Raw genomic sequence first — 194508 nt, forward strand, 5'->3', positions numbered from 1 at the left:
CCACGGATTCAACTTTCACGATCCGTGTGCAGCCCGCGGTTGCACAAATATGTTTTGTACGTTCTGTTGGCGGGTCAATATCGCACTGGGTTAGTGCGGTTTGTCCCTATTGCGAAGCACAAAACGTGGTCTCACTCGTGCATGGGAGAATTTGTGCACGAAGCATACCACCACCAGGGTTTGCGTGAATATCGTTGAGACAAGTGTTACGGATGGAAACAAACTTGTCCTTTTTGCTGCGTCGATTCGCACATTGCCGTAACAGGACTATAGGTGGTTCTTGCGGCGAAAGCCGCTATTGCACAGCACAATAGCGTGGCACCGTCGGCGAATGGCCTTTATGAAGTCGACGTTTCATTCGCAATGCATTTCGTTGCATTGCGAAGGTATTTTTCATGTGACCACAGCGTGCCTGGGCGTAGGGGGTGGGCAACATGCGGGGAGGGTCGGGGCGCAATTGCCGAGGAAGCGAGTGCAGCGCCTCGGTATGCTGTTCGCATTCCTCTCGACGCCGCGCGAGCGTGGTTGATCGCCTGACTTCTAGCGCACCGGATTCGCCGCACCCTCACCCACCACGGTCATCCATTGGCGTACACGCCAGCGTGCCACGAGCCCCGCGAGCACATACGGATCGGCCTTGGCAAAGGCTTCGGCGGCTGCGGGCGAGTCGCCTTCGAAGAGCAGCACGGCGGTATCCACAGGCTCGGCCAACGCGCCGGCCAGTTGTAATTCACCACGTTCCGCTGCCACCCAGGCGAGTTTCAGATGATCTTCCCGATACGCGCCACGCCGCTCGAGGTAGTCCGGCACGAGGTCATACATCAACAGATAGTGCATGGCGAGCCTCCTTTGGCTTGCGTGACAGCGTCGACGGACGGCCCATCGGTACAGGGAATCGAGTCAAGATTACCCATATGATCGCCAACGGGATTTTCTGCCGATTTCCCATTCATTTGCATCTGCAGCAATGCGGATCGAATGTTTAATCGTTGACCATCGCTGTCGAATGAGCGAGAACCAATTCGTTTGCATACGCATTGCCAATTAATCTGGATTGCATAACATATTCTGGCACTGCTACGATTTAGCCGTTTCATTCGCCGGAACACCCGCTATCCCCGGCGCGTAGGGGAAAACCAGCGTGAACGTCTGTCAACCGGAATGCTCTTTTATCCGTTCTGGCAGACAGCATTTGCCATAATGAACATGCCGAGGGGTCCTGGACGCCGTTGACGCCCGCGTGCATGAACGACCAAAAACGTTTTCACCACCGATGGAGTGTCACATGAAAATCCAATCCGCTATCGCTACGCTGGTGCTGGGTGCTGTCCTCGTTTCGCCGGTGTTCGCGCAGAACAGCCAGCAAACGAAAATGGCCGACTGTAACAAGCAGGCCGCCGACAAGAAAGGCGATGACCGTAAGGCCTTCATGAAGACCTGTCTGTCCGCCAAGCCGGCCGCCGCCGCACCGATGAGCCAGCAGGACAAAATGAAGGCATGCAACACGCAAGCCACCGGCAAGAAAGGCGACGACCGCAAGGCCTTCATGAAGACCTGCCTGTCGTCCGCACCGGCTAACTAAACGCGAGGCAATCGGCGCGGCCCACATGCCGCGCGTTTAACCGCGTATTGCTCGAACAGGGCCGCGCCATTGTCCGGCGCGGCTACTGCCTTTTTTCTGCTCTTCCCTGCCATTCTCCTCAGCAGTTCACCACTCCGGCAGCCGCCCGTGCGCCAACCATCCCTTCGTAGTCCATCTGCCCGAACGCGCCGATTTTCTTCTATGATGGCTGCGGAGACGGCCCACCCCCATACACAATATTAGACGGGCCGCCATCTTGTCGTTGGTGCTGCAGAGCATCGATCGGAGGCAAGGATGGTTTCGAAGCATAAAAACCGCTGGTTAAGGCGGTGGCTGGTCGTCATCGTATTCTGGGCCGTGCCCGTGGCGATCGTTGCAGTCAGCGAGATCCGGGAGGAAATGGCGTACAACGCCGTCGACCTCGAGCGCGCGCTGACCACCTGGAATTTCACCGACGCGCAACGCGCCGCCGGCGCCCCTGCGCGCTGCCATGGCAAGCCCGACGAAGCGCAAGCCGCCGGCTGCCCAGCTGATGTGCTGGCCGCCAATCTGCCGCGCCAGCAGGACGCCCGCAATGAATACAGCGTGCGCCGCTCCACGCTCATGGCTTACCTCTGGCATGCGTTCGTCGGTTACTGGATCGTGCCGGCTGTCACGCTGTTCCTGATCGGCGTGTTGATCGGCATGATTCGCCGCGCACTGCGGCGCCCACCTGTCAAAAGTCCGGCAAACCATGGTTGAGGATGCGGTGCAGCGTCGAGACAACACTTTCAGTTCGATTTCAATGCGAATCGTGGACGCGAAAAATCGGTAAAAAACGGACACTCGATACGGTTCCCGCCCAGCTGCCGCCGAACGGATTCGCGCCAGGCACGGTTCATCGGGAGCCCATTCGAACGCACTGCCCGTGCGTTCTTTAACACGCTCCGCGGCCGGTCAAAATTACACAGCCGCCCCATGCGTTTGGTCGCAAAGCCCCGCCACACAAGGCTTTTCACCCTGCGACGAAGTACGCCTTTTGCGCTTGCGTGTGATATAACTCAAGGGCAACCCGGCAGCACCATATGAGGTTGTGCCCAGGAACCATGATGGAGAAAAACGATGCAAAGACGAAACTTCATGTTGAAGACTACCGCTGCGCTCGCTTTCGGAGGCCTTACACTCGCTGGCTGTACAACTAATGGCAGCAGCCACGACACGCCCTCCACTGATGCATCCAAACGCCAGTCGATCGACGCCAGCGTCGACGGCACCATGTCGCGACTGTTCACCACCGTGAAGGGTTCGCGCGAACTCGTCTCCAAGGCACGTGGCGTGCTGGTGTTCCCGTCGGTATTGCAGGCGGGCTTCATCGTCGGCGGACAGTATGGTGAGGGTTCGTTGCGCGTAGGCGGCGGCACGGTGGGTTACTACAGCACGATTTCGGGCTCGTTCGGTCTGCAGGCAGGCGCGCAGTCGAAGGCCATCGTCTTCCTGTTCATGACGCAGGACTCGCTCGACACATTCCGCAACGCCGACGGCTGGTCCGCGGGCGGCGACGCCTCTGTCGCGCTGGTGAAGATGGGCGCCAACGGTGCGATCGACACGACCACGGCAACGGCCCCGGTCGAAGTAATCATTTTGACCAATGCCGGCCTGATGGCCGATGTCTCGCTGCAGGGCACCAAGGTCTCGCGCCTGAAGATCTAAGCGCGATCCATTTGTCGGTCCGAGCACAACGGCAATAAAAGAACGGCGATGCGCAGTGCACATCGCCGTTTTTTTCAGCCTGCTGCGTGAGGCGCTACGCCGCTCAGCTTCCCGACGTATCGATCACCTTGAAGCGTGAACGCTTCTGCGCGCGAATCACCGACTGATACGCTTCCACATACTGCTGCGCCATCCGGTGCGACGTGAAGCGCTCCTCGAAACGTTGCCGCACACCCGCCCGCGGCATCTTATGCAGGCGATTGACCGCCGCCACGGCTCCGATTTCATCTTCAACGATGTAGCCCGTCACGCCGTCTTCCAGCACTTCCGGCACCGAGCCGCGGTTGAACGCAATTACCGGCGTGCCGCACGCCATCGCTTCGATCATCACGAGGCCGAACGGCTCCGGCCAGTCGATCGGGAAGAGCAACGCGTGCGCGCCTGATAGAAACTCGGCCTTCTGGTTATCCGCGATCTCGCCGATGAACTCGACATGCGGCAGGTCCAGCAACGGCCGGATCTCACGCTCGAAGTATTCGCGGTCGGCGGCATCCACCTTCGCGGCGATGCGGATCTGCATTCCACAGCGCCCGGCAATGCGGATCGCCGTGTCGACCCGCTTTTCCGGCGAGATACGGCCGAGAAACGCGAGGTACTTCTGCTCCACCGGCTGCGGCGTGTAGAGCTGCTCCGGCAGACCGTGGTAGACGGTGGCAAGCCACTTGGCTTGCGGCAACGGATGACGCTGCGCGTTCGAAATCGAGATCACCGGCGCGGTGTTGAAAGTGTCGAACACCGGTTGTTGCTCGGGCAAGTCGAGGCGCCCATGCATCGTCGTGACAAAGGGTGTCTCCTGGCGCTTGAAGACCGAAAACGAGTAGTAATCGAGGTGAAAATGCAGCACGTCGAAGTTTTCGGCCTGGCGGCGCACCAGTTCCATCAGCAGCATATGAGGTGCGATGCGATCGCGAATGCCCGGGTCCAGACGCAGCGCGCGCGGCCATACCGCTTCGAGCTTGGCGCTCGTGACGGAGTCGCCGCTCGCGAACAGTGTCACGTCATGGCCGAGGTCGACCAGCGCCTCGGTGATGTAGGACACGACGCGCTCCGTACCGCCGTAAAGCTTTGGCGGCACCGATTCGGTCAAAGGGGCGATCTGGGCAATCTTCATATTTTGTCTCCGTGAGCTGACGGCTTGCGCCAATGGCGGTGCGCGTCAGGGGCGCTGAGCATGACAGCGCCGGTCCTTCTCTATCGATGCAGTGAACGCCGGACATCCGCCTGCACCATCCGCATCAAAGCATTATTCATCAGGTTGCAACAAAAAGCCCTTTGCCTTGCAAATCCTACGCGATGTTACATTCAGCTTACATCCGGTGGCACCCATTATCCGCCCACCGTTATCGCGCCGGCCATTTCCAGGCCGGCAGGTCGCGATCGTCCGCATCGGCGATGCGCGTCGCGCCGAATTGCTTCTCGAGCACGATCGACTGACTGCCGTCCTCCCGTTCGAGCGCCGCGATCAGCCGCGCCGCGTGCGAAACCACCAGTACCTGGGAATGCGCGGAAGCCCGCGCGATGAGGCGCGCCAGCGCTGGCAGCAGGTCCGGATGCAAGCTCGTCTCCGGTTCATTCAGCACCAGCAGCGCAGGCGGACGCGGTGTCAGCAGCGCGGCCACCAGCAGCAGATAGCGCAAGGTGCCGTCCGACAGTTCCGCGCCCTTCAACGGTCGCAGCAGGCCGTGTTGCTGCATCGACACTTCGAAGCGGCCGTCCTGTGTGGCGATGTCGAGATGCGAGCCGGGAAAGGCGTCGTCGATGGCGGCGTCAAGCGCAACGGGGTCACCGATCTCGCGGATGGTTTGCAAAGCCGCGGCGAGGTCCGCGCCGTCGTTTGAGAGCACGGGCGTGTGCGTGCCGATCTGCGGCAGACGTGCGGCCGCCTCGGCATCCGTGCGGAAGTGGTCATAGAAGCGCCACGAGCGGATCTGCTCGCGCACCGTGATCATCTCGGGAGCGGTCCGTGGATCGGAAAACTCCGTCATCATGCTGTCGAAGCTGGCGACGGGTTGGGGGACGGTTTGCCAGTCGCCGTGCTCGTCACGGGTGCGCAGCGCAGCGCCTTGCCGGTCGACCAGTAGCGCGGACGGCCGTAGCACCGGGCCGCTCCAGATGCATTCGCGCTTGATCGTGGGATCGAGAGGGAATCGGGTGGCACGATCGAGTGGCGGCAGCCCTAGATCGATCGCATAGCCGAATTCATCGCCGGAAAATCCCAGCCGCAGACTCACCGGTTCGTTTCGGCGCGTGCCTTGGACCGGCAACTCGCCGGCCAGCACCGCGCGCGAAAAACGTTCAGGTCCGGCCCACAGCGTGGACTGCAACCCACCTTCACGCGCGAGCGACGTAATCACACCGCCGCGCGCGGTCTCGGCCAGCAAACGCAGCGAGCGATACACGCTCGACTTGCCGCTGCCATTCGCGCCCGTAATGACATTCAATTTGCCGAGCGGCACGATCAACTCGCGTAGCGACCGGTATCCCGCGATGGCCAAAGTCCTCAGCATGCAGCCACCCGCCGGTCAAACGCGCACTGTCGGGCACTCAGTAAAACAACGCCGTTCTTCAAACGCATCATCACTTATGTCCACCGCCCTTACCCGGCTTCTGTACCGGCACGTTGCGCAAATCATCCAGAAAGGTATCGCGCCACACGCCGAGATCGTTCTTGCGCAGCGCCGCCATATTGATCTCGTGACGCCGCTGGCGCGCATCGAGCGGCATTTGCAGCGCGCGCTGCAAGGCTTCGCACATGCCAATTGCATCGTGCGGATTGACCAGCAGCGCGCCGCTCAACTCCGCCGCTGCGCCCGCGAAAATCGACAACACTAGCACGCCTGGATCGTCGGGATTTTGCGCGGCGACATACTCCTTCGCGACGAGGTTCATACCGTCATGCAAGGGCGTGACGAAGCCGATCTGCGACTCGCGAAACAGCGACATCAGCTTCCAGCGGTCGTACTGTTGATTCAGATAGCGGATCGGCGTGTAATCGAGGCCCGAATAACGGCCGTTGATGCGCCCTGCTTCGTATTCGAGATCCTGGCGGATCTTCTGATAAGTGGCGACGTCCGAACGGGTCGGCGGTGCGATCTGTACCAGCGTGACGTTGCCGCGCCATTCGGGCGAGCGTTCCAGTAGTTGCTCAAAGGCGCGAAAACGTTCGACGAGCCCTTTCGAATAATCGAGCCGGTCAACGCTCATGATCAGCTTGCGGCCTTCCAGACTCTGCTTCAGATCGAGCACGTGCTGGCGGCTTTCATAGCGCTGCGCCTGTTCGGCGATCTCGTCGGGGAACACGCCAATCCGGTACACGCCCGTGCGCAGCTTGCGGCCGAAGGCTTCGACGTGATTGCCTCCGCTGACGGTGCCGCGCGCATGGCGCGTTACGTAGTCATGGAAAGCCAGTTCATCGGTCGCGGTCTGAAAGCCCAGCAGGTCATAGCACGACAGCGATTTCACCAGCTCTTCGTGCGGTGGAATGTTGAGCAGAATCTGCGGCGCCGGAAACGGAATGTGCAGGAAGAAACCGATACGGTTCGTGATGCCTTCGGAGCGCAGCGCTTCGGCAAACGGGATCAGATGGTAGTCGTGAATCCAGATCACGTCGTCGGGCTCGAGCAGCTTGATCAGCTTGTGCGCAAGCCATGCGTTGACGCGCCGGTAGCCCGCATACTCTTCGCGCTCATAGCGCGCGAGGTCGTTGCGATAGTGGAACACCGGCCACAATGTCGCGTTCGAAAAGCCGCGGTAGTACTGGTCGTAGTCCTTGCGCGTGAGACCGACAGTCGCGAAGGTCACCGCGCCGTCCTGCTCCAGCGTCGGACCGGCGTTGGCGACGGTCTCGCTCACCACGTCGCCGCTCCAGCCGAACCACACGCCTCCTGCATCCTTCAGTGCGCCGAACACGCCGACCGCGAGGCCGCCCGCCGATCCTTTGGTTTCCGTCGGCGTTGCGACACGATTCGACACGACGATCAGTCGGCCCATGTTGGTAGTCCTCCTTGGTTCGCTCGGCGCGGCGTTTGCGTTTCCGGTGCCTGTGGCATCTCGAACGCTGCAACATTTCGATGGCGTAAAGCAGCCTCAACACGCGATGCCGCGCCAGGTTCGTGAGTCAGATGGACGGTTCGACCACGTTGGTGCACGATCAGTTGCACTCATCTTCGGCCAGTACGCCGCCTTCCCCAGCTAGGCTTTTTCCTTGACCTTCAGCGACGGATCGCTCGCCTGCGCACGACCGGCGCGACTTGCCACCGGATCGGCCTCGGTGTGCGCGGCGGTACTGCCGGCGGGCGTCTGCGTGCTGCGCGGCAACCAGTCGAGCGGTTCGCCCTTGCCGTTTTCGAGCTCCGCCGACACTTCGGCGCGCGCTCGCGGCAAATACTGCGGATAGTGCTTCTGGATGAAGTCGAGCAAGCCCTCGCGGACCCGGCAGCGTAGATCCCAGTTCAGACCGGAATCGAGCGAACTGACAAGCGCGCGCAACTGCATCGACCGTTCGGTGCCGTCGGTGACCTGCAGCACCTGCACGCGGCGATCCCATTCGGGCGCACCCTCGACAATGCGCGCGAGCTCTTCGCGCAACGGCGCGAGCGGCATCCGGTAGTCGACGTACAGGAACACCGTGCCGATGATCTGTGAACTGCTGCGCGTCCAGTTGGAGAACGGGTTTTCGATGAACCATTGCAGCGGCACGATCAGCCGCCGCTGGTCCCACAAACGCACTGAGACATAGGTGCCGGTGATTTCCTCGATACGCCCCCACTCGCCCTGAATCACAACGACATCGTCGAGCCGGATGGGTTGCGACAGCGCGATCTGCAAACCGGCGATCAGATTGCCGAGCACCGGCCGTGCGGCGATACCGGCGACCAGACCGGCCACGCCCGCCGAGGCCAGCAAGCTCGCACCGATCTGCCGTACGTTCGGGAACGTCATCAGCGCCCCACCCACGCCGACGATCACGATCACCAGCATCACCGAGCGCGCCAGCACGCGTGCCTGCGTATGGATGCGGCGCGCCTGCAGGTTGTCGGCGGTATCGAGCGGATGGGCCCGGATGATCGCCTCGCCGATCGCCGCTGCCGAGCGCACCGACAGCCACGTGATCGCACCGATCAGCGCGATCGCGGCGGCATCGCGCAGTGGCGTGATGAAGGTGAGTGCATCGGGTGCCTCCCACCACACCGCCTCCAGCGCCAGAATCACGAGGACGAACAGCGACGGCTTGTCGATATAACGTAGCACGACGCTGGTGAGCGGATACGGCCGCGCGATTCGCGTGACGATGCGTGCGCCGACTCGATGGATGCCCACGGCCAGCATCGCCGCGATGACCGAGACGATCAACGCGCCGAGCCACGTATGCAGAGGGGCTTCGGAGATTCGGCTGAGGTCGTCGAGAGTTGGCATGGAGGGCGGGTTCCTCTTGGTTCGGATGTGAACGGGATCGCAAGGCCGAGGCGCGGCGTTCATGGTTCGATGCATCCGCGGCGGGACGCCTGTAGACATCTTAGGCGTTCGTCCGCTCGGACTGGGGAAAGGTGCCCGAGGCGGCAGCTTCCGGGAAACAGGCGGCCAGCAGCGGGCCGCCATCGAAGCCGATTTCAATGCGACTTGAACACGATTCAAGCATGATTCAAGCACGCCTACAGGCGATTTCCTGCTGGGCCTCAAATGGCCTCGAGCGGCTTCGAACAAGCCACAAGCGAGTTTCACTACCTCGCCGGTTCAGCCCGAAACCCGCTTGAGGCTCAAGCGGGCTGAAACACCTAACGCGCCCGATCCGGGCGCGCGGTGCAGGCGTCAGCCGTGATTCACATCAAATTCAACGACGGGATCAACTGCCGCTCTTGCAAGGAAATGCCTTGCCGAGCCCCAGTGAGATCGCCGTGCTGGCGTTATAGCCCGCGACGATCGGATTTTCCGCAATGTACTTGCGTACCGCGTCGGTGAGTTGCGCCGAGCGCGCGTCCGGCGGCAGGCAGAAGTACTGGCCAACGCGCGGCCCGGTAGTACCGCCAATCGCGTCGATCGTGTTGAAGATGCCGTCGGCAGCGCCTTCAATGTACGCGGCACACGCACTACGCGATGCCACATCGGTCTTCGTGCACAGCTTGTTGAGGTCGCCCCCCGTAAACGCAGCTGCCGATAGCGGTACGGCAAACGCGCTGGCGAAAATCAAAGCCCGCAGCATGGTGTTCCTTTCCAGGGTGGTTTATCAGGCGGTCTTACGCCGCATCGAACCGGCGCGCCACGAGAGCGCGCCAAGTCGTCATTCTGCACTGTTTTGTGGAGTGCCAGGCATGCCAACAGCCGCTATCTTCAGGCAAATTGTGCGGTCCGGCGCGACGGCGGTCCGACGCTCCGGCAACTCGTTGCGCCGGTGGCTGGCATCCCGGCCCCCGGCGCTTCGGCTTTTCAAGCAGTTCACTTCTGTTGCATCTGCTGCAGGCGCGCGGTGAGTCCTTCGACCACGTCCGGCTCCTTATAGGTCTTCGCGAAATCGAGCGCAGTCAGGCCGATCTGGTTTTTCACCGTGAGGTCCGCACCGTTGTCGAGCAGGAGCTTCACCGTCGACACATGACCGCCACGCGCGGCCATCATCAGCGGCGTGGTGCCGTTCGGCGAGCCGGCGTCGACGTAGGCCGAATGGTCGAGCAGTACTTTAACGATGTCGTCATGGCCATTCGCAGCCGCGTAGTGCAACGGCGCCCAGCCCTTCTTGTTGACTTCGGCGTCCTTCGCGATCAGCAGATTGACGAAATCGAGGTCGCCGTTCAGCGCGGCCATCATCATCGCGTTCTCGCCGGCCTTGTCCTGAATCTCGATGTTGGTCTTCGGATTGGCGATCAGCGCGGCACCCACCTTGTCCGATTTCTCACGCGCGGCGATCACCAGCAACGGGAAGCCCTGGTTGTCGACGCTGTTCGGGTCCATACCCTTGGCGAGCAGCTTGTTGACGCCGTCGATGTCGTCGAATTTAACCGACTTGATGAGCGAGTCGATCGGTGCGGCCTGAACCGGCGAGGCGACCAGCGAACTCAATGCGGCGCAGGCGAGCGTGGCGGCCAACGCGGCGCGCGACGCGCTGCGGCGAGCCGAGCCCAAGGCGGATTGCACGGCTGAAGCCTCTTGAAACGCGACGGACGAAGTCGGGTAATTTGTCATGTTTTACTTTAGGAAAATTCCCTATCCTTTTGATATTTATCGGCTTTAATGATCAGACACCAGCCGGCGCGGGAATCTTGAAGAGCCGGAAGAAGTTCTGTGTCGTCGCGGCGGCAAGCGCCGTATCCGGCATCTCGCGTTGTTGCGCGATGAAGCGTCCGACATAACTTACGTACGCAGGTTCATTAGGCTTGCCGCGATACGGCACGGGCGCGAGGTACGGCGAGTCGGTTTCGATCAGCAGGCGGTCGAGCGGCACGCGGCGCGCGACGTCCTGCACGTCGGTCGCGCTCTTGAATGTGACGATGCCCGACAGTGAAATGTAAAAATTCTGCGCCAGCGCCTGCTCAGCGACTGCCCATGGTTCGGTGAAGCAATGCATTACGCCACCCGGTTCGCTTGCGCGTTCCTCGGCCATGATCCGCAGCGTGTCTTCCGCGGACGAACGCGTGTGAATAATCAGCGGCTTTTTCGTGGCGTGTGCGGCACGGATATGGGTGCGAAAGCGCTCGCGCTGCCATTCCATATCGGCGATCGTGCGGCCTTCCAGACGGTAGTAGTCGAGGCCGGTCTCGCCGATCGCGACCACTTTTGGATGCCCGGCCAGCTCGACGAGTTCGGCGAACGTCGGCTCGCGCATGTCCTCGTGATCCGGATGCACGCCGACCGACGCATAGACATTGTCGTGCCGGCTGGCAATTTCCAGCACGGAAGGCAGCGTTTCAAGATCGACCGACACGCACAGCGCATGCGTGACCGAATGGCTGCGCATGTTCTCGAGCACCTGCGGCAGGCGGTCGGCGAGTCCTTCGAAGTTGATATGGCAGTGCGAATCGACAAACATGGTGAAGTCCTGCTGATAGATAGCTTTAACTCAGCTTTAACCCGGTTTTAACTCGAACCCGGTGTGAATCCTGGCTGTGCATCCTGGCTGTGGCTCCGGCTGTGACCCTGGCCGTCAATCAGGCGGCGGCCGGATCGAGCCGCTTGCCGAGAATCACCAGATCGCGCTCCACGGCGTCGAGCATCGCGACGCGCGGGAGCGAGCCCCACGTGTCGAAGCCGAAGCCGCGGAACAGGCGCAGGCTCGCTTCATTGTGACCGAAGATGAAACCCAGCACCGTGTCGATGCCGAGCGCCGGCGCCGCCGCGAGTGAAGCCGCCAGCAGTTGCTTGCCGAGACCCTTGCCACGCGCGCTTTCGTCCAGATAGATGCTGACTTCGGCGGTACGCTGATAGGCCGGGCGGCCGTAGAAGTCAGAGAAGCTCAGCCATGCGATCACGCGGCCGGCCTGCTGCGGATCTTGCACCACCCACAGAGGGCGCTTTTGCGGGCCGTGTGCGTGAAACCACGCCAGACGGCTTTCGACGCTCACCGGTTCGAGATCGGCGGTGACCTGCCGCGACGGCACGGTCGAGTTGTAGATGGCAACGATCGCGGGCAGATCATCGAGCGTGGCATCGCGGTAGGGAAGATTCATGGTGCGGTGAACGTGAGATGGAATACGAATCAGCGGACGGGCACGTGGCCGGGCACGGCACGCCCGCCCTGGACAAACCATCCGGCATCAAAATATTTACGCGAACAATTCGCGATAGCCGATAAACAGTTCTTCAAACACCAGCCGCGCGTTCAGCGGATGGTTCTCGACGGCGCGCTGGCGCGTCACGATGCGCATGAAGCGCGCGAACGCGCTGGCGTCGGCTTGCGATGCACAGCGCGTCAACGCCGTCGAAGCCTGTGGAAAATAGCGCGGCGTGCCGGCTGTGCGCTGCGCCAGCAGATCGTACATCCAGCGTTGCAGCCAGCCGAGCACGAGCGGCACCGGCAGCTTCTGCAGCGCCTCGCCGCAGGCAAAGGCGTCGCAATCGGCACCGGCGGCCAGTTGCTTAAGCGTCCAGTCACGCAGCGCGCGGTTCTCGTCGCTCGCCAGTGCAAGGGCCGTGAGCGGTGCGCCGCCGGCCTCGGCGAGCAGCGTGGGCGCTTCGGCGACGCCTTGCGCGGCGAGCCACTTCGTGGCGAGCGCCGGCGCGGGCATCGTCATCGGCCACTGGCGGCAACGGCTGATGATGGTGGGCAGCAGACGGTCGATGCGCGCCGACACCATCAAAAACATCACGCCCGCCGGCGGTTCTTCGAGCGTTTTCAGGAGCGCGTTGGCCGCGGCGATGTTCAGCCCCTCGGCGGGATACAGCACGACCACGCGCGCGCCGCCACGGTGCGAACCGACGCCGACGAAATCGAGCAAGCCGCGAATCTGCTCGATCTTGATTTCCTTGCTGGGCGCCCGGGTCTTCTTGCCTTCGTCGCCGTCGGCCTTCTCGGCTTTTTCGTCCGCAGCATTACCGAGACCGGCTTCGGCAGCCAGCGCTTCAGGCACGACGATCCGATAGTCCGGATGATTGCCCTGCGTGAACCAGTTGCACGCCACACACGCGCCGCAGGGCTCGCCGTTGGCCTGCTGGGCCTCGCACAGAAAGCCCTGCGCCAGGTGCTGCGCGAAGCGCAGCTTGCCGATTCCCGCCTGCCCGTGCAGCAGCAAGGCGTGAGGCCAATGCCCGCGCAACTGCTGCAGGCGATTCCAGTCATCGGCTTGCCACGGATAAATCATTATTTCTCTTTTAAATCAGTCGGTTGATGGCGCATTTTAAAGTATCGAGCGAACTTCATGTGCACTTATAAATAAGAATTATATTCTTTTAAAATCAAAGGGCTGCGATCAACTCTTCAAGTTTTTTCTGAATCCGTGCAATGCTGTCCGAAGAGTCAATGATAGCGAACCGGTACGGCGCTTCTTCCGCGCGGCGCAGATATTCAGTACGGGTGCGATTGAAAAATGCCTCCGACTCGCTTTCGAAACGATCCGGATCGCGCGCGGCGCGGCGCCGTTCGTTGGCGATTTCCGGCGCCAGGTCGAACAGCACCGTCAGATCCGGCTGAAAACCACCCTGCACCCAGCGCTCCAGCGTTTCCAGCTTGTCACGCGGCAAGCCGCGGCCACCGCCCTGGTAGGCGAAGGTCGCGTCGGAGAAACGGTCGGACAGCACCCAGTCGCCGCGCGCCAGCGCTGGCTCGATCACTTCGGCCAGATGCTGGCGGCGCAGCGCGAACATCAGCAATGCCTCGGTTTCAAGGTCCATCTTCTGATGCAGCACGATCTCCCGGATCTGTTCGCCGAGCGGCGTGCCGCCCGGCTCGCGCGTCATCACGACCGAGCGGCCGGTGCTCGCGACTTTCTCTTCGAGGCGTTCGCGAAACCAGCCCAGATGGGTGGTCTTGCCGGCACCGTCGATGCCCTCAAACGTTATGAATTTGCCCCGCGCCATCATTGCCCTCGAATGTATTTGTCCACGGCCTTGTTGTGATCGCCGAGGGTGTCAGAAAAGATACTGCTGCCGTCGCCGCGCGAAACGAAGTACAGCGCGGTGGATTGCGCCGGGTTCATCGCCGCTTGCAGCGATGCGACACCGGGCAGCGAGATGGGTGTTGGCGGAAGCCCCATCCGGGTGTAGGTATTGTAGGGAGTGTCGGTCTGCAGGTCTTTCTTCCTGATGCGGCCGGTGTAGCTTTCGCCCATGCCGTAGATCACAGTCGGGTCGGTTTGCAGCGGCATGCCCACGCGCAAACGGTTCGCGAACACCGCAGCCACCATCGGCCGGTCGGATTTTTTGCCGGTTTCCTTTTCAATGATTGACGCCATCGTCAACGCGTCGTACGGGGTCTTGTACGGCAGGTTCGCCGCACGGGCCGTCCACGCTTCGTCCAGACGCACACGCATCAGCCGGTACGCACGGCGGTAGACGTCCAGATCGCTGGTGTTCTTGTCGAACAGATAGGTGTCCGGGAAGAACAGGCCCTCGCCGTTGCCAATCGACGCTTCCGGCGCCCCGATCGCGTTCATCAGATCGGTGTCGCTCATGCCCGCCGTGTCGTGCTTGAGCGCCGGATTGGCGTCCAGCTCGGCGCGCATGCGCTTGAAGGTCCACCCTTCGATGATGGTCGCCACGTATTCATTGACGTCGCCGCGCGCGATTTTTTGCAGCACTTCGTACGGCGTGATACCCGTTTTGAACTCGTAGTTGCCGGATTTCAGATCGCTTTGCAGCCCAAGCAGCCGCGTCATGATGACGAACAGTTCAGGCTCCACCGGCACGCCGCCGCGATTGAGTTGCAGCGTAACACTACGCAAGCTGCTGTGCGGCTTGACGGTGACATCGAGTTGCGCGGGGGTCAAATCGAGTGGGCTGTTGGCCCAGTGATATCCGCCTGCGATTGCGGCTGCGGCCAGCACAATGACGATTGAGCCGGCGACGAAACATTTCTTCAGAAGGGACATGCGTAACGGGGCTGGGTTGGACCTCATATAATACTTGTTTGCCTTAGCTAAAGTCAGAATTGACTGTTCCCGGAATCCATGAACACACCGCTCGCTAACGCTTCAGGCACGCCTTCAGTTGCGCCCGCAGTTGCTCAGACGGGCACCGCTGCCACGGCACACGCTTCCGCGCCCGTCGGACTTCCTGCTTTGCCGCGCCCCGCCGCTGACGAATTCGACGCTGTCGTCAGTCAAGGCGCCTACATGCCGCTGACGCAGTTCGGTGTCATCGACGTGACAGGCGACGACGCGGCGAGCTTCCTGCACGGCCAGTTGACCAACGACACGCAGCATCTGGATGCCGCCAATGCACGCCTCGCCGGCTACTGTTCGGCCAAGGGCCGCCTGCTGGCATCGTTCCTGACGTGGCGCACGGGCGAGACGATTCGCCTGCTGGTGTCGAAAGACGTGCAGGCCGCCGTGCAGAAGCGGCTGTCCATGTTCGTCCTGCGCGCCAAGGCCAGGCTCGTGGATGCGAGTGGCGAACTGGCGGTGGTGGGCCTCGCGGGCGACGTGCGCAAAGCGCTGTCGGGCGTGTTCGATGCGCTGCCCGACGGCGTACATGTGCAGGTAGACGGCACGGCGGGTTCCCTGATTCGTGTTCCGGACGCGCTAGGCCGGCTGCGTTATCTGTGGGTCGGCCCCAAGGCCACGATCGAGGCGCATCTGCCGTTGCTCGACGAAAAGCTCACGCGCGTATCGCCGGCGGTATGGGACTGGCTCGACATTCGCGCGGGCGAACCGCGCATCACGCAGCCGGTGGTCGAGCAATTCGTGCCGCAAATGGTCAATTTCGACGTGCTCGGCGCGGTCAACTTCCGCAAGGGCTGTTATCCGGGTCAGGAAGTGGTGGCGCGCAGCCAGTATCGCGGCACGATCAAGCGGCGCACCTCGCTCGCGAACGTGGCGGGCGAACTGGCGACGGTCAAGGCAGGTGCGGAACTGTTCCACTCTGACGATCCGGGCCAGCCGTGCGGGATGGTGGTGAATGCGGCGTCGGCGCCGGAGGGTGGCGTCGATGTGCTGGTGGAGATCAAGCTGGCGGCGCTCGAAGGCGGCTCGGTGCATCTGGACGCGGCGGATGGTCCGGCGCTGACATTCCTGCAGTTGCCGTATGGGTTGCCGACCGAGATTTAAACCCACCGCGGCTCTACAAAGGCATCATCTTGTGCTCAGCAATTGATATACTTTCAACTACGTATATCAATTGCTGAGAGGGCATCATGGTGGTCTCCAAGTGGGGTAATAGTCTTGCGATCCGGCTACCTGCCGCGGTAGTCGACGCCCTCGAATTGCACGAAGGTGACGATATTGAAGTGGTAGTCGCTAGCGCCCGCATTTTCGAGTTGAAGAAGAAACCCGGCCGCGAAGATTTCCTCGCGCGTCTGCGTGATTTCCGCGGCAAGCTCCCTGCCGACTTCACATTCGATCGGAACGATGCGAATGAATGAGGTGAAGGCATTTATCGACAGCAACGTATTGCTTTACCTGCTTTCGGCGGATGCTGCAAAGGCCGAGCGAGCCGAAGCGACAATTCGCGCTGGAGGGCGTATCAGCGTACAGGTGCTCAACGAGATAGCGAACGTAGCGCGGCGCAAGCTCGGTATGTCGTGGCCGGATATCAACGAGGTGCTCACGCTCATCCGCTCGCTGTGCCCTGCCGACCCGTTGACGATTGAAATCCACGAGCGAGGCAGGCTGGTTGCCGAACGTTACGGTCTGAGCGTATACGACGCGATGATCGTGGCCGCGGCGCTGGTTGCCGGATGCGAGACGCTCTATTCCGAAGATATGCAGGACGGCTTGGTGATCGAGCGGCAGGTGAGGATCCGCAATCCATTCGCGGCCCAGTCGGTGCCGGCACTCTAACTACTTCCCGGGAGACGTCCCCCGATGTGTCTGATTGTCTTCGACTGGCGACCCGATGCGGTCGACGGACCGCTCTTCACGCTCGCCGCGAATCGCGACGAATTTTTCCGCCGCACCGCCGAGCCGATCAGCTGGTGGCATGACGCGCCGACCGTGCTGGCTGGCCGCGATCTGGTGGGTGGCGGCACGTGGCTCGGCATGGCACGCGATGGCCGCTTCGCCGCGCTGACCAATTATCGCGCGCCGCACGAAATGCGCGCCGATGCGCCGACGCGAGGCACCCTGGTCAGCGACTGGCTCAGCGGCTCAGGCAACGGCCAGCAGGAAACGCCGCTCGACTATCTGCAACACGTCGCACAAACCGGCGACATCTATAACGGCTTCAACCTGCTCGTCGGCGACTGGACGCGCCGCGAACTCGGCTGGTACTGCAACCGGTCGAACGTCGCGCCCACGCTGCTCGCGCCCGGCACGCATGGCATCTCGAACGCGGTGCTCGATACCGCGTGGCCGAAGCTGGTCACGAAGCGCGCCGAGCTGGGCACCATGCTCGCGCGCGATGCGATGCCGCCGCTCGAACGGCTGATCGATCTGATGCGCGATCCGCGCCTTGCCCGTGACGATGAATTGCCGTCCACCGGCATTCCGCTTGAACGGGAGCGGGCGTTGTCGGCGGCATTTATCGAAATGCCGGAATACGGCACGCGGGGCACGACCGCGGTGCGCGTGGTCGCGCATGGCGAGGTGATCAGCGTAGCGGCCGCCGAACGCAGCGACGACAACGGCTCGCATCGGATCGTGCGACCCGGTGACTTCGAGCGAAGCTTCGCGTTTAACGTCGAACGCGAGATCGCCTGAGACGCGCTTGACGGCTGCCGGGCCGATGCAGACTACTCAAGGCCGAACGCCGCCCGCAACGCCGCGGCGGCATCCGCATGCGCCTGCGCGACGTCGGTCACGAAGCCGCCCATCTTGAAGAACTCGTGAATCATGCCCGCGTAGCGTTGCAGCACGACCTGATTGCCCGCCGCGCGCAGTTTCTCCGCATACGCATCGCCTTCGTCGCTTAACGGATCGTATTCGGCGGTTGCGATCCATGCCGGCGCGAGGCCGCTGAAATCGGGCGTGCCGCGTGTGCCGTCGAGCGGCGCAAAACGCCAGTCGTCGCGATCACGCTTATCGCGCACGTATTGATCAAAGAACCATTGAATCGTGTCGCCCGACAGCAGGAACCCGGACGCGAGGCGCGAGTGCGAATCGGTTTGCTGATAGCCCGTGGTACCCGGATAGATCAACAATTGCAGGACGAGCCTGATGCCCGCGTCGCGTGCCAGCACCGCGCATACCGTTGCCAGCGTGCCGCCCGCGCTATCGCCGCCCACGGCCAGCCGCGCTGCATCGATACCGTATTCCGCGGCGTGTGCGTGCAGCCAGACCAACGCATCGAACGCGTCTTCAACCGCTGTGGGAAATTTGTACTCGGGCGCGAGCCGGTAATCGACCGACAGCACCGTGCACTTGCCATCGCGCGCGAACATCCGGCATAACGCATCGTGCGTATCGACGCTGCCGACCGTGAAGCCGCCACCGTGGTAATACACCAGCGCCGGCGCAGGCTCGGCCCAACTCGGCTCGACAGGCTGATAAAGACGCGCGCGAATCGTCGCACCGTCGCGCGTCGGCACTTGCAGGTCTTCGACCGCGAACATGGGCGCGCTCGCGATCTCCAGAATCGGCGCGCTTTTCTCGTAGGATGCGCGCGCTTGTTGCGGGGTCAACTCGTGAAGCTGCGGGCGTCTAGCGCGCGCGATCATGTCGAGCACCTGCTCGATCTTCGGATTCAGCGGCATTGGGCGTCTGATGGCGCGGGGGCGCCGAGCGTTAGTAGGTAAAAAGGCAGGTAAATGACAGGGCATGCAGTCGAGCAAATCGTAAAAGCCTGGAAACCGGTGGCCGGCCTCAGCTACCGCGTGCAATCGTCACGAAAAAACCCGGCGCAAGCCAACGAAAAAACCGCAGTCCGATACCGTGAGCGCCTAGCTCGCGTTCTTCACTTCCGGCTTAAGCGACATCGGATCAGTCGGGTTGCGCAACTGCTCGATATCCTCGTGACGCAGCTTCACCGTCGCCAGAATGCCCGGATGCGTGACGATGTAAAAACGCCGCGCGGCGATTGCTTCGAACGTGATGTCGGCGACGTCGGTCGCGCTCAGCTTGCCCGATTGCACCGCGCGTTGCAGTTGCTTGCCGGCGGCGATCTGCGAACGGGTCGGTCCGCTATCGTTGCGCAGTTCCGCGGGCCGCGCGCGTTCCGCGTCGGCGATGCCGGTCGGCACGAAGGCGGGGCACAACAGTGAACAGCCGACCGCCCCGCCACCCGCCGGTTTTGCCGCCTGTGCGAGTTGCAGGTCGTGATAGAGCGTCTCCGTGAGCGACACGACGGCGTGCTTCGAGGCGTTGTAGATGCCCATTGCGGGCGGCGACAGCAAGCCCGCCACTGACGCCGTGTTGACGATATGCGCGGGTTCGTTCTGCCGCAGCATGATCGGTGTGAAAGCGCGCACGCCGTGCGCGACGCCCATCACGTTGACGTTGAACACCCACGCCCAGTCGTTCGCCGAACTTTCCCAGAGGAAGCCGCCGGAGCCCACGCCTGCGTTGTTGAACAGAAGATGCACTTTGCCGAAGGCGTCGAGCGCCGCTTGCGCGAGCGCTTCGACCTGGGCGGCGTCGGACACGTCCGTCGGCACGCCGATTGCCTCGGCGCCGCCGGCGCGCAATGCGTCGACGATTTGCGCTAGCGCGTCGGGGTTCACGTCGGCCAGCACGAGTTTCATGCCGAGCGACGCGCCCTTCTCCGCGAACGCACGGCCGAAGCCGCTTGCCGCGCCGGTGATCACCGCCACCTTGCCTTCGAATTCGAACATCTTTTCTCTCCTGGATTTAGCGGCTCAGGATTATCGGTCGAGAACCGTCAGCCGAGACGTTTATCCGCTGGGCCTCATCGACGTCCACCGCATGCGCGGTTCGACAGCCGCCGCGCTCAGATCAGCTTGACGAGCTGCTTGCCGAAGTTCTTGCCCTTCAGAAGACCGATGAACGCCTCCGGCGCCGCATCGAGCCCTTGTGCGATGGTCTCGCGGTATTGCAGCTTCTTCTGCGCGACCAGTGTGCCGAGTTGCTTGAGCGCTTCGGGCCACACCTCCATATGCTCGCTGACGATGAAGCCTTGCACCAGCAACCGCTGCGTGAGCATCAGCGACGGATGCTTGAGCGGCAGCGGCTGGCCATCGTAGCCCGCGATAAATCCGCATAGCGCAATGCGTCCGAACGCGTTCATGCGCGCCAGCGTCACGTCGAGCACTTCGCCGCCGACGTTCTCGAAGTAGCCATCGACACCGTCCGGCGTCACGGCTTTGAGTTCCTGATACAGATTGCCGGCCTTGTAGTCGACGCAGGCATCGAAGCCGAGTGTCTCGACCACATAGCGGCACTTTTCCGCGCCGCCCGCAATGCCGACCGCGCGCGCGCCGGCCAGCTTCGCCAGTTGCCCGACCACGCTGCCCACCGCGCCGCTCGCCGCGCTGACCACCACCGTCTCACCCGCTTTCGGCGCGATGATCCGGTTCAGGCCGTACCAGGCCGTTACGCCAGGCATGCCAACCGGGCCGAGATACGCCGACAGCGGCACGTGCGTATCGTCGACTTTCTGCACGCCCGCACCGTTCGAGACGCCGTATTCCTGCCAGCCGAACATCGCGACGACTTTATCGCCGGGCGCGAACTTCGGATTCTTCGACTCCACCACTTCGCCCACCGTGCCGCCGATCATCACTTCGTTCAGCGGCTGCGGCGCTGCATACGACTTGCTGTCGTTCATGCGACCGCGCATGTACGGATCGAGCGACAGGAAGTGATTGCGCACGCGGAATTCGCCATCGGCGAGCGGCGCCAGCGGGGTTTCGACGAGCTTGAAGTTATCGGGCGTAACGGCGCCTTGCGGACGCGAAGCCAGCACGAGTTGACGGTTGATCTGGGGCATGACGATCGTCTCCATGGGTTACCGATGTGATCGGCGAATAATTCGAACGAACGGCGCGAACGAACGGCGTCTGCAAAAACAGGATCCCGCGCGCGGCTCTCAACGCGCGTGCTGTCCATCCGGCGTTTAACCGTCGCTTGGACCGGGTTTCGCCGAAGGGTCGCTGCGCAGACGCTGTTGCGTCACGTCGCGGCCCACGGCGAGACGCCGCATATATTTGAAGGTGCCGAGCGCTTTGGCGACGAAGTGGCCTTCGCTGTCGCGGATCTCGCCTTCGCAATAGGCCATGGTGGTCGAGCGGTGCAGCACGCGGCCGGTCGCGCGCAATTCGCCCCGGCCCGGCTGCATGAAGTTGACTTTCATCTCGACGGTCACCACGCCGACGCCGTCGCCGGCCAGACTGCGCGCGGCCATGGCGAGCGCGACGTCGGCGAGCGTCATGGTCACGCCGCCATGCGCGACATTCCACGTGTTCATGTGATCGTGCTGCAGCGGCAGCACGACTTCGCTGACGCCGTCTGCCGCCGACAACAATTGCGCGCCGAGCCGGTCGACGAAGGGGCTTTCGGGCAACGACGCACTGCCCGTTTTAGATGAGGGTGATTCGGTCATTGCTGAGTTCAGATTCCGTAGTCGGCACATTCACGCGACGCGCGCAACGCGCATGACGTGAATGCCCGCAGGTTTCGGGCTGCCCGGACGTGCGTTCAAGGGCGCACGCGTGCAGCAGGAAATGATAACCGCTATGGCGTTTGCGCATGCGCCGCCATCCGTGTCGCCAGACGCCCTAAGCTGCGCACCGCCTCGTCGGCCTGATCGAGATCCGTACTCGGACAACTGAGGCGGATGAAATGATCGAAGCGCCCGGCGTTCGAAAACACCGTGCCCGGCATCACGCGGATGCCCTCATCCAGAGCAACGTCGAAAAAAGCCGACGACGACACCTCGCGCGGCAACTCGATCCAGAAAAACATGCCGCCGGCCGGTGGCGTGAAGCGCGTCCCGTCGGGAAACGATGCGGCGATCGCCGCGGCCATGCGCTCACGCTGAATCCGCAGACGGTCGCGCAAACGCCGCAGATGCCGCTCATAGGCACTCGTTTCCAGAAATTCGGCGAGCACGACTTGCGACAACTGCTCGTTATGGCGCGACTGCGCGAACTTCAGCATGCCGATGCGCGGATGCCAGCGTCCGCCGTTGATCCAGCCGACTCGCATGCCTGGCGCGAGCGTCTTGTTGAACGACGTGCAATGAATCACGGTGCCGTCGGTGTCCCAGGTCTTCAACGATCTGGGCGGCTGCGCCGTGTCGACGAGTTCGCGGTAGGGATCGTCCTCGATCAGCGGAATGCCGGCTCGCGCGCACAGTTCGACGAGCCGCGCCTTGTGCGTATCGGGCATGACGCTGCCGAGCGGATTCTGCAGATTCGGCACGACCACGACTGCCTTGATGTCGGGGTGCGTTTGCAGCGCGAACGCCAGCGCTTCGACGGCCAGACCGGAGGTTGGGCTGGCCGGGATTTCGAGCGCGCGCAGGCCGAGGCTTTCGAGCACCTGCAGCAAGCCGAAGAAGCACGGCGATTCCACCGCGACTGTGTCGCCCGGTTGCGTAACGGCACGCAACGCCAGGTTCACAGCCTCGATACCGCCGTGGGTCATGATCACCTCGTCCGCGCCGATCTGGATGCCGACGTCGAGCGCACGGCGCGCAATGATCGCGCGCAGCTCGGGATCGCCCTGATCGTGGCCGGCCGTGGTCAGCAGTGTCGGACGGCGACGCAGTGCGCGCAGCGCGGCCTTTTGCAAGGCGTCAGTGGGGTAAAGATCGGGCGAGGCAGTCGAGCCGCCGAGATTCAACGCGTCGGGATAGCGCTGAAATTTCGACACGATCGCCGAAATCGCCGTATGGATCCCGACGAACTGCGCGGCGGCAGGGGCGGCCGCGAGGTCGGGCTCGGTTGCGCCGGGCAACGTAGCCGTCTGCCGGGCGCGCACGAAGTAACCAGCGCGTGGCCGGGCGTCGATCAATGCGTCGCGTTCCAGGGTGCGATAGCTCTCGGTTGCCGTCGCAAGGCTTACGCCGTGCCGTTGCATGAATGCGCGCATCGACGGCATGCGGTCGCCGGGACGCAGCACGCCGTTGTCGATTGCGCGACGGTATTGGTCGGCCAGCTGGCGGTACAGGGGACCGCTATCCGGGACGCTGCCGTGCGCGGGTCGTTCCTGCAGCGGTGAGACCACCGCGAGTACGTCCTGCGTAGAGATAGAAGAGTTCATGAACCGATGGTGCGGACAGTTCGCGCGCGGCGACAGATACACATCTGCCTGATTCCAACCGATACAGCACGCTGAAACTCAGTCTTGTACCGGTTCACATAGTCCATTGTTGCGCCTGTTTTCACGTGGACGGACTCAATAAGCTGTGTGGCATGGAAACGATTTAAAGGAATCGATCATGTCCATCGCACCAGCTCGCAGCGGTTTGTCCCACGATGCCGCCACCGCCCGCGTTGCAGCCGGACAGATGGCTGTGCACGATCTACGCGCACGTACCTCGATCGTGGCCGTCGAGGGCGATCTGCAACTCGCCTTCCGCGATCACTCGCTGTCGTGGCTCGGAGACACCGTCCCGCTCACGTTGCTCACGCTGCATGAAGGCGAACGCTACGTCACACCACAGCGCGGCGTCGTGTCGATCAGCGCGACGCATGCGCGAGCGGCCGTCTTCGTCGTACAGCCACGCCAGACCGAAAACGAGTGGCCCGGTCGCATCGTTCAAGCCGTGCGCAATCTGACAAGCCTCGTCAAAACCCGGCTGCGGCGCGCCATCTGACACGTCCCGACCGGCACAAACCGGCCCGCTACAATGCATGACCCAACCCGCTTCCTTCAAGGTGCCGGTCATGTCCTTCTTTCGCGTACTGCTGTGCCGCCGTTACGCCTGCCTGGCCGCGCTCATCGCCATCGTCACGCTGACGCTCAACGGTTGCGCGGGTCTGTTCGGCGGCGACCCTCTCCGCGTGAACGTGGCCGGCATCGAACCAGCCGACGGTCAGGGTCTCGAGATGCGCTTCAACGTCAAACTGCGCGTCCAGAATCCCAATGAGTCCGCCGTCAACTTCGACGGCGTGTCGCTCGATCTCGAACTGAACGGCAAGTCGTTCGCGAGCGGCGTGAGTGATCAGAGCGGCACCGTGCCGCGCTTTGGCGAAACAGTCGTCAATGTGCCGCTGACCGTGCCCGCCTTCGCCGCGGTTCGCCAGGCGTTCGCCCTGGCGGGCGCCGCGCAGTCGGGACAGGTTCCGTACGTTCTGCGCGGCAAACTCGCCGACGGCCTCACCGGCACGACACGCTTCGTCGATCGAGGTACGTTGAGCCTGCCGGCGCTCGGCATGGCCTTGCCCTGATGCGGCTCGCCTGTCCCGCTCCCGCGCCTGATCAAACCACTTCGAACAAGCCTGCTGCACCCTGGCCGCCACCGATACACATCGTCACGACGACGAGTTTCGCACCGCGCCGCTTGCCTTCGATCAGCGCATGGCCGGTCAAACGCGCGCCCGACACGCCATACGGATGACCCACCGCAATCGCGCCGCCGTTCACGTTCAGGCGGTCGTGCGGAATGCCGAGCTTGTCGGCGCAATACAGCACCTGCACCGCGAACGCTTCGTTCAGTTCCCACAGGTCGATGTCTTCGACCTTCAGGCCAGCCTGCTTGAGCAGCTTAGGCACCGCGAACACCGGGCCGATGCCCATCTCGTCCGGCTCGCAACCGGCCACCGCAAAGCCGCGGAAAATGCCGAGCGGTTGCAGGCCTTCACGCTCCGCGACCTTCGCGTTCATCACCACGCAAGCCGACGCGCCGTCCGAGAACTGGCTAGCGTTGCCTGCGGTGATCACGCCACCCGGCATCGCGGTACGAATCTTCGACACGCCTTCGAGCGTCGTGTCGGCACGAATGCCTTCGTCGGCGCTGACCGTGACTTCCTTCGTGTAGAGACGACCGGTCGCTTTATCGGCGACGCCGGCGAGCACCGTCAACGGCACGATCTCGTCCTTGAACTTGCCAGCTTCGAGCGCTGCCGCGGCTCGCTGCTGCGAGCGCACGCCGTATTCGTCCTGACGTTCCTTCGAGATCGCGTAGCGCTTCGCAACGTTCTCCGCGGTTTGCAGCATGGACCAGTAGATTTCCGGCTTGTTCTTGCTGAGCCAGCCTTCAGCCACCATGTGGCGATTCATCTCGTTCTGCACACACGAGATCGATTCCACGCCACCCGCGACGAACACATCGCCCTCGCCGGCGATCACGCGTTGCGCAGCCAATGCGATGGTTTGCAAACCCGACGAGCAGAAACGGTTCACCGTCATGCCCGGCACGCTGACCGGCAAACCAGCGCGCAGTGCGATTTGCCGCGCGATGTTAGCGCCCGTCGCGCCTTCCGGATTCGCGCAGCCCATGATCACGTCTTCGATACGCGCCGGGTCCAGCTTCGCGCGCTCGACAGCGGCCTGTGTCGCGTGGCCGCCAAGCGTCGCGCCGTGCGTCATGTTGAAACCGCCGCGCCATGATTTGGCGAGGCCCGTACGGGCGGTCGATACGATTACGGCGTCAGTCATGCATCTCTCCTATGTCGACCCGAGTTGGCGCTTTAGCGCTTACTCGGGTCCCATGCGATTTATTGCCTTCCAGATGGTGATGGTGGGCGCGCTGGCGGATCGCTCAGTCGCCCCACTTCATTCATTTCACTCATTTCGCCTGAGCGGCCGCGCTTCAGCCGTTGAACCCACGGCCTTTCGCCGCAAGTTCCGCGATGCTCGGCGCCAGTTGCCAGGCGTCGCCATTCGGGCGCGACGCATAGCGGCGAATCGCACGCTCGACGTTGTAGAGGCCGACCGTATCCGCGTACAGCATCGGACCGCCACGATAGAGCGGGAAGCCGTAGCCGGTCAGATAAACCATGTCGATGTCCGACGCCTTCGACGCAATGCCTTCCTCGAGAATCTTCGCGCCTTCGTTGGCGAGCGCAAACACGAGGCGCTCGACGATTTCCTCGTCGCTGATCTTGCGGCGCTCGGCGTTGGCTTCCTTCGAGAACGACGTAATCATCTCGTCGACCACTTTCGACGGATACGCGGTGCGGTCGCCCGCCTTGTAGTCGTACCAGCCGCCGCCGGTCTTCTGCCCGAAGCGCCCCGTCTCGCAGAGACGATCGGCGATCTTCGAGTAGTGCATGTCAGGATGTTCCTGATAGCGGCGTTTGCGGATCGCCCAGCCGATGTCGTTACCGGCCAGGTCGCTCATGCGGAACGGGCCCATCGCGAAGCCGAACTTCTCGATGGCCTTGTCCACTTGTGCGGGCAATGCGCCTTCTTCGAGCATGAAGAGCGCCTGACGGATGTACTGCTCGATCATCCGGTTGCCGATGAAGCCGTCGCACACGCCCGAAACCACAGCGGTCTTTTTGATCTTTTTGGCGAGCTTCATGACGGTGGCGAGCACGTCTTTCGCCGTTTCCTTTCCGCGCACGACTTCGAGCAACTTCATCACGTTGGCCGGGCTGAAGAAGTGCATGCCGACCACGTCCTGCGGACGCTTCGTGAAAGCGGCGATCTTGTCGACATCCAGCGTGGAGGTGTTCGACGCGAGGATCGCGCCAGGCTTCGCCACTTCGTCGAGACGCTTGAATACCTGCTCCTTGACGCCGAGTTCTTCGAACACCGCCTCGACGATCATATCGGCAGTTTTCAGGTCGTCATAAGAGAGCGTCGGCGTGACCAAGGCCATGCGCTGTTCCAGCGCTTCGGGCTTGAGCTTGCCTTTCTTGACGGTGGCTTCGTAGTTCTTGCGGATCGTGGCGATGCCGCGGTCGAGCGCTTCCTGCTTCGTTTCCAGCAACGTGACCGGAATGCCCGCGTTGATGAAGTTCATCGCGATGCCACCGCCCATCGTTCCGGCACCGATCACGGTCACCTGTTTGATGTCGCGCACCGGCGTGTCCGACGGCACATCGGGAATCTTGCTCGCCGCACGTTCGCCGAAGAACGCATGACGCAGCGCGTGGCTTTCCGGCGTCTGCACAAGCGCGATGAAGCATTCGCGTTCGAACGCGAGGCCCTTGTCGAAACCGTTCTGCACGCCCGCTTCCACCGCGTCGATGCACTTCAGCGGCGCCGGGAAATTCTTCGCCATCGCCGCGACGGTATTGCGCGTGAACTGGATGAAACCAGCGGCATTCGGATGCTCGATCTTGCGGTCGCGCACCTTCGGATGCGGGCCCGCTTTCGCGCCGACCTTGCGGGCAAACGCGAGCGCTGCTTCGGCCAGATCGCCTGCCACGACTTCGTCGAACAGGCCCGAGTCGGCCAGCCCCGGATGGGCCAGCTTCTCCGACATCACCGGTGCACCGGAGACGATCATGTTGAGCGCGGCTTCGAGGCCGATGGCACGCGGCAAACGCTGCGTGCCGCCCGCGCCCGGCAGGATGCCGAGCTTCACTTCCGGCAGCGCGATCTGCGCGCCGACTGCGGCGATCCGATAATGCGCGCCGAGCGCCAGCTCGAGGCCACCGCCCATGGCGACGCTGTGAATGGCGGCAATCACCGGCTTGGCGCTGCCCTCGACGGTCTTGATGACCGTGGCGAGCGTCGGCTCCTGGGTCGCCTTCGGCGTGTTGAATTCGGTGATGTCGGCGCCGCCCGAGAAGGCTTTGCCCGCGCCCGTCAGCACGATCGCCTTGATGGCCGGATCGTTCTGGGCGCGCTCGATCCCTTCGACGATACCCGCTCGCGTCGAGAGGCCGAGGCCGTTTACGGGGGGATTGTTCAGCGTAATGACGGCCACGCCGTCATGAGTTGTGTAGTCCACTGCCATCTGCCTGCCTCCATGCGATGAGGCGGCGCATGACGCGCCGCCCGTCCGGTTTATCGAGTCGGCTCATTGTCCGACGCATTGTCTGACTTAGTGTCCGACTTTCCCGGGGTCAGCAGGCAGAATACACAAAAAAGCACGCTCGTTCAATTTATCGTTAGGCGGGGTTTCCCCTGGCAAGCGGGCAATCCTTTTCGTCTTCGAGTACGGACGGCAGGATATGGTCGCGGAACGTATCGCGCAGCTTGAGTTTCTGCAGCTTGCCGGTAGCCGTGTGCGGGAGTTCGTCGACGAAAGCGACGTCGTCGGGAATCCACCATTTGGCAACCTTGCCGTCATAGAACGCAAGCAGTTCTTCGCGCGTCACGTCGAAACCAGCCCGCTTGACGATTACCAGCAGCGGCCGCTCGGTCCATTTCGGATGCGCGCAGGCGATGCAAGCGGCTTCGGCCACCGCCGGATGAGCGATCGCGACATTCTCGATGTCGATCGAACTGATCCACTCGCCGCCGGATTTGATGACGTCTTTCGAACGATCCGTGATGTGCAGGAAGCTGTCGCGGTCGATGGTGGCGACGTCGCCGGTCGGAAACCAGCCGTCCACGAGCGGAGAATCGTCCTTGCGGAAATACCGGTCGATCACCCAGGGCCCGCGCACATGCAGATCGCCGAACGCCACCCCGTCCCACGGCAGATCGCGCCCGTCTTCGCCGACGATCTTCATATCGACGCCGTACAGCACGTGGCCCTGCTTTTCGAGCAGTTTGCGCTGCTCTGCCAACGGACGCTGACTCTGTTCCCACGTCAGTTTCGACAAGGTCCCGAGCGGTGACATTTCCGTCATGCCCCATGCATGGATCACCTGCACGCCGTATTCGTCCTCGAACGTGCGCAGCATCGCGGGCGGACACGCTGAGCCGCCGATCACCGTGCGATTCAGCGACGAAAACCTTACGCCGGCCTCGCGCAGATAGTTGAGCAAGCCGAGCCACACGGTCGGCACGCCGGCCGAATACGTGACGCGTTCGCTCTCCATCAATTCATAGAGCGATTTGCCGTCGAGATCCTTGCCGGGAAAGACAAGTTTCGCGCCGGTCAGCGGCGCGGCGTGCGGAATGCCCCAGGCGTTCACATGGAACATCGGTACGACCGGCAGCACCGAGTCGCGCGCGGACAGGCTCATCGCATCGGGCAGCGATGCGCCGAACGCATGCAACACCGTCGAGCGATGCGAATACAACGCGCCTTTCGGGTTACCCGTGGTGCCCGACGTATAGCAAAGGTAAGACGCCTGACGTTCGTCGAGTTGCGGCCATTCGTAGTTGCCGTCCTGCGCGTTGACCAGCGTTTCGTAGCTGAGTACCGGCGTTTGCATCTTCGGCAGATGCGCTTCGTCGGCCAGTGCGATCCAGCCGCGCACCTTGGGGCACTGCGGCGCGAGCGCGTCGACGAGCGGTGCGAACGTGGTGTCGAAGAGTACGTAAGCGTCGTCGGCGTGGTTGACGATGTAGGCGATCTGATCGGGAAAGAGACGCGGATTGATCGTGTGGCACACGGCGCCGAAGCCCGTTGCGCCGTAATACGCTTCCAGATGCCGGTAGCCGTTCCAGGCCAGCGTGCCCACCCGCTCGCCGGGCTCGACGCCAAGCGCGATCAGCGCCTGCGCCAGCTGCTTCGCGCGTTTTTCGCAATCGCGGTAGGTGTAGCGATGCACGTCGCCTTCGATGCGCCGGGACACGATCTCGGTGTCGCCGAAATGCCGCGCGGCATGCGCGAGCAACGAGGACACAGTGAGCGGCACGTCCATCATCTGGCCAAGCAGCGGCGTCGTCATAAAGAGAGATCTCCTCGCCTTGTTTGTGTCATTGGGGTTACAGCTCGGGGCTGCGCGGCGCACTCCGCCGAGTGGCGCGGGACGCTCCGATGGATCGCGTGGCGCGCCCTGAAGCGGCGCGGGATCGCTTCGGCAGGATACGCCCAGCACACAGGCGGCGCCGGGCTAAACGGCCGGCCAGCAGCGCCGCGGGCGCGGACTTACAATATCGGTTAATCCAGAGGCGCTCAATATGTCGTTTTCCCCAAGCATTGCAGGGTTATCCGGGCCTTTATCGGCTCTTTCCGACGCACTTACCACCTCGCCCGAAAGCGCCTTTGCGCAGCTCGGCAGCGCATTTCTGACGCGCCTGCCCGCGGCCCCGCTTAGTGCGCCGTACGTGGTCGGGTTCTCCGAAGAAGCCGCCGCGTTGCTCGGTTTAGAGCCGGCGCTCCAGAATGATCCGGGGTTTGCCGAACTGTTCTCCGGCAATGCCACGCGTGAATGGGCCGCCGAGGCGCTGCCGTACGCATCGGTGTATTCAGGGCATCAGTTCGGCGTGTGGGCCGGCCAGCTCGGCGACGGCCGCGCGCTCGGTCTCGGCGAAGTCGAACACGACGGACAACGCTTCGAGCTTCAGCTCAAAGGCGCGGGCCGCACGCCCTATTCGCGCATGGGCGATGGCCGCGCCGTGCTGCGATCGTCGATCCGCGAATATCTGTGTTCGGAAGCGATGCATCACCTCGGCATTCCGACCACGCGCGCGCTGTGCGTGATCGGCTCCGACCAGCCCGTGCGCCGCGAGGAAGTCGAAACCGCCGCAGTCGTTACGCGCGTGGCGCCGAGTTTCGTGCGTTTCGGGCACTTCGAGCATTTCTATTCGAACGATCGCGTCGATGCGCTGCGCGCGCTCGCCGATCACGTGATCGAACGCTTCTATCCGCATTGCCGCGAAGCCGACGATCCGTATCTCGCGCTGCTGAACGAGGCGGTCATGTCGAGCGCCGGTCTGATGGTCGAATGGCAAGCTGTCGGCTTCTGCCACGGCGTAATGAATACCGACAACATGTCGATTCTCGGCCTCACGATCGACTACGGCCCGTTCGGCTTTATGGACGGCTTCGACGCCGGCTACATCTGCAATCACTCGGATTCGCAAGGCCGCTACGCATACAAGATGCAGCCGCAGATCGCGTACTGGAACCTCTTTTGCCTCGCGCAAGGCCTGCTGCCGCTGCTCGGCGGTCAGCATGAAGAAAGCGTGCGCGGCGACAAGGCGATCGAAGACGCACAGCGGGTGCTCGGCGGCTTCAAGGACCATTTTGCACCGGCGTTGGAGCGGCGCATGCGGGAGAAGCTAGGCCTCGAAGCCGAGCGCGACGGCGATGACACGTTGGTCAACCGCCTATTCGACGTGATGCACGCCAGCCGTGCGGATTTCACGCTCACGTTCCGCAATCTGGCGCGCATTTCGAAGCACGACGCGAGCGGCGACGCGCCGGCGCGCGACCTGTTCCTCGACCGTGCCGCCTTCGACGCGTGGGTGAACGACTATCGCGCGCGCCTGTCCGAAGAAACACGCGACGACGCGGCCCGCGCCATTGCAATGAACCGTGTGAACCCCAAATTCGTACTTCGCAATCATCTGGCGGAAACGGCGATCCGCCGGGCGAAAGAGAAGGATTTCTCCGAAGTCGAACGTTTGGCCGCCGTCCTGCGCCGTCCGTTCGACGAGCAGCCCGAAAACGAAGCGTATGCGGGATTGCCGCCGGATTGGGCCAGCTCGCTGGAAGTGAGTTGCTCTTCGTGACGAGCCGAAGCCTTTGATTCTGCTGAAATCCGCTTGAACCGCTAGCGCTTTTAGTTGCCCCAAAAACAAGCCCGAGACAGGAACCCCGATCATGAACAAGCCCGACGATCTCAACACCGGCGCCCCCGCCGTGCAGAAAGACGACGCCGAGTGGCGCAACCAGCTCTCCGACATCGAATACCAGGTGACGCGTCACGCGGCTACCGAGCGCCCCTTCACCGGCCGCTATCACGACCACTGGGACCGTGGCATCTATGACTGCGTCTGCTGCGGCACGCCGCTGTTCGAATCGGACACTAAATTCGACGCCGGTTGCGGCTGGCCAAGCTACTTCAAGCCGATCAACGGCGAAGTGATTGCCGAGAAAACCGACCGCGCGCACGGCATGCTGCGCATCGAGGTGCAATGCAAGAACTGCGGCGCGCATCTGGGCCACGTGTTCGAAGACGGACCGACGCCGACCGGTCTGCGTTACTGCATCAATTCGGCTGCGTTACAATTCGAGCCCAAGTAACGCAGCGCGGAGTCCGGCGCCCGTTGAATGATGCGCGGCCGGCGTCTGTCATAGGGCGCCCGCCGGTCGCGACACCCTTCATCCCGCTTGCGAACCGGCCAACCCGGCGCGGCAATCATGCTACGAACGGCGCAATGCGCCGTTCCCGGTGGCGGCCGCGGCGGGTTTCTGCCGCATCCCTGCCACCGGGCGCCCCGTGCCGCGTCCCTTTTTCTCCGACCCACTCTCCGAAATCCCGACCAGATAATGAAATTCCTGTTCGATCTGTTCCCGATCATCCTGTTCTTCGTCGCCTTCAAGATATGGGGCATTTTCACGGCGACGGCAGTGGCGATCGTTGCCACGCTGGTACAGATCGCGTGGGTGGCATTCCGCCACCGCAAGGTCGATCCGATGCTGTGGGTGAGCCTCGGCGTTGTCACCGTATTCGGCGGCGCAACGCTCGTGCTGCACAACGACACCTTTATCAAATGGAAGCCGACCGTGTTGTACTGGGCGTTTTCGGTCGCGCTGATCGTCTCTCAACTGGCCTTCAACAAGAACCTGATCGAAGCGATGATGGGCAAGCAGATCACGCTGCCGCACGCAATCTGGGGCAAGCTGAACGTCGTCTGGGCGATTTTCTTCGTGCTGCTCGGACTGGTTAATCTGTTCGTCGCGTATCACTACACGACCGACCAGTGGGTCAATTTCAAGCTGTTCGGCGCGACCGGATGCCTCGTGGTATTCATCGTCGGACAGAGTTTGTGGCTGTCGAAGTATATGAAGGAAGAATGACATGACGAGCGATGCTTTCATGCACGCCACCACCGCTGAGCGCGCCGCGCTGATCGAGGCGCGTCTCACCGCGGCGCTCGCGCCGGTCGCCTCGATCCAGATCACGGACGACAGCGCGCAGCACGCAGGCCACGCCGGCGCCTCCGCCGGCGGTCATTTCAGTGTCACGATCGTGGCCGCCGCATTCGCCGGTAAGGCCCGCGTGGCGCGGCATCGCATGGTGTATGATGCGCTGGCCGATGCCATGCAGCGCGGCATTCATGCCCTTGCAATCACGGCGTATACGCCCGAAGAATTCGCTTTGTTGCCCCGCTAGGAAAACTTCCGATGACCTTGAAGAAAACCCACCTTTGGGTATTGCTGGCTGCGTTTGCGGCCGCACCTGCATTTGCACAGAACATCGCTGTCGTGAACGGCACGCCGATTCCGAAAGCACGCGCCGACGCACTGATCGATCAACTGGTTCATCAAGGCCAGCAAAACACGCCGCAATTGCAAATGGCTGTGCGCGAAGAGTTGGTGAACCGCGAAATCCTGATGCAGGAAGCACTGCGCCGTGGCCTGCCGAATCGTCCGGACATCAAGGCACAAATCGCCGTTGCACAGCAAACCGTCGTGCTGCGCGCGCTGATCGAAGACTTCGTGAAGACCAACACGCCGACCGACGCCGAAGTCACCGCGCGCTACAACTCGCTGGTCAAGGACGCAGGCGGCAAGGAATATCACCTGCACCACATCCTGGTGGACAACGAACAGCAAGCCAAGGATCTGATCGCCAAGATCAAGGCCGGCGCGAGCTTCGAAGACCTCGCCAAGCAATACTCGAAGGACCCGGGATCGGGCAAGAACGGTGGCGACCTGGACTGGTCGGACCCGAAGGCCTATGTGCCTGAATTCGCAGAGGCGGCCACGCATCTGCAGAAAGGCCAGATGACCGACACGCCGGTGCACACGCAATTCGGCTGGCACATCATCCGTGTCGACGACGTGCGCAACATCACGCCGCCGCCGCTGGAGCAAGTGCGTCCGCAGATCGTGCAGCAGATCCAGCAGGAAAAGCTGCAGGCGTTCGAAGAAGGCCTGCGTAAGAACGCGAAGATTCAATAAGCGTTTTTGCCCGCTGCTTCAGAACAAAAAAAACGCCCTCGGGCGGTTTTTTTGTTCTGTGGATTTCATGTGGGATTGCTTGCCCTGCGAGGGCACCGATATCACTGGCGCAGCGCCCTGCTCATCTCCGCGAGCGGCATCGCAACGATCGAGTCGAGCAGCCGGACTTCGCCGGCATTCGGCTGCGCGATTTCGTCGACGGCGTGGCGGGTCTCCGCTACCCTGGCGTCGACAGTGGCGAGCATCTCATCGAGCAATTTTTCCGAACCTTTGGGCTGGAGGCCAAGCGCTTCGCCGAATGCCAGCATGTTTTTTCTGGAAATGTCCGCAAACTGAGTGGCCTCTCCAACGGGCATTGTCAGGTCGCAATGGGGCCAACGGTCTTGCTGATTCGGCTGATAGGTCGGCGTGTGGTAGACGACTGTACTGACCAGATCGTAAAACGGCGCCAGCATGTAGCCGCGGGCACTGACGAAGAACGACAGATTTTTGAGGTGGGAATCCGCATTGCCGATTAACACGTTGAAGACTGCCCATCGGAACACATCAAGACGTGCCTTTGCCCGCGTGCCGGTTGTTTCGATAGCATCCCTGAGTATCTGCGCCGTCGCGTTCTGATATTTGAAATTCCGGTCGTAATTCAACAGTTGCATTGCATCGACCGTATGCAGGCGCCGAACCGGCTCTGCGGCCATATCACGATCGAAGCGATCGATAACATAGCAGGCTGAGGGCACGCGCAGGAAATGCGTAGGCGGCACGCGCACGCCCATCGCTTGCGCCAGGCGCATGCAGAAAAATTCGTTTATTGCCGAATGAGGATAGCCGGTGCTTCGCATGTCCGGCTTGAGCAGATGCATCGACGGCTCATTACCCACGGGTTCAACAAGCTCGTAATCCGGCGCGTGACCTCGCAAGGACAGCAGCAGTTTTTGTTGGGCACCCGCCGCGGACATGCGTTTGGGTGCGGTGGTACTGAGCGCGCGCTGCGGCATAGCCTGAATGCGAGCCTCCAGTTCCGCGTACGACAACGGCTGCAAACCGGCGGATGCCTCGCGCTCGCCCTCGGCGAGTAGCGTCAGGGCGCCTGCCGACTCCCGGCCGTAGTATGCAAGCAGACCCCACGCATCGCTCGCATTGACTTTGGCTTCACGAGCGAGCGCCGTGCGCATGTCCTCTTCAGGCAAAAGATTGTCGAAGAACCATTGCACGGGCCTCTGGCTCGACCCGTCGACGACAGGTCCGGCATGTAGAGGAAAAGCGGGTGAAAGCGCGAATGCGTCTTCGCGACCCAGCCAGCTCTCGTCATAGGTAAACGACCAGATGCCGTTTTCGTCGCTCACAACGCCAACGCGCTGACCATTCGCGTAGGCGACGAGTGTTCTAGCTGCCATGAGCGGCCCGTCGGCGCTGGAGAACCTTGGTGGCCAAGGCCGGAGGAATGTCCACGGAAACCTGCGCGCGCAGCGTTATACCCAGTTCACCAAGAAGGTGGAGCACCTTGCCGATCTGAGCGGTCGGCTTACCCGCCTCAATGTGAGTAATGAATTTTGGGGACAGGCCAGTGGCGATGGCGACGTCGTCTCGCGTCAGCCCTTGTGCGAGCCTTGATGCCCGCACAAGATCGCCCAATTGCGTCATGCCGCTGATGTAAACCTCAGACTGATGCATTCTCTACCTCCGGCCCGTTCGTACCCGCTCGGGAACATTATGCCATGGGATAGAGATAGGGGCCCTGATTCGTACCCGAACAGGTACGAATCCTTGAACTCGAAAGGCTGCATAGTCATTTCGTACCTGAGCGGATACGAATAACACCCATCATGCGAGCATCATAGCTTTTCGTACCTGAACGGATACGAAGTGAATGTCACCAATCTAATGGCAGCAACGAGGCGGAGCTGCACATAGCCACCCACTTCGGTTTGCGACTGCCGTAGCACCGACAGACCGCCACGCACGGATAACGCGGCGGTCTGCACACACCATCAACCCAGCCAGCGGCGGGCGTTCTGGAACACGCGCAGCCACGGGCTCGCGTCCGTGCTGCCCTCACCCCAGCCTTCCGGATGCCAGCTCATCTGCACCGCGCGATGCACGCGCTCGGTGTGCGGCATCAGCACGCTAAAGCGGCCATCAGGCGTCGTGACCGACGTGATGCCGTCCGGCGAACCGTTCGGGTTGAACGGATACTGCTCCGTTGCCTGACCGCGGTGATCGACGTAACGCATCGCCACGGCCACCTTCGACGCATCGCCCTGCTGCGAGAAGTCCGCGTAACCCTCGCCGTGCGCAATCGCCACCGGAATGCGCGAGCCTTCCATGCCGGCAAAGAAGATCGACGGCGAAGCCTGCACTTCGACCAGCGAGAAGCGCGCTTCGAATTTCTCCGACTTGTTGCGCGTGAACTTCGGCCAGGCTTCGGCGCCCGGAATCATCGATGCGAGGCTGCTCATCATCTGGCAGCCGTTGCAGATACCCAGCGCAAACGTGTCTTCGCGGCCGAAGAATGCGGCGAACATATCGGCCAGTTGCGAGTTGAAGCGGATCGCCTTGGCCCAACCTTCGCCTGCGCCCAGCGTATCGCCGTACGAGAAGCCACCGCATGCCACCGCACCGGCGAAATCGGCCAGGTTGGCACGGCCGGCCAGCAGGTCGCTCATGTGCACGTCGTGCGCGTCGAAGCCGGCGCGGTCAAATGCATAAGCCGTTTCGAGGTGCGAGTTCACGCCCTGCTCGCGCAGGATCGCGACGCGCGGACGGGCGCTCTTGCCAATAAACGGCGCCGCGACATCTTCAGAAGGATCGAACGTGAGGACCGGCGAGATGCCCGGATCGGCGGCGTCTGAAAGCGCGTCGTATTCAGCATCGGCACAAGCCGGGTTGTCGCGCAGACGCGAAATCCGCCAGCTCACTTCACTCCACGCGCGATGCAATTCGGTACGCGGTGCGTCGTAGATCTTCTTCGCGTCGCGATAGATTTCGATCGTATCGCGCTCGTTGGTCTTGCCGATCACATGCGAGCATGCCGACAGGCCGTGTTCACGCAAGGCGACCAGCACCGCGTCGCGGTCAGCCGCCCGCACCTGAATCACTGCACCGAGTTCTTCGGTGAAGAGCGCGCGGATCGTGCGGTCTTCACGACGGCCGCTGGTCTGCTTCGCCCAGTCTTTCGCGTCGCCGAAATCGGATTCGTGGTTCGGGTCGAGGATCAGCATGTCGACGTTCAGCGACACGCCGACGTGACCCGCAAAGGCCATTTCACACACCGTCGCCCACAGGCCGCCATCCGAACGGTCGTGGTACGCGAGCAGCTTGCCGTCGCTATTGAGCGACTGGATCGCGGCGAAGAAACGCTTCAGATCTTCCGGATCGTCGACGTCCGGCACCGTATCGCCGACCTGTTGCGTGACCTGCGCGAGAATACTGCCGCCCAGACGATGTTTGGCGCGGCCGAGGTCGATTGCGATCAGCACGGAATCGCCCGCGCCATCCGTTCCGCTCGCGCGGCGCAGTTGCGGCGTGAGGTGCTTACGCACGTCTTCGACCGGTGCGAATGCCGTGATGATCAGCGAGACCGGCGCGACCACTTCCTTCGCAACGCCACGGTCTTCCCACTTGGTACGCATGGACAGCGAATCCTTGCCGACCGGAATGCTGATGCCAAGCGCCGGGCACAACTCCATGCCGATAGCCTTGACCGTGTCGTACAGCGCGGCGTCTTCGCCCGCTGCGCCGCACGCGGCCATCCAGTTTGCCGACAGCTTGAGCTTATCGAGCGACGCGATCGGCGCCGCCGCGATGTTCGTAACCGCCTCGCCGACCGCCATGCGGCCCGACGCCGGCGCGTTGATCACGGCGAGCGGCGTGCGCTCCGCCATGGTCATCGCTTCGCCGCGGAAGCCCGCGTAGTCCATCGTCGTGATGGCGACGTCGGCCACCGGCACTTGCCACGGGCCGACCATCTGGTCGCGCGCGGTCGTGCCGCCGACCGAGCGGTCGCCGATCGTAATCAGGAACGACTTGCTGGCCACCGTGGGGTGACGCAGCACGCTAACGGCGACGTCCGACAACGCGATGCCGGTGACATCCACCGGCTCGAGTTTGGTCTCGACGCGTTTGACGTCGCGATGCATGCGCGGCGCCTTGCCGAGCAGCACTTCCATCGGCATATCGACCGGCTCGTGTGCGGCGTCGCCGTTCGCTTCGGAATCGATCACCTTCAACTGACGCGCAGTCGTTGCGGTGCCGACCACCGCGAACGGGCAACGCTCGCGTTTGCACATCGCTTCGAAAGCCGGCAGATCGGCCGGCGCAATCGCCAGCACGTAACGCTCCTGCGCTTCATTCGACCAGATTTCACGCGGCGACAAACCGCTCTCTTCCAGCTGGATCTTGCGCAGATCGAAGATCGCGCCCTTGCTGGCGCCGTCCACCACTTCCGGGAACGCGTTCGACAGGCCGCCCGCACCCACATCGTGAATGCTCAGAATCGGGTTCTTCTCGCCGAGTTGCCAGCACGCATTGATCACTTCCTGCGCCCGACGCTCGATTTCCGGATTGCCGCGCTGGACCGAGTCGAAGTCGAGTTCAGCCGTGTTGGTACCCGTCGCCATCGAGCTGGCGGCGCCGCCGCCCATGCCGATGCGCATACCCGGGCCGCCGATCTGGATCAGCAGCGAGCCTTCCGGCAGATCGTGCTTGTGCGTGTGCTGATCGGAGATATTGCCGATGCCGCCGGCGATCATGATCGGCTTGTGATAACCGCGCACCAGACCCGCAACGTTCTGCTCATAAGCGCGGAAATAGCCACCCAGATTCGGACGGCCGAATTCGTTGTTGAATGCGGCACCACCGAGCGGGCCGTCGATCATGATTTGCAGCGGCGACGCGATGCGGTCAGGACGACCGTACGCTTCGTGCTTTTCGTCCGGATTGCGATGCGCCAGCGGCTGCGCGGTGTCGCGCGCGTTTTCCCATGCTTCGACGCCGTCCGGCAATTCCAGATTCGACACCGTGAAGCCCGCCAGACCCGCTTTCGGACGCGCACCGCGACCCGTTGCGCCTTCGTCGCGGATTTCACCACCGGAGCCAGTCGAGGCGCCCGGGAACGGCGAGATCGCGGTCGGGTGGTTATGCGTCTCCACCTTCATCAAGGTGTGCGTCAGTTCGACATTGCGGCGGTAGTGCTCGGGCAACCCGTTTGCGCCGAGTTCAGCCGGCGTGCGCGGGAACCAGCGCTCGGCGATGCCGCCTGCCATGATCGCCGAGTTATCCGAATACGCGACGATCGTGCCCTGCGGGTTCAGCTTCTCCGTGTTGCGGATCATGTTGAACAACGAGATGTCCTGCTTCTCGCCGTCGATCGTCCAATCCGCATTGAAGATCTTGTGACGGCAGTGTTCGCTGTTGGCCTGCGCGAACATCATCAGCTCGACGTCGGTCGGGTTGCGGCCGAGTTTCGTGAAGGCCTCGACGAGGTAGTCGATTTCGTCGTCGGCGAGCGCGAGGCCCAGTTCGGTGTTCGCCGCTTCCAGCGCGCCACGGCCGTTGCTCAATACGTCGACGGTTTGCAGCGGCTTGGCCGGCAGTTCGTCGAACAGATGCAGCGCGTGGTCACGCGAGGGCGATACGCTCTCGGTCATGCGATCGTGCAGCGCCGTGGCAACGGCCGCGCGGGCTTCGTCGGAAAGCGCTTTCTTGCCGCCCAGCAGACCGCTTTTAAGCGTGACCGTGTATTCGACGCCGCGCTCGATGCGGCGCACCTGCGTGAGACCGCAGAGATGCGCAATATCGGTTGCCTTGCTGGCCCACGGCGACACCGTGCCGAAGCGCGGCACCACGAGGAAGGTTTCGGCCGTGCCGCGCTCATTGGTTTCTTCGAGCGGATCGCCGTAGTGCATCAGCGCTTCGATCTTCGCGTTGTCTTCCGCGGAAAGCGGGGTTTGCGCGTTGACGAAGTGCAGATATTGCCCGCGCACGCCGGTGATGTTGGCGTCGATGCGCGTCAGCGTTTCGAGCAGGCGGGTTTGACGGAAATCGGAAAGGGCCGAAGCGCCGGGGAAACACGAGAAGTGGGCCATGGACTTGACGTTGCGTCGCTAATTGATACCGATGAGTGATGCCGATGAGTCCCGCGTGAAGGCGACGTGAGGCGGAAAGGAAGTCCGAGATTATACCCCGGGAACGGGCTTCCAACGGGCTTCGCACCAGGGTTTTGGTGGGGTCCGCATGGCGGCCTGGGCGCGCCGTCGCGGCGTTCCGGCCTCGCGCTCGCGTGGCAGAGCCATCCGTTTGGCTGCTATCATTCGCCCTTTCATCAGATCGGCGCGAGCGGCCTGAGCAATGCCGGGCAGCGCGCCGCATGCCACGCTTAACGGGAACGCGGCATTTCGGCGGCCCGCCGGCAAATCGAATCAGATCATGGATGTCATCGTCATTGGCGGCGGGATTGCGGGCGTCGCCACCGCTTATCAACTGCGCGCGGCCGGCCACCGGGTATGCGTCGTCGAGCGCCACGCAACGGTCGCGCAAGGCGCGACCTATGGGCACGGCGGCACCGTGCTGCCAACGCCGCTCGACGTCTGGTTCGGCCCAACCTTCATGGCGAGCCGCCAGGGCGCCAAAAACGGCGTGATCAGCAAGGCCGGCTTTAACGGGCCGGCACGCCAGTTCGTCAAGCAACTCGCCGCTTTGCAGGAACCTGAGGCGTTCAGCCGCCAGTACGCGCGGCTGCGCCCGTTGATCGAGGCATCGCGTGACGCGATGGCCGATCTCGAAGCGCGCTTCGGGCTGGAATTCGAACAGGCGAGCGGCCTGCTCTATCTGGTGCGTGCCGAGCAGGAATGGCAGCAGACACAGACCGCGCTCGATCTGTTGCGCCAATACGAAGTCCCGCACCACGTGCTGACGCCGGCCGAATGCGCCGCGTACGAGCATTCCGTGCGGACCGAGCCGGAATTCGCCGGCGGCGTGCTGTTCGACCACGAGCGCACGGCCAACTGCCCGCTTTTCGCGAAACTGCTCAAGCAAACCCTCGATACGCAGGGCGGCGTGCAATTCATGCTGGGTTGCGAAGTCGCGGCGATCCGCCTCGAAGGTCAGCGCGCCGCGGTGGAACTGGCGCCACGGCCGGGCGCGGCATCGCGTTCACGCGAAGTCGACGTGATCAATGCCGACGCGATCGTCGTCGCCGCGGGTTACGGCAGCCTGCCGCTGCTCGAACGCCTGGGGCTGCGCCTGCCGTTGCATCCGTTGCGTCTGCATAACCTGGTCGCGCCGATTGCGCATGAGGAATGCGCACCGCACGTCGCGATCGTGGACGCGGTCAAGCGGATCACGATCACCCGTATGAATCATCGCCTGCGGGTTGCGGGCGGTGCGGTCCTGCAAAGCGCTGGGCAGATCGACAAGCCGCTGGGCGAGCCGTTGACGAAGGAAGCGTTGGCGCTGCTAGGCCAGGCGACTCACGACTGGATCCCGGGCGCGGCCCGGATCTCCGCAGCCTTGCCGTGGGAAGGCGTAAAACTGCTGTCGCCGGACGGTTTGCCGGTGATCGGCAATGCGCTTCATCCGCGCCTGTTCGTGAACGCCGGCCACGGGCCTGCCGGCTGGGGCCTGGCATGCGGGGCGGGCAAACTGATCGCCGACCTGATCTCGGACAAGACCCCTGATGTCCCCGCGGACACCCTGGCTGCACTGCGCGCGGACCGGTTCCAGTAAATGACGGGCCCGCTCTGGCGCGGGCCGAACGAGGCGCGAACAGGAAAGCCGGCGACGCTTCGCGCCGGGCCGCGCCAATATCAGGCATCAACACGCCCAATCAGGCCAATAACAAGGCAAGCCCAAGCCAACACGGCGCGCGCCCGGAGCATATCGGCACTACCATAGTGGCTCCCCAAGCTTCCTCGCCTTGCCAAAGGCGGACTCCAAGCCTCGCCATGACAGTGTCCGAATCCACGCTCCCGACCTTAATCAGCCCGCACAACCGGGCGTTGCCGCTGCTCACGCTCACCGACCTGCGGATTCTGGAAACCCAGGCCGCGGCGGCACTGCCTCAGCACACCCTGATGGGCCGCGCCGGCAAAGCAGCCTCGAGCTATCTGCAAGAACGGATCACGCGCGACACATCGATCGAAAAATCGAAGCACAAGGTATGGGTCGCAGCAGGCCCGGGCAACAATGGCGGCGACGCATTGATCATGGCGGCGGAGCTGCATCGGGCCGGTATCGCTGTCGACCTTTGCATGCCGCTTGACGTCAAACCGGACGACGCCCGCTGGGCGCTCGATACCGCTCGTGCAGCAGGCGTAGCCATTACCACGACAGCGCCGGCCTCGCTGGAAAACTACACATGGCTGGTGGACGGTATGTTCGGCATCGGCTTGACCCGCCCTCTGGAAGGCGTCTTTGCCACCATCGCCCGCCAACTCTCGCAGCGCACGAAAGCAAAGTCCAGAAGAGGCGGTGTTCTGGCGCTCGACACGCCAAGCGGGCTCGATAGCGACACCGGGACGGTAGTCAGCGCGAGGCGGGGCCCAGGCGAGGGCCGAAGCGACAACCAGAGCGACGGCGCCGTGGTCCATGCCACTCACACGATCACCTTCATCGGCGCGAAACCCGGCCTCTTCACGGCGCAGGGCCGCGATCTCGCCGGCACGGTGATCGTGGCGCCGATCGGTATCGACAGCACCACCCGCTCGGCCGTGCAACTCAACGCGCCCGAGCTTTTTGCAGCCTTCCTGCCGCCGCGCGACTTCGCCACCAACAAGGGCACCTTCGGCAGCCTTGCCGTGGTCGGCGGCGACACCGGCATGTGCGGCGCGCCGATCCTCGCCGCGCGCGCGGCGCTCTACACCGGCGCGGGTAAAGTGCACGTCGCTTTGCTCGGCGAGGGCGCCCCGCCCTACGATCCGCCGCATCCGGAACTGATGCTGCATGCGATCGACGATCTGCCACTCGACAAGATGGACGCGCTCGCCGTCGGCTGCGGCATGGGTCATCGCGACCGCGCCACACGTGTCATGCACGACGTGCTGCCGCTCGACGTGCCCAAACTGTTCGACGCCGACGCGCTCAATCTGATTTCGAAAGACCCATCGCTCGCTGCCGAAGTCACCGCACGTGGCGTGCAAGGCGATCCGTGCGTGCTGACGCCGCATCCGTTGGAAGCCGCGCGTCTGCTTGGCACCGACGCGCCGGGCGTGCAACGCGACCGCCTCGCCGCCGCGCGGGCGCTGGCTGCGCGCTTTGCCTGCGTGGTTGTGCTGAAAGGCACGGGTACCGTCATCGCGGCGCCGGATGGCCGCGTCGCGATCAATCCGACCGGCAATGCCGCACTCGCGACAGGCGGTACGGGCGACGTACTCGGTGGCGTCATCGGCGCACTTCTCGCCCAGCACCTGCCGCGCTACGAAGCGGCGTTGGCGGGCGTCTACCTGCACGGCCTCGCCGCCGACAGACTGAGCGCGCAAGGCCATGGCCCGGCCGGCCTGACGGCGGGCGAACTCGCGCCGATGGTGCGGACTTTGCTTAATCGTATGTTCTATCCGGCAGCGGCTGAGTGAAGCAGCCTATGGGACCTCACAAACAGAGTGTGCCAAATCAACCGACCCAAATGGAGCAGCCCTACCTGGTGGGTCAACCCAAATGGGCTAACCGATCCCACAATTTGCATACGACGCCCAAACCGCTGCCAGCCGTCACGCAACGCCGTTATACTGACTGACTGCGCCGCACGTCAGATCATCGCGAGTTGCAGCGAAATTTCAGCGAGCGGGTTCGATCCCCAGCCAGGCTCGCGAAACTTCACAGCAATCCACCGCGAACCCGGTCGCGCGGCATCGCTCTAACAGCATCGTCGCATCATCCTCGGCAGCGCTTCACGCGCACGCCTTTCTTCGTGCCCCTTCGCTAGACGGACGCTATGACGCAGAACTCGCTCCCCTCCTGGTCCTCGCTGCAAACGCATTACGAGAAAATTCGCGATGCGCGCATGCGCGACTGGTTCGCCCCCGAGAACGATCCCGCCCCTACCCGTGCTGAGCGCTTTGCGTTCGCGGGCGGCGGTCTCGCGGCCGATTTTTCGAAGAACCGCATCACCGACGAAACCCTGAAACTGTTGGTGCAGCTCGCGCGCGAAGCCGGCGTCGAGAAACGCCGCGACGCGATGTTCGCGGGAGAAGTCGTCAACCCGACCGAAGGCCGCGCCGCATTGCACACCGCGCTGCGTGCCACCGATCCGAAAGCACCGTTCCATGCCGAAATCCTGGCCGAGCGCGCGAAGATGGCCGCGTTTGCCGACCAGGTGCGCAGCGGTGAATGGACCGGCTACACCGGCAAGCGGATTCGCTATGTCGTGAACATCGGCATCGGCGGCTCGGACCTCGGGCCGAAGATGGTCGTGCACGCGCTGCATCACCTGGCCACGCCCGAGATCACGACGCACTTCGTGTCGAATGTCGATGGCGCGGATCTGTACAACGTGATGCAGATGATCGATCCCGAAGAGACGCTCGCGATCATCGTCTCCAAGACTTTCACCACGCTTGAAACGATGACCAATGCGCGCTCGCTGCGCGACTGGTTCGTCGAGAAAGGTTGCCCGGAAAGCGCGCTGGCGAAGCACTTCGTCGGCGTGTCGGCCAATCCTGCCGAGGTAGTCAAGTTCGGCATCGCGAAAGAAAACGTGTTCGAGATGTGGGACTGGGTTGGCGGCCGTTATTCGCTGTGGTCGGCAGTGGGTCTGTCGATCATGATTTCGATCGGGCCGAAGCAGTTCGACGAACTGCTGGCCGGCGCGAACGAGATGGACCAGCATTTCCGCGACGCACCGCTCGAAAAAAATCTGCCTGTCCTGCTCGGCATGATCGGCATCTGGTATCGCAACTTCTTCGGCTCGCAAAGCTATCTGGTCGCGCCATATTCGGAAGCGTTGCATTTCCTGCCGTCGTACCTGCAACAGCTCGAGATGGAGAGCAACGGCAAGTCGGCGCGCCTGGATGGCGTCATGGTCGACTATCCGACCGCCGCCGTGACGTGGGGTGAACCGGGCACGAATGGTCAGCATGCATTCTTCCAGATGCTGCATCAGGGTCCGACCATTGTGCCAATCGATTTCATCGCCGTGCTGACGCCGGAGCATCCGCTTGTCAGTCATCATCCGAAACTGCTGGCGAACTGCTTCGCGCAAAGCGAAGCGTTGATGCTGGGCCGCACGCTCGAAGAAGCTAAGAAGGTCGCCGGCGCGGACAAGCCGGAACTGGCGCCGCATCTGGTATTCCCGGGTAACCGTCCGACCAGCACGCTGCTCGTCGAAGCGCTCACCGCACGTTCGCTCGGCGCGTTGATCGCGCTGTACGAGCATAAGGTGCTGGTGCAGGCATCGGTATGGAACATCAACCCGTTCGATCAATGGGGCGTCGAGTTGGGCAAGGCCCTCGGCAAGGTGGTCGAGGCGGATCTGACGGCAGCAAGCGCCGACGAGAAGAAGCATGACTCGTCGACGTCGGCGTTGATCGCGCGGGCGCGGGCTGCATTGAAGCGATGAAGTGTGAGCGGCGCGCGCTTAGCTGTGCCGGGTTGGCTGCGTTGAGTCGCGTTGGCTGAAATGAAAAGCGGGCCCTTGCGGCCCGCTTTGCTTTTGTATCTACCTTTGTACGCATGGTTGCGTGCGAGCGGCTCGCTTAGGCCAGCCGCCCCGCTTCGATCGTTACCGTCGTATCGCAGCGGCGCGCCAGCTCGACGTCGTGCGTGACGAGGATCAACGTGGCGCCGTTCGCGCGATTCATCTCGAACATCAAATCGATCACCGCGTGACCGGTGGCTGCATCGAGACTGCCGGTCGGCTCGTCGGCGAACAGGATCGCCGGATGCGTGACAAACGCGCGCGCGAGCGCCACCCGCTGCTGTTCGCCGCCCGACAGCAGCTTCGGATAGTGCCTCATGCGCTGACCGAGTCCCACCTGCTCCAGCAATCCGCGCGCGCGCGCCGCAGCGTCACGCGTACCGATGCCGCCTTGCAATTCAAGTGGCAAGGTGACATTTTCGAGCGCAGTCAGGTGCGGCATGAGTTGAAACGACTGGAACACGAAACCGACCGAGCCGCTGCGCAGCGCGGCGCGCTCGTCTTCGTTCAGTTCGGTGAGTTCGCGGCCGAGCAGCCGAACCGACCCCGAGCTCGCGCTGTCCAATCCTGCGAGCAAGCCGAGCAGCGTAGACTTGCCCGACCCGGATGCACCTACGATCGCCACACTGCTGCCGGCATCGATAGCAAGATCGATGTCCTCGAGAATCGTCAGTTCGCCCGTTGCATCCTTAACCTTCTTGCACAAACCCCGTACTTCAATGACCGGATCAGTTTTGTTTAGCATGGTGAAGCGTAGGTTGAAAGTGCGCGCCGTAGCGCCTCACGCGCCGGCGCTGACTACCGCATTCGGCTCGGCCGTGCTGGCCGTAACCCTGTTTTCGCTGCCCTTCCCGGCCCATGCGGCCAATACGCCCGAACAGGCCAAGCCGGTGATCATTGTGCTCGGCGACAGCATCTCGGCCGAGTACGGCTTGCCCCGTGACACCGGCTGGGTTGCCCTGATGCGCCAGCGCCTAATCGACGAGCGAATCGATTATAGCGTCGCCAATGCGAGTATCAGCGGCGATACCACGAGCGGCGGCCGGGCACGCTTGCCGGCGCTCCTGCAACGGCTCAAGCCGAGTATCGTGATCGTCGAGCTCGGCGCCAACGACGCACTGCGCGGCGTGCCGCTCTCCACTACCGAAGACAATCTGCGTACGATCATTGAGCAGGCTCAACAAAGCCACGCGAAGGTCCTGCTGATTGGCATGTATGTGCCGCCCAATTACGGCCCCGACTACACGCAAAAGTTCCACGGCCTCTACGGCGAACTCTCGAAACAACTGCGTGTGCCGTTGGTGCCCTTCCTGCTAGCTGGCATCGCCGACAAACCGGACATGTTTCAGGCGGATCAGATCCATCCCACGCAGCAGGCACAACCAGTGCTACTCAACAACGTGTGGCCGGCTGTCAAGCCACTCCTTCGCACAAGTTCGCCGCACTGAAAAGCTCGCTAACAACTTGTTTCCGGTAATTGGGGAACGCGGATCGGTAAGGTCTATCTGACACTTTCGTAATCCCGCATAACCCGGCTCGATTCTGAGCGACTTCTGAGGAGATAACGTGAAATATTTACCGTTAATCGCTTTGACCGTGGCAATTTCTGCATGTGCCGCTCAACCGCCTGCTGGCGTCCAATCAGTGGGCCAAAGCCAGCAGCCGCCAAAGGCCGTCGCTACCTGCATCGCGCAAAAGTGGGCCGATAGCTCGCAACAGCAAGTCGTGTCGCAGGACACCATGGCGAACGATCAGGCAATGGATGTCTATGTGCCGGGTCAGCAGCCGCCTAACGGCGCCGCCGCCGTTGTACGGCCGTCCTACAGCGGCCCGGGTTCGTGGGTCGGCTTCCGCGCCAATGGCGCTGCGGGCAGCGATGCCACCAGTTCGATCAGCGCTTGCCTCTAAGGCCGACGGCATAACAAGCCGCGCTCTCAGGCAAACCGTTTGACGAGCTTGCACTCGTCAAATGAAAAAGCCCCGCAAATTGCGGGGCTTTTTTGTGCCAACGCGCTTTACCTGCTTGCGCGCTGCAGCCGGAGCTTATTCGCCGCTTCCCTGCGCATTGCTGCTGTCGAGCGAACCGTAGAACTTCACCTTTGAGCGGGCACGCAGCGCTTCGACGTAAGCCTCTGCTTCGGACTGAGCATCGACTTGCGCAATCTGCTGCTGCGCAGCAGCCAAACGCTGCGGATCGATCGGTGCACCCGCAACGACCGAGTTCACGCGATAGATCGCGTAGCCGTCGTCGCCGAGATCCACACCGACGTAGGCAGGTAATTTTTGCGCGTCCGCTTTGTAGATTGCACTCAATGCAGCCGGCGGCATGCCTTGCGCGTCATTGCGGGAAACCTTCAGCGGCGATGAGAAGCCTGCCGTGGTCTTCGACTTGTCGAACTCAGCCAGCTTCGCGATGCCGTCCTTGTGAGCGGCCTCGTCCGATTGAACCGCGATCACTTTCTGACGCACTGCGTCCTTGACGGCGTCGAGCGCCGGCACGGCCGCGGCCTTGTAATCGGTCACGCGCGCTGCAATCAGCGTGTTGCTGCCGACGTCGATCGCTTGCGTGTTATTGCGCGCGGTGACCGCATCGTTTGCGAACACGGCAGCCAGGAACTTCGCGTTGTTCAGCGGGCTATCAGGCGGCAGCTTCGGATCCGGCTGCGGCGTTATCGTGGCCGTTTGCAGTTGCAGCTTGTACTTGTCGGCTGCGGGCTGCAGGCTCTTCGCCTTCTCATAGACGATCGACGTGAAGCCTTCCGAGTCGTCGCTGAATGCCTTGCTCGCCAACTGCGTCTTCAGGTCTTTGGCGATCTGATCTTTCACTTCGTCGAACGGCTTGGTGACTGCCGGCTTCACGTCCGTGACCTTGACGATGTGATAGCCGAAGTCGGTCTGCACGATGCCGCTGACTTCGTCTTTCTTGAGAGCGAACACAGCGTCGTCAAACGCCTGACCACCCGCGATCATGCCGCGACCAAAATAACCCAGGTCGCCGCCCTTCGACGCCGAACCGGGATCCTGCGAATTCTGCTGTGCGATCTGCGCGAACTGATCCGGATGCGCCTTGACTTGTGCAAGCACCTCGTCGGCCTTCTGCTTCGCCTTGGCCTTGTCAGCCGCGCTGGCATCTTTCGGCGCGGCGATCAGGATGTGGCTCGCGCGTACCTGGCCATCCGTGCGGTAATGCGCGATGTTGTCGTCATAGTACTTCTTCAGGTCGGCGTCGCTCGGCTGCACAGCAGCGGACAGCGTTGCCGGCGACATCACAAGGTACTGGATCGTTGCCGTGGCCGGCGTGGCGAAGTCGCTGCGGTGCGCATCGTAATACGCCTGCAGTTGCGCATCCGTCGGCTGTACCTTCGCCGCATAGTCACGCGGGTGGAACGCCATGCCCTGCACTTCGCGCTGCTGCTCGGCGAGCTCGGTGAGATGCTGTGCGAGGGTCTTCGACGTGAAGGCGCTGCCTTGAATGCTGGCAGGCAACTGCTGCGTGGCGAGGCTGTAGCGCACGCGTTCGTCGTATTGATCGGGCGTCATGCCCTGCATGGCGAGCAACTGCTTGTAACGGTCGACGTCGATCGAGCCGTCAGGATTCTTCAGCGACGAAATCACCGGATCGTTCAGCAGCACGCGACGCACGGCGTCGTCAGATGCGGTCAGATGCAGGCGCTGCGTTTCGTCGGCCAGCACGCGCTGCTCGATCAGACCGTCGAGCATTTCAGTACGGCGCGCCGGCGTATCAAACGACTTCATATCGAACTGCGCGCCGAGCATTTGACGGGCGCGGTCGAGCTGCTGACGCATCGCGTCGTCATACTCTGCGCGAGTAATCTTGTGACCGTTGACGCTGGCGACGTTTGCGCTTTCGTCAAAGAAGCCGCGGAAGCCTTGAATACCCACAAAACCCAACCCCGGCACAATGACGAGGATGAGCATGAACATCATCAGGCGTTTGTGATTGCGGAAAAAATCGAGCATGCGTGAACGAGTGCCAAAAACAGAACGCCCGATCTTACAACAGCGGGCAATAAAAAAGGCGAACCGGAGTTCGCCTTTCGAGGATACTGGCGGAGTGGACGGGACTCGAACCCGCGACCCCCGGCGTGACAGGCCGGTATTCTAACCGACTGAACTACCACTCCTTATACTTCAACTGAGCTGCACTGAAACACTTGACCGAATCTGAAACTGGTGGGTGCTGAGAGGCTCGAACTCCCGACCTACGCCTTGTAAGGGCGCCGCTCTACCAACTGAGCTAAGCACCCGTTTCGCGATTCAGTGTGCTTCTGCTTTTGCTGCCTGATTCATAAACTTGTGGATCAACTCACTTATCAACTCACGCAAAATTCGCCGCACTTCTTTCTAACGAATCCGCCATTCCTCAAGCAGCAAGCCCATTAGTTTAGCGCATCCTTCAGAGCTTTGCCAGGCCTAAATTTGGGGACCTTCGCAGCCTTGATTTTGATGGCCGCGCCGGTGCGTGGATTGCGGCCAGTACGTGCCGTACGCTTGCCGACGGCAAACGTACCGAAACCCACCAAAGTCACCGAACCGCCCTTCTTCAACGTCCCTTTGACCCCACCGATCACCGCCTCCAGTGCACGGCCTGCCGCGGCCTTCGAAATATCGGCTTGCTGCGCAATATGATCGATCAATTCCGTTTTATTCATTCCAACCCCCGAGAATGTTTATGGCAATCGTGACGGTGCTCTATAGCATCTGGCATCACGCGGCTTGGCGGGCAACGCCGAGCCGACTCATTAGAATTGGCCGAAACCCTTGTGTCAAGCGGGGTTGAGCCTATGAGAGCGATTCCGGAGGACGCGTCTTATAACTAAATCTTGCTGTAAATCAATGCGTGCACAACCAATTGGCGGCAGAGAACGCCGTTTGTTCAAAAAATGGGATTGCGTGCGCTCTGCATGTGCCTTCCGGTATCTCGCAGGCAATAAAAAACCCGCGGCCGAGACCGCGGGTTTCTGTACAGCGAACAGCCTTCGCCGCTGACTTAGTGCTTCACCACTTCCGTCGCACCGGAGTCTTTCGCCGGCTCTGCTGCGACAGGCGTAGCAGGCTTCGGCTCTTCTTCCGGCAATGCCGCAGGCACGCGTTCGAGCGCCAGTTCGAGCACCTTGTCGATCCAACGGACCGGCACGATCTCGATCGCGTTCTTCACATTGTCCGGAATCTCCGTCAAATCCTTGACGTTATCTTCCGGAATCAGCACCAGCTTGATGCCACCGCGGTGCGCCGCCAGCAATTTCTCCTTCAAGCCACCGATCGGCAGAACTTCGCCACGCAAGGTGATTTCGCCCGTCATCGCGACATTGGCGCGCACCGGAATGCTGGTCAACACCGACACCAGCGCGGTCGTCATCGCAATGCCGGCCGAAGGACCGTCCTTCGGCGTCGCGCCTTCCGGCACGTGGATGTGAATGTCCTGCTTCTCGAACGCTTCGTCCTTGATACCCAGACGGCGCGAACGCGAGCGGACCACCGAGCGCGCTGCTTCGACGGATTCCTTCATCACGTCGCCGAGCGAACCCGTGCGGATCACATTGCCCTTACCCGGCATCACCGCGGCTTCGATCGTCAGCAGATCACCGCCGACTTCCGTCCACGCAAGACCCGTGACCTGGCCAACCTGATTTTCCTTCGCAGCCAGACCAAAATCGTACTTGCGCACGCCAAGGAACGTGTCGATATTGCTAGCGTCGACCTTCACCGCGCCTTCCGCCTTCTTCAGCAGAAGCATCTTCACGACCTTGCGGCAGATCTTCGAAATCTCACGTTCGAGCGAACGCACACCCGACTCACGCGAGTAGTAACGAATGATGTCGCGGATCGCGGATTCCGTCACATCGACCTCGCCTTCCTTGAGGCCGTTGTTCTTCTTCTGCTTGGGCAAAAGATAACGTTGCGCGATGCTGACCTTCTCATCTTCCGTGTAACCCGACAGACGAATCACTTCCATCCGGTCGAGCAACGGCGGCGGAATGTTCAGCGAGTTCGACGTCGCCACGAACATCACGTCCGACAGATCGAAGTCGACTTCCACGTAGTGATCGGCGAACGTATGGTTCTGCTCCGGATCGAGCACTTCCAGCAGAGCCGACGACGGATCGCCGCGGAAATCCTGCCCCATCTTGTCGACTTCGTCGAGCAGGAAGAGCGGATTGCGCACGCCGACCTTGGTCAGGCTTTGCAGAATCTTGCCGGGCATCGAACCGATGTACGTACGACGGTGACCGCGAATCTCGGCTTCGTCGCGCACGCCGCCGAGCGCCATACGCACGAACTTGCGGTTCGTTGCGCGAGCGATCGACTGACCCAGCGACGTCTTACCGACACCCGGAGGCCCAACGAGGCACAGAATCGGCGCTTTCACCTTGTCGACACGTTGCTGGACCGCGAGATACTCGAGAATGCGTTCCTTCACTTTCTCGAGACCGAAGTGGTCTTCGTCAAGCACGCGTTCAGCATTCGAGAGGTCGTTGTTGACCTTGCTCTTCTTGCGCCACGGCAAGCCGATCAGCGTATCGATGTAGTTGCGCACGACCGTCGCTTCAGCCGACATCGGCGACATCAGCTTGAGCTTCTTCAGCTCGCCGTCGGCCTTCTTCTTCGCTTCCTTGGGCATACGGGCGGCCGTGATGCGCTTCTCGAGTTCCTCGAGATCCGCACCTTCTTCGCCTTCGCCCAGTTCCTTCTGGATCGCCTTGACCTGTTCGTTCAGGTAGTACTCGCGCTGGCTCTTCTCCATCTGGCGCTTCACGCGCCCACGGATGCGCTTTTCGACCTGCAGGATGTCGATCTCCGCTTCGAGCTGCGCGAGCAGATGCTCAAGGCGCTCGATGACCGGGAACATTTCGAGGATGTGCTGCTTCTGGTCGAGCTTGAGCGGCAGGTGCGCCGCGATCGTATCGGCCAGACGGCCAGCCTCGTCGATACCCGACAGCGACGTCAGGATCTCCGGTGGGATCTTCTTGTTCAGCTTCACATACTGGTCGAACTGCGACACGATCGCGCGGCGCAACGCTTCAGTTTCAGCGCTGTCGGCGTGGTCGGGTTCGAGCGGCATGACTTCGCACGAGAACTGCGTTTCCTGTTCTTCGATGGAAAGCGTTTTCGCGCGCTGCAAGCCCTCGACGAGCACCTTAACGGTGCCATCGGGCAGCTTGAGCATTTGCAGGATGTTGGCGATACACCCTACTTCGTACATGTCCTTTTCGGTCGGCTCATCTTTCGCAGCCGTTTTCTGGGCGACGAGCATGATGTGCTTGCCGCCTTCCATCGCTGCTTCGAGAGCCTTGATCGACTTCGGGCGGCCTACGAAGAGCGGAATCACCATGTGCGGGAAGACGACTACGTCACGCAGCGGGAGCAGCGGGAGCGTAATGCGTTCCGGCGGAAGGAGTTGGGTTCCTGACATTTCATTTCCCCATGAGTGGAATCAGTTCGTTCGATAGGTGAGGCCAGCAGAAAAGATTGCAAGCCTCCGCGTGTGGGAAAAGTTCAGTGACTCCGAAGGTTCAGTGACTCCATAGTGAAAACAACCGTTCTGACCACACGATAAACGAAAAAAGCCGTTCACGTTGCCATGAACGGCTTTTTTTACAGAACCCGAAAGCCGATCAGTTCGAACCCGCCACTTTAGGCGTGTCTTCGTAGATCAGTAGCGGTTTACCGTCACCGTCAATTACATTGTCGTCAATGATGACCTTGCTAACGCCTTTCATTTGCGGCAGGTCGTACATCACATCAAGCAACGCCTGTTCCAGGATGGAGCGCAGACCGCGAGCGCCCGTCTTGCGACGGATCGCCTTACGTGCAACAGCCTGCAACGCAGCCGGGCGAATTTCGAGCTCGACGCGTTCCATATTGAACAGCTTGTGGTACTGCTTCACCAGTGCATTCTTCGGTTCGACGAGGATCGTCATCAACGCAGTTTCGTCGAGCTTGCCAAGCGTAGCCACCACAGGTAGACGGCCGATCAACTCGGGAATCAGACCGAACTTGATCAGATCTTCCGGCTCCACTTCGCGCAGCACTTCGCCGGCGTCGCGGTCCTGCTTGCTCTTCACGCTTGCGCCAAAGCCAATACCGGTCTTCTCGGTACGGTCGACGATGACCTTCTCGAGGCCGTCGAACGCGCCGCCGCAAATGAACAGGATGTTGGTGGTGTCGACCTGGATAAAGTCCTGATTCGGATGCTTCCGGCCACCCTGCGGCGGCACCGACGCCATCGTGCCTTCAACCAGCTTCAGCAAGGCCTGTTGCACGCCTTCGCCCGACACATCGCGGGTGATTGACGGGTTGTCGGACTTCCGGCTGATCTTGTCGATTTCGTCGATGTAGACAATGCCGCGCTGGGCCTTGTCGACTTCATAGTTGCAGTTTTGCAGCAGCTTCTGAATGATGTTCTCGACGTCTTCACCGACATAGCCGGCTTCCGTCAGCGTCGTTGCATCGGCAATGACGAACGGCACATTCAGAAGGCGCGCGAGCGTCTGCGCGAGCAAGGTCTTGCCGGAACCGGTCGGGCCGATCAGCAGGATGTTGCTCTTGGACAGCTCGATTTCGTCTTTCTTTTCGAGGTGCTTGAGGCGCTTGTAGTGGTTGTACACCGCGACCGCGAGAATCTTCTTCGCACGTTCCTGACCGATCACGTACTGGTCGAGGATTTCACGGATTTCCTGCGGACTCGGCAGGTCGGACTTGGACAAGCCCGCTTCGATACCCGCACCTGCAGCCTCATCACGGATGATTTCGTTGCACAGGTCGATACATTCATCACAGATGAACACCGACGGGCCGGCAATCAGTTTTTTGACTTCATGCTGGCTCTTGCCGCAGAACGAGCAATACAACAGCTTTTCGCTGTTAGAACTTTTCTTGTCCGCCATAGATGTGTGAGCCTCCGGACACTCAATTACATGATACGCCGTTTGCCCCAGCCTCGCAGTTTGGGCGCGGCTGGGTTGTGCCAAGGTGACGGCGTTTGCCGCAGGCGCTCGGACGAGTCTTGATTATTTCACAACCGATCCGATGATGGCTCCGCCCCGTTTTGGGGCAAGACCCCACCGGTTCAAGGACGCTTGTGCGCCACCTGGTCAACCAGACCGTAAGCTTGCGCGTCATCGCCGGACATGAAATTGTCCCGGTCGGTGTCGCGCGCGATACGTTCGACCGGCTGGCCGGTGTGGTGCGCAAGCAGTTGATTCAGCCGTTCCTTCAGGTACAGGATTTCGCGCGCCTGAATTTCAATATCCGACGCCTGGCCACGCGCACCGCCCAGCGGCTGGTGAATCATCACGCGCGAATTCGGCAGCGCAAAGCGTTTACCCTTCGCGCCGGCAGCCAGCAGGAACGCGCCCATGCTGGCTGCGAGGCCCATGCACAGCGTCGACACGTCCGGCTTGATGAATTGCATCGTATCGTAGATCGCCATCCCGGCCGAAACCGAACCGCCCGGGCTGTTGATATAGAAGCTGATGTCCTTGTCAGGGTTTTCACTTTCAAGGAACAACATCTGTGCGACGACGAGGTTGGCCGTCTGGTCGTTCACTTCACCGACCAGGAATACGATGCGTTCCTTCAGCAGACGCGAATAGATGTCATACGAGCGCTCGCCCCGGCCGCTCGTTTCCACGACGATCGGCACCAGTCCGAGCGCCTGCGCTTCGAGATCCCGCGACGACTGGGAGGTCAACGTGTCCAGCATTTGGGCGCGAAAGGTCATGCAATGGATCCTTGTCTGGAAATATTCTAAATATTAGATGCTAGACAGGTGTAGTCGACGAGCCCGTATTCAAGTGCGCGATCAGTACGAACGCGCTGCACAACACCATGCAAGACGCAACGCACTTTCACAGCACAAAAAAACGGCGTGCGGGCCGTCGCTCCGACAGCCGGCACGCCGTTACAGCGACGCTTACGCTTGCGCCGTTGCGCTTGCCAGTTCTTCGAAGCTTACTTCCTTGTCCGTCACCTTGGCCTTGCTGAGGACGAAATCGACGACGTTGGCTTCAACGACGTACGCTTCCATTTCGGCAAGACGTTGCTGATTGGAATAATACCAGCGGACGACTTCCTTCGGGTCTTCGTAGCTTTTCGCGAATTCGTCGACTTCGGCACGAATCTGCTCCGGCTTGGCTTGCAGTTCATTGGCCTTGACCAGCTCGGCCAGCACGAGGCCCAGCTTCACGCGACGCTCAGCCTGTTCCTTGAACATTTCAGCCGGGATCGGTGCGTCAGCGGCGTTCGGCACGCCACGTTGCTCGAGATCCTGACGAGCCATGCCGACCAGACGCTCCTGATCCTGTGCGATCAGCGCGCCCGGCACGTCGAGTTCCGAAATCTTCAGGAGCGCGTCCATGACCTGGTTCTTGACGATAGCTTGCGTGCGGCGCTTCGCTTCGCGTTCGAGATTGTCTTTGATCTCAGCGCGCATCTTGACCAGATCGCCGTCTTCGATACCGAGCGACTTCGCGAATTCAGCGTCGATTTCCGGCAGATGCGGCCATTCGATCTTCTTCATCGTGATCGTGAATTGCGCAGTCTTGCCGGCGACATCCTTGCCGTGATAGTCAGCCGGGAAAGCCAGATCGAATTCCTTCGACTCGCCGACCTTCAGGCCGAGCGCTGCCTTTTCGAATTCCGGCAGCATGCGGCCTTCGCCCAGCACGAATGCGAAGTCTTCAGCGCTGCCGCCCTGGAACACTTCACCGTCGATCTTGCCGACGAAGTCGACCGTCACGCGGTCGCCGTCTTTAGCCGCCGTGTCCGCGCCGCCGTCACCGTGCTCGCCGGATTCACCGCGAGCGTGGAAGTGCACGCGCTGCTTACGCAGGATGTCCAGCGTGCGGTCGATTTCCGCTTCGCTGATGGTGGTCGTGGTGCGTTCGATTTCTGCCGTGGCGACGTCGCCCAGCTTCACTTCCGGATACACCTCGAACGTCGCGTCGAACGCGTAGTCGCCTTCAGCAGCGTCGGCCTTCGGCGCGAAACTCGGCTGACCGGCAACGCGCAGGTTTTCGGCGCGGCTGATGTCGAAAAATTCCTTGCCAACCTTGTCGCTCAGCACTTCGGCTTCCACCTGGCCCGAATACTGTTGCGTCACCATCTTGAGCGGTACCTTGCCCGGGCGGAAACCCGGCATGCGCACGTTCTTCGCGAGTTGGCGGATACGCGAGTCCACTTCCTTCTGCACGGCGTCCTTCGGCAGGGAAATCGTTACGCGGCGTTCGAGCTTGCCGAGGTTTTCAACAGCGTTAGCCATGGCTTCAATCGTCCTAAAATTATTCGAGCGAATCAGTTATCTTCTCCGCGCCGCTTTTCGATGTCGCTTCGCATCGCGCGTCACATCAATTCGGCGCCCGCGCCGCGGGCTTGCAGGCCGTCGGCAGCACGGTTGGGTCCAAAGAGCCGAATATTTTAGCAAACTATTTGCGCGCCTAGCCGGGATTCGGTGATTGGGTGCATTTTTATCGGTGTTCGGGCCAATTTCCGTGCGGTTTTTGACGTTTGCAGCTTGCCTGGTGGCCGTTCAGTGCTTGCGTTGCGCCCGCTCCCTGCCAGTTTTCGGCCTGCTTGCGGTTTGACGCTCCCTTTCACCAGTGCCGCTTCCGCCGCCAGACGCAGCATGGGCGGCAGCGGCGCGCTTGCCTCGCGCCTTCGCGCCAGTAATTCCCGCCACGCGCTCCCACGGACGATCCCGGCTATGCCGTTCGACATATTCAGTCGGCGCGCCCATGCTGATAAGCTAATGGACGCGCTCGGGGCTGCGCCTGCGTCTATTCATATCATTCGCCCTCGCAACGATCCCAACCATTCAGAGACACCATGCCGAATTTGCCGTCCTCGCCTGTCGTCGTCATTGCCCCCGATTCCTTTAAAGGTTCGCTCAGCGCGGAACAGGTCGCGCAGGCGATTGCGTCCGGCATCCAGCGTGCCCGGCCGGACGCCGATGTACGCATCTGCCCGATGGCCGACGGCGGCGAAGGCACGCTCGACGCCATGCTCACGAGCGGCGGCGAACGTCGCAAGCTGAGCGTGCGCGGTGCGGCCGGTCCAGTGCGCGAGGCACTCACCGGCCTGCTTGCGGATGGCAGCGCGATCATCGAAACAGCGGAAATCGTCGGCATTACCGATCCGGTCGGCATGGGCGTGCCGGTCGAGGCGCGCAGTACGCGCGGCATGGGCGAAGCGATTCGCGCACTGCTCGACGCCGGCGTGCGGCGCTTTTTCGTCGCGCTCGGCGGCAGCAGCACGAACGACGGCGGCGCCGGCTTGCTGGCCGGACTCGGCCTGAAACTTTTCGACGCGCAAGACAACGAGCTCGACGCAACGCCCGAACAACTCGCTCGCGTGGCGCGTGTTGACGTGTCGCAGCTGGACGCCCGTCTCGCGGACACGCAGTTCGTCGGCATGTCGGATGTGGACAACCCGCTGACCGGCGACCACGGCGCAACCGCGGTGTTCGGTCCGCAAAAGGGCGTGAAGCCGGAGCAGATTGCCCCGATCGACGCTGCCCTCGCCCGCTTCGCCGATCTGCTCGAGGCGGCGCTGGGGCGCACGGCACGCGACCAGCCCGGCGCGGGGGCAGCCGGCGGTCTCGGTTTCGCGCTGCACATGCTGGGCGCGCAGTTCGAGCCGGGTGCGGAAACCGTCGCGCGGCAAATCGGTCTGGACGCGGCGCTAGAAGGCGCGAACTGGCTGATCACCGGTGAAGGCCGCTCGGACGTGCAAACGCTGCACGGCAAGGCGCCGTTCATCGCTTGCCGTCATGCACGGGCCGTGGGCGTGCCGGCCACGCTGCTCTCCGGTGCGGTCGATTCGGCAGCGCTACCGCGCCTCGCCGAACACTTCAGTGGCTGCTTCTCGCCGGCCCCCGGGCCGATCACCCTGGAGGTTGCCATTCGCGAGGCGGCGCGTTTGCTTGCCGACGAGGCCGAACAGTTGACGCGCCTGAAATACGGCACGCGTTGACCGGCGGGACGGTTGCGGCAACAATCACAGCGCCACGACCGCGCCACTCATCACGGGAAGACCATGAAGGCCTCCGCCAAAGCCGGACTCGAACAGTTCCTGACGTACCGTCTGCATGTCCTGAACAAACTCGCCGAGCGTGGCATCGGCGTGCGCTATCAGGACAAATTGGGCGTGACATTGCCTGAAGCGCGGGTGATCGCGTCGGTGGGCTCGTTCGGACCGTTTTCGATCATGGAACTGGCGCGGCACGCCAACCTCGACAAGAGTCAGGCTAGCCGCGCGGCCGAGGCATTGATCAAGCAAGGACTCGTGAAGCGCGAGACGAGCGCTGAAGACGGCCGCGTCGTACTGGTGTCGCTGACGCCGGAGGGTCGCGCGCTCTATCGCAAGGTGATGCCGATTGCGCGCAAGTGGAATGGGGATATGTTCGATTGCCTGGACGAACAGGAAAAGCTCGCGTTCGGCCAGGCGCTCGACAAGATCATCGACACGATGACGGAGCGAGAGGGGTAAGAAGGGTGGGCAGGCGCGGGGCACCCGCGCGACTCAGACTCAGTTTCCCGGCGCTATCCGATTGCCTGGTGCGGCACGATTGCCCGGTGCGGTGCGATTCCTCCGCGCCAAAGTGCTCCCGCCTCGCCGTCAGTTCTTGCCGGCGCTTTGACCGTCAGCACCGGGAGTGCCGGTCGTGCCGGCATCTTTCACTGTGGCGCTCGTTGCACCTGCTTCACCAGGCACACCGCCGACCGCCCCGCCAGTGCCGCCTACTCCACCAGCCGCACCGCCAGCCTGAGCCCCAGCCTGCGCCTGAGCACCGCGCGCAAGCCGCCAGGCGATCGCACCGAGCGAGCCGACGGCCAGCAACAAAGCCGCCCACAACATATAGCGCCGCATCGCGTCGGGGTCTTTGCCCGTCGAATACGAATCGCCGTCCTGCTCAACGAGCAGCGCCTCGCCCAGCCGCGCCGACACGACAACCGACGAAGCACCCATCAGCAGATCCGCCCGGCTCACCGCCGACGACACCGCACCCGCACTCCCCACCCCCAGCGTGAAAGGCCCGTCTCCCCGTGCGACGAAAGTGAGTGTCGCCGGACGCCAGCCCGCAGCGAGGGTCAATGGACCGCTTCCCAAACCGCCGTTACGCGTGTCGACCACCACGCGCCACTGACGATCCGTGTCGGACGCCAGTTCAAGCGATGGATTGCTTTGCTCCACCGTGCCGTTGTGCAAGCGGAACAGCGTCGCGCTCGAGACTTCTCTCCACGCCGCCTCCAGCCCCGCACGCGAGTAGACGACAGCGGGCGCCACGGTATTCGGCTGTGGCAGATTCAGGCGCAAACGATCGACCGGATAAGGGCCGCCGGTTTCGAAGAAATACTCGCCGGTTTTCGGCCCCGCGTGGGCAACGATGCCTTCGCGCCATTCCCGCTGGCTCTCCGCGCTTTGCGCAGGACCGGCGCTGGTCGTCTGCACCTGAGCGTCGATCGAGTCGATGTACGGCGCCCCGTCAAGCCAGCGCAACCGCAGGTAACGCGCGCGCATGTCGTTGAGCTCAATGCGATCCTGGCTCAGCGTGCTGCCGTTGTAGCTGACCTTGAGCAGTTGCGCCTCGCCGGCGGGTTGCCAGTTACGCAGATCGTCACTCGATTCGACGCTGACACGTCCCTGGTAATTGTCGTCACGCACATGCACGACCAATGCATCCACCCGAGCGTCCCTCCGCGTCTCGCGCCCGAGATCGATCAGGTCGGAATCATGTTGAGCGCGGGCCGGCGGGGCCATGGTTGCACGCAGCGACCCGTCAGTTGCAATCGTTACGCCAAGTGGTGCGCCGGTGCGGCCGGCAGCCGCGGGTGGCAGGGGAAACCAGGGCACCGGATGCAACGTGGCCGGTGCGCGGGAAAGCTCACGTGGTGCCTCAAGCGAATACGGCACAGGTTCGCCGGCGCCATTGAACACGCGCACGTCGCCAAGATCGCTGCGCTGGCTGGCGGCGTAGACGGCAGCCGGAAGCGCGACGCTGTAATAGGTGGCGCCGCTCTCGAGTTCGAGCGCGAAGCGCTGCGCAAACCGATCGACCGCGACCGCCGCCGTCGACACCCACACGGACGAGATCGCAAGACACCACCCCGTCACCATCAAGACACGCTTCATTGCTCAGTTTCCAGAACTGCCGCCTTGGGCGGCAACGGCGAGAAGTAACCGATCAGCAGCAACATCAGGCCGATACCGATGAACGACACGATCCGCTCGATACCGGTCACGTGCGACAGGTCGAACAGGAATAGCTTGACGACAGTCGCCGCCAGCAGGCCACCGCCGATGAACCAGAATATCCGGTTGGCCCGGCGGGTCGCCCAGATCATCATCGCCAATGCGCAGACCGTCCAGAATACCGACACCGAAGCCTGCACGAGCATGGAGCGCGACATCTCGTCGAGCTGGTACGGCACGCCAATCCAATGATGCAGCGTGCGCAGCAGCATCGCGTTGAGCCAGAAGAACCCGGTCACGCCCACGGCCACCTGCAATGGCACACGATATTCGCCAACCGGCACACCCAGGCGGTTGATGCGCACGAGCCACAACGCCGCCAGCGCAAAAATCACCGCCTGCACCAGGTCGAGTGGATTGAGCAGCGGCAGACGCGCCCACGCGCCGCCGTCCTGCGTCAGGTTCGCATAGAACGTCCACACCCACATTACCAGCACGAGCGGCGTCGACGCGATGGCGCACACGCGCACGATGCTGTCGCGACGCGCGAGCCATAGCCCGGCAAACGCAAACACGCTCCAGCCGACCAGGAACACCTGCTGGAAATTGAACGACGCCAACACCGCATCGACATCGTACGCTGCATGGAAATGATGATGCAGCGTGCGCAGCAGCAACGCGTTGAACCACAGGAACAGCGTCGCGAGCACCGCGTAATCGAACGCACGCGGATGCCAGTGCACGCCTAAGGTGCGCAGGCGCCGCAACCACATGGCGCAGGCGATGAACGCGAGGATCTGCGCCACATCCAGCGGATTGAGGATCGGCAGCCAGAAGAGCGGCGCGGCGCTGCCGTCGCTTGTCACGCTCGCGATGCTCCATATCCACAGCAACGCGGCGAGCGGCGCCGCGGCCCACACCTGATAGGCCTGCACGAAGCGCGCGACCGGCCAGCGCAAACGGTGTCCGACACCGGCCACCAACAGCAGCAGAAAGCCGAAGCCATAAGCCCACGCGCTCCAGCTCCATGCGCCTTCCGGCACGTATGCGCGCAAGCCCCAATAACCTTCGAGCGCGATGAGCGCGCCGGCCGTCCAGAGCATCAGCGTATGCAGCGGCGCGAGCACACGGTCGCCGAAGTCGCGCTGTTGACGCCACAGCAGCAGGTAGGTGGACGCTACGGCCAGCGCGCAAACTAGCCAACCGTAACCGCTGACCGGCGCCATGCTCAACATGAACAGGCTCAACGTCAGCAGCGCGAGGACCGGCACCAGCGCCAGCGCCGACAGTTCCGCGAGCGGCCACCGCAGCTTGCGGTGCGTGCCGTGCGCGAGCCACGCCGTCAGCACAGCGAACAGTGCGACGGCGGCAGTCTGGAAACGATCGCCATCGTACGCAAGATGGGCGTGAGCGTACGTGTGGATTTCGTTGAGACCGCCAATGATCCACCACAACAGCCCCCACATGCTGGCGACGAGGCCGATCTGCGGCATCCATGCGTGCCACGCGACCGCCTCGCTGCGCCCATGCAGCCGCCATCCCGTGAAGATGCCCGCGACCGCGATCAGCACGGTCGCAATGTACGCGCCGTTCAGGATCGGCCACGCATGCGCGCCATCGATCGCGAATGTACCGACACCGTACGCGCCCGCAGCGGCCAGCTGCATCAGCAGGCCGAAGCCAAAGGCCGTCAGGCGCCGCTGGCGCACGGCGAGCCAGGTGATCGCGGCGCCTTCGATTGCCCAGGTCGCGCTCGTGGTCGGTCCGGTGAAAGCGAGCGGCACAGCGAGCGTGGCGAAGATTACGGCCAGCGCGAGCATGGCCTCGAACATCATGCCGAGGCGCGCGCGCCGCGGCGCCAGCCAGCCCGCAATCGCCAGGTAGAACGCCGCCAGCGCGACTGCGCTCCACGCCAGGCCGAATTCGGTACCCTTCATCAGTGCCGCTTGCAGACCGATCGCGACGAGCGGCGTGCCGAACACCAGCGTGCCGTCGACGTAATGCTTGAGCGCGACCTCGCGGCGCACGGCGTAAAGCAAGGCGATGCCGACATACATCAGGAAGAACAGGATCAGGAACGGCTCGGCGCTGACAAGCAGTTCAGGCCGGTACGCCGTGACGCCCCACGCGGCGCCGATCGAAAACGTGAACACGAAGCCGAGCAGATTCAGCGGACGCCATGCCTTGAACCACGCGATCGCGAAAATACCCGCGTTGAGCAACGCGTAGTAACTGAACAGCATGACGTGACTGCCGCCGCCTGTCGACAGAAGCACCGGTGCGAGAAAGCCGCCCGCGCTGCCCATGAAGGCCAGCGACGACGCGTTCTGCCGCACCGCCAGAAACGCGCTCAGGCCGCAGATTGCGATCATCAGGGGCAAAGCCGCGCCCGCCGGCAACAGGTGGTAGAGCTTCGTGGCGGCGAACACCGTCAGGTAGAGCGCGCCGACGCCGCCACCCTGCAGGATCAACCCATACGCGCCGCGGCGCTCACCGATGCGCCAGCCGAGCCCAAGCAAGGCGGTCGCGGCAAGCGCAACCCCAGCGAGACGGAATTCGATCGGCAACAGGCTGTTGTCGGCCGCGTATTTGAGCAGGAACGCAATGCCGAAGAACAGCACGATGATGCCGACCCGCACGACCGTGTTGCCGCCAAACAGCCAGTCGCGGCCGCTTTTGAAGAGGCGTTCCGCGAGACCTGGACCACGCGGAGGTGTGAACGACGAAGGTGGCGCGGACGGCGTTTGCGGTGTGAGCGGTTCGGTGGCAAGCGATGGCGGCAACGACGGCTCGGCGGACGGCGTCAAAGCCATCGGGCTACGCGGCTGAGCATTCTGCCTGTTCACCGCAGTCTGTTCGCTTGATGCAGGCGCGCCGGCCGAGGCAGGCGGCGTGACCGCACTGTCGCTCACTGCCGGGTGTACGGCGGCCGGCTGCGCTGGCGCGGCCGCAGGCTCGTGATGCGGCTTCTGTCCCGTCACGGGCGGGATCGCATACGAACGCGGCACGACATCGGCAGGCCGCAATGTGAACGTCACAGGCTCGCCGTCCGCCGTATTGGCCGCCGATACGCCCGTAACGCTGGCCCGCAACTCGCGAACCTCACCGCGTAGACCGGCGATTTCGCGCTCGAGTCGCTCGACGCGCACAGCTAGTTCATCGGCTGGGCTGCCGGGTATAGTCCAGTTATCGGTCGCCGCCGGTTTCGGCACAGGCTTGTTCGCGGCGCCTGGTGACTTTTTTTGCAATAGCCGTGCGAGCGCAAAGCCGGCCACCCCGCCCATCAGCCCACCGTAGCCGATTGGGAAATCGTTCGACAAGGCGGCCAGCATCCCGACCACCGCGCCGATCACGGCAAATATCACGCTCATCGCATCCCTCTTTTTTGTCTTCTGCTGCGAAGTCCGTTTGTCGCACGGATTAATCCACGCGTATTGCGTTAGCAATACAGCCAAAATCGGCGCGCAGAATACCATGTAAATCGCGCTTTTTAACCATCGAGCCGGCTAGGTCGAATGCTGACGCTTATTCGTCGATGCATATTGATTCTTGTTGCCGAATTTACGACCGAAACGGCCCGGCGCAGCCATCGCTAACGCCATGCGCCCAATGCACTTCGAACGCAGATTAACTATCTGCACAATATGGCTGACAGTGGATATCGGCTGCGCCCTTGCGCGGCTCGGTCGGTATCCGATTGCCTGGGACAAAACCGGAGAGCGGTATCCCACTGCATATCGCTTAATAGATTAACTGCGCTAAAAAAACATCGTCACGCTTCGAATACGGTAGCTCCCACCAGGCAGCCGCATTCGCCGCAACCCGCCAACCATGTCAAAATTCGGTATCGGCCACCGGGCCTTCGATCACCCCCATTTCATCCAGGGAAGTTTCAGTGGACATCAACAAACAGGTAGCGGCTCTCACCGCCTCAGAACTTCAAACCGCCGGCGCGAGCCAGGCGACGGCGATCGCCGTCAGCGTGCTGCTACGTCATCTGCGCTCGCCTGAATTGGCAAAACTGTTGTCGTCGGCGTTTGAGAACCACCAGGCGGTCATGCTGCAAACGCCATGGCCCGATCCGATGTTGCAGGCGTTCGAATCGACCCGCCGCTTTCTCGAAGGCGCCACGCAAGCCGAGTTGCCAGGCACGCAGGCCGAACAGCAGGCGCCGGCACCGGACGCATGAGCGCATGCCGGGCCGCGAGGCCCGGCGCAAACCATGCGGCAACGAAAGGCCAACAAAAAACCCCGTCAGCCGGAAGACTTAACGGGGTTCTCTGCTACATATGGATGGTGCGAGGGAGGGGACTCGAACCCCTACACCCTTGCGGGCGTCAGGACCTAAACCTGGTGCGTCTACCAATTTCGCCACCCTCGCAGCCGGGCAAAACGCTGTGCGCCCTGCCCGATGTCCTGCATGCCCACGGCCGCGTTAAAAACCCGCGCCCGAAAGCGTAAGCGCGAGATTCTAACCGATTGATCCGCGCTTGTCTGCATTTGGTCATGCATCTGTCCGAGGGGCGTCGATGCTACAATTTTTGGCTAAACGCACGCATACCGTGCCCTTCTTCGCCTGCCCTTCCCCACATTCCAATCCCGTGAATTTCGACGAATACTGCCAGCAGAAAGCGGCGCCGCCCGGATCGAGCATTTACTATGCGCTTCGTCAGGCGCCCGCGGCAAGCCAACCGCTCCTGACTGCGCTGTTTGCGCTGCGCCGCGAGTTCGAGGAAACCGTTAAAGAAACCAGCGATCCGGCCATCGGCCGCACCAAACTCGCGTGGTGGCAAAACGAAATCGCCGCGCTGGCTTCGGGCTCGCCGTCGCATCCGGTTTCGAAAGCGCTGGCGGCTTACTTACCCGACGTGCAGACCGAGTATCCGGCGCTGCAGGCGTTGCTTGCCGGTTTCGAAATGGACCTCGATCAGGCGCGCTATCTCGATTACCCGAATCTGCGGCGCTATGTGCAAGGTGTTGGCGGCGCCTTCGCGTCGCTGGTCGCGCGGGCTACGGCGAAAGACGCCGCGCAGGCGTCGAGTTGGTCGGCACCCCTCGGTGAGGCGCTGCTGCTTGCGCAGTTGGTGGTCGAAACCGGCAATGATGCGCGCCAGGGCCGCATCTATATTCCAATCGACGAAATGCAGCGCTTTAACGTCACCGCCGCGGATCTGATCAATCGGAAATATTCCGACGCGTTTACCGAGCTGATGCGCTTCGAGACCAAGCGGGCTCGCGATGCGATACAAGCAGCGCTCGCCGCCATGCCCGCAAGTGAACGCCGCTCGCAGCGCACGCTGGTGGCGCAGGCGGCACTCGCCTTGGCGCTGCTGGACGAAATCGAACGTGACGGCTATCACGTGCTGCATCAGCGCATCGCGTTGACACCGATCCGCAAACTTTGGATCGCATGGCGCGCCAGATAAGCGGGCTAAGCGAATCAAGCGGGCAACACAACGGCTGGCGCCTCATACTGATGAGGAAAAGCGCTGTGCGCTATCAGACGCGTAGCAACGGCAGCGGCTCGAACCGCTGCTGCAGGATCGAGGACGCATCGAGTCCCCACCAGGGCCCGAGTACCGTCGCGTAAAGTTGCTGGAAATCGACGCCGACCGGCAAGTTGCCATTGCCATCGAGCCGCGCGAGCACCGGCGGCACGCCATACAAACCACCGCGCACTCGCCCGCCCATCACGAAATGCGGCGCCACGGTGCCGTGGTCTGTGCCGTTGCTCTGATTCTCACGTGGGCGGCGGCCGAACTCCGCATAGGTCATCACCAGCGTCTGGTCCCAGCGGCCGAGCTCCACAAGCGCCGATTTCATCGACGCAAACCCTTCGGCCAGTTGCTTGAGCAGCGCCGCCTGCTGGCCGGGCTGGTTCTGATGCGTATCGAAACCGTTCAGCGTCAACCGGATCACCGCGACACCCTGCCTGCTGCGCGGCTGTTCCTGCGGCGTGCCCCGGACGGGAACTGCCTTCGGGGCGTCGCCAGCGGCGAGCACCTGCATGGCTGTCCTGATCGAACTGCCGAATGCGCCGCCGGGAAACACGGTCTTCAATTGCAGCTGACCTTGTGTGGGACGCAGATGGTCGGCGGCTTTCACGATGTCGTTCTCGACGTCGAGAATGTGCGCCAATTCCGGATTGCGCTCGTGCAGCGACACCGGTGTGGCGAGGCGCGAAGCCTTGACGAACTGCGCCGGATTGACCAGCACGATCGCGCGTGCGCCGTTGGCGAGCGGCCCCATTTCGGCGCTGCCGATCACGACGCCGTCGGCCGCAAAACCGGGCGGCACCGGCGCCTGCGCAAATGCGCGTGTGAGCCAGCCCTCGCGCAAGTATTGATCCGAACGCGACGCGGTGTCCCAGATCTCGATCGAGCGGAAATGCGACAGGTTCGGTTGCACGTAGCTGACACCCTGCACGATCGCCAGTTGCTGGCTTTGCCATAGCGGCATGAGCGGCTGCAACGACGGATGCAGCCCGGTGCGCTCGTCGAGTTGAATCGCCTGCTCGCGTTTGATGCCGATGTTTTTGCGCAGCTGGTAGTAAGCGGGATCGGCAAACGGAATCACGGTATTCAAACCGTCGTTACCGCCCTTCAACTCGACGAGAATCAGCAGGTTGCCGTAACCGCGGTTCGCCGGAGCGCCCAAAGCAGCCGCTTGCGCACCGAATGCGCGCCGCAGCCAGAGCGTCGCGCCGGCGGCTGCACCCATCGAGAGAAAGCTGCGTCGTTTCATCCTGCACCTCGTTCGATTGTCATGGCGCGTGTCCCGCCTGCCGCCTTCGACGGACCGTTCATTTGCGCTGCCGATCTGGTTAAACGGTTGAGCTGCTCAATTCCGTCGGCCATCGTAGTGGCTCACTTCAACTGATAAGCCGGGTCCATCAGCAATGCCTCCAGATAGGCGCTGGCGGTCGAATCGGTTGCGATCGCGTCGACCGGCGTGAGCGGCAAGACCGCGTGCTGCAACTGAAGCTCGGCCGACAACCCTGGCTTCGCCGTCGGTGCGGTGTTGTAATGCGCGAGCCACGCGTCGATGTCAAAGCGTACACCGCCTTGGCCGGCCTGGCCGACTCGCGCCATGGCGCGCTGCATCGGCGGATTCGCCTGCATATTGCCGGGTACGCTACTCGCCGCGATCTTTGCGCTCGCCGGATTGTTCATGCGCCGCGGACCGGCGGTTTCCGTTGCCCGAAACAGTTGCTCGACGAATTGCTTACGCGCAAGCAGTGTCGAACTGTTGATCCATATCGTGCCGCCCGGCCATCCTTTGACGTTCGGCGGGTAGAACAGGTTCTCGCCGAGCGTGCGGATTTGCGCCGCGAACGGTGCAGTGTCGCCATAGCCGATGTCGAACGCGCGCAGTGTCCCGACCACGAACTCAGCCGGAGATTTCACAAGGACGCCGCGATCGTCGTCGCCCCAGAACGCATCGCTCATGAAGAGGCCGCGCAGCGCGACCTTGATGTCGTAGTGACTCGCGTGGAACTGCGCGGCGATTGGCGCGATGCGAGCGGGGTCCGGCGTATCGGAGACGAACTCGCGCCACAGCTTGGTCGTGACGAAGGTCGCGGTTTCCGGTTGTGCAAGCAGGATGTCGAGCACCTGATCGCCGTCGAACGGGCCGGTTTGACCCAGCACGGTCTTGTCGCCGTCGTCGTGCTGGTTGGCGCGCCATACGTACGCCTGCGTGTCGGGATCGAGACTCCACCCCGTGTAGGCACGCGCGGCTTCCGATACATCGCGCTGCGTGTAGTGCCCTTCTCCGAGTGTGAACAGCTCCATCACTTCCCGCGCGAAGTTTTCATTGGGCTTGCCCTTGCGATTGCTCGCGCCATCCAGGTATTGCAGCATCGCCGGATCTTTCGCGACGTCGTGCAACAGCTCGCCGAAATTGCCGAACGCATCACGGCGCAACAGCATGTTCTGCTGCGCCATCTGCTGCGGATACTGGACCTTGTCCTGGCCCGACGTGAAGTGGTTATGCCAGAAGAGCGTCATGCGCTCGGTGAGCGGCGACGGCGTGCTCAGCATCTCGCGCACCCACCACGCACGTAATAATTCGTAACGCTGACCGCGCAGTCGTTGTTCGTCGCGGCGTTGCTCGTCTGTCCATGTTTTACGCGTTTCGCGTGTCGGGATCGGTTCGAGCACCCAGTCCGGCAGCGGCGTGACGGCTTCGGTCCGGGCTGTCGCCAGCACCTTGTCGACGGCCTGCTCTCGCGTGAGTCCAACGTACTGCGCGACTTCGTTACTATCGGGCGCAAACCCGACGCGCGTCAGGAAGAAGCGTGCGTCGTCGGCGTCGAGGATGTTCTGGTCAGCAGGAGAAGCAGCCGACGCGGCAGCCGGCGCGCGATGCCTGTTGTGAGGCACCAGCGAGGCGCCTTGCTGCACGGCCGATGCCGGCGCACACCATGTCACCGCCGCGAGCGCGGTGGCAGTGATTGCAAGCCATCGGCCACCATGCCCGCCTGTCAGCAATTTCATCATCGATCATCCGGTTGCGGGACATCACGAAAAGGCATTCGTGCGTGGAAAACGCACTATGCTCTAGCGGCTCAACGGCAGACGGGACGGGAGAGTTGACGGGGGAAGTGCAACGAAATCTTTCACGCACGGAGAAAACGCGACCGGCGTGCCCGGAGCGGGCACGGAAATAGCTAGCGTTTGTAGAGTTCGCGGACAGCGTCTTCGATATGCTGTCGTAACAGGCGCCGTTCGTCCGGCGTCATATGACCATCACGACGACGTTGATCGAGATCGGGGGGAACTGCAGTGCGCAACATCGCGTCTGATGCTGGGCGGTCGTTGTTGAGGTTGTGGCGATTCGCCCTGGAATTAGCCGACCTGGGGGCGCGTTCGCTCGCAGCTCTGTCGGCCGAAGGCTGGGCGTGAGCGAGCGTTGGTCCCAGTGTGCCTGCAAGCGTCCCGGCTACCGCCAGTGCAATTACGCTTAGGCGCACATTCGGCCAAACCCCTCCCTTCATGTTGTTCCCTTCGTGGCGCGGCAACCGGCTACCTCAAATGCGTATACAGACCCCGGTAGCGAGCCGGGTGCGAGAGTTTTAGTCGAGTGAAGTATCCACCGAACAGCCGCATTGAGTAAAGGAGTCTACCTGCCCGTGCTTTACGTCGTGCCACAGTGCGGGTAAATTTTGTAACTGACTGTAACCCGATAAATGATGCAACCGCGCACCCCTTTCTAATCGCGCTAAGATGCCGACCATGGAAACTAAAAACCCTTCGAAAATCCTCGTCGTCGACGACGATCCGCGCCTGCGCGATCTACTGCGCCGCTACCTCGGTGAACAGGGCTTCAATGTCTACGTTGCCGAGAACGCGCCGTCCATGAACAAGCTCTGGGTGCGCGAGCGCTTCGACTTGCTGGTGCTCGATCTGATGCTGCCCGGCGAGGACGGCCTGTCGATCTGCCGCCGCTTGCGCGGCAGCAACGACCGCACGCCGATCATCATGCTGACGGCCAAGGGTGAAGACGTCGATCGTATTGTCGGGCTCGAAATGGGCGCCGACGACTATCTGCCCAAACCGTTCAACCCGCGCGAACTGGTTGCGCGGATCCATGCGGTGCTGCGTCGCCAGTCGCCTTCGGAGCTGCCGGGCGCGCCGTCCGAAACCACCGAAGTGTTCGAGTTCGGCGAGTTCGCGCTGAATCTTGCCACCCGCACACTCACCAAAGCCGGCCAGGAAATTCCGCTGACCACGGGTGAGTTCTCGGTTCTCAAGGTGTTTGCACGTCACCCGCGTCAGCCGCTGTCGCGTGAAAAGCTGATGGAATTGGCGCGCGGCCGTGAATACGAAGTGTTCGACCGCAGCCTCGACGTACAGATTTCGCGTCTGCGCAAGCTGATCGAACCTGATCCGGGCAGCCCACGTTTCATTCAGACCGTCTGGGGTCTTGGCTACGTGTTCATTCCTGACGGTGCAGCCTGAGTTTGTTCTCACCTCCCGTTTTTGATTTCAGATAAGAAGGGCCCATGCGGATCGACCGGCGCCTCCTGACGCTCGCGTTCGGCGGCCTTTTCTGGCGGACCTTTCTGTTGATCGCTTTATTGATCGCAGTCAGTCTCGCCGCGTGGTTCCAGAGCTTTCGGGTGATCGAACGCGAGCCGCGCGCACAGCGCGTGGCGTTGCAACTGGTCGCTATCGTCAAGCTCACGCGCACCGCACTCCTCTATTCCGATCCCGACCTGCGGCGCGCCTTGCTGCAGGATCTGGAAAGCAATGAAGGGGTGCGCGTGTATCCGCGCGAAACCACCGACAAGTACAAGCTGCAGCCTGACGAGTCGCTGAACCGGCTGATCGAGCACGACATTCGCGGCCGCCTTGGCGACGACACGGTCATCGCGCAGAGCGTCAACGACATCCCCGGCGTCTGGATCAGCTTCAAGATCGACGACGACGACTATTGGGTGGCGCTCGACCGCGATCAACTGGACAACGCGACCGGCTTGCAATGGGCCGGCTGGGGCGTATTCGCGCTGGCATTGTCACTGTTCGGCGCGGCGTTCATCACCAGCCTCGTGAACCGTCCGTTCGCCCGGCTCGCCATGGCCGCGCGCAAAGTGGGCTCCGGTCAGTCGCCGGAGCCTTTGCCCGAGCGCGGCATGGGTGTCGCCGCCGAGACCAATCGCAGCTTCAACCAGATGGTGCAGGACCTCGAACAACTCGAGGCTGACCGCGCGCTGATGCTCGCCGGGATTTCGCACGATCTGCGCACCCCGCTCGCGCGGCTGCGGCTCGAAACCGAAATGAGCCCGTCAGACCAGACCACCAAAGATGCGATGGTCGACGACATCGAACAGATGGACATGATCATCGGCCGATTCCTCGACTACGCCCGTCCGGTGCAGCGCGTGCCGGAGCCAGTCGATCTCTCCGTGATTGCAGGCGAACTGGCCGCGCGGATGCAAAGCGAGGACAGCATGCGGCTGATCACGCGCCTCGCGCCATCGGCCGTGATCGAGGCGGATGAGACCGACATGCGCCGCGTGGTCGGCAATCTGCTGGAGAACGCGCGCAAGTATGGTTTGAGCGACGGCGACGGGATACCGCACGTGATTCTGGAAACGCGTGTGTCGCACTCGCGGGTCGAGTTGTCCGTGGTCGACGAAGGCCCCGGTATTCCTGAAGACCAACTGGCGCTTGTCACACGACCGTTCTATCGTGTGAATTCGGCGCGCACCCAGGCGAATGGCACGGGCCTTGGCATGGCAATTGTGCAGCGGCTGGTAGGCCGTTACCGCGGCGCGTTACGCCTGCGCAATCGCACGCCAGGCCCGGGTCTGGAAGTAACGATCGAGTTCCCGCTTGCAAAAGGTGTCTGACCGGAAAGGGCATCGCCCTGCCGGTGCGACCGTCGGTCTCGTTGAATAATAACTATCCAGGGCATTAGGAAAAAACTATTGAACGGATAATTTAATAGAGCTATATTCGAATACGTGTAACGTGCTCGTTACGACGAGCTGGTAGCCTCAACATGCTGTTTTTCCATCACACGAAGGAGCACTCGCATGAAAACCGTTGGCGATAAAGTCGAAGCGTTTACCGTTACTGCTGCCAAGCCGGGCTTCAACAATCACGAAGAAAACGGCGTGTCGGCATTCGAAGAGATCACGGAACAGTCGTTCCCGGGCAAGTGGAAGATCATCTATTTCTACCCGAAGGATTTCACGTTCGTGTGTCCGACGGAAATTGTCGAATTCGGCAAGCTGGCCAAGGATTTCGAAGAGCGCGACGCAGTGCTGCTCGGCGGCAGCGTGGACAACGAATTCGTCAAGCTGGCCTGGCGCCGTGAGCATAAGGATCTGAGCAAGCTGAACCACTATGCGTTTGGCGACGTGAAGGGCGAGTTGATCGACCAGCTCGGCGTACGCGACAAGGAAGCCGGCGTGGCACTGCGCGCAACGTTCATCGTCGATCCGGACAATACGATTCAACACGTTTCGGTGAACAACCTGAACGTCGGCCGTAACCCGGAAGAAGTGCTGCGTATTCTCGACGGTCTGCAAACGGACGAACTGTGCCCTTGCAACCGCGCAGTCGGCGGCGCAACGCTGTAAGCAGTGCTGTCAGAAGCCCGCTAAGCTTGAAAAGCCAGCGGGCTTTTTTATCGACAACCTGATAGGAGATGTCAATGGAATTCTTGTCTTCGATTAAGGCGCTCGTGCCTGACTACGCCAAGGACATTCGGTTGAATCTGGACGGGACGATTGCGCGCTCGTCGCTGGAGGGGAATGACGCGGTCGGCGTGGCGTTGGCGGCGGCGTTTGCGGCGAAGAGCACGGTGATTATCGACGCGATTCGCAATGCCGGGGTTTTGTCGCCGGAAGAGACGAACGGCGCGCTCACTGCAGCTGCGTTGATGGGGATGAATAACGTCTGGTATCCGTATGTCGAGATGACGGATAACGCGGACTTGAAATCGCAACCGGCGCAGTTACGGATGAATGCTTATGCGTCGCATGGCGGTGTGGATAAGCGACGATTTGAGATGTATGCGTTGGCGGCCTCGATTATTGGTAAGTGTCATTTTTGCGTGAAGTCGCATTTTGATACGCTTGTTGCTGAAGGGATGAGTTCTACGCAATTGCGGGATGTGGGGCGCATCGCGGCGGTGGTTAACGCTGCTGCGCAGTGTATTGCTGCTGAGGGTAAGTAGTTTTTTTTCGCGCAGCGGGAGTTAAGTTTTTTTTCGCTGCGCGGGTGTGTTTTTTTGCGTTTCCTTGATCTGGCTTTTTGGCCTTTCCTTGAATTGATATTGGTCTATTAGCGTTGCCCCTATGCGGGGCGATGCTAATAATCCAATAAGAAAACAAGGAAAGGCCAAAACCATAAAAACACAAACGAGCGCCGCGCAGGCAACCAAATCAAGGAAATCCCAACACCGCAGGCATCCAGAATAACAAGCTACAACCTCAACTCCTGATCAACAAAACCACAGCCTGCGCCTCAATCCCTTCCCCACGCCCGAGATACCCCAGCTTCTCATTAGTTTTAGCTTTAACATTAACCCGCTCAACCGGCAGGTCAAGATCCGCAGCGATATTCGCGCGCATCCCTTCGATATGAGGTGCCAGCTTAGGCGCCTGCGCAATCACACTGCCATCCACATTAGCAATAGAAAACCCAGCGGCTTTAATGCGAGCAAAACACTCGCGCAGTAAAACCCGGCTATCCGCGCCCGCGAATCTGGCATCCGTATCGGAAAAATGCCTCCCAATATCCCCCATCGCGGCAGCACCAAAGATAGCATCGGTAATGGCATGCAACAGCACATCCGCATCTGAATGCCCGAGCAGCCCGCGCTCATAGGGAATCGTCACGCCACCGATAATCAACGGACGTCCCGGCACCAGCGCATGCACGTCATATCCCTGCCCAATTCTGAAATCCATATGCGTCAAGCCCGTTAATTAAAATTGAAATCGTCGAATCAGGAAGCGGAAGCGGGCCGGCACAGAATCGCCTCGGCCAGATCGAAGTCTTCCGGATAAGTGACCTTGAAGTTGCGCAAGCTGCCCTGGACCAATCTGGGCGCGTGTCCCAGCCACTCGATCGCGCTCGCTTCGTCGGTCAGGTCATGGCCGTCGGCCTGCGCGCGCAGAATCGCCTCGCGCAACATGCCGATACGGAACATCTGCGGCGTCTGCGCCTGCCATAGGCCATCGCGCGCTTCGGTACGGGCAATCCGCCCGTCAGACGAACCCGAGTCGATCCGCTTCAAGGTATCCGCAACAGGCAAGGCCATAATGCCGCCCACCGCGTCGTCCTTTAGCGCGCCGATCAGCGTGCGGATCAGCGCCGGTGTAATACCCGGCCGCGCGGCGTCGTGTACCAGCACCCAGTCGTCGTCGTGCGCGCCGAACTCGGCCAGCGCGTGCAAGCCATTCAGCACCGACGCCTGGCGCGATGCCCCGCCGGAGCGGCGCACGGCAAAACGCAAGCCGCCGAAGCGGCGGGCGTCGAAGTGCTGGTCGTCGGGGGCAATCACCACAAGGGTTTGCGCAAACTCGCTGCAGGCGTCAAATGCCGCCAGCGAGTAATGCAACATGTCGCGGCCGGCGACAGTGCGATATTGTTTGGGCATCGCGGCGCCGGAACGGCTGCCGGTGCCAGCGCACGGAATCAGGGCAAATAGACGGGAAGTCACGAGTGCGGACGCCGCGAAGTAAAAGTAAAGGACGGATTTTATAATAGGTCCTTCGCATCTACGCCCTGACACGCGTAAACTTGCCGATCACGTGTGAGCCTGAGGCCGCTTTTTCTCTTCTATGCCAGACATCGCCGCATCATCGCAGTACTCCCCGCCCGTCGCGCTCGTCAAGGCCGGCCAGCGTTTTGCCTTCGACGGCACGCATGGCTCGTCCGATGCGCTGCTGATCGCCCGCTACCATCTGGCCTATCGCGAGAAGGTGCCGCTATTGGCGGTCGTCTGCGAAAGTGCCGTCGACGCGCAACGCCTGGCGCAGGAAATCGGTTTTTTCGCGCCCGAGGCACGCGTGCGCCTGCTGCCCGACTGGGAAACGCTGCCTTACGACACGTTCTCACCGCACCAGGATCTCGTCTCCGAGCGCCTCGCCACGCTGCACGATCTCGGCGAAGGCCGCTGCGACATCCTGCTGGTGCCCGCCACCACTGCCCTGTACCGGATGCCGCCTGCCTCGTTCATGGCCGGCTACACGTTCTCCTTCTCGCAAGGCGAGCGCCTCGACGAAGCCAGGCTCAAAGCGCAATTGACGCTCGCCGGCTACGAGCACGTGAGCCAGGTAGTGCGTCCCGGCGAATACTGCGTGCGCGGTTCGCTGCTCGATCTGTATCCAATGGGCTCGCCCCTGCCGTACCGGATCGACCTGTTCGACGACCAGGTCGACTCGATCCGCGCATTCGATCCGGACACCCAGCGCAGCCTCTACCCGGTGAAAGACGTGCGTCTGCTGCCAGGCCGCGAGTTCCCCTTCGACGAAGCCGCGCGCACGGCATTCCGCAGCCGTTGGCGCGAGACCTTCGAGGGCGATCCGAGCCGCGCCTCGATTTATAAGGATATCGGCAACGGCGTGCCGTCGGCGGGCATCGAATACTACCTGCCGCTCTTCTTCGAAGAAACGGCGACGCTGTTCCATTACCTGCCTGAAGGCGCCCAACTGGCGTTTGTGGGCGATCTGGACGCGGCGATCAAGCGTTTCACCAACGACACCCGGCAGCGCTACAACTTCCTCTCGCACGATCGCGACCGGCCGATTCTGGAGCCGCAACGTCTGTTCCTGTCGGACGAGGACTTCTTTACGTTCGCCAAGCCGTTCGCACGGCTCGTCCTGCCTGCCAACGCGGGCGGCGGCTGGTCCGTGCCGTTGCCGAGTCTCGCGCTCGACCGCCATGCAGACGATCCGGTCGCCGCACTGCGCGCCTATCTCGAGACCACGCCGAACCGCGTGCTCTTTGCCACTGAATCGGCCGGCCGGCGCGAAACGCTGTTGCAACTGCTGGCCGACAATCATCTGAGGCCCGCCTCGAGCGACAGCTTCCAGGACTGGCTGGTCGGCGACTCGCGTTTCTCGCTCGGCGTCGCGCCGCTAGCCAACGGTTTTGCGGTGCCCGTCGACGGCATCGCGGTCATCACCGAGACCGAGCTGTACGGCCCGCTCGCGCGCCGCTCGGGACGGCGCCGCCAGGAACAGGCCAGCAACGTCGATTCGATGGTGCGGGATCTGTCCGAGCTGAAGATCGGCGATCCGGTCGTGCATTCGCAGCACGGTATCGGCCGCTATATGGGCCTCGTGACGATGGACCTCGGCGAAGGTGAGACCGAGTTCCTGCACCTCGAATACGCAAGCAACAGCAAGCTCTACGTGCCGGTCGCGCAGTTGCACGTGATCTCGCGCTACAGCGGCGCGGATCCGGAAAGCGCGCCATTGCATTCGCTCGGGTCGGGTCAGTGGGAAAAGGCCAAACGCAAAGCCGCGCAGCAGATCCGCGACACCGCGGCAGAGCTGTTAAACCTGTACGCCCGTCGCGCACTGCGCGAAGGCCATGCGTTCGCGCTCGAACCGAAAGACTATGTGAAGTTCGCCGAGACCTTCGGCTTCGAGGAGACACCTGACCAGGCCGCAGCGATTGCCGCCGTGATCGGCGACATGACGAGCGGCAAACCGATGGACCGCCTCGTGTGCGGCGACGTCGGGTTCGGCAAGACCGAGGTGGCATTGCGTGCGGCGTTCATCGCGGTGATGGGCGGCAAGCAGGTTGCGCTGCTCTCGCCCACCACGCTGCTCGCCGAACAGCACACACAAACCTTTACCGACCGTTTCTCGGATTGGCCGGTGCGCATTGCCGAATTGTCGCGCTTCAAGTCGACCAAGGAAGTCAACGCGTCGATCCAGCAGATTAACGAAGGCACGGTCGATATCGTGATCGGCACGCACAAGCTGCTGTCGTCGGATGTGCAGTTCAAGCGGCTGGGGCTCGTGATCATCGACGAGGAACACCGTTTCGGCGTGCGTCAGAAAGAAGCGCTGAAGGCACTCAGAGCCGAAGTCGACGTACTCACGCTCACCGCGACGCCGATCCCGCGTACGCTCGGCATGGCGCTCGAAGGCCTGCGCGATTTTTCTGTGATCGCCACCGCGCCGCAAAAGCGCCTCGCGATCAAAACCTTCGTGCGTCGCGAAGAAGACAGCGTGATTCGCGAAGCGATGTTGCGCGAGTTGAAACGCGGCGGCCAGGTCTACTTCCTGCACAACGAAGTCGAGACGATCGAAAATCGCCGGCAGATGCTCGAAGCGCTCGTGCCCGAAGCACGTATCGCGGTCGCGCATGGGCAGATGCATGAGCGCGAACTCGAACGCGTGATGCGCGATTTCGTTGCGCAACGCGCGAACGTTCTGCTGTGCACGACGATTATCGAAACCGGTATCGACGTGCCGAGCGCCAACACGATCCTGATTCACCGCTCCGACAAGTTCGGCCTCGCGCAACTGCATCAATTGCGTGGCCGCGTGGGCCGCTCGCATCACCAGGCGTACTCGTATCTGCTGGTGCATGACCCGCAAGGTCTGACGAAGCAGGCTCAGCGCCGTCTCGAAGCGATCCAGCAGATGGAGGAACTCGGTTCAGGCTTCTATCTCGCGATGCACGACCTCGAGATTCGTGGCACCGGTGAAGTGCTCGGCGACAAGCAATCGGGCGAAATTCAGGAGATCGGTTTCCAGCTCTACACCGACATGCTGAACGACGCTGTGAAGGCGCTCAAGGAAGGCAGAGAGCCGGACCTCACCGCACCGCTCGCCGCGACCACCGAGATCAATCTGCACGCGCCCGCGATTTTGCCGGCGGACTATTGCGGCGACGTGCAGGAACGTCTGTCGCTCTACAAGCGCCTCGCCAATTGCGAACACAACGATTCGATCGACAACATCCAGGAGGAATTGATCGATCGCTTCGGCAAGTTGCCGCCGCAAGCGCATGCGCTCGTCGAGACACATCGTCTGCGTCTGGCGGCCAAGCCTTTGGGCATTTCGAAAATCGACGCGGGCGAAACGGTGATCGGCTTGCAGTTCATCCCCAATCCGCCGATCGACGCAATGCGGATCATCGAGATGGTGCAGAAACACAAGCACATCAAGCTCGCGGGCCAGGACAAGCTGCGTATTGAAACGCGCAGCCCGGATCTGGCCGTGCGTGTGGCAACGGTGAAAGAAACCTTGCGCGCACTCGGAACACCGAGCCGCGGCACGGCGGCCACGGCCGTTGCGCGCTAACGGGTCGTGCTCTTGCGTGCTGACGCGTGCTGATGCACCGGGATCGCGTCAACACCCGGCGCAGACTCCGACACCCACGCGGCACCCACGCCGGCACCATTGAAAAAACGGGGTACGTCTAGCCGTTTTTCATTCATGCTGCGGTGCGCAAACGCGCGCCGCAGCATACGGGTGAGTTTTTTTTGGGTATGATCGAAAGACTCAAATGCTGGAGTCTTGTCATGTCTCACGTCGCTGAATCAGCGCAGTCCTCGCAAACACCCGCCTCTGAATCGAATTCTTCCTCGCCTGCAACGCTGCCTGCCTCGCTCCCTTGGATAACCCGTCTCGTGTCGATGGACACGGTGAGCCGTAACCCCAATCTTGGTCTGATCGAGACCGTGCGCGATGAACTGCGCGCAGTTGGCATCGAAGCCACGCTCACCCACGACGAAAGCGGCAAATGGGCCAATCTGTTTGCAACGATTCCCGCGCACGACGGCGAGACTAACGGCGGCGTGGTGCTGTCGGGCCATACAGACGTAGTGCCCGTAGACGGTCAGCAATGGGACAGCGATCCGTTCAGCCCGGAAATTCGCGGCGATAAGCTGTACGGCCGCGGCACCTGCGACATGAAAGGCTTTATCGGCGCAGCGCTTTCGCTCGTGCCCGAGATGCAGCGCACCCGGCTCGCCAAGCCGATTCATTTTGCCTTGTCGTTCGACGAGGAAGTGGGTTGTGTCGGCGCGCCGCTCCTGATTGCAGATCTGATGAAGCGCGGTGTGAAGCCGGACGGCTGCATCGTCGGCGAGCCGACCAGCATGCGCCCCATCGTGGCGCACAAAGGCATCAACGCGTATCAATGCTGCGTGCGCGGCCAGGCGGCGCACTCCTCGCTTACGCCGAAGGGCTTGAACGCCATCGAATACGCCGCGCGTTTGATCTGCTACATCCGCGATATGGCCGATCAATTCCGCGAGCAAGGCCCGTTCGACGAACTGTACGACGTGCCCTTCACCACGGCGCAAACCAGCACGATCGTTGGCGGTAACGCGATCAATACCGTGCCGGCCGAATGCAAGTTCCAGTTCGAATTTCGCAACCTGCCCACGCTCGATCCCGAACCGATCTTCGCGCGCATCGATCAATATGCACGCGAAACGCTGCTGCCGAAAATGTTGCGCGAGCATCCGTCCGCGGCCATCGAAATCTCCAGAATCGCCGCGGCCCCCGGCCTCGATTCGTCTGAACAAGCCGCGATCACGCAACTCGTGCGCGCGCTGACCGCGGACCAGGACAAGCGCAAAGTCGCGTACGGCACCGAAGCCGGGCTGTTCTCGCTGGCGGGCATTCCGAGCATTGTGTGCGGCCCCGGCGACATCCAGCAGGCGCACAAAGCCAACGAATTCGTGGCGCTGGATCAGCTCGTGGCATGCGAACGTTTCCTGCAGAAATTCATTCACAGCATGTCGGTGGACGCGCACGCGCACTGAAACTGATCGCTGCAAAAATAGTCTTAGCCATATCGAGGAAAAACACGCCCACACCATGTCAACCGCCACGCCGCAGCACACCGACCATACGATCGACGGCGAGCCGATCCCCACACTCGACGACATCGCCACGCAGCACTTTGCGTTGACGCCGTGGGTGACGCGAACGCCCGTATTCGACCGGCTCGACTTTCCGTCGCTGGAAGGCACGGTCGTGAATTTCAAGTTCGAATTGCTGCAGGCAGGCGGCAGCTTCAAGGCGCGTGGCGCGTTCACCAACCTGCTCGCGCTCGACGAAGCGCAACGCAGTGCAGGCGTGACCTGTGTATCGGGCGGCAATCATGCGGTGGCGGTCGCGTACGCGGCAATGCGTCTCGGCGTCAGCGCGAAGGTCGTGTTGTTTCGTGCGGCCAATCCGGCACGCGTTGCCTTGTGCCGGCAGTATCAAGCCGACATCGTGTTCGCGGAAAACATTTCCGAGGCGTTCGAACTGGTGCGCCGTATCGAGGCGGAGGAAGGCCGCTATTTCGTGCACCCGTTCAACGGTTATCGCACCGTGCTGGGCTCGGCTACGCTTGGCTATGAATGGGCCACGCAAACGCCCGACCTCGAAGCGGTGATCGTGCCGATCGGCGGCGGCGGTCTCGCTGCCGGCGTGGCCACCGCCATGCGGCTCGCGAATCCGCGGGTGCACGTGTACGGCGTCGAACCGGAGGGATCGGATGCGATGGGCAAAAGCTTCGCAGCCAATCACACGGTCAAGTTGGGCCACATGCACACGATCGCCGATTCACTGGCTTCGCCGCATACCGAGGAATACAGCTACGAATTGTGCCGCCGTCATATCGACCAGCTCGTCACCGTATCCGACGACCAGTTGCGCGCAGCCATGCTGACCTTGTTCGGACAACTGAAACTAGCCGTCGAACCGGCCTGCGCCGCAGCTACGGCAGCGCTGCTCGGGCCGCTGCGCGAAAAGCTGCAAGGCAAACGCGTAGGCGTGCTGCTATGCGGCACCAATACCGACCCGGTCAGTTTTGCCGCGCATATCGAGCGGGCGCGCCATAGTCAGTCACAGCTTCCAGAGTAAGGTCATTCCGTTCTTTCCTTGCCAAAAGACTAGCCTATCCTTCTCAGATTGGTATGATTCGATTATCGACTTCTGGGAGGAACGTATATGAGCATGGTCAAGGAATTCAAGGAATTTGCCCTGAAAGGCAACGTAATGGATCTCGCCGTCGGTGTGATTATCGGCGGCGCATTTTCCACCATCGTCAATTCAATTGTTAAAGACCTGATCATGCCGGTTGTCGGTGTTGCCACTGGCGGCCTCGATTTCTCCAACAAGTTCATTCGCCTCGGCGATATTCCCGCCAGCTTCAAAGGCAGTCCCGAGTCATATAAAGACTTGCAAACGGCTGGCGTGGCGGTGTTCGGTTATGGCTCGTTCATCACCGTGGCCATCAACTTCGTGATCCTCGCGTTCATCATTTTCCTGATGGTCAAGTTCATCAATAATCTGCGCAAGCCCGCTGAAGCCGCGCCGGCAGAGCCGCCGCCGACACCGGAAGACGTCGTGCTGCTGCGTGAAATCCGCGATTCACTGAAAAACGCGGCGCCGCGTTAAGCGAACTTAAGCATTCGCGCCGGCCCATTAGCCGGCGCAAATAAAGAAAGGCCTGTTGCGAAAAAATCGCCACAGGCCTTTTTCGTGCCGCGTGCAAATTACACCGCCGCAGTCGACCCCGTCGACCCCGCGAACGCACTAAACGTCCCTTTCGTCCCTTTCGTCCTTTTCCGCCTTCTGATTCACCGCGCTTTCAATCATCGCCTCGAGTTGTCCAAAATTGACAGGCTTCGTCAGATGCGAAGTGAAGCCGGCACTCAGGCAGCGGCGCACATCCTCATCGGTACCGAAGCCGGTTAACGCGACCGCCGGCACATCCGAATGCTCGCGGAACGCTTTGACGAAATCGAGACCGGTGCCGTCGGGCAAGCCTACATCGCTGATCACCAGATCGAACGTCTGCGTCTGGGTAGCAGCCAACGCATCGTCCACACGGCCCACGGTGGTCACGTCGTGACCCAGGCTGCGAATCAGTTGCCCCATCACCTCGGCGGTATCCACGTGGTCTTCAATCAGCAAAATAGTCAGCGGGCCGGGAGAATGCACCTCATCAGGCGCGGCAACGGGCGTTGATTGGGCAGGCGCGGCGGCGGTCGGCAGCGTGATCGTGAAAGTCGCCCCGCAGTGCGCGCCCGGACTCTGGGCGACCACCGTGCCGCCATGCACATCCGTCAGCGCCTTGGTGATCGCGAGACCGAGACCCAAGCCGCCGAATTGCCGCGTCATGTTCTGGTTGCCTTGCTCGAACGCGTTGAACAATTTGCCGATCTGCTCGGGCTCGATGCCGATGCCTGTATCCTCGACCGAGATCTGCACGTGCATGCGTTCATCTTGCGTGCGCACATAAATATGGCCGCCGTCCGGCGTGAACTTGGCGGCGTTGCGAATCAGGTTCCACAGCATCTGCTGCAAGCGCGCGCGGTCGGCGAGCACGTAATGGTGCTGCGCATTCTTGCCGACGTGCACGTCCTGCTGCTTGACCTGAATCTCGCTGTGAAAGAGTTCGAGCACGCTGTCCATCACCTCATGCACGTCGACGGTTTCGAGCGACAGACGCAGCTTGCCGTTCGCCACACGTGTGAGATCGAGGAGGTCGTCGATCAGGCGCGCTTCGAGTTCGACGTTGCGGCGGATCATACGCACGCTCGCGCGCGCCTGATCGGGCAGATCCGGGATCATCTCCAGCACGCTGGCGCCCGCCAGTACAGGCGTGAGCGGCGTGCGCAATTCGTGCGACAGCATGGCGAGGAAGCGGTCTTTCGCACGATTGGCTTCTTCGGCGATCTGGCGGGCAGCCTGCTCCGAGGCAAGTAGACGCTCGCGTTCCTCGATCGCCTCGCGCTGGGGATGAATGTCCGTGCAACTGCCAAACCATTTGCTGACATTGCCTTCGGCGTCGCGCATAGCAACGGCGCGGACGTCGAACCAGCGATATTCGCCGTCGTGGCGGCGAATCCGCAGTTCGTGACGATAATCACTGGCGCCGCTCGTCACCGCCTTGAGCCAGGTACGGCGAATCTCTTCACGATCGTCGGGATGCACCGCATCGAGCCACGCGAGGCCGTACGAACTGCTTTCCCCCAATCCCGTGTAGTCGAACCACTGCTTCGAAAGGAAATCGCAATCCCCCGCGGCATTGCAGGTCAGCACGAGGTGCGGCAACGCCTCCGACAATGTCCGGTAATGCTGTTCCCGGTCGCGCAGCAGCAAGGCATCGTCCGACGCCTTCTGCAAGCGCACTTGCGAGAGCACCCGTTCAACAGCCTCAGGCAGATAATCGAGGTAGTCGCCAGATTTCGGCACCACGTCGGATACGCCCGCGCGCAACGCTTCGATCACCCGGGATTCGTCAGTGAAACCGGTCACGAGGATGGCGGGGATCCGCACCCCTTCCGCGCGCAAGCGGCGAAAGAAGTCGAGGCCGGTCTCCGGTCCGCTGAGCTGGTAGTCGAGCACCAGCAGGTCGGGCGTGCCCACGGCGAGCCGCTCGCGGGCCGCTTCGACGCCCGCGCAGATGGCGACCCGGCAGCCGGCGCGTTCAAGCGACTTGCGCGCGAGCCGCAAGATGCCTTCGTCGTCATCGACGACCAGCACATACGCGGCGGGCTGCGGGGACACTTCTTCGGTCATGCGGAGTCTTCTTTGGCTAGGTCTGGTGTCGCTATCTTGTCATGGGCCGCTTTCGGAGCGCCTTCACATGAACCTTACGTCATGGCGCGGCCAGCCGGTGGCCCGGCGGCAGCTTGACCACCTGCAGGAAGAAGCCGAGACGGCGCACCGCTTCGATGAACGCGTCGTATTCGACCGGCTTGGTGATATAGACGTTGCAGCCCAATTCGTAACAGCGCGCGATTTCGCGCGGATCGTCGGTCGTGGTCAGCACAATCACGGGCACCGCGGCTGTCTGCGGCGAATCCTTCAGACGCCGCAACACCTCGAAGCCATCCACGCGCGGCATTTTCAGATCGAGCAGCACGACGAAATTCGTCAGATCTTCGCGAGGCGGGTAAGGGCTCGCGGCGGCGTCCGCCGGCGCCGGGCCGAAGAAATAATCGAGTGCCTGCTGGCCATCGCGAAAGCGCACGAAACCGTTTGAAATACCGGCACGGCGCAGATTGCGCTCGACCAGCGTGGCGTGGCCGTCGTCATCTTCGATCAGCACAATACTGACCGTTTCCCCGTGACTCATATGCCCTCCGTGCAGACAATCTGTTTTCGCATGATGCTCTTAATTGTTCCCACCGTTTCCCTGGGTCTGTCCGGCTCAATTGCGCGCAGGCTGTTCCGGCAATACGACGAAAAAGGTCGACCCCGCGCCTTCCGCCGACTCGACCCACACGCGGCCGCCATGCCGTTCCACCACCCGCCGCACCACCGCGAGGCCAATGCCGTCTCCGTTCGCGACGTCGCCATGCAGACGCTGAAACGCCCGGAACACCTTCGACATATACGCCGCCGGAATACCGAGGCCATTGTCGCGCACATAATAAGTGCGCGTGCGCAACGCGCGCGGTTCCGTCTCGTCGACCGGTTCCGGCTCCAGCGCGCCGACCTCGATGCGCCCATTGCGCGCCGGGTCGAGATAATTGAGCGCGTTACCGATCAGGTTACTGAAAATCTGTTCGATCGCGGCCGGGTCGCCCCATGCAGGCGGCAACTCGCGCACGGTGACCACCACCGCGCGCTGGCTGATTGCGCCTTGCAGCGCGTCGACTACGCGGCCTACCACCCGTCCGACACTCACCCGCTGCCACTGGTATTCGAGCCGGCCGGCACGCGAAATCCGCAAAAGCGCGTCGATGATCGCCGCCGCCCGCGTTACCGCTGTGCGCAGATATTGCAGAGACTCGCGCACATCGCCGTCGAGAATATGCACCATACGCTGATGCTCGGCCTCCGGCAGTTTCGCCGCCTCGACAATGCTGTCCAGTTCGTCGCACGACACCTGTAATTCTTTCGAAAAGCCTTGCAGATTCACCAGCGGCGAGCGCAGATCGTGCGACACGCTGTAGATGAACATTTCATTGTCTTGCGTCTCCTGGCGCAGCTCTTCGTTGACGCCCGCGAGTTCCTGCGCACGCGCTTCGAGCCGCGCTTTCAACCTGGCCTGCTCGCCGTCGGCCTCGCGCAGACGCGCGCCGGTCTGATGCAGCACCGCGTCGAGCGCGGCGATTTCGTCGTTACCGGACAGCGGCGCCGCGAGCTGCCGCCCGCGGCCCAAACGCTCGGCATTGCCCGTCAATACCTCCAGCCGCCGGCCGATGCTGCGCGCAAATACCATGGCTGTGGCCGCCCAGATCAGCATCGAGCCCAACACCGCGGCAATCAGCGCGTATTGCTGGCGTTCACGCCGCCTTGCGAGCGCCGCGCCGCGCTCGGTGTCGAGCCGCGAGGCCTCGTTACTGAACTCAGCCAGCTGTTCGCGAAACAGTGCAATCTGCTGCGGAAGCGCACCTGAGTCCAGCTCGGCAAACGAATTCAGGTTGTGTCCTTCGTGCAGCGCCTGCGAGATTCTGGCGGCCTGCGCACGATACGCTTCGATCGCCTGCTGCATCTTGCGCACGCGCTCGACCTGTTGCGGCGTATCCGCCACCAGCGATTCGAGATTCGAAAGCCGGTCGCCGAGATCGACCCACACCGTACGGCGGTCGATAAATAGCGGATCGCCGACGACCATACCCGTGCGAACCCGCGCGGCCTGACGCAGCAGCGGATCGACAATGGCCGACGACTGATAAAGGATCTGCTTGCTGTTGCTGACCCACTGCGCGGCCTGCGCTGTTTGCTCCTGGGTATCGAAGACGACGCCCAGAAGCGCCAGCTCGACCACGCTCGGCACTGCAATCAGCAGCAAACCCTTGGTGAATAGTTTCATGTTCGCCCGAAGGGTCGTTCAAGCCGCGGCGGCACGCACGGATCACGCACCTCGCATCGCCACGCCAGCGGGCCGTTGCGGTAGGAACTGGCGAGCACGCCAAGGTGCAGCCGGACGGGCCATTATCGACGTGAATGTGAGATATTTCAACGTAGCGGCAAGATGCGCTCGCCCACACAAAAATGACTTTTTTATTGGTACGAGATGTTTTTTCGGCGGCGCGTGCGTCTATGATGGAGACAGATGTGCTGGGAAGCGAAAGCGCGCGGCGAGGCGGTTCGGCATGATTCGTGCGGGAGGCGGTGGGACGGCGTAGACGCCGAATCATCGTGAATCCGGCCTTGTCGTATGCTATAAAAGATCGACGTGCGGCGCGCGAAGCCGGGAGTTGTCGCATGAGGACGCTGCGTTTCTTGCAATTCTTTTTCAGGCGAATTTTTATGTCCTTCCCGAAAAAGCGTAGACGCGCGAAGGTGGACGGCGATGAGTCGTTCCTCGCGGTACTACGGCATTTCAAGCCGTTCGGTCAGCTCGACACCAAAATTGCGCGCGCTCGCGCGCAGGACGAGCCGGTCCTCTATGCACATGTGCTACCCGGGCTCGACGTTCTGCTGTGCAGCGTACGAGGCGCCCAGCCACCCTATCCAGCGCCCGCCGAATTGCGGCGCCGGTGCATCGAATCCATCACCAATGCGTTGGAGCAGCCGCTCGATGGGCTCGAGAACGGCGGATATTGGTATGAAGCCGATGGATTTGGGTTCCTGGTGTTTGCCAGCCGGGCCCGAGGCAAGATCCTGACGGAGTTTGGCGCCACCCGTGTCGGCAGCGCCCGGCGAGGGGTTCGCAGACAGGATGCGGCGGGAGATGCCGCGCCGCGCTCGTTAAGGTAATCGATTATCTTTTTGTTTCCCGTGGCAGCGCCGTTTTCTGCATGTCTACGGCGCTGATCCCGTTGTTCTCTTGTGCCTGCGCGGCACCTGTTCGCCTGCCCCGCGCGCCAATGGCATTACCTTTCCTTTTCCCGCCTGAATGCTGGCGTTCGCCCCGTACTGCGGGAACGCTAATCAGCCACAAGAAAATAAAGGACAGGCCGGCGCCGAAGGACCAGCTCCACCAGTCCGCGGACAGGGCAGAAAACATCAGTTCCCCTTGTATTCGGCCGCATTGGCCGGTGACTTGACCGCAGGCTTCCTGTCGGCCGTAGTCGGCGAGGAAGCGCCTCCGGCAGACTTGTTGAGCGGCGCACCGTCGAGGGAAATGGCCGTTTTAGGTTGCTGCCTGACGCCCGGCGGCGGCGCGGTCGGCGCCTGACGAACCTGCGACAGCAACTGCCCGCACGGCAACGGTTTGTTATTGCTGGGCGCGAGCAGCGGAATCAGCGCCGCAAACGGATTGATCAACCCGAGCCCGATAGCGGCGCCGCCTCGAAGCGCCAGCGCGGCGGCATTCACGCCCACGTGCGGGTCCTTGAACGTTCCCTTCACATACAGCGGCGAGCGCAGCGAAAACACCCGGAAGCCCTTGGTATGCGGATGCACGCCAAGATCCAGGGTCTCGTCGCGCAGATTTACATTGCCGTCGATGTTGATCACCGCGTCGTCCGTGTCGAGCGCGAAGACACGCGAATCCAGTACGCCGTTCGTCGCGACAAAGTCCGCTGCCGCGCAGTTGATCTTCACGTCACGATTGCCGAACAGCTTTTCATAGACCACGTTGGCCACGTTCAACCCCGCTGCTTCCATCAGCAGGCGGCTCACCGTGCCATCGGTGACCAATGCCTTCACCTCGCCGTTCGACGTCGCCGCCAACGCCGCCGGCGAATTGCCCGTCGCGGTCAGCGCGGCGTCGCCGTTGATTTCGCCGAGTGCGTTCTGCATGGTCTTGAAGTTCGGGAACAACTGCTTGAGCTTCAGATGCCGCGCCGAAGTCGCGAAGCGGCCCTTCAGCGGGGTGGCGCTGCCGTCCAGATGAATATTCGATGACAGCGAGCCGCCCGCCACGCCGAACTTCAGCGGCTCGAGCGACAGCACGCCGTCGGTCATCACGACGTGTGTGTACAGGTCCGTGATCGGCAAGCTGGTGTCCTTGACGATGCGGCGGCCCGTGAATTTCACGTCGGCGTCGATCGACTTCCAACGGTCGGTGCGGAACTCTTCGACGGGCAGCACCTTGTTGCCCGGCTGCGCCGTCGCATCGCCGCGCCTGGCCTTGCTGGCTTTCGAGTCCGCGCCGATGATCGGCGCCAGATCCGAGAACTGCAGCAGATGCGACACCAGTTCGCCCTGCAACAGCGGACGCGGCTCACGTGCCGTGTAGGTCAGCGAGCCGTTCAGATCGCTGCCGCCCACCCGGCCCGTAAAATTTTCATACTTGAAAACATTCCCACTGGACTTGAACTGGCCCACGAGGCGCCCGTCAGTCGCATAGGGCGGCGTGTCGGGCAAGGTCACGCCTGTCAGCGAATACAGCCGCGCCAGGCTGTTGCCTTGCAGCCAGAGGCGCAAATCGACTGCGGCAAGATGCGCCGGATCGGTGAGCGTGCCCACCAGACCGACACGCAGATCGCCGGCCTTCACATCGGCCTGAATCGGGAACGGCCGGTTCGCGTCCTGCAACGCCAGCACGCCCCCCACCTTGCCGCTGCCGGATATCGGCGTCCTGTTGTAGGTGCCCTTGACGGTCCAGCCTATCGCGTATGGCGGGATCACCGGCTTCGCACCGTTCGCCGTACCCGCTTCGCTGGCGTTCGACGCCGAGGCTGCCGCCGCGCCGCTCGCGCCCTCGCTTGCACTGTTCGCACCGTTCGCACCGTTCGCCCCACCGGCAACCAGCGCACCTGATGCGCCATTCGCCGCTGTCGCGCCCGACGCGGTGATCTCCGTCGACGAAGCGCCCGAGGCCGCCGCGGCAGACGCCGCCGCGGCGTCAGATGCCGCCTGCGCGTTCGCCTGGGCGGTGAGCTTGCTCGCGCCCGCTTTACCCAACGCCTCCGCCGAGGCACTGCGTGAAGCCGCCTCCTGCTGCTTCATCGCCTCGCCGATCGGAATCGGCTGGCCAAGCGTATCGATGGCCATCTCCATCTCGACTTTCTTCTGCTGATCGGACAACGCGATATTGCCCTTGGCAAACGCGATGTCGTGCAGATCGAGCTTCCATTCAGACGGTCCGCTGGACGACGCCAGTTTGAAAGTCCAGTTGTTGCGCCCGTCGAGCAGTCGTTCGAGGTCGACCGAGGGATTCACGAGATTGATCGCGGGAATCACGATGTCATGCGCGAGCAGCGGCAGCACCTTGACCTCGAAATCGATTTCGTCGAGCGTCGCGAAGTGCGGCTGTTTGGTCCAGTCGGGATTGCCTACCGTGATGTTGGCGGCCGAAAAACGCGGCCAGGGCACCCAGCCACGCCAGCCGGTCTCGCCGACCGGATGCTGCCACCCTACTTTGAGATCGCCGTTGATCGCGAACGGCCGGCCGATTGCCTGCGTGACCTTGTCGTTGACGTAAGGCCGGGCCCGGTTCCAGTCAAAGGTCAGGATAAAAATTGTCAGCGCGACAATCAGAATGACGATGATCGCCACCAGCCATGCGATGATTTTTCCTATCCGCCTTCCAATTGTGCTCGCCACTGCCATTGAGAAGCTCCGTCGTTGTTCTTCGTTGTGCATCGGGGCAGCACGTATCGTGCCTGGTAGTACTGTCTGATAGATGCCGTTTTATCATGCCGTACCGTTCGGGCACAGGTTGCCCTGCCATGAAAACGTCAATGAATGTCATGGCACCCTTCGAATCCACGCAAAAATCCATCGCGACCCCACTCATGACAGATGTTCCCTTCGTCCTCGCCGACGGCATCACCCGGCGCGACGCATTGCGCGGGCAAACGCTGCTGCAACCGACGACCTTCGCCCTGCGCGCAGGCGACCGCGTCGCGGTCACCGGGCCATCGGGCTCAGGCAAAAGCGTGTTTCTGCGCGCCCTCGCCCTGCTCGATCCGCTCGATGCAGGACGCATCATGTGGCACGGCGCGCCGGTCGAGCGTGCGGCCATTCCGCGTTACCGGCGCAACGTCGCGTATATCCGGCAGCGGCCAGCGCTGCTCGACGGCAGCGTCGAGGACAATCTGCGTTACCCGTTCGAATTACGCACCTATCGCGACGTGCGTTTCGATCGCGCGCACGCGGCCAGCCTCGCCGCCCAGGCCGGCCGCGGCGACGATTTTCTCGACAAGCGTGCGAGCGAACTGTCCGGCGGAGAAGCGCAGATCACCGCGCTGATTCGCGTTCTGCAACTCGCGCCCGAAGTGCTGCTGCTGGACGAACCCACCGCGTCGCTCGATCCAGAGTCATCTCATGCGATCGAGGCGTTGGTGCACGCGTGGTTCGATGCCGACCCGGGCCGGCATGCCTCGATGTGGGTGTCGCACGATCCCGCGCAAGCCGCGCGCATGAGCAAGCGGCACCTCACGATGCGCGCCGGTGTGCTCGACGAATCCGCAGTCACACCCGCGCCTCAGGAACTCGACCAATGACATTGCAAAACCTGAGTCTGTGGGACGTCGCGATCGCCGCATTGCTGATCGTGGTGAACGGCGTGGTGTCGGTCGCGCTCAAGCTGGATCTCGAACGCAAGCTCGCATGGGCGGCGGTACGCACCGTCGTCCAGTTGCTGGCAATCGGCTACGTGCTCGGCTGGGTGTTCCGTTACGACCACTGGTTCGTGGTGCTGCCCTTGATGGTCGTGATGACGCTGATCGCCGGCTTCGCGGGCGCGCAGCGCGGCAATCGCACGTATGCGGGTCAACGTGTGGACAGCGTGCTGTCGATCTGGGTCAGTTCATGGCTGGTGAGCGCAGTCGGACTCTTCGTCGTGATCCGTATTCACCCGTGGTACGAGCCGCAGTATGCGATTCCGATTCTCGGCATGATCCTCGGCAATACACTGACCGGCGTATCGCTGGGCATCGAACGGATGGCCGAGGAACTAACCGCGCGGCGTGACCGTGTGGACATGGCGCTCGCGCTCGGCGCGACCCGTTGGGAAGCGGCGCAGGCGCCGGCGCGCCAGGCGGTGCGCGCGGGCATGATGCCCACGCTGAATCAGATGGCCGTGGTCGGCGTGGTGAGCCTGCCCGGCATGATGACCGGGCAGGTGCTCGCCGGTCAGTCGCCGTTGCAGGCAGTGCGCTATCAGATCGTGATCATGTTCCTGATCGCGGCGTCGTCAGCGCTAGGGACGGTGGGCGCGGTGCTGCTCACGTATCGGCGGCTCTTCTCGGCGGAGCACCGGTTTCTGTCGGCGCGGCTGGTGGAGCGGGCCGCGGCGCGGCGTTGAGCAAAGCCGCGCCGCGCGTCCCTCAACGTTTCGCGGTCACCGCCACTTCGGTGCCGTCATTGAGTGTCAGCGTTTTCGTGCTGCCGTTGACCGGCATCGTAAAACGTAGAATCTGACTGACGGTCACGTCGTTCGGACACTTGAGCGTTTTGCCGCCGCTCGTCACTGTCTTCACACCGTGCGGCGTCTGCGCCTGGAAGCTCAGTTGCACGGATGCCGTGCCGTCACCGGCGACGACCGGTGCAAAGCGGATCTGCGTCTGACGAATCATCGCGCCGTTGGTATCCGTCGGAAGCGACGAATAATTCGGGCAGGTATTCGTCGCAGGCACAGGGCCACCCGGCGGCACGGTCTTCCACGTGAAGTCGTCCGATTCGCCGGAGCGGATCGTGCGCGTTTCCTGTGAGTTGCCGAACTGTTTAGACGTGACGCGGACCGTGTAGCGGATCGGACCGTCGAGGGCAGCCTGCGACGTCACCGTGATCGGCGTGGCCGCGTGAGCCGCCGGCACAAGCATGCCGGTCGCGAGAACGCATGCGAGAGAAGCGACAACTGAAACGGCGGAGAGTTTGAAGCTGGAGCTCATACTGTCACCTCGTTGTTGTGCCGCTGCGCGCTCGCATAAGCGCTACTGCCGTTGCACCGCCTGACCGAAGCCTGAAGAGGCCTGATGATGCCGGGTTGAGGCCCGGCCAGACGAGCCGCGAGACACGCAACTGTTTTAGCATGATGCCCCACCAGTCTACCGCCAAGCGGCGCTGCGCGCGCTTCATACGAATCGGGTGTTACCCCGCTTGCGGTGAAGCGTTTTTTGCGCTGTTTAGAAGCCCGTCAGCACCAGTTTGCCGATCGCGCGCCCCTCTTCGAGCAGTTGATGCGCACAGCGCAGATTCCCGGCGTTGATCTTGCCCAGATCCTGTCCCACCGTCGTGCGCAACGTGCCTGCGTCGACGAGACGCGCCACCTCGGTCAGCAGCTTATGCTGCTCGATCATGTCCGGCGTGCTGAACATCGAACGCGTGAACATGAATTCCCAATGGAATGCCGCGCTTTTCGCCTTCAGCAATTCGACCGGCAACGGCTGACTGTTTTCGACGATCGTGCAGATGCCGCCCTGCGGTTTGATCACTTCTGCGGACGCGGGAAAATTCCTGTCGGTATCGTTAAAGATCAGCACGTAATCGACCTGGTCGAAACCCAGCTTTTTCAACTGCGCGGGCATATCGCCAAAGTGATCGACGATATGATCCGCGCCCAACTCCGTTGCCCACTTCGCCGATTCAGGACGCGAGGCGGTCGCGATCACTTTCAGCTTCGCAAGTTGTTTGGCCAACTGGATACCGATCGAACCAACCCCACCCGCCCCGCCGATGATCAGCACGGTACGGCCTTCGTCCGCGCCTTGCGGCGACACGCCGAGGCGGTCGAACAGCGCCTCCCAGGCCGTGATCGCGGTCAATGGCAATGCAGCCGCGTGGGTGAAATCGAGTGACGCCGGCTTGCGCCCGACAATGCGCTCGTCGACCAGATGGAATTCGCTATTCGCGCCCGGCCGCGTGATGCTGCCGGCATAGAAAACCGGATCGCCGACCTTGAACAGCGTGACGTCCGGACCAACCGCCACCACCGTGCCGGCCGCGTCCCAGCCGAGCACACGCGGCGCTTTCTCAACGGTATCTTTCGGGGCGCGCACCTTGGTGTCGACTGGATTGACGGAAATGGCCTCGACCTTCACCAGCAGGTCGCGGCCGGTGGCTTCGGGCTCGGGAATGTCGACATCAACCAGAGATTCGGTTTGATCGATTGGCAAATAACGATAGAGGCCTACGGCTTTCATCACAGCTCCTGTTCTTTCAGATGAGGTTGAGAGACCAGCGATCGTTGCCGCTGACGCCTGGCGCCGCGCGGGCAATCGATCGCATTGACGTCATCCTACGGCGATTCTTATTCTCATAAAACCGTCATAATGACTGAAACATCTTTTTGAATTTCAGAAGAATGGACCTTCCTGACCATCCTGTAAAACCCGCTGCAAGAACCGCCATAAAACCCTCGTCCGGTGAGCGGGAACGACTGGATCTGCTCGACGTCGCCCTGTTCGTGCGCGCCGCCCTGCTCGCCAATGTATCGGCGGCCGGCCGCGAATTCGGCCTGTCCGCAGCGGTGGCGAGCTCGCGCATCGCGCAGCTGGAAAAGCGCCTTGGCGCGCGCCTGCTGCATCGGACCACCCGCCGCATCAGTCTCACGCAGGACGGCGAAGTGTTCATGACACGCGCCGAGGCGCTGCTCGACGCGGCCGATGCCGCACGCGCCTCGGTGGGTCGTGCACAGGCCGAGCCGCAGGGGCGCTTGCGGGTGTCGATGCCGTCGTCGTTCGGGCGTCAGCACGTATCGCCGGTGATCAGCGAATTCCTGCGCCGCTATCCCGGTGTCAGCGTCGATCTGCGGCTGACGGATCAGGTGGTCGACCTGGTCGATGCGGGTATCGACGTGGCGATCCGCATCGGCGTGCTCAAGGATTCGTCGCTGGTAGCGCGGCGCCTCGCCGTGAACCGCCGCGTGCTGTGCGCCGCGCCGGCCTACCTCGCCGCGAGTGGGGCGCCGCATCATCCTTCGGACCTTGCCCAACACGAATGCATGATCCTGTCCGATCAGCGCGTCTGGGCCTTCGTGACGCCCGCCGGTCCGCTCGCAGTGCGCGTGAATGGACGTCTCGTTACCGACAATGGCGAAGTGATCCGCGACGCCTTGCTGGCCGGTTTCGGCATCGCGCTCAAATCGACCTGGGACGTGGCGGCGTATCTGCGCAGCGGTGATCTGGTGAGCGTGCTCGATGCTTATCCGCTCGCGGAAAATGTGGCCATCTGGGCGGTCTATCCGAGCCGTGCCTTCGTGCCGCCCAGGACGCTCGCGCTCATTGATTTCCTCGCCGAGCATTTCGGCGATCCGCCTTATTGGGACGTCAAGCCGACATGAGTCCGGCCGGTGCCCAACGCCCGAGCGCACCAGGGCGCTGGGCATCATGGTGTGGCCACGAGTGCATAGGAACCGGCTCGCAGACCGTGGCTGCGGCTGCGGCTGCGGCTGCGGCTGCGGCTGCGGCTGCGGCTGCGGCTGCGGCTGCGCAGTTGTAGATGCGCCGGACCGGGACAACGCGACATTTCTCGAGAATCAGCGCACACGCACCGTCAATGCTTGCCGCGCCCGCCGCCACCTGCTTTGCCATCGGAGTTGACATTCGTGTGCGCGTCGTTCTGAGTCGTTTGCTGATACTCGTCGCCGCCGCGGCGGTCCGTGTCCTTCAATCCGCGCTCAGTGTCGCTATGCGCCTGCTTGCCGACGCGACGCGGATCGTCCTCGTGTTGCGATTCCGGGCTCTGATCGGTTTCATGCGGCAGCGGCGCTGACGCGTCCTGGAGCGAACCCGGATGCTTCTTTGCATGCGGGTCGGCTTGCTTGTCGCCGTCGGACGACTGCGGAGAGGTCTTCATGGTTTGCTCCTCTTTCAGGTTGTCGAATGAGGCCGCCTGGATCGCGGTCACTCCGCTTCATCCAGACTTTTTTTCATTGCCGCGGTAATGCGCTGACGCGTTTTCGCGTAGTCTGCCCACGGGTCACGCTTGAGGTCTTCGAGACGCTCATGCACGTTTTCGACGGTCCATTGATCTCCGCTCGTCGTGGTGGCGACTTCGTCCCACGAGAGCGGCACGGAAACGCCCAGGCCCGGCCGGGCGCGCGCCGAAAATGCGGCCACCGTACTCGAGCCGCGGTTGTTACGCAGATAATCGACAAAGATCTTCTTCTTGCGATTCTGCGCGCCCATCTTCGCGCTGAAGTACTTGGGCAACGTTGTCGCCATATGCTGCGCGACGGCTTGCGAAAACGCCTTCACATCGTCCCAGCCGGCATGCTTCGCGAGCGGCACCACCACGTGCAACCCTTTGCCGCCGCTCGTCTTGCAGAACGAGCTCAGGCCGAGCTCCTCGAGCAGCGAGCGCGTCAGCTGCGCGGCCTCGATCATCCGCTCCCACCCGAGCGACGCATCGGGGTCGAGATCGAACACCATGCGATCGGGTTTTTCGATGTTCGACACCACGGCATTCCACGTATGAAATTCAACGGTGCCCATTTGCGCGGCGCCGACCAGCGCCTTGAGCGTATCGACGGTAATCAGCGGCGGATGGCCGGGGTCGAGGCCGGGATGCTGTCTGACGTTCGGAATCGACAGCTTCTGGCTGTGTTTCTGGAAAAATAGCTCGCCGCCGATGTCCTCGGGCGCCCGCACCAGCGACACCGGCCGGTCCCGCAGATGCGGGAGCATCCAGTCGGCGACCGATTCGTAGTACTGCACGAGATCGATTTTGCGGGTGCCGGTGCTTTTGTCGATGATGCGGTCGGGATGGGACACGCGGACGCCGGCGACTTCGGCTGGGATTGTTGCGGCTTTTGATTTCGCGGTATCGGTTTGCTCTTGCACATCGGCTCCTTTACGGGGGGCTTCCCTAACGATCTGCCGCGCCGGTTTGTCGTTGCGCAGACTCACGAACGACGCCTGCCGCACGATGCCCTCGCTCGTCCATTCAGCGAAATTGCATTCGCAGACGAGCGCCGGTTCGACCCAATGCACAGGCGTGCGGCTGCGCTCGCGCGGCGCGCTGGCGAACGGCATGCGTTCGCTTGCGTGCGCATCGAGTGCTTTCTTGACCGAGCGCAGCAACGCAGCGTTGAAGCCCGTGCCGACACGTCCGGCGTATTGCAATTTGCCTTTGCCGTCGTAGACGCCGAGCAACAACGCACCGAATGCCGCGCGGCTGCCCGACGGTTCCGAATAGCCGCCAATCACGAACTCCTGGCGCCGTCGGCACTTCAATTTGATCCACACCGACGAGCGCCCCGACGTGTAGCTGCTATCGCGCCGTTTGCCGATGATGCCTTCGAGCGCCATGTCGCACGCGCTCTTCAACAGATCGTCGGCGCTGAACGCGAAGTCATTGGAGAAGCGCAATACGCTGTCGTCGCCCCCGTCCATCAACGCACGCAAGATCGCCCGGCGTTGTTCGAGCGGCACACCGCGCAAGTCGTAGCCGTTCAGAAACGGAATGTCGAACAGATAAATGACGATGTCCTGCGGACGGTTCGAGTCGAACGCGTTTTGCAGCGCCTGAAAACCCGGTACGCCGTTTTCATCGAGCACCACGGCTTCGCCATCGAGCCATGCGCTGTCCATGTCGAGTTGTTCGAGCGCTTTCACCTGCTTGCTGAACTTCCCGGTCCAATCGTTGCCCGCGCGCGTGAACACCTTGACCGCCCTGGTCTTCGCCTTTCGATCGATGCGGGCCAGCACGCGGTAGCCGTCGAACTTGATTTCGTATGCCCATTCATCGCCGGGTGGCGCGGCGTCGACGAGTGTCGCCAGTTGCGGCCTGAAGGTGGCGGGCAACGCGGCTTTGACCGCGCCTTCGATCGCAGGCGATGCCGCAAGCTCGCGCAGCGACTGCGCGCTGCGGGTCGACACAATGTCGGTCTTTTTCGGATCGGCGCGGCCTGACGAGGCGGCTTGGGTCCGCCGCCTGCCGGCGGTGCTTGAACTCGTGACACTGGACGAGCCCGCTGCCGTGCTTGCACTCGTCGCGCGCGTTGTGCCTGCCACTTTCTTTGCGCTTGCGCTTCCGTGTGGAGACTCGCTCGCAGTCTTCTTTGCCGCGCGCTTCGGAGAGCCTGCGCCCCTGCCGCCCAACACGCTGCCCGGACGCTCCTTCAGGACGTCGTATTCGCTCTCTTCGCGGGCTTCGTCGTCTCGCTCCTTGATCAGCAGCCACTGCTCCTTGTCGCCGCTGCCGCGCATATGACTGCGTACGAGCGTCCAGCCGCCGCCCAGTTTTTCGCCGAAGAGCCGGAATTTGAGCTTGCCCGCCTTATACGATCTGGCCGCCTCCGCCGCGCCACCGGCCGGCTCCCACGTCCCGCGGTCCCACACGATCACCGTTCCCGCACCATAGTTACCCGGCGGGATTTCGCCTTCGAAAGAGCCATATTCGACCGGATGATCCTCGACGTGCACCGCGAGCCGTTTCACCGACGGGTCGAGGCTCGGCCCCTTGGGCACCGCCCACGACAGTAACGTGCCGTTCAATTCGAGCCGAAAGTCGTAATGCAAGCGCCGCGCGTCGTGCTCCTGGATCACATACGACAGTGCCTCGTCCGATGCGCGCACCGCGTCACGCGACGCCGTCCCGCGGCCAGCTTTCTTACGCGCAGCCGCGCCCGATGGCTCCAGCGTTTCGTCGAAGCGACGCTTGCGGTTGTAGGAATCGAGCCTATCGGTCATGGAGGTGGAGTCGTCGCGGATCGAGTTAGCGCGGGTTTATCCATCAAGTGAAGTCCCATTACGCGAGCGGTCAGGCAGCCGCACGCCGCTTGCGGGCCGCAGGCGCCGCCTTGGCACTGGCGCCTCCGCTCCTGCCACCGCCGCGGCTCGTACTCGCCGAGCGCGGCTTCTTGCGGGCTGGTGCGGCCGCCTCGGCGTCGCCGGCCTCCTCGTCATCGTCTCCGGCATGCTTGCGCGTGCCCGCCGCCGGCTTGCCTTTGCCACGGCCGAGGCTGCGCTTGAGCAGGTCGGACAGATCGAGAATGTCGGCGGATCGGCGCGATTCGCGCGGCGCCTCGGCTTCGGTGATTTCCTCGGTCTTACCCGCGCGAATCTTTCGGTTGACCAATGCCATGATGTCGTCGCGGAACGTGTCGTGATACTGCGACGGATCCCACTTGTCGCTCATGTCGTTGATCAGCTTCTTCGCCATGTCGAGTTCGCGCGCGGTGACGCCGGCCGCCTTCACCCCATCAGCCGGCAATTTGAATTCGTCGAAGTCACGCACTTCGTCGGCCCAGCGCAGTGTGTTGAGCGCCAGCACCGGCCCGACTGGAATCAGCGCCGCGAGATGCTGCTTGTTATGCAACACGACGCTCGCCACGCCAATCTTGCCCGACGCTTTCATCGCTTCGCGCAGCAGCGCGTACACCTTTTCGCCCTTGCGCTCGGGCGTCAGAAAGTACGGCGTATCGAGATAGAGAAACGAGATGTCAGGTGCGTCGACGAATGCGAGGATATCGACCGTCTGCGTCGACTCGGGATTGGCCGCGCGAATCTCGTCGTCCGAGAGCACGACGTATTTGTCCTTTTCGTACTCGAAGCCGCGCACGATGTTCTCGCGCGTCACTTCCTTGCCGGTGCGCTTGTTGATCTGCTTGTAGCCGATCGGATCGATCGTGCGCTTATCCAGCAGATTGAAACCGACTTTCTCCGACTGCGTCGCCGGGTACAACTGGACCGGTACGTGGACGAGGCCAAAGCTGATTGCGCCCTTCCAGATCATATGTGCCATCGTGCGCTCCCCAAGTCCCAGGACCTACGGCGAAGCAGCAAGCGTGCCACGGTTTGGACGCCAGGACTGGCGCGGCGCCGTGCCGGCCGCGATCGGCACCGGCTGTAAGTCTTGCGTCAAGTTGGCAAAAGATACGGCGTTCCCGGGTCTGTGTGGGTTCGATCCCAGTTGCGGTTCGCCGTGCAGGAGCCTGCTGGACTCGCAGCGTGGCAAGGTGCGCCAACGCCGTTCGATTAGCAGCGATCCGGCAGGCACGTGCGAGCATCGCGCAACGCCCGGCCTGCATCCTGGTCCGCTCAGGACGCCTCGTGACCGGCGGCATCAATCACGGCCCGGCGGCTCGAGCTCGACCGGCACCGCTGCGAAGCCGCGAAACCGCACCCGTCCGCCGCGCGTCGGTTCGCCGTCGAGCCGATACGCCGGAAAGCGCTGCACGAAGCGCCCGACGGCGATGCGTGCCTCGAGTCGCGCGAGCGACAACCCCGCGCATTGATGAATGCCGAAACCGAACGCCAGATGCCGGTTCGGATCGCGACGGATGTCGAAGCGGTCCGGTTCCGCGAACTGCTCGGGGTCGCGATTAGCCGCGCCGATGCACAGTGTGACGGGCGTACCGCGGGCAACCGCGACGCCGCCGATCTCCGTATCGACAGTTGCCATCCGGTTGCCCAACTGATTCGAGCTCTCGAAGCGCAAACACTCTTCGATCGCCGACTCGACAAGCGACGGCTCACCCCGTAGCGCGGCGCGCTGTTCCGGCCAGTCGGCAAGTGTAACGAGACCGTTACCGATCAGATTCGTCGTGGTTTCATGACCAGCATTCAGGACGAAGATGCAGTTTTGCAGCAACTCCGCTTCCGACAACTGCTCGCCGCCCTCTTCGCCCTGGATCAGACGCGTCAGCACGTCGTGCTGCGGATCGCCGGGTTCGCGTCGGCGCCGCGCCACGAGATCGCGCAAATAGTCGACGAATTCACTGACGGCGCGGTTTCCCCGTTCGAGTTGCGCCTCGCTCAGCGAGGGCTCGAGCGCACCGAGTATTGCCAGCGACCAGTCGCGCAACGGCTCGCGCTCAGCGTGCGGCACATCCAGCAGATTACCGATAATCTCGACCGGAATCGCCGATGCGAATTCGCCGATCAGATCGATGCGGCCACGCACAGCGGCAGCATCGAGCAAGCCATCGACGAGGCGAATCAGGCCCGGTTCCATAGCCGCGATGGCGCGCGCCGTCAGCGCGCCGGCGATCAGTTTACGCACTCGCGTATGACGCGGCGGATCGTTGAACACGAGACTGGTGGTGTGGTGGGTGTAGAGCGGTGAGTCACCGTACTTCGGCCTGAATTCGACGGTCTTGTCGGAACTGAAGGTTTTGGGATCGCGGTAGACCGCCTGCACGTCGCGAAAACGCGTCAGAAAGAGCGAGCCGTCCGGCATGCGTTTGACCGGTTCATGGGCGCGCAGCGCGTGGTAAACCGGGTACGGGTCGGCGTAGAACGCGGGGCTCAGGTGGCGCAGATCAAAGTCGCGCGCAAGGGTGGACGCGTCGCTGGCGGTCGCGGGGGTCATGACTTGTCTCCATAGTGGTGCGCCTCGTCGCGCATGCCAATGCTTATCGTGCGGTGTGCTGCGCGCCTCGCAGGCGCTGCGGGCTCGATAGGTTCGATGGCTACGTCGATGGCTGCGAGGCATCGTTCGAAGCGCCAGTATGACGTGGGCGTCTGATGATTGCACGGTGGATTACCTGGCGAAGCACGCAGCTGGCTGCATGGCAGGTTTCCAGGTGAGGCGGTTATTGTCCGTTGTCGGGCCTGCAACCTTCTGCCCGGTTGTAAGCTGCCCCTGCGGCCGCATGCCACCGACCCGTTACAATGGCGGGATTTCCCGCGCGTCGCGCGCCCGTCCTTTTCTGCGTCAATGCGTCGTCCATGAACCTCGTCATCCAAAGCACCGCGCCCCTTTCCGCCGACCACCACAAAACGCTCGTCGCGCTCGCACGCGGCTCGCACGCTGCCGTCATCAACGCGAACGCGATTCGTATTGCCGATGCGAACATTGCGCAGCGCGACGACCTCGACGTCTATTGCGGCACGCATCAACTGGACTATGCGTTTGTCGAAGCGGGCCGCCAGTTGCGTGACTTCGGCCTCGTCGCGATGGACATGGACTCGACGTTGATCACGATCGAATGCATCGACGAAATCGCCGACTTCTGCGGGTTGAAAGCAGAAGTCGCTGCGATTACGGAAGCGTCGATGCGCGGCGAAATCAAGGATTTCAACGAGAGCCTGACGCGCCGTGTGGCGCTCCTCAAAGGACTCGACGCCGGCGCGCTCGAACGCGTTTATGAAGAACGGCTGCAGCTCTCGCCAGGTGCCGAACAGATGCTGGCCGGCGCGAAAGCGGCGGGATTGAAAACCCTGCTGGTGTCCGGCGGATTCACGTTCTTCACCGATAAGCTGAAGGCACGGCTCGGCCTCGATTTCACGCACGCCAACACGCTCGAAATCGTGGATGGAAAGTTGACCGGCAACGTAACCGGTGAGATCGTCAACGCCGACGTGAAGGCACGCACACTGCGCGAGACGTGTGCCCAACTGGGCATCGAGCCGACCCGTGCGATTGCGATGGGCGACGGTTCGAACGATCTGAAAATGATGGCCGCTGCGGGACTTTCGGTAGCGTTCCGCGCGAAGCCAGTGGTGCGCGAAGCAGCCAGCGTGGCGTTCAACCACGTTGGACTGGATGGGTTGCTGCGATTGTTCTAAAAAATCTGGATCAGGTGCACGTGCAGGATTGCAAACCGTGTTGAAAAAAAGCCCATCGGGATCTCGTCCCGATGGGCTTTTTATTTCCACCTTCAACCTGTGTGCCGGCGTTTAACCCAGCGCCACCAGACACTGTTCGATGTCCGCGCGCAAATCGGCCTCTTCTTCCAGGCCGATATAGAACCGTACCAACGTACCGCGATACGGCCATTCACCTTCCGTACGCATCGAGGCAACGTCGTACGGCATCGCGAGACTGTGCGCGCCGCCCCAGCTCCAGCCGAGCGAAAACAGCTCGAGCGACTCGCAGAACGTGTCGATTTGCGCCGCGCTGTAACGTGCGTCGAACACGACTGAGAACAGGCCGCCCGCAGCCGTAAAGTCGCGCTTGAAAAACTCATGCCCCGGGCAGTCGGGCAACGCCGGGTGCAAAACCGCGGCAATTTCCGGACGCGTCTTCAGCCATGTGGCGAGGCCAAGCGCTGCACGGTCATGCGCTTCGAAGCGCAGTTGCATGCTCGGCAGGCTGCGCAAAATCAACGAGCAGTCATCCGACGACACGCCAATACCCATGCGCATACGCGCTGCCTTCAGCTTCAGATGCAACTCGCGATCGACGGTGATCGTCGCGCCCATCAGCACGTCGCCGCCACCTGATTGGTACTTGGTCAACGCCTGCACCGAGATATCGACACCGTGGTCGAACGGCCGGAAACCAAGCCCTGCCGACCAGGTATTGTCGATCGCCGTGACGACATTGCGCGCACGCGTCACCGCCGTGATGGCGGGCACGTCGGCCACTTCCATCGTGACCGAACCGGGCGCTTCAAGCCAGATCAAACGCGTATTCGGCTGGATCAGATCCGCGATGCCCGCGCCGATCATCGGATCGTAGTAACGCGCGGTGATACCGAAATCGCGCGCCAGCCAGTCGCCGTGATCGCGGTTCGGCGAGTAGACATTATCGGGAATCAGCACGTCGTCGCCGGCCTTCACGAGGCCGAAGTACACGTTCGAAATCGACGATAACCCCGAAGGCTGCAACAACGCGTGATTGCCGCCTTCGATGGTGGCAAGGCGCTGCGCCAGCGCGAGCGAAGTCGGGGTGGCGTGCAGGCCATAACGCCATTGCGCGTCGTTCTTCCAGTCGAGCGCGCGCATCGTCGCGAGATCGGGGAACACGACCGTCGATGCGCGCGTCACCGGCATCGAGAAAGATTCGAAGCCCGGCGTCAGTTGATCTTCAGCACGCACGATGCGGGTCTGCAAGCCGCGTTTGAGTTTGGATTGAGTCATGTGGTGTAGGTAGCCTTATTCGCCGATTTGCAGGTTGCTAACGCCGCCAACAGCGTGACCACTGCTTGTCGCCGAGGCGGGCGCTGCTGCTGCGCCACCGGAGGACTGGGGGGTGACCGCTGCCTTGTTGGCCGCCGCACCGGCACCCGTGCCAGCGGAAGCAGCCGGCACGGCCTGCCCCGCCGCCAGCGGCTTCAGATCGAACGGCTGCGGGTCGGAGTCGTCGACGTTCATCCGGTCGCCCGCCACCGAACCGTCGGCGGCAAACTTGCCTACCCAGTTGCCAGTGATATGCGTGCCGTCGTTCGATTCCTCGACTTCGAGCGTATCACCGTCGCGGTCACCCGCGATCAGGATCACTTCGCCGGTATCGGTGTACTGATACTCGCCGTGCACGCCGGCCGGGTCGTCGGTTTTCGCGCCGAGCCGCAGCACGATCTGACGCGAGCCCAGCATGCCGGCATAGCGCGGAAACTTCGCGAATTCGGGGCTCGGCTTGAGCGGCAACTGAATTGGCGGGGGCGCAGCCAATTCCTTCACCGCGTCGCTTTCCGCCCATGCCTGCATGGGCAGCACACCCCCGGCGCAGGCACACAGCAATGCGGCCACGCTCACTACGCCCCGAAGGAAACCCCTCTGGGTGACAGCCCAATCGCGCCGACGCATCGCACCCTTCTTCGCTTTCGATTCCTGCATCCGTTCTTTCCTTGTTGCCTGGTACCGCTCAATACTAACTTGCTGCCCGCTTGCTGTCGGGGGCTGCGTTCAGCGGGAAGTCGACGCGTCGCGCTACGTCGTGTTGCCCCGCCCCGACCTCAGATCCGTTCGAAAATCGCCGCGATGCCTTGCCCGCCGCCGATACACATTGTCACCAACGCATAGCGGCCGCCGACCCGCTGCAATTCATATAGCGCCTTGACGGTAATCAACGCGCCAGTCGCACCGATCGGGTGGCCGAGCGAAATGCCCGAGCCGTTCGGATTGACCTTGGCCGGATCGAAGCCGAGTTCCTTGCTGACCGCGCACGCCTGAGCGGCAAACGCTTCATTCGCTTCGATCACATCCAGATCGGCGACCGTCAGGCCGGCACGCTCGAGCGCCTTGCGCGTAGCGGGTACCGGGCCGATGCCCATGTATGCCGGATCGACGCCTGCATGCGCGTACGAAACCAGCCGCGCCAGCGGCTTGATGCCGCGTTTTTCAGCGACGCTGCGGTCCATCAGCACGACTGCGGCGGCGGCGTCGTTGATGCCCGACGCGTTGCCGGCCGTCACCGTGCCGTTTTCCTTCGCGAACACCGGTTTCAACTTGGAGAAGTCTTCTGCCGTTGCGTTCATGCGTGCGTGCTCATCCGTATCGAACACGACATCGCCCTTCTTCGACGGAATCGTGATCGGCAGGATCTGGTCCTTGAAGTAGCCGCTCGTAATCGCGTTAGCCGCGCGGCGATGCGATTCGAGCGCGAGCGCATCCTGCGTTTCGCGCGAGATGTCGTATTTGCGCGCGACGTTCTCGGCGGTGACGCCCATATGGATCGACTGGAACGGGTCGTTCAGCGCGCCGACCATCATGTCGACGAGGCGCGCGTCGCCCATGCGCTGACCGAAGCGCGCAGCCGGCATGGAATACGGTGCGCGGCTCATGTTTTCCGCGCCGCCGCCGATCGCGATGTCGGCGTCGCCGAGCAGCACGCTTTGCGCAGCCGAGACGATCGCCTGCAAGCCCGAACCGCACAGGCGGTTGACGGTCAACGCGGGCGCATGTTGCGCAACGCCGCCGTTGATCGCGGCCACTCGCGCCAGATACATGTCTTTCGGTTCGGTATGCACCACGTTGCCGAACACCACATGGCCGACTTCGTCGCCCGACACGTTCGCGCGTGCCAGTGCTTCACGTATGGCGCGTGCGCCCAGCTCCGTCGGCGGAAAATCCTTCAGACTGCCGCCAAAACCGCCGATTGCCGTACGCACACCGCTTACCACCACTACGTCCCGTTGCATCGCTCGCTCCTCTCTTTAGTCTCTCAAGATAATCTTGCCCTGGCGGGCTGCGGGACGCGCCTCGCAGCGCGTTGCTAGCCGCCGGCCAGGATGTGTTCGACCGTCGCGCGCAAAGGGATCGGCGCGACCGCGCCGTAACCTTGCGTGGACAGTGCCGCAGCGACGTTCGCGTAACGCGCCGCCTGAAAAGGATCGTCACCCGCGACGATGCGCGCGATAAACGCACCGCCGAAGCAGTCGCCCGCGCCGGTCGCATCGACCGCGTTGACGACGTGGCCCGGCACGACACGCCGCTCGTCAGGCGTGGCGATGTACGAGCCTTCCTTGCCAAGCTTGAGCGCCACGACACGCGGACCATGCGACAGCAGAAAGTCGACGATCTCGTCGCGGCCGGTCAAGCCGGTGAGTTCGGTAACGTCGTCCCAGCTCGGCAGGCAAATGTCGGTTCGACGAATGGCTTCGAGCATCACTGCACGTGCTCTTGCGAGCGGCCACAGCTTCAGGCGCAAATTGGTGTCGAAGCTCACGCGCACGCCGTTCGCTCGTGCATGCTCAATCGCCGCTAACGCAGCGTCGCAGGCGCTCAGACTGATAGCGAGACTGATGCCGGACAGGTGGATGACTTTGGCCGCGGCGATCGCATCGAGCGGCAAATCGTGCGGCGCGTAGCGGCTCGCGGCCGAACCCGCGCGCAGATAGTCGAACGCGTGACCTTCAGGACCGTGCGAAACGAAATAAACCCCGGTGGACGCATGCGGGTCGACGCGCACGAGCGACGTGTCAACCTGCTCGCGCTCCCACAGATCGATCAACAGACGTCCGAAATGGTCGCTGCCGACGGCCGACACGAAACCTGTCTTCGCGCCCTGCCGTGTTGCCGCGATGCAGAAGTTCGACGTATCGCCGCCGAAGCCCTGCAGATAGTTCGGCTGATCTTTAGCCGACTGGTTGAACTCGATCATCGCCTCGCCGAGCGCGAGGATTTCAGGAGGCCGGGCTGCCGGGGTCCGGCCTGCCGGCGTGTCGGCCATGCTCACCGTCATTGCTTAAACCTCGCCCCACAGGTCGTGGCCGTCGGCGCCGGTGATCTTCACCGACACGAAATCGCCGACCTTGTAACGCTTCGACGCCTTGGTGGCCGGCGCGATATACACGACGCCGTCGATCTCGGGCGCATCCGCCGCCGTGCGGCCGATGCCACCGTCGACATTGATCTCATCGACCAGTACTTTCAACGTCTTGCCAACCTTCTTCGCGATCCGTTTGGCCGATACTTCTTCTGCTACTTCCATGAAACGCGCGCGGCGTTCTTCACGCACTTCGTCGGGCAAAGCGCCGTCGAGTTCGTTGGCCGTCGCGCCTTCGACCGGCGAGTAAGCAAAGCAGCCGACCCGATCCAGTTCCGCCTCGCGAATGAAATCGAGCAGCGTCTGGAATTGCTCTTCGGTTTCGCCCGGGAAGCCAGCGATGAACGTGCTGCGGATCGTCAGATCGGGGCACATTTCGCGCCATGCCTTGACGCGCTCCATCACCTTCTCGGCATTGGCCGGACGCTTCATGCGCTTGAGCACTTCCGGATGCGCGTGCTGGAACGGCACATCCAGATACGGCAGCACGTGGCCCTTGAACGGACCTTCGGCCATCATCGGAATGACTTCATCGACGCTCGGATACGGATACACGTAATGCAACCGTACCCACGCGCCGTACTGCGCGGCGAGTTCGCCGAGCGCGCCGACCAGATCGGTCATGCGCGTCTTGATCGGCTTGCCGTTCCAGAAACCGGTACGGTATTTGACGTCGACGCCGTATGCGCTCGTGTCCTGCGAAATCACCAGCAGTTCCTTCACACCGGACTTGAACAGGTTCTCTGCTTCGAGCATCACGTCGGCGACCGGGCGCGACACGAGGTCGCCGCGCATCGACGGGATGATGCAGAACGTGCAGCGGTGGTTGCAGCCTTCGGAAATTTTCAGGTACGCGTAGTGGCGCGGCGTGAGCTTCACGCCCGCTGCCGGCACCAGATCGATGAACGGATCGTGCGGCTTCGGCAGATGATTATGCACGGCCTGCATCACTTCGCCGAGCGCGTGCGGACCGGTCACGGCCAGCACCTTCGGATGTACTTCTTCGATCAGGTTTGAACCACTTGCACTCTGCTTGGCACCGAGGCAACCCGTGACAATCACCTTGCCGTTTTCGCTGAGCGCTTCGCCGATCGCGTCGAGGCTTTCCTGTACCGCTTCGTCGATGAAGCCGCAGGTGTTGACGACCACGAGGTCCGCGCCGTCGTACGTGCTGGAAATCTCGTAGCCCTCGGCGCGCAGCTGCGTGATGATCTGTTCTGAGTCGACCAGTGCTTTAGGGCAGCCGAGGCTGACGAAACCGACCTTCGGAATCGAAGGGGTAGGCACGGTGGGAGAAATGGTCTGCGACATAGGTGGGTCCGGCGTATAGCGGTGACGATGGCGACAAATGGGGACGGTGCGGCAAAGCCAAAGGGTCCGATCTTGACAAAGACCATAGCCCGGACAACATCCCGCGCACGCAACCCTTTATTGTACCGCGCCGGCGACCGTGCAGTCGGCCAGGTGGCGGGGCATCGCCGGGTCGAGCAGACCACGCGCTGCGCATTGATATGCCGGTATCAAGCCGTTAAACGCCAGGGCGCGCTCTATCACCTCAAGAATTTCGCGCGAATCATGCAGGCGCCGGATGGCTGCATGCAGTTCGGCGGCCTGCGGCCAGGTACGCTTCAGATAGCTGAGCCACATTTTGACGCGTCCGTGCTCATGGCGAGTTGCGACACGGGCTTGCAATTTTTTCAGGTAATCGGCGAGATGACCCAGCACGGCCGGCCATTCCTCGCCGGAAGGCGTTCGGTCCATCAGTCCGCGTATCCGCAACGCCAGGAAAGGATCCGACACGGCGCCCCGCCCGATCATCACGTCCGCGCAGCCACTGACCGCCCGGCACCGTTCCCAGTCGTCCACCGTCCAGACTTCTCCGTTGGCAATGACCGGCACGTCCACGGCGGCGTCGATACGCGCGATCCAGTCCCAGTGGGCCGGCGGTCGGTAGCCGTGGTCACGTGTTCTGGCATGCACGACGAGGGAGGCCGCGCCGCCTTCCGCCAGCGCCGTGGCGCAATCGATCGCGAGCGAAGTATCGGACACGCCGAGCCGCATTTTTGCTGTCACGGCGATGCTGGCCGGCACAGCGGCGCGAACAGAGGAAACGATCCGGTTGAGCGCTTCAGGGTGCGCCAGCAGCATCGCGCCGCCACCGTGCCGATTGACGACTTTGGCGGGACAGCCGAAGTTCAGATCAAGTCCATGCGGCGACAAACTGGCGGCCTGAGCCGCATTCAGCGCCATCCATTCAGGATCACTGCCGAGCAGTTGGATCACCATCGGCGTGCCGCAAGGTGTACGGCCACCGTGGAGAACTTCGGGCGTATCTCGCTCGTAGACGCGCTCGGGCAGCACCGAGCCCGTCACCCTGACGAACTCGGACACGCACCCATCGAATCCGCCCGTGCCTGTCAGCACGTCGCGCAACACGTAGTCCGCAAGCCCTTCCATAGGCGCAAGAAACAGCTGGCTCATGCGAGAACGGCGCTTAAGCAGCTTTTGCGAATCTGAGGGTCAGTCAAGGCTGACAACTCCGGCCTTCGGAATCGAAGGCACGGGCAAGGCAGGAAAACGGGTCTGCGACATAGGCGGGGCTGGCATGCAGCGGTGGCGACAGCGACAAATGGGGACTGTGCGACGAGATCGAGGGGAGATCATGAGGACCACACCACACGGTAACGCACGCAGCCCGCGATTGTACCGCGCCCGCGGCCGCCCGCCTGGGCCCGGCACGCGGGGTCGCCGCAGGGTTGTCGCGATAGCACCCGGCGCACCCTTGGCGCGACGTGCGCATCACTTCACCCCCGGCCGAGCGGTGAACGCGTACTGACGCGCCCGCCGCGTCGGCGTTAGCGTCGCTCTACGCCCTTACTTCTTCTCCGGCTCCGGATTGCCTTGCGGATTAGCCGGCGTGGCCGGACCTCCAGCCGCATTCGCCGCGCCGCCCGGCGTGAACGGGAAGGTGGCGAACATCGATTTCGCCTGAGTCTGCATCTGCTCCTGCATCTGCACGAACATGTTCTTCGACTGCTCGATATAGCTGGTCATCATGCCCTGCATCATCGGGGCCTGCATGTTCATGAATTGCGACCAGACTTCAGGGTTCATCGCCTTGCCTTCGTACAGGTTCTTCGACTGGTCGGCGAGTTTCGCCTGAATGTCGATGAAGGCCTGGATGTTCTTTTCCAGATACGTGCCCATCATGCCCTGCATCGCATGACCGTAGAAACGGATGATCTGCGACAGCATCGACGATGAGAACATTGGCAAGCCGCCACTCTCCTCATCCAGGATGATTTGCAACAGGATGGCGCGCGTCAGGTCCTCATTGCTCTTCGCATCGATGACCTTGAAATCCTCTTGATCCAGCACGAGCTGCTTGACGTCAGTCAGCGTGATGTATGTGCTTGTCTCGGTATCGTAGAGCCGACGATTCGGATACTTCTTAATCAACCGTTCGGCTGTTTTCTTTGTAGTAGTGGTCATTTAACGCCTTTGAGCGCGAGTTGAGCGCGGAAACGGCGTCATGCCGACTGAGCCATCGTGCAATCGCACAGTCGAGACGCCGCCGGAACCATCTGAGCAGAAACACGCCGCCTTGTGAGCGGCGCGCTCATGACTCAGCCCATATGCAAACCGCCGTTCAGCGAGAAATCAGCGCCCGTCGAGAAACCCGATTCGTCCGAGGCGAGCCATGCCACGATCGAACCGATTTCCTGCGGTTGACCGAGACGGCGCACCGGAATCGTCGCGACGATCTTTTCCAGCACGTCCGGACGGATCGACTTGACCATATCGGTGCCGATATAGCCCGGCGACACGGTGTTGACCGTCACGCCCTTGGTGGCCACTTCCTGCGCCAGCGACATCGTGAAGCCGTGAATACCGGCCTTTGCGGTCGAGTAGTTGGTCTGACCGAACTGGCCCTTCTGCCCGTTCACCGACGAAATGTTGATGATCCGGCCAAAGCCACGCTCGACCATACCGTCGATCACCTGCTTGGTGACGTTGAAGAGGCTGGTCAGATTGGTGTCGATCACCGCCGTCCAGTCTTCGTGCGTCATCTTGCGGAACACGACGTCGCGCGTAATGCCGGCGTTGTTCACCAGTACGTCGATCTCACCAACTTCTGCCTTGACCTTGTCGAATGCCACCTTGGTCGACTCCCAATCGCCGACGTTGCCTTCAGACGCGATGAAATCGTAGCCTAGCGCTTTTTGCTCTTCGAGCCACTTCACACGGCGCGGCGAGTTCGGGCCGCAGCCTGCGACCACCTTGAAGCCTTCCTTGTGCAGCCGTTGGCAAATGCTCGTGCCGATGCCGCCCATCCCGCCCGTTACGTACGCAATTCGCTGTGTCATAAACTACACTCCGTTATCGTTTTCGAGGCGCCGACCGGCTGCCTCTTCCCTCGCCTGTGCTTCATCTCCACTGCCGCCGGGCGACCGGCCGACGAGGCCACTACTCACCGCGCACCACCTGTTGCCATGTGACGCGCGGCAACCCTGCTTACCGCTTGCCAGAATCCATCTGCGCCTGCTTTCAGCTTGAGCCTGCCTGCAGTCCGTTAAGCGCGTTCGAGCGCCAGCGCCACGCCCATGCCGCCGCCAATACACAGCGACGCCAGACCCTTCTTCGCGTCGCGCTTCTGCATTTCGTGCAGCAGCGTGACGAGAACCCGGCAGCCGGACGCGCCAATCGGATGACCGATTGCAATCGCGCCGCCGTTCACGTTGATCTTCGACGCGTCCCAGCCCATCTGCTGATTCACGGCCAGCGCCTGTGCGGCAAACGCTTCGTTGATTTCCATCAGGTCGAGATCGGCCGGCGTCCAGCCCGCACGCTCGAGACAGCGGCGCGACGCCGGTACCGGGCCCATGCCCATCACCTTCGGATCCAGACCCGAGGTGGCGTAAGCCTTGATGCGTGCGAGCGGCTTGAGGCCGAGCGCTTCGGCCTTTTTAGCCGACATCACCAGCACCGCCGCCGCGCCGTCGTTCAGGCCCGACGCGTTGGCCGCCGTGACCGTGCCTTCCTTCGAGAAAGCGGGCTTCAGGCCCGCGAGCGATTCAGCCGTTACGCCGTGGCGCACGAACTCGTCAGTTGCAAAACGCAGCGGCTCGCCCTTGCGTTGCGGAATTTCGACCGGCACGATTTCGTCGTTGAAACGGCCCGATTTCTGCGCGGCTTCCGCCTTGTTCTGCGACAGCGCCGCAAACGCGTCCTGCTGCTCGCGCGTGATGCCATATTCCCTGGCGACGTTTTCCGCCGTCACGCCCATGTGGTACTGGTTGTAGACGTCCCACAGGCCGTCGACGATCATCGAGTCGACCAGCTTCGCGTCGCCCATGCGGAAACCGTCACGCGAGCCCGGCAGCACGTGCGGCGCGGCGCTCATGTTTTCCTGACCGCCTGCGATCACGATGTCCGCATCGCCCGCGATGATCGCGTTGGCCGCCAGCATCACGGCCTTCAGGCCCGAGCCGCATACCACGTTGATCGTCATGCCGGGCACGGCCGTGGGCAACCCGGCCTTGATCACCGACTGACGCGCCGGGTTCTGGCCCGAGCCCGCCGTCAGCACCTGCCCCAGAATGACTTCACTGACCTGTTCCGGCTTCAGACCGGCCCGTTCGAGCACGGCGCGAATCACCGTGGCGCCGAGTTCGGGCGCGGCGATCTTCGCCAGCGACCCACCGAATTTACCAACTGCCGTACGGGCGGCCGATACGATCACAACATCAGTCATTTCCATATCCTCCGGGCACATCGGCAAAATACGCCGCAGCCCGTCAAGTTAAAAATATCGTTGTTCCTGCGCCCTTGCACAATCAGACGCGCATTCATACCGCCAAAACCAACCGCGCCTTCAGACGCGTTAAAACCTACTCCCGGTGCCGCACATAACGCCCCGGCGCCGGTTCGATCACCGGGAATTCAGCAGAGCCGGCTGCGGCGCGCGGCTTCACTTTCTTGCCGCCATACTGGTCAAGCCACGTGGTCCATTCGGGCCACCAGCTGCCAGGCACTTCGGCCGCCTGGCCGAGCCATTCGTCCGGGCTTTCCGGCAACGTCTTGACGTCGCCTTCCAGCGCCCAGTAGTTGCGTTTTTTCTTCGCAGGCGGATTGATCACGCCCGCGATGTGACCCGACGCGCCGAGCACGAACTTCAGCGGCCCGGCGAGCAGCGGCACCGACGCATAGGCGGTTTGCCACGGCACAATATGGTCTTCGCGCGAACCGTAAATGAAGGTGGGCACATCGATCTTCGAAAGATCGACCGGCTCGCCGCAGGTGGTCAGCGCACCCGGCTCGCGCAGACGATTCTCAAGGTACGTGTTGCGCAGATACCAGACATACATCGGGCCCGGCAGGCTGGTCGAATCGCTGTTCCAATACAGCAGATCGAACGGCACCGGCGTGCGCCCCTTGAGGTAATTGTCGACGACATAGTTCCACACCAGATCGTTCGGCCGCAGGAACGAGAAGGTGTTGGCGAATTCGATGCCACGCATCAATCCGGGCGTGCTTCCGTTCTTGCCGCCGATGGTCTGCTCGCGCATCTGCACGTGCGCCTCGTCGACGAAAACGTCGAGCACGCCCGTGTCCGAAAAATCGAGCATTGCGGTGAGCAAGGTCATCGACGCAGCCGGATGTTCGCCGCGCGCTGCCGCCACCGCCAGCGCCGTGGCGAGCATGGTGCCGCCCACGCAGAAACCGAGCGTGTTGATCTGCTCGCGGCCGCTGATCTTGCTGACCGTGCTGATCGCCTTGAGCACGCCCTCGCCGATGTAATCGTCCCACGTCTTGCTCGCGATCGATGCGTCCGCGCTGCGCCACGAAATCAGGAACACCTGATGACCCGAATCGAGCCCGTGCGCGACCAGCGAGTTCTCCGGTTGCAGATCGAGAATGTAGAACTTGTTGATGCAAGGCGGCACGATCAGGAGTGGCCGCTCGCGCACGGTGGCCGTGCGCGGCTTGTACTGGATCAACTGCATCAGGTCGTTTTCGAACACCACGGAGCCTTCGGTGTTCGCGAGATTTTCGCCGACCACGAAACGCGATTCGTCGGTCTGCGAAATCTTGCCGCGCTGCAAGTCACCCAGCAGATTCATCACGCCTTGGCGCAGGCTCTCGCCTTTGCTATCGAGCAAGGTCTTTTGCGCTTCCGGATTCAACGCGAAGAAGTTGCTCGGCGACGCGGCCGCGGTCCATTGCTGAACCGCGAACCGAACGCGCTCGCGAACCTTCGGTTCGGTTTCGAGCGCGTCGACCATTTCCTGCAGATAGCGCGCGTTCAACAGATACCACGCAGCGGTAAACGCATAAGCCGGCGTCGCGCTCCACGCATCGGAACTGAAACGGCGGTCTTTGAGTTCGGGAGCTTTCGTGGTGGAGCCGGTGGCCTGCTGGATCAGTTCCATCGCCTCGCGCGAATAATCGGCCTGCAGCTGTTGCAGACGCTCCGATGGAATCGCGGCGCTCGGAACGTTGAGTCCAGCGAATGAAGGCATTGAAGGCAGGGATCCAGCAGTCAGTTTGCTGAAGTCAGGCATGCCGGGGAACGACGGCATCTGCGGCAAGCCCATTGGCGGCATGGGAGGGACGCCCGCTTGCGGCATCTGCGGCATCGGGAAAGGCATGCCATTACCGCCGGGCGGGGTGCCGAGCGAACGCCATGCGTTCATCCAGGCGTCGAATAACTGCTGCATGCCTGCGGCTGAAGTTGCACCGCTCGTACCGGCCTGCTGCGTATGCTCCGTCGAGGAGCCCGTGCTGGGGGAAGCTGAGGAATGTGATGCTGCCATACCTGCTTTTGACCGGTGAGTCCTTGCGGACGGGTTGAGAGGCAGGTTCATGCGCACGTGGGCGATTGCTCGCGGCCTCGTCACGCCCTGTCCCATGTACGAGGAACTGTGAGGAACATTCTTGCTCCCCACCGCAAGGCATGTCAATGCTTGTTCCCGATTTTGCCGCAGTGCGATAGTTTTTTAATTATCGTTTTCCCTGTGTAGCAGATCGCGCTTTTGGAACATGCGTTGATAAGTGCCTGCGTTGGCGAAAAAAGCTCCCATATGGCATGGGCTTAAGTGCATTTATCCGTTCGCTCGCGGACACTTTTGGCGGCAGATTTACGCGTGCGCAGCAAATTCCGGCAGCGCAGCAAAAAAACGTGCCGCGCCTCCGAATAAACCCTCATACGCGTGCTCGCAGGAAGGCGTCGCGCCCACCAGAGTGGGCGCCGGAGTGGACACCTTATTGCGCGATCGTCTGCGCCTGATCGTCCAGCCAGATCAACGCAGCCATGCGGCCTGTCTCGCGATCGCGGCGATAGGAATAGAAACGCTCACGTTGCGTGACCGTACACAGATCGCCGCCGACAATGCGGGTCACGCCAATCCGCTGCAAACGCAAGCGCGCCAGCGCAGCAAGATCGGCAAGATATTTGCCGGGGTTTTGCGGATGCGGAACGAATGCATACGCCGTGGCCTCGCATTGTGCGCCGTCCACGCCTTTCATGAAGGCGTCACGCACATCTGCACCCACCTCGAATGCGCTGGGCCCGATTGCTGGGCCGAGGTAAGCGTGCAACAACGGCGCCTCCACGCCGGCCAGATCGGCAACGCGCTGCGCGGTCTGTTCGACGATGCCCGCTGCCAGGCCACGCCAGCCGGCATGAGCCGCGCCGACCGCACGGCCTGCTTCGTCGCACAACAGCACCGGCATGCAATCGGCCACCATCACGACACACACCGTGCCGGGCCGATCGGTGACGCTGGCATCGGCACGTGTCGGCGTGCCGCTGGCGTGAATCTGCGCGAGCGCATCTTCAGCACGCACGATGCCGGCGCCGTGAATCTGTTCGAGCCACGCGGCCCCGCCTACGCCTGCCAGACTCAGCAGCCGTGCGCGGTTAGTGGCGACCGCGGCGGGATCGTCACCAGCTTTCATCCCCAGATTCAGGCCACCGGGCTGGCCCCCACCATCCTGCCAGCGGCCAAACGGCGGCTCGCTCACGCCGCCGTTGCGCGTGGTGACGAGCGCGCGCACGCGCGGCGACACGTTCCACGCGGGTTGCACGACATCGGCAAAGCTCAGCTCGGGCAAGCTCATGCGTGACCGTCCTCGTCGTGTTCGTCATCGCTTTCGTCGTGATCGCCTTCACCGTGTGTTTCGTCTTCGACGGCATCGTCGTCCGGCGAGGCGTCGTAGTCGTCTTCCTCGTAGTACGTCTCGTCGAACTCGCCCGCATCGTCACGCCCGAGGCCAAGCGCCGCCGACAGCACCTGCATGTCTTCCGGTGCATCGGCACGCCATTGCATGGTCCGGCCGGTTTGCGGGTGGATCAGGCCGAGGCGCCACGCATGCAGCGCCTGGCGCGCGAAACCGTCCGGCAGCGGCGTCACCGAGCGCTTGCCGCGTGCACGCCCATAAATCGGATCGCCAAGCAGCGGATGGCCGATATGCGCACAATGCACACGAATCTGATGAGTACGGCCGGTTTCCAGGTCGCAATGTATCGCGGTAACCGGCTGACGCTGCCAGATCGCCGTATCCGCGCGCCGGAAATGCGTTCGCGCCGCTTTGCCCGATGCGCTCGTCACCACCGCCATGCGCGTGCGTTCGCGCGGATCGCGGCCGATCGGCGCGTCGATCGTGCCTTCTTCGGGCATGTTGCCCCATACCAGCGCGAGATAGCGGCGTTTCACCGTACGCGCCTGGAGCTGGCGCACCAGATCGGTCTGCGCCTCGAGCGTGCGCGCCACCACCATCAGGCCGGACGTTTCCTTGTCGAGCCGATGGACGATACCGGCACGCGGCAGACCCGCTGCGGCGTCGCCATAGCGGTACAGCAGGCCGTTCAGGAGGGTGCCGCTCCAGTTGCCGGCGGCCGGATGCACGACCATGCCGGCCGGCTTGTTGATGACCACCAGCGTGTCGTCCTCGTAGACGATCTCGAGGGGCACGGGTTCGGGCGTAAAGGCGAGTTGCTCCGGCAGCAGGTCGGGCACGAGCTCGATAGTCGCGCCAAGCGGCACCGGCTGGCGAATTTTTGCGGGCTTGCCGTCAATGTGCACCCGCTCCGACTCGATCCAGCTTTGCAGCCGGTTACGTGAAAACTCCGGAAAGATTCGAGCGAGCACCTTGTCGAGGCGCTCGCCAGCCATTTCGTCGGGCACGACGACGCTGCGCGGCGTCTCGTCCGCCACGCGGCTCGCCACCGTCGGCACCATGCTGTGCGGGCCGGCGGGGGCAAGTGCGTCGCTGCCGAGATCGTCGTCGAGTGAATCGACGCCCAACGCGTCGGAGGGGTCAGCGCTTACGCTATAATCTTTGTTGCTATTCCCGGCACCGGTTGCGGCGCCTGGAGTATTTGAGCGGGTCATTGAGTCTGGGTCACCTGGACGTAAAGCTAGACTGGAAAATGCGAGCCTTGAACACCATCACTAAAGCGGCGATCAATTTGGCGGCCATCAAGAAGGCGGCCCGGAAAGTGGCCGGATACATTGCGTGCGCCGCGGCCGTCGCCGTTGTTGCGGCCTGTCACGGCTTGCCGGAAAAGACCGACGAGACGGCTACGTGGAACAACAACAAATTATATACGGAGGCGAACGACGCTCTGACCGGTGGTGATTACGGCAAGTGCGCCAAGTATTTCGAGATGCTCGAAGGCCGCGATCCGTTCGGCCACTTTGCCCAGCAAGCGCAGATCAACGTCGCGTATTGCAACTGGAAAGACAACGAAAACGCCGCCGCCGACCTGGCGATCGACCGCTTCATCCAGTTGCACCCGGATCACCCGGACATCGCCTACGCGTACTATCTGAAGGGCATGATCCACTTCAACGACGACCTCGGCCTGTTCGGCCGCTTCTCCGGTCAGGACATGAGCGAGCGCGATCCGAAGTCGCTGCGCGAGTCATATGACGCGTTCAAGATCGTGGTCGACAAGTACCCGAACAGCAAGTATGCACCGGACGCAGCGCAACGCATGCGCTATATCGTGAACGCGCTGGCGTCGCACGAAGTCCACGCGGCGGATTATTACTACCGCCGTGGCGCATATGTCGCCGCGATCAACCGCGCGCAACTGGCGTTGAAGGAATACAAGAACGCGCCGGCTATCGAAGACGCACTGCACATCATGATGCTGTCGTACGAGAAGCTGAATCAGCCGCAACTGGCTGACGACACGAAGCGCATTCTGGCCGGCACCTTCCCCGACAGCCCGTATGTCACGGGCCATGCAAGGCCGGGTAAGGAAAAGTCGTGGTGGCAGTTCTAAGCCTCGACCAGACGCTTTCAACGTAAAGCTTAAACAAAAACGCCACGACCGAAGTCGTGGCGTTTTTGTTTGTGGGGCGCCGCCAGCGTGTGCACCACCGGCTGGCAACAGGCGCCCTCAGTCCCGCTCGAACAACGCAATCGATTCCACGTGCGAGGTGTGCGGGAACATGTTCACCACACCCGCGCCCACCAGCCGATAGCCGGCCCCATGCACGAGCAGGTCCGAATCGCGTGCGAGCGTTGCCGGGTTGCACGACACATAGACGATACGCTTGGGCAGCGGCCCATTGCCGCTTTGCGCGATCTCGGCCAGCGCCTTTGCCACTGCCAGCGCGCCTTCACGCGGCGGGTCGATGAGAAATTTGTCGAAATGACCGAGCGCGCGCATGTCATCGGCGGTGACTTCGAACAGGTTGCGGCAGGCGAACGACGTATGCCCCGCTACGCCATTCAGCTCGGCATTAGCGAGCGCGCGAGCGGTCAGCACGTCACTGCCTTCGATGCCCACCACTTCCTTCGAAATCCGCGCAAGCGGCAGCGTGAAGTTGCCGATTCCGCAGAACAGGTCGAGCACGCGGTCTGTGCTGGCCGGGGCCAGCAGACGCAGCGCGCGGCTCACCAGCACGCGATTGATCGCGTGATTCACCTGGGTGAAATCCGTGGGCTTGAACGGCATCCGGATGTTGAATTCCGGCAGCGTGTAGTCGAGCTCCACATCGAGCGGATAGAACGGCGTGACCGTGTCGGGACCGCCCGGCTGCAGCCACCACTGCACCTTATGCTCGTCGGCGAAATCGCGCAGCACCTGTTCGTCGGCGACGGTGATCGGTGCGAGATTGCGCAGCACCAGCGCGGTAACCGACGAGCCGACCGCGAGCTCGATCTGCGGCATACGATCGTAAATCGACAGTTTGCGGACCATGAAACGCAGCGGCATCAGCATCGCGGACACATGCGGCAGCAGCACCTCGCAGGTCTTCATGTCGGCGATCTGGCTGCTTTTCTTTTCGTAGAAGCCGATGCGCATGCCGCCCTTTTCCGGCAGATAGCGCACCGCCAGACGCGCGCGGTAGCGGTATCCCCACGCCGGACCCTGGATCGGCCGGAACACGGTCTCCGGGCGCAGCTTCGCCAGGTGCCGGAAATCGTCTTCGAGCACGCGCTGCTTGACGGCAATCTGGGCGCGGATGTCGAGATGCTGCATCGAACAGCCGCCGCAGGTATCGAAATAAGCGCATTTGGGCGTGGTGCGCAGCACGCTTTCGCGCAGCACCTGGACCACTTCGGCTTGCTCGAATTTCGCCTTGCTGCGTTGCGTCGCGTAGCTGACGCGCTCGCCGGGCAACGCACCTTCGACAAAAATCACCTTGCCGGGCGTGCCGTCTTCGCTCTCGACACGACCCACGCCGCGCGCTTCCATGTCGAGCGAAACAATTTCGATGATCGGCTCATTGCCGGTAATGACACGCGCTTTCACCGGCGCGGGCGCCTTCTGGCGCTTCGGCGAACGACGTTGTGGGGCAGTTCGGGACACCTGCGATTTCCTGACAAACTTGGGGGAAAGGCGAGATTGTAGACGAAGCGCCGCCCTTGCCAACGATTTGGCGCGACGGTAGGGGCCGCCAGCCGCGTGAAGCGCTTCGATCGTGATGGGCTAAGGCGAACCAAGCCGCTTGCGCACGATTTCGCGCTACGGCGGCAGCCTTCGCAACGCCTACCCGTCAGCATGGCGGCGAACCGCTTCGTTGCAAGACTGTTAAGAGGCCTATTGATCGAATGCGGCCAGATACTCGGCCCATTGCGGCGCCGTTTCCAGCGCGAGCGCATTTTTGACCAGATTGATCTCGTCCGCATACTCTTCAGCCGAAAACGCGCCGCGGATCAGCTGGAAGCGGCAATACAGCAGGTACGTATTGACGACGTCGGTCTCGCAATAGTTACGGATTTCCTCGATGCGGCCTTCCTGGTAAGCGTGCCACACCTGGCTGCCGTCCATGCCCATCTTGCCTGGGAAGCCGCACATCTTGGCGAGCGCGTCGAGCGGCGCGTTGGCGCGCGCCTGATACATAGCCAGCACGTCCATCAGATCGGTGTGACGCGCGTGATAGCGGCTGATGTAGTTGTTCCACTTGAACTCGCGATCGTCCTCGCCGAGGTCCCAGAAACGGGACGCCGGGATGCCGTTGATCAGCGCGCGGTAGTTCAGCACCGGCAAGTCGAACCCGCCGCCATTCCACGACACGAGCTGTGGCGTGTATTTCTCGATCACGCGATAAAACGACTGCACGAGCGCCGCCTCGCCGTCTTCCAACGTGCCGAGCGAGCGCACACGGAAACCGTTGTTGTCGCGGAACACACAGGAAATCGCGGCGATCCGTTGCAGGTGGTGCGGCAGAAAATCGCCGCCGGTCTTTTCGCGGCGCGCCGCAAAGGCGTGCTCAGCAACCTCGGCGTCGCTCAGCGTATCGGGCAAATTTTCGAGGCGGCGAATGCCGGCGACATCGGGAATCGTCTCGATGTCGAAAACAAGAATCGGTGTCATCAGTTATAGAACGGCGTCCTTCCGAACACCGTTGGAGGCAAAGAAGCGCTTCAGCCGCACCAGCGCTTCCTGTTGGATCTGGCGCACACGCTCGCGCGTGAGGCCCATTTCGTCGGCCAGCTCTTCGAGCGTGGCGGGTTCGATGTGGTTCAGCCCGAAGCGGCGCTCGATCACGTGACGATGCTTGTCCGACAGGCGCGCGAGCCATGCACGTGTGAGCGTTTCCAGCTCGCGGTGCTGCACTTCGGCATCCGGCGACTGGCTTTGGTCGTCCGACAGCAGGTCGAGCAGGCTGCTCGCCGGGTCGAGATCGAGCGGCGCGTCGAGCGAAGCGGTGTGTTCGTTCAGCGCGAGGATGTCGGTGACTTCGTCGGTGGTCTTGCCGGTCAGATAGGCAATGTCGTCGATGCTGGCGTCGCGGCGCTCGGCTGCTTCGCCGGAATTCATCGAATTCTTTTCCAGATGGCGCTTCGCGCGCAGCACCTGGTTGAGCTCACGGATCACGTGCACCGGCAAACGCACGGTGCGCGCCTGATTCATGATCGCGCGCTCGATGCTCTGGCGAATCCACCACGTGGCGTAAGTAGAGAAACGAAAGCCGCGTGTAGGATCGAATTTCTCGATGGCGTGCATCAAGCCGAGGTTGCCCTCTTCGATCAGATCGAGCAGCGGTACGCCGCGATTCAGATAACCCTTCGCGATGCTGACGACGAGCCGCAAATTGCGCTCGATCATCACTTGCCGCGCCTCGAATTCGCCCGCCTTGGCCAGACGCGAATACTTCTGTTCTTCTTCGACGGTCAGAAGCGGCTTGACGCTGATGCGGTTCAGGTAATGCTGAATCGTGTCGGCCGTCAGCTCGGCTTGCAGCAGCGCGCGGAAATCGTCCGCGTCGGGCGGAGCCTCGCTCGCGCCTTCGCGGGCCTCACCGCGTTCTTCCGCGCCGCCTTGGCGTTCGTCAAGATCGCGCTCCTCTGCGACCTCTTCTTCCACTTCCGAAGCGCCGCCTTCCTCCACCGCAGCGGGCGTGACGCGGCTGATCGTCTCAGACTCGGCTTGCGGTAAGCGGCGCTTCGATTTCGGCATGGTCGTATCGCTTATTGCGGCGGCAAATACTTCAGTGGGTCGACAGGTTTACCCTGCCGGCGAACTTCGAAATGCAACATCACACGGTCGGAATCGCTATTGCCCATCTCAGCAATTTTCTGCCCTTTCGTCACCGCGTCCCCCTCTTTTACCATCAAAGCGCGGTTGTGTGCATACGCGGTGAGATAAGTTGCATCATGCTTGATGATAATGAGATTGCCGTAACCACGCAGCCCATTTCCGGCATAAACCACGCGCCCATCTGCAGAAGCCTTGACCGGATCGCCGGCCGCGCCGCCGATATTAATGCCCTTGTTGGTCGAATCGTTGAAAGTGCCGAGCATCGGTCCCCGCACCGGCCATGCGAACACGACATTGCCAGATGCGCCAGCGTTCGAATCGCTCGCGGCACCCGGGTTAGCCGGCGGCGTCAACGAAGCGTTGTTCGCACCCGAACCATAGATCGGCGGCGCCGCGACACCCGCTGCAGCGCCTGCCGACGGCGGCGTGCTGCCAAGCGGCGCGCTCTGCACCGTGCCACCGCTGCCGATCGGCGCCGTCGACACGCCCGGCGTCAATGCGGCGGTATTCGCGCCCGGCGGCACGACGCGCAACAACTGATCGACCTCAATCTGATTCGGGTTAGTGAGATTGTTCCAGGTCGAAATATCGCGGTAGTTCTGGCCGTTCTCCAGCGCGATCCGGTACAGCGTATCGCCCGGCTTCACGCGGTAGTAGCCCGGCGGCGGCGGTCCGAGCGGCACGGCCGGCTGCTGCGCGGCTTGCGTGCCGAGCGCGCCGCTGCCGGAGCGGTCGATGACCGGCGCCTGATCGAGGCGGGTCGCACAGGCCGACATCAACAGGGACAAGGCGAGCACGCACACGCTACGCTGGGTTACGGTCATGGGGATATTCAGTCTGGTTCTTTGCATCGCGCGCAACATACTCATCGGTGTCAAATCACTCCGGATTTTAAGGGTACAAAGAAAACGCGATCAAGCCGCGACTCGCGCCATTGCGCGGGTCCGAGGCGTTCGACCAGAGTCAGCACCTGGTTCTGGCCTTCCTGCGAGCCGACCGGCGCGACCAGACGGCCGCCGATCGCGAGTTGTTCAAGTAATGCCTGCGGTACGTCAAGCCCGGCCGCTGCGATCACGATCGCATCGAACGGCGCCGCCGACGGCAGCCCCAGGCGGCCGTCGCCGTAGTGCAGCCGGATGTTCGGAATGCGCAGCGGACGCAAATTTGTCTTCGCGCGTTCGGACAGCGGCTTGATGCGTTCGATCGAATAAACGTCCCGCGCGACCTGGCTCAGCACCGCCGCCTGATAGCCGCAACCGGTGCCGATTTCGAGCACGTTGTTCAACGCGCGGCCGGCGGCCGCCAGTTCGATCATCCGCGCGACCACGGAGGGCTTGGAAATCGTCTGGTGATGGCCGATAGGCAGCGCCGCGTCTTCGTAGGCCTGGGCCGCGAGGCCCGGGTCGACGAACATGTGGCGCGGCACGACCGACATCGCGTTCAACACGCGCTGATCGGTCACGCCGTTCGCACGCAGGCGTTCGACCATCCGTTCGCGAACGCGTTCCGAAGTCAGCGCCAAAGCGCCGTTCAACGCGACGTTCGGCACGGCGCTGCGCTCGTTGAGTCTGGCGGCTGGCTTGTTCAGCGGCGCCGGTTTTGGCGCGACGCGCACAACCGGAACTTGCGCGACGGCTGTTGCGCGTGGTTTGGCTTGCGGCGTGGCCTGGGCGTTGGCCGGTGGATTCGCCGGCGCCTTCAGCGACACCTTCGCCTGCGCCTTGGCCTGCGGTTTTGCTTGCGACGTCGCTTGCGGTTGCGTCTGCGCCCTCGCCGGTAGCTTCGCCTGGGTCTTTCCCGTGGAGCCGGGCGGCGCATTCTTCGCAGGTTGCTGGCGTGAGTTCAGCGCCGCGCTCGCGGCGAGTACTGCCGCGCGCACGTCGCCCAGACGCCCTTCAGGCCGGCGCGGTTCGCGCACCAGGTCCTCAAGGCCGAGCGGAAAGCGCTTGGCGCGCTCGCTGGTCATGAAGTGCTGCTGCCGGCGCGCGCCCAGTCGCGCGCTGCGGGCAGCATTTGCGTGTGGGTCAGGTCGAGCTGCAACGGCGTGATCGACACCTGGCCGTTGGCGACGGCGTGGAAATCGGTGCCTTCGCTCGCATCGCGCGCACTGCCGGACGGGCCAATCCAGTAGATCGGTTCGCCGCGCGGGTTGGTCTGGCGGATCACCGGCTGCGACGGATGCCGCTTGCCGAGACGCGTGATATGCCAGCCGTCGAGTTGCTCGTATGGCAGGTTCGGAATATTGACGTTCAGGAGCGGATGCCCCGGCAGCGGTTGCTCGAGGTAGTGCGCGACGATCTCGGCGGCCACACGCACAGCGTCTTCGAGATGCACCCAGTCTTTGTCGACCAGCGAGAAGGCAATGGCCGGCACACCGAACATGATGCCTTCGGTGGCGGCGGCGACGGTGCCTGAATAGAGCGTGTCCTCGCCCATGTTCTGGCCGTTATTGATACCCGAGACGACGAGGTCCGGCGTGTGGTCCAGCATACCGGTCAGCGCAATGTGCACCGAGTCGGTCGGCGTGCCGTTGACGTAATAGAAACCGTTCGCCGAGCGCAGCACCGAAAGCGGACGCGACAGCGTCAAGGAATTGGACGCGCCGCTGCAGTTCTGCTCGGGGGCCATCACGGTGACGTCCGCAATCGGCTTGAGCGCTTCGTAAAGCGCGGCAAGGCCGGGCGCCAGATAACCGTCGTCATTGCTGAGTAGGATTCGCATGCGGCGATTGTAACCGAGGAAAGAAGGCACGCGAACGACACGGCAGGCGGCGCACGCATCACATGCAAAGCGCACGCGCCGGGGCCCGTGTCAACGGGGATCGCCCAGCAAGTACTGGCTTCGAGCAATAAAAACGCACGGTCGTGCGAATTGTTTTACACTCGGGTTTTACACTCAGAATAGTTGCGACGCCCCGAAGGAAGTCCGCTTGGGGCCCTGATCGATATGGAGACACGATGCGCGCGATTCGCTGTAATCAATATGGGCCGCCGGAGAGCCTGGCCGTCGAAAATCTGCCGGACCTCGAACCGCCGCCTGGCCATGTCGTGATCGACGTCAAAGCCGCAGCCGTCAATTTTCCCGATGTGCTGATCATCGAGAACAAATACCAGTTCAAACCACCCCTGCCCTTTACGCCTGGCTCCGAAGTCGCGGGCGTCGTGCGCGCCGTCGGCGCCGGTGTGACGCAGTTCAAGCCGGGCTCAAGGGTGGTCGCGTTCACCGGCTCGGGCGGATTTGCCGAGCAGGCGCTGGCGCCGGTCGCGGCGTGTGTGCCGCTGGCGGACGGCGTCGAATTCGAACTGGCCGCAGCGTTCACACTGGCCTATGGCACGTCGCATCATGCGGTGGTCGATCGCGGCCAGTTGAAGGCCGGCGAGACGATGCTGGTGTTGGGCGCGGCAGGCGGCGTCGGACTCGCCGCGGTCGAGATCGGCAAAGCGCTCGGCGCGCGCGTGATCGCGGCGGCGTCGAGCGACGAGAAGCTCGCTACCTGCGTAAAGCATGGCGCGGACGCCACCATCAACTACAGCACCGAAGACTTGCGCGAACGCATCAAGGCGCTAACCGACGGCCAAGGTCCGGACGTGATCTACGATCCGGTTGGCGGCGTATATGCGGAACCGGCGTTTCGCAGCATCGGCTGGCGCGGACGTTATCTGGTGGTCGGCTTTGCGAACGGCGAAATCCCGAAGTTGCCGCTCAACCTGACGCTGCTCAAAGGCGCTAGCCTGGTGGGCGTGTTCTGGGGCGACTTTGCGAAACGCGAGCCGCAGCACAATCACGCTGCGTTCCAGCAGATGACTGGCTGGATCGGCGAGGGCAAACTCAAGCCGTATGTGTCGGAACGCTATTCGCTCGAAGACACGGGCCGCGCGTTGCGCGATATGGCGGAGCGCCGGGTGATCGGGAAGGTGGTGATTACACCTTAGGCGCAGTGCGCAATGCGCTGCCGCAGCCGCTCCTTTGAGTGGGAAAGAGAACGGAAAACGGCGTGGGGTTTAAAACCGCACGCCGTTTTTGTTGAGTCTTCGGGAATGTGGCGCTACAGCTTTTCCGTATCACCCGACTTCGGCTGCCACTTCATCAGCCGCCGTTCGCCAATCCCGACGATAGCGTCGAGAATCAGCGCGAACGCCGTCAACACCAGAATCCCGGCGAACACAGTATTGATATCGAAGGTGCCTTCGGCTTGCAAAATCAGATAACCGACGCCGCGCGCCGAGCCGAGATATTCCCCCACCACCGAACCGACGAACGCCAGGCCCACCGAGGTATGCAGACTCGAAAACACCCAGCTCATCGCGCTCGGCAGATACACGAAACGCAGCAACTGCTTGCCGTTCGCGCCGAGCATGCGCGCGTTGGCGAGCACAACCGGGCTCACTTCCTTGACGCCCTGATAGACGTTGAAGAAGACGATAAAGAACACAAGCGTGACGCCTAGCGCCACCTTCGACCAGATGCCGAGGCCAAACCACACCCCGAAAATCGGCGCGAGAATCACGCGCGGCATCGAATTGGCGGCTTTGATGTACGGATCGAATAACGCGCTCGCGAGCGGCGACAGCGCAAGCCACAAACCGACGCCGAGTCCGAGCGCGGTGCCGAGCGCGAACGCGAGCACCGTTTCGACCAGTGTGATCCACAGGTGCAGATAGATTTCGCCGCCCGTGAACCACTCCCAGATGCGTTGAAGCACTTTCTGCGGCTCGCCGAAGAAGAACGCGGCCTTGTTCGGGTCGTCGAAATAGAACGGCGGCAGCAGCGTCGGACTGGTCAGCACGTACCAGAGCACGAAACTCAGCACGAGCAGCAGCCACTGCCAGATCATCAGGTTCGCCCGGTTCGGGCGCAACGTCTTCCACATGACTCGGTTTGCCTTTGACGATTGATCGACGCCAATACAAGACGTAACAAACAGGACTTAACGACGGGACTCAACGACTGGACGGACGACAGGATTCAGCTACGGATATCCATACATGCCGCCACGCCACTCCGCAACGTATCGCAACTACGTGACCCGCTCAAACAGCCGTGAGCTGCTGCTGATAACCCTTGAGCACCTCATCGCGCAGCACGCTCCAGATCTGCGCATGCAACTCGACGAAACGCGGATGCGCGCGAATCTCGGCGACGTCGCGCGGACGCGGCAGATCGATTGTGAATTCGCCGATCGGATGCGTACCCGGCCCCGCCGACAGCACCACTACACGGTCGGACATCGAAATCGCTTCGTCGAGATCGTGTGTGATGAACAGCACCGCTTTGCGTTTGGCCGCCCACAGGTCGAGCAGCTCGTTTTCCATCAGCTGACGCGTCTGGATATCGAGCGCGGAAAACGGCTCGTCCATCAGGATGATGTCCGGATCGAGAATCAAAGTCTGCGCCATCGCGACGCGCTTGCGCATGCCGCCCGACAATTGATGCGGATAGCGGTCGCCGAAGCCACCGAGGCCGACCCGCTTCAACCACTCGTCAGCTTTGCTGCGCGCTTCCGCCGGCGGCACGCCATGAAACGCGAGGCCAGCCATCACGTTGTCGATGGCCGAGCGCCACGGCATCAGCGCGTCTGCCTGGAACATATAGCCGGCGCGCCGGTTGATCCCCTTGAGCGGCTCGCCGAACACACTGACCCTCCCCGACGACGGTCCCAGCAAGCCCGCGCCGACGTTCAGCAGAGTGGATTTGCCGCAACCGGTCGGGCCGACCACCGAGACGAATTCGCCCGGCGCGATGTGCAAGGTTGTGTCCTTGACCGCCGTGTAACGCTGCGCGCGGTTGTCCCGCGCAGCGAACGTGCAGGTGATGTTGTCGAGCGCCAGAGCGGCAACAGTCATCGTTCGACTCGCTTCGAAAATCGGTTTCGGTTTGTCATGTCATTATGACGGCGGTGGACGGTGGGTGATCGAGGGGAACGCAGCACGTGCCCCGCCCTCGGCTCCACGCCGGTACTTAGGCCTTGACGGTCGCCAGCGCTTTCTTGACGAAGTCGTTGGTCCACGCCCTGGACAAATCGATCGGCTTGCCCTGCACGTTCGGATCGAACGCCTGCAGGGTCTTAAGCGAGGTGGCCGGGCCATCGGCGGGCATCAGACCGTCCGGAGACATTGCCTCCTTCACATGCTGCCACGCGTCCAGATACACCGCGCGGTCGCCGAGCAGATAGCCTTCCGGCACGGTATTGATCAGCTCGCTACCGGTCGCCGTTTGCAGCCACTTGAGCGCGCGCACCATCGCATTGGTCAGCGCCTGGGTGGTGTTCGGATTCTTCGTGATGAAACTCTGCGACGCGTACAGACACCCCGCCGGCATATCACCGCCGAACACGCTGCGCGTATCGGCGAGCGTGCGTGTATCCGACACGACGCGAATCTCACCGGTGCGCTCGAGCTTGGTCATCACCGGGTCGAGATTGGCGATGGCGTCGATCTGGCCCGACTGCAGTGCCGCGATCGCCCCAGCCCCTGCGCCCACCCCGATGAACGCGACGTCTTTCGCGGTCAATCCGGCTTTCGCCAGCACGAAGCTCGCCATGATCGAGGTCGACGAACCCGGCGCTGTCACGCCAATTTTCTTGCCTTTCAGATCGGCGATCGACTTGTAATTCGGCATCGCCTTCTTCGATATCGCGAGCACGATCTGCGGCGCACGCCCCTGTAGCACGAATTCGCGGAACGACTGCTTTTGCGCCTGCAGCAGCAAGGTGTGCTCGAACGCGCCGGAGACCACATCCGCGCTGCCGCCGACGGCCGCCTTCAACGCCTGCGAGCCGCCGGCGAAATCCGAGATTTCGACGTCGAGTCCCTCGTCCTTGAAGTAATTGCGGCGCTCGGCAATCGTGAGCGGCAAGTAGTAGAACAGGTTCTTGCCGCCGACGGCAATCGCCACCTTGGTGGTTTCAGGTTTGCCCTGTGCGAAAGCGAGCGGCGTGGCGGCGAACGTGGCGCCCGCGAGCGCGGCGGTACCGGCGAGGAAGGTTCTGCGTTGCATGGTCTGTCGTCTCCAAACTTTTGTTATCTTTTTGCCGCGCACTCACTCACACAATCTGTTGCGCGTGCAACCTTACAATGTGGTCTGAATCATAACCTAGCGATTGCAGGACTTCATCGGTATGTTCACCCAGTTCCGGGCCTAACCAGCGCGTTTCGCCGGGGGTTTCCGAGAGTTTCGGCGTCACCGACGGCAGCGTGATTTCCTGACCATCCTGCCATTTGAAGCGCTGGATCATCTGGCGTGCCATGAATTGCGGATCGGTGAACATGTCTGCGACGCTGTAAATACGGCCGACCGGCACGTCGGCGGCGTTCAGCACGGCGAGCGCTTCGTCGATGGTGCGCGTGGCGAGCCACGCGGCGATCGCGCCGTCGATTTCCTGGGTACGCGGCACGCGGCCGTCGTTGTGCGCGAGAGCTGGATCGTTCGCCAGGTCTTCGCGTTCGATAGCGACCATCAGGCGCTTGAAGATCGGGTCGCTATTACCGCCGATGACGATGCTGCCGTCGCGGCAAGGATACGTGTTCGACGGCACGATGCCCGGCAGCGACGCGCCGGTGCGCTCGCGCACCATGCCGTACACACCGTACTCAGGCACCACGCTCTCCATCATGTTGAAGACAGCCTCGTACAGCGCGACGTCGACGACCTGACCTTTGCCGCCGTTCACCTGCTTGTGATGCAAGGCCATCAATGCGCCGATCACGCCATGCAGCGCGGCAATCGAATCGCCGATCGAAATGCCGATGCGCGGCGGCGGCAAATCCGGATAGCCGGTGATGTGGCGCAAGCCGCCCATCGATTCGGCGATCGCACCGAATCCGGGCCGGTCGCGATACGGCCCGGTCTGCCCATAGCCGGACAGACGCACCATCACGAGCCCCGGGTTCTCCGCCGATAAAACGTCATAACCGAGCCCGAGCTTCTCCAGCAAACCCGGCCGGAAATTCTCGACGACGATATCCGCCTCTTTCGCGAGGCGCCGCACAATCTCCTTACCCTCTTCCGCTTTCAGATTGATCGTGACGGATTTCTTGTTACGCGCCTGAACGGCCCACCAAAGCGACGTGCCGCCGACTTCCGGATAAAGCTTGCGCCATTTGCGCAGCGGATCGCCGCCTTTGGGATCCTCGATCTTGATGACGTCGGCGCCGAACTCGCCAAGAAAGCGCGCGGCGAACGGGCCGGCGATCAGCGTGCCGAGTTCGAGCACCTTGACGCCGGCAAGCGGGCCTTTAGGGGTGGCGCTGGGATCTGGGGTGACGCTCATGTGTCTCCTCTGTGTGCTGTTCTTGCCGAGTGCGGCGGAACGCGCTCGCGCGGCTCGTTCAGGCCTTGCAGGTGCAGCGACGCGGCGCTTTCAGTGACCTCAGGCTACATCGAGCGCCGGTCGAGCATTGCACGGGCGATCGTGCCGGCGTCGACGTACTCGAGTTCGCCGCCCACCGGCACGCCGCGCGCGAGGCGCGTCACGGCAAGACCGCGCGCCTTGAGCGTCTGCCCGAGGTAATGCGCGGTGGCTTCGCCTTCATTCGTAAAATTGGTTGCGAGTACGACTTCCTTGACGATGCCATCCGACGCGCGCTTGACCAGCCGGTCGAAATGGATCTCCTTCGGGCCAATGCCGTCGAGCGGACTGAGCCGCCCCATCAGCACGAAATAGAGGCCACGATAGGTCATCGTCTGTTCGAGCATGATCTGGTCGGCGGGCGTCTCGACAACGCACAACAAGGCCGGATCGCGCTCCTCATCGAGACAGACCTCGCAGATCTGTGCTTCGGTAAAGGTGTTGCACTTCTCGCAGTGCTGCAGATGTTCAGTCGCGAACAGCAACGAGCGGCCGAGTTTTTCGGCGCCGTCGCGATCGTGCTGCATCAGGTGGTACGCCATGCGTTGCGCGGATTTTGGCCCGACACCGGGCAGCACGCGCAGCGCTTCGACGAGCGCCGACAAGGCGGAAGGTTGTTTCATGCGGATCGGCGGCGTCGAAGTGAGTGTTGCCCGGTATGGCCCGGTATGCGGGTGGCGATGCGGTTGCTTCTATCAGCTCGGGAACGAATCGGACAGGCACGCCCGGCGAACGAACTGAACCGCCCTGATGCAAACTTGTACGACCTGGGGACGGGTGTCTGGCGCGGGCACTGAAACGAGCGCGGCTCGCGCATTCAACTCACACCGCCATCAAAGCAACGGCGTGAGCCCCTTCTTGCAGATTCTTGCAGCAACGTCGCTCAGAACGGCAGCTTGAAGCCCGGCGGCAGCGGCAGACCCGAGGTCATTCCGCCCATCTTTTCCTGAGCGGTGGCTTCGGCCTTGCGCACGGCGTCGTTGAACGCAGCGGCGACGAGGTCTTCCAGCATCTCCTTGTCGTCGGCAAGCAGGCTCGGATCGATCGATACGCGACGCACGTCGTTCTTGCAGGTCATCGTCACCTTGACGAGACCGGCACCCGACTGTCCCTCGACTTCGATCAATGCAAGCTGATCCTGCATCTTCTTCATGTTTTCCTGCATCTGCTGGGCCTGCTTCATCAGCCCGGCGAGTTGGCCTTTCATCATGGACATGCTCCTTCTTGATAGCGTGAAATCCGGAAATCGGGTGCGCCAAAGCGCGGCGAATCAGTAGACGGACGACGCGCCGTTCGGGCCGGCGTCCTGTGTAATCGGGCGGATCGAACCGGGCACGATGCTCGCGCCGAACTCGCGGATCAGCGACTGCACGAACGGATCAGCACCGATCTCGCGCTCCGCTTCCTGTTGGCGCTGGGCGCGCACAGCGGCGTCGTGCGCGGCCGCCGTGCGACGCGCCGGACCAACTTCGACCAGCACGTCGACGTTCTGACCGAGCTTTTCGGCGAGCGCGGCTTTCAGTTTAGCGACCTGGGAGGCTTCCGCGTACTGCGGCACCGGCACGCTCAGCTTGAGCGTGTTGCCTTCGAGCGCCATCAGTTCGCTGTTGAACGCGAGCTGATACGAAATGCCCTTGAGCGGCAGATCGACCGCGAGCGCGGGCCAGTCGCCCTGGAAACCCAGCGGATCGAGCGGCACGGCGGGCGGCAACGGCCGCTTGTCGACCACGGGCGCGGGGGGCGACGCAGGTGCGGCGTTCACGCGGACGTCGTCGGGACCGCTGTCGAACACCGGCATGTAGTTGTCGTCCGGCAGGCCGTAATAGCCTTCGTCCGCTGCCGTAAGCGGCATGTATTCATCGGGCGGCATGTCGTCCCACGGCGCGTTCGATGAGCCGTTCTGCTCCGAACCGTTGCGCTGGGCCTGCGGCGACGAAACGCGCGCCGCCGGTGCCGCATCTTGTTGCGGTGCAGGCCGCGGAGCGCCCGGCGTCGGCACATTGACGACAACGCGGGGCGCGGCAGGCTTCGGCGTGGCCGGGGTCACGGTGGGCCTCGCGGCTGCAGCCGTGGCGCGGCCGCGGTCAGACGACACTTTCAGACCGGCACTGCGCAATACGTTGAGTGCGTCACTCGCGCCACCCGCACGGCGCGGCGGGATGTCGGCTGCAGGCGGCGGCTCTTGCAATGCCGTTGCGGGTGCGGCCTCTTCTACGCGTGCGAGCGTGGCTGCGGCCGGAGCCGTGAGCGAAGACGCGGGTGCCGATTCCTGCTGAGCGGCCGCGGTGGATGCGTCTATCGGGCTCGGCGCGGTGGGCGCGTCGTCCCACGGTGCCAAGGGCGGCGCAGTGGCTACCGCAGTGGCTACTTTTGTTACTTCGATCGATCCAGTCGCCGCGGCTGCCGGTGCCGGGGGCGTCGCTTCGGGCATCGGAGCCGCTCGGGGCGCGCTCACGTCCGCAGATGCAGGCACCGGATCGCTCAGATTCGTTTCGACGGAAGTTTCTTCCTGCCACGGCGCTAAAGCCGGTGCGGCAATGGTGTCGGCTGCCGCGGGCACGACTGCTGCGCTCGCCTCACCAGAGGCAGATGCGGACCTGGAAACAATCGCCGCGTCAGCAATAGCCGGTTTCGGCGTTTCAGTATTTTCAGCAGACTCCGGCGACGCCAGGTGCTGCGAATCCGGCGTCGTGGACTTCGCTTCTGCCACCGGATTCCCGGAGCGCACCGGCACGGCAGCGGCTGCTTCAACCGCTCGCGACGACGCAACCGCCTGTTGCGCGGCGACCGCCGGCGAGCCGGTGCGTTTAGCTCCACCCGCCCCCGCCGGCCCCGCCGCTCGCGCCGCAGCCGCGCCGCCACCACCGGTGGGCGCCGGCTCGAATGCCAGCATGCGCAAGAGCGTCATCGTGAAGCCGGCGTATTCGTCAGGCGCGAGACCCAGTTCGCTTCGGCCGATGGTCGATATCTGATAGAACAGCTGCACCTGCTCGGCGCTCAACGCCTCGGCAAAACGACGCAGATCAGCCGCTTCTGGCCACTCGTCCAACACCGACGAAGGCGCAAACTGCGCCCACGCGATTCGATGCAACAAGCTCGCCAGATCCTGCAACGCCGTCGAAAACGACAGGCTGCGCAACGCCATCTCGTCCGCGACCGCCAACACCGTGGCGCCGTCACCATCGGCAAGCGCGTCGAGCAGGCGAATAAGATAGCTTTGATCGAGCGCGCCGAGCATGCCGCGCACCGCTTCTTCGTTTACCTGATTGGCCGAATAGGCGATCGCCTGATCGGTCAGCGAGAGCGCGTCGCGCATCGAGCCGTCGGCCGCGCGCGCGAGCAGACGCAATGCCTGAGCGTCGTACGGCACCTTCTCTTCGCCGAGAATGTGCTCGAGATGCGACACGATGTGCCCGGCCGGCATCTGTTTCAGATTGAACTGCAGACAGCGCGACAGCACCGTGACCGGGATCTTCTGCGGATCGGTGGTAGCAAGAATGAATTTGACGTGCGAAGGCGGCTCTTCCAGCGTCTTCAACATCGCATTGAAGGCGTGATTGGTCAGCATGTGCACTTCGTCGATCATGTAGACCTTGAAGCGCGCATCGACCGGCGCGTAGACCGCGCGCTCGAGCAGCGCCGCCATTTCGTCGACACCGCGATTACTCGCCGCGTCCATCTCGACATAATCGACAAAGCGGCCTTCATCGATCTCGCGGCACGCGCGGCACACACCGCACGGCGTGGAGGTCACGCCGGTTTCGCAATTCAGCGCCTTGGCAAAGATACGCGACAGCGTGGTTTTGCCGACGCCGCGGGTGCCGGTAAACAAATAGGCATGATGCAGACGGCCGCCGTCGAGCGCGTGCGTGAGCGCGCGCACCACGTGCTCCTGTCCGACGAGCGAAGCGAAATCCTTCGGCCGCCATTTGCGTGCGAGAACTTGATAGGTCATCCGGAAATTGTATCAGTAACGATGGCGCGCAAAACCGAATCGAGACGGCGCGCGAACACGTGTTGCCGCTTCATTGAAACAGGCTAACGGACCGATAGAAAAAAATAGATGAAGCGCGCGAGAAACGCCAATGCAGTGTCTGCGTGGCAGCGCCTGGGTAAAACGGGAGATGGAAGGTACGGCAGAGGAAAAACAAGGAAAAAGGAAGGTGACGAGCCTGACCCTCGGCACTGGTGGAAAACGGCTGTGGCTGCTTCGTTCCCGACCTGACCAGATTGACCATCCCTCCATGCGAGGAGGCCCGTCACGAAACATTCTATCACCGCTTGGCCCGTCGCGCGACTGTTAATACGGCCAAACCGACATCGACGCGCCAAATCAGGCGCTTCGCATCATATAGTGCAGCATCCGGAACGTACGCGTCCGGGCCACTTGAGTTTGCGCAGCCCGCCACCAGATAAGTTGCGTCGCGGTTATCAGAACGTAGTGGCACTTCACCGGCAGCCGTTGGCCCCACTGCCCTTGATGAGTACTATCACCACCGGCAACGCATAGCGAATTAAGCTAAACTGCCATACGGATGACCCGCAACCGCGAGCTTTCCGCGCATTCCGGAAATGGTCTTTCGACTTTTTCAGGCGTGCGCCGGCAAGGCTTCGATTGCGGCAAAGCGAACCGAAGTTTCCCTAGATTTTGACGTATCGTGGCGAGCAATTCAGGCGGGCCTCGAACCGATAGAGGTATTCATACAATGAGCGAATCAATCAAGCATATTAGCGACGCATCGTTCGAACAGGACGTCGTGAAATCAGATAAACCCGTGCTGCTCGATTTCTGGGCTGAATGGTGCGGTCCGTGCAAGATGATCGCGCCGATCCTCGACGAAGTCGCGAAGGATTACGCCGATCGCCTGCAAATCGCCAAGATCAACGTCGACGAACATCAGTCGACGCCGGTCAAGTTCGGCGTGCGCGGCATCCCCACGCTGATCCTCTTCAAGAATGGCGCTGTCGCCGCACAGAAAGTCGGCGCACTGTCGAAGTCGCAGCTCACCGCGTTCCTCGACGGCAATCTGTAAAGCGGTCGCATCGGCGCGCTCGAGACCCTTGAAACCTTCAGGTGCGCTGTCTTAGGCGTGTTGTCAGCCGGCAACACGCTCAATAAGAAAGATGCCATACCGTCGCACCGGCGGAAATTGGCGTGTGCTATGCTAGAATCCGCAAAACGTCGAAAAGACGTGTAAGTCCTTGAGCGGTTCCGCTCACTCTCCTCCCAGATTTCATTTCGTCGCACCTTCTCCTGCGGGTTCTCCGTATGCATTTATCCGAGCTTAAGACTCAGCACGTGTCCGAATTGATCGAGATGGCCAATGGCCTCGAGATCGAAAGTGCAAACCGCCTGCGCAAGCAGGAATTGATGTTTGCCATTCTAAAAAAACGAGCCAAAGCGGGCGACACGATCTTCGGCGACGGCACGCTCGAAGTGCTGCCGGACGGCTTCGGCTTCCTGCGTTCGCCGGAAACCTCGTATCTGGCCAGCACGGACGACATTTACATCAGCCCGTCGCAAATCCGCCGCTTCAACCTGCACACGGGCGACACGATCGAAGGCGAAGTGCGTACGCCGAAAGACGGTGAACGCTATTTCGCGCTGGTCAAGGTGGACAAGGTCAACGGCCAGCCGCCGGAAGCCTCGAAGCACAAGATCATGTTCGAAAACCTGACGCCGCTGCACCCGAACAAGGTGCTGCTGCTCGAACGTGAAATGCGTGGCGAAGAAAACGTCACGGGCCGCATCATCGACATGATCGCGCCGATCGGTAAGGGTCAGCGCGGTTTGCTGGTCGCTTCGCCGAAGTCCGGCAAGACTGTGATGCTGCAGCACATCGCCCACGCGATCAAACAGAACCACCCAGATGTCGTGCTGTTCGTGCTGCTGATCGACGAACGCCCGGAAGAAGTGACCGAAATGCAGCGTTCGGTGGCCGGCGAAGTGATCGCCTCCACGTTCGACGAACCCGCTGCGCGTCACGTGCAAGTCGCCGAAATGGTGATCGAAAAAGCCAAGCGCCTCGTCGAAATGAAGAACGACGTGGTGATTCTGCTCGACTCGATCACGCGTCTCGCGCGTGCGTACAACACCGTTGTGCCGGCCTCGGGCAAGGTGCTGACGGGTGGTGTCGACGCGAACGCGCTGCAACGTCCGAAGCGCTTCTTCGGCGCGGCGCGCAATATCGAAGAAGGCGGCTCGCTGACCATCATCGGTACGGCACTGATCGAAACCGGCAGCCGCATGGACGACGTGATCTACGAAGAATTCAAGGGCACCGGCAACATGGAAGTGCACCTGGAACGCCGTCTTGCTGAAAAGCGCGTCTATCCGTCGATCAACCTGAACAAGTCCGGCACACGCCGTGAAGAATTGCTGATCAAGCCCGAAGTCCTGCAAAAAATCTGGGTGCTGCGCAAGTTCATTCACGACATGGACGAAGTCGAGTCGATGGAATTTCTGCTCGACAAGATTCGCCAGACGAAGAGCAACTCCGAGTTCTTCGACATGATGCGTCGTGGCGGCGGCAGCTAAGGCCTCGCGCCGAAACAGCTGCATCAACCGCACAGCATAAGAAAGCCGCTCGCCAGAAACGAGCGGCTTTTTTTCGTCCGTAAGGTTTCACCCGAAAAAGTGCGCGCTGCCGCAACAACATGTACGTGAACGTACACGTTGCAGTACAATGCGCTCAGTCCGTCATGCCTGCCCTACCTTATGTCGAAGGACTCACCCGCCTTGCTCACCGTACGCGACGCCGCCGAACGCCTCGGGGTTACGCCGCGCACGCTGAAGTATTACGAGGAACGCGGCCTCGTCTCGCCTACCCGCAGCGAAGGCCGCTATCGGCTTTACGACGAGGAAGACCTGAAGCGTTTCGGCCGCATTCTGCGCCTGCGTTCGCTCGGTTTTTCGCTGCACGGCATCACCGAAATGCTCAAGCGCCCGCTCGAGCCGGTCGAAGGCGGGCATCGCTATTCCACCGAATCGCTGCAGCAGATTCGCGACGCCATCTCGGACCAGGTCGACGCGCTCGACGTCCGCATCGAAACGATGCACCGCGAACTCAAGGAAGCGCAGAAGCTGCGAGCCGAACTGAGTCCCGACCTCGACTACCTCGAACGGCGTCTCGCTGGAGAAAATGCGGACGCGTTGCTCGAACAGCGCCGCAACGCGCGTGCCAAAGCGACCGCCACGCCGCAAGGAGGACGCAAAAATACCCGAGATGAAGCCGCGCCTGACTCCGCCGCGGATCCGTCCGCATGAGTACCGCGCCTTCCCGCACGCCGCTGTTCAGCGTCGTAAAATTGCGCGGCGATTTTTTCCCGTGGGTGCTGGCCGTCGTCACCGGCCTCGACTATTTCGACAACGCGATCTTTTCGTTTTTCACCAGCTACATCGCGGGCGGCATCAACGCATCGCCGGATGAACTGGTGTGGGCCTCGAGCGCCTATGCGGTAGCGGCCGTGCTCGGCATTCTGCAGCAGCAATGGTGGGTCGAGCGCTTCGGCTACCGGCGCTACGTGGCCGGCTGCATGCTGCTCTATTCAACTGGCGCGATCGCCGCCGCATTGTGCGAGTCGTCGATCGAACTCGCATTCGCGCGCGGCTTTCAGGGCTACTTCATCGGCCCGATGATGGGCACCTGCCGCATCCTGATCCAGATGAGTTTCACGCCACAGCAGCGGCCTGCGGCAACCCGTGCTTTTCTGGTGCTGATCGTGTTGAGCAGTGCGCTTGCACCGCTGATCGGCGGCCAGCTGGTCGCGCATTTCGACTGGCGCGCGCTATTCGCCTGCACCGCGCCGGTCGGCGTGCTGTTTGCCATCCTCGCCCTGCTCGCACTACCGGACACCGGCAACCGCTTGCCGGAAGAGCGCGGCGCGGCGCACTTCTGGCCTTATCTGATCTTCGCGTTCGCGCAAGGCGCGCTGCAAATCGTGATGCAACAAGTGCGGTTCCAGTTGTTCAGCGCCTCGCCGGGGCTGATTCTGCTGACGGTCGCCGGCATCGTCGCGCTCGGCTGGTTCGCATACCAGCAATGGCACCATCCGGCGCCGCTGGTGCGACTGCATGCGCTGCGCGAAAAGGTGTTCCAGGTCGGACTCGTGCTGTACATGTTCTACTACTACATCTCAACCGTATTCAGCTACCTGACGTCGCGCTTTCTCGAGAGCGGCCTCGGCTATCCGGTCGAGAATACCGGCCGGCTGGTCGGCGTGACGTCGCTGATTTCGGCAAGCGCCCTATTCGTCTACCTGCGTTACGCGAAGCTCCTGCCGCGCAAAAAGTGGATCATCGTACCAGGCTTCGCGGTGGCCGCATTCGCCGCGGCGTGGATGACGCGCATGTCACCGGGCGTGGGCGAAGCCGCACTGATTGTGCCGATGCTGCTGCGCGGCTTGCTATTGCTGTTCATCGTGCTGCCGGTCGCCAATCTGACGTTTAGAATCTTCGCGATTGAAGAATTCACGCATGGCTACCGGCTGAAAAACATCGTGCGGCAACTGACGATCTCGTTCGCAACGGCCTCGGTGATCATCGTCGAACAACATCGGCAGGCGCTGCATCAGGCTCGCCTCGCGGAGTTTGTGAATCCGTACAATCCGTTGTTCCAGAATTCGCTCGCTGCGCTGACGAGCGGCTTCAGCGCCGCCGGCCGCTCGTCGTCCGAGGCGCATTCGCTTGCAATAGTGGAAATCAGCCGGACGGTCGCGCAGCAGGCAAGCTTCCTGACTTCGCTGGACGGCTTCTACTTCCTGATCGGCATTGCGATATGCGGCGGCATTTTCGCCGCGTGGCAAAAACAGATCGACTAAGGGTTTCATCAGGCCATGCTTTCGAAACTCACCCAATGGTTCGGCACGCGCCGCCGCGACCGCGCGCTGCGCGACTACGCGATCGAAGACACGCTGTGGCAAGCCACGCTCGACGGCCTGCCGTTCCTCGCCCATCTCGAGGCGCCGGATCGCGTGCATCTGCGCGAGCTGACCAGCCTTTTCATCGCGCAGAAGGAATTTTCGACCGCGCACGAACTCGAGTTGACCGACGCGATGACTGTGGCAATTGCTGCGCAGGCGTGTCTGCCGGTGCTGAACCTGAGCCTCGAGTTGTATCGCGGCTGGGTCGGCGTGATCGTCTATCCGGGCGAGTTCGTGATCCGCAAAACGGTTGAAGACGAAGACGGCGTGGTGCACGAAGTCGAGCACGACGCGAGCGGCGAAGCATGGGAAGGCGGCCCGGTGGTGTTGTCGTGGGAAGACGCGCAGATGACCGGCGGTGCGGACGCCTATAACGTCGTGATTCACGAATTCGCGCACAAGATCGACATGCTGACCGGCGAGGCGAACGGCCATCCGCCGCTTACACGCCGCTGGCATGCCCCGCTCGATTCGCAGGCATGGGCCGACGTCTTCGAGCATGCATACGACCATTTCTGCGCCAAAGTGGACGCAGTACCGGACAGGCGCTGGGCGCGTTTCGAGCGCGATTCGTTGATCGACCCGTATGCGGCGGACCATCCGTCGGAATTTTTTGCCGTGTGCAGCGAGGCGCTGTTCGTCCAGCCACAGGCCTTCGAGGCGGAGTATCCCGAGCTATACCGGTTGCTGGCGCGGTATTACCGGCAGGATCCGGCGCGGGTGGGATTGGCATTCGCTCCGTCCTGACGCCCGCCGCATAAGGGGTGCCGCGCGGCATGTGGACAAGAAACGGACCGATAAAGTGCCGGCGAAAACGAGGCAAAACGCAGGCAAAAAGGTCGTAGAAAGGTCGTCAAGCGACTGATTTTCTGGCATAATCGCCGTTTTTCGACCATAGGCAAGTGGCTCGCGCCTAGATGCAGTCCGCATTTGTAGCGGCTGCTCGCGGGTTGGCTACCGCCAGATTAAAGGAAAGACCATGAAAGAAGGCATTCACCCGGATTACCGCGAAGTCCTGTTCGTCGACATGTCGATCGATTTCAGGTTTGTAACGCGCTCGACCATCCAGACGCGTGAAACCGCCGAATTCAACGGCAAGACCTACCCGCTCGCCAAGATCGAAGTGTCGTCGGAATCGCATCCGTTCTACACCGGCCAACAAAAGATCATGGACACGGCAGGCCGCGTCGAGAAGTTCAACAAGAAGTTCGGCTCGCGCGCTACCGGCAAGGCAGCTGCGAAGTAATACCCGCTTCGTCGCAGGCCTTGGCCAGCAACGAAGCAGCAGCAAAAAAGGGCAGCGCGAGCTGCCCTTTTTTGTCTCTGCTCCTTTGCCTCCTTATCCCGGACGTTGTAAGCACCAGGCCGCCCGTTACGGCATCGTGTTACAGGAACTCCAATGACGTTGCGAGCCATTACCGCCCGTGACGCGCATCGCGCGGCACGACTACAATGCCGGATGCTCCAGATTGGCCATTCTGGCCGGACACCCCGTCCGGTCCTGGCTGCACCGCCTATCCGATATCCACACACCGCATGAGACCTGTCGTTCGCCTCACTGCCTCCGCGACCAGTGCATTGCCGCGCTGGCTGCTGCTGACCATCTGTATCGTCTACGCCTTCTTCGGCCTGTTCGGCCGGGATCCGTGGAAGAACGAGGACGCAGCCGGCTTCGGCGTCATGTGGACAATGGCCAACGGCAGCGCGCACGACTGGCTGCTGCCGAATCTGGTCGGCAAGTACATGACGGAAGACGGCCCGCTCGGCTACTGGCTCGGTGCCGGCGCGATCCGCGCCCTTGCACCATGGGTCGACGCGAGCAACGCGTCACGCGTGTTTACGGGCCTGCTGTTTTGCGCGGCCTGTGCGTTCGTCTGGTATGCGGCTTACCTGCTCGGCCGGCGCGCCGAAGTGCAGCCGTTCAAATATGCGTTCGGCGGCGAACCGGAGCCGCGCGACTATGGCCGCACCCTCGCCGACGGCGCGCTGCTGATCCTGCTCGCCTGCTTCGGCCTGGCCGAACGCGGCCACGAAACTACGCCTCAGCTGGCGCAGTTTTTCGGCATCGCCATGCTCGTCTATGGGCTCGTGCGGATGATCGACAAGCCGATCCAGGGCGCGCTGATCTGGGGCCTGGCGCTCGGCCTCGTCGCCTTGGCCAGCAGCCCGGTGCTGGTTGGCGCATTGTTGCTCGGTACCCTGGCGATGGCGCTGATCGTGCGCGAGGCGCGTTCGCGCTGGCTGCTGCTGGCCGGTCTGCCGGTGGCGCTTGCGCTGTCGGTCGCATGGCCGATCGCCGCACTCGCCGCCTTTCCCGATGACGCTGTCTGGTATCTGAACCAGTGGGTGCACGTCAGCCTGTCTTCGTTCGCCGGGCCGCCCGGCTCGGTGGCCGCCTACGCACTCAAGAACCTGCCGCTCTTCACGTGGCCGGCCTGGCCGCTGGCGCTCTGGGCATGGTTTAGCTGGTCGGGCCTGCGGCGCGCGCCGCACGTGGCAATTCCGCTGTCGGTGATTGGGCCGCTGCTCGTGCTGGTCGTGTTGCAGAGCCATCAGTCGAACCGGCTTTATATGCTGTTGCTGCCGGCGCTCGCGGTGCTGGCCACCTTCGCGCTGCCCACGCTCAAACGCGGCGCGATCAACGCGATCGACTGGTTCGCGTTGCTGAGCTTCACGATCCTCGGCAGCTTCGTCTGGCTGGTGTACATCGCCGGGTTGACCGGTTTCCCGCATCCGCTCGCGCGCAACCTCGCGCGTCTCGCTCCGGGTTTTGCGCCGCAGTTCAAGATCCTGTCGTTCGTGTGTGCGGTCGCCGTGACGATCTGCTGGTTCGTCCTGGTGCAATGGCGTCTGGCCCGTCATCCGAAAGTCCTGTGGCGCAGCGTGGTGCTCTCGAGCGCCGGCACGACGCTGATGTGGGTGTTGCTGATGACGCTGTGGCTGCCGGTCGTCAACTACAGCCGGACCTATAAAGACGTCGCCGAGCAGATCGCGAGCCATCTGCCGGAGGACTACACCTGCATTTCTCCGGTGCGCCTCGGTAACGCGCAGATCGCGACGTTCGCCTATTTCGGCGATATGCATTTCTCGTTCAACCAGGATTGCGATGTGATCCTGCGGCAGGACACCCAGGACTTCGGCGATCCAAGCGCGATGTCGGACTTCGTATGGAAGCTGGTATGGGAAGGCCGTCGCGTGGCCGACCGCGACGAACGCTTCCGCCTGTACGTGCGGATCGACCGTCCGAAGCCGCCAGTCGTCAAACGCCGCAGCTGGCACAAGAAGCCGGACTGACCATGTTCGCCGACGTACGGAAAATCGCCGGGCTTGCATGGCCCGTGCTGATCGGCCAACTGGCGATTATCGCGTTCGGCGTGATCGACACGGCGATGGTCGGCCGCTATTCGGCTGTCGATCTCGCCGCACTCGGCCTCGGCTCGTCGATCTATATTTCCGTCTACATCGGTCTGACTGGCATCCTGACCGCGCTGCAACCCATCACCGCGCAACTCTACGGCGCGCGCCGCTATACCGAGATCGGCGAAGAAGTGCGCCAGGCCTTGTGGCTCGCGCTCGCGCTGACCGTGATCGGCTTTCTGATTCTCTATTTCCCGGGGCCCGTGCTGCAATTGGCGCGCGTGCCCGAAGCACTGCACGAGCGCACGGTCGCCTACCTGCAGATTCTGGCGTTCGGCCTGCCGGCCGGCCTCGCCTTTCGCGTCTACAGCTCGATCACCAATGCGGTTGGAAAACCGCGGCTCGTGATGATTCTGCAGATCGGCGCGCTGCTCCTCAAGTTCCCGCTCAACACGTGGTTCATCTTCGGCGGGTTCGGTGTGCCGGCGCTCGGTGGCCCGGGTTGCGCACTTGCCAGCACCGCGATCAACTGGGGATTGGCCGTGGTTGGGATGCTGCTGTTGACGCGTGTCTACGTGTTCAAACCATTCGCGATCTTTGCGCACTTCTGCTGGCCGGTCTGGCGCCGGCAGGCGGCGCAGCTGCGCCTGGGCATTCCGATGGGCCTGTCGTACCTGATCGAGGTCACCTCGTACACGTTCATGGCGCTCTTCATCGCGCGCTTCGGCACGACGACACTCGCCGGTCACCAGATCGCCGGTAACATCGGCGCGGTGCTCTATATGACGCCGCTGTCGATCGGGATCGCTTCGTCGACACTGGTCGCCCAGGCGCTCGGCGCGCATCGCCCGGAAGCAGCGCGCACGCTTTCGCGGCACGGCATCATGATGGCCGTGGCGATCGCCTGTTGTTATGGCGCGATCGTGCTGGTGCTGCGGCCTTACGTGATCGAAGGCTATACGCCGAATGCGCAGGTCGTGGCGGCGGCGATGCCACTGGTGCTGATCGTCGTGTGCTATCACCTGTTCGATGCGTTGCAGATCACCACCGCGTTCGTACTGCGCGCATACAAGGTGGCGGTCGTGCCGACCGTCATCTATGCAGTTGCGCTGTGGGGCGTGGGGCTCGGCGGCGGCTATGTGCTCGGCTTCAATGTCTTCGGTACCACGCCGGCATGGCTCACCGGCGCGCGCGGCTTCTGGGTCGCGAATACGGTGAGCCTGGCGATTGCCGGCGTCGGTTTGCTGCTTTACTGGCGCGGCGTGAGCAAGCGGTATCTGCGCGCCGAAACGGCGGTCAGGGTGGATTCGGCGGTTTGATGGGGCTCTTCGGCTTGTTCAGCCTGCTGGGCTTGTTCGAGCGAATCGCAAGAGCCGGCGTGCGTAACTATTGCAGCGCGGCCCGCTTGTGCTCGCCGGGTTTCTAGGACGAACAGACGGAGCGTTGTCGAGGTGATATGCAGTAACTGACCGTTAGTTGCGTTTTAATCTCTATAAAAAGCGGCCGCGCCCGGCAGCCGCCTCCCTTCTCTCCTGCGTCAGGACGCTTGCGCCTCCTCCGACTCCCGTGCCTCCTCCAGTGCCTGATCACGCCGCTCGAAAATCTCCCGCGCCGCGAACAGCGCGTTCAGCGCCGCCGGGAAACCTGCGTAGAGCGCCATCTGCATGAACACCTCGACGATCTCCTCACGCGTGCAACCGACGTTCAACGCCGCCTCGATATGCACCTTCAACTGCGGTTGCGCGCAGCCGAGAGTCGCCAGCGAAGCGATCGTCGCGATCTCCCGCGCGCGCAGATCGAGCTGCGGCCGGCTGTAAATATCGCCGAAGCCGAATTCGATCAACAGGCGTCCGAAATCCGGCGCGATCGGCGCAAGCGCGGCAATCACCTGCTCGCCGGTCGAGCCGTCGATTTCCTTCAGTTTGTTCCAGCCTCGGGTGTAGCGATCGTTTTGTGCGTGTTCCATGGTGAGTCCTTTTCCGAATGCGAAAGCGATTGGGTTTCGTCGATCTGTCGTGTCGGCGTGCTCGCGGCGGGCTGCTGCCCAGCTGTCTCGTAATAAGCGATCTTGTCGATGATCGCGCCGAGATTGCTCTGCAACTCCGCGATCCGCGCCAAAACCGTATCCCGATGCGCCACCAGCATGTCGCGGCGCTCGCCCACCGTCGGTTGACCGTCTGCCCGCAGTACCGCGAACGCCTGCATCCCGGCGATCGGCATGCCGGTCGCCTTCAGACGCATCAGGAACTGCAGCCAGTCGAGATCGGCCGGCGAATACAGGCGATGCCCCGCCTGGGTCCGCCCGACCGCCCGAATCAGGCCAGCCTGTTCGTAGTAGCGCAGCGTATGGGTGGATACGCCGATCGTTCCGGCGACCTCGCCGATGGTGAGTGCTTTTGACATTTTCGACATGACGGAACTCAGGTTAGGACTTCGAGTGCACTCTAAGTCAAGCGGGTGACGCTGTCATTTGTTTGCGTGGTCATTATTTACAGTGGTCCGCGTTGATCGATAAACTCAGAACGGCTTAATCGCCAGGCAAAATCTTTAAATATTGTCCACCCTGATTTACTTGTCATGATTCGATCGGTATAAATCGTCGGCGTTTGCAAATAAGGGCGCGCAATTTGTTCTATGCTTAAGCGCAGCGAATGCTTACAGGATGCGTCGTTTCGAGTCGTCCCTTAGCGGCTAACTTTTTTGCCCACAATGGAGTGCTTGCCATGCTGAAGAAGCTTTTGATGCTTTGCGTTGCTTTGGCTTTGTCGCTGTCGGCCGGATTTGCGGCGGCCGTCGAAGTGAATTCCGCCGATCAGGCGGCGCTCGAATCGGTCAAGGGTATCGGTCCGGTGCATGCGAAAGCGATCATCGACGAACGCACCAAGAACGGCCCGTTCAAGGATGCCGACGATCTCGCCACCCGCGTCAAGGGCATCGGCACCAAATCGGTGACCAATCTCGAAACGGCCGGTCTGACGATCAACGGCTCGTCCACACCGCCTACAGGCGCCAAGGCTGCCGCGAAGTCCAGTAGCACCGCGAGCACCAAGGCGGCGCCGACGGCCGCGCCTGCAGCGACTACCGCGGCCGCGACGACAGCTCCGGCTGCGCCTGCCGCGGCGTCCGGCACCAAGGCATCGAAGTCGAAGAAGAAGAGCAAGGCCGCGGCGTCCGACGCGGCGGCAGCTTCCGCGCCGGCCACGGCGGCCGCTGCCAGCGCGCCCGCCGACGCATCCGGCGCCAAGGCATCGAAGAAGAAGGCGAAGAAGAGCAAGGCTGCATCGGCTGCGGCAGCCTCTGGCGGCGCGTAAACTGGGTAGAGCACCGGCAGCTAACGGCGGCGCTGGTCACGTGTGATGTACGCGTGATAGTCACATAAGCGCCGCCCTGCTCCCGTCGCCTTCCTTCCACCAGCGTCGCGCGACCGCGCGGCGTTTTCACCCGCTGACTCGTCGAACACGGGTCGGCATTCAAGAGAGACCGTCATGAGCCTACTCGACACACTCGGTTCCCTGGTTGGCAAATCGCCTGAAGGCGGTGGTGGCCAGCAAGCCCTCGTTTCAGCCGCACTGGAATTCGTCAATAACCAGCCGGGCGGCCTGAACGGGCTGATCAGCAGCTTCAAGGAAAAGGGCCTCGGCGACGTCGTTTCGTCGTGGGTCGGCAACGGCGAGAACCAGGCGATCACTCCGGATGCGCTGCATAGCGTGCTCGGCTCGGACACCGTCGCCAACCTCGCAGCCAAAGCCGGCGTGCAGCCGGATCAGGTCACCGGACTCCTGTCACAGATCCTGCCTCACGTTGTCAACGCAGCGACGCCAGAAGGCGAAGTCCCCGCCGAAGGCAAACTGAATTCGACGACCGTGCTCGGTGCACTCGGCGGCCTGTCAGCGCTGTTCGGCAAGGGCAACGCGTAAGCAGCCTTACCCGTCGCCGCCATGTAGCATGGCAAAAGCGGGCAAAAAAAGCGGCAACGAAGTCACCTTCGTTGCCGCTTTTTAACGCCGGCGGGAACGGCTTAACTTCAGCCGCGCCCTGCCTCGCCCAACGCGTTTTGCTTAATGCACAACGCGGTCGAACACCAGCTTGCCGTCTTCCACTTCGACCGGAATCACGTCCTTCGGACCGAACTTGCCGGCCAGAATCAGCTTGGCGACCGGATTCTCGATCTCCTGCTGGATTGCGCGCTTCAACGGCCGCGCGCCGAACAGCGGATCGTAGCCGACCTTGCCGACATGCTCCAGCGCCGCATCCGACACCACCAGTTGCATGTCGAGCTTGGCAAGCCGTTCATGCAGACGCTGCAGCTGAATCCGCGCGATCGACTGGATGTTCGAACGGTCGAGCGCATGGAACACCACGACGTCGTCGATCCGGTTCAGGAACTCAGGCCGGAAGTGCAGCTTCACCTCTTCCCAGACCGCATCCTTTACCGCTTCCTGCGGCTCGCCGACCATCGCCTGAATCACCTGCGAACCGAGGTTCGACGTCATCACGATCACCGTGTTCTTGAAGTCCACGGTACGGCCCTGACCGTCGGTCATGCGGCCGTCGTCGAGCACTTGCAGCAGCACGTTGAACACGTCCGGATGCGCCTTCTCGATTTCGTCGAGCAAGATCACGCTGTACGGCTTGCGGCGCACGGCTTCGGTCAGGTAACCGCCTTCTTCATAGCCGACGTAGCCCGGCGGCGCGCCGATCAGACGCGCGACGCTATGCTTCTCCATGAATTCGCTCATGTCGATACGGATCAGATGATCTTCCGAATCGAACAGGAACGACGCCAATGCCTTGCACAACTCGGTCTTACCCACACCAGTCGGCCCGAGGAACAGGAACGAGCCATACGGCCGGTTCGGATCCGCCAGACCCGCACGCGAACGGCGAATCGCATCGGCCACCGCGGTAATCGCTTCGTCCTGACCGACCACCCGGTCGTGCAGTTTCTCTTCGATCTGCAGCAGTTTTTCGCGCTCGCCTTGCATCATGCGCGACACTGGAATACCGGTGGAACGCGAGACGACTTCTGCGATTTCTTCTGCGCCCACTTGCGTGCGCAAAAGGCGCGGCCGGGTGGGGTTGCTCTGCTCTTTCGCTTCTGCCTGAGTCACTTCCTTCAGTTGTGCTTCGAGACCCGGCAGCTTGCCGTACTGCAACTCGGCGACCTTCTCGAGCTTGCCTTCACGCTGCAAACGGACGATTTCCGCGCGCGTTTTTTCGATATCTTCCTTCAGCTGCGCGCTGCCCTGCACCGCCGCTTTCTCCGCGGTCCAGATTTCTTCGAGGTCCGAGTATTCACGATCCAGCCGCTCGATTTCCTCTTCGATCAATTGCAAACGCTTTTGCGACGCTTCGTCCTTTTCCTTCTTGACGGCTTCGCGCTCGATCTTCAACTGGATCAACCGACGATCGAGCCGATCCATTTCTTCCGGCTTCGAATCGATTTCCATCTTGATCTTCGAAGCGGCTTCGTCGATCAGATCGATGGCTTTGTCCGGCAGGAAACGATCCGTGATGTAGCGATGCGACAGTTCGGCCGCCGCGACAATCGCCGGGTCGGTGATGTCGACACCGTGATGCAGTTCGTACTTCTCCTGCAAACCGCGCAGGATCGCGATAGTGGCTTCCACCGACGGTTCGTCGACGAGCACCTTCTGGAAGCGGCGCTCAAGCGCGGCGTCCTTTTCGATGTACTTGCGATACTCATCGAGCGTGGTGGCGCCGACGCAATGCAGCTCGCCGCGCGAAAGCGCCGGCTTGAGCATATTGCCCGCGTCCATTGCGCCTTCGGCTTTGCCCGCACCGACCATCGTATGAATTTCGTCGATGAAAACGATGGTCTGGCCTTCGTCTTTCGCGATGTCGCTCAGCACGGCCTTCAGGCGTTCTTCGAACTCGCCGCGGTATTTCGCGCCGGCCAGCAATGCCGCCATGTCCAAAGACAGCACCCGCTTGCCCTTGAGCGTTTCCGGCACTTCGCCGTTGACGATACGCTGCGCGAGACCTTCGACGATCGCGGTCTTACCCACGCCCGGCTCGCCGATCAACACCGGATTATTCTTGGTGCGGCGTTGCAGGATCTGGATCGAACGGCGGATTTCGTCGTCGCGGCCGATCACAGGGTCGAGCTTGCCCGCCCGCGCGCGCTCGGTCAGATCGACAGTGTATTTCTTCAGTGCTTCACGCTGGCTTTCGGCGTCCTGGCTATGCACTTGCGAACCGCCGCGGACCGCCGCGATCGCACTTTCAAGCGACTTGCGCGACAGACCATGCTGACGCGCGAGACGGCCGGCCTCGCCTTTGTCGTCGGCGGCCGCGAGCAGGAACATCTCGCTCGCGATGAACGTGTCGTTGAGTTTTTGTGCTTCCTTGTCCGCCTGATTCAGCAAGCCGGTCAGTTCGCGGCCGATCTGCACGTTGCCGTCAGTGCCCTGCACTTGCGGCAGGCGCGTGATGGCATCGTTCAGCGCGGTTTGCAGCGCCTGGACATGCACGCCGGCACGTGAGAGCAGCGAACGCGCGGAACCATCCTGCTGGGCGACGAGCGCCGACAGGACATGAACCGGTTCAATGTATTGATTTTCATGACCGACGGCCAGACTCTGCGCATCAGCCAGTGCTTCCTGGAATTTAGTGGTGAGTTTGTCGATTCTCATCAAGAGGCCTCCAATTTCGATTACCACCAAATTGAGGCGTTTTACGCAGGTTTCAAGCGCTTTTTTGCAATCAGCAGCAACTATTTAACATTTGACGCGCGAGAACTTGCCGGCCGGCTCAGGAAAGCGGTACAGCGCCGCCAGCAGGCGCGACCGGCACAATCGGGATGACGGTGCTTAAACCCAGCAGCGCGGCCAGCGGGCCGTGCGGCTCTGCAACCTCGCCGATCGTATGGCGGTCGAGTTCGGCGAGGAACGCGTTGCGTGCCGCCTCGATCGCGCCGCGCAGACGGCAGTGCGGTGTAATGACACAGGCCCGGCGCTCACCTTGCTGGTCCGGGAAGCACCCGACCAGAGCAAAGTCGCTTTCCGTGGCCCGCACGATCTCGCCCACGGTCAGCGCGCTGGTTTGTTCCGCGAGCCGCAGGCCGCCGTTACGGCCGCGCACAGTCTCGACCCAGCCGAGTTCGCCGAGTTGCTGCACCACCTTCATCAAATGGTTCTTGGATATGCCGTACGCGTCCGAGATGTCCTGAATGGTCGCCAGGCCTTCGCCACGGACAGCGAGGTATAGCAGGACGCGTAGTGAGTAATCCGTATAGTCGGTCAGTCTCATAAGTGCAGGTGCCACATGAGCGCAAGCCGCGATCCGGGGGATAACCGCGTCGATGCAAGGGTTGCCGGGGGCCGTCGCTTCGCCATAAGATGCAGACGACACGCATATTTTATTATTCTGCGCTGACAGTCGGTGTTTGTCTTTCGGCAGTAATGGTAACGTTTCCCGCATAGGCCATTTATGCGAAAAGCGGGGTATTTGCGGCCTACTTCCTTTCGTTTGAGGGCAGTTCGAGGTCATTCCTGACGGTCTGTGGCGCCGTGTGGCGATTCACAATGAATAACCGCATTATCTGGAATCTGCATGAATCCATCTTTCCCTGCCGCGCCGATTGTCGAGCGCGCCGCCGAGCCTACTGAGGCGAATATTCGCGAGCTCGTCTACAGCTTCTACGACCGTGTGAGGGCGGATCCATTGCTTGGCCCCGTGTTCGACGCGACGCTGGCGGGCCGTTGGGACGACCACCTGCCCAAAATGTGCATGTTTTGGGGCAGTCTCGTGCTGGGCGCAAAGCAATACCGCGGCAATGTGCAACTGGCGCATCAGCCGCTCGAGGGCGTCGAGCCGCAGCATTTCAGCCGCTGGCTGTACCTGTTTCTGGATACGGTGGAGTCGCGCTATGAGCCGGCTGCTGCGGTGCGCTTCATGGAACCGGCGCTGCGTATTGCGCAGAGTTTGCAGTTGAGCCGCTTCGGCTGGGACTACAAGATTCCGGCCGAACAGCAGGCGTTGCTGGAGCGCGTCGCGCCGAAGCGTCCGCGCGACGATGATGATTCACGGCGCGAGCACGCGCGCTAATCCTCAGCCCGATTTCCCGATTCGACACCCCACCGCGCCAGCGCAGCGTCGTCAGTGACACGGGCATCGACCCAGCGCTCGCCTTCTTCAGTCTTCTCTTTCTTCCAGAACGGCGCCTGGGTTTTCAGATAGTCCATTACGAACTCGCACGACGCGAAGGCGTCGCCCCGATGTGCGGCGGTGGTTGCCACCAGCACGATCTGGTCGAGCGGATAAAGCTTGCCGACCCGATGCACGATCAGCACCTCGATCCCCGGCCAACGCTCGCGCGCGCTCACGACGATCGCTTCCAGCGACTTCTCCGTCATGCCCGGATAGTGTTCGAGCTCCATTGTTTCGACCGTGTTGCCGTCGTTCAGATCGCGCACGGTGCCGACAAAACAGGCCACTGCGCCGATCTTCGGATTACGCGCGCGCAACGCGGCGACCTCGGCTGTGAGGTCGAAATCTTCCGTCTGGACGCGAACGGGCATTGCTGGCTCCTGTGCGGCTTAGCGAGGCTTGGCGGGTTAGCGTGGTTAGGCGGCGATCCGTCGCGGCTCAGCCGCCGGTGACCGGCGGAAAGAACGCGACTTCGCAACCTTCGGTGATGCGCGTACCGGCATCGGTCATGACGTGATTGCAGGCCATGCGCAGCGCGCGGCCTTCGGCGAGGGTGTCGGCCCAGATGCCACCGCGTACGCGCAACCAGGCGCGCACGTCGCCGACGGTCGCAATACCGTCGGGCAGATCGACCGATTCGTCGGCGGTTTCGAGCGCTTCGCGCACGCTTGCAAAATATCGGAGTTGAATCTTCATCGGGAAACCGCCGGCTGTTGCCGGCCTCAGTTCAGCAATTCGGAAAAGGGAATGAAACGCACGGTTTCGCCGACGCTGATCGCGTGGTTCGGCGGATTGTCGATCAGGCCGTCGCCCCATACGGTCGATGTCAGCACGGCCGAGCTCTGATTCGGAAACAGATCGAGGCCGCCGGCCGCATTGATGCGCGCACGCAGAAATTCATTGCGACGGTCGGCCTTGTTCTGCGTGAAATCGGCGCGCAGCGACAGCGCGCGCGGCGTCACCGTCTGCATGCCGGCCAGAAGCAGGACGAACGGCCGAACGAACAGCAAAAAGGTCGCGAAACTGGAGACCGGATTGCCTGGCAGGCCGATGAAGAAGGTTTCGGCTGACGCAGCCGCATCTGCCTGGTGCGCCGCACGGCGCACCGCGCCGAACGCGAGCGGCTTGCCGGGTTTCATCGCGATCTGCCACATCGACAGGCGCCCTTCGGCCTCGACTGCCGGCTTGACGTGATCTTCCTCGCCTACCGACACACCGCCGCAGGTGAGAATCAGATCGTGCGCCTGCGCGGCTTCTCGCAGCGTCGCGCGGGTGGCGTCGAGTTTATCGGGGACGATGCCGTAGTCGGTGACGTCGCAGCCTAGTTTTTCCAGTAGCCCGCGCAGCGTGAAACGGTTGGAATTGTAGATCGCACCAGGTTTCAGCGGCTCGCCAGGCATGGTCAGTTCGTCGCCGGTGAAGAACACGGCGACTTTTACGCGACGGTACACCTGGAGTTCAGCGCAGCCGACCGAGGCGGCGAGCCCCAATGCTTGCGGCGTCAGGCGCGTGCCCGCCGGAAGAATGATCGAGCCGCTGCGGATGTCCGCGCCTTGGGCCGTGATCCATTCGCCAGGTGCCGGGCTGTGGAGGATTGTGACTTCGTTGCCGGCCGCTTCGGTTTGCTCCTGCATCACGATGGCGTCGGCGCCCGGCGGCACTGTAGCGCCCGTGAAGATGCGGGCGGCCGTACCTGGCTTTAACGGCTCGGGCGCGTGACCGGCTGGAATGCGTTGGGAGACCGGCAAGCGGCGGTTGCCCTTCGCTGCCAGGTCCGCGGTTCGGATCGCGTAGCCGTCCATTGAACTGGTGTTCATTGGGGGGACGTCGAGCGGCGAAATGACGGCTGCCGATAGCACGCGGTTGAGCGCGTCTAGCGTGGGGATCGATTCCGTGCCGGTGATCGGGCTCGCTGCGCTGAGCAGGGTCGCCAACGCTTCGGCAGTGGAGAGCATCGGAGCGCGGGGCGTTGGGGTGGACATCGTCGGGTCTCGAAGACGCGGGTTTAAAGGAATATTGTAGCGGTCGGAGCGGGCGGCCGGTGGCGGCTTGGGGTTATGGTGGGATTTTTGTCTTTGGCCGGGGATTTTGCCTTTTGGCGGGTTTTTTTCTGTGTGCGTGCGGGGTTGGGCTTTGCTTGATTTGTTTGCCTGCGCGGCGCTTGGTCTCTGTGCGCCTGCGGTATTGGCCTTTTCTTGAATTCTTATTGGTTTATCAGCGTTGCCCCTGTGCGGGGCGGCACTCACTTCTCTTTGCCGCCGCAAAGAGAAGTGAGCAAGAGAAAGCGGCTCACACCGCTAACTCTTAAGTGGGTCCCTCGCGCAGCCACGGTGGTGGTGCATCTGGAATCCGGGCCCTCGCACACTCGGCGCTGGTGACAAGGCAGTCATATTTCCGGCGGCGCTGCGCGCGCCGTCGCGGTACTTCTTGAAACCAATTGCTCTGTTGCGCCTCATCCGTCGCACGGGCGCAACTCTGTCGCGCTCGTACTTACGGTGTTACTCGCTCGTGTTTGCGACGATGAAGTCCTTCACGCGCTGGACGTCCGCCGGCAGTACTTCGAATCGCTGCGGCAGCGACTCCAGACCCGAAAATGCGGCCGGACGCTCTGGTTCGCGCAGCAGCGCTTCACGGATCGTTTCGCCGAACTTGATCGGTTGCGCGGTCTCCAGCACGATCATCGGGATGCCCGCCTGCAAATGCTCGCGTGCCACCTTCAGGCCGTCAGCCGTGTGCGTGTCGATCATCGTGTCGTAACGCTCGAAAACGTCTCGGATCGCTTCCACACGGTCCTCGTGGCTGCTGCGACCCGACACGAAACCGAACTCCTGTACGCGCGCAAAATCGCCGCTCGCGGCCAGGTCGAAACCGCCCTTTTCTTCGACGTCGCGGAATAGTTGCAGCACGCGCGCCGGGTCGCGGCCTAGCAGGTCGAACACGAAACGCTCGAAGTTCGAGGCCTTCGAAATGTCCATGCTCGGGCTGCTGGTGTGGTACGTCTCGGCCGCCTTGCGCACACGGTAAATACCCGTGCGGAAGAACTCGTCCAACACGTCGTTTTCGTTCGTGGCGACTACCAGCTTCTCGATCGGCAAACCCATCATGCGCGCGATGTGACCCGCGCACACATTGCCGAAATTGCCCGACGGTACCGTGAACGACACGCGCTCGTCATTCGACTTCGTCGCCGCGAAGTAGCCCTTGAAGTAGTACACGACCTGCGCAACAACACGCGCCCAGTTGATCGAGTTGACCGTGCCGATCTTGTACTTCGCCTTGAACGCATGGTCGTTCGAGACCGCCTTCACGATGTCCTGGGCATCGTCGAACACGCCCTCAATCGCGATGTTGAAAATATTCGGGTCCTGCAGGCTGTACATCTGCGCAGTCTGGAACGCGCTCATCTTCTTGTGCGGCGAGAGCATGAACACGCTGATGCCCTTCTTGCCGCGCATTGCGTATTCCGCGGCGCTGCCGGTGTCGCCCGACGTTGCGCCCAGAATGTTCAGCGTCTCGCCGTGCTGGGCCAACGCATATTCGAACAGGTTGCCGATCAACTGCATCGCCATGTCCTTGAACGCAAGCGTCGGACCGTTCGACAGTTCCAGCAATGACAGCGGCGCGCCGTTCTCGATACCCAGCGTCTTCAACGGCGTGATCTGCGCGGCGCTTTCGTTGTCGCGCACGTGGCAGTAAGTCCCGGCCGTGTAGGTCTTGCGCGTCAGTGCGCGCAGGTCTTCGGTGGGGATGTCGTCGCTGAATTTCGACAGGATCTCGAAGGCGAGGTCCGCGTACGGCAGCGTGCGCCAGCGCGTCAGTTCGTCAGCCGTGACGCGCGGATATTCGGCCGGCAGGTACAGGCCGCCATCTTTCGCGAGACCGCCCAGCAGAATGTCGGAAAACGTATGGCGCTCGCCGGCTCCGGCGCCGCGTGTAGAGAGGTAGTTCATATTCGGCCTAGTTCAGCGCTTCCATGCGCAGCTTCGTGACTTGCGAGACAACGGTCTTCAGCGCTTCGATCGTAGTGATCGCCGCGTTGACGTTCTTTTCAACCGTTTCGTGCGTAATCAGGATGATGTCGGTTTCGCCCTTGCCGTTCGCGTCGACCTGCTCCGATTCCTTCTGCAGCAGTGCATCGATCGAGATGCCCCTATCCGCCAGAATGCGCGTGATGTCGGCCAGCACGCCCGTCACGTCCGCCACGCGCAAACGCAGGTAGTAGCCGCTCGTCACTTCGTCGATCGGCAGGATCGGCGTGCTCGACAGGCTGTCCGGCTGGAACGCCAGATGCGGCACGCGATGCTCCGGATCGGCCGTATGCAGACGCGTCACGTCGACCAGATCGGCGATCACGGCGGAAGCCGTCGGCTCCGCGCCCGCGCCCTTGCCGTAGTACAGCGTCGAACCAACTGCGTCGCCGTGCACGACGACCGCGTTCATCGCGCCTTCCACGTTCGCAAGCAGTCGTTTCTCGGGAATCAGCGTGGGATGCACGCGCAGTTCAATGCCCTTGTCCGTGCGGCGCGCAATGCCGAGCAGCTTGATGCGATAGCCGAGTTCTTCGGCGTATTTGATGTCGATCGCAGCCAGCTTGCTGATGCCTTCCACGTACGCCTTGTCGAATTGCACCGGCACGCCGAACGCGATTGCGCTCATGATCGTCGCCTTGTGCGCGGCGTCGACGCCTTCAATGTCGAAGGTCGGATCGGCTTCGGCGTAACCCAGTTCCTGCGCGGCTTTCAATGCGGTCGCGAAATCGAGCCCACGGTCGCGCATTTCCGAGAGGATGTAGTTCGTCGTGCCGTTGATGATGCCGGCGATGTACTGGATGCGATTGGCCGTCAGCCCTTCGCGCAATGCCTTGATGATCGGAATGCCGCCCGCCACGGCCGCTTCGAACGACACCATCACGCCGTTGGCGCGCGCCGCTTCGAAAATCTCCGTGCCGTGCACCGCGAGCAGTGCCTTGTTGGCCGTGACCACATGCTTGCGGTTTTTGATCGCGCGCAGGACGAGCTCGCGTGCCACGCCCGTGCCGCCGATCATTTCCGCCACGATATCGATCGACGGATCGTCGACCACCGCATTGAAGTCATCGGTCAGCGCCACCGTGCCGGCTTCACTGCCGAGCGCCGCGGTCGCCTTGGCGGGATTGCGCACGGCAATGCGCGCGATCTCGATGCCACGGCCCGCGCGGCGTTTGATTTCTTCCTGATTGCGGCGCAGTACCGTGAAGGTGCCGCTGCCTACCGTGCCGAAGCCCAGCAGTCCAACTTTGATCGGTTCCATGCAGCGTGTGTTTTCGAGTAAGTGATTAAAAGGAAACTGGGGCAGGCAGCGGCGCGCGCGAGGCGCGCCGTCCATCTCAAGCCGTGTGGCGTTTGCGGTAACCGTCGAGGAAGCGCGCGATCCGGTTGATCGAATCTGCGAGGTCATCCACGTTCGGGAGGAACACGACGCGGAAGTGATCCGGCGTCTTCCAGTTGAAACCGGTGCCTTGAACCAGTAGTACGCGCTCTTCCAGCAGAAGGTCGAGGATGAACTGCTGATCGTCCTGGATCGGATAAATCTTCGGATCGAGGCGCGGGAACATGTACAGCGCCGCCTCGGGCTTCACGCAACTCACGCCGGGGATGGCCGTCAGCATGTCATACGCGAGTTCACGCTGTTTGTACAGGCGCCCGCTCGGCAGGATCAGGTCGTTGATGCTTTGATAACCGCCGAGCGCGGTCTGGATCGCGTACTGGCCGGGCACGTTCGGGCACAGGCGCATCGAGGCCAGAATGCCGAGCCCTTCGAAGTAGTCTTTGCCGTTGCGGCGGTTCTCGCCGGTCAGGCCCGAAATGAACATCCAGCCGGCGCGGTAACCACACGAACGGTAGCTCTTCGACAGGCTGTTGAACGTGACAGTGAGCACGTCTTCGGAGAGCGCGGCCATCGACGTGTGCTTCTTGCCGTCGTAGACGATCTTGTCGTAGACCTCGTCGGCGAAGATGACGAGGCCGTGCTGGCGGGCGATCTCGATCAGGCCGAGCAGCAGTTCATCCGAGTACAGCGCACCGGTGGGGTTGTTCGGATTGATGACGACGAGCGCGCGCGTATTCGGCGTGATTTTCGCGCGGATGTCGTCCAGATCAGGCATCCAGCGGTTCGATTCGTCGCACATGTAGTGCACCGGCGTGCCACCCGACAGGCTTACGCCGGCGGTCCACAGCGGATAGTCCGGCGCGGGCAGCAGTACCTCGTCGCCGTCGTTCAGCAGGCCCTGCAGCGCCATCACGATCAGCTCGGAGGCGCCATTGCCGATGTAGATGTCGTCCAGTTCGACGCCATGCACGCCCTTTTGCTGCGTGTAGTGCATGATCGCCTTGCGCGCGGCGAACACCCCCTTGGAATCCGAGTAACCGGACGAGCCCGGCAGATTCAGGATCATGTCCTGGATGATTTCATCCGGCGCTTCGAAGCCGAACGGCGCGAGATTGCCGATGTTCAGCTTGATGATGCGGTGGCCCTCTTCTTCGAGCCGCTTGGCATGTTCGAGGACGGGCCCGCGAATGTCGTAGCAGACATTCAACAACTTGTTGGATTTGAGAATCGGTTTCACGGCGGGCACTTCATCCTGTTGTTGGGCTTGGGCAAACAAGCGGGGGCGAAAATACGCCGGCCCGGACAAGTCCACCGATACGGGGAATTATGACGCGGCACGACTGCCAGACACAGATCGGGCCGCCAGACACGGGTTGGGCCGGCTTTCAGGGCTCTCAGGCGCGCGGCCGGCGGATTGCGCCGGTGCAGCAGCCGAACAGGCAAAAGCAGGCCAAAAGCGGGCAAAAACAGTCGAGAAACAGACGAAAAGCGAGCAAAACCAAGGCAGGTAGCCGGTGGGCCGCGCCCACGCCCTCAGTGCGGCTTATGACAGCACGTGAGGCGGCACTTGAGCGAGGGGCGCCGCAAGGCGGCTAAAAAGTTATAATTTAGCGGATTTTGGCCGACTTCCGCAATGCACCAACCGCAACGGTAAGCCTTTTCGGCCGCTTCTGTGTCACTCGCTGTGCTACTCGCGTGTCCAACTCGCGTCAAACCGCCCTGCTTCCGTTCTGCCCGGTCAGGCCGCCAACACGCATGATGTCTCACGACGACTTCGGAAAACGAATTTGAAATTACATCAGGATTCCAGCGGCGCCCTCAACACCGTCACCGGCTACGGCGCCGACTATGTCGAAATCAATCTGGTGCGCCATTCGGGCAGCATTCTCGTGCTGCCGGAAGCACCCGTCATCGCGTGGCCCGTCTCTTCTTTCGACGACCTGAGCGCCGAGCACTTCGCCATGCTGGTGGACGCCGCGCCCGAAGTCGTCGTGTTCGGCAGTGGTGAACGGCTGCGCTTCCCGCATCCGCGCCTGACCGCCGCGCTCACCGCCAAACGCATCGGCGTCGAAACGATGGACTTCAAGGCCGCCTGCCGCACCTACAACATTCTGATGGCCGAGGGCCGCAAGGTCGCGGCCGCGTTGCTGATCGAAGCGTAGTGACGCCGCGCGAGCGCCGCGAAGCTGGCGTTTAGCGGGCGTGGAGGCGCAGGCCGCCGCGCACGGCACGGCATCCATGGGATCCGTGGCCACCGGAGCGGCCCCACCCATGGCCGCGTCAAGGCCGATAACGTACACTGCGCGCCATCGGCGCCTCGCCGGCGTTCGCCCTTTCCAAATAACACCGCCTCGCCGCCCACGCGGCGGCGCCAAAAAGGTTGAAATCCATGAACGATACGCCGACAAGGCTACCGCTCAATCGCACCACGATCCTGCTGCTGGTGCTGGCCCTTGCCCTGATCTGGTTCGTGCCACTCGGCTGGCGCCACCTGCTGCCGAGCGACGAAGGCCGCTACGCCGAAATGGCGCGCGAGATGTTCGTCACCGGCGACTGGATCACGCCGCGCTATAACGGCTACAAGTATTTCGAAAAGCCACCGCTGCAAACCTGGGCGAACGCGCTCACGTTCGCGTGGTTCGGTATCGGCGAATGGCAGGCGCGGCTCTACACCGCGCTGACCGGCTTTGCCGGCGTGCTGCTGATTGGCTTTACCGGCGCGCGCGTGTTCAATGCGGCGACCGGCGTATTCGCGGCGATCGTGCTGGCCACGTCGCCCTACTGGAACCTGATGGGCCACTTCAACACGCTCGACATGGGCCTGTCGTTCTGGATGGAGCTGACGCTCTGCGCGCTGCTGCTTGCCCAGCGCCCCAACCTGGCCGCAGCTAACGTGCGGGCATGGATGTGGGTGTGCTGGGGCGCAATGGCGATGGCGGTGCTCTCCAAGGGCCTCGTCGGCCTGATCCTGCCAGGCGCTGTGCTGGTGCTGTATACCTTGGTCGCACGCGACTGGGCGGTGTGGAAGCGTCTGCATCTGATCGGCGGCCTGATCGTCTTCTTCGCGATCGTCACACCATGGTTCGTGCTGGTACAGCAGCGCAATCCGGAATTCCTGAACTTCTTCTTCATCGTTCAGCAGTTCAAGCGCTATCTGACGCCTGAACAGAACCGCCCGGGGCCGTTCTATTACTTCGTGCCAGTGCTGCTGGTCGGCTTCCTGCCCTGGTTGTCCGTGGCCTTCCAGAGCGTGCGCCACGCGTGGCGCCTGCCGCGCCAGCCGAACGGCTTTGCGCCGGTCACGCTGATGCTGGTGTGGAGCGCGTTCATCTTCCTGTTCTTCAGCGCGTCGCACTCGAAGCTGCTCTCCTACACCCTGCCGATCGCGCCGCCCATCGCGCTCCTGATCGGCATGTACCTGCCGCTCGTCACGCGCGAACAATTGCGCCGCCATCTGGCCGGCTACGCGCTGTTTCTCGTCGTGGCCGCGTTTGCCGCGCTGTTCATGTCGCGTTTCGGCGACGCACGCAACCCGACCGAGCTGTATGTCGAATACCGCACATGGGTGCTCGCGGCACTCGGCGTCGCTTTCGTACTGACGCTGACTGCGCTGTGGCTGAACCGCCGCAGCCGCGCCGGCACCCTTGGCGCCATCGCAAGCTTTGGTGCGGCATGGCTGCTGCTCGGCACGATTGCCGGCACCGGTCACGACGTGTTCGGCCGCCTGAGCTCCGGCGCGCCGCTCGCGCCCGCCATCAAGGCCGAGATCGCAAAGTTGCCGGCCGATACGCCGTTCTACTCGGTCGGCGTGCTCGACCACACATTGCCGTTCTACGTCGACCACACGATGATCATGGTCGAACATCCTGACGAGCTGGCGTTCGGCGTGTCTGTCGAACCGCAGAAATGGGTGCCGTCGGTCGACGCGTGGATCGAGCGCTGGAAGGCCGACCGCTATGCGCTCGCGCTGATCCCGCCGGCAACTTATGACAGGCTGCTCAAAGAGGGGCTGCCGATGCAGGTGGTCGCACGCGACCCACGCCGGGTCGTCGTGATGAAACCCGTGCCCGCCTCCGACGCGGCGGCGCAGAGCGCACCGGCCCCCGCGCCAGTAGAAAAAACACAACAATGACCCCATCTCAGGAACTGACCGTTCGATGAACCCGATTTCCCTCTTTTGTATCCTCGCGGGCGTCACGCTGAACGCCGGCGCGCAGTTGCTGCTCAAAGCCGGAACGAATGCCGTTGGACACTTCGAATTCACCCGTGCGAACATCCTGCCCATCGCCTTTCGTCTCGCAACCCAGCCGCCGATCATCGGCGGGCTGGCCTGCTATGTGATCAGCGTGGGCGTGTGGGTGATCGGACTCTCTCGGGTGGACGTATCGATCGCCTATCCGATGTTGTCGCTCGGATACGTCGTCAACGCGTTCGCGGCGTGGTATCTATTCGGCGAAGTGATGTCCGTACAGAAGCTGATTGGGATCGGCGTCATCCTGATCGGCGTCGTCGTCCTGGCGCGCAGCTAGGCGCCATGTCCCCGGCCACAATGTGCCGGGCACGATTTATTACCGTTTATTGCCGGCGCGGGTGCAAGCGCTGCGAAAATGCCGGCAGCAAAAGATGCGGTAAGCCGGGCACCGTCGCCGGCTAAGCAAAACGTAAGGTTGGCCGCGGTAAGCTTGGCGGTTGCGCCCTTTTTTAGTCGTAACCTTGGGTTTGCGCGTAGTTTGTGCTTTACTTCGCGCCCTTCGGGTTGCGCCCCTTTCAATCGAGCGAAGCATTCATGAGCCAGTCAACAGTCCCGTTTTTGCCGTTTGTCAAACCCGAGATCGATGAAGAAACGATCCAGGGCGTCGTCGACGTGCTCCGTTCCGGCTGGATCACCACCGGCCCGCAGAACCAGAAATTCGAAGCGGCACTGTCCGAGTTCTGCGGCGGCCGCCCGGTGCGCACGTTCAATTCCGGCACCGCGACGCTCGAAATCGGGCTGCGCATCGCCGGTGTGGGCGAAGGCGACGAAGTCATCACCACGCCCGCCTCGTGGGTCTCGACCAGCAATGTGATCTACGAAGTCGGCGCGACGCCGGTGTTCGTCGACATTGATCCGGTTACCCGCAACATCGATCTGGATCTGCTGGAAAAGGCCATCACGCCGCGCACCAAGGCGATCATTCCGGTTTTTCTGTCGGGCTTGCCGGTGGACATGGACCGGTTGTATGAAATCGCCCGCGCCCACAAACTGCGCGTGATCGAAGACGCCGCGCAAGCCTTCGGTTCGACGTGGAAAGGCGAGCGCATCGGCAAGCTCGGCGACATCGTCTCGTTCAGCTTCCATGCGAACAAGAATCTGACTTCGATCGAAGGCGGCGCACTGGTGCTGAACAACGAGGAAGAAGCCATCCTCGCGCAGAAGTACCGTCTGCAGGGCATCACCCGCACGGGCTTCGACGGCATGGACTGCGATCTGCTCGGCGGCAAGTACAACCTGACGGACGTTGCCGCGCGCGTCGGCCTTGGCCAGATGCCGCATCTCGAACGCTTCATTGCGCAGCGCAAGAAACTGGCGCGCGCGTACTTCGCGGGCTTCGAAGGCGGCGCGGCGGCCAAACTGGGCATCGGCCTGCCGCTGGCCGATTTTGAGAACAGCAACTGGCACATGTTCCTGATCACGCTGCCGCTCGACAAGCTGTCGGTCGACCGTGCCGGCTTCATGGGTGCGCTGAAAGAACGTGGCATCGGTTCGGGCGTGCACTATCCTGCGATTCATCTGTTTTCACTGTACCGCGCACGCGGCTTCAAGGAAGGCATGTTCCCGCACGCGGAGCGTTACGGCGCCAGCACGGTCACCCTGCCGCTGTTCACGCTGATGAACGAAGACGACGTGGAGCGGGTCTGCCGCGCGGTCAATGAAATTTGCGAACAATACGGAAAATAAGCGGAAATGATTTATTCGGAACATCGCGCCGTCGCACCGGAAGTGTCGATCATCATTCCGGTGTACAACGAGGAAGCCGGGCTGGCCGCGCTGTTCGCGCGCCTCTACCCGGCGCTCGACGCGCTCGGCACCGGCTATGAAGTGATCTTCATCAACGACGGCAGCCGCGACAAATCCCCCGCTCTGCTCGCCGACCAGTTCCGCGCGCGGCCCGACACGACCCGCGTGATCCTGCTGAACGGCAACTACGGCCAGCACATGGCGATTCTCGCGGGCTTCGAACAATCGCGCGGCGAGATCGTCATCACGCTCGACGCCGACCTGCAGAATCCGCCGGAAGAAATCGGCAAGCTGGTCAACAAGATGCGCGAAGGCTACGACTATGTCGGCACGATTCGTCTGCAACGCCAGGACAGCTTGTGGCGCCGCAAGGCGTCGCGCGCGATGAACCGCCTGCGCGAGCGCATCACGCGCATCAAGATGACCGACCAGGGCTGCATGCTGCGCGCGTATAGCCGCCACATCATCGACACGATCAACCGTTGTGGCGAGATCAACACCTTCATTCCCGCGCTTGCGTACACCTTCGCGCAGAATCCGGTCGAGATCGAAGTCGCGCATGAAGAGCGCTTTGCCGGCGAATCGAAGTACTCGCTTTACAGCCTGATCCGTTTGAACTTCGACCTGGTCACCGGCTTCTCGGTCGTGCCGCTGCAATGGCTGTCGTTCATCGGCGTGATCCTGTCGCTCGGTTCCGCGGCGCTGTTCGTGCTGCTGCTGATCCGCCGCTTCATCATCGGCGCGGAAGTGCAAGGTGTGTTCACGCTGTTCGCTATCACCTTCTTCCTGCTCGGCGTGATCATCTTCGCGTTGGGCCTGCTGGGTGAATACATCGGCCGGATCTATCAGCAGGTGCGTGCGCGTCCGCGTTATCTGGTGCAGACGATTCTCGAACAGCGCGACGGCACCACCGTGACCGAAGCGCCGCGCCAGGCGGTCGTGCAGGCCGTGCAAGCCGCGCCGCTCGCCGATCAGGACCCCAACCCATGAAGCCGCGCGCCGTCGTATTCGCGTATCACAACGTCGGCGTGCGCTGCCTGCAGGTGCTGCTCGCGCGCGGCGTCGAGGTAGCGCTGGTCGTCACGCACGAGGACAGCCCGACCGAAAACATCTGGTTCGGCAGCGTCGCCTCGGTTGCGGCCGAGCACGGTATTCCGGTGCTCACGCCGGCCGATCCGAAAAGCCCGGAACTGCGTGCCGCGGTGAGCGCCGCGCGGCCGGACTTCATCTTCTCGTTCTACTACCGCCACATGTTGCCGGTCGACCTGCTGGCACTCGCCGCACGGGGCGCTTACAACATGCACGGCTCGCTTCTGCCGAAGTACCGTGGCCGCGTGCCGACCAACTGGGCGGTGATCCACGGCGAAACCGAAACCGGCGCCACGCTGCACGAAATGGCCGCCAGGCCCGACGCGGGCGCGATCATCGCGCAAACGCCGGTGCCAATCCTGCCCGACGACACCGCCGCGCAAGTATTCGACAAGGTTACGGTAGCCGCCGAGCAAACCCTGTGGCGCGTGCTCCCCGCTCTGCTTGCAGGCGAAGCGCCGCATCTGCCGAACGATCTGTCGCACGGCAGCTACTACGGCGGACGCAAGCCGGAAGACGGCCGGATCGACTGGACGCAACCCGCACAGCAGGTCTACAACCTGATCCGCGCGGTCGCGCCACCGTATCCCGGCGCTTTCACCGATATCGAAGGTCACCGTTTCATCGTCGCCCGTGCGCGCCTGGCTGCGCCTGGCGCACTTCGCTCGGATTTGCCGCCGGGCCTGCACGTAAGCGATAATGCCGTTTTAGCGATATGCGGCGACGGCCGCGCGATCGCCATCCACGAATTGCGGCACCAGCATGACGGCAACGAAACCGTTGTCACCCCGGCCGAATTCGCCCAGCTCCTCCAAACTCCCCGTCATTCATGAAAAAAGTCCTGATTCTGGGTGTGAACGGCTTCATCGGCCATCACCTGTCCAAACGCATTCTCGAAACGACCGATTGGGAAGTCTTCGGGATGGACATGCAGACCGAACGTCTCGGCGACCTCATCAATCATGAGCGGATGCACTTCTTTGAAGGCGACATCACGATCAACAAGGAGTGGGTCGAATATCACATCAAGAAATGCGATGTGATCCTGCCGCTGGTCGCGATCGCCACGCCCGCCACCTACGTAAAGCAGCCGCTGCGCGTATTCGAACTCGACTTCGAGGCGAACCTGCCGATCGTGCGTTCGGCCGTCAAGTACGGCAAACACCTCGTATTCCCGTCGACCTCCGAGGTCTACGGCATGTGCACCGACGAACAGTTCGATCCGGAAGAGTCGCAACTGTCGTACGGCCCGATCAACAAGCCGCGCTGGATCTACGCGTGCTCGAAGCAGTTGATGGACCGCGTGATCTGGGGTTACGGCATGGAAGGCCTGAACTTCACGCTGTTCCGTCCGTTCAACTGGATCGGCCCCGGCCTCGATTCGATCTACACGCCGAAGGAAGGCAGCTCGCGCGTAGTCACGCAGTTCCTCGGCCATATCGTGCGCGGCGAGAACATCAGTTTGGTGGACGGCGGCGCGCAAAAGCGCGCGTTCACGGATATCGACGACGGCATCGGCGCACTGATGAAAATCATCGCGAACAAGGACGGCATCGCCACGGGCAAGATCTACAACATCGGCAACCCGACCAACAACTTCTCCGTGCGCGAACTCGCGCACAAGATGCTGACGCTGGCCGCCGAATTCCCGGAATACGCCGACCTCGCGAAGAAGGTGCAACTGGTCGAAACCTCCTCGGGCGCGTACTACGGTGCGGGCTACCAGGACGTGCAGAACCGTGTGCCGAAGATCGACAACACGATGCAGGAACTCGGCTGGGCGCCGAAGTCGACCTTCGACGAAGCGCTGCGCAAGATTTTCGAAGCGTATCGCGGCCACGTCGCCGAAGCTCGCGCCCTCGTCGAACAACAATAAGGCCTGATCCTTGGCTCGTATCGTCCTGAAGATCGACGTCGACACGCTGCGCGGCACCCGCGAAGGCGTGCCGAATCTCGCGCGCATCTTCGACCGCTTCAAGGCGCGCGCCACTTTCCTCTTCAGCCTCGGGCCCGACCACACCGGTTGGGCGATGCGCCGCGTATTGCGGCCCGGCTTTCTGAAGAAAGTGTCGCGCACGTCGGTGGTCGAGCATTACGGCATCAAGCAATTGATGTACGGCGTGCTGCTGCCCGGGCCAGACATCGGCGTGAAGACCGCCGCGGAAATGCGCGCGATTCACGAAGCTGGTTTCGAATGTGGCATCCACACGTGGGACCACGTTTACTGGCAGGACAACGTGCGTTCGCAAGACCGCGAGTGGACCGAGAAGCAGATGCAGAAGAGCTTCAACCGCTTCGTCGCGATCTTCGGCGCGCCACCCGTCACGCACGGCGCGGCAGGCTGGCAGATGAACGGGCATGCGTTTGAGCAGATCGACGCGTGGGGCATGCACTACGCGTCCGACGGCCGCGGCCACTCGCCGTATCTGCCGGTAGTTGGTGGCAGGCAACTGTCGCACGTGCAGATGCCCACCACGCTGCCCACACTCGACGAAGTGCTGGGCGTAGATGGTGTCGACGAGCACAGCGTCGCCGCGTGGATGTTGAAGCACACCGAAAACAATCCGCACGATCAGGTGTTCACGCTGCACGCGGAACTCGAAGGGCAAAAGCTCGCGCCGATTTTCGAACAGCTGCTGGAGGGCTGGCGCGCGCAAGGCCACACCTTCGCGACCATGGGTGATTACTACGCCACGCTGGACCGCAGCACGCTGCCATCGTACCCTGTTACGTGGGGCGAAATTCCAGGCCGCTCCGGCGAATTGATTGTCCAGCCCTGACTGGCCAAGCTATAGCCGGCCCTGACGATCCGGCCATCGCGAGAACGTACACCGCGTGGCTGGTCGACCTCCCCCCAAAAGCCTCGATGCCAGGCCGACGCCCCAGCAACTGCAAGTGCAAGCTATGACGTCGGCCATAACAACCGGAGAACCACGTGTCCATCGCAGTCGACCAACCCATCCCCGACTTTACCGCCCCCGCTACCGGTGGCGAGATCACGCTCTCCAAGCTGCGGGGCAAGAAGGTGGTGCTGTATTTCTATCCGAAGGACAACACGCCGGGCTGCACGACCGAAGGTCTGCAATTCCGCGATCTGTATCCGAAGTTCAGGAAAGCCGGAGCGGAAATTCTCGGCGTGTCGCGCGACAGCCTGCGCTCTCATGACAATTTCAAGGCAAAGCTCGAACTGCCGTTTCCGCTGATCTCGGACCCGGAAGAAACCTTGTGTACGCTCTTCGGCGTCATGAAATTGAAGAAAATGTATGGCAAAGAAGTGCGTGGGATCGAACGCTCCACGTTCCTGATCGACGCCGAAGGCGTGCTGCGCCAGGAGTGGCGCGGCGTGAAAGTGCCTGGGCATGTCGATGACATTCTGGAGGCTGTACAAGCGCTTTGAGGCGCGTTATATTGGGTTCCAATGAGTGCCTGTCCACCCCACACTTTTCGTCGCTGCGCCAGACTTGACGGCCGTTTTGTCGGTTCCGTCGAAGTCGTGAGGCGCAACGCGATGACCGAAGGCGAGCCGCTTGTCCCGTACGCCGGGGCGGCGGCTTTTTTAATTGCGCGCGGCCGTTCGTTCACTCGGCCACGTGCTTCCGTTAAGGAGCCGATCGAAGACCAGGCGAACCGGCATCTCTAGACCGAATGCGCGCCTCCGGGCGCAAACTGCGTGCGCACCCACTGGCACCGGCAGAATGCGACAGGCGGCGCACGAAATGTGACCCGATTAATTCGAGGGAAACCATGCCTTTGCCTACCCCCCCCAGCAAGCTCGGCAATCTCCTGCCGCCTGACGAATACAAGGCCAAAGCCGCCACGCCGGCGCGCTCCGCCGCGAAGAAACAGGCAGTCGAAGGGGAATCCGCAGAGTCGACCGATTACGGCCGTGCGAACGTCGCCACGCCGATGGCCCACGCCGCCAATGCCGCGACCACTTTGCGACCCGTGCCGGCGTCGTCGGCTTCCGCTGATGCGTCTCTATCCGCCGAGCAAGCTGCACCGGCGTCCCGGCGCAAATCGAAGCAGACCGCAGCATTGCTGCAACCGGTTCCGGCTGCCCGTCCGCAGGCCGAACCGGCGGCTCAAGCTACACCTGCCGCTAAATCGCAGCCGGTCGTCGCACGCGCGCCCAGCGCGAAAGATCCGGCCGCAAGCACGCCCGCAGCCGTAGCACCCAGCACGCGCGGCACCAGCAAGAAGCGCGGCGCAGCCACAGACCCGCTCGAAATGCAGAAGCTCTTCGTGCTCGACACGAACGTGCTGATGCACGATCCAAGCTGCCTGTTCCGTTTCGAGGAACACGACGTCTATCTACCAATGATGACGTTGGAAGAACTCGACAACCACAAGAAGGGCATGTCCGAAGTCGCGCGCAACGCGCGGCAGGTGAGCCGCACGCTGGACGCGTTGGTGGCGAACGCCGGCAACATCTCGGACGGCATTTCGCTTGCGCGTCTCGGCAGCCGTGAGGCGTCCGGACGCCTGTACTTCCAGACCAAGCTCAACGCCATCGAGCCGGTGGAAGGTCTTCCGGAAGGCAAGGCCGACAACCAGATTCTCGGCGTGGTGCGTGCGTTGCAGCGCGACCGCATGGATCGCCAGGTCGTGCTGGTGTCGAAAGACATCAACATGCGCATCAAGGCGCATGCGCTCGGCCTGCCCGCGGAAGACTACTTCAACGACCAGGTGCTCGAAGACAGCGATTTGCTGTATTCCGGCATCCGCGCGCTGCCGCAGGACTTCTGGACCCGGCACGCGAAGGGCATGGAGAGCTGGCAGGACACCAAAACCGGCACCACGTATTACCGAGTGACGGGTCCGCTGTGCGCCTCGATGCTGGTCAACGAGTTCGTCTATCTGGAGCCGCAGAATGGCGAGCCGGCGTTCCACGCGCTCGTGCGCGAACTGAACGGCAAGACAGCGCTGCTGCAAACCTTGCGCGACTACGGCCACCACAAGAACAACGTGTGGGGCATCACGGCGCGCAATCGCGAGCAGAACTTCGCGCTGAACCTGCTGATGAATCCGGATATCGATTTCGTCACGCTGCTGGGTCAGGCCGGTACCGGCAAGACACTGGTTGCGCTCGCGGCTGGCCTCGCCCAGGTGCTCGACGACAAGCGCTACAACGAGATCATCGTGACGCGCGCAACGGTGCCGGTGGGTGAAGACATCGGCTTCCTGCCAGGTACGGAAGAAGAAAAAATGCAGCCGTGGATGGGTGCATTCGACGACAACCTCGAAGTCCTGCAGAAAACCGACGACGCCGCCGGCGAATGGGGCCGCGCTGCGACTCAGGAACTGATCCGCTCGCGCCTGAAGGTCAAGAGCATGAACTTCATGCGCGGCCGTACGTTCGTGGACAAGTATCTGATCATCGACGAGGCGCAAAACCTGACGCCGAAGCAGATGAAGACACTGGTCACGCGCGCCGGTCCGGGCACGAAGATCATCTGTCTGGGCAATATTGCGCAGATCGATACGCCTTACCTGACGGAAGGCAGTTCGGGTCTGACGTACGTGGTCGACCGCTTCAAGGGCTGGGCGCACAGCGGGCATGTCACGCTAGCGCGCGGCGAGCGTTCGCGTCTCGCGGATTACGCGTCGGAGATCCTTTAAGTTTCAATGCTTTAGCTTCAGCTGGAAGCCGCGCCCGGGTTACCCCGGACGCGGCTTTTTTATTGGGTACGCGTTTCCGATGGGCAACACTTAGCGCACGAACTTCAAGTAATTTATCAAGAATTCTTGCTTGAGCCAGGTTCGACGGGCTACCATCCCGAAATCGTCCGCCATTAAACGAGCGTTTACCGCTCCCTTCGTCTTCATGCGCCGATTCGCCCTTTCGCTGCTGACCGTTGTGCTGCTCGCCGCTTGCGCCGGCGCGCCGCAAAAGACGTCGCGCGGGCCGGGTTCATCGGTCGTGGTCACGAACGGCGCTTATCACGCGCCGCCGCCTGGCTTCCCGAACTTTGTGGATCACAGTATCGGCCGCGAGGAAATCTCAATCCAGGCGATGAGTCTGGTTGGCATTCCATACCGCTGGGGTGGCAATACGCCCGATAGCGGCTTCGATTGCAGCGGATTGGTTCGCTATGTGGTGTCGCGGGCGGCGTCCGTGAATCTGCCACGGACGACTGCGGATATGAGCGGCCGCGGCGAATCGATCGAACCGGATGAAATCGCGCCGGGCGACCTGATTTTCTTCAATACGACCGGGCGAGCGCATTCGCACGTCGGCATCTATGTAGGCAAGCTGCGCTTCGTCAACGCACCGTCGACGGGCGGCACCGTGCGGCTCGACTATCTGACCAATCCCTATTGGGCCAAGCGTTTCGACGGCATACGTCGTGTGGCAGCGCCGGCTGTGACACCCGCACCGTTCGATACACCGAGCTACCAGGCTGCGGCGCCTCAGCCCGAGCGCGTGGCGCCGGTGGCACAGACAGCGCCGACCTATGCCGGCGCCGCAGTGGCCGCGCAATCGGCGGGCTACGCGGCGAACGCTGTCGCGACGCGTCCTCCAGGTTATGCGGCCGCCTCCGTTGCGCCGCAAGCGTCAAACTATGCCGAGAACCCGGTGGCTGCGCAGCAAACGGCTCGCATCGCGGCGACCACCCGTGCGCCGTTAACGGCAACTGTCCAGCCTACGGTCGCCACGGCTGCGACGCCGACGCCACAAGCTGATCCGTTCGAACCGCCGCCGCCCGGTATGAGCGCCGCGCAAATACAGGCGCGCGCGGCGGGCGCGGTATCTCCGGTGCCCGTCCAGGCCGCTCAAGCAAGTACGTACGACGCTGCCGCGGGCGCTGCGAATCAGCAGACAGCGGCTGGGCGCGCTGGGCCGCCAACGGCTACCCGCGCGCCTGATCCGATCGATGCCGCGGCCGACGCATTCGAACCGCCTCCATCGGCTTCAGTCGCCGCGCGCCAGGCTCAGCAAGCCGACGGGAACGGCGGCGTGCAGATCATGCGCGCCTCGACCGCGTCGCGTGGCATCCCTGCCCCCACCCAAACTACCGACGACCCGATCGCACGCTTCGCCAACGGCAATTTTTAACGGTACGGCGCTTGGGCGGTGGCCTGCCATGGCCGTGACCATAACCAGGCACCGGCAGCCCGTGATTCGGTACCTTCGGCCCCGCCACCCCGGTTAGTCACAGGGCCGCGCCCACACTCCGCTCCACGAGCCAGTCCATCCCCGCTACGCTGCCGATCTGCTATCGTCATCGATATTCTTCCGACAGCGGGTGGTGACGATGGATCTCGGGCTGAAAGACAAGATAGTGTTGGTCACGGGCGGCAGCAAAGGGATCGGGCTTGCCTGCGCCCGAGCGTTTGCCCTGGAGGGGGCGAAAGTGGCAATCGTTTCGCGCGACCCCGCCAATCTCGCACGCGCTTACGAACAGTTGAAGCAAGAGGGCCTGCACGTCCATCGAACCCGCGCCGACCTGCACGAACCGCACAGTGCGGCGGACATCGTCGAGGAAGTCACCACCGCGGTCGGCCCCATCGATGTGCTGATCAACAGCGCCGGTGCAGCCCGTCGTTATGACCCGGAAACGCTGGACGCCGATGCATTCCGCGCGACCATGGAAGCAAAGTATTTCCCCTACATCTACCCGCAGCAGGAAGTGCTGCGGCGCATGGCCGAACGCGTGAAGGCCGGCGACGGCGCCGCACCCGGCACGATCGTCAACATCATCGGCATGGGTGGCAAGATCGCAAGCGACATCCATATCGCCGGCGGCGCCGCGAATGCCGCGCTGATGCTCGCCACTGTGGGCCTCGCCCACTACTACGCGCGCTACGGCATCCGCATCAACGCGATCAATCCGGGTTCGACGCTGACCGAGCGCGTCGAGGAAGCGGTCAAACTGGAAGCGTCGCAGCAAGGCATAGAAAGCGCGGACGCGCTCGCGCGCGGGCAGGCTAAAGTGCCGCTCGGACGCTATGCAAAACCGGAGGAAATCGCTGACGTCGCGCTGTTTCTGGCGAGCCGCCGCGCGAGCTATGTGACGGGCGCAATCGTCCCGATGGATGGAGGCAGCACGCCGCTGATCTGAGCGGCGCGCTTTACAGCTTTGAAGTTTGAGGCTTCGGGGTTTGAGGCTTCACGCCTCAAGGGCATTGGACTTAAAGCTTTTCGGGCTTTGAAGCCAAAGCCGTCAAGCCGAATCCTGAAAAGACGTAGGAATTTGCCGCCCCGTCTGCGCGCTTACAGCAAGCGGTGACCGAGCCACCAGGCAGCAGCGGAGAGCGCCGCGGAGGCCGGAATCGTCAGAATCCATGCCCAGACGATGTTGCCAGCCACACCCCAACGCACCGCGCTCAACTTCTGCGTAGCGCCGACACCGACAATCGCGCCGGTGATCGTGTGCGTGGTGGACACCGGAATGCCGAGCCACGACGCGGTAAACAGCGTAATCGCCCCGCCCGCCTCCGCGCAAAAACCACCAACCGGCTTCAGCTTGGTGATCTTCTGGCCCATCGTCCGGACGATCCGCCAGCCGCCGAACAACGTGCCGACCCCCATCGACAGATAGCAGCCGCCGATCACCCACAGCGGCGGCGCGTCCGCGATCGACGAAGCGTACCCGGTCGCGATCAGCAGCATCCAGATGATGCCGATGGTTTTCTGCGCGTCGTTACCGCCGTGGCCAAGGCTATACAAGCCTGCCGAGACCAGTTGCAGACGCCGGAACCGCCGGTCCACCTTGCTCGGTGGCGTGCGGAAATAGATCCACGACACCGCCAGCATGAAGAACGAGCCGAGTACGAAACCGAGCAGCGGCGAGATGAAAATGAAGGCTACCGTCTTCATCAATCCGTCGATATTGAGCGAACCCCAGCCCGACTTGGCGAGCGCCGCGCCCACCAACCCACCGATCAGCGCATGCGAGGAGCTCGACGGAATACCGTAATGCCACGTGATGATGTTCCAGCCGATCGCCCCCACCAGCGCACCGAAAATGACGTAGTGGTCGACGATAGCCGGATCGATCGTGCCCTTGCCGACCGTCTGGGCCACTTTCAGATGGAACACGAAATACGCGACAACGTTGAAAGCCGCCGCGAAGGCCACGGCCTGCTGCGGCTTCAGCACGCCGGTCGACACGACCGTGGCGATCGAATTCGCCGCGTCGTGGAAGCCGTTCATGAAGTCGAAAATCAGTGCGACGGCGACCAGGCCGGCGACGACCCAGATAGCGAGTTGTATCGATTGCATTATGCGTTTTCCAGCACGATGCCTTCGATGATGTTCGCCACGTCCTCACACTTGTCGGTGATCGTTTCGAGCAGTTCGTAGATCGCCTTCAGCTTGATCAGCGTCTTGACGTTGTCTTCTTCCCGGAAAAGTTTCGACATGGCCGAGCGCAGCACGCGGTCGGCTTCCGATTCCAGACGGTCGATTTCCTCGCATGCCTTCAGGATCTGACTCGCCTGCTTCATGTCCGACAGCAGGCTGACGGCGAACTGCACGCGCTCGGAGGTCGCCGTGCAGATGTGCGCCAGCTGGCTCGCTTCGGAGGTCACTGCCTGTACGTCGTACAGCGAGATAGCGGTGGCAACGTCCTCCATCAGATCGAGGATGTCGTCCATCGTGGTGATCAGCTTGTGGATCTCGTCGCGGTCGAGCGGCGTGATGAAAGTCTTGTGCAGCAGGTCGATGGTTTCGTGCGTGAGCTTGTCAGCGGCCTTTTCGGCTTTCTGCACGTTTTGCTTATGGGTCTCGGCGTCCTGAAGGTTGTCGATCAGCAGCTCGAGCTCACGGCTTGCGGAGACGATGCACGTTGCGTGCGCATTGAAAATTTCAAAGAACTTGCCCTCGGTGGGCATGAATCGACCGAACATTGGGATCCCGAAAATTGGTCACATATTGGCTGACATAAAACCGCCACATTGTACCGTTCCGGGATCGATGCCGCACTTTTGAAAGCGTCGTTACAACAGGCCCAGCAGTTATCTCTTTACTCGCTGTAGAAATTCTGCGCGCCGGCAAAATTGTCGAACTTCGTGAATTGGCCATGGAACGTGAGTCGAACCGGACCGATCGGACCATTCCGCTGTTTACCGATGATGATCTCCGCCGTGCCCTTGTCCGGGCTGTCCGGGTTGTACACTTCATCGCGATAAATGAACAGGATGACGTCCGCATCCTGCTCGATAGCGCCGGATTCGCGTAAGTCGGACATGATCGGCCGCTTGTTCGGGCGCTGTTCGAGACCCCGGTTGAGCTGCGACAACGCGATCACGGGTACATCGAGCTCTTTGGCGAGGCTTTTCAGCGAACGCGAGATTTCCGAGATTTCGGTTGCACGGTTCTCGCCCGCCGACGACGAGCCGCTCATCAGTTGCAAATAGTCGATGATGATCAGACCGAGTTTGCCGCACTGGCGCGACAGCCGACGCGCGCGCGAACGCAGCTCCATCGGGTTCAGGCCGCCAGTTTCGTCGATGAAAATCTGCGCCTCGCTCATTTTCTGCACCGCGTGCGTGAGCTTCGGCCAATCCTCGTCGGTCAGGCGCCCCGTCCGCATGCGGTGCTGGTCGAGCCGGCCAACCGAGCCCAGCATACGCATGGTGAGTTGCGAGCCCGGCATTTCCATGGAAAACACGGCGACCGGCAGGCCGTACTCGACCGCCACGTATTCGCCGACGTTCATTGAAAACGCCGTTTTACCCATCGACGGGCGGCCCGCCACGATGATCAGCTCGCCGCCATGCATACCGGAGGTCATGCGATCCAGGTCGACGAAGCCCGTCGGCGTGCCGGTCACGTCGCTCGGATTGGCGGTGTGATACAGCGTGTCGATCCGTTCGACCACCTGCGTGAGCAGCGGGCCGATTTCCAGAAAACCCTGCGTGCCGCGCGCACCGTCTTCAGCGATCGAAAACACCTTCGATTCGGCCTCGTCCAGCAACTGGCGGACTTCCTTGCCTTGCGGATTGAATGCGTCCGCCGAGATTTCGTCAGCCACCGAGACGAGACGGCGCAACACTGCGCGATCGCGCACAATTTCCGCGTAGCGGCGGATATTGGCCGCGCTCGGCGTGTTCTGCGCCAGCGCGTTCAGGTACGCGAGGCCGCCGACATCCTCCGCCTTGCCCGACGTGCCGAGCGCTTCGTACACGGTAATCACGTCGGCCGGGCGGGTCGCCGCGATCAGCTTGCCGATGTGCTCAAAGATGATGCGGTGGTCGTATCGGTAAAAATCGCTCTGCGACAGGAAGTCGGCAATGCGGTCCCATGCCGCGTTGTCGAGCAGCAGGCCGCCCAGCACCGACTGCTCGGCTTCGATCGAATGCGGCGGGACTTTCAGCGACTCGATTTGGGGATCTTTGGACGGTGCGTTCATGGAGAGGAATTATCGGGTAAATGCGCGCGGAGGGAAATCAAAAACCGATACTTCGATGCATCGACAACGGGCAATAAAAAAGGCAGGGGCCGGTCACCCGGCCCCTGCCTTTTGCCAGCAACGTCCTGGCAGATGCTTACTTGATGCTTAGACGTGTTCGCCGAGCACAGCCACCGTCACATCGACGAGCACGTCGGTGTGCAGCGAAACCTGAACAGCGTGGTCGCCGACCAGCTTCAGCGGGCCTTCCGGCAGACGCACTTGCGCCTTTTCCACTGCGAAGCCTTGCTTGACCAGTGCGTCAGCGATGTCGGCATTCGTCACCGAGCCGAACAGACGACCGTCAACGCCAGCCTTCTGACCGATCTGAACCGTCGAGCCTGCCAGCTTTTCGCCTTGAGCTTGAGCGGCAGCCAGCTTTTCAGCTGCAGTCTTTTCGAGTTCGGCGCGGCGGACCTCGAATTCAGCCAGGGCTTCCTTCGTTGCACGGCGAGCTTGCTTGTTCGGGATCAGGAAGTTACGTGCGTAACCGTCCTTCACCTTGACGATATCGCCCAGGTTGCCCAGGTTGACGACTTTTTCCAGAAGAATAATTTGCATTCGGATACTCCTTATCGCGTCGTCGGGTTAGGCCTTGTGCTGGTCGGTGTACGGCACCAGCGCGAGGAAACGTGCGCGCTTGATTGCCGTATCCAGCTGGCGTTGATAGTGCGACTTCGTACCCGTGAGACGCGCCGGCGTGATCTTGCCGTTTTCGCCGATGAAGTCCTTCAGCGTTTCGAGGTCTTTGTAGTCGATATGATCGACGTTAGCGGCCGTGAAACGGCAGAACTTCTTGCGCTTGAAAAGCGGATTTTGTTGCTGACGACGTTTGTCGAATTTCTTACCAGTCGGGCGGGGCATGTTCAGTCCTTTCCAATGTCCTGCAATTCTGTGATGTGAAATACCAGCGTTCTTGCGTTGCGGTGCTTTTTCGCCAGAAAGCCTGTGAAGAGCGTTTCTACGCCCATCTGACAGCCTTCCAGCTTACCGCTCGCCTCGCCTGCGGCTACTGCCTGCATGGTCAGTTCGACTTGCCGGGCAATACCGGCTTCGACGACTTCCGTGCGGTGGTGCAACGTGCAACCTGCAATCGGAACGCCGGCGGGGGTATACCGCACCGGTTCGCGTTCGACGACGCTGGCCGTAAGTTGCAGCCGATTCATGTAACCTTTGACGAGGGCGACGCTTGATCTGGTAGCTTAAATAGTGTGTCTTAAGCCTGCGCTTCGGACGGTTGCGTAGCAGCCGACTTCTTGGCTTCTTCGCGCTGCACTTCCTTCATCATCGGCGACGGGCCGGTTTCGGCCTTCTTCATCTTGACGATCAGGTGACGCAGAACAGCGTCGTTGAACTTGAATGCGTGTTCCAGCTCGTCGAGCGTGGTTTGGTCGCATTCGATGTTCATGCAGACGTAGTGAGCCTTCGCGAGTTTCTCGATCATGTAGGCCAGTTGGCGACGGCCCCAGTCTTCGATACGGTGGATCTGGCCACTGTGCGAGGTGATCGTGCTTTTGTAACGCTCGATCATGGCGGGCACTTGCTCGCTCTGATCGGGGTGCACAATAAAGACGATTTCATAATGACGCATACACACTCCTTGTGGACTTGTGGATTAGAGCCACCCGGGCGTCTGAACCGGTGTGGCAAGTGAGAAGCCAAAGAGTGTAACCCGATTGGGGCCGGGTTGCAAGATATCCCGTGAATGCAGTGCACGAATCGGGTGTGTTTTCAAGGGTTTAGGGCAAAGCAGACAAATGATCGCCACGCATCCGCGTCCGGCGACATCACCACCGGATCGCGCGCATGCCGCACCCGCTCAGCCCCCCTCGGTCTGCTCGCTGCCGCCCGCCAGACGGGCTTTCAGCGCCGTTTCGAGCCCACTGAGCGCGTCCGGCGCGGCATCGGTGACGGCCCACCAGGTCATCCCCTGCGCGTTCCAGTGTGCGAGCGAGTAACCCTCGCGGGTCTGCGCCATCGAAAGCCCAGCGGCCGCGTCTCGTCCCGCATCGCCGGCGCGCGCTTCCGGAAACACATAGACGTCGATGATGTGCTTCTGATAGCGATACACCAGCACCGCCACCCGCTGATGCGCGATGTAATCCAGACGGCCGCCTTCAAGCGGAAAACCGTTTGCCGCGAGGTCCTCGACCGGCGGCGAATAGTCGATCCGGCCGTTGAACCACGGCTTGACCGTGTGCTTGTCAGTCGAAATGACGTCGATGTCGTGCCCGGACATTTGCGCCCGCACATGGCTTTCGACCAGTTCATCGGCGAACGGGCCGGCTTGCGCCGGATGATGCAGGTTCAATGTGACGCCTACCGCCACCGCACCGAGCGCGACCACCAGCCCGGCGAGCCAGCCCTGCCCGATCGTTGCGCCTGTGCCTGCGCCCCCGCCGGGCCGGCCCATCGCGCCTTGCGGACGCGGCCAGCCATTCAGCCAGTTACCCAGCCAACTCCGCTTCGGCCTCGGCTGTGTGGCGGCCCGTGGGGCTCCGATGGGCTCGTGGACGGCGATGTCGCCCTCCGGAAGGGCAGCTAGAATCCGCGCCCGCAGGGCATCCGGCGCCCGATGATAGGGTTGTGTGCGCAGCGAGGCGCTCAACGCATGCAGGTTTTCGCTTTCGCGCCGGCAAGCGTCGCAACTGTCAATGTGCTGCTGAACGCGCTGAGCATCCGGCGCGGTCAATTCGTGGTCGGCGTTCGCATCGAGGAGCGGCCGCGCTTCGTTACAGTCCATCTGGCGTCTCCTGATCTGAGCCGGCGGCGCTTGCGCCGGGGTTGCTGGATGGACGGCCGTTGGAAGCCGCCCGGAGTGGCGTTACGGAAGCAGTGGGTGTCGTAGAGGCGCCCGGCATCGTGGCTCGCGGCGAACCGCCCCCTCCCGGATGCCCGGACGCCGGTAGGCCGGTCCCCGGAAGCCCGGACGCCTGCTTCGCCGTCAGCAGCGCGGCCAGCTTGCGCCTGCCCCGCGCGAGCCGCGACATCACCGTGCCGATCGGCACATCGGCCACCGTCGCGATCTCGCGATAACCCATTTCCTCAAGTTCCCGCAGGATCAGCACCTCCCGGTACTCGACCGGCAACTGCGCGAGCGCCTCGTGCACCAGTTTCGTGTCCTCATTACGGATCAGGAGCGTCTGCGGATCGGCGCCGCCCGCGCTCCAGCCGTCGAAGGTCGCGTCGTCCATGGTGTCGTCGAACTCGACCACTTCATGCGACGACGCGCGCCGCCGCCACTCCGTGTACCAGGTGCGGCGCACGATCGCAAGCAGCCACGGCCGGGCCGAGTCGCCCCGGAAGGTGTCGAAGAAACGGAACGCGCGCATGAACGCTTCCTGCACCACGTCGTCGGCATCGTTGGCGTTACCGCACAACCAGCGCGCAAGGTTGTACGCGGCGTCGAGGTGCGGCAGCGCCAGTTGCTGAAAACGGCGGCTACGCGCCGCGTCGTCGTGCGCGCCAGCGGCATTTGAATCGGGTTGACCCACCTCGGCCCTCCAGGGCATTGCGGCTACGCTGTGTGACTCGTCTTCACAACATGACCGGCCACAGACCGAGTTTATTCCCGCCCCTGCGTGGAATCTGCAAAAAAAGGCCGAAAAGCCTGTGCACCGCGGATCACGGCACGAAACGCTGAACGGCACGATGACGGCGGCCTGGGCGAAAAAGCAGGCATGCCCACCTGCGCTAGTAGATTGGGCGATTCCAGTAATCCTCGCTGGCATACACCTCTTTCAGGTAATCGATGAAGTAGCGCACCTTGGCCGGCACATAACGTTGCTGCGGATAGACCGCCAGAATGTCGTAGTCGGGCAGCGCAAATTCATCCAGCACGGTTTCCAGTTCGCCGCGCGCCAGTTGCTGCTGGATTTCCCATGTGGAGCGCCAGCCGAGCCCGAGCCCTTCGGATACCCAGCGATGCAGCAGCTCGCCGTCGTTACAGTCGAGCGTGCCGCCCACCCGCACTGTCGCAAGTTTGCCGTTGCGGCGGAAGTACCAGCCGCGGTTCTGCCCGCCTTGCAGGTTGAACGCCAGACAGTTGTGCTGCGGCAGATCTTCGAGCGTTTTCGGCTTGCCGTATTGGCGGAAATATGCCGGCGTACCGCACACCACCCGCCGGTTCGACGCCAGCTTCACCGCGACGAAATTCGGATCGACGGCACCGCCGATCCGGATCGACAGGTCGTAACCCTCCCGCACCAGATCCACGACCCGGTCGGTCAGATTGAACGACACCTGCAATTCGGGCTTGTCGGCGAGAAAAGGCGGCGCGAGCGGCGCAACGTGCTTGCGCCCGAATGCAGCCGGCGCCGACACGATCAGATGGCCGTTCACCGCGCGCCGTCCGGCGCTCAGTTCGTTTTCCGCCTGATCCCATTCGGTCAGCAGGCCGCGGCAGCGCTCGAGAAACGCCGCGCCGTCTTCGCTAACCACGAGGCGCCGCGTCGAGCGGTACATCAGCTTCACGCCGAGGCGCTTTTCCAGCGCGTCGATGCGGCGCCCGAGAATCACCGGCGACACCCCCTCTTCCAGCGCGGCCGCCGCGAGACTGCCCGCATCGGCGACGCGCACGAAAGTTTCGATCTGTTTGAAGCGATCCATTTTTGTCTCCTACCCGTCTCGTGCGTCGCCACACGCCATTCCATACTTTTTGTTTCGAAATAAGCGACCCGAACTGATCTTATCAAACCTTTAGGTGAAGCCTACAGTTCGATCAACACCTTTTGGTTTGCACATCCGTCAGCGAATTCGTTAGCCAACCCATTCGCCCACCCAAGACATTCAGGAGACATTCATGGCCAAGATGAGAGCCGTCGACGCAGCCGTGCTGGTGCTCGAAAAAGAAGGCATCAACACCGCATTCGGCGTTCCGGGCGCAGCAATCAACCCGTTCTACTCGGCCATGCGCAAGGCAGGCAGCATCAGCCACGTACTGGCACGTCACGTCGAAGGTGCGTCGCACATGGCCGAAGGCTATACGCGCGCCCAGCCGGGCAACATCGGCGTGTGTATCGGCACGTCAGGCCCCGCCGGCACCGACATGATCACCGGTTTGTACTCCGCTCAGGCCGACTCGATTCCTATTCTCGCTATCACGGGCCAGGCGCCGCGCGCGCGTCTGTACAAGGAAGACTTCCAGGCCGTCGATATCGAATCGATCGCCAAACCGGTCACCAAGTGGGCCGTCACCGTGCGTGAGCCGGCTCTCGTGCCGCGCGTGTTCCAGCAGGCATTCCACCTGATGCGCTCGGGCCGTCCGGGTCCGGTGCTGGTCGACCTGCCGATCGACGTGCAACTCGCCGAAATCGAATTCGACATCGACACGTACGAACCGCTGCCGGTCTACAAGCCCAAAGCAACGCGCAAGCAGATCGAAGCCGCGCTGAAGATGCTCAACGACGCTGAAAAGCCGTTGATCGTCTCGGGTGGCGGCGTGCTGAACGCAGCCGCTGAAGACCTGCTGGTCGAATTCGCCGAAACCATCGGCGTGCCGGTGATCCCGACGTTGATGTCGTGGGGTGCGATTCCTGACGACCATCCGTTGATGGCCGGCATGGTTGGCTTGCAAACCTCGCATCGCTACGGCAACGCGACGATGCTCGCCTCCGACTTCGTGCTCGGCATCGGCAACCGCTGGGCAAACCGTCACACGGGCAGCGTCGAGGTTTATACGAAGGGCCGTAAGTTCGTGCACGTGGACATCGAGCCGACGCAGATCGGCCGCGTGTTCGGACCGGACCTCGGCATCGTATCGGACGCGAAGTTCGCGCTCGAACTGTTCGTCGAAGTGGCGAAGGAATGGAAGGCCGCCGGCAAGCTGAAGGACCGCAGCGCATGGGTCGCCGATTGCCAGCAACGCAAGCAGACGATGCACCGCAAGACGCACTTCGACAACGTGCCGATGAAGCCGCAGCGCGTGTACGAAGAGATGAATCAGGTGTTCGGCCGCGATACCTGCTACGTGAGCACGATCGGTTTGTCGCAGATCGCCGGCGCGCAATTCCTGCACGTCTACAAGGCGCGCAACTGGATCAACTGCGGCCAGGCAGGCCCGCTGGGCTGGACGATTCCGGCAGCACTCGGTGTGCGCGCAGCCGACCCGCAACGTCCGATCGTCGCACTCTCGGGCGACTACGACTTCCAGTTCATGATCGAAGAACTGGCAGTCGGCGCGCAATTCAAGCTGCCGTATGTGCACGTGGTGGTGAACAACTCGTACCTCGGTTTGATCCGCCAGGCACAGCGCGCGTTCGATATGGACTTCTGCGTGCAGCTGGGCTTCGAGAACATCAATGCGCCGGAAATGAACGGCTACGGCGTGGATCACGTGGCGGTTGCCGAAGGCCTGGGTTGCAAGGCGATCCGCGTGTTCAAACCGGAAGAACTGAAGCCGGCGCTGTTGAAAGCGCAATCGATGCTCTCCGAATTCAACGTGCCGGTGATCGTCGAAGTGATCCTCGAACGTGTGACCAACATTTCGATGGGCACCGAGATCGACGCGGTCAACGAGTTCGAAGAGCTGGCCGAAAAGCGCGCAGACGCGCCGACGGCAATCAGCATGCTTGACTGAACTGAGCGTCCAGACGCTTTGACCCGATGTGCATCACATGAGCGCGGCCCGGCATCCCTCGGCCGCCTCATGAAGTTATTCCACTGACCGACCAGCGAGACACAAGCATCATGCCGAAATTTGCAGCGAATCTCACCATGCTGTTCAACGAAGTCCCGTTCCTCGACCGTTTTGCGGCAGCAGCGGACGCGGGCTTCAACGCAGTCGAATTCCTGTTTCCGTATCCGTATCAGATCGCTGAATTGAGCGAGCGTCTGCAGCAGAACCGTCTCAAGCTCGTGTTGCACAACCTGCCCGCGGGCAACTGGGAAGCGGGTGAACGCGGCATCGCGTGCCTGCCGGATCGCGTGGGCGAGTTTCAGGAAGGCGTCGGCCGCGCGATCGAATACGCGACGGCCCTGAAGGTGCCGCAACTGAACTGCCTCGTCGGTATTCCGACGGCGGGCGTCGATGCAGACAAAGCACGCTCGACGATCGTCGACAACCTGCGCTTCGCCGCGGGCGAATTGAAGAAAGCGGGCATCAGGCTGCTGGTCGAGCCGTGCAATTCGTACGACATCCCCGGCTTCGCGCTGAACCGTTCGGGCGAAGGCCTCGATGTGATTCGCGCCGTGGGTTCGGACAATCTGTTCCTGCAATACGACATCTATCACATGCAACGGATGGAAGGCGAACTCGCGGCAACGATCAAAAAGAATCTGCCGCAGATCGCGCACATTCAGCTCGCCGACAACCCGGGCCGCAACGAACCGGGCACTGGCGAAATCAACTACCCGTTCCTGTTCGACCTGCTCGATTCGCTCGGCTACGAAGGCTACGTCGGTTGCGAATACAAGCCGCGCACGACCACTGCCGCCGGCCTCGGCTGGGTGCAGAGCGTGGCTGGGCAAACCCGCGGCGCAGCCCACGCCGCCGCCTGATCGATCCATTGATCACATCAGGCACACCTCCCCAAACAACACTGGAGATTTAGACACATGGCAAAGATCGGTTTCATCGGCCTCGGCATCATGGGCGCGCACATGGCGCGCAACCTCATCAAGGGCGGTCACACGCTGTTCGTGAATGGCGCGTACCCGGTGCCGGAAGATCTGAGCAAAAGCGCGAGCGTCGTCGCCAGTTCGACGGCTGTCGCACAAGCCGCCGACATCGTCATCATCATGGTGCCGGACACGCCTGACGTCGCCAACGTGCTGTTCGCCGACGACGGCGTCGCCGCCGGCCTCTCGCAGGGCAAGCTGGTGATCGACATGAGCTCGATCTCGCCGCTCGACACGCAAGCCTTCGCGAAGAAGATCAACGCGCTCGGCGCCGACTACCTCGATGCACCGGTGTCCGGCGGCGAAGTCGGCGCGCGTGAAGCGTCGCTGACGATCATGGTGGGCGGCCCGGAAAAGGCCTTCGCATTTGCCAAGCCGCTGTTCGAACTGATGGGCAAGAACATCTCGCTGATCGGCGACAACGGTGCGGGTCAGACCTGCAAGGTCGCGAACCAGATCATCGTTGCGCTGAACATCGAAGCAGTTGCTGAAGCACTGCTGTTCGCTTCGCGCTCGGGCGCCGATCCGGAGCGCGTGCGCAAGGCATTGATGGGCGGCTTCGCTTCGTCGCGCATTCTCGAAGTGCACGGCGAACGCATGACCAAGCGCAACTTCGACCCGGGCTTCCGCATCGAACTGCATCAGAAGGATCTGAACCTCGCACTGGACGGCGCACGCAAGCTCGGCATCGCCCTGCCGCATACGGCGAGCGCGCAACAGCTGTTCAGCGTGTGCGCAGCCAACGGCGGCAAGGCATGGGATCACTCGGCGATGGTGCGCGCGCTGGAAATCATGGCGAACTACGAAGTCGCGCAGGCACCGGGTAGCGAAGCCAAGGCTGCCTGACGCGCAAACTGAAGCAAATATGGATTGCCGCGACGGTTGCATCGCTAACGTCACGGCAATCGCAGGTGGGGCGCCCGGTTAGTCGTGCAGCAAGCACGGCGGACCGGGCAAATCGTGCCGCTCTGGGCTGAGAGCGGCAAGTGGGGTCCGCAGCGGCACCCGGCGGCGCCGGGGAAGCCTTGGTCGGTCAGACGTCGTCGTCGGGTGTCCGGCTGTCGGATTTCAAAGTTATGCGTTTTCCGCCAAACTCTCGCAGCGGGTGCTTCATGCACGCCGCCTGCCAGCACCTCTCTTTGCAGGTCTCCTCGCGCGTGTGCTCGCAAGTCCGCTTGCATTTGCTTGCAACTCCGCGCCCGCGGCGCGACCTTTTTTGACACATTGCTTCGCGCTTTTCTCCTACACTCGTTGAGTCTGGTTGCGGGCGTATCAGCGTTCAAGTGCGGCTTGCCGATTGTGGCAAAGCATGTCCTCTGCCTCATTCGCCCGATTCCAGACCAGTGTTCAACCCGTAAGCGGAATGTGCTTGCGCCAGAAACCCATCTGCAAAGGATTCAGAATGAGCATCTTTGGTGACATCGTAAACAAGCTCTTCGGCAAAGCGAAGCCCGACCAGCCTGCGCCTGCGGTTGAGCCGACACCGGATCCGGCAGCGGCGCAAGCTGCTGCGCCGGAGGCTGCACCGGCGCCCCCGCCGCTGGCCGACGTCGACGTCGCTGTCGTCATGGACCAGTTCGTGAGTGAGAGCGGGCAAACGTTGAACTGGCGCACGTCGATCGTCGACACGCTGAAAGCGCTCGGCGTCGACAGCAGCCTCGAGCATCGCAAGCAGCTCGCACAGGAGCTGAAGTACAGCGGCGACACGAACGATTCGGCGAGCATGAACGTCTGGCTGCACAAACAGGTGATGCAAGCGCTGGCGGCGAACGGCGGGAAGTTGCCTCCGGATCTGGCGGCCTAACGGTTTGCTGGCGTCGCCTGGTTCCGGCGATTGCGATAAACCTTAAGCTGAAACGACAACGCGGCGCCCGGGTCGATGACCTGGGCGCCGCGTTGTCATTCAAGCTTCATGTGCGGGACACGGTTCTGACCTTGAACCGGGTTGTCCGCGCCAAATCAATCAGTACGTATCGAAAGTCTTCTGCAACGCAACCGGCCCCGTGCCACCGGCGGCCAGTGCGAGCATCAGCAGAACCCGCGCCTTGTACGGATTCAGCGAGCCCGCGCTGATGAAACCGAGCGCATCGTCCGCAGCTGCGCCGTTGCGCATGACGTGACCTGAGCCCACACGCGACGAACGCACCACCGCCACACCTTGCGAGGCTGCGTCGGCCAATGCCTGTTGCATGGAAGCGTGAATCGAGCCGTTGCCCGTGCCCGCCACCACGATGCCGCGCACGCCGGTCGCCACCAACGCATCCACGGCGATCCGCGAGACGCCTGCATAGCTCACGACAACCTCCACATGCGGCCACTTGGCGCCGATCACGAATTCGGCCGCGAGCGTATGCGGGCGCACTACGCTGCGCTGGAATTCGACACGGCCGTCCTGCACCCAACCGAGCGCACCGATCTCCGGGGACTGGAAGGCATCGACGGCGTACGTGCTCGTCTTGACCACGTCGCGCGCACTGTGGATCTTGTTGTTGAAGGCCACCAGCACGCCCTGCCCGCGCGAACCCTCGTGCGCCGCAACCGTCACGGCATTCAGCAGATTCAACGGACCATCGGCGGACAGCGCCGATGCCGGACGCATTGCCGCTGTCAGCACGACCGGCTTATCCGACTTGATCGTCAGATGCAACAGATAGGCGGTTTCTTCGAGTGTGTCGGTGCCGTGCGTGACCACCACGCCGTCGACGTCATCGGCGGCCAGCAGCGTGTTGATGCGTTGCGCGAGCGTGGTCCAAAGCAGCATCGCCATGTCTTTACTGTCAACGCTGGCAATCTGTTCAGGCGCGATTCGCGCGACCGTGGACAAAGCCGGCACCACGGCCAGCAATTGATCGACGCCGACCACACCCGCCTGGTAGCCGGACGTGTTGGTGGCGTCCGCGGCCGACCCGGCGATCGTGCCGCCGGTTGCCAGCACGGCGATGCGCGGCAGCCGGGGCGTTGCGCCTTCGTCGGAAGGCGTCGCGGAAGATGAGGTCAAAGTATTCATGGCGGCGATTGTAAGCGATGCGCCGCACGCCGCCATGCGTGAAAAAAAACGGATACCCGTTCGTTTTGGCTTGCCCGGACGCTCAAATCGGCGGATTCAGGCCAGCCTGCGCGCCGCCGGACCACACGAGTGAGTTACACCAGTGAATCGTGCCAGACCATGACGGTCCGGCTCCGCTTCAAACCGCCTCGCGCAGTTGCGCCGCGATTTCCGCTTCGTTCAACTGCGGCGCGAACATCTCGATCAGCCGGTACGCATAGGCACGCAGGAACGCGCCCTTGCGCAAACCGACCCGCGTCGTGCTTGCCTCGAACAGATGCTGCGTATCCAGCGCGACCAGTTCCGAGTCGCGCTTCGGGTCGTAGGCCATGGCCGCGACTATGCCGATGCCCATGCCGAGTTCGACGTAAGTCTTGATCACGTCGGCATCGATTGCGGTCAACACGACGTCAGGCAACGCGCCCGCTTTCGCGAACGCCTGGTCAATGTGCGAGCGGCCCGTAAAGTCCTGGTCGTACGTGACGATCGGGAATTCGGCGATTTCGTCGAGCGTCAGATTCTCGCGGCCTACCAGCGGGTGGCCCTTCGGCACCACCACGACGTGATGCCATGAATAGCACGGGAACGTGACGATATCCGGGAAGCGGTCGAGCGCTTCAGTTGAAATACCGATATCCGCTTCGCCGTTGATGATCATCTGCGCAATCTGTTGCGGACTGCCCTGGCGCAACGCCAGATGCACCTTCGGGAACACCTCGGTGAATTGACGAATCACCTTCGGCAGCGCGTAACGCGCCTGCGTGTGAGTCGTCGCCACGACGAGGTGACCGCTGTCCTGATCCGCATATTGGCGTGCGACGCGGCGCAGATTCTCCGCATCGAGCAACATCCGCTCGATCAGTTGATGCACCGCCTTGCCCGGCTCGGTGAGGCCCGTCAGACGCTTGCCGCGCCGGATGAAAATATCGACGCCGAGTTCGTCTTCCAGATCCTTGATCTGTTTCGATACGCCCGACTGCGACGTATACAACACATTCGCCACCTCAGTCAGATTCATGTTCTGACGCACGGCCTCGCGCACGAAGCGCAATTGCTGGAAGTTCATCTGTATATCTCCGGTTAAGCCAGAGTCGAGTTATTAGAGTTTGATCGAAACGCCGAGTGTTGTCGCGCTGCTTATGGCACTGCCTGTCGCATCGTTTACTGCGCGGGAAATACGCGCAACGCGCGCGGCACTGCGGTCACGCCATCGCCGATCGCCAGTTGCAGATCGCGCCACGATTCGCGATCGAGCTCCGCTTCGAGCACATTGCCCTCACGGCCCGCCAGCTCCACACGCACCGAACCGCCGAGCGTCACCACGCGCCGCACATCGACCACAATGCCTTCGCGGTGGCCAGATGCCTGTGGATACAACTGCAGATCGTGCGGACGCACATAGGCAAACGCAGGCCCGCTGAAATCGGCCTTGATCGCGACCGGCAACGCCGCGCCGTCGACCACGAAGCCGCTCGCATCCACCTTGCCGTGCAGGCGGTTCGCCGCGCCGAGAAACTCGTAGACGAACGAGGTTTGCGGATGGTCGTAGACGTCTTGCGGACTGCCCACCTGCTCCACATGCCCACGATTCAACACGACGATACGGTCGGCCACTTCGAGCGCCTCTTCCTGATCGTGCGTAACGAAAATCGTCGAGATATGCAGATCGTCATGCAAACGACGCAGCCAGCTGCGCAATTCCTTGCGCACCTTCGCATCCAGCGCGCCGAACGGTTCGTCGAGCAACAGCACCTTAGGTTCGACAGCCAGCGCGCGCGCCAACGCAATGCGCTGCCGCTGACCGCCCGACAGTTCCGACGGATAGCGCTGCGCGAGCCAGTCGAGTTGCACAAGTTTGAGGAGTTCATGCACCTTCTCGCGAATCACCGCTTCCGAAGGCCGCTCCTTGCGGGGCTTCACACGCAAGCCGAACGCGACGTTCTCGAACACCGTCATATGCCGGAACAAGGCGTAATGCTGGAACACGAAGCCGACTTCACGCTCACGCGCGCCGACCGTGGCGACGTCCTGGCCTTGCAGCACGACCTGGCCGCCGTCCGCGTATTCGAGCCCGGCAATCACACGCAGCAAGGTGGTCTTGCCACACCCCGACGGCCCGAGCAGCGCAACCAGTTCACCCGGCGGAAAGTCGAGCGAAACGTTATCGAGCGCGACAAAATCTCCGAAGCGCTTTTGCAGGTTACGAACGGTGATACCCATTACAGCTCTCCTTGCTTGAGCGCGTGTTGCTTTGATTGTTGCTGCAGTACATGTGTTGCATTGCCGGACTGTGAAGCGGACGTCGACGCGACAGGCCCTGCGTACGCCGGCACATCGCGCGCGGCAGACAGTTCCGCCGACATATGGCGCTCGGCGAGCAGTTTCAGACCGAGCGTCACGAGTGCCAGCAAGGCCAGCACCGACGCTACGGCGAACGCCGCCGAGAAGTTGTATTCGTTATAGAGAATTTCGACGTGCAACGGCATCGTGTCGGTCTGACCGCGAATGTGGCCGGACACCACTGACACCGCGCCGAACTCGCCCATCGCCCGCGCATTACACAGAATCACGCCATACAGCAGGCCCCATTTCACGTTCGGCAGCGTGACCCGGCGAAAGATCTGCCAGCCCGATGCGCCGAGCACATGCGCGGCTTCTTCTTCATCGTTGCCTTGCGCCTGCATCAGCGGAATCAGTTCACGCGCGACGAACGGGAATGTGACGAAGATCGTCGCCAGCACGATACCCGGCACCGCGAAGATGATCTGCACATTGTGGTCCAGCAGCCACGGGCCGAACCAGCCTTGCGCGCCGAACATCAGCACGTAGATCAAACCGGAGATCACCGGCGAGACCGAGAACGGCAGATCGATCAACGTGGTCAGCAATGCCTTGCCCCGGAATTCGAACTTGGCAATACACCACGACGCAGCGAGACCGAACACGAGATTCAGCGGCACTGCAATCGCTGCCGTAATCACGGTGAGTTTGATGGCCGACAACGCATCCGGATCGGCAAGCGATTCCAGATAGAAGCCGATGCCCTTGCTCAAAGCCTGATAGAACACGGCGACGAGCGGCACAACCAGGAACAGCGCGAGAAACAGCAACGCGATGCCAGTCAGAATCCAGCGCACCACGGGCGGCTCGGTGACCGGATCGGGCCGGCGTGCGACATTGAGCGGCGCGCGTGGCGCCACGGCGACCGCGGCCGTACCGGCCCCCTTCACGGAATTCACGGAATCGCGGCTCATTGCGCACCTCCGCCGACACCGATCGCCACCACGCTCGCAACGGCCGGCGCAGGACCCGCGCCGCCACGACCCGTCCGGCGCTGCAGATACCACTGCAGCGTATTGATGAACAACAGCATCAGAAACGATACCACTAGCATCACGACCGCGATGGCCGTGGCACCGGCGTAATCGTATTGTTCGAGTTTGGTAATGATCAGCAGCGACGTGATTTCCGATTTCATCGGCACGTTACCGGCGATGAAAATCACCGACCCGTACTCGCCTAGCGCCCGCGCGAACGCCAGCGCGAAACCGGTCAGCAAGGCCGGGAACACCGCCGGCAGCACCACGCGGCGAAAGGTCAGCCAGCGCGAAGCGCCGAGGCACGCAGCGGCCTCTTCCTGCTCGCGTTCGAACTCTTCGAGCACCGGCTGGACAGTCCGCACGACGAACGGCAAGCCGATAAACGTCAGCGCGATGAGTACGCCAGCCGGCGTAAAGGCGATCTTGATGCCGAGCGGTTCGAGAAACTGCCCGATCCAGCCATTGCCCGCATACACGGCCGCGAGCGAAATGCCCGCCACCGACGTAGGCAGCGCAAACGGCAGATCGACCACCGCATCGACAATGCGCTTGAACGGGAACGTATAGCGCACCAGCACCCACGCGACCAGAAAGCCGAACACCGCGTTGATCAGCGCGCCGCCGAGGGCCGAGAAAAACGTCAGGCGATACGACGCGAGCACGCGCGGCGAGCTCACCGCGCGCACGAACTGACTCCAGTCGAGCGTCGCGGTCTTGAGAAAGGTCGCCGCCAGCGGAATCAGCACCACGAGGCTCAGATAAGCCACCGTGATGCCGAGTGTCAGGCCAAAACCGGGCAATGCGCTCGGTTTTCGGAAGGTGAACGTCGTCATGCTGAGTACTCTTCAGGGTTGAGGCCGGCGGCTCTTTTTTCGGCCGCCTGACTGGCCAAAAAGCGCGCCCGGTGGGCGCGCTTCGTGGCGGGTGATACATGCGCGTTTTAACGACGCGGGTTCAACTGTGTGTCGCTTACTGCGGCGAGTAGATCGAATCGAACACGCCACCATCGGCAAAGTGCGTCTTCTGCGCGTTCGCCCAGCCGCCGAACGAATCGTCGATCGTGTACAGCTTCAGCTTGGGAAACTTCGAGGTCAGCTCAGCCGGCACCTTGTTCGAACGCGGACGATAGAAGTTCTTCGCCGCGATCTCCTGACCCTGCTCGCTGTACAGGAAGTTCAGATACGCCTCGGCCAGCTTGCGCGTGCCGTGCCTGTCGACCACCTTGTCCACCACGGCAACCGGCGGCTCGGCCAGAATGCTCACCGACGGCACGACGATTTCAAACTTCTCCGGCCCGAATTCCTTCAGCGAGAGGAACGCTTCGTTTTCCCACGCAATCAGTACGTCGCCGATCCCGCGTTGCACGAAGCTGGTGGTCGCGCCACGCGCGCCCGAATCCAGTACGCCGGCATTCTTATAGAGCTTGCCGACGAATTCCCTGGCCTTCTGGTCGTTGCCGCCCGGCTGATGTTCTGCATAAGCCCATGCAGCCAGGTAGTTCCAGCGTGCGCCACCCGAGGTTTTCGGATTCGGCGTGACGATCGACACGCCCGGCTTGATCAGATCGTCCCAATCCTTGATGTGCTTCGGGTTGCCCTTGCGCACGAGAAACACGATCGTCGACGTGTACGGCGACGCGTTGTCCGGCAAACGCTTTTGCCAGCCTTTGTCGAGCAATCCCTTGCTAGCCAGCGCGTCAATATCGTAGGCGAGCGCCAGGGTCACGACGTCCGCCTGCAAACCGTCCAGCACCGAACGAGCTTGCGCGCCCGAACCGCCATGCGACTGCTTGAAGGTGATCGTTTCGCCCGTTTTGGCCTTCCATTCCTTGCCGAATGCCTGGTTGACGTCCTGGTACAACTCGCGTGTCGGGTCATACGACACGTTCAGCAGCGTTGCGTCGGCTGCATGTGCCGGCGTCATGACGCCGACCGTGGCAATCGTGCCGACTGCGCCGAATGCGAGCGCCGCGATGAATTTTCTGGTCCTGCCTGCCAGCCCCGTACCTTGATGGTTCATGCCAACTTTCTCCGCGTTGTGGTCCGCTGAAACAGCGTGTGGTGTTCTTTTACGTCGCGGTCACGTGCACATGAGCGCCAACTCGAAGGGCAGTCTATCGAAGAGCTTTCATCATTAAAAATAATGTTTCTTCATTCTTTAATACGCAAAAGTGGTAATGACGGCTGGATAAGGCGTTGCGACACGAAAACGGGTGTTGTAGCGTCCGTTTACGGCGCCGGAACGCCACCCCGGACCGCGAACTTAAAGTAAAGCTTGAATTGCGCGGAATACTGTATAAAAATACAGGCACCTGTTCATACATACAGTGGCCCCATGACCAAACTCACCGCACGACAACAGCAGGTTTTCGATCTGATCCGCCGGGCCATCGAACGCAGCGGCTTTCCGCCCACCCGCGCGGAGATCGCCGCCGAGCTGGGTTTCAGCTCGGCCAACTCGGCAGAAGAACATTTGCGGGCGCTGGCTCGCAAGGGCGTGATCGAACTCGCGGCGGGTGCGTCGCGGGGCATTCGCCTGCTGGGCGGCTCGGAAGATTCGCCGTACCAGTTCACGCTACCGCACGCCAGCATCATGCAACTTTCGTTGCCGCTGATCGGCCGGGTTGCGGCGGGTAGCCCGATCCTCGCGCAGGAACATATCTCGCAGCACTATGCGTGCGACCCGGCGCTGTTCTCGAGCAAGCCGGATTACCTGCTGAAGGTGCGCGGGCTGTCCATGCGCGACGCGGGTATTTTCGACGGCGACCTGCTCGCGGTGCAGAAGAAAAGCGAAGCCAACGACGGCCAGATCATCATCGCGCGTCTCGGCGACGACGTAACGGTCAAACGGCTGAAGCGCCGCCCGAACGGTCTCGAGCTGATCGCTGAGAACCCCGATTACGAAAACATCTTCGTTGAAACCGGCAGTGCGGAGTTCGCGCTGGAGGGTATCGCTGTTGGGCTGATCCGCCCCGGCGAGTTCTGACTACCCTGCTCGTCCGCCAAACCGAAGCTGCCCCAACGTTGAAACGCCTGGAGAGACTCATGGAACGCTTTGCCCGCCTGCTGCCTTTTCGCCAGTTCGGTCGTTTGCGCCACCTGCGCAAGCTGGTGCCCTGCTCACTGATCGAGGCGTCCACGGCCAGCGCGCCATCGCTGTTCGACGAGCCCACCAGCGTATCGAGCTTGCCTTCCTCGCTGCCGGCTTTTGCTCGTGTGTCGTTGAATTCGGGGCTGAATACGGCTGAACCGGCACGTCGTGCGCCGGTGCGCGTGTATCACGGGCCGTCACGGCTGATCATGGTCGGCACCGTAGACGCCGTGTGCCGCATGATCGATCGCTGCATCGCCGACGAAGCCAATGTGCACGGCGCGGTATTCGAGTCTTAAGCGGCACTGCACAGACAATCCGCTACTGCAGTGCGGCGCACGTAACGGCTTTTCGCCAGCCGGCGCCTTCTCGGATATCGCATCGCCTGGGATCGTTTTCGCGTGGCTACGGTCCACGTTAGATCACACCTGATGGAGAGTCCCACTAGATGGCAGATTCAACACCTACGAGGCGCAACGCCACCCGGCCACTGATCGTCACTTTGATTGTGATTGTGGTCATCGCCGCATTGGGGTTCGCTTACGCGTCGCCCTACATGGCGCTGAACAACCTCAAGCGCGCGGCGGATGCGCGTGATGCGCAAACCGTCAATGAATACGTCGACTTTCCCGCATTGCGCGAGAGCCTGAAGCAACAGGTCACCGGCTTGTTAACACGTCGGCTCGACGCGCATGGCAACGGCAATCCGTTCGCGGCAATTGGCGCAATGATCGGCGTGGCCTTGATCGGTCCGCTGGTCGACGCCTATGCAACACCCGACGGCGTCGCGGCATTGCTGAATGGCATGCCGCCGCGCGGCAACCCGGGCGAGCGGCCGCCGGTGCCGGGCGCTGCGGAAAATCCGCCGGCCGCAGCAGCGCCTGCGCCGCAACCCCCGGTTGCCGGCAATACGAATAACGGCGCAGCTAACAACGGCAACGACGCTACGCCGCCGCAACCGCCGCAACCGCCGCAAACCACGGCAGGCTATCGCGGCCTCAACGAGTTCGTCGTCACTTATCAGCATGGTGCCGGTGACGCGCGTTACTCGGCGATCTTGCAGCGTGAAGGTCTGTTCACATGGAAGCTGGCTGCGGTCAATCTGAACGAGTGATCGCCTGGCATGCGCTATCGGCCTGAGCGAATCACAGTTTGGCCGAACGGGTGCCCTGAACGAGCGACCGTTCGGCTCACGTGGCCCATTCCACTCCGCCCACGCGCTCCCACACCGCCGTGAGTCAAGCCGCCACTTGCTGCTGCTCCTGCTCCTGCTCCTTCGCGGAAGAGCACGCCACCAGAATGCTGCACGAGATCCGGTCGAGCAGCGGTGTATTCCCCGCGCCCATCCACCATCGTGACAGGCCGGTGCGGCAACGGTGGCCGACCACCACGAGATCGACATGCAATTCGTTGGCGAGGTGGGCGATCTCGTCGATCGGATGGCCAAACGCAAAATGCCCTTGCGCGGTCACGCCGCGTTCGGTGAGCCAGTCCACCCCTTCCTGCAGGATGTCGCGGGCTGTTTTTTCGAAACTGCCGCAAGCCACATCGGTCAGCAGGCCCGCGCTTTGCGCAATGCTCGAACGCATGTCGACCACGGATAGTAAGTGCGTTTCCGCCTTCAGATCCAACGCCAGGTCGGCGCCGCAACGTAACGCTTTGCGGCCTTCACGCGAGCCGTCGTAGCACAGCAGGATTTTTTGGTAGCTCGCCATGATTTTTCTCCCATCCCGCGAGGAACGCGGTCTTAATGAATCATGGTGCGCCGCAATTCAGGTTGCAAGGGATGGAAAACGCTAAGTGCGCCCTAAACAGGTGCGTGCTGGATTCGTGGCGGGTTTAGGCCGGCGTGGGTCGAGTCGCGGGCGCGCGGGAACCTTTGCCGCAGCGCAAGAAACGCCGTCCGCCGCATCCGGCGACGATCAACACCTGTCTGCCGATGCCATAGAATGAACGACCTTACCGGCCATTTGCATCTTTTCCCGGAGCCTCAATCGATCCATGTCTGAACTCGCCATTGAATTCCAGCAGGTTAAAAAAAGCTACGGCGAAAAGATGGTCGTCGACGGACTGTCGTTTCATGTCAACGCCGGGGAATGTTTCGGCCTGCTCGGCCCGAACGGCGCGGGCAAAACCACCACGTTGCGCATGCTGCTCGGCATCGCCGCGCCGGACGCCGGCATGATCCGCCTGTGCGGCGAGCCGATTCCCAACCGCGCGCGCGTGGCGCGTGCGCGTGTCGGCGTAGTGCCGCAGTTCGACAATCTCGATCCCGATTTCACGGTCCGCGAAAACCTGCTGGTATTCGGCCGCTACTTCGGTCTGAGCGCCGCGCAATGCCGCGCGATGGTACCGTCGCTGCTCGAATTTGCACGCCTCGAAAATAAGGCGGATGCACGCGTGAGCGAACTGTCGGGCGGCATGAAGCGGCGCCTCACGCTGGCTCGCGCGCTCGTCAACGATCCTGACGTGCTGATCATGGACGAGCCGACCACCGGCCTCGATCCGCAAGCCCGCCATCTGATCTGGGAGCGGCTGCGCTCGCTGCTCGCGCGCGGCAAGACCATCCTGCTCACCACGCACTTCATGGAAGAAGCCGAGCGGCTGTGTCATCGCCTCTGCGTGATCGAGGAAGGACGCAAAATCGCCGAAGGCGCGCCGAGCGCATTGATCACATCCGAGATCGGCTGCGACGTGATCGAAATCTTCGGACCCGATCCGGTTGCGTTGCGCGATGAATTGGCACCGCTTGTTGAGCGCACCGAGATCAGCGGCGAGACGCTCTTCTGCTATGTGAACGACGCTCAGCCGGTACATGCCCGGCTCAAACAACGCGCCGATCTGCGCTATCTGCATCGCCCGGCCAATCTGGAAGATGTGTTCCTGCGTCTGACCGGGCGTGAGATGCAGGATTGATGCGAATCGATCCCGGCTCAGTTCGCAATCCTCTACAGCTATAACGACACGGCAAGAGACACGCAATGGACGCACGCACTTACGAAACCCACGGCGAGGCACCGTCGAAGCAGGAAACTTTCGCCGCTTTCCCCGCCAACGCCGTGAACTGGATTGCGGTGTGGCGCCGCAACTACCTGGTCTGGAGGAAGCTCGCGGTTGCTTCGATGTTCGGCAATCTTGCCGATCCGATGATCTATCTGTTCGGCCTGGGCTTCGGGCTTGGCCTGATGGTCGGGCACGTCGACGGCGTATCGTACATCGCGTTTCTCGCGGCGGGCACGGTGGCATCGAGCGTGATGATGTCGGCCAGTTTCGAGTCGATGTATTCGGGCTTTTCGCGCATGCACGTACAGCGCACGTGGGAGGCGATCATGCATACGCCGCTGACACTCGGCGACATCGTGCTCGGCGAGGTGATCTGGGCGGGGAGCAAATCGATGTTATCGGGCGCGGCGATCATGCTGGTCGCGGGTAGCCTGGGCTATGCGAGTTTTCCGTCGATGCTGCTGGCGCTGCCGGTGATCGTGTTGACGGGGCTCGCATTCGCGAGTATCGCGATGGTGGTAACCGCGCTCGCTCCGTCGTACGACTTCTTTATGTTTTACCAGACGTTGGTGTTGACGCCGATGCTGTTGTTGTCTGGTGTGTTCTTTCCTGTTTCACAGTTGCCGGCTGCGGCGCGAGTCGTGACTGAACTTTTGCCTTTGGCGCATGCTGTCGATCTGATTCGGCCGGCTATGCTTGGGCGGCCTGTCGATGGTGCTGTTTTACACGTTGCCGTGCTGGTGGTTTATGCGGTGGGTGGGTTTGTTGTTTCAGCGGTTTTGTTTCGGCGCAGGATGATGAAATAGGGTTGGGTTGGGGGCCTGCGGCCTGGCGATTTTTCGAGTGGCGGGTGGATGGTTTTTTGTGCTTCGCGGCGCTTGTTTGTCTGTTCGCCTGCGGCGTTGGCGTTTCCTTGAACTGGATTTTTTGAACCGTTTTTTGAACTGTTGACCTGGGCGGCGCTTTTGGTTTGTTTGCCTACGGTGTTGGGCTTTCCTTGATCTGGTTTCTTGGCCTTTCCTTGAATTTTTAGTGGTTTATTAGCGTCGCCCCTGTGCGGGGCAGGCACCTACTTTTCTTTGCCTGCTGCAAAGAA

At 62.2% G+C, this 194508-nt stretch carries 171 protein-coding genes, 3 tRNA genes and 1 other RNA gene; 70 read left to right on the forward strand and 105 right to left on the reverse strand.

Translation table 11 applies throughout. The features are described from left to right. Positions 1–540: 540 nt before the first annotated feature. Entirely contained in the window at positions 541–837 is a 297-nt protein-coding gene (locus PQR40_RS11965) for a YciI-like protein (RefSeq protein WP_408223116.1), read from the reverse strand. 448 nt (positions 838–1285) lie between these two features. Here PQR40_RS11965 and PQR40_RS11970 point away from each other — a divergent pair, with 448 nt between their 5' ends. The 3 genes from PQR40_RS11970 (at position 1286) to PQR40_RS11980 (ending at position 3271) form a co-directional block, all read left to right on the forward strand. Continuing rightward, complete coding sequence (locus tag PQR40_RS11970) at positions 1286–1582, forward strand: PsiF family protein (RefSeq protein ID WP_169487044.1); 297 nt, start codon at positions 1286–1288, stop codon at positions 1580–1582. 294 nt (positions 1583–1876) lie between these two features. Beyond that, positions 1877–2323 (forward strand): hypothetical protein, encoded by a 447-nt coding sequence (locus PQR40_RS11975; protein ID WP_408335459.1) that lies wholly within the window; start codon positions 1877–1879, stop codon positions 2321–2323. 360 nt (positions 2324–2683) lie between these two features. Further along, on the forward strand, positions 2684–3271 hold the full coding sequence (locus PQR40_RS11980) for a BPSL1445 family SYLF domain-containing lipoprotein (RefSeq protein ID WP_408223112.1): 588 nt from the start codon (positions 2684–2686) through the stop codon (positions 3269–3271). 103 nt (positions 3272–3374) lie between these two features. Here the strand turns inward: PQR40_RS11980 and PQR40_RS11985 are convergent, their stop codons facing one another. From PQR40_RS11985 to mltG, 11 genes are all read right to left on the reverse strand, one after another. Next, the gene (locus tag PQR40_RS11985) at positions 3375–4442 is read right to left on the reverse strand and encodes a glycosyltransferase family 4 protein (RefSeq protein WP_408509060.1); all 1068 of its coding nucleotides are present in this window, start codon (positions 4440–4442) and stop codon (positions 3375–3377) included. 229 nt (positions 4443–4671) lie between these two features. Next, positions 4672–5838 (reverse strand): AAA family ATPase, encoded by a 1167-nt coding sequence (locus tag PQR40_RS11990; RefSeq protein WP_408509061.1) that lies wholly within the window; start codon positions 5836–5838, stop codon positions 4672–4674. Between the two features lie 70 nt (positions 5839–5908). Next, entirely contained in the window at positions 5909–7321 is a 1413-nt protein-coding gene (otsA, locus tag PQR40_RS11995) for an alpha,alpha-trehalose-phosphate synthase (UDP-forming) (protein WP_408223106.1), read from the reverse strand. A gap of 201 nt (positions 7322–7522) precedes the next feature. Continuing rightward, positions 7523–8746, reverse strand: a complete 1224-nt coding sequence (locus PQR40_RS12000; protein ID WP_408484401.1) for a mechanosensitive ion channel family protein — start codon at positions 8744–8746, stop codon at positions 7523–7525. 427 nt (positions 8747–9173) lie between these two features. After that, entirely contained in the window at positions 9174–9530 is a 357-nt protein-coding gene (locus tag PQR40_RS12005; RefSeq protein WP_408217047.1) for a Rap1a/Tai family immunity protein, read from the reverse strand. 233 nt (positions 9531–9763) lie between these two features. After that, entirely contained in the window at positions 9764–10504 is a 741-nt protein-coding gene (locus tag PQR40_RS12010) for an ankyrin repeat domain-containing protein (RefSeq protein ID WP_408223102.1), read from the reverse strand. Positions 10505–10556: 52 nt separating this feature from the next. Beyond that, positions 10557–11348: a TatD family hydrolase gene (locus PQR40_RS12015; protein WP_408223100.1), complete on the reverse strand. Its 792-nt coding sequence runs from the start codon at positions 11346–11348 to the stop codon at positions 10557–10559. Between the two features lie 118 nt (positions 11349–11466). Continuing rightward, positions 11467–11985 carry a GNAT family N-acetyltransferase gene (locus PQR40_RS12020; protein WP_408223098.1) on the reverse strand — a complete coding sequence of 173 codons (519 nt, stop codon included), beginning with the start codon at positions 11983–11985 and terminating at the stop codon, positions 11467–11469. Positions 11986–12081: 96 nt separating this feature from the next. After that, positions 12082–13116, reverse strand: coding sequence for a DNA polymerase III subunit delta' (locus tag PQR40_RS12025; RefSeq protein ID WP_408335474.1), 1035 nt, complete (start codon positions 13114–13116; stop codon positions 12082–12084). Positions 13117–13210: 94 nt separating this feature from the next. Then, on the reverse strand, positions 13211–13831 hold the full coding sequence (gene tmk, locus PQR40_RS12030; protein ID WP_408223269.1) for a dTMP kinase: 621 nt from the start codon (positions 13829–13831) through the stop codon (positions 13211–13213). Continuing rightward, complete coding sequence (gene mltG, locus PQR40_RS12035) at positions 13831–14841, reverse strand: endolytic transglycosylase MltG (protein ID WP_408223094.1); 1011 nt, start codon at positions 14839–14841, stop codon at positions 13831–13833. The genes tmk and mltG overlap by 1 nt, the downstream gene beginning before the upstream one ends. A gap of 78 nt (positions 14842–14919) precedes the next feature. Here mltG and ygfZ point away from each other — a divergent pair, with 78 nt between their 5' ends. The 4 genes from ygfZ to PQR40_RS12055 all read left to right on the forward strand — a co-directional run bounded on the left by ygfZ (position 14920) and on the right by PQR40_RS12055 (position 17607). Continuing rightward, positions 14920–16017 (forward strand): CAF17-like 4Fe-4S cluster assembly/insertion protein YgfZ, encoded by a 1098-nt coding sequence (gene ygfZ / locus PQR40_RS12040; RefSeq protein ID WP_408335477.1) that lies wholly within the window; start codon positions 14920–14922, stop codon positions 16015–16017. A gap of 86 nt (positions 16018–16103) precedes the next feature. Next, positions 16104–16331 carry an AbrB/MazE/SpoVT family DNA-binding domain-containing protein gene (locus PQR40_RS12045; RefSeq protein WP_408335480.1) on the forward strand — a complete coding sequence of 76 codons (228 nt, stop codon included), beginning with the start codon at positions 16104–16106 and terminating at the stop codon, positions 16329–16331. Beyond that, positions 16324–16749, forward strand: coding sequence for a PIN domain-containing protein (locus tag PQR40_RS12050; protein WP_408335483.1), 426 nt, complete (start codon positions 16324–16326; stop codon positions 16747–16749). Before PQR40_RS12045 ends, PQR40_RS12050 begins: the two co-directional genes overlap by 8 nt. A gap of 24 nt (positions 16750–16773) precedes the next feature. Continuing rightward, positions 16774–17607, forward strand: a complete 834-nt coding sequence (locus PQR40_RS12055) for an NRDE family protein (RefSeq protein WP_408335486.1) — start codon at positions 16774–16776, stop codon at positions 17605–17607. Positions 17608–17639: 32 nt separating this feature from the next. Here PQR40_RS12055 and PQR40_RS12060 read toward each other — a convergent pair whose 3' ends face one another. From PQR40_RS12060 to PQR40_RS12080, 5 genes are all read right to left on the reverse strand, one after another. Further along, positions 17640–18599, reverse strand: coding sequence for an alpha/beta hydrolase (locus PQR40_RS12060; RefSeq protein ID WP_408223088.1), 960 nt, complete (start codon positions 18597–18599; stop codon positions 17640–17642). 186 nt (positions 18600–18785) lie between these two features. Then, entirely contained in the window at positions 18786–19676 is an 891-nt protein-coding gene (locus PQR40_RS12065) for an SDR family oxidoreductase (RefSeq protein ID WP_408335489.1), read from the reverse strand. A gap of 116 nt (positions 19677–19792) precedes the next feature. Further along, on the reverse strand, positions 19793–20791 hold the full coding sequence (locus PQR40_RS12070; RefSeq protein ID WP_408223084.1) for an NADP-dependent oxidoreductase: 999 nt from the start codon (positions 20789–20791) through the stop codon (positions 19793–19795). A 126-nt stretch (positions 20792–20917) separates the two neighbouring features. Continuing rightward, a complete protein-coding gene (locus PQR40_RS12075; RefSeq protein ID WP_408223082.1) occupies positions 20918–21403 on the reverse strand; it encodes a PaaI family thioesterase in 486 nt (161 codons plus the stop codon). A 131-nt stretch (positions 21404–21534) separates the two neighbouring features. Beyond that, on the reverse strand, positions 21535–23067 hold the full coding sequence (locus PQR40_RS12080) for an aminotransferase-like domain-containing protein (protein WP_408335492.1): 1533 nt from the start codon (positions 23065–23067) through the stop codon (positions 21535–21537). A 178-nt stretch (positions 23068–23245) separates the two neighbouring features. Between PQR40_RS12080 and PQR40_RS12085 the strand changes: the two genes are divergently transcribed. Further along, on the forward strand, positions 23246–23623 hold the full coding sequence (locus PQR40_RS12085; protein WP_408223079.1) for a hypothetical protein: 378 nt from the start codon (positions 23246–23248) through the stop codon (positions 23621–23623). 70 nt (positions 23624–23693) lie between these two features. Further along, positions 23694–24197, forward strand: a complete 504-nt coding sequence (locus PQR40_RS12090; RefSeq protein ID WP_408335495.1) for an LEA/WHy family protein — start codon at positions 23694–23696, stop codon at positions 24195–24197. A 31-nt stretch (positions 24198–24228) separates the two neighbouring features. On the opposite strand, the gene PQR40_RS12095 is transcribed toward PQR40_RS12090, so the two are convergent. The 3 genes from PQR40_RS12095 to PQR40_RS12105 form a co-directional block, all read right to left on the reverse strand. Next, positions 24229–25407 carry an acetyl-CoA C-acyltransferase gene (locus tag PQR40_RS12095; RefSeq protein ID WP_408223075.1) on the reverse strand — a complete coding sequence of 393 codons (1179 nt, stop codon included), beginning with the start codon at positions 25405–25407 and terminating at the stop codon, positions 24229–24231. Between the two features lie 154 nt (positions 25408–25561). Further along, positions 25562–27661 (reverse strand): 3-hydroxyacyl-CoA dehydrogenase NAD-binding domain-containing protein, encoded by a 2100-nt coding sequence (locus PQR40_RS12100; RefSeq protein ID WP_408509062.1) that lies wholly within the window; start codon positions 27659–27661, stop codon positions 25562–25564. A 154-nt stretch (positions 27662–27815) separates the two neighbouring features. Further along, positions 27816–29492 (reverse strand): 3-(methylthio)propionyl-CoA ligase, encoded by a 1677-nt coding sequence (locus PQR40_RS12105; protein WP_408223071.1) that lies wholly within the window; start codon positions 29490–29492, stop codon positions 27816–27818. 232 nt (positions 29493–29724) lie between these two features. On the opposite strand from PQR40_RS12105, the gene PQR40_RS12110 reads away from it, so the two are divergent. From PQR40_RS12110 to PQR40_RS12130, 5 genes are all read left to right on the forward strand, one after another. After that, entirely contained in the window at positions 29725–31281 is a 1557-nt protein-coding gene (locus PQR40_RS12110; RefSeq protein WP_408484378.1) for a protein adenylyltransferase SelO, read from the forward strand. A gap of 91 nt (positions 31282–31372) precedes the next feature. Continuing rightward, positions 31373–31795, forward strand: coding sequence for a peptide-methionine (R)-S-oxide reductase MsrB (gene msrB, locus PQR40_RS12115; protein ID WP_408223067.1), 423 nt, complete (start codon positions 31373–31375; stop codon positions 31793–31795). Between the two features lie 246 nt (positions 31796–32041). After that, complete coding sequence (locus tag PQR40_RS12120; protein ID WP_408335504.1) at positions 32042–32572, forward strand: septation protein A; 531 nt, start codon at positions 32042–32044, stop codon at positions 32570–32572. A gap of 1 nt (position 32573) precedes the next feature. After that, positions 32574–32888, forward strand: coding sequence for a BolA family protein (locus tag PQR40_RS12125; RefSeq protein WP_064270191.1), 315 nt, complete (start codon positions 32574–32576; stop codon positions 32886–32888). An 11-nt stretch (positions 32889–32899) separates the two neighbouring features. Further along, positions 32900–33679 (forward strand): peptidylprolyl isomerase, encoded by a 780-nt coding sequence (locus tag PQR40_RS12130; RefSeq protein WP_408223064.1) that lies wholly within the window; start codon positions 32900–32902, stop codon positions 33677–33679. Between the two features lie 101 nt (positions 33680–33780). Here the strand turns inward: PQR40_RS12130 and PQR40_RS12135 are convergent, their stop codons facing one another. From PQR40_RS12135 to purL, 3 genes are all read right to left on the reverse strand, one after another. Continuing rightward, on the reverse strand, positions 33781–35073 hold the full coding sequence (locus tag PQR40_RS12135; protein WP_408223063.1) for a HipA domain-containing protein: 1293 nt from the start codon (positions 35071–35073) through the stop codon (positions 33781–33783). After that, complete coding sequence (locus PQR40_RS12140; RefSeq protein ID WP_408223062.1) at positions 35063–35350, reverse strand: helix-turn-helix domain-containing protein; 288 nt, start codon at positions 35348–35350, stop codon at positions 35063–35065. The genes PQR40_RS12135 and PQR40_RS12140 overlap by 11 nt, the downstream gene beginning before the upstream one ends. Positions 35351–35667: 317 nt before the next feature. After that, a complete protein-coding gene (gene purL / locus PQR40_RS12145) occupies positions 35668–39762 on the reverse strand; it encodes a phosphoribosylformylglycinamidine synthase (protein ID WP_408509063.1) in 4095 nt (1364 codons plus the stop codon). A 340-nt stretch (positions 39763–40102) separates the two neighbouring features. Between purL and PQR40_RS12150 the strand changes: the two genes are divergently transcribed. From PQR40_RS12150 to pgi, 3 genes are all read left to right on the forward strand, one after another. Continuing rightward, on the forward strand, positions 40103–41401 hold the full coding sequence (locus PQR40_RS12150; protein ID WP_408335510.1) for an FAD-dependent oxidoreductase: 1299 nt from the start codon (positions 40103–40105) through the stop codon (positions 41399–41401). 218 nt (positions 41402–41619) lie between these two features. Then, complete coding sequence (locus tag PQR40_RS12155; protein WP_408509064.1) at positions 41620–43245, forward strand: NAD(P)H-hydrate dehydratase; 1626 nt, start codon at positions 41620–41622, stop codon at positions 43243–43245. A gap of 359 nt (positions 43246–43604) precedes the next feature. Beyond that, complete coding sequence (gene pgi / locus PQR40_RS12160) at positions 43605–45227, forward strand: glucose-6-phosphate isomerase (RefSeq protein WP_408509065.1); 1623 nt, start codon at positions 43605–43607, stop codon at positions 45225–45227. A 136-nt stretch (positions 45228–45363) separates the two neighbouring features. Here pgi and PQR40_RS12165 read toward each other — a convergent pair whose 3' ends face one another. Beyond that, positions 45364–46050, reverse strand: coding sequence for an ABC transporter ATP-binding protein (locus PQR40_RS12165; protein WP_408217119.1), 687 nt, complete (start codon positions 46048–46050; stop codon positions 45364–45366). Here PQR40_RS12165 and PQR40_RS12170 point away from each other — a divergent pair. Together PQR40_RS12170 and PQR40_RS12175 are read left to right on the forward strand one after the other, a co-directional pair. Next, positions 46049–46753, forward strand: a complete 705-nt coding sequence (locus PQR40_RS12170) for an arylesterase (RefSeq protein WP_408509066.1) — start codon at positions 46049–46051, stop codon at positions 46751–46753. The genes PQR40_RS12165 and PQR40_RS12170 overlap by 2 nt on opposite strands. Positions 46754–46871: 118 nt before the next feature. Next, positions 46872–47213, forward strand: a complete 342-nt coding sequence (locus tag PQR40_RS12175; RefSeq protein ID WP_408223050.1) for a hypothetical protein — start codon at positions 46872–46874, stop codon at positions 47211–47213. Between the two features lie 135 nt (positions 47214–47348). Here the strand turns inward: PQR40_RS12175 and PQR40_RS12180 are convergent, their stop codons facing one another. The 8 genes from PQR40_RS12180 to tig form a co-directional block, all read right to left on the reverse strand. After that, entirely contained in the window at positions 47349–49286 is a 1938-nt protein-coding gene (locus tag PQR40_RS12180; protein ID WP_408509067.1) for a SurA N-terminal domain-containing protein, read from the reverse strand. An 87-nt stretch (positions 49287–49373) separates the two neighbouring features. Then, positions 49374–49450, reverse strand: a tRNA-Asp gene (locus PQR40_RS12185). A gap of 47 nt (positions 49451–49497) precedes the next feature. Beyond that, positions 49498–49573: transfer RNA gene (locus tag PQR40_RS12190), tRNA-Val, on the reverse strand. Positions 49574–49705: 132 nt separating this feature from the next. After that, complete coding sequence (locus tag PQR40_RS12195; protein WP_245254352.1) at positions 49706–49978, reverse strand: HU family DNA-binding protein; 273 nt, start codon at positions 49976–49978, stop codon at positions 49706–49708. Positions 49979–50316: 338 nt separating this feature from the next. After that, positions 50317–52740: an endopeptidase La gene (gene lon, locus PQR40_RS12200; RefSeq protein WP_408223045.1), complete on the reverse strand. Its 2424-nt coding sequence runs from the start codon at positions 52738–52740 to the stop codon at positions 50317–50319. 202 nt (positions 52741–52942) lie between these two features. Continuing rightward, positions 52943–54214 carry an ATP-dependent Clp protease ATP-binding subunit ClpX gene (gene clpX / locus PQR40_RS12205; protein WP_408223043.1) on the reverse strand — a complete coding sequence of 424 codons (1272 nt, stop codon included), beginning with the start codon at positions 54212–54214 and terminating at the stop codon, positions 52943–52945. A 182-nt stretch (positions 54215–54396) separates the two neighbouring features. Continuing rightward, positions 54397–55050: an ATP-dependent Clp endopeptidase proteolytic subunit ClpP gene (gene clpP / locus PQR40_RS12210; protein ID WP_408217532.1), complete on the reverse strand. Its 654-nt coding sequence runs from the start codon at positions 55048–55050 to the stop codon at positions 54397–54399. Between the two features lie 192 nt (positions 55051–55242). After that, complete coding sequence (gene tig, locus PQR40_RS12215; protein ID WP_408388777.1) at positions 55243–56589, reverse strand: trigger factor; 1347 nt, start codon at positions 56587–56589, stop codon at positions 55243–55245. 563 nt (positions 56590–57152) lie between these two features. Here tig and PQR40_RS12220 point away from each other — a divergent pair. Next, a complete protein-coding gene (locus tag PQR40_RS12220) occupies positions 57153–58298 on the forward strand; it encodes a glycerate kinase (RefSeq protein WP_408388775.1) in 1146 nt (381 codons plus the stop codon). Positions 58299–58361: 63 nt separating this feature from the next. Next, complete coding sequence (locus PQR40_RS12225) at positions 58362–58814, forward strand: MarR family winged helix-turn-helix transcriptional regulator (protein ID WP_408223037.1); 453 nt, start codon at positions 58362–58364, stop codon at positions 58812–58814. A 129-nt stretch (positions 58815–58943) separates the two neighbouring features. Here PQR40_RS12225 and PQR40_RS12230 read toward each other — a convergent pair whose 3' ends face one another. Both PQR40_RS12230 and PQR40_RS12235 read right to left on the reverse strand, forming a co-directional pair. Next, the gene (locus tag PQR40_RS12230; RefSeq protein ID WP_408509068.1) at positions 58944–60458 is read right to left on the reverse strand and encodes a DUF3999 domain-containing protein; all 1515 of its coding nucleotides are present in this window, start codon (positions 60456–60458) and stop codon (positions 58944–58946) included. Further along, complete coding sequence (locus PQR40_RS12235) at positions 60455–63889, reverse strand: DUF2339 domain-containing protein (protein ID WP_408509069.1); 3435 nt, start codon at positions 63887–63889, stop codon at positions 60455–60457. The genes PQR40_RS12230 and PQR40_RS12235 overlap by 4 nt, the downstream gene beginning before the upstream one ends. Positions 63890–64413: 524 nt before the next feature. Here PQR40_RS12235 and PQR40_RS12240 point away from each other — a divergent pair. Then, complete coding sequence (locus tag PQR40_RS12240; protein WP_408223033.1) at positions 64414–64707, forward strand: hypothetical protein; 294 nt, start codon at positions 64414–64416, stop codon at positions 64705–64707. A 105-nt stretch (positions 64708–64812) separates the two neighbouring features. Here the strand turns inward: PQR40_RS12240 and PQR40_RS12245 are convergent. Continuing rightward, positions 64813–64899 (reverse strand) — tRNA-Leu (locus tag PQR40_RS12245). Between the two features lie 220 nt (positions 64900–65119). Between PQR40_RS12245 and PQR40_RS12250 the strand changes: the two genes are divergently transcribed. Next, positions 65120–65944 (forward strand): squalene/phytoene synthase family protein, encoded by an 825-nt coding sequence (locus tag PQR40_RS12250; RefSeq protein ID WP_408223267.1) that lies wholly within the window; start codon positions 65120–65122, stop codon positions 65942–65944. A gap of 73 nt (positions 65945–66017) precedes the next feature. Here PQR40_RS12250 and PQR40_RS12255 read toward each other — a convergent pair whose 3' ends face one another. From PQR40_RS12255 to PQR40_RS12265, 3 genes are all read right to left on the reverse strand, one after another. Further along, complete coding sequence (locus tag PQR40_RS12255) at positions 66018–67262, reverse strand: DUF1501 domain-containing protein (RefSeq protein ID WP_408509070.1); 1245 nt, start codon at positions 67260–67262, stop codon at positions 66018–66020. 122 nt (positions 67263–67384) lie between these two features. Continuing rightward, entirely contained in the window at positions 67385–69019 is a 1635-nt protein-coding gene (locus tag PQR40_RS12260; RefSeq protein WP_408509071.1) for a DUF1800 domain-containing protein, read from the reverse strand. Between the two features lie 170 nt (positions 69020–69189). Further along, complete coding sequence (locus tag PQR40_RS12265; RefSeq protein ID WP_408223028.1) at positions 69190–69516, reverse strand: hypothetical protein; 327 nt, start codon at positions 69514–69516, stop codon at positions 69190–69192. 229 nt (positions 69517–69745) lie between these two features. On the opposite strand from PQR40_RS12265, the gene gluR reads away from it, so the two are divergent. From gluR to PQR40_RS12285, 4 genes are all read left to right on the forward strand, one after another. Beyond that, positions 69746–70480 carry a two-component system response regulator GluR gene (gene gluR / locus PQR40_RS12270; protein ID WP_006048917.1) on the forward strand — a complete coding sequence of 245 codons (735 nt, stop codon included), beginning with the start codon at positions 69746–69748 and terminating at the stop codon, positions 70478–70480. A 44-nt stretch (positions 70481–70524) separates the two neighbouring features. Continuing rightward, positions 70525–71874 carry a two-component system sensor histidine kinase GluS gene (gluS, locus tag PQR40_RS12275; protein ID WP_115782905.1) on the forward strand — a complete coding sequence of 450 codons (1350 nt, stop codon included), beginning with the start codon at positions 70525–70527 and terminating at the stop codon, positions 71872–71874. 186 nt (positions 71875–72060) lie between these two features. Beyond that, the gene (locus tag PQR40_RS12280; protein WP_325042768.1) at positions 72061–72609 is read left to right on the forward strand and encodes a peroxiredoxin; all 549 of its coding nucleotides are present in this window, start codon (positions 72061–72063) and stop codon (positions 72607–72609) included. A 74-nt stretch (positions 72610–72683) separates the two neighbouring features. Further along, positions 72684–73208: a carboxymuconolactone decarboxylase family protein gene (locus PQR40_RS12285; RefSeq protein WP_325042769.1), complete on the forward strand. Its 525-nt coding sequence runs from the start codon at positions 72684–72686 to the stop codon at positions 73206–73208. Positions 73209–73464: 256 nt separating this feature from the next. On the opposite strand, the gene ispF is transcribed toward PQR40_RS12285, so the two are convergent. Then, a complete protein-coding gene (gene ispF, locus PQR40_RS12290; RefSeq protein ID WP_408223025.1) occupies positions 73465–73944 on the reverse strand; it encodes a 2-C-methyl-D-erythritol 2,4-cyclodiphosphate synthase in 480 nt (159 codons plus the stop codon). 38 nt (positions 73945–73982) lie between these two features. Then, the gene (ispD, locus tag PQR40_RS12295; RefSeq protein ID WP_408223023.1) at positions 73983–74699 is read right to left on the reverse strand and encodes a 2-C-methyl-D-erythritol 4-phosphate cytidylyltransferase; all 717 of its coding nucleotides are present in this window, start codon (positions 74697–74699) and stop codon (positions 73983–73985) included. Positions 74700–74820: 121 nt separating this feature from the next. On the opposite strand from ispD, the gene mfd reads away from it, so the two are divergent. The 4 genes from mfd (at position 74821) to mscL (ending at position 81402) form a co-directional block, all read left to right on the forward strand. Next, complete coding sequence (gene mfd, locus PQR40_RS12300) at positions 74821–78303, forward strand: transcription-repair coupling factor (protein WP_408223021.1); 3483 nt, start codon at positions 74821–74823, stop codon at positions 78301–78303. Between the two features lie 221 nt (positions 78304–78524). After that, the gene (gene argE, locus PQR40_RS12305; protein ID WP_408223019.1) at positions 78525–79775 is read left to right on the forward strand and encodes an acetylornithine deacetylase; all 1251 of its coding nucleotides are present in this window, start codon (positions 78525–78527) and stop codon (positions 79773–79775) included. Positions 79776–79830: 55 nt separating this feature from the next. Next, the gene (locus tag PQR40_RS12310) at positions 79831–80865 is read left to right on the forward strand and encodes a threonine/serine dehydratase family protein (RefSeq protein ID WP_408223018.1); all 1035 of its coding nucleotides are present in this window, start codon (positions 79831–79833) and stop codon (positions 80863–80865) included. An 87-nt stretch (positions 80866–80952) separates the two neighbouring features. Beyond that, the gene (mscL, locus tag PQR40_RS12315; RefSeq protein ID WP_408223016.1) at positions 80953–81402 is read left to right on the forward strand and encodes a large conductance mechanosensitive channel protein MscL; all 450 of its coding nucleotides are present in this window, start codon (positions 80953–80955) and stop codon (positions 81400–81402) included. Between the two features lie 138 nt (positions 81403–81540). On the opposite strand, the gene PQR40_RS12320 is transcribed toward mscL, so the two are convergent. The 3 genes from PQR40_RS12320 to PQR40_RS12330 all read right to left on the reverse strand — a co-directional run bounded on the left by PQR40_RS12320 (position 81541) and on the right by PQR40_RS12330 (position 85777). Further along, positions 81541–83532 carry a hybrid sensor histidine kinase/response regulator gene (locus PQR40_RS12320; protein WP_408223014.1) on the reverse strand — a complete coding sequence of 664 codons (1992 nt, stop codon included), beginning with the start codon at positions 83530–83532 and terminating at the stop codon, positions 81541–81543. 79 nt (positions 83533–83611) lie between these two features. Beyond that, positions 83612–84091 (reverse strand): response regulator, encoded by a 480-nt coding sequence (locus PQR40_RS12325; RefSeq protein ID WP_325047697.1) that lies wholly within the window; start codon positions 84089–84091, stop codon positions 83612–83614. A 75-nt stretch (positions 84092–84166) separates the two neighbouring features. Beyond that, the gene (locus PQR40_RS12330) at positions 84167–85777 is read right to left on the reverse strand and encodes a sensor histidine kinase (RefSeq protein ID WP_408509072.1); all 1611 of its coding nucleotides are present in this window, start codon (positions 85775–85777) and stop codon (positions 84167–84169) included. Positions 85778–86172: 395 nt separating this feature from the next. On the opposite strand from PQR40_RS12330, the gene PQR40_RS12335 reads away from it, so the two are divergent. After that, on the forward strand, positions 86173–86667 hold the full coding sequence (locus PQR40_RS12335) for a hypothetical protein (RefSeq protein ID WP_408223265.1): 495 nt from the start codon (positions 86173–86175) through the stop codon (positions 86665–86667). 4 nt (positions 86668–86671) lie between these two features. On the opposite strand, the gene PQR40_RS12340 is transcribed toward PQR40_RS12335, so the two are convergent. Further along, on the reverse strand, positions 86672–86917 hold the full coding sequence (locus tag PQR40_RS12340; RefSeq protein WP_408223010.1) for a hypothetical protein: 246 nt from the start codon (positions 86915–86917) through the stop codon (positions 86672–86674). Beyond that, complete coding sequence (locus tag PQR40_RS12345; RefSeq protein ID WP_408509073.1) at positions 86917–89409, reverse strand: AsmA family protein; 2493 nt, start codon at positions 89407–89409, stop codon at positions 86917–86919. Before PQR40_RS12345 ends, PQR40_RS12340 begins: the two co-directional genes overlap by 1 nt. A 185-nt stretch (positions 89410–89594) precedes the next feature. Between PQR40_RS12345 and PQR40_RS12350 the strand changes: the two genes are divergently transcribed. After that, a complete protein-coding gene (locus tag PQR40_RS12350; RefSeq protein ID WP_408509074.1) occupies positions 89595–90305 on the forward strand; it encodes an ABC transporter ATP-binding protein in 711 nt (236 codons plus the stop codon). After that, positions 90302–91108 carry an ABC transporter permease gene (locus PQR40_RS12355; RefSeq protein ID WP_408388757.1) on the forward strand — a complete coding sequence of 269 codons (807 nt, stop codon included), beginning with the start codon at positions 90302–90304 and terminating at the stop codon, positions 91106–91108. The genes PQR40_RS12350 and PQR40_RS12355 overlap by 4 nt, the downstream gene beginning before the upstream one ends. Positions 91109–91130: 22 nt before the next feature. Here the strand turns inward: PQR40_RS12355 and PQR40_RS12360 are convergent, their stop codons facing one another. Together PQR40_RS12360 and PQR40_RS12365 are read right to left on the reverse strand one after the other, a co-directional pair. Next, positions 91131–91694: a DUF6013 family protein gene (locus PQR40_RS12360; RefSeq protein ID WP_408223002.1), complete on the reverse strand. Its 564-nt coding sequence runs from the start codon at positions 91692–91694 to the stop codon at positions 91131–91133. A gap of 234 nt (positions 91695–91928) precedes the next feature. Further along, positions 91929–92945, reverse strand: coding sequence for a zinc-binding alcohol dehydrogenase family protein (locus tag PQR40_RS12365; RefSeq protein WP_408509075.1), 1017 nt, complete (start codon positions 92943–92945; stop codon positions 91929–91931). Between the two features lie 161 nt (positions 92946–93106). Here PQR40_RS12365 and PQR40_RS12370 point away from each other — a divergent pair, with 161 nt between their 5' ends. Then, a complete protein-coding gene (locus PQR40_RS12370; RefSeq protein WP_408509076.1) occupies positions 93107–94084 on the forward strand; it encodes a LysR family transcriptional regulator in 978 nt (325 codons plus the stop codon). A 212-nt stretch (positions 94085–94296) separates the two neighbouring features. Here PQR40_RS12370 and PQR40_RS12375 read toward each other — a convergent pair whose 3' ends face one another. The 4 genes from PQR40_RS12375 to PQR40_RS12390 all read right to left on the reverse strand — a co-directional run bounded on the left by PQR40_RS12375 (position 94297) and on the right by PQR40_RS12390 (position 100059). Beyond that, on the reverse strand, positions 94297–94599 hold the full coding sequence (locus PQR40_RS12375; protein ID WP_408509077.1) for a hypothetical protein: 303 nt from the start codon (positions 94597–94599) through the stop codon (positions 94297–94299). Positions 94600–94646: 47 nt separating this feature from the next. Then, complete coding sequence (gene ligD / locus PQR40_RS12380) at positions 94647–97436, reverse strand: DNA ligase D (protein WP_408509078.1); 2790 nt, start codon at positions 97434–97436, stop codon at positions 94647–94649. A gap of 70 nt (positions 97437–97506) precedes the next feature. After that, entirely contained in the window at positions 97507–98490 is a 984-nt protein-coding gene (gene ku, locus PQR40_RS12385; protein WP_408222992.1) for a non-homologous end joining protein Ku, read from the reverse strand. Between the two features lie 321 nt (positions 98491–98811). After that, the gene (locus PQR40_RS12390) at positions 98812–100059 is read right to left on the reverse strand and encodes a cytochrome P450 (protein WP_408335554.1); all 1248 of its coding nucleotides are present in this window, start codon (positions 100057–100059) and stop codon (positions 98812–98814) included. Between the two features lie 359 nt (positions 100060–100418). Here PQR40_RS12390 and serB point away from each other — a divergent pair, with 359 nt between their 5' ends. Continuing rightward, positions 100419–101258 (forward strand): phosphoserine phosphatase SerB, encoded by an 840-nt coding sequence (serB, locus tag PQR40_RS12395; protein ID WP_408509079.1) that lies wholly within the window; start codon positions 100419–100421, stop codon positions 101256–101258. 111 nt (positions 101259–101369) lie between these two features. Here serB and PQR40_RS12400 read toward each other — a convergent pair whose 3' ends face one another. The 12 genes from PQR40_RS12400 to PQR40_RS12455 all read right to left on the reverse strand — a co-directional run bounded on the left by PQR40_RS12400 (position 101370) and on the right by PQR40_RS12455 (position 116078). Continuing rightward, positions 101370–102554 carry a cystathionine beta-lyase gene (locus PQR40_RS12400; RefSeq protein WP_408509080.1) on the reverse strand — a complete coding sequence of 395 codons (1185 nt, stop codon included), beginning with the start codon at positions 102552–102554 and terminating at the stop codon, positions 101370–101372. A gap of 15 nt (positions 102555–102569) precedes the next feature. Further along, positions 102570–103250 carry a hypothetical protein gene (locus tag PQR40_RS12405; RefSeq protein ID WP_408509081.1) on the reverse strand — a complete coding sequence of 227 codons (681 nt, stop codon included), beginning with the start codon at positions 103248–103250 and terminating at the stop codon, positions 102570–102572. Positions 103251–103369: 119 nt separating this feature from the next. Further along, positions 103370–104554 carry a beta-ketothiolase BktB gene (gene bktB, locus PQR40_RS12410; protein WP_408335563.1) on the reverse strand — a complete coding sequence of 395 codons (1185 nt, stop codon included), beginning with the start codon at positions 104552–104554 and terminating at the stop codon, positions 103370–103372. Between the two features lie 74 nt (positions 104555–104628). Beyond that, on the reverse strand, positions 104629–105597 hold the full coding sequence (locus tag PQR40_RS12415) for a sugar kinase (RefSeq protein ID WP_408222980.1): 969 nt from the start codon (positions 105595–105597) through the stop codon (positions 104629–104631). A gap of 3 nt (positions 105598–105600) precedes the next feature. Continuing rightward, complete coding sequence (gene rimO / locus PQR40_RS12420; RefSeq protein ID WP_408509082.1) at positions 105601–106992, reverse strand: 30S ribosomal protein S12 methylthiotransferase RimO; 1392 nt, start codon at positions 106990–106992, stop codon at positions 105601–105603. A 117-nt stretch (positions 106993–107109) separates the two neighbouring features. Next, positions 107110–108162: a tRNA dihydrouridine synthase gene (locus tag PQR40_RS12425; protein ID WP_408509083.1), complete on the reverse strand. Its 1053-nt coding sequence runs from the start codon at positions 108160–108162 to the stop codon at positions 107110–107112. Positions 108163–108555: 393 nt separating this feature from the next. Beyond that, entirely contained in the window at positions 108556–109173 is a 618-nt protein-coding gene (gene phaR, locus PQR40_RS12430; protein WP_408222974.1) for a polyhydroxyalkanoate synthesis repressor PhaR, read from the reverse strand. A 134-nt stretch (positions 109174–109307) separates the two neighbouring features. Next, positions 109308–110048 carry a 3-ketoacyl-ACP reductase gene (locus PQR40_RS12435; RefSeq protein ID WP_408222972.1) on the reverse strand — a complete coding sequence of 247 codons (741 nt, stop codon included), beginning with the start codon at positions 110046–110048 and terminating at the stop codon, positions 109308–109310. Between the two features lie 206 nt (positions 110049–110254). Further along, a complete protein-coding gene (locus PQR40_RS12440) occupies positions 110255–111436 on the reverse strand; it encodes an acetyl-CoA C-acetyltransferase (RefSeq protein ID WP_408484345.1) in 1182 nt (393 codons plus the stop codon). Positions 111437–111572: 136 nt separating this feature from the next. Next, the gene (phaC, locus tag PQR40_RS12445; RefSeq protein WP_408509097.1) at positions 111573–113402 is read right to left on the reverse strand and encodes a class I poly(R)-hydroxyalkanoic acid synthase; all 1830 of its coding nucleotides are present in this window, start codon (positions 113400–113402) and stop codon (positions 111573–111575) included. A 544-nt stretch (positions 113403–113946) separates the two neighbouring features. Further along, positions 113947–114804, reverse strand: a complete 858-nt coding sequence (gene pgeF, locus PQR40_RS12450; RefSeq protein ID WP_408509084.1) for a peptidoglycan editing factor PgeF — start codon at positions 114802–114804, stop codon at positions 113947–113949. After that, complete coding sequence (locus PQR40_RS12455) at positions 114801–116078, reverse strand: RluA family pseudouridine synthase (RefSeq protein WP_408335572.1); 1278 nt, start codon at positions 116076–116078, stop codon at positions 114801–114803. The genes pgeF and PQR40_RS12455 overlap by 4 nt, the downstream gene beginning before the upstream one ends. Positions 116079–116116: 38 nt before the next feature. On the opposite strand from PQR40_RS12455, the gene bamD reads away from it, so the two are divergent. After that, the gene (gene bamD / locus PQR40_RS12460) at positions 116117–116977 is read left to right on the forward strand and encodes an outer membrane protein assembly factor BamD (protein WP_408222964.1); all 861 of its coding nucleotides are present in this window, start codon (positions 116117–116119) and stop codon (positions 116975–116977) included. 117 nt (positions 116978–117094) lie between these two features. Here bamD and rlmD read toward each other — a convergent pair whose 3' ends face one another. The 6 genes from rlmD to surE all read right to left on the reverse strand — a co-directional run bounded on the left by rlmD (position 117095) and on the right by surE (position 123409). Then, a complete protein-coding gene (gene rlmD / locus PQR40_RS12465) occupies positions 117095–118513 on the reverse strand; it encodes a 23S rRNA (uracil(1939)-C(5))-methyltransferase RlmD (protein WP_408509085.1) in 1419 nt (472 codons plus the stop codon). Positions 118514–118744: 231 nt separating this feature from the next. Then, complete coding sequence (locus tag PQR40_RS12470; protein WP_408222960.1) at positions 118745–119521, reverse strand: 3'-5' exonuclease; 777 nt, start codon at positions 119519–119521, stop codon at positions 118745–118747. A gap of 3 nt (positions 119522–119524) precedes the next feature. Then, on the reverse strand, positions 119525–120607 hold the full coding sequence (rpoS, locus tag PQR40_RS12475; RefSeq protein WP_408222958.1) for an RNA polymerase sigma factor RpoS: 1083 nt from the start codon (positions 120605–120607) through the stop codon (positions 119525–119527). Positions 120608–120618: 11 nt separating this feature from the next. Next, positions 120619–121557: a peptidoglycan DD-metalloendopeptidase family protein gene (locus tag PQR40_RS12480; RefSeq protein WP_408388734.1), complete on the reverse strand. Its 939-nt coding sequence runs from the start codon at positions 121555–121557 to the stop codon at positions 120619–120621. A 5-nt stretch (positions 121558–121562) separates the two neighbouring features. Further along, positions 121563–122654: a protein-L-isoaspartate(D-aspartate) O-methyltransferase gene (locus tag PQR40_RS12485; RefSeq protein ID WP_408509086.1), complete on the reverse strand. Its 1092-nt coding sequence runs from the start codon at positions 122652–122654 to the stop codon at positions 121563–121565. After that, a complete protein-coding gene (surE, locus tag PQR40_RS12490) occupies positions 122651–123409 on the reverse strand; it encodes a 5'/3'-nucleotidase SurE (RefSeq protein ID WP_408335584.1) in 759 nt (252 codons plus the stop codon). The genes PQR40_RS12485 and surE overlap by 4 nt, the downstream gene beginning before the upstream one ends. A gap of 236 nt (positions 123410–123645) precedes the next feature. On the opposite strand from surE, the gene PQR40_RS12495 reads away from it, so the two are divergent. Next, positions 123646–124620 (forward strand): NADPH:quinone oxidoreductase family protein, encoded by a 975-nt coding sequence (locus PQR40_RS12495; protein WP_408388730.1) that lies wholly within the window; start codon positions 123646–123648, stop codon positions 124618–124620. A 113-nt stretch (positions 124621–124733) separates the two neighbouring features. Here PQR40_RS12495 and PQR40_RS12500 read toward each other — a convergent pair whose 3' ends face one another. From PQR40_RS12500 to ffs, 8 genes are all read right to left on the reverse strand, one after another. Further along, positions 124734–125558 carry an ABC transporter permease gene (locus PQR40_RS12500; RefSeq protein WP_408222948.1) on the reverse strand — a complete coding sequence of 275 codons (825 nt, stop codon included), beginning with the start codon at positions 125556–125558 and terminating at the stop codon, positions 124734–124736. A 160-nt stretch (positions 125559–125718) separates the two neighbouring features. After that, a complete protein-coding gene (locus tag PQR40_RS12505) occupies positions 125719–126531 on the reverse strand; it encodes an ABC transporter ATP-binding protein (RefSeq protein ID WP_408509087.1) in 813 nt (270 codons plus the stop codon). 115 nt (positions 126532–126646) lie between these two features. Beyond that, positions 126647–127684 (reverse strand): ABC transporter substrate-binding protein, encoded by a 1038-nt coding sequence (locus PQR40_RS12510; RefSeq protein ID WP_408388729.1) that lies wholly within the window; start codon positions 127682–127684, stop codon positions 126647–126649. A 46-nt stretch (positions 127685–127730) separates the two neighbouring features. Then, positions 127731–128957, reverse strand: a complete 1227-nt coding sequence (locus PQR40_RS12515; RefSeq protein ID WP_408222944.1) for a CaiB/BaiF CoA transferase family protein — start codon at positions 128955–128957, stop codon at positions 127731–127733. A 104-nt stretch (positions 128958–129061) separates the two neighbouring features. Then, complete coding sequence (gene recR, locus PQR40_RS12520; protein WP_063496327.1) at positions 129062–129658, reverse strand: recombination mediator RecR; 597 nt, start codon at positions 129656–129658, stop codon at positions 129062–129064. A gap of 260 nt (positions 129659–129918) precedes the next feature. Continuing rightward, the gene (locus PQR40_RS12525; protein WP_408335596.1) at positions 129919–130245 is read right to left on the reverse strand and encodes a YbaB/EbfC family nucleoid-associated protein; all 327 of its coding nucleotides are present in this window, start codon (positions 130243–130245) and stop codon (positions 129919–129921) included. Positions 130246–130305: 60 nt separating this feature from the next. After that, a complete protein-coding gene (locus PQR40_RS12530) occupies positions 130306–132990 on the reverse strand; it encodes a DNA polymerase III subunit gamma/tau (RefSeq protein WP_408388727.1) in 2685 nt (894 codons plus the stop codon). 207 nt (positions 132991–133197) lie between these two features. Then, an RNA gene (gene ffs, locus PQR40_RS12535) (signal recognition particle sRNA small type) lies at positions 133198–133296 on the reverse strand. A 445-nt stretch (positions 133297–133741) separates the two neighbouring features. Here ffs and trxA point away from each other — a divergent pair. The 8 genes from trxA (at position 133742) to PQR40_RS12575 (ending at position 142633) form a co-directional block, all read left to right on the forward strand. Beyond that, complete coding sequence (trxA, locus tag PQR40_RS12540) at positions 133742–134068, forward strand: thioredoxin TrxA (protein WP_054039468.1); 327 nt, start codon at positions 133742–133744, stop codon at positions 134066–134068. Between the two features lie 236 nt (positions 134069–134304). Next, entirely contained in the window at positions 134305–135573 is a 1269-nt protein-coding gene (gene rho, locus PQR40_RS12545) for a transcription termination factor Rho (RefSeq protein ID WP_074284282.1), read from the forward strand. A gap of 180 nt (positions 135574–135753) precedes the next feature. Continuing rightward, positions 135754–136302: a MerR family transcriptional regulator gene (locus PQR40_RS12550; protein ID WP_408335602.1), complete on the forward strand. Its 549-nt coding sequence runs from the start codon at positions 135754–135756 to the stop codon at positions 136300–136302. Then, positions 136299–137855 carry an MFS transporter gene (locus tag PQR40_RS12555; protein ID WP_408222937.1) on the forward strand — a complete coding sequence of 519 codons (1557 nt, stop codon included), beginning with the start codon at positions 136299–136301 and terminating at the stop codon, positions 137853–137855. The genes PQR40_RS12550 and PQR40_RS12555 overlap by 4 nt, the downstream gene beginning before the upstream one ends. A gap of 15 nt (positions 137856–137870) precedes the next feature. Continuing rightward, the gene (locus tag PQR40_RS12560) at positions 137871–138704 is read left to right on the forward strand and encodes a M90 family metallopeptidase (protein ID WP_408509088.1); all 834 of its coding nucleotides are present in this window, start codon (positions 137871–137873) and stop codon (positions 138702–138704) included. A gap of 232 nt (positions 138705–138936) precedes the next feature. After that, positions 138937–139203 (forward strand): type B 50S ribosomal protein L31, encoded by a 267-nt coding sequence (locus PQR40_RS12565; protein WP_408222933.1) that lies wholly within the window; start codon positions 138937–138939, stop codon positions 139201–139203. Positions 139204–139493: 290 nt separating this feature from the next. Continuing rightward, complete coding sequence (locus PQR40_RS12570; protein ID WP_408222931.1) at positions 139494–141251, forward strand: ArnT family glycosyltransferase; 1758 nt, start codon at positions 139494–139496, stop codon at positions 141249–141251. Between the two features lie 2 nt (positions 141252–141253). Continuing rightward, positions 141254–142633 (forward strand): MATE family efflux transporter, encoded by a 1380-nt coding sequence (locus PQR40_RS12575; protein ID WP_408509089.1) that lies wholly within the window; start codon positions 141254–141256, stop codon positions 142631–142633. 218 nt (positions 142634–142851) lie between these two features. On the opposite strand, the gene PQR40_RS12580 is transcribed toward PQR40_RS12575, so the two are convergent. Together PQR40_RS12580 and PQR40_RS12585 are read right to left on the reverse strand one after the other, a co-directional pair. Continuing rightward, the gene (locus PQR40_RS12580; protein WP_408335610.1) at positions 142852–143280 is read right to left on the reverse strand and encodes a carboxymuconolactone decarboxylase family protein; all 429 of its coding nucleotides are present in this window, start codon (positions 143278–143280) and stop codon (positions 142852–142854) included. Continuing rightward, the gene (locus tag PQR40_RS12585; RefSeq protein ID WP_408222925.1) at positions 143232–143726 is read right to left on the reverse strand and encodes a MerR family transcriptional regulator; all 495 of its coding nucleotides are present in this window, start codon (positions 143724–143726) and stop codon (positions 143232–143234) included. The genes PQR40_RS12580 and PQR40_RS12585 overlap by 49 nt, the downstream gene beginning before the upstream one ends. A gap of 311 nt (positions 143727–144037) precedes the next feature. On the opposite strand from PQR40_RS12585, the gene PQR40_RS12590 reads away from it, so the two are divergent. Then, on the forward strand, positions 144038–144625 hold the full coding sequence (locus PQR40_RS12590; protein ID WP_408222923.1) for a ComEA family DNA-binding protein: 588 nt from the start codon (positions 144038–144040) through the stop codon (positions 144623–144625). Between the two features lie 174 nt (positions 144626–144799). Then, the gene (locus tag PQR40_RS12595; RefSeq protein WP_494471428.1) at positions 144800–145231 is read left to right on the forward strand and encodes a YidB family protein; all 432 of its coding nucleotides are present in this window, start codon (positions 144800–144802) and stop codon (positions 145229–145231) included. A gap of 141 nt (positions 145232–145372) precedes the next feature. Here PQR40_RS12595 and clpB read toward each other — a convergent pair whose 3' ends face one another. Together clpB and PQR40_RS12605 are read right to left on the reverse strand one after the other, a co-directional pair. Continuing rightward, positions 145373–147970, reverse strand: coding sequence for an ATP-dependent chaperone ClpB (gene clpB / locus PQR40_RS12600; RefSeq protein ID WP_408335616.1), 2598 nt, complete (start codon positions 147968–147970; stop codon positions 145373–145375). A gap of 118 nt (positions 147971–148088) precedes the next feature. Continuing rightward, on the reverse strand, positions 148089–148586 hold the full coding sequence (locus PQR40_RS12605) for an Rrf2 family transcriptional regulator (RefSeq protein ID WP_408335620.1): 498 nt from the start codon (positions 148584–148586) through the stop codon (positions 148089–148091). A 303-nt stretch (positions 148587–148889) separates the two neighbouring features. Here PQR40_RS12605 and PQR40_RS12610 point away from each other — a divergent pair, with 303 nt between their 5' ends. Next, positions 148890–149384, forward strand: coding sequence for a group III truncated hemoglobin (locus tag PQR40_RS12610; protein ID WP_408335622.1), 495 nt, complete (start codon positions 148890–148892; stop codon positions 149382–149384). On the opposite strand, the gene moaE is transcribed toward PQR40_RS12610, so the two are convergent. The 6 genes from moaE to PQR40_RS12640 form a co-directional block, all read right to left on the reverse strand. Continuing rightward, the gene (moaE, locus tag PQR40_RS12615) at positions 149381–149857 is read right to left on the reverse strand and encodes a molybdopterin synthase catalytic subunit MoaE (protein ID WP_408222915.1); all 477 of its coding nucleotides are present in this window, start codon (positions 149855–149857) and stop codon (positions 149381–149383) included. The two genes, PQR40_RS12610 and moaE, sit on opposite strands and share 4 nt — an antisense overlap. Before the next feature lie 67 nt (positions 149858–149924). Continuing rightward, positions 149925–150182 (reverse strand): molybdopterin converting factor subunit 1, encoded by a 258-nt coding sequence (gene moaD / locus PQR40_RS12620; RefSeq protein ID WP_325045999.1) that lies wholly within the window; start codon positions 150180–150182, stop codon positions 149925–149927. 26 nt (positions 150183–150208) lie between these two features. Beyond that, complete coding sequence (locus PQR40_RS12625; protein ID WP_408509098.1) at positions 150209–151441, reverse strand: molybdopterin molybdotransferase MoeA; 1233 nt, start codon at positions 151439–151441, stop codon at positions 150209–150211. Between the two features lie 543 nt (positions 151442–151984). Further along, a complete protein-coding gene (gene thrC / locus PQR40_RS12630; RefSeq protein ID WP_408335625.1) occupies positions 151985–153436 on the reverse strand; it encodes a threonine synthase in 1452 nt (483 codons plus the stop codon). A 7-nt stretch (positions 153437–153443) separates the two neighbouring features. Further along, a complete protein-coding gene (locus PQR40_RS12635) occupies positions 153444–154775 on the reverse strand; it encodes a homoserine dehydrogenase (protein ID WP_408222910.1) in 1332 nt (443 codons plus the stop codon). Positions 154776–154851: 76 nt separating this feature from the next. Then, positions 154852–156099, reverse strand: coding sequence for a pyridoxal phosphate-dependent aminotransferase (locus tag PQR40_RS12640; RefSeq protein WP_408223259.1), 1248 nt, complete (start codon positions 156097–156099; stop codon positions 154852–154854). Positions 156100–156640: 541 nt separating this feature from the next. Between PQR40_RS12640 and PQR40_RS12645 the strand changes: the two genes are divergently transcribed. The 12 genes from PQR40_RS12645 (at position 156641) to PQR40_RS12700 (ending at position 170003) form a co-directional block, all read left to right on the forward strand. Next, on the forward strand, positions 156641–157015 hold the full coding sequence (locus PQR40_RS12645) for an Mth938-like domain-containing protein (protein WP_408222908.1): 375 nt from the start codon (positions 156641–156643) through the stop codon (positions 157013–157015). A 227-nt stretch (positions 157016–157242) separates the two neighbouring features. Next, complete coding sequence (locus PQR40_RS12650; RefSeq protein ID WP_408222906.1) at positions 157243–158985, forward strand: glycosyltransferase family 39 protein; 1743 nt, start codon at positions 157243–157245, stop codon at positions 158983–158985. Positions 158986–159010: 25 nt separating this feature from the next. Beyond that, positions 159011–159382: a DMT family transporter gene (locus PQR40_RS12655; protein ID WP_408222904.1), complete on the forward strand. Its 372-nt coding sequence runs from the start codon at positions 159011–159013 to the stop codon at positions 159380–159382. A 257-nt stretch (positions 159383–159639) separates the two neighbouring features. After that, positions 159640–160791: a DegT/DnrJ/EryC1/StrS family aminotransferase gene (locus tag PQR40_RS12660; RefSeq protein ID WP_408335631.1), complete on the forward strand. Its 1152-nt coding sequence runs from the start codon at positions 159640–159642 to the stop codon at positions 160789–160791. 6 nt (positions 160792–160797) lie between these two features. Continuing rightward, positions 160798–161841: a glycosyltransferase gene (locus tag PQR40_RS12665; RefSeq protein ID WP_408222900.1), complete on the forward strand. Its 1044-nt coding sequence runs from the start codon at positions 160798–160800 to the stop codon at positions 161839–161841. Further along, a complete protein-coding gene (locus PQR40_RS12670; RefSeq protein ID WP_408335634.1) occupies positions 161838–162773 on the forward strand; it encodes a formyltransferase in 936 nt (311 codons plus the stop codon). Before PQR40_RS12665 ends, PQR40_RS12670 begins: the two co-directional genes overlap by 4 nt. Next, a complete protein-coding gene (locus PQR40_RS12675) occupies positions 162770–163816 on the forward strand; it encodes a bifunctional UDP-4-keto-pentose/UDP-xylose synthase (RefSeq protein ID WP_408222896.1) in 1047 nt (348 codons plus the stop codon). The genes PQR40_RS12670 and PQR40_RS12675 overlap by 4 nt, the downstream gene beginning before the upstream one ends. Positions 163817–163826: 10 nt before the next feature. Beyond that, entirely contained in the window at positions 163827–164720 is an 894-nt protein-coding gene (locus PQR40_RS12680; protein WP_408509090.1) for a polysaccharide deacetylase family protein, read from the forward strand. 155 nt (positions 164721–164875) lie between these two features. Continuing rightward, positions 164876–165337, forward strand: coding sequence for a peroxiredoxin (locus PQR40_RS12685; protein WP_408222892.1), 462 nt, complete (start codon positions 164876–164878; stop codon positions 165335–165337). 347 nt (positions 165338–165684) lie between these two features. Beyond that, a complete protein-coding gene (locus PQR40_RS12690; RefSeq protein WP_408222890.1) occupies positions 165685–167559 on the forward strand; it encodes a PhoH family protein in 1875 nt (624 codons plus the stop codon). 205 nt (positions 167560–167764) lie between these two features. Further along, complete coding sequence (locus PQR40_RS12695) at positions 167765–168997, forward strand: NlpC/P60 family protein (RefSeq protein ID WP_408222888.1); 1233 nt, start codon at positions 167765–167767, stop codon at positions 168995–168997. 199 nt (positions 168998–169196) lie between these two features. Further along, positions 169197–170003: an SDR family oxidoreductase gene (locus tag PQR40_RS12700; protein ID WP_408223257.1), complete on the forward strand. Its 807-nt coding sequence runs from the start codon at positions 169197–169199 to the stop codon at positions 170001–170003. Positions 170004–170155: 152 nt separating this feature from the next. On the opposite strand, the gene PQR40_RS12705 is transcribed toward PQR40_RS12700, so the two are convergent. From PQR40_RS12705 to PQR40_RS12750, 10 genes are all read right to left on the reverse strand, one after another. Then, entirely contained in the window at positions 170156–171166 is a 1011-nt protein-coding gene (locus tag PQR40_RS12705) for an inorganic phosphate transporter (RefSeq protein WP_408222886.1), read from the reverse strand. Continuing rightward, entirely contained in the window at positions 171166–171792 is a 627-nt protein-coding gene (locus PQR40_RS12710) for a DUF47 domain-containing protein (RefSeq protein WP_007182106.1), read from the reverse strand. Before PQR40_RS12710 ends, PQR40_RS12705 begins: the two co-directional genes overlap by 1 nt. A 116-nt stretch (positions 171793–171908) precedes the next feature. Further along, a complete protein-coding gene (locus PQR40_RS12715) occupies positions 171909–173297 on the reverse strand; it encodes a replicative DNA helicase (protein ID WP_408217284.1) in 1389 nt (462 codons plus the stop codon). A gap of 147 nt (positions 173298–173444) precedes the next feature. After that, positions 173445–173897, reverse strand: coding sequence for a 50S ribosomal protein L9 (gene rplI, locus PQR40_RS12720; RefSeq protein ID WP_408222884.1), 453 nt, complete (start codon positions 173895–173897; stop codon positions 173445–173447). A gap of 27 nt (positions 173898–173924) precedes the next feature. After that, positions 173925–174200 (reverse strand): 30S ribosomal protein S18, encoded by a 276-nt coding sequence (gene rpsR / locus PQR40_RS12725; RefSeq protein WP_012432802.1) that lies wholly within the window; start codon positions 174198–174200, stop codon positions 173925–173927. A gap of 2 nt (positions 174201–174202) precedes the next feature. Beyond that, entirely contained in the window at positions 174203–174502 is a 300-nt protein-coding gene (gene priB, locus PQR40_RS12730) for a primosomal replication protein N (RefSeq protein WP_028196682.1), read from the reverse strand. Positions 174503–174552: 50 nt separating this feature from the next. Beyond that, positions 174553–174927 carry a 30S ribosomal protein S6 gene (gene rpsF, locus PQR40_RS12735; protein ID WP_408509091.1) on the reverse strand — a complete coding sequence of 125 codons (375 nt, stop codon included), beginning with the start codon at positions 174925–174927 and terminating at the stop codon, positions 174553–174555. A 228-nt stretch (positions 174928–175155) separates the two neighbouring features. Further along, complete coding sequence (locus PQR40_RS12740; protein ID WP_408509092.1) at positions 175156–176079, reverse strand: anti-sigma factor family protein; 924 nt, start codon at positions 176077–176079, stop codon at positions 175156–175158. Then, the gene (locus PQR40_RS12745; RefSeq protein ID WP_408509093.1) at positions 176069–176830 is read right to left on the reverse strand and encodes an RNA polymerase sigma factor; all 762 of its coding nucleotides are present in this window, start codon (positions 176828–176830) and stop codon (positions 176069–176071) included. The genes PQR40_RS12740 and PQR40_RS12745 overlap by 11 nt, the downstream gene beginning before the upstream one ends. Before the next feature lie 199 nt (positions 176831–177029). Further along, positions 177030–177944 carry a LysR family transcriptional regulator gene (locus PQR40_RS12750; RefSeq protein WP_408509094.1) on the reverse strand — a complete coding sequence of 305 codons (915 nt, stop codon included), beginning with the start codon at positions 177942–177944 and terminating at the stop codon, positions 177030–177032. A gap of 193 nt (positions 177945–178137) precedes the next feature. Between PQR40_RS12750 and gcl the strand changes: the two genes are divergently transcribed. The 4 genes from gcl to PQR40_RS12770 all read left to right on the forward strand — a co-directional run bounded on the left by gcl (position 178138) and on the right by PQR40_RS12770 (position 182757). Next, a complete protein-coding gene (gene gcl / locus PQR40_RS12755; RefSeq protein WP_408222876.1) occupies positions 178138–179913 on the forward strand; it encodes a glyoxylate carboligase in 1776 nt (591 codons plus the stop codon). 110 nt (positions 179914–180023) lie between these two features. Then, positions 180024–180833, forward strand: a complete 810-nt coding sequence (gene hyi / locus PQR40_RS12760) for a hydroxypyruvate isomerase (RefSeq protein WP_408222874.1) — start codon at positions 180024–180026, stop codon at positions 180831–180833. Between the two features lie 57 nt (positions 180834–180890). Beyond that, positions 180891–181799, forward strand: a complete 909-nt coding sequence (locus PQR40_RS12765) for a 2-hydroxy-3-oxopropionate reductase (RefSeq protein ID WP_408509095.1) — start codon at positions 180891–180893, stop codon at positions 181797–181799. 556 nt (positions 181800–182355) lie between these two features. Beyond that, positions 182356–182757: a DUF3597 domain-containing protein gene (locus tag PQR40_RS12770; protein ID WP_408222870.1), complete on the forward strand. Its 402-nt coding sequence runs from the start codon at positions 182356–182358 to the stop codon at positions 182755–182757. Between the two features lie 159 nt (positions 182758–182916). On the opposite strand, the gene PQR40_RS12775 is transcribed toward PQR40_RS12770, so the two are convergent. The 6 genes from PQR40_RS12775 to PQR40_RS12800 all read right to left on the reverse strand — a co-directional run bounded on the left by PQR40_RS12775 (position 182917) and on the right by PQR40_RS12800 (position 189338). Next, positions 182917–183960, reverse strand: coding sequence for an asparaginase (locus PQR40_RS12775; RefSeq protein ID WP_408509096.1), 1044 nt, complete (start codon positions 183958–183960; stop codon positions 182917–182919). Positions 183961–184138: 178 nt separating this feature from the next. After that, positions 184139–185065 carry a CysB family HTH-type transcriptional regulator gene (locus tag PQR40_RS12780; protein ID WP_408222866.1) on the reverse strand — a complete coding sequence of 309 codons (927 nt, stop codon included), beginning with the start codon at positions 185063–185065 and terminating at the stop codon, positions 184139–184141. Positions 185066–185160: 95 nt separating this feature from the next. Then, complete coding sequence (locus PQR40_RS12785) at positions 185161–186219, reverse strand: sulfate/molybdate ABC transporter ATP-binding protein (RefSeq protein ID WP_120291561.1); 1059 nt, start codon at positions 186217–186219, stop codon at positions 185161–185163. Beyond that, complete coding sequence (cysW, locus tag PQR40_RS12790) at positions 186219–187253, reverse strand: sulfate ABC transporter permease subunit CysW (RefSeq protein ID WP_408388713.1); 1035 nt, start codon at positions 187251–187253, stop codon at positions 186219–186221. Before cysW ends, PQR40_RS12785 begins: the two co-directional genes overlap by 1 nt. Beyond that, the gene (cysT, locus tag PQR40_RS12795) at positions 187250–188152 is read right to left on the reverse strand and encodes a sulfate ABC transporter permease subunit CysT (RefSeq protein ID WP_408335667.1); all 903 of its coding nucleotides are present in this window, start codon (positions 188150–188152) and stop codon (positions 187250–187252) included. The genes cysW and cysT overlap by 4 nt, the downstream gene beginning before the upstream one ends. A 136-nt stretch (positions 188153–188288) precedes the next feature. Next, positions 188289–189338 (reverse strand): sulfate ABC transporter substrate-binding protein, encoded by a 1050-nt coding sequence (locus PQR40_RS12800; protein WP_408222860.1) that lies wholly within the window; start codon positions 189336–189338, stop codon positions 188289–188291. A 315-nt stretch (positions 189339–189653) separates the two neighbouring features. Between PQR40_RS12800 and lexA the strand changes: the two genes are divergently transcribed. From lexA to PQR40_RS12815, 3 genes are all read left to right on the forward strand, one after another. After that, the gene (gene lexA / locus PQR40_RS12805; protein ID WP_408222858.1) at positions 189654–190304 is read left to right on the forward strand and encodes a transcriptional repressor LexA; all 651 of its coding nucleotides are present in this window, start codon (positions 189654–189656) and stop codon (positions 190302–190304) included. 59 nt (positions 190305–190363) lie between these two features. Beyond that, complete coding sequence (locus tag PQR40_RS12810) at positions 190364–190708, forward strand: hypothetical protein (protein ID WP_408222856.1); 345 nt, start codon at positions 190364–190366, stop codon at positions 190706–190708. Positions 190709–190857: 149 nt separating this feature from the next. Continuing rightward, positions 190858–191523 (forward strand): DUF2939 domain-containing protein, encoded by a 666-nt coding sequence (locus PQR40_RS12815; RefSeq protein ID WP_408222854.1) that lies wholly within the window; start codon positions 190858–190860, stop codon positions 191521–191523. 124 nt (positions 191524–191647) lie between these two features. Here the strand turns inward: PQR40_RS12815 and PQR40_RS12820 are convergent, their stop codons facing one another. Then, positions 191648–192124 carry a universal stress protein gene (locus PQR40_RS12820; protein ID WP_408222852.1) on the reverse strand — a complete coding sequence of 159 codons (477 nt, stop codon included), beginning with the start codon at positions 192122–192124 and terminating at the stop codon, positions 191648–191650. A 286-nt stretch (positions 192125–192410) separates the two neighbouring features. Between PQR40_RS12820 and nodI the strand changes: the two genes are divergently transcribed. Together nodI and nodJ are read left to right on the forward strand one after the other, a co-directional pair. After that, positions 192411–193325, forward strand: a complete 915-nt coding sequence (gene nodI, locus PQR40_RS12825; protein WP_408222850.1) for a nodulation factor ABC transporter ATP-binding protein NodI — start codon at positions 192411–192413, stop codon at positions 193323–193325. A gap of 65 nt (positions 193326–193390) precedes the next feature. Further along, positions 193391–194218, forward strand: a complete 828-nt coding sequence (nodJ, locus tag PQR40_RS12830) for a nodulation factor ABC transporter permease subunit NodJ (protein WP_408222848.1) — start codon at positions 193391–193393, stop codon at positions 194216–194218. On the opposite strand, the gene PQR40_RS12835 is transcribed toward nodJ, so the two are convergent. Beyond that, on the reverse strand, positions 194158–194481 hold the full coding sequence (locus tag PQR40_RS12835; RefSeq protein WP_408222847.1) for a hypothetical protein: 324 nt from the start codon (positions 194479–194481) through the stop codon (positions 194158–194160). The genes nodJ and PQR40_RS12835 overlap by 61 nt on opposite strands. Positions 194482–194508: the final 27 nt, after the last annotated feature.

Source organism: Paraburkholderia sediminicola (assembly GCF_046026855.1).
Classification (GTDB): Bacteria; Pseudomonadota; Gammaproteobacteria; order Burkholderiales; family Burkholderiaceae; genus Paraburkholderia; species Paraburkholderia sediminicola_A.

What these genes read in the sequence shown, in the direction of transcription:
- PQR40_RS11965 (WP_408223116.1), bottom strand. Translation starts at nt 837, where the DNA reads ATGCACTATCTGTTGATGTATGACCTCGTGCCGGACTACCTCGAGCGG.
- PQR40_RS11970 (WP_169487044.1), top strand. Translation starts at nt 1,286, where the DNA reads ATGAAAATCCAATCCGCTATCGCTACGCTGGTGCTGGGTGCTGTCCTC.
- PQR40_RS11975 (WP_408335459.1), top strand. Translation starts at nt 1,877, where the DNA reads ATGGTTTCGAAGCATAAAAACCGCTGGTTAAGGCGGTGGCTGGTCGTC.
- PQR40_RS11980 (WP_408223112.1), top strand. Translation starts at nt 2,684, where the DNA reads ATGCAAAGACGAAACTTCATGTTGAAGACTACCGCTGCGCTCGCTTTC.
- PQR40_RS11985 (WP_408509060.1), bottom strand. Translation starts at nt 4,442, where the DNA reads ATGAAGATTGCCCAGATCGCCCCTTTGACCGAATCGGTGCCGCCAAAG.
- PQR40_RS11990 (WP_408509061.1), bottom strand. Translation starts at nt 5,838, where the DNA reads ATGCTGAGGACTTTGGCCATCGCGGGATACCGGTCGCTACGCGAGTTG.
- otsA (WP_408223106.1), bottom strand. Translation starts at nt 7,321, where the DNA reads ATGGGCCGACTGATCGTCGTGTCGAATCGTGTCGCAACGCCGACGGAA.
- PQR40_RS12000 (WP_408484401.1), bottom strand. Translation starts at nt 8,746, where the DNA reads ATGCCAACTCTCGACGACCTCAGCCGAATCTCCGAAGCCCCTCTGCAT.
- PQR40_RS12005 (WP_408217047.1), bottom strand. Translation starts at nt 9,530, where the DNA reads ATGCTGCGGGCTTTGATTTTCGCCAGCGCGTTTGCCGTACCGCTATCG.
- PQR40_RS12010 (WP_408223102.1), bottom strand. Translation starts at nt 10,504, where the DNA reads ATGACAAATTACCCGACTTCGTCCGTCGCGTTTCAAGAGGCTTCAGCC.
- PQR40_RS12015 (WP_408223100.1), bottom strand. Translation starts at nt 11,348, where the DNA reads ATGTTTGTCGATTCGCACTGCCATATCAACTTCGAAGGACTCGCCGAC.
- PQR40_RS12020 (WP_408223098.1), bottom strand. Translation starts at nt 11,985, where the DNA reads ATGAATCTTCCCTACCGCGATGCCACGCTCGATGATCTGCCCGCGATC.
- PQR40_RS12025 (WP_408335474.1), bottom strand. Translation starts at nt 13,116, where the DNA reads ATGATTTATCCGTGGCAAGCCGATGACTGGAATCGCCTGCAGCAGTTG.
- tmk (WP_408223269.1), bottom strand. Translation starts at nt 13,831, where the DNA reads ATGGCGCGGGGCAAATTCATAACGTTTGAGGGCATCGACGGTGCCGGC.
- mltG (WP_408223094.1), bottom strand. Translation starts at nt 14,841, where the DNA reads ATGTCCCTTCTGAAGAAATGTTTCGTCGCCGGCTCAATCGTCATTGTG.
- ygfZ (WP_408335477.1), top strand. Translation starts at nt 14,920, where the DNA reads ATGAACACACCGCTCGCTAACGCTTCAGGCACGCCTTCAGTTGCGCCC.
- PQR40_RS12045 (WP_408335480.1), top strand. Translation starts at nt 16,104, where the DNA reads ATGGTGGTCTCCAAGTGGGGTAATAGTCTTGCGATCCGGCTACCTGCC.
- PQR40_RS12050 (WP_408335483.1), top strand. Translation starts at nt 16,324, where the DNA reads ATGAATGAGGTGAAGGCATTTATCGACAGCAACGTATTGCTTTACCTG.
- PQR40_RS12055 (WP_408335486.1), top strand. Translation starts at nt 16,774, where the DNA reads ATGTGTCTGATTGTCTTCGACTGGCGACCCGATGCGGTCGACGGACCG.
- PQR40_RS12060 (WP_408223088.1), bottom strand. Translation starts at nt 18,599, where the DNA reads ATGCCGCTGAATCCGAAGATCGAGCAGGTGCTCGACATGATCGCGCGC.
- PQR40_RS12065 (WP_408335489.1), bottom strand. Translation starts at nt 19,676, where the DNA reads ATGTTCGAATTCGAAGGCAAGGTGGCGGTGATCACCGGCGCGGCAAGC.
- PQR40_RS12070 (WP_408223084.1), bottom strand. Translation starts at nt 20,791, where the DNA reads ATGCCCCAGATCAACCGTCAACTCGTGCTGGCTTCGCGTCCGCAAGGC.
- PQR40_RS12075 (WP_408223082.1), bottom strand. Translation starts at nt 21,403, where the DNA reads ATGACCGAATCACCCTCATCTAAAACGGGCAGTGCGTCGTTGCCCGAA.
- PQR40_RS12080 (WP_408335492.1), bottom strand. Translation starts at nt 23,067, where the DNA reads ATGAACTCTTCTATCTCTACGCAGGACGTACTCGCGGTGGTCTCACCG.
- PQR40_RS12085 (WP_408223079.1), top strand. Translation starts at nt 23,246, where the DNA reads ATGTCCATCGCACCAGCTCGCAGCGGTTTGTCCCACGATGCCGCCACC.
- PQR40_RS12090 (WP_408335495.1), top strand. Translation starts at nt 23,694, where the DNA reads ATGTCCTTCTTTCGCGTACTGCTGTGCCGCCGTTACGCCTGCCTGGCC.
- PQR40_RS12095 (WP_408223075.1), bottom strand. Translation starts at nt 25,407, where the DNA reads ATGACTGACGCCGTAATCGTATCGACCGCCCGTACGGGCCTCGCCAAA.
- PQR40_RS12100 (WP_408509062.1), bottom strand. Translation starts at nt 27,661, where the DNA reads ATGGCAGTGGACTACACAACTCATGACGGCGTGGCCGTCATTACGCTG.
- PQR40_RS12105 (WP_408223071.1), bottom strand. Translation starts at nt 29,492, where the DNA reads ATGACGACGCCGCTGCTTGGCCAGATGATGGACGTGCCGCTCACTGTG.
- PQR40_RS12110 (WP_408484378.1), top strand. Translation starts at nt 29,725, where the DNA reads ATGTCGTTTTCCCCAAGCATTGCAGGGTTATCCGGGCCTTTATCGGCT.
- msrB (WP_408223067.1), top strand. Translation starts at nt 31,373, where the DNA reads ATGAACAAGCCCGACGATCTCAACACCGGCGCCCCCGCCGTGCAGAAA.
- PQR40_RS12120 (WP_408335504.1), top strand. Translation starts at nt 32,042, where the DNA reads ATGAAATTCCTGTTCGATCTGTTCCCGATCATCCTGTTCTTCGTCGCC.
- PQR40_RS12125 (WP_064270191.1), top strand. Translation starts at nt 32,574, where the DNA reads ATGACGAGCGATGCTTTCATGCACGCCACCACCGCTGAGCGCGCCGCG.
- PQR40_RS12130 (WP_408223064.1), top strand. Translation starts at nt 32,900, where the DNA reads ATGACCTTGAAGAAAACCCACCTTTGGGTATTGCTGGCTGCGTTTGCG.
- PQR40_RS12135 (WP_408223063.1), bottom strand. Translation starts at nt 35,073, where the DNA reads ATGGCAGCTAGAACACTCGTCGCCTACGCGAATGGTCAGCGCGTTGGC.
- PQR40_RS12140 (WP_408223062.1), bottom strand. Translation starts at nt 35,350, where the DNA reads ATGCATCAGTCTGAGGTTTACATCAGCGGCATGACGCAATTGGGCGAT.
- purL (WP_408509063.1), bottom strand. Translation starts at nt 39,762, where the DNA reads ATGGCCCACTTCTCGTGTTTCCCCGGCGCTTCGGCCCTTTCCGATTTC.
- PQR40_RS12150 (WP_408335510.1), top strand. Translation starts at nt 40,103, where the DNA reads ATGGATGTCATCGTCATTGGCGGCGGGATTGCGGGCGTCGCCACCGCT.
- PQR40_RS12155 (WP_408509064.1), top strand. Translation starts at nt 41,620, where the DNA reads ATGACAGTGTCCGAATCCACGCTCCCGACCTTAATCAGCCCGCACAAC.
- pgi (WP_408509065.1), top strand. Translation starts at nt 43,605, where the DNA reads ATGACGCAGAACTCGCTCCCCTCCTGGTCCTCGCTGCAAACGCATTAC.
- PQR40_RS12170 (WP_408509066.1), top strand. Translation starts at nt 46,049, where the DNA reads ATGGTGAAGCGTAGGTTGAAAGTGCGCGCCGTAGCGCCTCACGCGCCG.
- PQR40_RS12165 (WP_408217119.1), bottom strand. Translation starts at nt 46,050, where the DNA reads ATGCTAAACAAAACTGATCCGGTCATTGAAGTACGGGGTTTGTGCAAG.
- PQR40_RS12180 (WP_408509067.1), bottom strand. Translation starts at nt 49,286, where the DNA reads ATGCTCGATTTTTTCCGCAATCACAAACGCCTGATGATGTTCATGCTC.
- PQR40_RS12195 (WP_245254352.1), bottom strand. Translation starts at nt 49,978, where the DNA reads ATGAATAAAACGGAATTGATCGATCATATTGCGCAGCAAGCCGATATT.
- lon (WP_408223045.1), bottom strand. Translation starts at nt 52,740, where the DNA reads ATGTCAGGAACCCAACTCCTTCCGCCGGAACGCATTACGCTCCCGCTG.
- clpX (WP_408223043.1), bottom strand. Translation starts at nt 54,214, where the DNA reads ATGGCGGACAAGAAAAGTTCTAACAGCGAAAAGCTGTTGTATTGCTCG.
- clpP (WP_408217532.1), bottom strand. Translation starts at nt 55,050, where the DNA reads ATGACCTTTCGCGCCCAAATGCTGGACACGTTGACCTCCCAGTCGTCG.
- tig (WP_408388777.1), bottom strand. Translation starts at nt 56,589, where the DNA reads ATGGCTAACGCTGTTGAAAACCTCGGCAAGCTCGAACGCCGCGTAACG.
- PQR40_RS12220 (WP_408388775.1), top strand. Translation starts at nt 57,153, where the DNA reads ATGCCGAATTTGCCGTCCTCGCCTGTCGTCGTCATTGCCCCCGATTCC.
- PQR40_RS12225 (WP_408223037.1), top strand. Translation starts at nt 58,362, where the DNA reads ATGAAGGCCTCCGCCAAAGCCGGACTCGAACAGTTCCTGACGTACCGT.
- PQR40_RS12230 (WP_408509068.1), bottom strand. Translation starts at nt 60,458, where the DNA reads ATGAAGCGTGTCTTGATGGTGACGGGGTGGTGTCTTGCGATCTCGTCC.
- PQR40_RS12235 (WP_408509069.1), bottom strand. Translation starts at nt 63,889, where the DNA reads ATGAGCGTGATATTTGCCGTGATCGGCGCGGTGGTCGGGATGCTGGCC.
- PQR40_RS12255 (WP_408509070.1), bottom strand. Translation starts at nt 67,262, where the DNA reads ATGAAACGACGCAGCTTTCTCTCGATGGGTGCAGCCGCCGGCGCGACG.
- PQR40_RS12260 (WP_408509071.1), bottom strand. Translation starts at nt 69,019, where the DNA reads ATGATGAAATTGCTGACAGGCGGGCATGGTGGCCGATGGCTTGCAATC.
- PQR40_RS12265 (WP_408223028.1), bottom strand. Translation starts at nt 69,516, where the DNA reads ATGAAGGGAGGGGTTTGGCCGAATGTGCGCCTAAGCGTAATTGCACTG.
- gluR (WP_006048917.1), top strand. Translation starts at nt 69,746, where the DNA reads ATGCCGACCATGGAAACTAAAAACCCTTCGAAAATCCTCGTCGTCGAC.
- gluS (WP_115782905.1), top strand. Translation starts at nt 70,525, where the DNA reads ATGCGGATCGACCGGCGCCTCCTGACGCTCGCGTTCGGCGGCCTTTTC.
- PQR40_RS12280 (WP_325042768.1), top strand. Translation starts at nt 72,061, where the DNA reads ATGAAAACCGTTGGCGATAAAGTCGAAGCGTTTACCGTTACTGCTGCC.
- PQR40_RS12285 (WP_325042769.1), top strand. Translation starts at nt 72,684, where the DNA reads ATGGAATTCTTGTCTTCGATTAAGGCGCTCGTGCCTGACTACGCCAAG.
- ispF (WP_408223025.1), bottom strand. Translation starts at nt 73,944, where the DNA reads ATGGATTTCAGAATTGGGCAGGGATATGACGTGCATGCGCTGGTGCCG.
- mfd (WP_408223021.1), top strand. Translation starts at nt 74,821, where the DNA reads ATGCCAGACATCGCCGCATCATCGCAGTACTCCCCGCCCGTCGCGCTC.
- argE (WP_408223019.1), top strand. Translation starts at nt 78,525, where the DNA reads ATGTCTCACGTCGCTGAATCAGCGCAGTCCTCGCAAACACCCGCCTCT.
- PQR40_RS12310 (WP_408223018.1), top strand. Translation starts at nt 79,831, where the DNA reads ATGTCAACCGCCACGCCGCAGCACACCGACCATACGATCGACGGCGAG.
- mscL (WP_408223016.1), top strand. Translation starts at nt 80,953, where the DNA reads ATGAGCATGGTCAAGGAATTCAAGGAATTTGCCCTGAAAGGCAACGTA.
- PQR40_RS12320 (WP_408223014.1), bottom strand. Translation starts at nt 83,532, where the DNA reads ATGACCGAAGAAGTGTCCCCGCAGCCCGCCGCGTATGTGCTGGTCGTC.
- PQR40_RS12325 (WP_325047697.1), bottom strand. Translation starts at nt 84,091, where the DNA reads ATGAGTCACGGGGAAACGGTCAGTATTGTGCTGATCGAAGATGACGAC.
- PQR40_RS12330 (WP_408509072.1), bottom strand. Translation starts at nt 85,777, where the DNA reads ATGAAACTATTCACCAAGGGTTTGCTGCTGATTGCAGTGCCGAGCGTG.
- PQR40_RS12335 (WP_408223265.1), top strand. Translation starts at nt 86,173, where the DNA reads ATGAGGACGCTGCGTTTCTTGCAATTCTTTTTCAGGCGAATTTTTATG.
- PQR40_RS12340 (WP_408223010.1), bottom strand. Translation starts at nt 86,917, where the DNA reads ATGTTTTCTGCCCTGTCCGCGGACTGGTGGAGCTGGTCCTTCGGCGCC.
- PQR40_RS12345 (WP_408509073.1), bottom strand. Translation starts at nt 89,409, where the DNA reads ATGGCAGTGGCGAGCACAATTGGAAGGCGGATAGGAAAAATCATCGCA.
- PQR40_RS12350 (WP_408509074.1), top strand. Translation starts at nt 89,595, where the DNA reads ATGACAGATGTTCCCTTCGTCCTCGCCGACGGCATCACCCGGCGCGAC.
- PQR40_RS12355 (WP_408388757.1), top strand. Translation starts at nt 90,302, where the DNA reads ATGACATTGCAAAACCTGAGTCTGTGGGACGTCGCGATCGCCGCATTG.
- PQR40_RS12360 (WP_408223002.1), bottom strand. Translation starts at nt 91,694, where the DNA reads ATGAGCTCCAGCTTCAAACTCTCCGCCGTTTCAGTTGTCGCTTCTCTC.
- PQR40_RS12365 (WP_408509075.1), bottom strand. Translation starts at nt 92,945, where the DNA reads ATGAAAGCCGTAGGCCTCTATCGTTATTTGCCAATCGATCAAACCGAA.
- PQR40_RS12370 (WP_408509076.1), top strand. Translation starts at nt 93,107, where the DNA reads ATGGACCTTCCTGACCATCCTGTAAAACCCGCTGCAAGAACCGCCATA.
- PQR40_RS12375 (WP_408509077.1), bottom strand. Translation starts at nt 94,599, where the DNA reads ATGAAGACCTCTCCGCAGTCGTCCGACGGCGACAAGCAAGCCGACCCG.
- ligD (WP_408509078.1), bottom strand. Translation starts at nt 97,436, where the DNA reads ATGACCGATAGGCTCGATTCCTACAACCGCAAGCGTCGCTTCGACGAA.
- ku (WP_408222992.1), bottom strand. Translation starts at nt 98,490, where the DNA reads ATGGCACATATGATCTGGAAGGGCGCAATCAGCTTTGGCCTCGTCCAC.
- PQR40_RS12390 (WP_408335554.1), bottom strand. Translation starts at nt 100,059, where the DNA reads ATGACCCCCGCGACCGCCAGCGACGCGTCCACCCTTGCGCGCGACTTT.
- serB (WP_408509079.1), top strand. Translation starts at nt 100,419, where the DNA reads ATGAACCTCGTCATCCAAAGCACCGCGCCCCTTTCCGCCGACCACCAC.
- PQR40_RS12400 (WP_408509080.1), bottom strand. Translation starts at nt 102,554, where the DNA reads ATGACTCAATCCAAACTCAAACGCGGCTTGCAGACCCGCATCGTGCGT.
- PQR40_RS12405 (WP_408509081.1), bottom strand. Translation starts at nt 103,250, where the DNA reads ATGCAGGAATCGAAAGCGAAGAAGGGTGCGATGCGTCGGCGCGATTGG.
- bktB (WP_408335563.1), bottom strand. Translation starts at nt 104,554, where the DNA reads ATGCAACGGGACGTAGTGGTGGTAAGCGGTGTGCGTACGGCAATCGGC.
- PQR40_RS12415 (WP_408222980.1), bottom strand. Translation starts at nt 105,597, where the DNA reads ATGACGGTGAGCATGGCCGACACGCCGGCAGGCCGGACCCCGGCAGCC.
- rimO (WP_408509082.1), bottom strand. Translation starts at nt 106,992, where the DNA reads ATGTCGCAGACCATTTCTCCCACCGTGCCTACCCCTTCGATTCCGAAG.
- PQR40_RS12425 (WP_408509083.1), bottom strand. Translation starts at nt 108,162, where the DNA reads ATGAGCCAGCTGTTTCTTGCGCCTATGGAAGGGCTTGCGGACTACGTG.
- phaR (WP_408222974.1), bottom strand. Translation starts at nt 109,173, where the DNA reads ATGACCACTACTACAAAGAAAACAGCCGAACGGTTGATTAAGAAGTAT.
- PQR40_RS12435 (WP_408222972.1), bottom strand. Translation starts at nt 110,048, where the DNA reads ATGACACAGCGAATTGCGTACGTAACGGGCGGGATGGGCGGCATCGGC.
- PQR40_RS12440 (WP_408484345.1), bottom strand. Translation starts at nt 111,436, where the DNA reads ATGACTGATGTTGTGATCGTATCGGCCGCCCGTACGGCAGTTGGTAAA.
- phaC (WP_408509097.1), bottom strand. Translation starts at nt 113,402, where the DNA reads ATGCAGCAGTTATTCGACGCCTGGATGAACGCATGGCGTTCGCTCGGC.
- pgeF (WP_408509084.1), bottom strand. Translation starts at nt 114,804, where the DNA reads ATGAGCTTGCCCGAGCTGAGCTTTGCCGATGTCGTGCAACCCGCGTGG.
- PQR40_RS12455 (WP_408335572.1), bottom strand. Translation starts at nt 116,078, where the DNA reads ATGACCCGCTCAAATACTCCAGGCGCCGCAACCGGTGCCGGGAATAGC.
- bamD (WP_408222964.1), top strand. Translation starts at nt 116,117, where the DNA reads ATGCGAGCCTTGAACACCATCACTAAAGCGGCGATCAATTTGGCGGCC.
- PQR40_RS12470 (WP_408222960.1), bottom strand. Translation starts at nt 119,521, where the DNA reads ATGACACCGATTCTTGTTTTCGACATCGAGACGATTCCCGATGTCGCC.
- rpoS (WP_408222958.1), bottom strand. Translation starts at nt 120,607, where the DNA reads ATGCCGAAATCGAAGCGCCGCTTACCGCAAGCCGAGTCTGAGACGATC.
- PQR40_RS12480 (WP_408388734.1), bottom strand. Translation starts at nt 121,557, where the DNA reads ATGAGTATGTTGCGCGCGATGCAAAGAACCAGACTGAATATCCCCATG.
- PQR40_RS12485 (WP_408509086.1), bottom strand. Translation starts at nt 122,654, where the DNA reads ATGACCAGCGAGCGCGCCAAGCGCTTTCCGCTCGGCCTTGAGGACCTG.
- surE (WP_408335584.1), bottom strand. Translation starts at nt 123,409, where the DNA reads ATGCGAATCCTACTCAGCAATGACGACGGTTATCTGGCGCCCGGCCTT.
- PQR40_RS12495 (WP_408388730.1), top strand. Translation starts at nt 123,646, where the DNA reads ATGCGCGCGATTCGCTGTAATCAATATGGGCCGCCGGAGAGCCTGGCC.
- PQR40_RS12500 (WP_408222948.1), bottom strand. Translation starts at nt 125,558, where the DNA reads ATGTGGAAGACGTTGCGCCCGAACCGGGCGAACCTGATGATCTGGCAG.
- PQR40_RS12505 (WP_408509087.1), bottom strand. Translation starts at nt 126,531, where the DNA reads ATGACTGTTGCCGCTCTGGCGCTCGACAACATCACCTGCACGTTCGCT.
- PQR40_RS12510 (WP_408388729.1), bottom strand. Translation starts at nt 127,684, where the DNA reads ATGCAACGCAGAACCTTCCTCGCCGGTACCGCCGCGCTCGCGGGCGCC.
- PQR40_RS12515 (WP_408222944.1), bottom strand. Translation starts at nt 128,957, where the DNA reads ATGAGCGTCACCCCAGATCCCAGCGCCACCCCTAAAGGCCCGCTTGCC.
- recR (WP_063496327.1), bottom strand. Translation starts at nt 129,658, where the DNA reads ATGAAACAACCTTCCGCCTTGTCGGCGCTCGTCGAAGCGCTGCGCGTG.
- PQR40_RS12525 (WP_408335596.1), bottom strand. Translation starts at nt 130,245, where the DNA reads ATGATGAAAGGCCAACTCGCCGGGCTGATGAAGCAGGCCCAGCAGATG.
- PQR40_RS12530 (WP_408388727.1), bottom strand. Translation starts at nt 132,990, where the DNA reads ATGACCTATCAAGTTCTCGCACGCAAATGGCGGCCGAAGGATTTCGCT.
- trxA (WP_054039468.1), top strand. Translation starts at nt 133,742, where the DNA reads ATGAGCGAATCAATCAAGCATATTAGCGACGCATCGTTCGAACAGGAC.
- rho (WP_074284282.1), top strand. Translation starts at nt 134,305, where the DNA reads ATGCATTTATCCGAGCTTAAGACTCAGCACGTGTCCGAATTGATCGAG.
- PQR40_RS12550 (WP_408335602.1), top strand. Translation starts at nt 135,754, where the DNA reads ATGTCGAAGGACTCACCCGCCTTGCTCACCGTACGCGACGCCGCCGAA.
- PQR40_RS12555 (WP_408222937.1), top strand. Translation starts at nt 136,299, where the DNA reads ATGAGTACCGCGCCTTCCCGCACGCCGCTGTTCAGCGTCGTAAAATTG.
- PQR40_RS12560 (WP_408509088.1), top strand. Translation starts at nt 137,871, where the DNA reads ATGCTTTCGAAACTCACCCAATGGTTCGGCACGCGCCGCCGCGACCGC.
- PQR40_RS12565 (WP_408222933.1), top strand. Translation starts at nt 138,937, where the DNA reads ATGAAAGAAGGCATTCACCCGGATTACCGCGAAGTCCTGTTCGTCGAC.
- PQR40_RS12570 (WP_408222931.1), top strand. Translation starts at nt 139,494, where the DNA reads ATGAGACCTGTCGTTCGCCTCACTGCCTCCGCGACCAGTGCATTGCCG.
- PQR40_RS12575 (WP_408509089.1), top strand. Translation starts at nt 141,254, where the DNA reads ATGTTCGCCGACGTACGGAAAATCGCCGGGCTTGCATGGCCCGTGCTG.
- PQR40_RS12580 (WP_408335610.1), bottom strand. Translation starts at nt 143,280, where the DNA reads ATGGAACACGCACAAAACGATCGCTACACCCGAGGCTGGAACAAACTG.
- PQR40_RS12585 (WP_408222925.1), bottom strand. Translation starts at nt 143,726, where the DNA reads ATGTCGAAAATGTCAAAAGCACTCACCATCGGCGAGGTCGCCGGAACG.
- PQR40_RS12590 (WP_408222923.1), top strand. Translation starts at nt 144,038, where the DNA reads ATGCTGAAGAAGCTTTTGATGCTTTGCGTTGCTTTGGCTTTGTCGCTG.
- PQR40_RS12595 (WP_494471428.1), top strand. Translation starts at nt 144,800, where the DNA reads ATGAGCCTACTCGACACACTCGGTTCCCTGGTTGGCAAATCGCCTGAA.
- clpB (WP_408335616.1), bottom strand. Translation starts at nt 147,970, where the DNA reads ATGAGAATCGACAAACTCACCACTAAATTCCAGGAAGCACTGGCTGAT.
- PQR40_RS12605 (WP_408335620.1), bottom strand. Translation starts at nt 148,586, where the DNA reads ATGAGACTGACCGACTATACGGATTACTCACTACGCGTCCTGCTATAC.
- PQR40_RS12610 (WP_408335622.1), top strand. Translation starts at nt 148,890, where the DNA reads ATGAATCCATCTTTCCCTGCCGCGCCGATTGTCGAGCGCGCCGCCGAG.
- moaE (WP_408222915.1), bottom strand. Translation starts at nt 149,857, where the DNA reads ATGCCCGTTCGCGTCCAGACGGAAGATTTCGACCTCACAGCCGAGGTC.
- moaD (WP_325045999.1), bottom strand. Translation starts at nt 150,182, where the DNA reads ATGAAGATTCAACTCCGATATTTTGCAAGCGTGCGCGAAGCGCTCGAA.
- PQR40_RS12625 (WP_408509098.1), bottom strand. Translation starts at nt 151,441, where the DNA reads ATGCTCTCCACTGCCGAAGCGTTGGCGACCCTGCTCAGCGCAGCGAGC.
- thrC (WP_408335625.1), bottom strand. Translation starts at nt 153,436, where the DNA reads ATGAACTACCTCTCTACACGCGGCGCCGGAGCCGGCGAGCGCCATACG.
- PQR40_RS12635 (WP_408222910.1), bottom strand. Translation starts at nt 154,775, where the DNA reads ATGGAACCGATCAAAGTTGGACTGCTGGGCTTCGGCACGGTAGGCAGC.
- PQR40_RS12650 (WP_408222906.1), top strand. Translation starts at nt 157,243, where the DNA reads ATGAACGATACGCCGACAAGGCTACCGCTCAATCGCACCACGATCCTG.
- PQR40_RS12655 (WP_408222904.1), top strand. Translation starts at nt 159,011, where the DNA reads ATGAACCCGATTTCCCTCTTTTGTATCCTCGCGGGCGTCACGCTGAAC.
- PQR40_RS12660 (WP_408335631.1), top strand. Translation starts at nt 159,640, where the DNA reads ATGAGCCAGTCAACAGTCCCGTTTTTGCCGTTTGTCAAACCCGAGATC.
- PQR40_RS12665 (WP_408222900.1), top strand. Translation starts at nt 160,798, where the DNA reads ATGATTTATTCGGAACATCGCGCCGTCGCACCGGAAGTGTCGATCATC.
- PQR40_RS12670 (WP_408335634.1), top strand. Translation starts at nt 161,838, where the DNA reads ATGAAGCCGCGCGCCGTCGTATTCGCGTATCACAACGTCGGCGTGCGC.
- PQR40_RS12675 (WP_408222896.1), top strand. Translation starts at nt 162,770, where the DNA reads ATGAAAAAAGTCCTGATTCTGGGTGTGAACGGCTTCATCGGCCATCAC.
- PQR40_RS12690 (WP_408222890.1), top strand. Translation starts at nt 165,685, where the DNA reads ATGCCTTTGCCTACCCCCCCCAGCAAGCTCGGCAATCTCCTGCCGCCT.
- PQR40_RS12695 (WP_408222888.1), top strand. Translation starts at nt 167,765, where the DNA reads ATGCGCCGATTCGCCCTTTCGCTGCTGACCGTTGTGCTGCTCGCCGCT.
- PQR40_RS12700 (WP_408223257.1), top strand. Translation starts at nt 169,197, where the DNA reads ATGGATCTCGGGCTGAAAGACAAGATAGTGTTGGTCACGGGCGGCAGC.
- PQR40_RS12705 (WP_408222886.1), bottom strand. Translation starts at nt 171,166, where the DNA reads ATGCAATCGATACAACTCGCTATCTGGGTCGTCGCCGGCCTGGTCGCC.
- PQR40_RS12710 (WP_007182106.1), bottom strand. Translation starts at nt 171,792, where the DNA reads ATGTTCGGTCGATTCATGCCCACCGAGGGCAAGTTCTTTGAAATTTTC.
- PQR40_RS12715 (WP_408217284.1), bottom strand. Translation starts at nt 173,297, where the DNA reads ATGAACGCACCGTCCAAAGATCCCCAAATCGAGTCGCTGAAAGTCCCG.
- rplI (WP_408222884.1), bottom strand. Translation starts at nt 173,897, where the DNA reads ATGCAAATTATTCTTCTGGAAAAAGTCGTCAACCTGGGCAACCTGGGC.
- rpsR (WP_012432802.1), bottom strand. Translation starts at nt 174,200, where the DNA reads ATGCCCCGCCCGACTGGTAAGAAATTCGACAAACGTCGTCAGCAACAA.
- priB (WP_028196682.1), bottom strand. Translation starts at nt 174,502, where the DNA reads ATGAATCGGCTGCAACTTACGGCCAGCGTCGTCGAACGCGAACCGGTG.
- rpsF (WP_408509091.1), bottom strand. Translation starts at nt 174,927, where the DNA reads ATGCGTCATTATGAAATCGTCTTTATTGTGCACCCCGATCAGAGCGAG.
- PQR40_RS12740 (WP_408509092.1), bottom strand. Translation starts at nt 176,079, where the DNA reads ATGGACTGTAACGAAGCGCGGCCGCTCCTCGATGCGAACGCCGACCAC.
- PQR40_RS12750 (WP_408509094.1), bottom strand. Translation starts at nt 177,944, where the DNA reads ATGGATCGCTTCAAACAGATCGAAACTTTCGTGCGCGTCGCCGATGCG.
- gcl (WP_408222876.1), top strand. Translation starts at nt 178,138, where the DNA reads ATGGCCAAGATGAGAGCCGTCGACGCAGCCGTGCTGGTGCTCGAAAAA.
- hyi (WP_408222874.1), top strand. Translation starts at nt 180,024, where the DNA reads ATGCCGAAATTTGCAGCGAATCTCACCATGCTGTTCAACGAAGTCCCG.
- PQR40_RS12765 (WP_408509095.1), top strand. Translation starts at nt 180,891, where the DNA reads ATGGCAAAGATCGGTTTCATCGGCCTCGGCATCATGGGCGCGCACATG.
- PQR40_RS12770 (WP_408222870.1), top strand. Translation starts at nt 182,356, where the DNA reads ATGAGCATCTTTGGTGACATCGTAAACAAGCTCTTCGGCAAAGCGAAG.
- PQR40_RS12775 (WP_408509096.1), bottom strand. Translation starts at nt 183,960, where the DNA reads ATGAATACTTTGACCTCATCTTCCGCGACGCCTTCCGACGAAGGCGCA.
- PQR40_RS12780 (WP_408222866.1), bottom strand. Translation starts at nt 185,065, where the DNA reads ATGAACTTCCAGCAATTGCGCTTCGTGCGCGAGGCCGTGCGTCAGAAC.
- PQR40_RS12785 (WP_120291561.1), bottom strand. Translation starts at nt 186,219, where the DNA reads ATGGGTATCACCGTTCGTAACCTGCAAAAGCGCTTCGGAGATTTTGTC.
- cysW (WP_408388713.1), bottom strand. Translation starts at nt 187,253, where the DNA reads ATGAGCCGCGATTCCGTGAATTCCGTGAAGGGGGCCGGTACGGCCGCG.
- cysT (WP_408335667.1), bottom strand. Translation starts at nt 188,152, where the DNA reads ATGACGACGTTCACCTTCCGAAAACCGAGCGCATTGCCCGGTTTTGGC.
- PQR40_RS12800 (WP_408222860.1), bottom strand. Translation starts at nt 189,338, where the DNA reads ATGAACCATCAAGGTACGGGGCTGGCAGGCAGGACCAGAAAATTCATC.
- lexA (WP_408222858.1), top strand. Translation starts at nt 189,654, where the DNA reads ATGACCAAACTCACCGCACGACAACAGCAGGTTTTCGATCTGATCCGC.
- PQR40_RS12810 (WP_408222856.1), top strand. Translation starts at nt 190,364, where the DNA reads ATGGAACGCTTTGCCCGCCTGCTGCCTTTTCGCCAGTTCGGTCGTTTG.
- PQR40_RS12815 (WP_408222854.1), top strand. Translation starts at nt 190,858, where the DNA reads ATGGCAGATTCAACACCTACGAGGCGCAACGCCACCCGGCCACTGATC.
- PQR40_RS12820 (WP_408222852.1), bottom strand. Translation starts at nt 192,124, where the DNA reads ATGGCGAGCTACCAAAAAATCCTGCTGTGCTACGACGGCTCGCGTGAA.
- nodI (WP_408222850.1), top strand. Translation starts at nt 192,411, where the DNA reads ATGTCTGAACTCGCCATTGAATTCCAGCAGGTTAAAAAAAGCTACGGC.
- nodJ (WP_408222848.1), top strand. Translation starts at nt 193,391, where the DNA reads ATGGACGCACGCACTTACGAAACCCACGGCGAGGCACCGTCGAAGCAG.